The sequence below is a fragment of the Paenibacillus allorhizoplanae genome (assembly GCF_927798215.1).
GTDB classification, from domain to species: domain Bacteria; phylum Bacillota; class Bacilli; order Paenibacillales; family NBRC-103111; genus Paenibacillus_E; species Paenibacillus_E allorhizoplanae.
In genome coordinates this window covers 1-167,390 of the sequence record NZ_CAKMMW010000019.1, presented here as the reverse complement: position 1 = coordinate 167,390, position 167,390 = coordinate 1, and the positions used below count along the sequence as shown (strand labels likewise).

The window sequence follows — 167,390 nt, the reverse complement described above, 5'->3', positions numbered from 1 at the left end:
GCTCCAACTACACCTGTTGCTCCTGTTGCTCCAACGACTCCATCTGCACCCGTTGCTCCTGTTGCTCCAACTGCTCCAGCTACGCCCGTTGCACCCGTTGCTCCTGTTGCTCCAACGACTCCATCTGCGCCCGTTGCTCCTGTTGCTCCAACTGCTCCAGCTACACCCGTTGCTCCTGTTGCTCCAACTGCACCCGTTGCTCCTGTTGCTCCAGTTTCACCAGCAGCTCCTGTTGCTCCTGTTGCACCAGCAACTCCTGTTGCACCCCCGGCTGGGCCTTGTTCACCTACAGGCCCTGTTGCTCCTGTTGCACCCACTGCTCCTGTTGCTCCTGTAGCACCTGTAGCTCCTGTCACACCAGTTGCTCCTTCAGCTCCTGTTGCTCCTGTTGCCCCTGCTGCTCCTGTTGCTCCTGTAGCACCTGTAGTTCCTGTCACACCAGTTGCTCCTGCTGCTCCTTCAGCTCCTGTTGCTCCTGTAGCACCTGCAGCTCCTGTAGCTCCTGTAACACCTGTTGCTCCTGTAGCGCCTACAGCACCTGTTGCTCCTGTAGCGCCTACAGCACCTGTCGCTCCTGTAGCACCTACAGCACCTGTCGCTCCTGTAGCACCTACAGCACCTGTCGCTCCTGTAGCCCCTGCAGCACCCGTAGCTCCAGTTGCCCCTGCAGCTCCTGTAGCTCCAGTTGCTCCTGTAACACCACCTACAAATGGAAATTCAATTTCAATTTCCCCACCGTTGTACAATTCAATTTCAATTTCCGCGACTTCATACCAATCAATGTCTTCTAGAAAATCCTCGAGTTCAGACATCCGTTGACTGGGTCCATCACCAATTTCAAACTTTATTTTGTATTCTTCTTCGTCAAAATACTCGATTTCAATTTTTTTGATGTTCATTATTCCCACAATTCCAATCAAATTCATTAACTGAGCAAGTTTACTCAACGTACTTTCACCTCCATATTATTTTAATGCTAGTAACCTGCAATCGAGATACGGTTTCTTTTAATGAGACATACCTCCCTTACTTAAAATGAAAACTACTCTAGTTTCCTCGTATATTATATGTGTACAAACTTTCAGTGCATGGACGAATGAGAGAGGACAAATGATGGAAAAAAACATTTTTTGTAAATACTTGATTGAATTAGGTAGTAAAGTTCGAACTAGAACCTCCCAACGCACTTCTAAACACCTTTGGAACATGTCATAGTTGATAGACTTCGAGTCATATGTACCGCAAAAAGAAGCGGCTGCACCCAAATATATGGGGAGCAGTCTCTTCTTTCTATAAACCTGATGTATCCATAATATACTGCATCACCGTATCTACCTGTTTGTCGCTAGGAACAAGAATTCCTAATCCATTATTCGTGTAAACACGATGGAAGCTTAGATCGAAAGTCGTTATCTTCAAGAAATCTTCTATCGCTGTCAACACACCATTTTCTTCCCCATATTCATTCATCGCATTGAACTGGGTTTCATTAATCCCCCCTGTTTCAACAAGCTCACTGGAGCCAGCTTTAATCCCTTTTTGGGCATGCAATTTACGATATTGGGTAGGTATCGTTTCCGGGAAGTAGTAAGAATCACGTCTTCCATATGGCCACTCCGTATCATGAAGAATGACAATCGGAAATTCACCTGATCTAGTTGCCATTTGCTCAACTGCCATTAATTCATGATAAACGGTGTACCAATTATGGTCTCCGTCGATGAGAAAGACATCAGCAGCTTGAAGTTCTGATAATACCTCCAGACTGTGCTTTTTATGAACGACTAATTCCTCTGAAAAGACAGCTTCATAAGCATAAGTATTAAATCCCGGTGCAGGATCAATGACTGTTAGCTTACCGTTCATTATTTTACAAAACTCAAGCAATTTTATGGTAGTACGACCATCTAGGAAAACGCCAATTTCTACAATGTGTTTAGCCTCGTATTTGATTAGAATGGGTTTTATTATTTTTTCAAAAAAACGATTCATACCGCACCTCCTCTTTGTCACCATATTCCGTCAAAGGAATTTTGGTTCGATGTAACCATCCTGTATACAAAGGAATCTCATGATAAGGAGCTTACCCTTTATTCACATGCCGTGCCCTCTTATTGAAACTATGAATAGTTTAGAAAGACCACATTGGATTTTATCTTATACAGAAAGTGAGTGAAAACGTGATTACCATTAGTCTTTGCCTTATCGTTAAAAATGAGGAGAAAACACTTCGATCTTGTTTGTCTTCCGTTGCGAAAGCAGTTGACGAGATCATCATAGTAGATACCGGTTCTACCGACCAAACGAAATCGATAGCAAGCTCCTTTACGGATCACATCTATGATTTTAAATGGATAGATGATTTCTCGGCAGCACGTAACTTTGCTTTCCGGCAAGCCACGAAAGACTACATTTTATGGCTGGACGCGGATGATATTTTGAAAGAAGAAGATTGCAACAAGCTTATAACGTTAAAAGCAGATCTGGAGCCTTCCGTCGATTCGGTCACGATGTTTTATAATTATGCCTTTGATGAATTTGGCACCCCGACTTTCAGATTTAAGCGAAATCGGTTGGTGAAACGGGTGAATCAGTTCAAATGGATTGGCGCGATCCACGAATATTTAGAGGTTAGCGGCAATATTGTGGACTCTGACATTACTGTTACACATTGCAGAATCCATACGAAGAGCGACAGGAATCTCAAAATATTTCAGAATCGACTACTGCGTGGAGAAACGTTCACGCCAAGGGATTTATATTACTTCGCGAATGAATTAAAAGATCATAACAAGTATGCAAAAGCAATTATTTATTACAATAAATTCCTGGCGAATGGAAAGGGCTGGGTGGAGGATGAAATCTCCTCCTGCAGTAATCTAGCGGATTGTTACCATCAGCTAGGCAACAGTGAAATGGAATTACAGTCCGTTTTCCGATCCTTTCAATATGACAGCCCGCGTGCTGAGTTCTGTTGTCGTCTAGGCTATTATTTTCTAACTCGGAAGCAATACGAACCAGCAGTGTTTTGGTACAAATTAGCTTCAGAACTGCAGGTCCCGACACACAATTTGGGATTCTCTAATCCTAAATTTTCAACTTGGCTGCCACATCTACAGCTCTGTGTCTGTTATGACCATCTAGGGCAACACGCAAATGCTTATAAGCACAATGAAATTGCCCGCACCTACAGACCCAAAGATCGGAACATCCTGCATAATAAAAAGTACCTTGAGTCCGTTCTGCATATTTCGGACAGCTCCGAAGCCGCAGAATGAGAAAGAAAACAGCGGCTGCGCCCTATTTATGAGGTGCAGCCGCTGTTTATCGTTTAATTCAACTTTCTTCGTCAATAATGTTTTGGTAAATTTCGAGATATTTATCGGTCATCCCACTTGTTGTAAAATGCTCGAGTACATATTCGCGAAGCTCATAAGGGTCGGGAAGCGTCTCATGGATCAATTTGATCGTCATCTCTTCGACAGAGCGGCATATCAATTGAGGAAACCCGCTCATTACTTCAGGAACAGATCCATTTGGCAAGGCCAAGACAGGCGTTCCACATGCCATAGCTTCCGTCATGACGAGCCCAAATGGCTCCTCAACCAATGTCGGAAATAACATGCATCTGGCATGCTTCAATAAATCTTGTCGAGCTTGCCCTCCGACTTCACCGACATATTGAATAGATGGATTCGATAGAGTCTTGGAGAGAATCTCTTTATGGAAATAGTCATGATCATAGACGGGTCCAGCTATAATTAACTTTTGTCCCGCCTGCTCTGCCGCTTCAATCGCATGATGGACACCTTTATAAGGAATAATTGCACCAATGAAAAGCAAATAATCGCTTTTTTGATCAGAGAATTGAAATTCATCCGGGTTTAATCCGTTATAAACGACGTGATCATGAGGGTTGCCGAACAAGTCCCGATGTCTTTTGCTTAAATAGACGGCATGTTTAACTGGATTGGTTAATGGATTATGAATCGTACAAACCGTAGGTACTGCGAGTTTCTTTTGGCCGACAACGGAAAGCTGTGTATGGTCATGAATGATATCTACACCTGGTGGCAAAGTTAGCTTAACAAAACCAGGAATTCGCCACATATCGTGCCCCTCATGTAAATAAGGCATTAGCTTTCCTCGAATCTGACTTCCAAAGGGTGCATATAGAATGACTTCATGCCCCCGTTCAACAAGCTCCTCTGCCAGCGTATAAACAACTCGCTCTATGCCGCCGTATTTTACGGGTGGGACAGGAAGATAATCGGGACTTATCAGTGCAATCCTCATTCCTTTTCCTCCTACAAGATTCCCAATGAGATACTACTTCTTATTAATAGGTATATAATGCCGTTCAATTCGGAAAGGCTTCTCTCTCTCTACTAACTCTGAGGGATTGTATCCGAACTGATCCAGCTCTAAACCCGTTATGCCTAACGACCACTTTTTGGAAAATCGTTCAGCATTCGAGTAGGCGCTTGCTGAATAATTCGTTTTATTCGTTTGAAACGTACTTCCTCCATAGTGATGAACGTAAACGTCATTCGCAACCCACAGAATTTGACCGCTGACGCGGGCTCGCAAACAGAAATCATCATCCTCATAATTCCCTGGGAAAAACCTTTCGTCCAGCCCACCTATTTTGGTAATAAGATCTTTATGAAAAAGCATGCAATGCCCGATTAATTTATGCGGAAAGAAGCCTTGATCTTTATGCTGCAGCGACCAATGGGAGGCAAAAACCTCCATCTCCGCAGAGGACTTATAGGGGACATTGTAGACGAGCTGCGACCAAGCGACATTATTAGAACGTGGCCCAACGATAGCGATATTTGGATTCTTCAGAAGGCATCCGAGCAAACGATTCAACCAACCTTCGGTAACAACGGTATCGTTATTCAGCAAACAAATGTATTCACCGTCTGCTTCTGCGATCCCTTGGTTGTTTCCAGCTGCAAACCCTTTATTTTCCTGATTACAAATGAGCTTTGAGGAAGGAATGGTTTGTAAGTACTCTACGGTACCATCCGTCGATCCATTGTCTACAAACACAAATTGAATCTCTATGTTGTCATCGGCATGTCGTAAAATACTTTCTACGCATTCTTTCGTAAATTTCAATCCATTCCATGTCAGCATGACTATTGAAATAAGTGAAGGCATCCCATTTCCCCCTTTCAACTCGCCCCTTTTAAAATGACCATAATATAAGTATTCATTTGATTTTCATATGGTGCAGGCTCGCTGAAACATGAAAAAAAGTCCCCTTTCCTACGATCGGAAAGAGGACTCCATATAACCTAGCATTCTGCACCGCTCATCTCATTGGTAAAAAATCGTTTATACTCTTTTGGCGTAAGTTTAATAGCTGATTCGCCTACATAATGGAACTGCAAAGCGCGACGTTTCTTCGTAGAGAGATTATAAGGAGTACCGTGCTTGAGTAACCCGTGGAACAATAGGATACCTCCAGGTAATAGAGGCACAGCAACATCTCTTTCTACCTGTACATGGGCATCACATAACTGCCAATCTCGAATGGCATAATGTGGTGTTGCCCCATCGGCATGCGAACCAGGAATAACATGCATACAACCATTATCAAGCGCTGCTTCATCTAGTGCGATCCACACACCAACCACGGGTTTCTCATATGCCAAATTCCCATAGGCCATATCTTGATGCCACGGCTTCTCCCCTCCACCATGCGGAGGTTTAAGCAATGCCATATCCTGAACAAGCCGCGGCGTTTCACCCAAGATATCTTGCACGATGGCAAGAATCGCAGGATGCTCTGCAATCCCTCGCAAGCGTTCGTCCACCTTAACGAATTCGTGTACCTTCCTTACCGCTAGTTCCTTCTCTTCGTCCGTTTTCAATTCACTTTTCGGCTTCGAGAATTGGATGATTGCCCCTTTATTATCTTTAAAAATAAGCTCATACAAAGCTTCTTTCGAATTCTGAATATCTTCTTCATCTAATACATGTTCGACCGCCGCGAAGCCATTTCTCCAATAATCGGCGAGAGATGACTCATTCCAATTTTCCCCACCCTCAATTTTATCTGCAATACGTTCGTAACGGTAAAGCTTTGCCGAAATTTCTTCAGGTGATTGATCGGTTGGTTCAATTCTAGGCATAACGGTAACCCCTCCGTTTAAATAATTTAACGATTCATAACTTTATTATATGAATAGAAAATAGTAAAATAAATGCATTCAAGCACCATACTATTTGCACTATTTTACATAAGGGGTAGTGATCTTGCATGTCTGTTTTCTCATCCCAAGCAGCGTTAGAGCTCAATCGTTATTTCGGTAAGACCATTTGTGAGGTGAATTGGAAATGGAGCCGCCGCGAGAATGACCCTTTCCAAGACTTTGATTTCTGGTATGTATGGGATGGTGAAGGAGAGGTCACCTTAAATAGCAAACGTTACCATGTGAGTAGCGGCGATTGTTTCTTGTTTAAGCCAGGGGACCTGTCCAGTGCGAGTCATAATCCAGAACGTCCGCTTACCGTTACATATATCCATTTCTCTGCAGAAGGGGATCATTCGTATCCGATGTCACTGCCTTCTTTCGTACATTTCGATCCCGCTGAGTTCCACGAGAGCTATCTAGATCGTTTCGTTCAAGTACGACACACCGAAGCGTATGGGCATGAAGAAGAAGCGAAAACGCTGCTCAAGCTCATACTTTTGCTTTTTGAACGTCAAGCACCTGACCATCAACCTCAGGGTGATCCGGCACGGCGCTCGATGAATCGAGTGATGATGGATATCGCGGCTCACATTCGGCAAGACCCTGGGCGGCAGCATAGCATTCAAGATTTAGCCAAAGAGGCGCATCTATCTCCACGTTATTTTTCTATAAAATTCAAAGAAATCATGGGCCAGACGATTGAATCGTATCTCATTCAGTCCAGAATTGAACGTGCCTCCTATTTGCTCAAACTAGGGATGAATGTCAGTGAAGTCGCTGAAGCGCTGGGTTATCGAAGCATTTATTTCTTTAGCCGCCAATTCAAAAAAGTAACAGGAACGAACCCCTCTCAGCTTCGCTCTTGATAAATTTTTTTTGCAACTTTGGCTGAGCGTGATAAAATGTACATTCATGACAGCATTGCGCTAGTACATCAAGGAAGGTTAGGTCATCATGCATTCATCCAATTTATTACGCTCGTTTAACTTTTTGTATTTCGCATTACTTGCCCTCTTCGTCTCTTTTCTACCCGTCTATTTGGACGCACAAGGACTTTCTACATCACGAATTGGTCTCATCATCGGGACTGGTGGTTTCATCGCCATCTTTTCGCAGCCATTATGGGGCATGATCAGTGATCGAACGAAAACGATCAAAAAAATCATGTTACTTCTTCTCTTCTGTTCCACCATCATCGGGTACTTGCTATACGATTCCAAGAGCTTTATCGTGCTGCTTCTATTTACTATGCTGCTATACTTTTTCTTAATGCCGCTGGATCCATTGACAGAAAGCCTTAACTTCCAAACCGCGGAACGCCTTGGCACGAGTTATGGTTCCATCCGTACATTCGGTGCTGTCGGTTACGCTGTGATGTCGTTAATTGTTGGCTATGCGGCGCAATATTTCGGCATTCATAGCTTGGCTTACCTGTTTGGCGGCATTGGTATATTGAGCTTGATCATATGCTTCGCGTTGCCTGATGCTCCTGTGACTGGGAAACCAATCTCCCTGCGCAGTCTGCGAAAGTTTCTAAGTAATAAAGAAACTATTTGGTTCATGGTCTTAATCTTCATTTGTGCCGTCCCGCAGCGGATTAATGACACGTTTCTTGGTGTCTATATTCGTGAATTAGGCGGCAGCAATCATTTGGTTGGGATTGCCTTTTTCTTAGCAGCTGGCAGTGAAATTCTAGTTTTCGCCTTAAGCTTCTGGTGGCTTCGTAAAGGTAGAGAATTAGCGCTTATTTCATTCGCTGCCTTCTTCTATTTCTTGCGCTTCTTGGTCAGCGCTTGGGTAACGGATCCGCATGTGCTTGTGGCGATTCAGCTGCTCCAAACGTTCACATTCCCTATTTTCTACTCAGCTGCAATTCAGTACTTGTATCAGATTGTCCCTGAGGAGTGGCGTGCAACGGGACAGACCGTGCTAGCGATCATCTTCTTCGGTGTCTCGGGTATTGTCGCTTCTTATCTTGGCGGATGGTTCTATCAAGCCTTTGGTGTACACACGTTATTTATCTGGGTGTCGGTCATGTCTTTCTCTGGATTCTCATTAAGTCTGGTGCTGCGTGCGGTCTATCGTAAACAGAAGCTGGCAACCTAAGCTTTTTCTGCTAAAATGATAGGATAGGATGAAACGGGGGCACATCATGGATTACATTATATTAGATATCGAATTTAACGGCCGCAAGTTTGCCAGTGATTTACCTATGGAAGTGATTGAGATCGGCGCTGTTCGATTAGATGCTTCACTAAATGAAGTAGATGAATTCTCAGCTTTGATTAAGCCTGTATATTTCTCTAAATTGAACGCCTTTATTAAGAAAAAAACGGGGATTCCCCAAGAAGATATTGATGAAGCAGCTGGTTTCCGCAAAGTGATTACCGACTTCTTGGCTTGGCTCGGACGGAGTGAAGAACTGTTGCTTGTCACTTGGGGTGGCGAAGATCTCAAGCGAATTGTGTTTGATACACGGATGCATAAGTTAGATGATGCGTATTGGATGGCAGCTCACTATTTCGACTTATTGAAAGGGTTCACCCGCTTCAAAAAAGTAACGAATGACGTCAGCGTCGAAGCCGCGCTTGTTGATTTGAACATCGTCGCTGAGGGCACGGCTCACAGAGCGTTGGACGATGCGAAGATGACAGCGGAAGTATTCCGCTCGATCTTCACCGAACTAGACTTCGAACGCAAGCAGCAGTATGTGGACATGTACACGAATGCCAAGGAACGCAGGCTGATCAAAACAGCTGTAAAAACCATCCACATGCAAAAGGTCGTTCCGACCTGGGAACTTTTCGTGGAGAAATACTTCGCAGATAAAATAGAAGCAGCCGACGCTAAAAAAGTCGCCGAAATGCAAACGTTATTCGCCGCGGAAGTCGCGAAAGGTGTGCCAGTGGCAAAGCCAACGGGGACGGCAGGAAATACAGCTAGAATTACAACAGAAGATACAGCGACATCGACTTAGAGCCCGTTCTGTAACTTTTCCAAATCTGCGTTCACCTAAATAAGGGATCGTCGTTCCGCAAGTATGAACCAACTGTTACTTTGGTGCTCATCTGCGGATCGGTGGTTCTTTTTACATAACGAAAAAGCCAACCCAACCGATACACCTTGCCGAAGCAAGTTATCGATTAGATTGGCTTCTTATCATACCAACGATCACAGCTGATCCACACCTAAACGGTTCGCATAGAAACCGGAGATCACATTATCAGTGGTCGTCTTGGATCCATTAGACTGTAAGGCAAGTAAAGTATCGGTTAGCTCCATAAACCACATCTCATCCTTGATGCCAAGAGCAATATCAATCATACTCCGAATGCCATCTTCTGATTCAAGTCCGCTTATTGGGAGTGTCTTCACACTGGAGAGTTTCACTTCAATTTGATGTCCAATAATGTCATCTTGATCCGAAGCAATGACATGAACGAAGGCGACACCATGCTGCCAAGCGATCGCTCCCACATACCCATGAACCATTTCATCTTCACTTGTTGTTGCGACTACCCAATCACCGATTGCAACATTCAACATACGCCTCGCCACCTTCACTCGAAATGTTAATTCATACTGTAATTATAATAATTACAGTATGAATTGTCAAGTGATGTCCTACTTCAAGCCAGTCGTTGCAATCCCATCAATAAACTTCTTCTGTGCGAAGAAGAATACGAGTAAGAGTGGAACGGTAGCCATTACAGAGGCTGCCATTAACAAGTGCCAATCCGTACCTGCTGTATCGGTGAATAACTTCATCGCAATCGGTAGTGTAAACAATTTCGACGAGGAGATGTAAATTAACGGATCAAGGAAATCTTCCCAACTATTTAAGAAGGTGAAAATAGACAATGTCGCGAATGCCGGTGTTGCCATCGGCACCATGATCCGCCAGAAGGTCTGCCAAGGTGTACTGCCATCAATTTCAGCTGCTTCGTCCAAATCCTTCGGAATCGTAATGTAAAACTGACGAAGTAAGAACACGCCGAAGATTCCGCCCGCACCCAGCATAGGTGGAATGATTAACGGGAAGTGATTATTCACTAACCCTAGCTTAGAGAACCAGATAAAGTTCGGAATAATCGTAACCTCATTCGGAATCATCATCCCGCTTAGGAGAATGAGGAAGAAGGTATTTTTGAATGGAAATTGAATCTTGGCAAATGCAAACCCGGCTAACGCACCGAAGATACACGTGCCAACGGTGACGAGAATCGCAATGTACAAACTGTTCGCATAGTGCGTTAAGAATTGCGGCTGTGTCGTAAATACCTGCGAATAGTTAGACCATACGATCGGATTCGGAATCCATTGTGGCGGGAACGAGAATATTTTCGTTTGATCCTTGAGCGATGTCGTCAACATCCATACAAAAGGCATCAAAATTACTGCAGAAACGATCGTAAGAAGGACATAAGTTAACGTATTGCCAAGCACGCGCATGGATTTATTGCTCATGATGCACCCACCTTTTTCTGAAACTCCACTGTAACATCGTAAGTACGAGTACTAAGAAGAAGAGGATAAACGCAACAGCCGATGCGTAGCCAAGATCATACGTTTTGAAGGCTAACTTATAGATGTAATACACAAGTACACTTGTACTATTCCCAGGTCCGCCATCGGTCATGACACTGATCTGCGAGAACACCTTCAGTGACCCAATTAAGGTAATAATTAACGTTAGGAATAACGATGGTGAAATCATCGGTAACGTAATTTTCGTAAACTGCTTCCACTTCGAGGCACCGTCGATCGTTGCGGCTTCATAGTACATTTTCGGTACATCTTGTAGCGCCGCTAGAAAGATAACCATGTTCATACCAACTTTTTTCAATACGCTAACTAGAATCACTACGGGCATCACTAATTTCGTATTGTACATCCAAGCAGGTCCGGTTATGCCGAAGAAATGCAATATTTGATTCACCAGCCCGGCATCCGTGGCGAATACATATTTCCAGACGATCGCCCACACGATGATGGATGTCACAACTGGGGTAAAGATCGCGGTACGGAAGATGCCGACCCCGGGAAGTTTTGTCGATAATAGTAGAGCAAGTCCCAGCGCTAGAATGAGATTAAGCGGGATGAGTCCGGCCGAGAAATATAACGTATTTTTTACAGATGTCCAGAAGAGCTCATCCTTCGTAATCACTTGCACATAGTTATCTACACCTACAACTTTCGTTGCATGTAGAAGTGAATAATCGGTAAAGCTAAGTCCGAAAGCACTAATAATGGGTCCAGCCATGAAAATCAAGAATCCAAGCATCATAGGTGCAATAAACAGATATCCATATATCGCATTTCTGCGTTTCGTTCGACTGAACGTATTTCTTTTCTTATTAACTGCGGTTGCTCCTGGCACCTCGAGGGGGGCCGTTCTATACGTTGCCATGGTGTTCGCTCCACTCCTTTGTGAGAAAATGGCCAAGCTATTTGACGGCTTGACCACAGATTCCATCCGATTATTGCGCTAGAATCGCATTCACGTCTGTTTCCATCTTTTTCAAGATGTCAGGAACTGTACCTGCTTGTGTATAGATCGCATCGAAGTGCAGCTTCATTTTGTCATCAATTTTTTGGAAGTTAACGAATCCTTGACGTACACGAGCGGCAGCCATTTGATCCAGTACCGCTGTTTTCATACTTTCAGGAGATGGTCCTTGTTTCAAGAAGCCATCGGAGTTTAGGACCGATTTACGACTTGGCACGAAGAACTGGGATGTGATCGCCATGTTCTCTTTGTTACTCAAGTATTTAACGAATTCAATCGCTTCTGCTGTGTTCGCGTTGCCTTTAGGAACCATGTACGCTGCATAGCCAAGTGTTGTTCCTTGACCGCCAGCTGCCTTCGGCATAGGTGCGATATCCCACTCGAAATCTTTGATCGCTTTCGCTTTGCCCATGTAGCTTAACAGATCTTGTTGCATCCCGATTTTGCCGGATTCGAACGTCGTTTGGTCACCTGGCTTCGGATGTACCTTTGTTTTGAACATAGAATCACTGAAGAATTGCAGCGCTTGTTGACCTTGTGGTGTGTTCAAAGCTAATTTCTTCCCATCTTTCGTAAAGAAATCAGAACCGTATGCCCATACCAACGTTTGTAGTGACTCGATCCAGCTTGGACCCCAACCGCCTGGGCGAATCAAGTTCATGCCGTAGATGCCTTTATCCGGTTGCGCAATCGCTTGAGCCGCTTTATTCATTTCATCATACGTCCAGTTGCCATCTTTATAGAGCTCAGTCGGTGTTTTCAATCCTTTTTCTTTGAACAAGTTTTTGTTGTAGTACATCATGTTCGGCGGTGTGGAGAACGCTACCCCATATAATTTGTCTGCTTTGGTTACAAGCTCTAATGTGGATGGAATGATATCGTTTGCATCGTAAGCCGTATCTGTTTTGATAGGTGAAAGATCTTCCATTTGTCCAGCTTCAAGGAATTGTGGAATCCCTCTTTCCAGCATCCAGATCACGTCTGGGGCTGTTTTGGAAGCGAGCATGACGGACATTTTCTGTAAATAATCTGCCGATGGAATGATCATAACTTCTACGTTGACGTTCGGCTTCAACTTTTTATAGTTCGCAATCATGTCTTCATACATTTTCTTATGCGCGTCACTGCCCCAAATACTGAAAGTCAGCTTGACGTCCTTCGCTGGTGCTTTCGTTGCATCTGCTGCCTTGGAGCTAGCAGGAGCTGTTGAAGCTGTGGAAGTCGTTTCTTTGGTCGAGCTGCAGCCTGCAATGAAACTACTTACTAACAGTACGGAAGTCGTTAAGAGTAGAGCTTTCTTCATTGTGTTTAGTCCCCTTATTCTTCATGTGGTTTGAAGCGCTTTCATACCCTTATTATAAACCTCGCCTACTTTCAGGATAACGCCACAAAATCCATAAAAGGTTCAAAATAGCAAGGTAATCGCTGCCCAGATCAAACCTATTACTGTTCTCGAAACTCGGATGGCGTGCAGCCGGTGTGCTGTTTAAACAGCGATGCGAAATATTTATGATTGGCAAAACCACACATCATCGCCACCTCAGCAACCTTCAATGTCGTTTCCTTCAACAGCTTCCTCGCCTTCTCCATGCGCCGTTCTGTCACGTAATCAGACAAGTTCTGTCCTGTTTCCCGCTTAAACATATCGGACAAATATTTGGGATGTAGATAAACGCGTTCTGCTAGAAACTGTAGGGAAATGTCCTGATTCAGATACTCATTCACAAGCTCTTTCACTCTACGAATTAAAAGCCGGTCCTTGTCATCATTGACGACCGTCGCCGTTGTAATCTGGTTGGGTTGCTTCGTTGCATTGATCTGCTCACTAATTTTCTGCAACACTTGGGCTAGCTCCACACGCTCAATAGGCTTCAATAAGTAATCACTTACCCCATAACGCAAAGCTTCTCTAGCGTAAGCAAACTCATCATACCCGCTAATCACGACAAATAGGAGACTTGGGTGCGACTCTTTCGCTCGCTTGATCAATTCGATCCCATTCATTTCACTCATGCGAATATCGGTAATGATGAGATCCACTTGATCCTGTGTTTTCAACCAATCCAACGCTTCACGGCCGTTACTTGCTTCGGTTACGCGCAGTTTCGAGGTAATCACATCTTCAATGATTTTCTTAAGACCTTGCCTGATTTTCTGTTCATCTTCAACTAACAAAATATTCATCTGACTATTCCTCCCACTGAAATGGTATACGAATACAGAAGGAGGTGCCTTCGGGACCCGTGTGTGCAATTGACAAACCGTACGACTCGCCATATAAAATCACTAGACGCTGATGTATGTTGCGCAGGGCAAAGCCTTTCGACTTCTTATCGGAAAGCAATCCTGATTGCTGACGTTCTGGTTCAATTAAGCGTTGTTCGACTAATTTTCTGCGCTCTGGATTAATGCCCTTTCCGTTATCTGTGACATACACATAGAGATCCTGCCCTTCCGCTTTGGAGGTAATCTGAATTGTGATCGGCTCCTTGCCGAGACCATGTTCGATGGCATTTTCAACGAGAGGCTGCAGAATAAGCTTAGGGACCATCGCATACTCATGTGAGAAATCTACGAGGATTTCGGCGCTCAACTGATCTTCTAAACGGAAGCTTTGTATATTCAAATAGTTTTGGACAAACGCCAACTCATCCTTCAAATAGACGAATCTCTCCTGTTTATCCACCGTATACCGCAGTAGCTTCCCTAGACTCGTGATCACTTGAGATAACTCGTTATTACGCTCTTTTACAGCGACCATATTAATAGATTCTAACGTATTATACAGGAAATGAGGATTAATCTGACTTTGCAGCGCATTCAACTCGGAATCTTTCTCCCGTAAGCGAAGCTCGTACATCTCTTTAATCATAATATCAAGCCGAGAAACCATGCTGTTAAAGCCCTCTGTCAACAAACCGATCTCATCATTGGAATGAACTAAGGCTCGCTCTTGGAAATCACCGCTCTGAACACGTCGCATTTTGCGCTGCAGATGAAGGATTGGCTTCACAAGTCGATTCGACGTGAACAAGGCTGCAATGAATGCGAAGATGAGTGAAGCAGCTGAAATCCATAGCGTGAAACTCGTAAGCTTGCGTGCATCTGTCAGCAGATCTCCCTTAGGAATTGTCCCTACAATTCGAAGTCCACCGTAGGCCGTTGTTCGCAAAGAAGTAAGCGTATCCGAAGAACTTGTGCCAACAATGTCATCGTAGGACGGAATGTTAGCTTCATCTGTAAAAGGATAAATTGGCTGCAAATTTTCATTGAATACATACAATTTACTGTTCTTGGACACTTTGACCGAGGAGAGAATTTTCTCAAAGCCCTTACTCGTCAAATCGACCTTCACATAGCCGAGTTCGCGATTCGTCAGTGGATTTTTGATCAAACGGGCAAAAGAAAAAGCTTCCTTCGGCTTCTCGAGATAATAATTCCACTCCACTGGGGGCAGAATGACTAACCCGCCATCCTTCTGCTTTACTTGCTCCATCCAACCCGATGTACTCGAGTCCCAGTTGCTTCTAATCGTTTCAGTTAAATTACTGAATAACGTGCCATCCAAACCAAATATGAACACACCTTCTAGTTCCGTCCGATCAATAATAATCGAAGAAATAAGTTGATTCATTTTGGATTGTTCTTCAATCCCTTTGTAACTCCCAGCTTCATTGGCTACTTTATGTTTGTCTAAAATTTGTAATAAGTTCGGGTCGTAGTACATCGCAATTGTGATTCGCTCGACTTCTTTCACATATCGCTCTAGGTTAATGGACAATTGTTCGGCGATTTGATCGGAGTAAGCCTTAGCATCTCTTTCGACATTGGCGGAATACTTCTGATAAGTTAAATAACCACTAAATAAGAATGGTAACGTTATCATTAGGCAAAATAAGATAAGAAATTTCGTCCGTAAGGACACGAACGGCGATTTATTTAACTTCACAAGCTTCCCCCGCTTCAAATGCGTGCTAGTATTGTAGGAAAGTATAAATTGTCCCTGTTAAATTTACAAGTTAGTTCTGACATTTTATAATAGAGACATGTGTTCTTATTGTACGAACCAAAAGGAGTTTTTTCATGTCTTCTACACCTATTTTGAATGATGACCAATGGTCGAGATTACTCGAATATGTAGCCGAAACGTATAACGAAGTTACGCTAAGTCGAGGCTTTCATTTTTATAAACAGCAAATGGTAACATCTATGAATATTGCTACTGAGCTTAGGAAGGTTAACGCCGTCGTGGAAGAGTTTGGCGAGAAATGTCAGGTTGCGATTGACCTGAATCAATTGAAAGCCAGCTCTTGCACCTGCCCGGTTAAGACATCCTGCAAACATGTGGCGGCAACCTTAATGGAGCTGGCAGATCGACAAGGCTATCCAGCCTCGCAAATCATGAATGCCAAGATGGCGTTGAAGCGCGTAGCTGCGCAATCTTCCAACGTGTCCAATTTGGAGCAACTTCCTGGGATGACTGTGGATGGTTGGCACAAGTTCATGGAGCACTACACCTTTCATCTCAAGCCCTCTTATGATCAATGGAACTACGTTGAATTACTGCGTGGGCAATTCGCGAATCTCAAGCGCACGCCGATTCCGTTCTCTGAAACGGACCTGTTTTACTTCGAATTCCATCAGCGATTGTTTATTTTACGCAAAATCGTGGAACAGAACGCCCAAGCTGGTGTTACCTTTTTTACGGCTGCAACCGTCTATCATTTGAGTGATGAGCTGGATGAGTGGTTGAAAGAAAAAGCCAAGACGTTGAATGATGGGCATCATGAGGTGAGATTAACACAGACTTCCGCTTATCTTCGCGCCCAAATGGCGATCGAATCGCCAAAGAAGCTGCATCACTTCAGGGTCTTTACGACGTTCTGGGCTTACCATGTCCCAATTGAGGCAAGCCTGATCGCTTCAGAAATAACGGCTTTCGAAGAGATGGAAGCGGCAGATCTCTCCTTTTCCCTATGTGCAGGACGCGGGTATCTCTCTCTTCGCCAAGGGAACACACGTCAGGCTTGGGATACATTAGTATCACACGCAACGTTCAAGGAAGCACCAACGCTTCTGTTCATACCGTTCCTTGACTACATGAAGCACGCTCAGGATTGGCAGGAAATGGTTCAGTGGCTGCGAAGATTGAGTTCTTTCTATCAAGGAAAAAGACATCTCGAAGTTGACGTCTACGTCTCCTATTGGAAGCTGGTCGTCGCTGAACTGCCTGAATCCGAAGCTGACATGTGGCAGTCATTAGGGGATCTTTTGCCAACAACGTACCGTATCATTGAAGATCTCTATTATGAGAAGCGCCAATGGAAGCCATGGATTGAAATGCAAATTGCGCAGGGCTACGACCCTTTTACACATCGCGTACATGTTCTGCAGCCCATTGAGAAGGAGTCTCCTGAGCTACTACTACCTTATTATCATCAAGCAGTGGAGCACTATATCCGACTCAAAAATCGTCATGACTACAAATCGGCAGTACGGCTCCTGAAACGATTAGAAAAGGTATATAAAAAAATGAAGCAACCCGAACGATGGGAAGCGTTCTTCACCCGATTCGTCAGTCGGTTTAGCAGGCTGCGCGCTTTGCAAGAAGAATTGAAGAAAGGGAAGCTGCTAGAATGAGCACCAAACTGCACGAAATGTCGTTATGCATGTCCCTAACAGATAGCGGGGATGCCTTGCTCTGGGGCTTCAAAGATGGCCGGGATGTCTCTGGCGACCACTTCCGTAAGCTCTTATTCACATGGCATGAGCCTTCGCTCTATGGCACTTTATTAGAAACGCAGCAAGCTGGCGAGCTTGTCGTGACGATTCTTCCTGCTGAGCAGGTTCTTGCCTTCTTTGCCAAACCGAATTTCATGGATATTGTAAGCTGGGAAATGGGTACAGAATCTTCAAAGACGATGCTGCTTCTAGCTCCACTTCTCTATGAAGCAGCTCAGAAAGGGTCCTATATACCGAGCTATGAGGATTTCCGCAATGGGCAGTTAGTGTGGACTTGGGATCGAAATGCGGATACGCTGGCGGACATAGATTCGCGAATGCTCGAGAACATTGATGACCTTGGCGAAACTGGATTACGTGCTGCCTTTTCGGCTGCCGTGGTAGAGGCTCATTATGCGGATGCGACTGCAATGGCTGATTTGCGTCGCGATTATCCAGCATTATTTGCAATGAATCGGAAAGCTAACACAGCGGACGATTCCCCTGCTGCTTTTACGGAAAATGAATGGCTCTCAACCATGGGCTGGCGACCAGACTTAGCACCTTTCCGCCCTGCTCTGCAGCTGCTTGAGCCTGATGAGCTTGAAGAAGACTGGCGGTTGCGACTCGTCTTGCAAGACAAGCACGACAGCACCCTGCTCACACCGATTCGACTGCATGTGGATGGTACAGCCTCAGGCCAATGGGCGTCGGAATGGACGCCGCATGTGGTGGAGCGTGCCCCCGGCTGGGTAACACGCTTATTGGAAGCATTGCCACGCATGGCCGATGACGGGGAACTTCTCGCTCATCCGATGAGCGATGACTCGGCATGGACGTTCCTGACCAAGGACAGCCGCATTTTGCTGGAGGATGGCTGGAACGTTATGCTGCCGGCATGGTGGGAAGCCGCAGCGAAGCGGAAGCCTCGCCTGAGTGCCAAGGTTGCTGCAGAAGCAGGCAGCGGTGCGGGCGGCGGTGGCAAAAGCGAGTCCTTATTCGGCATGAACTCGCTCGTCAATTTCGATTGGCGGATCGCCATCGGAGACTCCGAATTAAGCGAATCGGAATTCAACAGCCTGCTCACCCGCAACGAACGGCTAGTTCGTTTCCGAGGGCAATGGGTCTATCTGGATCCAGCTTTCTTAGAACAAATCCGCCGACTCATGGACAGTATCGACCCGGCTGAGGGATTGTCGCTGCAAGATATTTTCCAGCTGCACCTCTTGAGTGAGTTAGAGCGAGATAAGGTGAAATCCTCCTCATGGGACGGGGATCATCTGGATGAAGTTGATACTGAAGAAGAAGCTCGCTTACAACTTGAGGTTGAGCTGAACGGACATCTGCTTAAGTTGGTTCGGCAGCTAGGACAGCCTTCTGATCTTGAGCTCATTCCCGTGCCGCAAGGGCTTCGTGCCGAGTTACGTGGTTATCAGCACCAAGGGTTTACTTGGTTAACCTATCTGCGAAAGTTCGGCCTCGGTGCCTGCTTGGCAGATGATATGGGACTTGGTAAAACCGTCCAATTCATCACGTATCTCCTGCATCACAAGCCGGTTTCTGAGCAGCCTGCGCTCCTCATTTGTCCTACTTCTGTTCTGGGTAACTGGCAGAAAGAGCTTGCGCGCTTCGCACCTGAGCTGAATGTTATGCTCCATTACGGGAAAGGTCGTTTAGGCGGAGCCGCATTGGATGATGCGTTGCAAGGAGTCGATATTGTCTTGACTTCCTACACGACAGCACTAATGGATCAAGAAACACTTCAGCCATACATGTGGAGCTCCCTCTGCTTGGATGAAGCTCAAAATATTAAAAATGCCCAAAACAAGCAGTCTGCCGCCATCCGTTCATTAAACGCAGTTCATCGTATAGCTCTCACGGGCACGCCGATTGAGAATCGTTTATCAGAGCTGTGGTCCATCTATGATTTCCTGAATCCAGGTTATCTCGGGAACCAGCGCGGTTTCCAAGTTCGCTTCGCGAATCCGATCGAGAAACATCAGGATACCGAACGGACTGCGCAGCTTCAGCAGTTGGTGAAACCTTTCATGCTGCGCCGTAAAAAGAAAGATCCAGCCATCCAACTCGATTTGCCGGATAAGCTGGAAATGAAGGTTTACATTAACTTGACGGCCGAGCAAGGCGCGATGTATGAGCAGACCGTCAAGGATCTGATGGAGCGCATGAAGAAGCTCGAGGGCATGGAGCGCAAAGGTGCGATCCTTGGCGCTTTGACACAGCTGAAGCAGCTGTGTGACCATCCGATGCTGCTTACAAAGGAAGCGGAGCTGGCTGAGGACATGGCTGCCAGCGAGGAAAGCCGCGCTGAGTTGGTGTTGCGCTCGGCGAAGCTAGAGCGGCTTGTAGCGATGGTCGATGAGCTCCGCGATGAGGGCGATTCGTGCTTGATCTTCACCCAGTATGTGGGCATGGGCCGCATGCTGGCGAGTGTGCTCTCCGCGCAGCGCGGAGAGCCGGTGTTCTACCTCAACGGGAGTACGCCGAAGCAGGAGCGCGACCGCATGATTGAACGGTTCCAAGCCGCTGACGGCGAGGGACCGAGTATTTTCGTGCTGTCGCTGAAAGCCGGCGGCGTCGGGTTGAACTTGACCGCGGCGAACCACGTGTTCCACTTCGACCGCTGGTGGAATCCCGCGGTCGAGAATCAAGCGACCGACCGCGCGTATCGCATGGGCCAAACACGGAACGTGCAGGTCCACAAGTTCATTTCGCTCGGCACACTGGAAGAGCGGATCGACGAGATGCTCGAGAGCAAAATGAGCCTCAGTGACAACGTTATCTCCTCCTCCGAAGGCTGGATTACCGAGCTTTCGAATGATGAGCTGCAGGATTTGTTTACGCTGCGCAAATCGTGGTAATTGGAAGCTGCCGCAAAGCAGTGAAGCACGTCTTAATCCCCAAATAGGCCTTAAAGGCTTTCTCTAGCACACGAATGGACAATAGCGCCCCAAAAGGGCGCTATTTCCTTTGGTTTGCTGCCTTTGGGGCGGCGCCCCTCTCTCGCGACTTAGTTCTACCTACGACTTAAACACTACAATTCATCCGAATGTTATAACCAACAGTATATATTCCATCAAATTTCGACATCAACTTCTACTAAAGGAGACCCTACCTTATGTTTCATTTGAAACTTGTCATACCTGCCACTGCTCTGCTCCTAACGGCAGCGCTTCTCTCGGGCGGTGCGTCAGCATCCGCTGCTTACTCCCCATCCGTTAACGCGTCAACGAAACTCGTGTACGCTTCCGGCAAAAATTTCACGGTTAAAACGGTCACGGTTGACCTGACAGATCCAACACTTGAACTCGTTCCTGCCTTAGCCGATGGTGGTATCGGACACGACGACGCCATGCAATCTATTGTGGAGCGAGAGAACGGTGTCGCGGCGATTAACGGGACATTTTTCAACGCCTACGAGTCTGACCCTTATATCCGTTACCCCAACGGAACGCTGCTGAAGTCTGGTGAGCCTATGCATTCTGGGGAAAATCAGACGCTTTTTCTAAACAAAGATAAGGTGCCTGACATTCAGTTTGTCAATCTCGACATTGCCATTCGCACTAGCGAGGGCGGCGGTACCTACACCATAAATCCATGGGGTATTAACAAATATTACGGAGACACGAGCACCGACCAGATTGTCTGGTACACGTCGGATTTTGGCCGATGGATTGGCTTTCCCAATGGCACCAAAGTGGTGATCAGCGATGGACTGGTCACACGGATTACGCAGGATTCCGTTTCGGTTCCGGAAGGTGGTTATGTTTTATTCGTCGGCAACAGCGCCAACAATAAACAGAATGTACTGACCAAGCTGGACGTAGGTGACAGAATCACGAAGGATATTCTTGCGAAGGGTGAAGGCGGGAGCAATCTTGACGCCAAGACATGGCTGTCCGCGATCGGTGTAGGTCCGAAGCTCGTAACGAACGGCTCCTCGGATATCAACGTGAGTAGAGATGGCTTTTCGGATCCGAAAGTCACACAATCTTCCGCGGCTAGAAGTTTTGTTGGGATCGACGGCTCTAATCGCCTAGTGATGGGCACGGTACCTAGCGCCACCTTATCAGAGCTTGCTGCGATTTCGATTGCGCTTGGATTGAAAGAAGCGATGAATATGGATGGCGGTTCCAGCTCCGGCATTTATGCAAATGGTACAATGATGACTTATCCTGGACGGAAACTTAGTAATGTACTTGTCGTCCGCAAGCTGGATAAACCTAAAGTACAAATTGATATTAACGGACAATATATCTCGGATTTTACCGGTTTCATCGATAAAGAAACAACTGTTGTACCTATTCGTCCTTTTATCACAGCAATGAATGCCAAATTTACCTGGGATGCGTCAACACGAACAGCCACAATTACGAATGCTGGTGTTACGTTGAAGTTGCAGGATGGAAGTTCAGTCGCTACCGTGAACGGCAAATCCGTTTCTGTCCCTGTTCCCTTACAAATCATGGGCGACAGCCGGATGTATGTCCCGCTTCGCCTCGTTGCCGAGTCGCTCAAAAGCACAGTCGACTGGAACAGCAAGCTGTATCGCGCATCGGTGCGTTTGCCATAATTAAATTTTATGATGTTACAAAAAAGCTGGTAGTTCAAACATGAGAAAATGTTTGAACTACCAGCTTTTTATTATGAGATGATCTGGCATTAGAACTCCTCACAAATTGGAGATGATGGCTTCGATCTTTTTCTGCTGTTCGTTGATTTTCGGAACATATTCCGAAAAAGACGGTAACACTTTATCTTCAGCTAACCTATTCAGTTGTAACTCAAGCGCAGCCTTGTACCGGTCCGAGTCCTGTAAGAAACCTGCCTCTCTTGCACCTATCGTCAATTCACTCCAATCTGCAAATGAAGATATGCCAAGAGTGCTTTGATTTTGTCCGAAATGAATGCGGAAATAACTGAGGGGCTCAGGTAAATAGACGGCGTTGCCCCGAACAAGAAGCGATAGCCATGTCGCCAAGTCATTGAGGGTCGTAAACTGTCTGCCGCCAAGAATGCCGAACGGTTCTTTTAAATCTTTTTTTCGAAAAAGGACAGTAGTCGGCTCTCCGATCACATTATGTCCCTCACTCAAAATGTCATTGCCAAAATCAATTCCGTTCAACACCGTCGTCTCATTGTACAATCTTCGTGTTGCATATACAGCAGATCTTTCGTTCCCGGATCCATCGATCAATTGGCGGTAAGAAGTAACTAGCGCGACATCAGGTATCTCTAGATAGCATGCCATCATTCGTTCAATTTTCTCAGGGTGGAACAAATCATCATCCATTAAATAGTTCACATATTCACCAGAGGATAGTTCATAACACTTGTTCCAATTTTTCACAAATAGCACCGTGTCGTTTTTAACATACTTGATATGCGGGTATTGTGCCAGATAAGGCTGCATCATAACCCATACGCCCATGTCCGTGCTATCATCACAAATGATAATTTCAATATTCGGATAGGTTTGATGAATGGCACTTTCTAGAGCTAATCTCAAATAATGAGGCCGGTTATAAGCTGGGATCAGAATACTGACAAGCGGCTTACTTTCCATGTCATTCCTCCATCACTGATTGAATCTATTTTTATGATCCATTTGTTTCGATAACATGCTCATAAATGTAAAGCTTTCTCCTTTAATCGGATGAATCCAATAATAATGAGGAGCTATTTTTGCCACCTTCATTTCATCGAAAGAAATAGGTTTTACAGTACGTACGTATTGCAGGCTTTCATCATAATTCCAAGGATACTCCCCGCACTTTCCTCCATATTTCATAGCGAGTGTTGCATAGAGCATTTCTTCCATTGCAAAAGTATCCGTTGCAGCCAACAATTGCTCTAGTTGATTAAAATCGGTTTCATCCAGTATTTTCCTAACTATGGAACGGCGATAAACTTGTGCGGGATTAAAATAGCGAACAAAGTAGTTTGTCTGGAAGAACGGCTGCCAGCGATGCCATTCGTTCCACAGCGTAACCCCGGGATAAAATTGCGGATTATCATGTACAGAATGTTGTATTTGCATATGAGCTCCCATACAGTCGTAACCTTCCATTACCTCTTCGATGAACGACTCAAAACCGTGCTTGATAAAAAGCACGTCAGAGTCCAGGTTAATGAAGTAGTCGTATTCAATATTCGTTTCTTCCAGCCATTTCATAACATCATATAGAAATCTACCTAATTTTCCGTATTGTAAGGGTCTGCTGTACGGACAAATGGGAATGCCTTGACAACTGCCGAAGTCCTTATTCGTCCCTCCGTTGTATAAGACAATCCTGGCATTAGGAATGTAATGTCGAATATTTTTTATTTGCTCCGTTAGTACACTTTCGTCCTCATGTGCCAATATTGCAAAACAAATCATATAGGATCACATCTTTCAAGATAGATTGAACCAGCTAGGTGGTTTGGTAAGATCGCAATCATAATGGTATAAAATAGCTGGAATTCTTATTTGTTTCACAATATCTTCCGATACTCTTCCGCCCCATTCATCATCTTCACCGCCACTTATATCCTTAAATTTATGACTGGATGCAATTCTTTTGGCATAACACATAAGGTGATTAGGCCTTCTATAGTAGAAAAATTGATCTTGGCCGTTTGAATACTCATTGCCATATTTGCACAGCTTGATAAACTGTCCGTTGAAATACACGGCTACGTCAAAAACGATGCAATCCGCATCTGGCGTCGATTCGATTTGTGACAACAAAGTGCTCACATAATTGGGTACCAGACGATCGTCATCATCCACAAAAACGATATAATCGCCCTTTGCTTGTTCGAGCAGCAAATTTCGTTTTGCGCCTATGGTGCTTTTTTTATTGTCCATTAATACGAGGATTTCTACAGGCTTACCTTGCGTTTGTTGAGATAACTCTTGGATCATTCGCGATAAAAAATCCATACGTTCGGGTACAGAGGGAATCAGGACGGATAAGGTAATATTCATTTCACTTGTCACACCCTTTGTTTTAAGTAAAATTACGGTGAATGTAGCTGCCGTGTTTATACGTTATTCTTAAATATTGATGGTTCCTCATCCATGAGTCCACCCGTTTCTCGAACAATTCACCACCGTATGCTGGGTACCTTTGCGATGCCGGATGTTTTTCATTGTAGATGCGTGCTCGGAAATCCTCGGTACGAATCAGATAGCATTGATCCGAAAATCCATACCCCAGATAAAAACAATCATTCTCTTCTACAGATTCCTGCTTCGCATACTCGTAGCTAAAGTTCCAGGTCGGATTTGCAACCTTGATTCTGGGGTCATCTTCCATATTCTGAAGCGCTGGCTCCACCCATTCGAGCGGCCCTGCTAGGATCGAGTCACTGGAGAAATGGAGCAAATAATCTGTTCTGCACAAGTAAATTGCGACGAGCTCGGAAATGGAATAATAATAGCCTCCGTTAAAGCTGTCCTTATCGATTGCAAAGAAGTCCAGCGCCTCACTTGCATAATGATCAACGACGGTATAGGAAGTGAGAACGCCACTTTGAACCAGCTTGTCGGCATAAAAGCTAACCTCTTCCGGGTCGTTCACGTTATTGATATATAATACTGATTCCTTGAACTGAAGCCGATTGTAGCGAAGATTAGCTTCCAGTCTCGGTGTTTGAAGAAGGTGACGCCAATCATTTTCATAGCATTTCGTCTCAAAGGTCACGTTCCACCCTTTCATATAACGCCTCCTTACTCAGACACCCTTTCTCTTTGAAGGACTTCATGATCACGCTACCTGGATCGAATACGAAAACCTTGCTCATAAGATATGCCCTGGCAGGTCCGCCTGCAACGGCTAGAACCCCATAGTTCATCCATTAATTCCCAAGGAAGGGCTTACCAGCAGCTAGTAATCCACGGTATAAAAAACAGCCTGTAAGTAGAGGATCTACTTACAGGCTGTTTTGATATCTAAAATAGATAGTCTATCCAATCAATCTAGCTTAGTGCATTCCTTCTAACGCAACGTCTGCTCTAGTTTCTTGATGTGCTTCAGTCTTGCCGCGGCGTAGGAAGAGTCCAAGAACAACTCCGCACATCGCGATAATCATCATACATGTGAAGGTATACCCGAATGCATCAGGAGCTACGGATAGCATCGACTTTTGCATATCTGCAGGTGAACTCACAGGAAGCTTCTGCTCGGTAATCAACGTTGTCACACGTGAAGTCAGAATGGTTACGACGATGGCAACACCGAAAGAGCTAATAACTTGCTGCATCGCACTTGTCAACGAAGTAACACGGCTGACGAGGTCTTGTGGAGCTTTTTTGATCAAATGGGAGTTGATTGGCATCATCATGAGCCCCATACCAGCCCCAGCCATCGCTAGTGGTAGAATGAGATCTGTTCTTTGTGTGCTCAGATCCAAATGAGAATATTGGAAAATCGCCCCTGACACCAGGGTAAGACCGATGACAACTAACCAACGAATACCGATTCTATCAAATAAATAACCGCCAATTGGCATCATAAGTCCAGACGCGATCGCCTGTGGGAACAGGGTCAAACCGGTATCGAATGCACCGTAACCACGGGCTTGCTGTAGGAATTGCGGGAGAAGGAAAATCGCCCCAAACATACAGAATTGGATCACCCATTGAATGAATATACTAAAGGAAAAATCGAATGATTTGAAAACGCGAAGCTCAAGCAATGGAATTTTCGTTCTGAGCTCAACGATGACGAAGGCAATCAATGCAACGGCACCAACGATGATACCGCCAAGCGCTTTATCAGACGTCCACCCTGAAGCACCTTGTGAAATACCATAAGATAGCGAAGCGAAAGCAATCGGACCCAAGATCATCCCTGGCAGGTCGAATCCGGCAACTTTTTTACGCGCTACAACAGGTAATTTCCATAATCCGAAAATTAAGCTGAAAATACCTACAGGCAAATTAATGAGGAAAATCCAGTGCCAAGAATGGTATTCCACTAACCAACCTGATAAGATTGGCCCAATAGCTGGAGCTAATAAAATAGGTACGCCAAGCATACCCATCACTTGCCCAATCTTGTTAGGCGGACTAAGTCTGTATACATACGCCATAGCGACTGGCATCACGAAGCCTCCGCCTAAGCCTTGCAGAATGCGGAAAAAGATCAACATTTCAGCCGTATTTGGCGTCGCACATAATAGTGAAGCAATCGTAAATAAAAATACGGATGTAAGGAAAACATTTTTCGCTCCAAAACGGTCAGATAACCAACCCGCTAATGGAATTACCGCAGCGGATGCCAGCATATAGCCTGTTACCGCCCATTGAATTGTAGGTAGATCAGTTTTGAAGTCAACCACTAACTTCGACAATGCAACGTTCATTGCTGTCGTGTCGAGGATAACCATGAATATGCCTGTGATAATGGCGATTAACGGCACCAGAATGCTCGTAATCTTAAATTCCGGCTCACTTCCACCGGATACAGCCGTTTGACTCATCCTAACTCCTCCTTAGACAATCTCTCTCTTCACGTGTTACAATATAGGGGACAATTGTCCGCTACCTCATATTACGGACAATTGTCCGCAAAGTCAAATAAATTTTTCATGGACGATCTCTCTACCAGGAGGAACGAAAATATGACACATCCAGATGATCATCAAGAAACCTGTGAACTTATAAAAGAAGCCATTCCACCAAGCAATCGCCGTGGAGAACGCGATACGGAGTATCGTCGTCGCATCCTCTCTGCTGCTCGCTTGCTTTTAGAAACAAATGATATAGAATCCGTCACGATGCATCAAATTGCGAAGGAATCCGGAGTTGGCCAAGGAACCTTATACCGCCGCTATACGCATATTGGTGATGTGTGCAGCGATTTGATCAAATCTACAACAACACGTTTTATTGATACGCTTGAGGAAAAGTACACAAAAGTTGATCCTGTCGGATCAGGACTAGCGCAGCTATCCGCTTGTATCCATGATGTCATTGATTTCGTCGACGAGAATGTCTCCCTTTTGTCTGTCATCTCATCCATGCATGCAGACAAACGCAACTACAGCATTCACAAAAAGCCGTTCTTTATCAGACTTCACAATATCCTTGCTCCACTCATTCAGTATGCCATTCAAAATGGCGAAATCGAGGACATTGATGTCACCTTGACGATCAATACGCTGCTCATTTCCCTTTTTCCAGAACAGTACACGTACCATAGAGACGTACTTGGCTATACGAAACAGCAGTTTACTGAAGGCATATGTCGACTATTTGTAAAAGGAATATAAATCGATGAAATCAGATATGAATGCGAGCCAGCGTACCTTTTGGAAGAAATATATGGCGAAAGCCAGAATTGATGTCGAGTATGCCGCTTATACGAAAGTACCGCGAAGCTGGAACGATGAGATCCCCGCGTGTCCTGTCAATCGACTGTATTTTATTATGGAAGGCGAAGGTTTTGTTAAAATAGGCAATCAAACCTACAATCCGCGCCCTGGCGAGCTCTACCTTCTTCCTGCGGGCAGTGACCAAGCCTATGGCACAATTAGTGAAGATACCTTCGGCAAGTATTGGTGCCATTTTACCGCGAAAATCGGTGATTTGGACCTCTTTCAGATTTTGCACACGAGCCCGTCAATTGTGGTCAAGGACTCTTTTGCGCTTGGGCAAACGTTCGAGAAGTTGATTGCACATCGTCGAAGTGATGCTTTATCAGCAGAATTTCGGGTAACAGGCATCCTCCATGAACTCATCGCGGATTTCATTGATGGCAATGCTTCCGTAAAGCTGAATTTAGCTACGACCCCAACCCACGAGAAAATGAATGTTGTGCTGCGCTACATGGAACAGCATATGGCGGATCAGGTTTCGATTGAAACGCTTTCCCAGCTTGCTCATTATCATCCGAATTATTTCATCAATGCGTTCAAACAATTCACGGGGTACTCCCCGATCCAATATATGAACCATCTGCGCTCGGAAAAAGCCAAAGATTTGCTCCTGACGACGGAGCTGAATGTCTCTCAAATTGCCGATTCGTTCGGCATGGAATTATCGTATTTCTCCCGAATGTTCAAGGAACAAACGGGATTTAAACCAACGGCGTTCCGTGATTTGCGACCGCGGTGAGTTGTGGATGTGGTTGGAGAGCAAGAGTAAGAATAAGAATAAGAGCAAGACAACAGCCGCTCACACCTACTCCTACTCCTACTCCCAACCACCGCCGCGCCAAATTTAACTGTATATTAGGTAGTTAATTTCTTGTAAAACAAGTTAAGAAGCGAAATAGATGGACAACCTCCATCTATTTTCGGGAGATTTCCCCTTTTCGGATGAAAATGCCTGGATTAGCTGTACTTTTTCCATTTATTTCATTTAAAATGATAATTTCGAGTAAATCAACTGTATGTTTTCCATCTATAGGTGGTGGGAGGCGCACCACTCCTCCCCATAAATGAAAGCAGCCCCCATCACATCGATGGGGGCTGCTTCTCGTTAATACCTTACGGATAAAACGCATTCTTCACCGTCGTCGTTGGACACCAACGCGCGTTAAGCAGGAACTTAATGAGTGTGTCTTTCGCACGCTCCGTGCCAACATAGCGCAAGGATTCCGCCGCATGCGCACGCACGTAGCGGTTCTCATCGTCCAGAGCGATTTCCAATTGTGGAATCGCTGCTTCTGCGCTTGCCCCTAGTCGGGACAGCGCCAAGCTGGACATGAACCGCACCTGCGCGCTTTCATCCCGCAGCGCATTCCCTAAGCACGCTACCACTTGATCGTGGCCAGCTTCCATAAGACCAAGTGCATCAACTACAGCGCAGCGGATCGTCTCCGACGGATGCTGCATCAAGTTAACAAGTGCAGGTACCGCCTCACTTGCAAGTCCTCTTGATTCACCAAGCGCGAACACAGCATTCGCGATGATTTCCTCAGTATTGGCTTCCGCAGCTTCATTCTCCACTGCCGCCAATGCTGCAACCAATCCGCTAACAGCATCACTTCCCGCAACGGATAAGCCATATGCAGCAAGTCGAGATACATTTTTATTCTCGCTATGAAGGGCTTGAAGCAATGCGTCTACACCACTTTGACCACTTGCCGCAAGCTCGTAAGCCGCATTAATGGCCTCGGGCTCAAAATTGCTCAACCCCGCGCTCAATTCCGCGATCCGCTGCGAATCAGAACTAACTGTATTCGCGATGCTGCCAACTTGTCCCGAAAGCCAATTCCACGTCTCTTCCCACATCAGATCGTGCTGCGCAATCGGCAGTTGTAACGCCTCCGGTTTACGCCACCCGCTCTCTTGGTTGTTCCAGCTTGGCGATAGTGGCAGCTCAGTACGCATAAATTCAAACTTCAACATATAACGGGGCTGACCCAACACATTCGGAGTGGAGCGGTGCCAAATATCATAATGAATCAGTGCAAAAGTTCCCGCATCCCCACTCGCCAAAACCTCACCCTCTGGTTCATTCCCTTCAAAAGTTCGAGATTCATAGTTTTGCGTACCTGGAAGTACGCCTGTCGGGCCTAATTCCACAGGTGTATCCTGTGGGAAATACATAATCATAGCCCATTGCGGATGATGATTACGCATCCTTTTATAACCCCAGTAACTATCTTTATGCCAACCACCAGCTACGCTTGAAGCATTGAAATGTCCATGGCGATGCGCATGCATCATATAATTAGGTCCCAGTACACTCGTTAACGCACCTGTTACAACAGGATGATCGAAAACTTTACGCAGCTCTCGAATGCGAGGTAAAAGATTGTTCCCAGGATTGCCTTCTTCGGTGTAAACCGTGTTCAATTGCTCTACTAAACTTTCATGGAATTCACGTGGAAAATCAGTTTTGAGAATCAGGCAGCCATTCGTAATAAACGATCTCATTTGCTCATCAGTCAATAATAAAGGTGTGTTACTCTGCATTGTCTCTGCCTCCCTGGCATGTAGGAATGAGTGAACCATGCTTTTATTATATGAATGATGATTCGGACTTTAAATAAACAATCTTAATCCGTGCTAGCACAAAATTAAGGTATTATTATCCGCCTTACACACTGCTCTGCAATAATCTTAAACTTGGCTAGTTTATAATAACGCTGGCATCACATAGGTATAGACGGCAATAAAGTGGCAGGTACTACCCGCCAGAACGAACAAGTGCCAGATCATATGATGATAGCGCAATTTGCGCCAGAGGAAAAAAGGTACACCGCCAAGGTAGCTCACCAATCCGAGCCCCAGCCATGTAAATGCCATATGTGGTAGTCGCACATAAAGTGGCATAATGAAGAGCATCATGAAGGCTCCCATGCCCAGATACATGAGCAACCCCCACGGCATAAAACGTTGAATAATAACATGCACATACCTTACGCCGCCGAAGGCTAGCGCCCAAATGACGATGAGCAGCTCAATCGCAACTCGGCTATGCCACGTAATGAGCAGGAAAGGCGTATAGGAACCCGCCATGGCGATGAATATCGCTGCGTGATCCAACTTTTCAAAGCGCTTCCCCCACTTGGGTGAGCGTACAGCATGCAGAAGCGTCGAGGACACATAGAGTAGGCAAAAGGAAACTCCGAACACAGCGTTGCTCGCCGTGTATAGCCAATCTTCAAAAAGCACAGACCGCTGCAAGAGCAGAAAAAGCCCATAGACGCTTAAACACACGCCAATCCCATGGCTAACCGTGTTTAAGCGTTCTTCTTTGCGTGCAAGTTGTTCCTCCATGGCTAAGACGCTCCTTTCGTGTGTTTGTCCTAGTTTTTCCCATGGAGGTGGCGCATATGTATGGAATGTAGGGCGGCGGTGCGGTGGTGTGGCCCAAGTTAGTCGGTTTCACCGACTAACTTTGCGCCAATCGCCTCTGCTGCACCTGAGTTAGTCGGTTTCACCGACTACCTTCGCGCCAATCGCCTCTGCTGCGCCTGAGTTAGTCGGTTTCACCGACTAACTTTGCGCCAATCGCCTCTGTTGCGCCTGAGTTAGTCGGTTTCACCGACTAACTTTGCGCCAATCGCCTCTGCTGCGCTCGAGTTAGTCGGTTTCACCGACTAACTTCATGCCAATCGCCTCTGCTGCGCCCGAGTTAGTCGGTTTCACCGACTAACTTACGCTTCAGTTTTTACCATGCAAAAGCGCCACCGCCTTTTCAGTAAACATGAACTTATGGCTTCTGGCTAACCCACCACCAATGGGTAGAACGAGTCCTTTACTTTCTAGCTTTCGCAATACCTTTCCACAAGCATCCCTTTTAAGCTGCAGCCAAACACTCACCTCCTTCACCTGAAAAGGCTTATTACACAATAAAGCAAACCTCAAAACCTCCCGCTCATACACCGGCAGCTCCAGCAACCCAGCCCCTGCGTTCCAAACCTTCAAACGTCCCCAAAACAGGCAACACTACCTTCTCTAATAGCTTCTTCGTTCCCGTCAAATCCCTGCGCAGCATGTCCAGTCTCTGACCTTGAGCTTGACGAACTTGCACATTCCAAAACATCTCATACTCCTTCTCAAACAAGTCTACCGCCTCCTAAGAAAATAAAACGCCGCCAACTCCAACAAACAGGAGCTAGCGGCGTGTGCTTCACGCTTTATATGATTGCTTCTTCACAATACCAAACTCTAGAACACGTCGCAAAACAAACTTAATTCCCCTCCTGAATAACCCTGTTTTTTTATAATGTATATTTCATAGCGGAGATCCTTCTTTTTCCTTCTTCTTTTTAAGCAGCAGAGCTGCTATCTCTTTACGATGTTTGAACATAATGAGAAGTGTATTCCCCACCCATATCCACAGCAGCATCGCCGCCGCATCCCTCACATACAGATAAACGCCTAACAGAAGCATCCCCATCACAACTTGCTGACCATCTGCCTCCGAAGATATCGGCTTCCATTTGTTAATAATCTTCATCCCACCAAGCATGACTGCCAAAATAACTGCCAACGCAAGTGACACTTCAAATTGTGTCAATCCACTCCAGACGCCGAAGGTGACAGCGATGGCTTTACCCCCTTTTCCACGCAAAAATGGTGAAAACGCATGCCCAAATATCGGTGCTAATGCTATTGGGATCAATCCATACCCTGACATCCCTCCAACTTCCACCGCCAGTAGAATAATGAGATACCCTTTGATAAAATCGAGTAAAACCCCGGCAACCCCTAGCCGATATCCCGCCGCTTTCCACAAATTAAGGGCACCTGGGTTACCGTCCCCGACGGTTTTTAGGTTTTTTCGAGCTAACCGACCTAACCAGTAACTAAACATGAGCGCACCGGATACAAAAGCACAAATCGTCCAAACGATGATCATTGCTCTCGCCTGCTTCCTACTTTGACGTGCCGCCCTTTCCAGGCCACATGCCCTAGAAATACGACCTGATACATCGAGTACAGCATGACCATAATGAAAAATAACGTCGACACGATGTGTAGCACAGGCGTAACAATGCCGAAAATACCAACGTATTTTACAAAATAAAAGAGCTGTGCCATATACAAGAGATAGCCAATTAAAAGCGGAATGCCCCATGATGTCGTTAGGAAAAATGGAAATGCTGTTGAGAGAATCAGCCCAATCGCCCAAATCGCGGTAAGCGTAAGGGTACCTGCTTTGAGTTTAGACGTGCCTAGGACAGCGCCTTTGCCGAAGCCTTGGATCTGGCTTTTTAACCCCTGTGGATACATTCGAAAAGAAACCTGTCCATAGCCGATAAAATTGTTAACTGGAATGCCTGCTCTTGCATACGTAGCACCGAGATTCAGGTCGTCCAGCATTTCTGATTTGATGCCTTCGTGGCCTTTAATCGATTCGTAATCTTCCCTAGTCGTTAAAATACAAGACCCATAGAGGCCTTTCTGTTTATTATTTTTCTCAAAAGGAGACGTAAACGCAAATACACCGAGCACATTGAAGATGAGCGATAGTCGCTCTCTTAGATTCTCCGTGTAATGGTAGGGCACGATCGACAGTACTCCACCTAATTTATTCCGTGTTTTTACCAAACATTCTAATGCCCGAGGTGCAAATCGAATATCAGCATCCAGGAAAGCAATCAGATCGCCGGTGGCGTGGGAATAACCGTTCCATACGGCCCAGTTTTTGCCCGTCCACCCCTCAGGCAGCTTAGGATTGGAAATCACAGTAACGCCGTAATATTCAGCGATTTCCTTCGTGTGATCCTCCGAAAAATCATCCACCACAATGACTTCATAGGGTTCCAAGGTTTGGATTCTCAGGGCATGAAGAAGATGAGGGAGATTGTCCGCTTCATTCCTAGCCGGAATAATAATAGACAACTTAACTGCATTCAGAGCTTGATCGGTGCTGCGCGGTAGTACTTGTCTTCTGAAGATCAAGAAACCAGACAGACACCCTAGGATACATATGACTAGTAACGCCATCCTTGGAACTCCTCCTTCACATCCCACTGTTAACGGATCCTAAGCGAGACATTATTTTGATCCGGGAATACAGGCTATATAGATGTATATGAAAGATCAATCGCTTCTCATGCGAACAATTCACTCGGTATGTTATAATATTGCTTATCACCTTATTGGAGGCATCCTGAATTATGAAAATTTATGTCATCCTCTCTTTTGATGGGGAAACGCTTGAGAATGTTTATGTCGGACCCGACGAGGAAAAAGCGCTTGCTTATAAACCGGCTGATTTTGAAAACTGCGATGCACTCTTTGTGGAAATTTGGGAAGACGGGGAAAAGACCGATGATTTCCGATTAGAAGAAGAGGAAGAATTTGAAGACGATGATATAGAAGATGAGGAATTGGATCTAGTTAACGAAGAAGACAATGAGGAAGAAGTGAAATAAGTTTTCCCTCTATATAGCATAGAAAGGTTGATTACATATGGATTATGCGTTCGCCATTGAACCATCTGCGTTTACTCGTTTTGATGATGAGTCCGAGCTGATCGAGCAATGTAAAGAGTGGGGTTTAGTTTCTGAAAAAGCGGTAAAAGCAAAAGCCTTTTTCTACAAAGGGAATAGTCTTAATGTGGCATGCAATATCGTCGGTCTCGTGGATCCAATGACGGCTGTCATTGAATTGGATACAAGGCAGCTGCACTGCATTCATCCCTCCTATTTGAAGGAAATGCAAGCTGCGAACTATAGCCAGCGAGGTGCGGCTCTAGCTGAAGATGCAGCTGTTGCCGACGAATTAGAGACTGCTGAACCGGAAGAAAAGCCAGCCAAAGCATCAAAATCCGCGAAAGCCGAAGCTATTTCTGAAGATGGACAAGCAGCACCTGCCGAGAAAGCGCCTGCTAAGGAAAAAACGAAAAAAGAGAAAGCCCCTAAACTGGAGCTTCCTGAAGAAAAAGTGAAAATGAAGGCCACGGTTACCGAATTTACAACCGTACCGAACAACTTCTCAGACACCGATGATGAAGTCATCATCTATGAAGCTGTATCCATTCTGGATCCAGCCCTAGACATCGGAACTGCGTGGTCGAGCCATAGCGCAACGCTCAAGAAGCTGGAACTCGCCGTCGGTGACACCGTCACCTTCGAGTGCAAAATCGTTGCGAAAAAGTTGAGCAAACATCCAGTACCGTATAAGATCAACAATCCGGGGAAGATGCAGAAGGTAACGGAATAAGGAAACGATAGAGCTTCAGTCCTAATTGGGGGCTGGAGTTTTTTTGTTGGCGTGGCGAATGGAGCGCGGCTAGGCATTCTGGTGCTACGGGCGGCGCAGTAAGGCCCAAAAAGGGCCTTATTTCCTTGCGCTCCGGCCGGCGGACTCACTTTAGCGCCCCTAAATGGCGCTATTGTCCTCGCCGCGCTCGCTTTCCGGGCGCCACGAGCGCAGTATAGCTGTAACGCCTTATTTCTTCTACGTGAGAGAAATGCTGAATTTCTAGTTTAAATTTGCCAGAAGGTGAGGTAATCATCTCAGTTCTGTTGCCAAAGGCACTCTGCAAATACAACCCTTCATGCTATAATTAGCATTGAGAAAGGTGCTGATCAGATGGCTCCCAACCTGACAACCATGCAGCCGGCCGAAACGATCGGCATGCTTGCGGATTATCATTTCCCGCCTTACATTACGTTAGCTCATATGTTCCATGCTCCGCAGGGATGGGCGATACGCAACCGAGAGATGACACAGTTCATCCTACAATATGTCGTCGATGGTTTTGCTCACTATCCTGTTGAAGACATCCCCTACGAGACGCGCCGAGGTGATCTCTTATTTCATCGTCCGAATGAACGTCACTCGATCATAAAAGAAGACCACAGTCCTTATGTATGTATTTCACTTGTCTTTCATTTTGGTACGTCTGCGTTCCCTTACGAGGAACTCTTTAAACATAAGCATCAGCTTGGTAATTTCGCAGATCACCCAGTAGAAACGATGCTATCCCAGCTTGTTTCGCATTATCGTCAGCCAGGACTTGTGCATCAAATGCACTGTCAAAGCTTACTCATGCGCATTCTTGCTGAAGCCGCACAAGCTTTCGAAACGGGTACAACTCGCGCCAAAACGGATGCACTCACAATGCCCAAACTCGTCTTAATCAAAAACTATCTCACCGAGCACTACAGCCGCGAAATTCAAATTAGAGAACTGGAAGACGTTTCTGGTCTGAGCAAGAACTATATTTTGACCTTATTTCGCCAGCACGTCGGCATGTCCCCTATGCAGTATTTGACGTGGATCCGCATCAACAAAGCCAAGGAGTTGGCCATACACAGCAGTTTATCCTTCAGTGAAATCGCGGATCGTGTCGGCTATTCGGATGTCCACACTTTCGGGCGTATGTTCAAGAAAAAAACGGGGCAAAGTTTAACCCAGTTCTGTTCGAATTTGATCTATTCCTAGCTCGCCGGGACGGGTGGTTGGGACTGAGTTGGTGGGATGAGGTGACTGGTTGGGAGTTGAGTTGTTTGGAGGTGACTGGTTAGAAGTGAGTTAGTTGGAGGTGAGTTGGTTGGTGTTGGTTGGAGGTGGGTGAATTAAAAATTGAAGTAAGGTTGCTGGTCAGGCTTGGATCTAGATCATGCTGCTCGTGCACGGCATTGAATTGCGGCTACCCCCTCCAACACGAATTACCTGGAAAATCTACAGCTATTCTCGTGAAATTCATGTTCTACACAACAAAAAAGGCCGTCCCCCATAGATCCATCTACTTGGAGGAACAGCCCCTTCTTCACCTGTATTTACCTATCTTTACTCATCTTCATTTAAGCACGCCAATATTCCGTATGCGTGTACCTGTATGTCTTCGGCACCTGCTTCGTACCTATCGCGAATGCGCCTTTCGGCTGATAGTCATACGGTGTTTCACCCGACGTGTAGGCCGCTTCTTTGCGCTTTTCGATACAATCGACGAGCATATGCTGCTTCAACGATAGATACTCTAGCGTATGCGGCCCAAATTCCGCTTCGATTTCGCCTGGGCGGAACTCATAATACACGGTTCGGCGAAGCGCGTTGCCATCCCCCTCCGGTGAGCCATGCAGCAGCTGAATATTATGGAAAATGACATCCCCAGGATTCATTGGCACGGGTACAGCATCGCTAACATCAAAGCCTGGCAGCGCGCAGCGCTCCTCGGCAACCTCAGCAGCCCAATGGTTCGAACCAGGAATAACCCACAAGCATGACTTCAGATCCGCCTCATCCAAGTAAAAATCAACATTGAAGATTGGCCGTGGATCTGTACAGCCCTCAGGCACTAACGCATCGCGATGCCAAGGCACGCTGGCCGCCTGATTCGGGATTTTCACAACTAGGGAATCCCAGGTAGGAATGAAGTTAATACCTTGAATCTTCGCAACGGATCGCAAAATAAATGGATGCGCAAGCAACGCCTTATTCGCCTCTTGCTTATCGATAATATATTCCGTACGCCAATATTTGCGTTCACCATTTTTCCTCACACGGTACATATAATCCTCATCATCGCTTCCAGCCATGCCAATTTCTACGGCCTTCATCGTTTGTTCCTGTAGGAGTCGAAGCTCTTCTCCAACTACCACATTACGAATAACCAGGAATCCATTTTCTAAGAAAAACTGTGCTTGCTCACTCGTAATTTCATCTTGCAGTAACGCATCGGCTTCAGGTATGTGAATCTTTTGTTGGCTCATGCGAACAACCTCCTCAAATAACTTTCATACCTTTACTTTACTGCAATGGTTAGCGAAAATCTTTAGTCTAAACAGGCATTATGGTTGCCAAAAGCACATTGTCCGCTTTGATATTCTTTTGGTGTCATGCCGACAGACTTTTTGAACAGTTTTGTAAAATAAACCGGGTCCGAATACCCTACAAGCGAGCCTACTTCGTACATTTTCACATCGGGGTAATCCTCCAAGATATGCTTCGCTTTCACAATTCGTAGATCGGTCACATAGTCAGTGATCGTCTTCTTCGTCTCTCTTTTGAACAACTTGCACAAATAACTAGGATTCAGCCCTACTTTAGTAGAGAGTTCATTCAAATCAAAGGCTTGATTCAGATCAGACTCCAGCATACGAATGACATCTGCAATGATTTGCTTCTTGTGGACCTTAGGCTCAACTAATGGTTGATCCACCATCTCCTTTTCAGATGAATCCAGCACCGCAAACCGCTCCCCAACTCGCTTCAAAACTTGAAATAAATCCTTCTTGTTCACCGGCTTCGACAGGTACTCTTCTACACCGAATCGAATGGCTTGTCGCGCATACTCGAATTCATTAAATCCACTTAAGAGAATAATATGAGCATCTGGATAATCCGACCTTGTTCGTTCGATCAGCTTCATCCCGTCCATCATGGGCATTTTGATATCGGTCAGGAGTATCTTGCAGTCTGCAGTTTCCCAGCCACTCATTTTATCCATCGCTTGAATCCCATTTGCACACAACCCTATAACTTCAATTGGTAAATCCATCGCCTCAACCATGGCTTGAAGACCTAACCGAATCCGCTGTTCATCATCGACTATCAACATTTTCATCGTCATCTTATGCGCTCTCCTTCCATGCTTCCAGAACAGGTAGGACAATCGTTACGGTTGTGCCGACCTCGATTTCACTACTCACCTGCAAACCATATGGGGCACCATATTGTAAAATAATTCGCTCATTCACGTTGGCAATCCCAATATTATTGCGATTTTCTTGTCTCAAACCTAGCATCGCATTCCGAATAATTTTGAGCTGCGAATCTTCCATGCCGCACCCATTATCCCGAACGGTAAAATAGATCGCTTGCTTATCCATGTGAGAACTAATTGTGATTAGACAATTCTCTTCCTTCATTTCAAAACCATGCAAAATGGCATTTTCCACGATAGGTTGAAATAATAGTTTAATAACCGGATAGCTCAGATGAGCCTCACTGATGTTCAACTCCAGCTGAATATCTTTGGAGAATCGAAAGTTTTGCAGCGCCAAATATTTCTCCAAATGATCCAATTCCTTATGAATCGTCACCTGATCCGTCCCCCGCAAAATGCCATACCGCAGCAGCTCCCCCAGATTGTAGGTCATTTCCGAAATCTCATAATCTCGCTTTACTTCGGCCGTCATCCGGATCACTTCCAGCGTATTATAGATGAAATGAGGGTTAATTTGATGCTGAAGCGACCTAAGTTCTGCCTCTCGTTTGCGATTTTGCGTCTGATACACTTCTTCCACCAGTTCATTGATTCTTCTAATCATATTATTAAAATGCTTCGCCAGTATGCCAAACTCGTCCGAGTATTTCACCGGAATTTGGACGTCCAGATTCTCTTTGTTAACCTGTTTCATGGTCCTCATTAACGTACGTAATGGCCGCGTCAACGCGATGGCAATGATCGCTGAAGTCACTAAGGCCACTGTAATCGAGAGCAAGACGAGAATCATGGTGAAATCCCGTGTTACCCGCGTCTCTTCTGTCAGATGATCCACAGGAATGAAAACCATTTGCTTCCAACCCGTTACTTCAGACGTTGTATAAGAGGTTAGATACGACTTCCCTTCGATCGTCACCTTGAAGCTGCCTTGTGCGCCAACAGCTTTTTGTACGAGCTCATTGCCAGCCACATTCGTAGAAATCCATTTCTGCTCGCTATCATAGATCACCGTATTCTGATCATCAAGTACCATCGTCCGGCCTTTGGTCACCTCATCTAACTCACGAACGGCATCCGCGATAACTTGAATTCTCGAGTCAAAGATGATCATCCCAATACCTTCTAATGAGTTCGTATTCTTCAATTCTCGCGCAATCGAGAAATAATATTTATCCGTATGACCAACGGTTATTTTCTGTGTGGAAATCACAATGGAAGAGCCCTGCGCATTCCGCACTTGTTGTCGTAAATCGACGGCCTGCTGCCGAATGTCGGCCCGGATCGTATCATTTTTGGTGCTATCGTACATGTTGCCATAATTATCGAAAATGTACACAGACTCTGTATCATTCTTCAGACTGTTCAAGCCTTTCACAAAGTTCTGGAGGCGATTATTTTCTTCCACCGTTTTATTGCGATTGGCTAACGATTCCTGAATATCCTGCATATAAATCTGGCTGCCCGTCACACGCTTAATATCCGAGACGTACTGGTCCACCCGCTCCAAAATTTTCTGTGAAATCTGGTTTACATAGAGAGCCGTATTCTTTTCAATCGACTTTGAATAACTCGAATAGGAGATCATAGAGATCGTAACAATCGGCACTGTGATCAAAATGACAAACACCGTAATCAGCTTTTGAGTAAGTGATAGCCTCACAATCCAATGCCATATTTCGCTTCGCACAACAAGTTCCCCCTAGCTCTTTCGCAGGAATGTAAGCCCTTTCTTTTTAAAATCCAAGAAAACCCATGGCTCTTAAATAAGGGCCTTGGGTTACTATTTCGACTCACCAGCAACGGTGTCCTGCTAGTTATTTATTTCACTGCTCCATTCGTAATCCCGGAGAAAATGTATCGTTGCAGGAACAAATACAACAAGACTGTCGGAAGTAGGATGATAAGAATCGCCGCACAGATCAACTGCCACTCGGCACTATTCGTACCTGTAAATTTCATTAAGGTCGTCGAAACAACACCTAGCTTCTGCGATGGCATATACAAATATGGCGTGTACATATCGTTATAAATCGAAATTGTTTTTAAAATAATGACCGTTGAAATGGCTGGTGTTAATAGCGGGATGATAATGCGGTAGAAGATACCATACAGGGATAAACCTTCGATCATCGCATTCTCATCGAGTTCATACGGGATATTGCGAATGAACTGAAGCAAGATGTAAATTTGAACAACGTCTGCACCAATGTACAAGAGCACTGGTGCGAAATGCGTGTTGAATAATCCTAACCATTTGATAATGGAGAAAATCGCTACCTGAGTTGTGATGGCTGGAATAATCGCTGCTCCAGTATAGAGCCCAAGAATGAGGAAGCGGCCTGGGAATTTGAAGCGCCCAAGCACGTACGCCACCATTGTCCCCATGACGATATTCCCAATCAAGGATAAGCCAATCACAATCGTCGTATTCAGAAACGCCTGGCCGAGATTCCCTCTTTCAAACACGATCTGGAAATTTTCAAAATTTAGAAAGGAGTTTGGCAGTGAAAACGCGCTGGACATGCCATATTCCTTGCTCCCTTTAAACGCATTTATACACAGAATATACAAGGGGAAAAAGATAATGAGACTTGCCACGGATAAAAGCGCGTATTTCACTGTCGATGTGAACGGTCTTGATTTCATGGTGTCACTCCTCCTTTCCTCCAACAATTCTCCGTTGTGCGGATACTACGACAATCACGACAATCATCAGTAGTACACTCATCGCTGAAGCGAGTCCAAAGTTGTTATATTGAAACGCGGTCTCCACTGTTTGCTGAACATACGTTTTACTTGCCGCCAAAGGACCACCTTTGGTTAGGACGAAGGGAAGGTCAAATACCTCCAAAGCCCCAATCACAGTCAGAAACAGATTAAGCTCGATAATTTTCCTCATACCAGGTATTGTGATGTAGCGAAGCACTTGGAATCTTCGTGCACCGTCTATTTTTGCTGCTTCATAGAGATCTTCAGGGAGCGACTGGAGTGCCCCTAAGTACACAACCATATTAAAACCCATAAATTTCCATACTCCAATTGAAGCTAGAGATACATTGACAAGACCTGGCTTACCTAACCAGGATATAGGATCCATGCCCAGCAAACTTAAGAAATAATTCAATGAACCCGTGTTGGTATCGAAAACATAGCCGAACATAAACGCTACGGCGACCCCATTCATAATGTAGGGCAGAAATAACACCGTCCGAAACACGTTACGTCCTTTAAGCTTACTGTTCAACAGGACCGCGAAGAAAAAGGCTACAACATTTTGCAGGATACCACCTACGAAGTAAGCAACATTATGGAGGAAGACATAGAAGACTTCCCTATTTCCCATAATTTCTTTGTAATTTGAAAACCCAACCCACGTTTTCACCGGTGTTAATCCATCCCATGATGTAAAACTTAAGTATATGAGCCTTAGAGCTGGATAATAGGTAAATGTTAAAAGCAGCGTGAGTGGCACGATTAGGAAGGATAATATTAAGGTAATTTTTTGTTGTTGGTAGCTCATCTCCATACCTCATTGCTCTTTAATTTGAAAAAGAGGACTGAATGCTTGCAAACTATCATTCAGTCCTCTTCTGCTTAACGCTTACTTACCCAGCGCTTTTTTCGCTTCTACCCACTTTTTGTTGTATTTATCAAATACCTTAGCCACGTCCGTTACCGCTACTTCTTGTGCGATGTCGTTCAGATCGATTTGTGCTTTATTTTGGATCGCCATAGCGTCACTGTTATCCGCAGCGATTTCAACGAAATTCAAGTCTTTCGTAGCTAGGAAATCAGACAATTGCGTAACAGAGGACTTCTTATCCTTCAAAGATGGAATGAAGCCAGCAAAATCATCATAACCGGAATCTTCAATTAACCATTTCACGAAAGCTTTGGCTGTCTTGAGGTTTTTACTGTTTTTGCTAACGGCATAGAAATAATCAGGTGTCATTAATGTAGTCAGCTTACCTGAGTTATCGAAAGGCATTGGGAAGAAGCCTACGTTAGCACTTTCTGTGCCATTTTCAATAACTTGTGGAATAACCCAGTTCGGCAAGAGGTACATCGCCATTTTACCAGAGGCTACATCCTTCTTGGATTGCTCCCAGTTAGAAGAGTTGATATCCTTCTCTACGTAGCCCTTGCTGATCATCGTTTTGAGAATGCCTAAGGACTTGGCGAAAGCGCCATTCGGGTCAAAAGCATTCTCCTGCTTAATGCGATCATTCCAGAAGTTCGGATTACCAGACATCGCAACAGCTACATGCTGCCACGTGTAGAGCGGCCATTTGTCCTTGTAGTTGGTTGCAAGAGGTACAATCCCCTTCGCTTTCAGCTTCTCGGATGCGGCATAGAATTCATCGAGTGTCTTCGGAAGCGCTGTAATACCGGCATCAGCGAATGCTTTCTTGTTGTACACAATCCCTGTAGTGGAACCGCCTGTTACGAGACCATAGGTGCCACCGTTCGCTGTTTTGTAGTCTTTAAAGCGGATTTTATCATTCAGACCGAGATCATCCAGTGGGGCAAAATAATCAGGAAGCTGTGTATTTGGAATGTTCGGAATCAGTACAACGTCCGGCACTTCCGCTGTGGCCAAGCGTAATTTGATAGCGGCTTCATAATCCTTCAGTGCTTCGAATTCTACATCTGCATTCGGGTATTTCTTCTTGAACGCTTCGCGATACTCTTTCAGCTTCGTATCTATTAAGTCTGTGCGGTTCGTTGCGAACACGATCTTCCCTTTAATATCATCATTTGGATTCGCTGCTTTGGGAGCTTCCGTCGCCGCTGTTGCTGGTGCTGGCGTGGCAGACGCTTTCGCTGCTGGTGTTGGGCTTGCTGTTGTTGTTGTAGATTCCGATCCGCATGCTGCGAGTAAAGTTGCGAGTAAACAAATCGATGTTGTGGCTACTAATGTCTTCTTCATCCTATTTCCCCCAATGAACTAGTTTGTGTAGCGCTTACATTTTTATTATAAAACGTCAATGCTGCGAGTAAAATGGCACGCATTTGTTTTTCCTTGTACTGTATTTCCACTTTTCGGTGGAAACGAGTTACAATATTGGGGGCCGAAGCCCCCATCTTCTTATTTAACAATACCCAGCTTATGCAGCAGGTTATAGAACACAATGGCAGCTTCCGCACGCGTTGCAACAGCTTGAGGACGATAAGATCCGTCTGGATTGCCGCTTAATAAGCCGGCGGCCGTCGCAAGACGAATCGATGCTTCTGCCCAAGAAGATACAGTAGCAGCGTCTGTGAATGTAAGTGTTGCAGCAGGCTTCACCGTTTGAGCCAGCTTCGTTAATGCCAGTGCTCGGCTGAGCATGACCGCCATCTGCTCACGCGAGATCGTCGCATTCGGCTGGAAGCTATGGTCTTCGAAGCCATCGACCAGACCTAATTCACTTGCTGCAAAGACTGCTGAGGCATACCAATCTTGTGCTACATCTGTGAATTTGGCTTGCGTACTCTTCGACGGTACAATCCCCATCGCTTTCACAAGCATCGTGGTAAACTCTGCACGTGTGACTGCACGATCTGGTGCGAACGTGCTGTCCGTCATGCCATTCAGAAGCAGCTTGGAAGCTAAGGCATCAATCGCAGACTGAGCCCAGTGCGTAAGCGGAACATCCATGAAACGAGCTTGATGGGAGACAATGGCATACACACTATTCCCATTTCTGCTAATTGTTGCTTCCATCCCATTCGCTTGCTGCTGGAAGGACGCAGGAACGAACGTCATGGCGCCTGTATTTTCGTCAATAACGACAACTGTAGCAGATGACAGGTCGCTAACGCTGTTCGCGAAGATGCTCCGAGTAATGAATAACGAGCCAAAATTATCAATCTCCGTTTGGTTGCCTCCACTAGACATGAGCAAGCGGAAGGATACTGGCATGCCGATGAGTGTTACTCCTTGCTGTTCGGCTGCTTTACGAACTTGGTTAGCTTGCTCCGCAGATACAGGTGTAATTGCTATATGCAAGCTAGCATCCCCAGCGTCTGTACCTAGTGCTTTTAGAATGGCAGAGTTAGATAGAATTCGGAGTGGGATCTCGTAAGAACCCGCTTCATTTTGCAGCGTAATTACGATATTGGCTAGTGCAACAGGATTAGCTGCGAGTGCTTTGGACAGCAGCGAACTTGGAATCACGACTTCATCCGTATCTTTCGTGCTGTATGACACTACAAGTTGCGTCCCTTGCTCTTTCGTCAATAGAAGCTCCAAAGCCTTCTTCATATCCGCTTCTTGAATGATGGCTTGACGTACGTCTTTCCCGTTGCTATAAGTGACGGTTAAGCGTTTGAAAGCCTCATCCGTCAATTCGATTTGATTGGCACTCTCAACTACGCTTGGCGCAGGTAGTGTAGCGCCAGGTGAGGATGAGCTAGTATCCCCTTGATCTACCGGGTCGACAGGGTCCACTGGATCTACTGGATCTACAGGGTCCACAGGATCTATTGGATCTACTGGATCTACTGGGTCCACAGGATCTACTGGATCTACTGGATCTACTGGATCTGGTTCCTCCCCTGTTTTATAAACTTTAATCGTATCGAAATACAGCGTTCCTTGGCCTATCGAACCTCGTGCTCCTTGATTCACATAAATGGAGAACTCTTTAATCGCATCCAAATTGATGACAGCGTCACCGCTAGAGCTCCATGGTGCTTTGGTAAACTTAGCAAATGGCAGCTTAATCACACTTGATTTATCATCATTGAGCTCGATATAAGACTCCCATGCTGAGCCGTCTGACTCTAGGAATTGTATCGTCAACTTGCGATTGGACGCGTCCTTTTTCAACCAGAAACGTATCCCTTCATACGCTCTCCAATCTAAAGCATCGAGCTTTTTATTCACGCCGGCGAAATTCTTCGATGCTGTTGGCAGGTCATATACATATTTGCCGCCGAAAGGTCCTGCTTCTTTCTGATCCGAGACCGGTGTTAACGTAACAGTTCCGCCGTCTTTGTTCGTGGAATATGCTCCGCCAGCAACGAGTTCTCCACCGCCATAATAGTCAAAATTATCAATCGTCGGCACTTGATCAATCGCGATGGAATCGATATAGATGGCATTCGATCCCAATTGCCCCGCACCCTTGTTTACGAAAATCGCGTAGGACGCAATTTCAGTACGATTGAGCTTGCCGTCCCCCTTCGACCAAGTTTGATTGCGTGCAAAACCACCAAACGGAATTTGAACAACACTTGCTTCCGTTGAAGTCATCATCGTCTGCGCTTCCCAAATATCCCCGTCACTTTCAGTAAATTGGAACGTAAGTCCATGTCCAACTGTATCTGACTTCAGCCAGAAGGATAGCGCGTTGCCACCACCCGCAATATTGAGCTTACCAAGCGTCCGTTTGACACCAGCATAGCCTTTGGCAGCTGTCAATGTATAGTTGAGTTTAAGCGCATGACCCCCTTCTTGTTTGATGATATTCTCTAGAGAAGCTGTGATCTCAGCGCCACCTTCATCTTTCACATAGTCCGCTCGAACACCAGCATCGGTTGAATAGAATTCGAAGTTATCGATCTCACGAAGCGAAGCCGCTTGAATATCGTCTAGATAAAGCGTTCCTGCACCATTTCCAATAGAACCTCTATCCACATAGACGGAAAATTCAGAAATAGATGCTAAATCGAGTTTCCCATCTACCGCTACCGATTGCCATCCTGCCAGATGGAAGGAACCGAAAGGTATCTTCATCAAGGTGCCATTCGTATGGTTGACATACGCCTTGGCTTCCCAATACTCACCGGTTGCGTCCTTTAATTGATACGTAACACCGCGTCCAGCTTCTCCTGCTTTCATCCATAGCTGGATCCCATTGTTGGCCGACCAATCCGCTCCTCCGATGGATTTGGTTACCCCCGCGTATCCTTTGGCAGCAGTCAGATCAAAGCTCAGCTTGAGACCAAATCCACCCGATTGTTTGGTATCAGCATCGAGTGTTGCCGTAATGGGATCCCCATCCGAGTTGCGTTTATATTGGGCTTGCAGCTTTGTATTGTCCCCGCCATAGTCTTCGTACGAATCAATAACTGGTGACTTATACAGGCGGAAATCATCGAAATAAACCGAACGTGTAACGTTGGCTGCTCCATCAATGTTGATACTAAATGTCGTAATGGACGAAAGATCCACCACATTGTTCCCCACACCAATATGCGAGTTCTTCCACCAGTCAGGCACATAAAATTGGTTAAACGGCAACTTAATTAGCTGCGGTTCACTGCCCGATACCCCAATATCTTTTTTCCAAACTTCACCTTTCGTGGCACTTCCTTCATTGAACTGAATGGATATACCTGTATAGGCTTCTGCAGGCTGTACCCAGAAAGAAATACCACTGCTGCCAGACCAATTGGTGTTCGTAATCTGCTTTTCCATGCCCCCCCAGCCCTTACTCAGCGATGAGGTTAAATTCAAGCTGTAATTCCCTTCGGATTTATGAACAGCATCCAAACTCAATGCAAGAGGTGAACCGGATGTATTCACGGTATAAGCACTCTTCAGCATGCTATCTGAGCCCGTATAGCTCTCAAAGTTCTCAATGATATCACTTTTCACATTGGTAGGTGGCTCTAACTTTTCTGAACCTACACCAATTTGGATGCGACCTACTTGTGGACTCCAATATTCGGAAGCGAAGTTCGCAGGAATAACGGGGAACACAATTTTCATATATTTCGTTCCCGCTGGCAACGTGTAGGCGGTATATACCATTCGGCTCCACCAACCCTCGCCTGGCACCTCATCTACACGAACTTGAGAAACACTCGAGTAATGCTCACCATCTGGCGATGTTAAAAAAGTGAAATTAGGCAGCCGGTACTTACTTGGCTCTTGTCTGGCGAAGCTCGTCATGACAAAATAATTCATATCCCCTGCTGTTTGGTACACGAATGATTCCGCAGTGTTAGCTGTACGTACGAGTCGTTTCAAATCGTTGCCAAAATAAGCACCTGCGGATTCGAATCCGAGGTTAGGCGAGTGGTCGGCCATTTTCAGCATATTATTCATTTCGTCTGTCAGTACGCCATTGGTGATTGCAACGCTTGAAATCGCATCTTTATAAATAAGCTCTTCACCGCTTGTATGGTTGTATACGATTTCAATATCGCCGAGCTGAGACTCTCCATCCCCTTCTGGGAAGGTTACTTTGAAGTACTTCGCATCCGCAGGCAGTGTGTTTGATTGATACACAGTTTGACGCCAATCGCCACCGCCAACATCCGATTTGTTTACCTGAAGCTCCGTGTAATTGGTTCCATTCGCAGAAATCCAAAATCTAAACTCACTATTCGGATGCCCCGTATGTCGGAATGCGGAAGCCTTCACGGATAAAGCTCGCAACGCACTCGAATTCGTTGGAGTCGAAGGCAACGCATAGGCTACGAATTGATCAACCGCATTCGGCTGCAATTTGAGTCGATAATGATCTCCTCCGAACAAAGCTGGATCTAGATCATCTGTGGTAAACTTCAAATCCGTTGAGAATTGATACATTTTACTATAGTCAATAAGTTCATCCTGAATGGCATGCTTCGCAATGACTGGACCTACTACTGGAGAGTATGTGGATTCACCAACGGTATTTCGTGCCTTCGTTCGATAGAAGTACGTAGCACCTGTCACAGAGGTCATATCGTCAAATAAATCTGTTTTGTAAGCGTCGTAGACCTGAGCTCCAACAATATCCCAAGGCCCATTCGCATATACGGAACGTTCTACAGTATAGGCCGTTGCACCAGTTGACCCCTTCCATCCGATACGGGAGACCGTATCAATCGGAAGCATAATCGGCGCTTCAGGTAGTGGTAGAGCTGGCTTTGAAGTAATCCCGCGAATCTCATAAGCTTTATCCCGTAACAGCCCCAATACGGATGATTCCTCAAAACCTTGCTCGCCTGCTGGGAAGCCTGGCCATTTATACGCTTCATAGAAAGTCCCGCCATAGGTGCCTTCCGTATGTCGGAAGAAGCCGCCATCCTCACTGTGATACCGTAGACTCCAGATCAAGGCACCGCTGGTACCGTTTTCAATCACATTGGCTAAGAAAGGGGTTAATTCACTTTTTGGAATGAATCCGAATTCCCCTACGTAGAAAGGCTTTTTCCCTTTGGCCAAATTCTTATCGATATTCACTTGAGAAGCAAAGCTAGCGTAATGGTTAGGATAATAATGGTTACTTACGATGTCGATAGGTGAGCTTTCCTCTAGCGAGCTGGCATCAATGCCATATTTACCATCAATCAGCAAGTGATTAGTATCGATATTTTTGATAAAAGCACCTATTTCAGTCGTCCATGCAGAGGATGGAGGTGTTAATTCATTCCCTGTCTCCCAAGCGAGAATGGCAGGATCGTCTTTATAAAGCTTGTTCGTTATGGTATTCCGACGATTCAATACATACGAGATCGTATCTTTAAAATCCTTCTTGATGTCCGGATCCGTCCAAAACGCATCCTTGCTCTTCCCACGAAACTTGGCATACTCACTAATTCCGCCCCACCACTCATATTGATCAACGAAAGGAATGATAAGACGAATGCCATACTCGTTGGCAAGTGCAAGCGCACGGTCTAGGGCGACAAACGCTTCTTCATTAAACTGATTAGGTCCAACAACATGGCGAATCATGCCAGGGTAATCGGTATCCTTTTTGACAGAAAGGACATAGGTTCTCGTTGCTGTTGCTCCCATTTGCTGCAAAGCTTTAAATGCATCTCGCTGCTCCCATTCTGTGGGAACCTGCCAATAACCGTCCTCAACCATCGTTAGCGTAGGCACATTTGCTCCAATAAAACGAAATTCGCTAGCGCCATCCATCAATTTATCACCTGATCGGGTAATAAAATGGGTTAACACTGAATTTGTTTCCGCTTTCATAATTGGCGTGCTTACAAATCCGCTCATGAGCAAAGACATCACTAACATAGCTACTACAAGCTTTGCACACATGCTTTTCAAACGCATACGTTTGCCCCCTCGTATCCTACATTTTGTATCATTTTAATTATAGGAGGGATGATCGGCGTTTGAAATGTACTGGCTTGGCATTTTATTGGACTCTATTGTCCTTCTATCGCTTTCCGTTAATTGGGCATTTGGGTGATCTGTGTTTGCTCTCTGTACATGCGAGGTGTGGTACCGACGACCTTTTTGAAAAGGCGATTAAAGTAAGCTGCATCGGGATAGCCCACGGCTTGCCCAACCTCATAAGTTTTCAATTCCAATTGATTAAGGAGCAGCTCCTTGGCTTTCGAAACGCGAAGATCCATTATGTATTCGGTGATCGTCATTCCTGTTTCTTTGCGGAAAAGAAAGCTGACATAGTTCGCTGTCAAATGCACTTTATTCGCCAGCTCTGATAATTCAATCTCACGATTGTAGGTTTGCTCGATAATTTTTTTGACTGTGCTCACCACTTTACGTTCATAAGCGCCTGGCTCCAGTTCCATATCCCCTAACAGACGATCCACCCTGTCAAAAATATCATCAAACACATCCTGCAAAACCTCGTGCTCGCATAGCTGTAGTTCTATCTCATTCGAGTCGGGTTGAGAAAGAAGCGACCGATTGGTCGCATCCGAAATACGCATTCGCAGCTGATATAATAAATAGCCAAGTACACGACATAAATCAGCCCAGTGAATCTGGATACGCTTCGATCTATGGTATAGCTGGTCTTTCAGTTTATTCAGCTCTTCACGGTCCATCCACTTGGAGGAATTCTGCAATAAGGAATCAATCAGAGATACCATCATTGTCATTTCAGAGCGATGGTAACTAGGTTCCGCATAGGGAATAAGACTGATCCTATCTATGTTATGCCAATGCAAGCAATAGGCAGAGATCGCTTCCGAGTATCCCCTCGGCCAGTCTTCGAAGCGTGAAATGACGGACGATATGCCTCGCAAATCAGCTTTATCTCCCCTTATCGTTTGTGCCAACGCCTCGACGTCACCTACGCCAAATACAATGAACAGCTGCAAATTAGGTGTTAGTGTGCATGTGATCATTTCAGGCATGGACGTGTCCATATGTGATCTCTGTGAAATGGTTGAGATCATCGTTTGCTTAGCTTTGCACACAACAAATACACAAGGTATGGCATGCCCGCTATAGGTCGAGAAGGATTCCCAGAGCACCTCTAGTTGATCTGCTTTCAACTCGCCTGCTAAATAGCTTTGTAACAACAAATCTGTCGTTTGCCCCTTGCGCATTCTTTCTTGAAGCCTATGATCCATCAGTTTCTGAAGAACTTGGTGAAGTTCCTTCTTATTCACGGGTTTGACTAAATAATCACTGACCCCTGACCGCAGCGCATTGCGCACATAATCAAATTGATTGTAGCCACTCAAGATAATGATGTTCGTATCCGGGTGAGTGAGTCTAACATGCTCTGCAAGCTCGAATCCATCCATTCTTGGCATTGAGATATCTGTGATGATTACATCTACGGCTTGCTTGCTCAGAAACTGAACAGCCTCCAAGCCATTTGCAAACGATCCCACTACGCTGACGTGAAGTTCCATATGCTCAATCATGCTTACGATGCCCAATCGAATTGCCTTCTCATCTTCAACAACCATGATGCGGATCATGTTCATCCCACCCTTGAGGGCATTCCAGCATACAACTCTGGTCCCCTTCATTCTATCATATAGACAAAAGCCATCATACGGATTTCCGCATGACGGCTTCAGTTGTGATCACAAACACTGAAGAAGCTTAATAAGCTTGAATATCATCCACATAGATCGTACTGCTGCCTGTTCCGCCTGAACCTTGATTCACATATAAATTAAACTCAGAAATTGAACCCAAATCCTTCGTCCCATTACCTCCTGAATACCAAGGCGGATGTTGGAAACCTGTGAACGGGAATTGGATCGTTCCACTAGTTGTACTAGAGAGCGTATACGTAGTTTCCCACGGCTCTCCGTTCGGCTCTTTGAACTGAATGGTTAAGGTACGATTCGATCCATCTGGCTTCAGCCACAATTGGATACCTGTTTTACCCGACCAGTTCTGACTTATGCTATGCACAACGCCTGCAAAGTTAGGCGTCCCCATCGTGTAGGCTAGCTTCAAGCCATATGAGCCTTGCGATTTATTCGTCCCGTCCAAAGTCGGTGTAATCGCGTTCCCATCCGTGTTACGTACATAAGCCGCAAGCACGCTCGGATTAGACCCACCGTAACTTTCATAATTATCGATGATAACCGTCGTTGGCGGTGGAGGTGTTGAGCCATTGCCTAGGCTAATGGAATCTACGTAGATCGTACCGCTGCCATCTGCACCTGATCCTTTATTGATGTACAGATTGCTTTCTGCGATGGAGCCCAAATCAATCACACCATTTCCTCCGCTATACCAGCCTGGGTGCTGGAAGTTCGTGAATGGAATGGACACCGTCGTTGCCGTCGTACCCGCAAGGGTATAATACGTTTCCCATAGTTCTCCGTTGGTTTCCTTGAACTGGATCGTTAACGTACGATTCGAAGCGTCTGGCTTCAACCACAGATTAAGGCTCGTGTTACCCGTCCAATTCGCATTGCCTAACGTATGCACGGCACCTGCATAACTGGTGGTTGTGTTGACGGTATAGACGATTTTGGCGCCATAGGCGCCTGCATCCTTCGTCGTTGCTTCACGAGTCATTGTGAACGTGTTGCCACTTGCGTTTTTCACATATGCGGCTTGCAATGCTGCATCTGAAGCATATCCATCGAAAGTATCAACAGTCGATGTTGGTGCTGGGAGTGCCACCGTCGTGAACGCGATTCCCGAATTGGTGGCATTCGTTGATCCGGTACTATTAACTGCGGTTACCTTCCAATAGTAGGTTTTGTTGTTAGCCAGCACACTCGAAGGTGTGTAACTTGTGCTCGTAAGCCCGCTCACATTGATAACAGGATTCGAATACGACGTATTATCTGCGACAACAATTGTATAGGTGGCTGCATTGGTAGCAGTTCCCCACGTAAACGATGGTATCACGTTTACACTTGTTGCTCCGCTTGCAGGAGCAGATTGCGTAAAGCTTCCAGGTGCTTGCAGCTGCGTGCCAGAAATTGCATACACCGTTGAATAAGCGCCTGCTATGCCAGATAAGTTATGTCCTTTGACCCTATACCAAGTTGCTGCACCTGCCGTGGAACCTGCATCGGTCCAAGGTGTTTGATTATCGGTGACGCATTGATTACATGCGACAGTCCATGGTCCACTGCTGCTTGCTGTGGAGCGTTCGACTGTGTATGTATCTGATGGCACAGAACCGCGCCAACTTAGCACATATTTACCACTGGAGGTTGTGGAACCGGTAATGGTAGGTGCACCAGGAATGCCATGTGCAGGAGGAGTTGTGATACCTCTCATTTTGTAAGCATGATTCCTCATTTGTTGTGCTTGTGTGCGCATGAATGTTGTGTCACCTGGATAGTGAACCGTATAGCCATCCGGATGCTGCACGTAGCCATAATTGTCGTTATGACCAAATAACGCCCAGTACATGTCACCTGCGATCACACTGTCATTCTCAATGGCCGTATGGAAGGCAGCCAAGGTGCCGAACTGCTCGCTTTTCCAATCATACTCGCCGACGAACATGACTTTACCAGCATTTCTAACTTTATTTGCTTGAGTTTGAAGGACTGGGACGGATAAGCCTTTATCACCCCAAGTATAGAAATGGTCTGAATACATGTCGATACTGGATATCGTCAAATGGGCATCGGCAATGCCGTAATTCCCATCCGCTACTAAGTGATGTGTATCCTGCTGCTTCAAGTAGTCAGCAATTTGCTGCGTCCAATTTTTCAATTGCGTCGGATTGTCATACCAGCCTAGCTCGTTCCCTGTTTCCCATGCAAGTATCGTAGGGTCATTCTTGTAAGCAACTCCCGTATAGGTGTTCACCCGATTTAACATGACGCTCAGATGTTGTTTGAAAGCTGTAATTATATTCGCATCACTGAAAAACTCGTACCCTGTATAAATGACGCCATCATCCGGATACCCGTACCATTTGGTCCATGTTTTCTTGCCACCATGGTAGTAATTATACATATCAATGACCGGTAGGATGAGTCGAATACCTTGATCTCCAGCGGCTTTGATGGCATAATCCACCTTCTGCCAAGCAGCCTCGTTGTAATTGCCAAGTGTGGGCATAATACATTTGGCACAACCAAATGAGTTGACCAAATGTGAGCGTACAACGGTAGCTCCCATTTCTTTGGCGGTTGCGAGTGCATCATCTACTCGGAAGTTCGTTGGAAAATCAATCGTACCATTCGTTGGTACATTCTCATCCAAGCCCAGCCAATAAATGTTCGCTGAGCTGAACCGAAATGGCTGTCCATCCAGCTGCAGCTGATTGCCCGATCGTGTTACATAGCCCGTCACAGCAGCCTCAGCCGCAGGCGGAGTATAGATCATCCCCCACAGCATTAAGAGCGGCAAAACCCAAGCCAGCAGGATTGATCTGCTCCTATTGCTTATTGAACCTGTGTACATCACTATCACCCCAGTCATCTTATTTCGAGGCACTGTAAGCGCCTACAAATTAAGTATACGCTGTTCAAACCGAGATTGAATTGGACTCAGCATCAAAAACTTGACCTTAAACTGGAATCTATGTGTTTGTTGATAACCGGCCTGCACTTGATCCCCCATCAACACAAAAAAACACCAGACCATGTCGGGTGCCTCACACTGGGTAGCCCCAGTCATTACTATGTGATTCTACTCGCCTAATGCTTCAATCTTCTTCTCGATTCGAGCTCCTGCTTCAAAGCTTTTTCCACTAGTTCGGCCATCATGTCGAATTTCTCAGCAACCGTGTAGGGTGACAAAGCCCCGCAGTGCGAACAACGCTGCGTATGGAGTTCTGTTGGTTTGGAGCATGATTTGCAAGTAATCATGAGAAGTTGTCCCCTTTGTGTAAATTAGATACATCTATTATACACATCTGGAGAGCAACACACACCTTTAGTTCGAACGGAAGGTTCGCGGTGAGCTTCCGTATTTCTGCTTAAACGCTCTCTCGAAATGCGTTAATGTGTTGAAGCCTGAGGCGAAGCAAATTTCAGTAATTGGAATGTCCGAGGCTTGCAGAAGTGATTTGGCAAATTGCAACCGTAGCCCTTGCAAGTAGATTTGGAACGAAATGCCGGTCATTTTGTGAAAAACGAGACTAAAATAATTCGGTGCCAATCCAGCTTGCTTGGCAGCATCCTCCAACCGAAGTTCTTCCCGAAAATGATGATGCATATAAACAAGCGCTCGCTGTAGCGTTGAGGACTGAGACGGCGTGGCCTGCCATTCAGGCTGATCATTACGTTCTTGGTAAGTTCGAAATAAATACAAAAGGATTCGCTCGAAAGCTCCTTTGATCAGAATAGAATGTCCTGGCTTCTTCATTTGAACCTCATCGCGTATCAGCTGAAACTCGGACTCTATAATCTCATGATGCGTCTCGTTCAGATCTACCATATATTCCGCAACTTGCCCAAACATGAACTCTCGTAGTTCTTGATCCAGCAATTCCTCATCAAACACTAGATTATACAGCTCCATGGGCTCATTCGGATACGAATAAATTTCATGGAAATCCGCGGGAGTTAATAGGAACAAACTGCCTTTCCGCAGCTCATGCTCTGTTCCATTCACAATATTCATACCTCTGCCTCGAACCACAAAACAAAGCTCATAGAATTCGTGCCAATGTAGTTCATGATGCGTATTAATATACTGAAAGTAAATTTGAAAGGAGGAGGCAGGTTGAATAAATTGTTCATTCGTAAGTCTAACAGGTTGCTTTTTCATCCAAGTCCTCCTCATTCCATGTTTCGTTTATCATAAGATTTCCATGAATGAAGCCTAAATCCCTTCTACTTTACGTTCGCATAAATATTTCCTGCTAAATCTTTACCACGAGCAAGCCAAACTTTGAAGTTTGGATTTTTATCCGCGTAGACCTTCGTATCCGTAGAGAAATAGCGCATCGTGTAGCCGCAGCGACGGAATTCGCTTTTGTTTGGATCCGCGCCATGAATAATTCGTGAATCATGCAAGGAGCATTGACCTCTTTGCAGTTCAAAATGAACAGCAGTCGATGTGTCCATATTTTTAATCTGCGTGCTAAAGAGATTCTTCTCACCGTCTACTTTCTCATATTCGGAGAACCCATTGTTGTGTGTGCCGGGAATAACTTGCATACACCCATTTTCCTTCGTGCTATTATCGATGGCTAACCAAATCGTAATGATATTATCGAAGTTACTAACGCGGCCCTTCCAATAAGCAGAATCCTCATGCCATGGCGTCGCTCGTCCAACGAACGGATCCTTGCATATAAAATGGGAAGACCACAAACCAATATTAGGTCCGATAATTGGCTCAACGAGATCCAATACTTCATCTGCTAAAAGAAATTGTAAAAGACGTTCTTCACGGAAATGCGGTGTGTCTAACTCATCTGATAGTTTACTGCCTTTTTGCTTCAGTTGATCTTCAAACAGCCCCGTTAATTCGGCTAATTTCTCTGGGGAGAATACTTGCTTCTCATAAAGAAAATACCCATTCTTTTTATAAAATGCGACTTCTTCTTGTGTTAATTTACTTGTTAATTTACTCATTGTAGCCCCTCCTGAAAGTGTGATCTTATCTACACACTAACTATATCCTGAAATAGGATCCGGAGGCTTATCGTAAGCTTAGAAGAAGTTAGCGTATCTTCAGGTTCTTACCTTTCTTACACCCAGAACCAGAATACAAGCAATAGCATCGTAAAGCGAACGATCTCATAAGAAGTGTCTACAGCCACGACTAGCCAACTTTTGAACTGCCAAACCTTTTTACCAACTGTAAACGGAAGCGTGTAACCTGCTGCTAGTAGCATTGTGAACCAAAAAGCATTCATTAAGCTATCGCCATCATAACCAAATGCTTGTCCACCTGTTTTCCAAAGCTCTAAACAACCTGCAAATGCAATGGAAGTTATGAAAGATACAAGAATATAAATCACAAAAGACTGAATTTTATCCGCTTTACTTACGTTAAGATTAGTTTGTTCTCCCTTGCCGTACATGTGCTTCTGATAAGGTTTGGCCCATATAACAGCCATCCAAAGAAAACCTAACACTAAGGATAAAATCCCCGTAACGAATACGGCCCAATAATTAATTTCTTGAAATAACATTTTCAATCTCCTCTTTACCCGTATGTAGTTATATGAAACCTTTTGGTTTCGTTTTTCATTATATACAACCATTTGGTTTCATGTCAATTCCTATTTTTTGTAAAAAAGTATACAGAAGTCTATTCGTTTTTCATGAAGTTCCACTCTTGTACATATCAACCATTCACCTAATGACATATGCATAGAATTAGATAAACCTAAACTGGTTTATGTGAGGTGAACTTTCGTTTCACAGTAGTTCGAAGAGGTACAAAAGTGGATCATATTAGCAATTTCGCAACATTTGTAAGGGCTTAGAACGTACAATTCACTTTAAAATACGTGATGGAGTGATGGTGGTGGAAAATTATCAAGTCGTACCCTGGATAAATGATGTCTTGGATCCAGGTGTCGTTGCTAACATGTATGTTCCTCCTGGTTTAGAGATGCTGGCACGAGAGGTCTTGGGACATTATGACTTTCAAGTCAATGATATGCTCCTGATTACCTCCAAGCCAGATAAAGGCGGAGCTATTTGGAAAATCGGCACAAGTAAGGGCAATCTTAGTATTAAATGTTTGCACAGACGACCTAGAAGAAGTCTTTTCAGCGTTGGTGCTCAAGCCTACATGTCTGGTTTAGGTCACAGGGTTCCATCTTTTATCCCTACGAAAGAAGGCCATTACTACGTTGAAGCAGGTGGTAAGCTCTGGATCGTAACAGACTGGATTGAACCCCTGGTGCCCGTATCAAAAATCGACCTAGAGGGAGCTTCTCAGCTGTGCTTTGGCTTAGGGGAATTCCACAAAAACTCAAGGGGTTATGTCCCTCCTAGCGGTTCGGAGAAATCCTCACGCATCTACGGCTGGGGCAAATATTACGAAAAAATAATCGCCAAAATCGGATGGTTTCAAGATATCGCTCAGGCTTACTCTGAAACCGCTGCAAGCGCAAGCTTACTTGCCGTCATTGAGGAATTCAAGCGGCAGGCTAACGACATGTACCTTCGTTTCCAAAACTCCCCTTACCACGCGATGTTAGCCAAGGGTGAACCCCACTGGGGACTTGCCCATCAAGATTTCGGATGGTCGAACGGTCAAATGGGACCTGGCGGCATCTGGGTCATCGACTTAGACGGCGTTTCCTACGATTTGCCTATACGTGATTTACGTAAATTGATCACAAGTACCATGGATGATATGGGTGTGTGGGATTTAACATGGATTCGTGGCATGATTGACGCTTACCATCGTGCTAATCCTCTTGATCAAGAAACCTTCGAAATCTTGTGGATCGATATGGCTTTTCCTAATGAATTTTATAAGCATGTCAAAGAAATCGTGTTTGATCCGCAAGTATTCCTTGACACTGAACTTGCTTCAATTCTTCAAAGAGTCATGACTACTGAAGCAAGTAAATGGCAAGCATTAACGGAGCTTGAAAAAGATAAGGCGAATTACCCTGCTGGAGACTACTCAGCGGATTATGTCAAACCGACCTTACAAAATCCTGCAGTTATTCTTCCTGGCGATGTGTTGACTCCTATTTATTCCGATACGCCTGCAACACCTGTTACACCGGTTACGCCTATAACACCTGCTACGCCTGCTGTTGAAGAGATCATGCCAATTCCACTTGAGCCAGAACCTGTTTATGCTGAGTTACCTGAAGCAGCAGAACCTGTTTATGCTGAGTTACCTGAAGTAGCAGAGCCTGTTTATGCTGAGTTACCTGAAGTAGCAGAGCCTGTTTATGCTGAGTTACCTAAAGCAGCAGAGCCTGTTTATGCTGAGTTACCTAAAGTAGCAGAGCCTGTTTATGCTGAGTTACCTGAAGTAGCAGAACCTGTTTATGGCAAGAAACCAGTCGATGAGAAAGTCCTCCCCGTACCCTATATCCAAGAGCCTGTTGCAGTCACTATTCCTTCTACACGTAAACCAAAAAGTGACTACGCCAAAACGCCAGCTGTATCTGAACCTGTCTCGATGCCAGTTACACCAGAAACTGTATCTGCAGGAGATCCTGCTGCTGTTACTGTGCCTCCAATCTCAATACCTGCCCCAGCTCTCATCCCTGCTAGTGGACGGAAGCGATTTAAACTCCGTGTTCCAAGAAAGCGGCGCGTATTGAAGAAAACCAGAATCATCAAGAAAACCCGATATCTAAGACGCAGAAAACTAAAGAGACTCACCCAATGGAAGCGCGTCACAGGTATAAAGATTATCTGGGGTTACAAAACATGGCGTGCTAAGAAAAAAGTAAAGTCAATACGACGACCTCTTAAGAAACAAATGAAACGTAAACTGGGACTTAAGAAGCCAATTAAACGTGCAGTCAAGCCAACGATGAATAAAACACAACAACCACGATCGAATATGAATGTACCGCCGCCGTGGAAAAAAAGGCAGATTCCACCTAGAAAAAGGACTGCTTGAGAAAGGAAGCTGTTAACTTGTGAACATTCTGATGATTTGTACAGAAAAGCTGCCTGTCCCCAACATTCGTGGGGGAGCAATCCAAACCTATATTGACGGTGTGGCTTCGCTACTAAGTAAACATCACAGAATTACCATTTTAGGTAGAACGGACCCTGCTTTACCAAACGATGAAGTCACGAATGGTATCCACTATGTTCGTGTGGAATCACATGGTCTACTTGAAGCTTACGCTGCGGGAGTTGTCCAATTTCTACAAAATACGTCGGAACATTATGATATTATTCAAATTTTCAACCGCCCTTTACTAGTCCTTCCTGTGAGGGAAGTTGCACCTACATCACGGATTATTCTAAGTATGCATAACGATATGTTCAATCCCTTTAAGATTGACCTTGCCGAGGGGAATAAAGTTATCGAGCAAACTGAGCGTATTATCACCATTAGTCAGTATATCGGAACAGCTATCTGTGATTACTATCCCCATGCAGCTAATAAAATTAAACCGATATATTCCGGCGTTGACTTGAATAGATTTGCTCCTTGGATGGAGTCAGAAAGTGCACGAAGTGCTCGGGAGAGCCTTAGAGCAGAACACAACCTATCCAATAAGAAAGTCATTTTGTTTGTGGGGAGGCTAACTCGCAATAAAGGCCCCCATGTGCTGGTACGTGCAATGTCTCAAATCAATCATCCTGATGCTGTACTCGTTGTTGTCGGTGGTGCCTGGTTCAGCGATAACTCGGTAAGTGACTATGTCGCTTACGTCAGAGCACTTGCCGTGCGCTCACCTCTGCCAGTCATTACAACCGGCTATGTTCAAGCGCAAGATGTTCACCGCTGGTTCTGCGCAGGAGATGTTTTTGTTTGTACATCTATTTGGCAGGAACCGTTAGCACGTGTGCATTATGAAGCGATGGCCGCTGGATTGCCCTTCCTTACAACAGCAAGAGGTGGCAATCCAGAGATAGTAAAGAATAATAACGGAATACTCATCAATAACCCTGAAGACCCGAGCGAATATGCACAAAAACTAAATTCGTTATTGTCTGATATGAACCATGCACGACATATGGGACTTAACGGACGAAGATTGGCAGAACAAAACTTCCCATGGGAACGTGTTGCTCAGGAAATTCTTGCCGTTTGGGAACAACGATAAGTACAAACATGGAGATTGTTAGTTAACTTAACTGGCTGTCCCAAAAGTAGATACTTCTACTTAGGGACAGCCCATTTGTTTGCCTGGAGTCTCAGAGCAAGGCGAATTAGCTGCTTAACCTATTTTACAGGAAAAACCTCTTCTACGAGAATGGATCCTCTGCGAAACTAGCAGAAGCCATAACAAGAGTAAGAGGTTTTCCATGAATGATTCAAGCAAATAATAAGCAGTCTACTTACTTGACCAAATCTCTTTGATATAAGTTAAATTCTACGATTTATGCTTCCTCTTCATCTTCATCGTCATCATCGTCGTCATCGTCATCGTCATCGTCATCATCATCATCGTCTTCGTCTTCATCTTCTTCGTCTGACTCTTCTTCGCTAATAGCTGATACCGTTACTTCGTCTTCTTCATCTTCTTCATCTTCTTCGTCATCTTCTGCACCAAACGCCAACTTGGAACCGTCAGCTAATTCAATCTCAGCTTCATCAACTTCTGCCCAATTAATTCCAGTTCTTAAATCAGCGATTTCGGACAAATCAACTTTGTCTTTGTCACCGTTCTCAAACTCCAATGAGAGCTCTGTTACTTCAGGATGTGCTTGTAAATAACTCAGTAATTGTTCTAAACTTTCCAAAAAAATCATTCCCCTCGCCATAAATTAGAAACTTTAATGTCTCCATGTATACTATGATATTTCCTACCTCATGCTTAGGCTCTTGATAGAGTAGATTGGCGGATTATGTTTGTCCCCTAGAAGATTTCCTATAAAACGTATACATATCAGCTTATTTTCCCTGTGAATAGCCCTAACATTTCATATTTCTTCATCATAAATTAATAATGTCTTCATATAGACAAGGAGGTAAAAGCTTATGAAAGGATTAATTCTCTGTGCAGGCAAAGGTACTAGACTCCAACCTTTTACCAATATAAAACCTAAAGGTCTGCTTCCAGTGGCGAATAAACCCTTAATTCATTATGGTATTGAAAAGCTAGTGGAATTAGGCATCGACGAGATCGGAATTGTAATACGGCCCAACCTTCATCCCATGTTTATGGATGAAGTAGGTGCTGGCGAAAGGTGGAATGTAAACATCACATATATTTTTCAAATTAATCCTTTGGGTATTTCAGACGCTGTAAAACACGCCGAGTCATTCATGAATAACGAACCCTTCATACTGCTTCTTGGGGATAATTTGATTACCCAAGATCTTCAAGGCTTATGTCACGCCATTACACATGATAACCATGAAGCAGCGATTCTTCTAAGAAAAGTGATGAATCCAAAGCAATTTGGAATTGCCGAAGTGAATAAAGATCGAATTATTGGTCTGGAAGAAAAGCCTTCAGAACCCAAGTCGGATCTTGCGGTTCTGGGGAGTTATGCGTTTAAACCAAGTATATTTAAAGCTGTACGTGCGATCAGTCCCTCCGCCAGAGGCGAATACGAAATTACAGATGCCATTCAGTGGCTGATTCATCAACAATATTCGGTGGCCTATCAAACGACTGATAAAAACTTCTCCGATGTTGGAACTATGGAAGGCTGGCTAGAAGCGAATAGATGGATGCTAAAGCAGCTAGAGGAGGAAGGTTTGTTAAAGACTCCATCAGAATCAGAATACCCAGGAACTACTATAATCCCACCTGTGTGCATCGACCCTAGCGCAGAATTGATTAATTGTGTGATCGGGCCTTACGTGACGATCGGTCCCAATGTCAGACTTGAAAGTTGTATATTAGAACACAGCATTTTGTTAGAGTACGCCATTCTTAATCCTAACCACTATCCAATGACGAACTCGATTATCAGTCCACAGTCGGTGTTTGTGCAAAAAGACGGAGGGTCAGGAAAATGAACATATTAATTATGGGTATGGGATATGTAGGCGTTACAACTGGATTGGTATTTGCAGAACTCGGCTGGCAAGTTACGGGGTTAGATACGGATACTATAAAAATTCAAGCATTGTCAGAAGGTAAATTATCCTTTTATGAACCAGGACTGGATCAGTTATTAAAAAAACATATTGCAACTGGTAAAATCAATTTTATATCCTCCTCAGAAAAGGGGATTCGTGAGAATAACATTATTTTCATATGTGTCGGTACTCCCTCCGATAAAGATGGAAGCGCTGATCTTCAGGCTGTTCGTGGGGCCGCCCAAAGTATTGGCACTTACATGAATGACTATAAAATTATTACTGTGAAAAGCACAGTTCCTATAGACACAAATCGTAAATTAGTCGAGTGGGTCAAAGAATCTCAAGTCTATCCCCACCCCTTCGATGTTGTTTCTAACCCCGAGTTTCTTCGGGAGGGCAGTGCCTTGTTTGATTCTTTGAATCCCGATCGCATAATTATTGGAAGCGATAATGAGCAAGCAGCAAATGTCATTCAATCCTTATATGACAGCATAAAAGCCCCCATTTTTGTGACCAAACCTCGAACAGCGGAATTGATCAAATATGCATCGAATGCTTTCTTGGCAACTAAAATTTCTTATGTCAATGAATTAGCAAGACTCTGCGAATCGTTGGAGGTCAATGTTACCGATGTCACCAAAGGAATGGGAATGGATCAACGAATAGGTCCCCATTTCCTAAAAGCTGGGATCGGTTATGGCGGCTCTTGCTTCCCGAAAGACAGTATGGCTCTCTTATATACAGCGAAAGAGCAACAAGTTGAGCTGAGCATCCTTGAACAAGTTGTTGCTGTCAACAACTCTCAATCTTCACACTTTTTGAACATATGGGAACAAAAGCTAGGTGGATTCAGAGGCAAAACCATTGCCATTCTCGGCATTTCCTTTAAACCGAATACGGATGATTTAAGGGAAGCACCCGCGCTATCCATTATTCAACAACTACAGTATAAGAAAGTGAACCTCAGAGTTCACGATCCCATTGCCAAGCTGCCTGAAGCACTTCGCTCGGATACGACACAACAATTCGAAACACTTGCCATCACATTGCAGCAGTGCGACGCAGTCATCCTTTGCTCAGAATGGAAAGTGTATCGGGAGGCAGATTGGCAGCAGTTAAGAGCACTTATGAAAGATTATTATATTTTTGATGGAAGAAATACACTGGTCGGCAAAGAAATGACCAAGCTAGGCTATGCTTACTATGGCATTGGAAATAGATAATCGCTCTAAGATTGGAGGTTTACTGGTATGAAAATACTCGTCACAGGCGCAGCTGGGTTTATCGGATCTCATCTTTGTGAAAAACTTCTCCAGGATCCTAGCAACGAAGTCATTGGATTGGATGCTTTTGTTCAGAAATCACCAACCCCTGTTCTGGTAAGGGAATATAACCTTCGTTATTTACTGCCACATGCTCGATTCACTTTCATTAATCAGGATCTGTTGCATGTTCCGTGGTCGGAGATTCTTCCTGGTGTAGATGTTGTCTACCACTTGGCTGGAATGCCTGGCGTGCGTTCTAGCTGGGGAGAGGATTTCAAAACCTACGTCACCAATAACATCGAAGCTACGCAAAGACTACTTGAAGGTTGTCGTACTTATCCCGTCAGTAAAATCGTGTATGCATCGACATCCTCCGTATATGGCGAAAAAACGAATCAAGTGAATGAGGCATCTACGACGGTGCCGCTCTCGCCATACGGGGTCACCAAACTCACTGGAGAACAGCTCTGTAAGGTTTATGCTACGAAAGATGATCTCCCTATCGTTATTTTGCGATTCTTCACTGTGTACGGTCCTAGACAGCGTCCTGACATGGCGTTTCATCGGTTTATCCAGCATATTCGGCAAAACAAACCCATCCCTATCCACGGGGATGGTCTCCAAACTCGCGACTTTACATTTGTTGGCGACTGTGTGGAAGCAATCGCAGCAACGGCCCATGCATCGAATATCATTGGCGAGACCATCAATATCGGAGGCAAAGAACGTGCCTCTGTCCTTGATTGCATCGCCATACTTGAAGAGCTTTTTGATCGAAAAATAGACAGGCAATTTCTTGGCAAGGCCTCCGGAGAACCTCGTCATACCTGGGCAGATATCAGTAAGGCACAATCCCTTCTCGGTTATCAACCGAAAACCAATTTACGGACTGGATTACAAGCCGAAATCATGGATTTATCTCAGACTCCTTATTTATAAGGAGACACACACTAACATAAAACTGGATTTTCTACATTTAAACGTTTGTAGAAACATCCAGTTTTTCTGTTGCAATCATCGACTATCTTCGAGCCGCGTTCTACATAAATTCGAAATTTGGACAAAAAGTTGACTCATTTAACGCCGCGAAATCCATTTATTTGTAAATAAAGGTAGAAATCATTCCATTTTAGACATATCACATCCAGTTATTTGAAAATATCAAATCTAATCTCCCTTCAAATCGTCACAATTACAAGCGTTTCCATCACTTTTATTAACGTAAATCAGCATTTCCCTGCACATTCACGCTCTTTTACGGTTGCATTTCCCACTCTTATCGTTTATATTTTTATCTTGCTGGCTATCCTATTAACATAGAATTCGGTTTTTTTAACAATATAAGCCAGTACATAAATAATGATGAGGTGTACCCAATGACATTGAAAAAAACAGCTGCAGGGCTTCTTATACTAACGATGGCAGTTACAGGCGCGGCTTGTACTTCCAAAGATTCTACAACTTCTCCTACACCTGCTGCGACAGCAACAGTTGCTCCACAAGCAACAGCGGCTGTAACCCAAGATGCAACAAACATGAAAGGTTATATCGCTGCTAGAATTGCACGTGAAAAAGTAGATTACTTATTCGCTGAAGCCAAATCAGCAGACGGGGCTTTCGTCGTTAATCCGATTGCTGCAACAGATAAAGAGACAGCTAAGAAGTTTCTTGCTAATTACGTCGATGCCGCAATGCTCGATACGTTAGTGAATCATTATGTAACAGATACGAAGGCTGGTGCGACGTACCTTACGAACACGAAGTCGTACTTCACTGACAATATTTTGACGACAAAAAAGGAAGAAATCACGTTTGATAAAGCCAACACACCTGAGCTCGTGAAATTCACGACAAAAGATGGCGTTACGTATACAACGAAAAAAGCAAACGATAAATTCCTTCTTTCCGAAGTGAAATAATACGTTCACTTCAACAATAGCCCAGCCCTTAAGAATGAGGGCTGGGCTTTCTTTTTTAACTAACTAATCTTCCCAAGTCTCCTCTTCTTAAATGGGGATATTCTATTCCTCTTTATCCAGAATAACTGGATAACATACAGCTAAATTTCATCATTTCGGTGTTTTTATAAGAATAACTGGAAAACCTACAGCTAATATCGAGGATTTTCATCGATAATGGTATATCCATGAAAATTAACTACATTTTTTCCATTTAATTTAAATTTTCAGCCTAAACGAAACAATTTAGATGTACATTTTACAGTTAATCAATTGCCTCCCCCACGCCACTCACACAATAAAGAGCTAAGCATCCGCTTAGCTCTTCTTACTTTCTCTATTCCGCAAAATAATTGCTCTCGTGCAGCCAATCCGCGATTTGGAACGATTGCAGAATATGACTTTTCTCCGCATCCTGCGGCTCGCCAACCAGCGTACCACTGTTAAGAATAGTGAAATTCCGATTCGTATTCACGAGAATTTTGCCCATCGCGGTTGATTCGAATTTCGCTTTCTCTACGCCCATCAGATAGGCAAGTGTAGGTAAGATGTCAATCTGCCCCCCGATTGTGGGAATCTTCTCCCCTTGCATTCCTTTATTGTAAATAAGGAACGGGAGCTGCAGCGAATGCGTTCGCCAGGCTTCATTTTCTAAGGAAGGAATCGCGTCAACTTGATCTTGATAGTATTTATGCACACCGGTATGATCCCCATATATGGCAACTACGGATTGATCTAACACCCCTAATTGATCCAACTTGTCTAGGAATGCACCAATCTGCTTGTCAGTGTAATTGATTGCTTGAAAGTAGGCACCCATGATCGTCTTATCCAGGCTTGGATCGAGATGAAGCGATCTTGTTTTCGCCGGTAAATCGAAGGGGCCGTGGCTAGACAATGTAATGACATGCAGCATGAATGGGGATTGAACATTTGCCATTTTGTCCCCTAACTGTCGGAGATAGGACTCGTCTGACAAACCAAGACCGACGGTATCGTCTTCCTTATATTTTCGTAGATCCCAACTCGTTTGGTACCCGATATTGTGATGGGCCTCAACCCAGTTCCAGCTCCCCGCTGGTTCCGAATGCGTGGAAATCGTCTGATAGCCCATACCTTCCATTAACTTTGGCAACGAATTATACGTGTTGGTTGGATAGCGGAAGAAATTCGCACCCGATCGAATGGGGAACACGGATGTCGTCGTCAGCAAATCACTGTCTGAGCTCGTCCCATTGTTAACCTGCTCATAGAAATGGTTAAAATATAAACTATTTCCTAGTAAACGGTTTAGGTTCGGTGTAATTTCCTGTCCATTCACCTTTTCACCAATAACGAAGTTTTCAAGCGATTCTACCTGAATGATAATTAGATTCTTCCCTTGAAACATCCCTTTGTAGCTATTATCTGGAAGTCTTTCTGCATTCCCTTTAAGCCACTCCTGCACTTCTGTACGTTCTTGATCAGCAAGCTTGATACTGTTCGATGCACCGAACAGCCGTATCCCATCATACAGATGATAGCCAATCGGTGACATATCTGACATCGATTGAAAAGGAGCCCAGCTCAGATTAAAGAACATCATCTCGCCTTTCGACGTATTTTTAACATCAATGCGATAGTGTTCGTAGGAAACAACACCCACAGCAAGGATGATCAGCAGAGCCGCCAGAATCGGCTGCCTTTTGTTTTCACGTCGGCGCGATAGAATCGATGTGTTTCTAAAGCGAAAAAGTGCGACCGCAGCAATCACCGCAAGATCCACAAAGAACCATAAATCAAACGCGCGTATAAATGTCCACAGATTATAATCGAGAGGATTAAATCCATTGGGATGAGCAAGAAAACGAAGGGATAGAAACGCTGAATAGGCTCTGTAATACACTAAATCGCAAAACAATACTACACTAAACAGTACCTGTACACAGATCAAATAGTTGCGACGCCCTCTTTTTTTGAAGAAGAGTCCGAAGGCGACGACAAATACGATGAACATCAGATGTGACATGACAGGTGGGATGGTAAAATACATTTTGCCAATATTAATCCCTGCCATATCTGGTGCATGAAGAGCTGCCAGCAAGAGCTGGGACTTCCATAGAATTGCAAAGAACGTATACACGGTCAGCTTATCGCTGCTTAGGACTAACCGAAGAACATGCACAATCGTGTTACGGACGGTCTTTCTTTTATAGGATGATAATTGCAGCAAAAACGGTTCACCTCATACCTCTTGATTTTAAGCCGATTTTCCCATTTTACCACAAGTTATTCGCGTATGTTGCTTACAAATATTGCAATCTAGCGACAAGCATAGGGCAATAAACCGTTCTCCACATAAAAAAGAACCTGAGACAAGTGCCCCAAGGTTCTTTCAACTGGTACGTTCTCCCATAACAACTAATCGTCACTTGATATAAGTTAACAGATTATAGATCAGTACTGCAGCTTGAGCACGATTCGTCGTCTCCTTTGGAAACACCTGATTGTCGTAGCCATGGACCAGCCCTATTTTAACCAACGTAGCAACACTTGTGAACGCATAATCAGATAATAGCGAGACGTCTGCAAATATGGTTAGATCCGATTGAACTCCTGTATCGGTGAGATGATTAGATATGCGTAATGCGCGATCTGTGAGCACCATCATATCCTCTCTCGTAATCGAAGCTTTAGGATGAAACTGATTCGCTTCGTCTCCTTGCACAATGCCCAACTCTCTTGCAATAGCTACGGGCTGTGCATAATAAGCATCAGTTTCAATATCATCAAATGGTTGTCCGACAGTCCCCTTCAAGCCAAGCGCTCTCATCAAAAGCACAAGGAAGTCCGCACGCGTCACCGCCGAAGCAGGACTGAACTGTCTCTCACCTGTGCCATTCACGATGCCTTGGGAAGCCAAATCTTCAATCGCCGCCACGGCCCAATCGAAGGAATCAAGATCATCGAAAGCATATGGATGATGTATCGTAAGTATGGATCTCGTATTGATTTGCTTGGTAAAATTACCAAGATTAGAATCTACAATCTTCACACTGCTTAGTGTCAGTTCATTGTTCCCATTCTGGATCGCTTGAAAATGCAACTTGAATAGGGATTGCTCACCTTCTAATCCTTTCCCTTTTCCAACCTTTGTATGCGCAAGCTGTATATGTGCGTCCTTCACAATCGGCGGAACAGAGAACCCAGGTGCATCGGATTTGGCATCTATGAATTTTAACCTTGTAGGATCATACTCCAAATTAATTTCGAAAGCATAGACGTCGATTAATTGATGTCCCGCAATGAGGACTTCAATGGTATCGCCATAATTCGGCATTTGTGAGGAAACCTTCATCGTAAATGTGCCTGACTCATCGGCCTCAGAGGCCCAACTGGTTGTAGGAAGAATCCAACTTAAGAAGAGTACTAGTACGAAGCTTACTTTCATCCATTTTCGCAAAACCATGTTCGATTTCCCTCCCTCAGCAATCAGCACTCGGTATTCAGAACTCAGAACAATCATCCTTGCAAATGTAAGATCGCCCGCCATGAAACTATACGAAATGTATCATAGCGGGCGATGTGGATCCTGCTTAACCTTGCTTACACCTTATTGAAAGATTCACACTTACTGTTGCAAAATGCGTTGTGCTACCGCAGCCAAATCAACCAGATCCACTTTGCCATCCCTGTTGAAGTCAGCTTTCTTGAACTGTGCCCAATCTGTATCTGTGGATGTTTTGCCGTAAGCCGCTGCTACGTTTGCTAAATCTACGACGGAGAGGACTCCATCATTATTCAGATCTCCTGGATCACCAATATATTTCAACGATTCAAAGACATTTATAGCTTGTTGTAGATTCGCTATTGCTTGCGTCACTTGCGGTTTCGTCACAGCTGGATTCGCTGCAACACTTCTTGCAGCGTCGATCGCAACCTGCAGGGCAGCTTTCGCGCCTGGTGCGTATTGACCACTGCTGTAGCCTTCTGTTGCGGCATCATACAAAGATTGCGCCGCCCCAATCTTCCCATTCAAGATCGACAGATCGATAATCGCTTTCACCAGAATCACTTCGGAAGCTGAGCCAAGGTTCGTTGCCGTCTGCAAATCAGCTAAAGCTAGACTATCTAGTGTGATCGTTGTGGACACATCGTCACTTGGCGTTAACGCTTTCCAGTGAAGTGTCATCAACGGTCCATTGACATCTCCTGCAACCAAATTCGCTGTCAGAATGCGGATATGTCCCGCTCCAACCTTTTGACCAATGATTGTAATGGCAGGATTCAAAGATTCCACCGAGTCAAATTCAAGCAATCCTGTGTCATAAGATAATTGAATATCTTGCGCATACACGCTGGAAACCACATCAGACAAACTTATTGTAGTGTCAAAAGCTTGCCCGCTTGTGACTGTCGTAGGTCCCACTATGGCGGCTGATGGCGGTAGGGAACCGTACACTCTTACCTCATGAACAGACCACCAACTGGAATTCGTTCCGGTTTGAACCACCTTGAAATACCTTGCCACCTGTGGAGCAAAATCAATGGAGATAAGCCTGTTGCTACCCACTCCCGTCGCGATCGGACTACCCCAAGTCACACCATCATTGGATACGTATAACGCATATCCACGTGCATAATCATTATTGCTGCCTGTGGAATCCATCTCAATGTTATTGATACTCGTCGGTACCTTCATATCAATGGTGAACGACTGCTCTGGCGTTGGCGCCATCGGCTTGCCTGCGCTCCAGCGCGTACCCATATCGCCATCAATGAGATGTGCTGCTGGATCTTGTGATGTCGAGGTTGCTGTCCAGGCGGAGCGATCCAAGGCTCTCTTAGGCGTTGTTACACTTAGCGCCGCACTAAACGCGGAAACGTTATTTCCGCCATCCTTGGCTTTTACTGTATAGCTGTAAGTAGTCAATGGTTTTACCGTTGTATCCAAATACTCAGCCGTTGTTGTTTGGCCAATTAACGTCCCATCACGATAAACTTCATAACCTGTGACATTGAGGTTATCTGTTGATGCCGTCCACCCTATTTTGACACGATCATGTGCAGCCGTCTCTTTGAGGACCAAATTCGTAGGCACACTTGGGGCTTGCGTATCCCCTGCATCTGTTCCATAGAAGTTAATCGTCTGCCTTTGAGCGCTGCCGGATGTCCCATACACACGGCCGCCGATACCATTAATGATGTGTGTGATTTCACTGCCAGCTGTCCCGTTTAACCAAATGGTCGTCGCATGATGGATTTTGACGCCTGCCGTATTCGGTACTTCGATGGCATTCTCCAGCTTCACCGCTGCATCTCGGAAATAAGAGTACACCCCAAGCCCCCAAGCTTCATGGGTCGTAACGGTATCCGCTACTTTATAAGAGGCATATCCATTCTTGCTTCCGTCCATCCATGCCGCTTGATTCGGAACATCATAAGGAATCTCAGACTGGTAGAAGTACACGCGCCCGCCGTTTCCATTCCATAAGGTTTGATACTCATTGTGATGCTCATTAAATAATCCATATAAGGTCACATCATCACCATTCACGATAAGGCCATTGGTCGAAACATTCTCTGTCCAACCGGCACCAGCACCATGGTCTGCGCGCCACATCCAAAAGTGATCGCCGATAATGTCATCGCTGTTAATGGTCATTTGCGCTTTATTTTGACCGACAACAGCGCCTCCAGTACGGAAGAATAAGTCATGCAGCGATGTTGGGTTAGCTGCGTGATCTAATGAACTGCCCGTTGGTCCGACTTCCAAAAGTGAAGAGGTAGCATTAGGGCCTGCCTCATACAGCAATCCTGCCAGCTTTACGCCATCCACATCAGCAATCGTCATTGCTGGTTTATCTGTCGTTGGAATGAGCGTTGGCATCCCGATGCCGAGCACAACTGTATTTGCATTATTGATACGAATTGTATCATCAATGTGATAAATTCCCGGCGTAAACAGCAAATTCTTGCCATTCGCCAATGCAGCATTGATATTCGTAGCACTCGTTGTTGCCGGTACATCTGCGCGAACAATGTAGAATTGATCGATACTAATGGAATCTCCTGGTGTTGCGCCATTCGCCCAGCTTGCCCCTTGCGTATTCTGAGAAAGTGATGGGACGAATACTTGATATTCATTAGCGTTGTTGATGTAGAGATACGGCTTCTCTCTTATGACTGGCGTGTTCTCGACCACTGTATAAGGCGGATCCGGGAAGTTCCCTGTTGGCGTATTCTTGTCACCGACGAACACCATGTTCCAAACCCCATTGGACCAACTCGACCACTGACTGTTCCGCGAGAACCATTGTTGCTGTGAGGCCGGTGTTACTTGACCATCTACGATGGAGTCCGCAAGGAAGCCGCCACTTGCCCATCCAGCGCCCCACCCTGAATCAAAATCGAACAAATTTAGTTTCCCTTTAATATGTAATCGCCTTAGTGGTGCTGCTTGTGAAACTGCAATTTGCGTTGTACCTGCTGAGAAATGAGCTGGCGCTGGCGGTGTATAATTGAAAGTTGGATTGATGCTCAGATTCTCAATCCCCCGCCAAAAATTACGTGTCGCATTCCCATTATCCCAATCCGCATTTACATTCAGTCCGCCATTGATCAATACATCATCTGGATTGAGCCCAAGTCCTGAAGCTTGTGTGTTAAACCCAATAAAGTAATTGCCATTATACGTTCCTGGTTTAAAAAGGAAGGCATCTCTTTCCGTACCAAATTCATTGGACTCCTGTCTAGTGAATACCGCATTCACAGCACTCTGAATGTCAGCTGCAGGCATATCAGGATCGAATACATACACATTTGGACCAAAAATCGATGAATTGGCATCACCGATTGGTGTTGCTGCACTTGAAACACCAGGACTCCACAAACTAAGAACGATTGCCATCATCGAAACAGACGAAACCATTTTTTTCAAACTACGCATTGTATACCTCCCTTAGATTAGAAACGATCTATCCTGCTCCACATTCTATTGGTAAGCGATTACATAATTACTCCGATCACCCTCTCATCTTACAAAGTAGGATGCTGACTCGTAGTTGGTATCTCCATCATAGAAAAATACGGATCGTAATGAAAGCGGTAAACTTAAGAAGATTAGGAGAGTTACTTAAGGTATTGGGATATTTTAACTAAAACGACGACCTTGCCTTATTCTAACTTACTTATGGATATGCTGAAGAATAGCAGATCGATATCCGATCATTTTCTACCCTGGTCCTTATCCTGTTCACCTTACGAAACATCCGAAAATCCTTAGAATGAAGTAGAGTCAATCAATCAGGAGGTCGAACATGAAAAAACTAACACTTATCTCTACAGCTTTACTTGCTACAACAGTTCTTGTATCCGCATGTGGAAACGGCGAAGAAGCCGCTCCCACAGATAAAGGTACGTCCGGCGAGAAAGTAAAGCTTACCATTTGGCACAACTGGTCTGGACAAGATGCGAAAGCTGTTGCTATGCGTAAAATTCTAGATGATTTCCAAGCTCAAAATAAAGACATCACGTTGGAAATTGAAGGTCTTCCAACTGACGGTTTGAAAACGCGACTGAAGACTGTTGCAGCAGCCAATGAAATGCCTGACTTATTCGTGATGTGGCCGGATGCGATGACGAAGGAATTCGTTAGCGGTAACTTGCTTCAACCGATCAATGAGTTCTTGGACAGCAAACCAGAATGGAAAAACAATTTCATTCCAGGTGCTTTAGAAGGATACACGGTAGATGACAAAATTTATTCCGTACCTATGAACCTATCTCCAACTTCCTTTATTTACTACAATAAAGCACTTCTTGATCAATATCATGTCGCTGTTCCAAAAACATGGGACGAGCTTATGGCAGCTGTTAAAACGTTCAATGACAACAAAATCATCCCAATCGCACTTGGTAACAAAGCAAACTGGGCTGCCCAATCCACGATTTTCAGCGGACTTGCTGATCGTATGACGGGTTCTGACTGGTTCCTTAAAGCCGCTAAGCAAGATGGTGTGAAGTTTACAGATCCTGAATTTATTCAAGCCTTGAAAAAGCTGCAAGAGCTAAGCAGTGCCAAAGCGTTCCAAGACGGCTTCAACAGTATTGATCAAAACCAAATGAGACAATTGTTCTATCAAGGTAAAGCTGCGATGTTCATCGATGGTGGTTGGGCAATGGCTGACGTCGTTCAAAATGCACCGAAAGATTTGCTTGCCAACACACATATCGCTTTAATGCCATCTATCGCAGGTGGAAAGGGTGATCCTCAATCCACTTCTGGTGTTGTTGGAACTGGGCTTGGCGTTAGCAAGAAACTTACTGGGGCAAAGAAAGAAGCCGCTCAAAAATTGTTCTACGCACTATCTGGTCCTGATGGTCAACAAGCAACGTTGAACAGCTCCACATTGGTTAGCTACAAAATTGAACTTGATCCTTCAAAAGCAAACCCGTTATTCGTTGAACTCAATGACCTTATGAAAACAACGAAAATCACACCGGTTTATGATGCTAAACTAAGCTCAGCTGCAGTTGAAGTCATCAATAACGGTCTACAAGAGCTTCTAATGGGTGGAAGTGCTGAAGCGATTGCTAAGAAAATTCAAGACTCACAAGCTGCTTCACTAGGTAAATAATCAACCATTATTGTACAACCAGCCCTCCACATCTGTGGCAGGGCTGGCTAATTTCATACATGAAGGAAGTGAGATTGATGAATGCTGCTTACGTCCGCAGGTTTGTTTTTATGAGCCTTGCCCCTGCGATACTTGTTTATGCCTTATTTGTGTTTGTCCCCGTTCTCTGGTCAGGCTACTATAGCTTCTTCGACTGGAAAGGGATTGGCACGGCGAAATTTATCGGTTTGAAAAACTATGTAGAAATTATTCATGATCCTATTTTTTGGACATCCTTAAAGAATAACCTTATTTTTCTTGTTGTAGCTGTGCTCGGCCAGCTGCCAGTTGCTCTCATCTTGGCCATTCTGCTTCATAAAAGCAATGCGCTGCAACGGTTCATCCGTTCTGCCGTCTTCGTTCCGATGGTTATGTCCTCGGTCGTTATCGGAATGATCTGGCAATATATTTATCATCCGCAAATCGGAATACTGAACCTTCTTCTCGAGAAGCTAGGTTTAGAGTCCTGGAAGCTGCAATGGTTATCCGATCCTAAGATTGCTATCTTCGCATTGGCTCCTCCCCTGATTTGGAGTTTTGTCGGTTTATATCTCATTATTTTCATCTCTGCTTTTCAAAATATTCCTGGTGAAATTCACGATGCTACACAAATCGATGGTGCTGAAGGAGCACGCAAATTATTCTCCGTTACGCTACCAATGATGTGGAGTACTGTACAAATTGCCATTATTCTATGTATTTCTGGTAGCTTGAAATCCTTCGATCTCGTGTATGTCATGACCAAGGGCGGACCTGCTCATGCAACTGAGCTGCTCGCTACGTATATGTATAATTCGACTTTTTCCTCATATCGATATGGATTTGGTAGCGCCATTTCGACAACCATCGTCTTGATCAGCCTTATTTTCATTGGGATTAGCCAATGGGCAACAAGTCGTAAATCCAAAGTATAACGAAAGGAGGAAGCTGACCATGTCTTCTATACCCATTCAAGTAAAATCAACCGCGACAACTCGCAAGTTCTCATTCCAAGGATGGAAACAAGGCGCGCTATGGACGTTCTTAACCCTGTATGCGATTCTCACGCTATATCCGTTGTTTTGGCTCGTTATTTCCTCATTTAAAACGAATAGTGAGTTCTTTAATCATCCGTTCGGGCTGCCTCAAGTTTGGAAATTCTCCAATTACGCAACTGCGTGGAAAGCATCCAAAATGGGCACCGCTTTTCTCAACTCGGTTATCGTCTCGCTGGTCTCACTCGCACTTACGCTATTTTTAAGTTCCTTAGCGGCCTATGTGCTAGCGAGAATCAAATTCCGCTTCAAGGGCATTATTCTTGCATTTTTCGTCATCGGGATGTTGATCCCTATTCACAGTACGTTGGTACCTTTGTTTATTCTAATGAAACAAATCGGACTATTGAATACGTACTGGGCCCTTATCTTGCCTTACACCGCTTTTGCATTACCAACTGCCATCTTCGTTCTTACCGCTTATTTGTCTTCCGTACCCAAAGAAATCGAAGAAGCTGCTTATATTGACGGAACGAGGCTTTGGGGTGTATTCTGGCGTATTATGCTGCCTATCTCATTGCCAGCCCTATCCACAGTCGTCATTCTAAGCTTCTTGCATTTCTGGAATGACTTCTCGTTCGCCCTTGTTTTTATTAGTAAAAGCAGTTTAAAAACGTTACCGTTAAGCATCGCTAATTTCGCAGATGGCTATCAAACGGACTACGGTTTAACACTAGCCGCTATGACGATCGCTGTTATTCCAACAATCGCCGTGTACTTGGCGTTCCAAGAGCAAGTTATGAAAGGCATGACCGCGGGAGCTGTAAAAGGCTAATTGACTTCAACGATCCAGACAACGAGTTAGGAGATGACACGTGTTGCGCGAGTGGTTCGGTTATTCTTTACAGCGTAAGCTATCCTTCATTATGCTTGTCACAACATTAATCCCCCTCTTGTTTCTGGGTACCTTCGCTTTTACAACATCATCGGATATTACCAAAGATAAGGCTCAGCAAGCAGGCTTGAATTCACTCGCTCAAATGGAAGCCAAATTTCAATTCATCCTGAAAGATGTTGAGAATATCTCCATTTTCCTCATCGGGCAACGGGACATTCAATCGTATTTGAAGAGAACCGATGAGAACTTGGATGCACAAGCACAAATCCTTGGGTTAATGACGAATCTGGTATACACCAAGGATTACATTTCAAATATCACTATTTATCCCAGCAATAACACGACGCCTCTTTCTACCTCTACGATCTACAACTCGAGTTTGGATAAGGAGATCGTGATTAAACAGATTACGGACAAGATTTGGACGGGCTTATATCACATTGAGAATTATTTGGGGAAACGTGACGTATTTTCCTTTATACGACCCATACGCGCTATGAATACCTTTCAAACACTTGGTTGGCTATCAATCAGTGTGGATGAGCAAGTGCTATCTCGCATTTGGTCCGTTCCACAATTAGCCGATGGCTATGGTCAAGTCGCTTTATTGAATGATCGGAATGAAATCATGTCTTCAACCTACAAGAGTTGGCTGTCACAAAAAGCCGATAGCTTGTTCCCTGGCATAACGGATCGCGTACGTGGCCATTCTTCTGGTGTATGGACGTCAGGTACCGGGAACACACAACAGAACATTCTATTTTATCGAGAACCGATGATCAATTGGACGATCGTTGGCATTATTCCATCGAAGCTATACAGTGCGCAGAATCGGTACATTTTGCAATTAACAGCTGTTGCTGTGGCGCTTTCCGTTCTTACGAATGTGTTTCTCACCATATTCGTTATTCGTAAGGTCACCACGCCTCTCGGATCATTAACCCGGTTGTTAACTAAAATCAATCCGGATGAACCTTTACCCCACTATCCGGTCTACACATCAGATGAAATTGGTCGGTTAGCTGGCAGCTACAATTTGTTAAGCACACATATCGAAGCCTTGAAAAAGCAGCTGATACACAATGAAACGCGCAAAAAAGAAGCAGATATGCGCGCATTGCAAGCCCAAATCAATCCGCATTTCCTATATAACACGCTGTCTTCGATTCATTGGATCGCTTTGCTCAATGAAGAAAACCGCATTGCAGAGATGGTCGGTGCTTTAAGTGACTTCTTGCGTTTCAGCTTGAATAAGGGCAAAGAATATTGCAAGGTCTCTCAGGAGCTAGCCCATATTCGAAATTATGTGCAGGTGCAATCCATCCGTTTCCCAGACGAATTCACCGTGGACTACGTGGTTGACGCCCGACTAAGTGATTCGTTCATGCTGAAATTGGTGCTTCAACCATTGGTTGAAAATGCGATGATTCATGGCATTCAAATGAAAGAGGAACCAGGTGTCATTTCCATTTATGTCGAGCTAAAGGGCAATTCGATGTATGTCAAGGTGATGGATGATGGCATTGGGATGACCGAGGAACGGTTGCGAGAGGTCACTGAAAGTTTATACCCTGCTGCGGAAACGATAGCAAACGATGCAAGTTATGGGCTGCGTAATGTGCATGAGCGCTTGCAATTGCATTACGGGCTTGATTCGGGGATTAAGATCGAGAGCCGATTAAATGAGGGTACGTGTGTGTCATTTTCGATCCCAGTTTTGGAGGATAACCATGAAAATCTTGATCGTTGATGACGAGGTCATCATCCGAACAGGCTTGGCCAAAGTTATTAATTGGAAAGAGATCGGGCTCGAGCTGCTTAAACCAGCTGTTTCAGGTGAAGAGGCGCTGCGCCGCATGCCTGAGGAACGTCCGAATATTTTATTAACGGATATCCGAATGAAGCACATGAATGGTCTAGAACTTGCCCTTAAAGCGAAAGAAATCATTCCCGATATCGAGACGATTATCTTATCTGGGTACGATGATTTCATGTATACACAGCAAGCGATTCGGCAAGGTGTCAGCGACTATCTCTTGAAATCAAGTCGGCCTGAAGAGATTATGAAAACCGTCCTCCAAGTCAAACAGCGGATTGAAGATAAATGGAAGCATCTCAATCAGGATCAATATAAGAACAAAGAAGTTCGCAATCGTTTGTTTGAACGCTGGATCATTGAGGGGGAAACCGCCGCCGTCGATGCAGATATGCTGCCGGACTACCTCCCTCGCTTATTTCTCTCACATGAGCACGAGCAACCCAAATTTCAGACCTACGTTGTTACCGCTGAAGGATGGGGAGAAACAGCATCAGAGATATCACTGCTGCTTTTCGCAGTAAACAATATGCTGCACGAAATATTGCAATGTGAAACGTTGATTTACAGGCAGCGAATTGTCGTGGCGCTTCCCAAAACAAGTGCATCCGACTTCTTCGATCATCCTGAGTCTGCAAAGCAAAAGATTGAGCGGCTGCTCAAATGTAAAGTCAGTATATCCGTCGGCGAGGTCGTTCAGCAACAGTCCGATTTATATAAGTCGTATGTCACCGCGGACTATGCTTTTAGCTACAAACATCACCTCGATGAATCAATTCTGATTTATACAGACATTGTTAGGCGTAAAGGCGGCAAAACGGTCTGTACGCATGAGGAAGAGCTAGAGCTCTCTTCGATCTTGTTGGAGGACGACTCCGTCGCGTTGAAGAACTGGGTTCAGCGCTATTTGCAATCCGAACTTAGCGACCCGCACATGACGATCGAATCCCTTGAATCGTTGGTCCGTTCAGCTGCCCTGTCCGCACATCGTTGGCTGGAGCGTGTATTAACTGCAACGGGACGACAAGGAGCGCTGGATGATCAAAATATCGCATTCGTCGTCAAACGGGATATTGTACTGAAGGATGCGTTATTTCAATATTTATTGACCCTTATGGAGCTGTATCATCATCGATTAGGCAACGGACAAGCCACACATACACAGAAAGCAATGGCCTACATCCATGAGAATTTGGGGAAAGATGTTGGCTTACAGCAGGTTGCTAAATATGTGCATCTGCATCCGAATCATTTGAGCGAAGTGTTTAAAAAGGAAGCTGGTATTACGTTTGGTGACTATGTGACACGACAAAAAATTAATCGCGCCATGGAAATTCTAACCGTATCCCCTGCCAAAATAGCCGATGTCGCAAGCTCCGTCGGATTTGAAGATATTAAATATTTCAGCCAAGTGTTTAAGAAATTCACCGGCAAAACGCCGAGTGAGTTCCGGGAGGAAGCAGTCCTTCATCCTGCTGCTCCACCTCCAAAATTGTAACAATATCATGGTGTACGAGGAGAAATCACAGATGGAATTATCAGGATTATGGCGATTGCAGCAGTTCGAAGTAGGACAAGTTCGACCACTTGAAGTCGCGGCTGCATGGTTAGACGATCGTTTCTGGATTACAGCGAAAGTTCCCGGGGATGTCCATTCCGCTCTCATTGAACGAGAATTGATTGAGAATCCGTATTTCGGTCATAATGACGCGAAAAGCCGTTGGATCGAACAGAAAGAATGGTGGTACCGCCACTCCTTCCATTATTCTTTAGGGAATGCGAACGCTGAGAAAGAGAAGCATGAACTTACGTTCGAAGGTCTTGATACGTTTGCTACGATCTATGTGAATGGCAAAGAAATCGGAACAACGAGCAACATGCTGATGGCACATACTTTCGATGTTACACGTGTCATTCAAGATGGTAAAAATTCCATTGCTGTTAAGTTTGATCCTTTGTATTTGCATAATAAGGATAAAGAATTATTCCAATGGTCCTCGTATACGAAAGAGCGCCCTTGGCTCCGCAAAGCTGCGATGAACTTCGGCTGGGACTGGGGTCCGCGCATGGTCACTGTGGGCATCTGGGGCAAAGTCTTTATCGAGCGTTACCGCCGCGCGAAGCTGGACAGTGTTTTTGCAAGAACACGCGCGATCAGAGATACGCAAGCTGAAGTCCAAGTTGATGTCGACGTAACCACACTTCGCAAAGGTGTACAGAAGTCATGTGACATCCGTTTAGTGGACGCGGCTGGTCAAGTTGTTGCTTCTGCACAGGGGGATGTGCAAGCATCTGAATCGTTTACCTTACAAGTTGCTGATCCGCAGCTATGGTGGACACATGACCTCGGCAAGCCTTACTTGTACGAGCTGGAAGTTGTCTTATATGCTGACGGTGAGCAAGTGGATGCGTATCGCAAGCCATTTGGTATTCGTACGATTGAGCTGCAAGTGAAGGATGCGGAAGGTCAGAATGCCTTTGCCTTTGTGCTCAATGGTGTCAAACTATTCGCCAAAGGTACGAACTGGATTCCCGCGGATCACTTCATCGGAAGCATTCCAGATCAACGCTATAGGGACTTAATTGATCTTTCTGTTTCTTCGAATCAGAATATGCTGCGCGTATGGGCAGGCGGCATCTATGAGAAGGATGTCTTCTATGAGGAATGCGACAAGCGGGGCGTGCTGGTTTGGCAGGATTTTGCCTTCGCGAATGCGTTGTTCCCGGATTTCAATCGTGACTTTATGGAGAATGTCCGCAGTGAGGTTATCTATAACATCAAACGCTTGCGCAATTATACCTCCCTTGCACTCTGGTGCGGAAATAATGAAATTGACTGGCTGTATGATATGAAATCCGCTGGCGGCGACATCAACTGTCCGTTCTATGGGGAAATCATTTACCACGAGCTGATTCCTGATGCGCTTGAGGAGCTCGATGACAGTCGTGCTTACTGGCCATCTTCCCCATTTGGCGGCAATGATGCCAACGATCCTGATGTCGGCGACCGCCATAACTGGCAGGTGTGGCACGGTTCCGTTTACCCGCGTCAATTCGGTGATGTACCTTTGCTGGATTACAGTATTCAAGGCGTCACGTTCAAAAATTACAAAAAAGACTTCACCCTTTTCAGCAGCGAATTTGGTATGCATGCCTCAGCTAATCGTTACACATTAGAGAAAAACATTCCAAATGGCCAATTCTACTGGAACAGTGTTGAAATGGCTTATCGCAACAAAGATACCAATCACCAAAAGGGAATTCTTCTGATGGAAGGATATACCGGTATTCCGACCAATATTGAGGAATATATGAATTTCTCCATGCTGACACAAGCCGAAGGCCTGAAGTATGGCATTGAGCATTATCGTCGGAACAAACATCGCACGAGTGGTTCCCTTATCTGGCAATTGAACGATAGCTGGCCAGGCACGAGTTGGTCGCTTATTGATTATGAATTGTTACCGAAGGCATCTTTCTATTATGCGACGAAGTTCTATCACCCGCTTTTGCTCTCTATTGATCATGAGCCTGGGCAAGACTTGAACGTGTGGGCTGTCAACGATACGTTGGCTACGTTACAAGGGCAAGTTCACGTAACGGTTTATAACTTCGCCGGGGAGATTGTGTTTACGCATGCGTTCGATGCTGCTGTGGAGGCGAACTCTGCGATTCAGCTAGGAAGTCTACCAGAAGCTTCCGTATTAAATGGAGCATCGGCGGAAGAAGTTGTTGTCCGCGTTCATACGACAGATTGGGCTGCGCCTGATAACCTTCATTATCTGCGTGATCAGAAGGATCTTCAGTTCCCTGCCACTTCGCTTAGCGTGAACGTCGATGCAGAGTCGCAAGCTGTGCAGATTACCGCTAATGGCGCACATGCACGCATGGTGAAGCTGGATCTGCCACAGGGTAACATTCGCTTCAGCGACAACTTCTTCGATCTGCGTGCTGGTGAGCAAGTGACTGTGCAGATCAGCGATCCAGCGGGGGATAAGGTTGATTTGAGTCGTTTAAGCGTGAGTGCAATGAACGTTTGAGTAAAATAAGCGGATGAGAAATGCTGATAACTGCTATAGAGCATCAATTTAGCGGGTTGAACCTTAATAAAAGGGAAATTGTTGCGAAAAGGCATCAATTTCTCCTGATTTTGAGATTTCATGATCGAATTCCGAAAAAAACTGCTTATTGCAGTTTTTTTCTATTTCTACGTATAAAGCTCCGTCAAAACTGCCTTTTTGCAGTTTTGGCGGAGCTTTGATGGTTTTTCTACTTCTACTTCTACTTCTACTTCTACTTCTACTTCTACTTCTACTCCCCCAACTCTACTCGCAAACAAGCAACAAGAAAACTCCCCTCCAGCGCACGTTCCCCGTGAAGAGCTCCGCCTCCGGAGGATGTCAGATGTCACTGGCTTTTGCTTGATACCTATTAACTCCCCAGCAGCTCCAATGGCATAAAAGCATAATCCCCGTTCCTAACAATGCTGCCTTGGCGAACAGGTATTGCATGCTTGAAGATCGGGCCATCGATGACTGTAGTATGGAATTCGCCGCCCTCTCCACACGGATCGATGCCACGGGCTTGCAATTCTTTTACATAGTCATGGGTTAGTGTTCGTCCCAGATCTTCTTCGCGCATCCCTAACGATAGATTGACAGTGACTAGAACCGATACAAACCCCAAATCAATAAACTCTTTAACAGTTTCAACATGGTCCATTCTCCATAGCGGCATGCCAAGCTTTAAACCAGCATTCTGGGTAACCTTGTCGTGCCAACATCCCACCTCAGGCATATCCAAGTCCCCTGTGACTAAGACTTCTGCACCTTGACGTTTGGCTTGTTCCAAAAGCCCCATAAACACCTCTTCATAGTCATCCCAACTCGCAGCAGCCGTATAAACAGGTAAGCCGATGGACTCTGCTTGGGCTTGGATAAGCTCCGGAGGCATGCCGTGGGATCTGGAACGTTTCCCTTCTTCCTCCAGCATGACGATGAGTCCGATCGGCTCTCCAACCTTCATAGACTTATACAGAGCCAAGACGCTATCCTTTCCCCCGCTAAAAGAAGCTATAAACTTACGCCCGTGAGCGCCATTTTTCAAGTTTACGATGTGGTTCATTCCTGATGTTCTCCTTTGTTTGTTTACTCTGAACAGTAGATCACGAGTTGCTTTGAGATTTATTGAGTTCGCTCGCAACAGCTCGTCCCACTACTCGTCCAGTAAATAAGCAGCCTCCGAGGAACGTCCCCTCCAGCGCACGATACCCGTGAAGCCCCCCACCTCCGAAACCGCTTGCCTCACCAGCAGCATAAAGTCCTGGAATCGCCTCTCCCGCCTGATTCAGCACACGACCAGACAAGTTCGTTTGTAATCCGCCCAACGTTTTGCGACTAACGATATTCAAGCGCACAGCGATGAGCGGTCCATTGGCAGGATCCAATAGACGGTGCGGCTTCGCAACACGAATTAATTTATCACCGATATAATGACGAGCGCCTCGAATGGCTGTGATTTGCAGATCTTTGGTAAAGGGATGCGCGATCTCCCGATCTCTCGCTTTAATTTGCCGTTCAATATGGTCAAAATCAAGCAATTTCTCCTCCGTCAACGCATTCATCCCAGCGACCAGCTCAGCCAAAGTCGGAGCAACGACGAAATCCTCTCCCTTATCCATAAAAGATTGCACCGGAGCCATCGCTCCTGGCAATGCTCTAGACAACACTTTACGGATGCTTTTCCCCGTTAAATCAGGATTCTGTTCGGAGCCTGACAACGCGAATTCTTTTTCAATGATTTTCTGGGTCAAAATAAACCATGAATAGTCGTAGCCAGACTTTTGGATCGTCTCTAACGTGCCTAACGTATCAAACCCCGGAAAGTTAGGAGCTGGAAAACGCTGTCCACGTGCATCTAGCCAAATTGAGGATGGCCCTGGAAGAATACGAATACCATGGTTATGCCACACGGGATTCCAATTCTTGATCCCCTCCGTATAGTGCCACATCCGGTCGCGATTCACAATCCGGCCTCCGGATTGCTCCGTAATGGCCAACAACCGGCCATCGACATGTGCGGGCACACCAGAGAGCATACGCTTGGGTGCTTCGCCAAGCCGACTCGGCCAATATTGGCGGATTAATTCGTGATTGGCACCTATTCCGCCACTGCTGACAATGACCGCCTGCGCTTGATATTCGAATTCGCCAATCGCCTCACGTGAGCTCTCCTCCCCGCGAGCCGCCGTGCTAGCCACAAGCACGGAACCTCTAACCCCCGTAATAGCTCCACCGCTTTGAATAAGCTCGTTCACGCGATGACGCGATCGGTACACAACGAGCCCATTAGCCATGTGCGCCCTAACTCTCTTCTCAAATGGCTCTACGATGCCAGGCCCTGTCCCCCAAACGATGTGGAAGCGAGGTACAGAGTTGCCATGCCCATCTGCCAAATAACCACCGCGTTCGGCCCAACCGACAACTGGGAAGAAGCGGATCCCCAAGGCATACAGCCATTCCCTTTTTTCACCAGAAGCGAACTCGACATAGGCCTCCGCCCACTTGCGGCCCCAGTAATCCTCGTCGCCTTCACGATCAAAACCAGCTGACCCCTGCCAGTCCTGCCAGGCCAGTTCTTGTGAATCCTTAATACCCAGCCTGCGCTGCTCGGGGGAATTAACAAGAAATAAGCCGCCGAATGACCACCAGGCTTGTCCACCAAAGGATGCTTCTGGTTCTTGATCCAGGAGAAGCACCCTTTTGCCAGCATCCGCAATCTCAACTGTTGCAACTAAACCCGCGAGTCCTGCTCCAACCACAATAGCGTCAAAGTCCATGATCGAGTTCTCCTTTGATTCTGTCTCTTCTCTTGCTAGTCTTCATCGATCTTTTGCCAAAAAAATGGCCTCCTTCTGACCACTATAGCCAAAAAGGAGGCAATCCAACGAATGGAATGTCCATTCGATTACGAATCCTTGAGATCTTCTTCCATGTCGTCAATGACGACAAGTGATTTTTCAAGCGTAAGCTTTCGCAGAGGCTTCACCTCAATTGCCCTAGGACGCGAGTCGCCATAAAGCTCAGTAAAGATCTCTTCAATTTCATCACCTGTCAAATCTTCACGTTTCAGCAGCTCTTCCGCAATCTTGTGGACGAATTCCGTATATTCGTTTACAAGCTTCTTGACCTCGAGCATCTGCTCTTTGAGCAGCTCATTAATTTGTGGTCGAAGTGCCTTAAGTCCATCCGCGCGCGAACCGACCGCTAAGAAGCTGAATAGTTCGTCGCCCATCCCCAGCATCCCGAGATACGCACCTGCAATTTGGGTCGCATGTTGTAAATCTGACGTTACGCCGTTTAATTTCTTGTGCAAGAACTCATCTTCTACCGCACGGGCAGCCAGACAAACCTGAATCTCTGCCAACATCTCAGAGTCGCTGCGGTTATATCGCTCATGAGTCTCTTTCGTAGCCGAAAGTCCAAGAGCACCGCCACGCCTAACAATGGTCACTTTCCATACACGTTCATGAGGCTTTAGCAGAAATTGTGCTACCGCATGACCCGCTTCGTGATAAGCAACATTCCGCTTCTCATCATCGCGCATCGAGCGCAGCGGTTGTTTAAGCCCCCACTCATAGGTTTCCATAGCGGCTCGGAAGTCTTCATAGCTCGCCGCCTGTGCACCACGTTGATGAGCGATAACGACAGCCTCGTTGACGATATGCTTAATTTGAGCTGGGCTGTAACCAATGGAATCTAGACCTGCTTTTTCCGCGGTTAGTGTTTCGTCCAGCTTGACCTTTTTCAGATAGTATTGGAAAATATCAACCCGACCGTCATAATCCGGGACATCCACCCAGAGTTGTCGATCGAATCGACCCGGCCTGAGCAAGGCTGAATCAAGCACATCAGGCAAGTTGGTAGCAGCTACCGTAAGCACGGGCGGGCGTTCTGCCTTTTTACGGCGAAGTCCTAGAGAGCGCAGCATTTTTACAATTTTGGAGGTATCAATATTAGGTGGGTCCATTTGCAGGAGCAGTTCGTTCAGAAGACCTGAACCGCCGCCCATCCCCATCATGCCCATCATCCCGCCGCCAGCACCGCCGCCTTGACGACTCATCCCAATCGCATCGATCTCGTCAATAAAGATGATACAAGCACCGTAGACGCGTGCAAGCTTGCGGGCTTTTTTGTAAATCCCCATCACCTTGAGGTTTCCTACACCGAAGAACATATTCTGAAAACTTGGTGCAGACGCGTAGGCAAAAGGAACTTGTGCTTCATTTGCAATAACCTGTGCTAAGTATGACTTCCCGGTACCTGGCGGTCCACAAAGCAATAATCCCCGAATCGCTTCGCCGCCCATTTCCTTGAACTCTTTGACACCTTTGAGCAGGGTCACAATCCGTTTCGCATTTTCCACAATTTCAGGGTTTCCACGATAATCATCCCATGTCGATCCAGTCTCTCCAGGTAGAATCCAGTACGTTCGTCCTCGAGCAAGGAACCAGAACAGCGCAACAAATTGAATGATCATAAAGGCCATAGCGAAAACAAGTTGCATCAATAAACTCGCAATACTTATCGCTATTCCCCAAGCGGTCGGCCCACCTGCCCATAACAGCCCGCCAAACAACACGATGGCTGCTAGCCAGAGGATGAACTTTCGCCATCTAATCCATTGATATCTCCTCATGGCTACACTTCCTTCATATGATTAAGTTTGAATATCCCTATGAAAAAAAACAAATTCTTGGCCCCGCAAAAGCAGGGCCACAGCAACGATTATTGGAATTTTTTAATGATATCGATCACGTACTTGGCCATCACGGCGAGACCGCAAATGAAATAAAAAATCACCACAATCCACCCGGTTGGATCGAAAGAAATCATAGATAATAGAACCGTCAGTGGCAGCACATAGTATAGGACATCTTTCAAATAACCTAGCACGACTGTAGGTCCAAAGGAGCCAACCCAGAAGGATTTGAAGAACGCAATAAGAAAATCAATCAACATAAAGCCAAAAATGCCCCAAATCGTGTAAATTATCCAGCCCTCAATTGTATTTGTCACTTTTCATCACCACCTTCCTACATACTATGCTAGGATTACTGACGGGTGAGAGATCAGTGGGCAACAAGCAATGAGCCTGAAATATTTACTTTCTATTACTTACTTCATTCAGCTTTATTTTCCTTCTCAATTCGGATTGTTTTAAGAAAAATATATTACTTTTTTTTGAAAATAAGACCGAAGAATACAGCGGAATCTTTGAAAATCCACCAAGAAGTAGCTTCTAAATCGCGAAAGCGCAACCAAGCTAATGATATTCAGCGATAGAAACCGAAATGAATTTCCTTTTTTTACAAATCAACACCCAGAAAAACCCATCTATTCCCGAATACTGTGAAGTAAGATTAATCAACTCAGGCACGCTCCGCACAATCGCAATTTCTACTCATTTATTTTATTAAGGAGAGAAGAAAAAGATGAAGCATTCGCGAATGAAAAAACTGCTTATCCCCACTCTAGCCCTCACACTTGTCATGACCACTGGCACAACCGCTTTCGCTCAGAATGGTCGGGACCACAAGGATGATGATCGTAACAACAACGCGCGCCAAACTTTTGACAAACGCCCACAAGCAGCCATCAAATTTGACTTCAAAGACATCAAGGGCAAAGAATTCGAATGGGCTTTAAGCTACATTATGAGTCTAGTCTCTAGACGTATTTTCGATGGGTATCCCGATGGTACCTTTAAACCACAAGAAACGGTCACACGGATCGAGGCCATTACGGCAGCTGTTCGGTTAATGGGACTCCGAGATCAAGCTGAATCCGATGCAGAAAAAGCCACCAAACTGAATTTCAATGATGCAGCGAGTGTGCCTTCGTGGGCCGTCGGTTATGTAGCAGTAGCATTGGAGAACGATCTTTTCGCCGAATCTGATACGAACGTCAACCCGAATCAGCCAGCTGATCGCCTCTGGGCCACAACGCTCCTCGTGAAAGCTTTGAAGCTTCAAGACGAAGCTGAAGCCAACATGAATGCAAGACTCCCTTTCTCTGACTCATCTAGTGTACCTGCAGGTTCGGTGGGATACGTTAAGGTCGCCGTTGACAAAGGTCTCGTGAACGGATTTGAGGATAATACATTCCGCCCTAAACAACTCGTAACTCGTGCACAAATTGCAGCCTTGTTGGATCGCGCAGGCAATCAATTGCCGGGCAGCATTGACGGACTCGTGACAGGAACTGTCGTGGCGCCAGTCAGCGGTAATATCTTAACCGTCCGAACGAACGGTCAAAATATCAATTTGACATTAAATCCCGATGTGTTTATTTATCGAAATGGTGCCAAAGTCAGTCCTTCCGCCTTGCAAATAGGGGACGTCCTGAAGATTCGTTCCAATGACAATTCCATCATTTATATCGAAGTCTCTCAGCCAAGCGGAGGTAACCCGACAACACCTACTCAAGCCGTTGGAGTCAAGACGGGGATGGTAACTTCCGCGATAACTGGCAATACACTCACCCTTTTAAGTAATGGGCAAACGATTTCCCTTCCTTTGAATAGTAATGTTCTTTACTTCCGTAATGGCGCTCAAACGACGGCCGCAGGCTTGCAAGTCGGTGATATTGTAAGCACGCGCTCCTACAACTATGGCATCAGTTATGTAGAAGTCACGCAATCTGTGGGCACCGTCGGGACGCCAACGAATTTCGCTTCAACGATTACCGGCACGATGACTTATCCGATCAGCGATAACACGTTACTTCTAACCACGTCTACTGAGCTTCAAGGCGTTTCACTGAACAGTAATACCATCGTTTACAAAAATGGTGCATTTACAACTCTTTCAGCGCTTCAGGTTGGCGATATCCTAACAACGTACGCCTATAATCATGCGGCTGCTGTTATAGAAGTAACCAAAAGTGTGTCCCCGGTAACGACGACAGGTGAGATGACGGGAACTATTTCTGGCCAGATCAACAACAACTTAATCACGCTCACGAGTGGCGGACAATCTTACAGCCTGCAGTTACACGCAAACACCTCCATCTACTCCGATGGTGTTCAAACGACGAGCGGCGTATTGCTGCCAGGTCAAGTCATTAAAGTGCATTACTATAACGGCGTTGTACTGCATGCCGAAATCCTTCAGCGTGCAGATGGCACCTCGGTTACACAGCCAACTATTGCCCAGCTCACTGGTACGATCATTTCAGCTACGAACAATCTTATCGTTCTTGTAAGTGGCAATCAGGCACAAGCGATTAATCTGAACGACAAAGCTTTCATCTATCGCAGCGGTACTCAGGTCAGCGGTTCAGCGTTGCAGCCAGGTGATATTGTCAAAATCCGCTCCTACAATAATTCAGCCATCTATGCGGAAGTCACACAGCTCACTAACGGTAACACTCAGAACTTTAGTGTGTCTGGAACGTTTAACAGTGTAACCTTTACGAATCAAGGTAAAATCGCTACAATCACCATCAACCAAACAGGATCTAATGGAAGCAACGTGACAACGACTTACAACGTGTCCTCATCCGTAACTATTACTGGCAACATGTCAAATTTGGTGCAAAATCACGCCATAACGCTGCAAGGCACAGGTGCGCTAATTACGAGCATCTACATTCAGTAGTCCTGTTTCAGAAAAGAAGGCCTCCAAAGTGCCACGGAAGTGGCGGGGGCCTCTTTTTTTTGAAAAGCTAACTGAAGCAACTACGTACGATTTACCAGAAAGATACTACTCCTACGTAGCTTGTTTAGGTTGTGAAGACAGCTGTGGAGGTTCAAAAATGCAAAAGAGCATCCTTTTGACTCGTAGTAACTTAGATAGCGAAAATGCTTGCGAATAGGCAACTATTTCTGGAGGTTTGGATCATTTTGGAACTTTTTGGTCCAAAAGGTTGTATTTTTGCACTAATTCAACTTAATTCAGGCTAGTTCGCTTAAAATAAGTGTACTTTTGCATCTTTGACACTTTATTTCAGTGTGACAGCACGGAGGTGGGGATGAGCGGCTAGCGGGAGGTTGGCGATTCGTGTGCAGTTTGCCGCTGTAAGCGTGTTTTCACCGTTACTGCGCGGGGGAACCGCGATTCGTACGCTTCTCGCCGCAGCCACATATCTCTACAAAAAAAGGAGCTAAGCGCAAAACACGCTTAGCTCCTTTTCCACTCAACAGTGCCCACCCGCATCACCGCAAATACAAGCTTAGCGGTTGCAGCTTCAAGTCCTTCAAGCCAGCATGAACCAGCTTCGCAACTTCAATCCCGCCTTGCTGCTGGAAATGCGTGTTGTCTTCCACGCCATCCGGGAAATTCATGAACTCACCTGGCGCAAGCCACATGAATAATCGCTTCGTCCCCTCTGGCCCTAATGCTTCAAATAACGCCTTGCTGCTTGCAGCAAGATCGATTAAAGGCACTTCTTCCGCCGCAGCCAATTCACGCATCGCGATCAGATAGTCGCCGTGCGTATCACGCAGCGTACCATCTTCCTCGAAAAACCGTCGTTGCACAGACGTGATCAATATCGGATATGCGCCTCGCTCCCGAGCGCCGTCGATATAGATTTTCAGCGTTTCCTTGTAGGTGGAAAATGGCTCCGTAAACCGCGCTTCATCCGGCTTCTGGTCATTATGACCGAATTGGATGAGCAGGTAATCGTGGGGCTTGATTTTGCCCCAAATCGTATCCAAGACACCTTCGCCTATGAAACTCAAGGAGCTCCGGCCTGACAAGGCATAATTGGCTACCGCCGCATCTGCTTTGACGAATAGTGGAAGCATTTGTCCCCAGCCTGCGTACGGATACCCATCCGTCGGTTGATCCGTCACAGTTGAATCTCCTGCGAGAAACAGCGTACAAGCTGTAGGCACAGGCTCGATTTCCAGCGCATTGATGCGCGGTGCTCTACCCGTGAACGTAAGCTTCAACTGAGAACCTGTAACCCATACAGAGAAACTCGAACGGACAAAATGCCCCGCAGAAGTACGTTGCTTATGAAGTACAAGCCTTCCTTCACCTGTGGTGATCGTCGTTTCTGTTTCAGCGATTTCATCACCTAATAGGATCGAAACGCGATAGGTCCCGTCAGGTACATCCACCAGAAACGAAGTGTCCAGCGGTATGCAGAAATCTCTACGCAATGCGCTAGGCTCGTCTCGATCCTTCGCATGAACATTCTTCACATTGCTAAATCCATATCCAACTGATTTGTCATACTCGGCTGCCGGAGTAATCTTGGTGTAACCTGACTCCGGGTTCCCGACCCCGAAATCAAACTTCAACACGTGTGTCATGGTAGATTTCCTTTCTCTTACAACGGAATTTCGCCGCCAGGGTATAAGGTTGAGCTGGACAAGCGCTTAGGCTGCGGTAGCTGTACACCGGATAGTCCATCTCGCAATGCAAACGGCCGACTTGCATAAATGGCAGCTGTATCGTCATTATAAATGATTACTTGTTCTGTCCCACTACCACATACATCGGCATGTACAGCGTATCCGTTTAGCGGAAATTCAACAACAACGTTCATTTCCCCATCATACAAGGATGGCCATACGCCACCACCTCTGCGGTAAGCAAGGATCAAATCCGCGGAATTGGCTTCCCACCCGCGAAGTGGCTCGATAATCGTCAACCATCCATCCGTCTGACGATCTTCCTTCCAGATCTCTTGTCCTTCGCTATCCAGCAAAAACAAGCCATCCTTCCCCTTCAATCCCTTCCCATCATCCTCACGAACGAGTCGATCCAATCCTGCTATTTGCAACCCTGGCTTATCGCTGCAGAACCTGCCCAAAGCGATATGCTGCGATTCAATTGAGCCTTCATAGCGCCAAAGTTCTTTCCCGAAACGGTCATACATCACGGTAACGCTGCCACCAATCACTAACTCTGGCTGTCCATCCCCGTTCACATCCCCGACCCAGATACAGTCGGCATGATCCTCAAGATCCTTACAACTCCAAAGCTTCTGACCATCATGGTCTAACAGATCATAACCAGCCATGACCTCGTCCTTTCCATCTCCATCCAAATCATAGACCCATGGGAAATGTCCAGGATTGCCTTCATGCGTCCATAGTAGTTTAAAATGGCGATCGAGCGCCCACATCGTATGGTAGCGATCTTTCAGGATAATGTCGCTGGCATATTCCCCGCCTGTCAAATTCGCTACGATGATGCAATCATGAGCATGCTCGTGCGGCAGCTCGTGCGAGGCTTTCACCTCGCCAGTCCTCCCGTTCAGGATGAGAAAACGCCCATCCATCACGCATAGTACTTCTAGCTGACCATCGCCGTCGATGTCAGCGATTTGTGCAGGGTAGTCGGACCCTGCGCTTCCAGCTCCCGAATCAGGCTTGCCTGTCTGCCACAGCAGATTGCCCTCCAGATCAAATGCCGTCAGGCACTGCACCTGATGGGGAATATATCGTACATCCTGCCGGTTGTCAGGATGTACCAACAGCATCTCCATACGACCATCACCGTTCAGGTCGCCTAGGAGCATTTTACAGCGCGGGCCAGCCGCACGAATGTCTACCTTGCCAAGCAAATAAGGCTCTTTGCTCACTTGTTCCACAGCCAATTCCTCCTATCATCTGTCTATTGGGGGAGCCAATCCGAGATAAGCTCAAGTGCAATAATCGTATTCAATGACCATTGTGCGGCCTCATTCGTATTCATCCAATCGACTTCTTGCAAAGTATCCACATGCGAGACGATGGAAGCTTCTTGCTGTAGATCAACCTTAGCGAATGCGCTTCCGAGCAAAATAGCCCAGCACTTCTCAGCTGTCTCATTGTCCCGCTTATAAAATGCCCCATACGCAGTGATTGCTGCACTGAGCACAGGATGCTCGAAATTTTTCGTGGATATCTGACCGTTGGTCAGCTTATCCTTCTGCTCCTGTGTTTGGTTGTAATACACGCCAAGCTCCGCCATCATGTCTTCCCATTCGGGGTCCTTCAACATGCCAGCAAGCTCGAACCACACCTGCGGTCCTCCCATACATATGGCCAAATGCCTGCCCCAGTTATCGTCTCCAAGTGGCGAGAGCACGCCTGTTTTCGGATCATATCCATAGGTAGGTCCCGAGATAAGCCCATAATTGGCATCCTTAATACAGTTAATACCTACCAAGATTTTGTCCCGATACGACGTATCTTCATAGCGTTCCCATCGTGTCATCCAATTCGAGCTGAAAGCTGCCCAATCCGGACCCACACGGATATGCGTTGGGTGCTCATCCTTCGGAAAATAAGCACGCATCGGATCCAAATTCACCGTGGTGAAATCCGAATCACGCACTTCATCCATGATATCCCCAATTCGCTCATCAGCGGTCAAATAATAGAAGTATCGATGTAAGCCCGCCATCCCAATGCGAGCCTCCTTGCAGCCGCAGCCCCAATGGACCACATTATGCCGAGAGCCGAGTCCCGCATATTCGCCGAAATGGTACAGGTCCACTTCACTTGTGTGCCGAGTCATCGCTTCTGCCATCCGGAAGATATCCACTCGTCCCGTGCGCAGGAACATCACCCATAGCCACATGTTGGGCGCAAGCTCTGTATTTTGCCAAGCACAGCCGCCTAAATCATAGTTCCATACATGCCGAACAGGATCATAACTATGCATGTAATCGCCGTAATCCCAGAATCCATACCACTTTCGTTGCTCAACTTCATCTTGATAAAAGGTTATAATACCGTCCAGCCGATTCTCCAGCTGCGCTTTCAGTGGATGACTGCGGTCAGGTAAACTCCAATAGCCAAAAGCCCCAGAAGCGTGATAATACCCCGGCTCGCAAATAAGAAGGGATGGATCTTGCGACTCTTCCTGCATGTGCTGAAGATTCTCCATATCCGGCGTCTCGCTCGTACACCACAGCATCAATTCACTCGTATTCGCAATCCCATAAGGTGTCGCACGCAACTCTTCGGCCCCTTCGTACGAAGATTCCACGTGTGTTTCCGTATCATAATGACGAAGGTCCATCGGTGTCCCGTCTGGAGACCACAACCAGATCGTAAATGCAGCCTCCGAAGCTGCTGTACCATGTACCTCAAAGCTTGATGGATGCTTCTCCCAGAAGTGTCGCAGTCCCACCGCTAAGCCGCCGCCTTCTCCGCCGACATAGCCCAAACCGCCAGCCCGCGCGCCGTCTGTCACCTTGACCCAGCTGCAGCCGGGTTTCGTCCGCTTCCAAATGCGGTAATGCTCAGATGAATCTTGTACGAGTTTGAAGCTGTCCCACGTTGCCGAATCATCCAACAACCTAAGGAAATACGCATCCTCTACGGGGTCAAATACCGTCAACTCACCTGCCGTTTGACGCTCAAATAACGCTTTATACTTGCCTTTTGTTCGACGGGTATGTAAGGTTTTGGGCGATTCGCTGAAATAGCCGCGATCCCCTGCCAAACGGATATGCCGATTGTATTGGGCTCCTCTCATCGGCACCGTGAAACGAATGCCTAAGCCTTTAATGAAATCCTCATGAGGATTTCCATCATATTGAAACGTGTGCACGAGTTTAATCGTTTCCTGCCCCGCATACACATACATACGCAGTGTAAAAGGCAGCCACTCTCGCGTTCCCGTCGTCGAGCGAAGTCTGCCGTCAAGTTTCACGACAGCCCGAATCGGTCCATCTTGTTCAACAACAGCGCGTAAGATACGACTCTCGAAAGTCTCTTCGCGACTTATCCGTACACCCGATGCCTCACTCCGTCCTTCTTTCAAACCGATCAACTCGCCACCACTGCATATCTCGTTGCCCTCACGAACGATGCTGCGAAGCCATTGTTTCCCTTGCTTACCTATCGTGCAAATCATGACGCCTGTGTCCAGCGAAATGACATCGTCGGTTTCCGTTACGAGCAAACGATGAACGGGATCCTGCCCGCTCCCTTTGCGAATGGCAAACCCTTCACCAGAACCAGGAAGGACTGTTGCCGCATGCGCGGACCATTTCACGCTGCCATCCGGCCAGTAAGCCGTCGGCCAGCTTTGGACGGGTACGGCGTCTTGGCCGTCATCGGTTTCCAACCGTAATGACTCATCGCGTCCAAGCTCTCCCTCACGCCATGGAATTCCCCACGTTATCCCAACAGGTTTTGATGCCTCTTTGTTTAACCAACGCAGCTTAATTGCCGAATTCGAAGCCAAGCGATCATCTCCTTTTCACATGTAGCCCTATTGTAGAAAACGGAGCACTTGCGAACAAGGGGACATTATTGCTAAGCAGCGATTCAGCGGATTGCACTTTTTTGGCGAACTCATACAATGTTGCTAGGATGTTCGACTAAGCTCACGATAACGCGTTGGCGTCATGCCCTCCAGCTTTTTGAAAATCCGATTGAAGTACGTATGTTGGTATCCGACCTGATCGGCGACATCGTTGATTCGCATTTCCGAATCTCTTAGCAATTCTTTAGCTTTGTCCATGCGTAGTTCCGTCAAGTAATCGATAAAGTTTTTGCCGGTCACTTGCTTAAAAGATCTGCTAAGGAAAAATGGATTCGTCCCCGTATGCTCCGCACAATTATCAAGCGAAATATCCTGTCTGTAATTATTTTGCAAATAAATCATCGCTTGTTCGATAATCCGTTTTACTTGTGCGTCCGAACGACCTGACATCTCCCTCATAAAGGGACTTAGCACTTTATCCTGAAACCATGCAAGAATTCTCGTAGACTCTCGAATCTGGGAAAGCTGTTCATATAAGTTCGCACCCTTGAAGAGGCGATTCGGATTAATCCCGGACACCATGATGGCGTGCTGAACATTGCCAAGCAAATGCAACATCCCTTGCTGAACCTCAATTTCTTTGGCACCTTTGCAGGTTAAAACCTCCAGGAAAGACACCAGCAGTTCACTTGCTTCCCCTTCTTTTCCTGTCCGTAAGGCTTGAATGAGCTCCCGCTCCTGTGTAAATGGATATTGCAACTCCATGTCTTCATCTCCTGCAAAATTGTCATGCTCCATATCGATAATCTGATTCACATTCTCGAAGTAACGATAGCTAACCGCTTGCTTCGCTCGTTCAAATGCGATTGGCACATCTGAAATCAGTGACACCGGTCGGCTGATCGCCAAGGTCATGCGCATTTTCAAAATACGGTTAATCGACTGCTTCAAATCATCACTAAAAGCTTGGGTGGCTTCCGTATAAGATTGATCCTCAGGCAGGATGAGAAGAATACCCGCTGTTAAATCGTGAAAGTTAAGGGTATGACGCTGTTCAAAATACTGAGCCGCCAGCTCATCAATCATATTCACGGCTGCAAAAGTAACAAGTCCCTCTTCACCTAGCCGGAAGTTCCCCTCCATGCTCGTCATCCCAATCAACTGGACATAGAGGACAACGAATTGCTTATGCTTCACGTCCCATTTAAAACGTTCCATCCGATGGCGCAAATCGTCCTCTGAATACGCATTCAAATATCCTTGCAACAGTTGGTGCAGAAAGCTGTCCTTGAGGTGGGGAAGCTGTTCTGTCAGCTTCGTGTTCAGCTCTAGACTCTCGTTATGCAAATTCATCCACTTCGACTCCAGCAATGTGAATTCATCCGCATGCTCATGGTGAGTCGCGCTTCCACCCAACATGGCAACAAGCCTTTTGACAGGCAAATAAATGCGACGTGAAGCCAGCCATGCAAGAATAGCCGCGAGCAGCAATACCGCAAGACTTACCGTGATAATCAACTTGGAAATAAAGACTACCGGCGATGTGATACTCGAAATCGGCGATGCGGATACATAGGTCCAATCTTCAGCAATTCTGGCCAAGCTACCGTACGATACCGTGTATGTAGATCCTTTCCAATCCATAAAAAAGGAACCTTTATTGCCTTTTAGTGAGTCAATTTTGTCACGAAGAGCGCTTACAAATGGAGATGACGACGTATTCCCGTTTGCTGAAACGAACAGTTCTCCTGCGTTCTGAATCAGAAATGTCTCCCCGCCATCATAAGGCGTCAGCGTATTGAGCATATTGGCCACCTTCTGACTATCAAAACGGAAAACTAAGACCCCGAACGGTTTCAAACTTCCACCGGGAACTTGATGAACGAGCGTTAAATCTTTGTTATCAGGACGATTCGCATCAAATGACCATTGCGTCCAGTAGGTCGTATTTTGACCTTGGATGAGAGGTTCATATCTAGCAGCTGTCGCTGCTGTACGATTATCGATCTTCATATATTCAGGGTTGAACAGAACAGAGCTTGTTCCACCCACATAAAGTTCTGCATGCTTCACCATCGCATTAGATCCCTGCATCGCGACCAGCGTTCTGGTAATATCCTGAGTCCGTTCGAAATTCCTTACAAAATCAAACCCATTTAAACTATAGTCAAATTTATTATCAAACGCCCAGTGGGATAGCAACAGCTCCAGATTGCCTAACTGGTCATCGATATTTTGCGACCTTTGTTCGATTTGTCGATAATGCAGTTGAAGCAGCTCACTTTCCACGCGCCCGCCTGCCATCCAATACACAAGGACTCCCATTAGTAGCCCAGGAATACCCGAGACGATGAAGATCGTAATCAGACTCTTTTTGTAAAAGCGACCTTGTCCACCGATCGTTTTGCTTAAACTTCTTGCCAGACCTCGTTTCAATGCTTGGAACATGCTCTCACCAACCGTTCGAAAGTTTAGTTTGGAGCGAAGACTTCAACTTAGAGCGTATACCGGATGGCAGTCGGATGGAAGTTAATTTCCAGAGGAAATACATGACTTTTCCGACTTTTTGTGTTTACAATGCAGTGATGAGGGAGATCAAGTTTCTCCACGCTTATGTGGTAAAAAAACAGCTCCCCAACTATCAGGGAGCTGCTGCCAATCGTTGCGGAACGATAGTCCGCTATTCATCACTTAAATCGAGAAATTTTTCATCAATGGCATAATAAATGAAATAACACCCATGCCCATCTTCATGAAGCTGCCGATGTTGCCAAATATGCCGCCTGCCCCACCTGTACTTCCAGCTGCCCCTTGACCAAGTCCGCCGAGCAAGCCCCCAAGTCCACCTGACGAACCTCCTCCTCCAAGCAAGCCACCGAGCCCCCCGCCACCTAACATCCCAAGCATGCTGCTTAATCCACCTAAACTGCCTAGACTAGAGATTTGTGCTTTGGATTTGCTTTTCTTGCGGGTTAGCTTTTTATCTGCCTTGAAGCCTTGAAGAATGACTTGATTGGCCTCAATGTCTTCCAAAATACCGTAGTAGACAGATCCATCTTTAAGCCCAATACAAACCGGTGTTCCTAAATGAGCTCTCGCTTGTGCAGCAATTGTGGATGAGGCTCTGGCAGCTGATTTGTGTAAGACATGACCGCGTTTATGTTTACTTTTGGACTGATATTGAGGTTTCATGCAGCTCACGCATCCTTTAAAAGTAGTTATTCTTGTCATCTTATGTTCAGCAGACAAGTTTGGACTAAGCTTTTAAGGACTTATTTAATAAAGACCAGCCTTACACACTATTCCTGTGGTAGACTGGTCTTTGTTTATTTTTCACAAATGCTATTTACTTCTTCGCAGCAACATACAAGTCGTTCATTTCTTTCACCAAATCATCTCCGCCTGATTTCTTCCAAGTTTCAAAAGCAGCCTTCAGAGCCGCTTCGTCACTTTGGCCGACAATAAATTTAATACGCGCATCGTTAATGATGTTATCCAGCTGTTGACCTTTTTGCGAGTACACTGTGGAGATGAATGGCTCAACTGGATTGGCCACGATGTTCGCTTCTGCTTCTTTTTGAATCTTCGTCGTTTGCAAGCGAAGCGGTGTTTGCTTCACTTTCAAGCCGCGATCTTCCGGTATAAATGGCAGCATTTGGTTCAAACCTTCGACTTCGGACTCGAGAAGAGCTGTATCCTTACTCACCACAAGCGCGTCGCCATCCTTCGTATAATGCTTGCCTTCGATACCATAGCCAGCTAACGTTTGAAGATCCGGCTCATTCATTTGATCTAAGAATTTCAGCACGCGTTTCAGTTCATCTTCCGTCTTCACGGTGGATTTCGAAACAGCTAGAATACCAGCAAATCCGGAAGTAGGCAGTGCTTTCAAGCCATTTTTGCCTGTGACGCCAATCATATTATCTACATAATGAATGTTAGGATTATCTTTGCCATCCTTGGCAAGCGCAGCATGAATTTTATCATCCATACGAGCGGCATTATCGGTTACGTCTACGATGACCCCCGCTTGATTGTTGGCAATTGGATCGTTCCATTTCGCTGAATCAAACACAGCAAAATCCTGATTTATTAACTTCTCATCATATAGTTTCTTCATAAATTTAAGAGCTTCCAGATATTCGGCGGTTTGATGTTCAGGTACGAGCTTCCCGTCTACAACGCCCCATTTGTTCGGTGCACCAAACCAGAGCTTCATAATATCAAAGCCGCTTGCCCATTGCCCTGTCCATTTGACCAATACCATGCCGTATGTGTCGTCTTTGCCATTTTTGTCAGGATCTTTTTCTTTAAACGCCTTGAGCATATTGTAGAAATCATCAATGGTTTTTGGAGGTTGCATACCAACAGCTTCCAACCAATCTTTGCGATAGTTGATCCCATTCCGACCCAAAGCACGCCCACGGTAAATACCGTAGTTTTTGCCATCAACCGACGAATTGTTCATAATGACTTGGTTCGCTTTGCTGAGGTTCGGGTAGTCTTTTAAATATTTCCCAATTTCCCAGAACGCCCCCGATTTTGCCGCATTCACGAAACTCGGGTTCTTCACATCACCAACATAGATGATCTGTGGCAGCTTGCCTGAAGCCAATGTAATATTAAATTTATCTGTGTAGGAAGCGTTCGGGACCCATTCCAGATGAATATTGGTGTTCGTTTTCTTCTCAATTTCTGTTGTAACAGGACCATCATCTTTCGGGAAATTCGTTTTGAAGATCGGAAGCATGATGCTTAGATCCAGCGGGGCTAGATTCTCTGGCGCTTTGGTCTGTGTAGCTGCTTGTGTGGTTGAGGCGGATGCTGCAGGTGTAGCTGTTCCCTCTTTGTCACTGCTGCAACCAACGATTGTTGTCATGACAGCTGTTCCTACAGTTGCTACGGAAACCCATTTCTTCGCATTTTTCTTCATCTAAACATGCCTCCTCTAAGTTATGGACTTGCCTCTATCGTAATCCGTTACCCCTTGACCGAGCCGATCAAGACCCCTTTGGCAAAATGTTTTTGCAGGAACGGATAGACAAGTAAAATTGGAATGGTGCCTACGACAATAACAGCCATCTTGATGGATTGCTCAGGTGGTTTAACGAAATTCGGATCCATGGCATTGATATCCCCAGCTGCCGCCTGAGATAGCAAGACAATCTGTCTGAGCATGACTTGCAGCGGCCATTTGGAGGGATCGTTGATGTACAGTAAAGCTGAAAAGAAGTTGTTCCAATGACCTACGGCATAAAATAAAGTGAAAGTGGCCAATACGGGCATTGATAGTGGCAGCACGATCCGCCACAGAAGACCAATTTCAGTACAGCCATCAATCTTCGCGGCTTCCTCCAATTCGGGAGGGATCTCTTGGAAGAAATTTTTAACAATAATCAAGTTAAAAGCGCTAATCGCGCCAGGAATCATTAAAGCCCAGTAGGTGTCCAACATGTGCAGCTGACGTACAACCAAGAAGGTTGGAATTAATCCACCGCCAAACAGCATGGAGAAAATAATTAGATTCAGCACCGTATTTCGTCCCATTAACCCCCGCTTCGATAAGGCATACGCCATCGTAACAGTGAAGAACAAGTTCACAAAAGTACCAAGAACCATTACGTACAGCGATACCCCAATACTTTTCAAAATCGTATCCGTTGAAAAAATAAAGCGATAAGCTGCTAAAGTAAACGTCTCTGGAATGAGGAACACGGAACGCTTCGTCAGTTCTGCATCCGAAGCGAACGATCCTGCTATGACATATAGAAATGGTAGAATGGCAACGATGCCTATAACGCCAAGTACAACATAATTCGTTACATCGAAGACGGTTCCGGGAACGCTCTTATATTGCTTTGCCAAAACCCCTCTCCTCCTTTACCCATATTATTCGTATTAATAAATGCCGGATTGTCCGAACCTCTTCGCTGTCCAGTTCGCACCGAGTACCAAGATAACGCCAATAACCGCTTTAAACAATCCAACAGCTGTACTGTAACTAAATGCTCCTTGCGTTATCCCCATCATATAGACGTAGGTATCAAATACTTCAGCTACTTCCCTGTTCAATGGGTTCAGCATGAGGAAAATTTGTTCAAATCCGTTGTCCAACACATCCCCCATCCGCAAAATGAGCAGAATGACGATCGTACTGCGAATCGACGGTAATGTAATGTGCCACAGCTGTCTCCAGCGGTTAGCGCCATCCACGATGGATGCTTCGTATTGTTCCACATCGACTCCAGCAAGCGCTGCAAGGAAAATAATCGTGCCAAACCCGCATTCCTTCCACATTGTTTGTATAATAATCATCGGTCGGAACCATTCAGGACTAGCTAAGAAGTCAATTTTATGCCCCATATATTTCTGCAAAAGTTCATTAACTAACCCGCCCTGTGTCGTAAGAAAAACATAAGTTAAGCTGGCCACAATGACTAAAGATATGAAATGCGGTACATAAATTAATGTCTGAATGGTTCGTTTATACATATTGACTTTGACTTCATTTAATAGAAGTGCAAGTACAATCGGTGCCGGGAAGTAAAACACCAAATTATATAACGAAAGCAACAACGTATTGCGGAGGAGCATAACAAACTCTGGATTTTGAAAAAACACACGGAAATGCTCCAAACCAACCCAGTCACTTTTCCAAAAGCCTAGAAAAGGCTGATAATTCTTAAAGGCAAGCAGCACACCCCACATGGGCACATATTTAAAAATAATGAAATACAATAAGCCTGGTGTTAGCAATGCGTAGATCCATTTATCCTTGCGCAACCTTGCCCAGACCTGTGATCTGCGAAGCCCTTTCGCCTCGCTCACCTGAACCATCTTTCTGTTGCTAGGAGCAGCTGCCTGCTTCATCCTTTTCACCTCCATGTCATGATCGCCTTGTGAGCGTTTGTAGCCCTATTATGCATCTCCTGTGATTTACCGCCTATCAGACATTCTTGTAAGCCCTTCCAAATGGTTGAATTCGTGTTGTATCAAGAAAGTGCAAACCCGTCAAAACAGTTAAAACTTCCTAATTTACCCAGCAAGAATGTGTTATTGCCCCTGAGTAAAATAGCACTTATAGTAGAAACTAACTTTCTGATGAAAAGGATGGATGATGGTAATGGGTAAAAAGCTATATCATGGTGCGGCCTGGTATCCTGAGCTTTGGGATCAATCGGTCATTGAACAAGATATCGTTCTTATGAAGCAAGCAGGTATGAATGTCGTGCGAATCGGCGAATTCGCCTGGTCTAATATGGAGCCAACGGAGGGGAATATTGACCTTGGATTTTTTGTGCAAATGGTTAACCTCCTCCATCAAAATGGGATAGATACTGTGATGTGCACACCGACTCCGACACCGCCAATTTGGTTCACGCACGGTCATCCGGAACGGATGTATGTGAATGAGCAGCTGCAAGTTATGGGACATGGGTCGCGTCAGCATGCTTGTACGAATCATCCTTATTTCCGTGAAAAGGCCGCTATTATCACCGAGCATATTGCAAGGGCTATTGGACGCTTGCCAGGTCTGATCGGTTGGCAGATCGATAATGAATTTAAAGCGCATGTATCCGAATGTATGTGTGGAACCTGTCTTGTACAATGGCATGAATGGCTTGAAGCGCGTTATGAAACCGTTGAGAAGTTGAATGAAGCGTGGGGCACGCAAATTTGGAGCGAATACTATCATAGCTTCGAGCAAGTACCACAACCTGGTCCTGTGCCATTCCTGCATAACTCTTCTCTCAGTACGATGTACCAACTATTTTCGATGGAGAAGATTGCGGAGTTCTCCGATGAACAAGCGGCGATGATCCGCCAATTCTCGGATGCCCCGATCACGCATAATAGCAGCGTCGCTTTCAGCGTAGATAATGAGCGTTTATTCCGCGAATTGGATTTTGCGTCATTCGATACGTATGCAACCTACGATCATCCAGCGAACTACTTATTAAATAACGACTTGTGGCGGAACTTTAAGCGCGGTCGAGATTACTGGATCATGGAAACGAGTCCCTCCCATGCTGCCTCCCTTGCAAGCTACGCAAAGCCGCATCCTAACGGCTATCTCAAAGCGGAAGCTGTTGCTGCTTATGCGCTTGGAGCAGAAGCCTTCTGTTATTGGCTCTGGAGACAGCAGCGAGCAGGCTGCGAGCAGCCACACGGCTCTGTTATCAGCACTTGGGGCAAACCTACGGTTGGCTTCCCTAACGTATTAGAAGTCGAGCAGGCTAGAAAAGAAATTGAAGCCACAATCGTAGAGACTCTCCCTACTCAAGCTGAAGTTGCGATGACTTATTCGGATCGCTCCAAAGCGTTTCTGAAAACCGAACCGCATCAAAAACTGAATCATCGCGGACTTGTAACCAGTTTCTACGAGCGGATACTCCATCTTGGACTTCACAGGGATATCGTGCCCGAAGGTGCCGAGCTGACCGGGTACAAGCTGCTGTTTACGCCATTCGTCCCTTATATCTCATCGGATCTGATGAAGCGTGCTTCTGCATTCGTTGCGGAAGGCGGTGTATGGGTAGTTGGCCCTCTCTCCGGCGGACGCACCGAAGAACACACGATGCACACAAATGCTGCGCTCGGTGAATTGGAGCACCTAGCCGGTGTGGAAACAATCTACACGTTCCCTATGGACGGCAGCGGATCCATCGGCAGCGCCTTTGGTGTCGCTGCCCCGCTATCGCTTTGGAGCTCCGTCTTTGAACCGAAGGAAGCTGTCGCCGTTGGAACCATCGAATCAGGGCTGACACCGGGGCTATCCTTCATTACCGAGCGCGCCTATGGCAAAGGCAAGATCGTCATGCTTGGCTCTATGCCGACCGGCGAGGAAGGTGAGCAATTGTTGAACAAGCTCATCCTGCGGTATGCGGATGATGCTGGCGTAACACTACGTACCGATGTAACAGCAGGTACGATTGTTGCTCCGCGACATGGCGATGGTCGCGAAGTCTGGGTCGTGGTTAACATGGACGGTGCAGGCGGCAGCGTGACTCTCCCACGTGATGGCGTCGACCCGATCACGGGAACTGTCTACCGCAAGGGGCAGCTAACACTTGGCCGGTATGAACACAAACTAATTCAATTCACAGCTAGGTAACAATGACACTCAGAGGTTATGTTTATGCAAATTTGATGGGTCCATGGGTATAAGCACTGACAAGCAGCGAGCACCTCACATACGCTGTCTAAAAGAGGTGTACTCCCTATGCCCACGTATAAAAGCAGTTCAATCAAGAGCAAATGGCGTAAAACCAAATGGTTGCTTCAACAACCTCAATTACGTCACTATGTCCCTCGAACGTTGCTTTTTACGAAAAATAATTTGAATAGGATGCTGGATGATTATAAAACAGTCTTTTTCAAACCTACAGATGGTTCCGGCGGTTCCAATATTATCCGTATCAAACGGAAGACAACAGGCTTCCAAACCCAATTGAATCGCACAAAAAACTTCTATACCACGCTGAATAAATTGCATAGCAAATTGTCCAAACATGCGGGTAAGCGTTCCTATTTACTCCAGAAAGGGATTAAGCTCGCCCATACGAAAGGCCGACCTTTCGATATTCGCGTCATGGTACAGAAAACGAATCAAGGTGAATGGGTCAGCACGGGCCTCTTCGCCAAAATCGGCAGACAAGGAAAAGTAGCTACGAATTATAATCAAGGCGGATCTATCGGCTATTTCAAACCCACTATGCTCGGAGCAGGCTATTCCACACCTGATACTCAAGAACGGGAAGCACAATTGAAGCAGCTAGGCGTGGCGGTCGGGAATACTTTTGATGATCATAATCGAGGATTCCGAGAACTGGGTCTCGATGTCGCGATTGATTCCAAAGGAAGACCGTGGATTCTAGAAGTGAATACGCGACCTCAGTTCTATCCACTGAAGAACATGTCTAATCGTAAGTTGTATCGGCGCATGGTGGATATCGGCAAGCAGTATGGACGAACCAAATAATGTGAGGACATACGCGAAAATAAAGCGGTATCCATGGACTGAAAATAGGTCCTGGATACCGCTTTTTATCTGACGCATCACACCCAAAGCAAATTCCCACTTTCCATTTTCATCCTCCTGTTTCGTGATAAAATTGAATTAAGAAATCCGTGCAAACTTCCCTTTTCATTTCAATTATTGTAGGAAGATCATATATTTTTCGTTTTTTTCAATAAATGATAGAAGTCATATGTCCTTTGGCATCAACATTGTAGTGGGAGAATGAAAGGATGGCAGGTCATTGGAAAAGGTTAGATTAGATGAGCAACAGGAGCTCGTGCAACGCGCGCGTTCTGGTGATCGAGAGGCATTCGGTGAATTAGTACGTTATCATCGGAGTAAAGCTCTTGGATGGGCGAATACAATCGCGCAAGACAGTTCAATTGCCGAAGACATTGTGCAGGAGGCACTAATTAGAGCTTTCCTACACATGGGTACCTTGATGAATCCGGAGCGTTTTATTCCTTGGCTGCAACGTATCGTTCGCAACCAGGCATATATGAAAATGCGACGCGGTGGACCTTATGGCAAGGAACGACCTTTCTCTGATTTCAGGCAAGTCTATCCCGTTCTGCTACGGAAGAAGCTCAGTTTCGTGATAATCCAGTAATTGAATCTCATGCTAAAAAAAGTGTCGGCCCATGCGTAGTTGCATGGGCCTCTCAAAATTTATCGATGTTGTTCATATCTATTCAATCGAGTTAGTTTACGTAGTAGGGTAATCTCTTCTTCTGTTAAAGGCGGTCCCTCTGCTGCGTCGATATTGTCCAACAATTGATGCATGGAGCTGGCTCCTGGGATGGTCACAGCGACCGTTGGATGCGATAACGCATAGCGAATTGCAAGCTGGCTTAGATTGCGATCACTTGAATCGGCTAGCTCCTGCAATTGGGGATGAAGGGTGAAAAGTGATTCTGCTGTGTAATCAAGATATCCTTTCTGAAGCCGCCCCTGTCCTCCGCTCGACAGAATTCCTTTCGCCACTGGGCCCCGAGCTATCATACTGACCGAATGCTCGGCAAGCCAAGGCAACACGGCTTCCTCCGGCCGTCGATCCAATAAGCTATATTGACTCATTACGCTAACAATCGACGAGCGGTTTGTATATTCACGAATGACATTAGGACGAATCGAGGAAATACCATAATAGCGAATGATCCCCTCACGCTTCAATTGTTCAAAGGCTTCGATCGTCTCATCGATCTGGTCCTCCAGCGTACCCCCGTGCAATTGATATAGATCAATGTAATCCGTACGAAGCCTTTTCAAACTATCTTTGACCGCGGAGAGTATGTATGCTTTGGACGCATCCCAAGCCCAGCCATCTTGGCCGGGAATTCGTCGATTACCCACTTTCGTGGCTAAAACAAGTTCCTCACGGCGGCGATCACGTATCGCTTGTCCTACGATTTCTTCATTGAGACCTTCTTCGTATAAATCTGCCGTATCTATGAAATTTACCCCTCGATCCAATGCTGTATGAATCATCTCGATTGCTAGCCGTTGATTTGTGCCTAACGACATGCAGCCTAAGCCAATCTCGCCTACCATGAGCTCCGAAGTGCCTAATCGATTTCGTTTCATTGGTATGTTTCCCTCCGATATTATGTTCTATAATAAAGTCTTGATAGCAGTGGCGATGCAGTTGGTCAGAAATTAATCCGTAATGAAAAAAACACAAAAGCCTCCAGCTATTTCGAACAATTACGGTATGAGCCGTAAAATCCAAAATGAACTGGAGGTTTAACGTCAACTATTCACTGCTTAGCAGCCGTTCCCAAAGCTATTCTTCTTCGATTGCAAAACCTCAGCCAGGAAAGTCAAGGTTAACCCTTGTCCCCAACCTTGAATGCGTTTGTCTGGCACGCCTTTGTAGCCTTCTGCATTTTTCATGACAGCCGTCCCCGCGGAAACACCAGTTACTGTGCCTTCCTCGGTAATTCGCACTAAAATACCGTCGATCGACTTCTGTGTATATTTATTATACAGTCTGCCTCGCGTAAGTAAAGCAGTGGCAATACCGGCTGATCCGGAAGTTTCCAGCGGAGCTGTTGGGTCATCAAGAATAGTGTGCCACAGACCTGACTCATCTTGCAATCGAACAAGTGCGCTTAGTTGATCACGCAATGAACCATCAATAATCATGAACGAAGGATGCGTAACTTCTACGAGATGAAGTGCGCGCGCCATCGTGAGAGCAGCCCAGGAGTTCCCGCGTGCCCAGAACATAGCGGACATATTATTTTGAGCGATATTGTCCCATCCATGGTAATATAGGTTGGTTTTCGCATCTTGCAGGACGTTCTCATGTCCATGATATTGCTTCAAGCCGAGCTCGAAATAGTCATCATTATTCAGCAAAGTTCCAACACGAAGTAGGAAGTAACCAGCCATAAACATCGTATCTACCCAAGCTTGTTCTGGAAAGTTATACGTTTCGGAATTAACCGTATGTTGGAGAATGTCGTCCCCAAACCGCTCCGCTTGTGTCGCTAGGAATTCCGCCATTTCCTTCACAGTGTCTAGATATTTCTCTTCTTTTGTCATGTCATATAGGGTAAGAAGGGAATGCCCGATGGACACCGCGTTGACCGAAAGCTTCGGCAAGCCATCCTCCATATTTTCATCCACCCAAGCCTTAAGCCTAGTTAGATACGATTCATTCCCTGTTGCCGCATAGGCTTCACAAACCCCATAAAATGCGACACCTCCTGGCCAATCCCATCCGAAGTCCATTCGAAACGTGCGATCTACCACACGATCGATGGCTGAAATGATATCATTTTCCTCAAATACTAATTTCGGCATGTCTATAAGTTCTCCTCTCATCCTCTATCCTTTCAAGCCGCTTGTGCTAATTCCTTCAACAATGTACCGTTGGAAAATGAAGAACACGACAACAATCGGTACCAGTGATGCGGATGCCATTGCGAACATGCCCCCCCAGTTATTCACTGACTCTCCATCTAAGAAAAGTTTCAAGGCCAGTGACACAGGGTACATGCTCGGCTTATTTAAGTAAAGCAGCGGGTTTATGAAATCTTCCCAGCGCCAGTAGAAGGAGAAGATCGTTGATGTAATGAGCGCCGGAACGATAAGTGGAACTAAAATCCGGAAAAAGATGCTGTATTTGCTGCAACCGTCCATTTTAGCCGCTTCATCAAGCTCAATGGGAATTGTCCGAATGAACTGCATAATCAGGAAGATAAAGAATGGAATGGCAAAGAACTGCGGCATGATGATCGGCTTAAAGGATCCAATCCATTCTAACTTCGCAAACAATACGTATTGCGGAATAATTGTAACATCGTGGGGCAGCATCATAGTAAGCATCATACAACCGAACCAGAAGTTTCTTCCGAAAAATGGGATACGGCCAAACGCATAAGCAACGAGGGCTGAACTGACCACCGCGCCGATCGTAGACAGGATCACGATATAGAACGAGTTCATGAAAAAGCGACCGAACGAATTACCTGCAAAGCCTCTCCAGCCTGTTTGAAAGTTCTCCCAAGCAATCTTGCTCGGAATCAAGCTGTATGCGGTTGAGAAAATTTCACTGTTTGGCTTCAGCGAGCTAGCAAGCAACCAAATGATAGGGTACATCATCACAAGCGAGCATAGGACTAAAAGGAGATGATAGCCAAAGCGTTTGTAGTTATTCGAATGTGCCATGTTATTTCTCTCCTTTGTTTTCGTAGTAAACCCAGTATTTCGAAGTTTGGAAAATAACGAGTGCAATGATACCGACAAGGATGAGCATGACCCACGCCATTGCGGAAGCATAACCCATTTCGTAGAATTGGAATGCTCGGCGATACAAATACAAAGAATAAAGTAATGTATTGTCTAGCGGTCCACCTTCGCCGCGTGAGATGATATAGGCTGGCGTAAAGGTCATGAACGCAGAGATGGTTTGCATAATCAGGTTAAACAGGATAATTGGGCTAAGCAACGGAAGTGTAATCTTGAAGAACTGGCGAATTTTATTCGCGCCGTCTACACTCGCCGCTTCATAATAAGAAGCTGGAATGTTTTTGAGACCGGCAAGGAAGATGAGCATGGAAGAACCGAACTGCCAGACGGACAAAGCAATCAGTGTCCATAGCGCCGTCGACGGGTTCCCAATCCAGGATGTATCTGTGTGAATCCCGATAACACCCAGTGCGGAATTGACCAAGCCTTTATCTCCGAACACTTGCGTCCACATGATGGAAACCGCCACGCTGCCTCCGATTAAGGAAGGCAAGTAAAACGAGGAGCGGTATACGCCAATACCTGAGACAGCTTTATTGAGCAGTACCGCTACCATCAAAGCGAATGCAAGTCGAAGTGGTACACTAGCGAACACGTACGTAAAAGTTACACTGACGGATTTCCAATACTTATCGTCCGCGGTAAACATTTTTTCATAGTTGTCAAAACCGATAAAATTCGGTGCATCAAACAAATTGTAATCCGTAAACGAATAAAAAAGTGATGAAATGATCGGATACAATGTGAAGATGAGAAACCCCAGAATGAAAGGGGAAGCAAATATATACCCCACCAGGTTATCGTTATAACGCAGCTTGTTCATTAGTGATCAACCCCTAACCTAGATTTATGAAGCGGAAGCCTCGCTTCCTCTCTTCTCTACCTTTATTATAAAAGAGTTGATTCGCTCCCAGAAGGCAAAAAACCGTTCTGTTTGTATAAATAACAGAGTGATAATAGCGGTTACATGGATCTATGAAAAACATCACTAATCCTTCCAATCGCGCCTAAACGATGGAAAAAGCCTCCGCACGATAAACATGCGGAGGCTTTCGGACCAAGCTTATTTTTTGTTTTTCGCTAAGATTGCGTTCGCGTCCTTACGGAATTTCGCTGCGCCTTCTTCAACTGTTAACTTTTTGTACATGATTTGTTCAGCTGTATCTTTAAGCAGCTTTTCCACTTCAACGGAGCCAATTGGGCTTGGCGGATCCATTGGAGAAGCGTTTTTCTCTGCCCAAGCTACGTACTCAAATACTTTCTTTTGTTCAGGTGTCAATAGTGGCATCAAAGCTTCTTTTACTTTGGAGGAAACGGGTACACCGCGCTCGCCCATAATGATTTTGTTCGCATCGATATCATTGATCAAGAAGTCAACGAATTTGGCTGCTTCTTCTTTGTTCTTAGAGCTTTTGGACACAGACCAGAACATACTTGGTTTCAAAAATAATGCTTTGTTTTGACCCCAGCTTGGCGTTTTCATGATATCCAGCGAACGCTTCGCAGCTGTATTGAAGCCAATGAACTGGTTAGACCAAGCGAATGTTGCAGCCGCATTGCCTAGCACCATTTCATCGTCTTCCGCCGTTCCTTTTTTCTGTGCTAACTTATCCAGCGGCAGCAAGTAACCGGAATCATACCATTTTTTGTACATCGTGTAGTAGTCAACAAAGGCTTTATCATCGGCATATCCGAGACTAGCGCCATCAGCCGCGTATAGCTTTTGACCAACACTTCTCAGATAGAACGGGAAGTATACGTCATGACGAAGGTCACCAGCGAGCAACTTGCCTTTGGCTTTCAATGTCGCGCCGATGGCATCCAAGTCACCAAATGTAAAATCTTCCTTAATCGTAATCCCATTGTCTTTCAACATTTGCGGATCGAACGTACCGCCTAGGGCATTGGATCCTGCGTTCATAGCAACCAGTTTACCGTCAATTTTACCACCGGAAATACTGTTTTCTGCAATGTCTTTCACATTCAGCACACCGCTTGTTGTAAAAGGTGTCAAATCTTCCAATTGCCCTCTAGTGCCATATTGTGTAAGGTAGGAAACGTCCATTTGAAAGACATCTGGCAATCCGTTAGCTGCAGCTTGTGGTGCAAGCTTCTTCCAATAGTCGTCGAATGCGGCATACTCCGATTCGATTTTCACATTCGGATGCTTCTGCTGATACAATTCAATTACTTTCAATGTATAGTCATGGCGTGCTTGTCCGCCCCACCAAGAAACGCGCAAAGTAACTGGATCTGCTTTGGCACCCGTCGTTGGTGCTGAACTTGCTGCTGGGCTTGTGCCTGTGCTCGGTGTACTTGTTGATCCGCTAGAACCACTTGTACCGCAACCTGCAAGTAGTAGCGCGGCTGAGATTACTGTAAACATGACTTTTTTCATCTGTCATTTCCTCCCCAAAGTTGTAATCGTTTTCTTTCTACTCGTATTATGCCGCTGGAAGGAGCAAACGTTAATCCAAAATACAGACCTATTTGTTTAAAATGCAGAGGTGTCTGTCGATTTCATGTATTCCGATGGGGTTGAACCTCGATATTTTTTGAATACTTGACTAAAGTATTGTGGATTGTCTCCGAAACCAAGTCGTTCAGCGAGTTCGAAAATTTTGATATCCGCATCCTCAGCGATTAACTCGGTAGCGCGATTTATTCTAGCTTTCATGACATAATTAGAAAATTTCTCGCCAGTTTCCTTCTTGAATAGTTTCCCGAGATAGTCTGCATTCATATACAGCATTTCATGCGCTACCCAATTCAAGCTGAGCTCGGAGTTCCCAAGCTGAGAAGTGATTACATCAATAACCTTTTGAACAATTGCACTATGCTTCACTTTGTTAAGTCCATAGAATCGTTCCGTCATGGTAATAACAACATTCTCCATAAACGTTTGAATCGATTGCAGTGTGTTCATTTCAACAATCAAGGGAATTTGGGTGAAATAATGATTCATTTCTTCGGGTGCGCACTGTCGAACTAGTGATACAAATTGCTGAATGACATATGATTTTGTTACATCAATATCAAGCTGAGCTTCTTTCAAGCCCCCAATAAAAGCACGTAAAGCGGCTTCCGCTTCCTCACGATGACCAGATCTCACCGACATATTGAGACGTTCCTCATCCCAACCCAGCTCCTTCGGCGAAGCTTCTTGGGAACCTTCGGTATCCTTACGGGTAATGAGACTGCCCTCTCCCAAATAAAAGCGATAATTCAACAAATGAAGGCATTGCCTATACAGCGTTCTAGCTAGTGTTATGTGACTAGGTTCACTAAGTGCGATCGTGACATCCCTTTTATAATAACTTTGAAAAGTATCTCGAATATGATAGATCCGCTCATGGAGCTGATCGATGTGATCTGATTCTTCCAATAAAATTAAGACATGATTCCCAATGGTCGTGCTAAGGAGAGGACTAACTAGGATTTCCTGAGCAATATTCTTGATGGCGAATAGTAGTTCAAACTCGAATCCCTCTTCCAACTGAAACAAGAGAAGTCGAATTTGGTAATCAAAGTCAAGCTTAAATAAGCTTCGAAAATAGTCCCAATCCACTTTGCCATACGTCTTATTCGTCACAAACTCCTTGAGGAATTGTTCTTTCACATGCGGCATCACTTTCTCAAGCTCAGCCTTCATATTCCGAACGAACGACTCTTTACTTGTCTCCTGTTCTAGCTCTGCCACGATTTCCTTCAGCGCTTCCCCGATCTTCCCTTCATTCGTTGGCTTGAGTAAATAATGCTTAACGCCATACTGCATCGCTCTGCTCGCATAGTCAAATTCACCAAAACCTGATAGCAGCACGAAGCGAATATGCGGATACGCCTCATGCACACGCGCCACCAGCTCAAGCCCATCCATCCCAGGCATACGAATATCACTTATGATAATATCAGGCGCCTGTCTCTGTATAATTTCAAAAGCTTCTACACCATTACGCGCAGTCCCCATAAGTTCCGTTTGTAAGGAAGACCAATCCACCATACGTGAGATGCCATCCAGGATAATACGCTCATCATCAACTAACAATACGTTATACATTCCTTATTCCTCCTGTCCTTTAGGTAAACTTAAAATGATAGAAGCCCCCTGTTTGGCTGACTCATCCACTCGAATTCCGTACGCTTCGCCAAAAGCAAGCTTAATCCGATCATCAATATTCAGGAGTCCGATACCTTTCCCCTTCGTCGTCACTTCACCACTACGCAGTCTTTCAATAAGTCCATTGGGAATTCCTGGTCCCGTATCATCAACAGCAAGGAAGATGCCTTCTTCTGTACTCCAGCCTCGAATTGTAATCTCACAAGGCTCAATGATTGACTCTAGCGCATAATGAATGGCATTCTCCATCAGCGGCTGGAGGGTCAGCTTGGGAATAGCCCGACTCATTAATTCTTCAGGCACATCCAACCTAAACACCAATCGTTCTTCGAATCGGATTTTCTGAATTGTCACATAGCTGCGAACAATATCAATTTCCTCACCGAGTGTAATGATGGGTTCCTTCAAATCGACAGAGTGGCGAAGCAAATAAGCCAGCGCTTCCACCATCTCGGAGATTTTGGATTGTCGATTTACTTTGGCCATCCAATTAATCGATTCTAACGTGTTGTAAAGAAAATGCGGGTTTATTTGGGACTGCAGTGCTTTAAATTCCGTTTCTTTAATCAGAAGTCGATTCGCATAATTCTCCTGAATTAACGTATTGATCCGTTCAATCATGAATCGGAAGCTTCGCTGTAAGAGCCCAATTTCATTCATGGCTACCTGCCCGCCTGGCGGAAATAAATTCGCCTCTTCGAAGTTCCCTTTCTCCGCCAGCTTCATCCGCACCATCAGTTCGTCGATCGGCCTAGTTAAACTGTACGAGAATCGTATGCCTAACAAGATCACGACTACGAATATCGCAATAAAGACGAAAACAACCATTTCCTTGATGAAGATGATGCGGTCAAAGATTTGATTAAATGGCGTGATGTTCAAGTAAGTCCAACTTGTATTCAGTGACTGGATTTGGGCAATGAAATATTCTTCGCCGTTAATCTTCTGAATTTCATAACCTTTACTTGCATTCACAGGCTTCGTAATTCGACCCAAATCGAAGGAAGGTTCACTAGGAAAGATCACATGCTCATCGGAAACAATCATAACATCGCCATCTTCAGGCGCGATATCGCGTACAAGCTTCTCAATATTGATTCGAATGACAAGCGTCCCTAAATAGTCCAAATCAAAGTTCGTTTTGTGAAAGGAGCGAATTTCCCGCGTTGCAATCAAGGCAGAATCATTGCTGTCCGGGTATATCCAACGATTTTCCCCATTACCTTCCGCAGCCACATTCAAGATGTGCCTTTTCCGTTCAGCGTCCATTCTTAGAATGTTGCCGCCTTCATGCCCATTTCCTTTGGCATCCATAATTTGAATGGAAAATAAATAGGGTTCCTCTCCGGAATAGCTGATAAGTCGATCTACCAAGTATTGACTAATGATGAGTCGATCATAATCGGAAGGATTTTTTTTGAGTGAAGTCAACCATTCTTGAACTTGCTCTTCTGCCAGAATCCGATAAGAGAGCTGCTGCAATCGCTTAAGCTCCGTTTCGATCGCGGTAGACGATAAATTGAGCACGCGTGAAGATTTATCATAAATTTGCCCATCGTAGATCGAAAACACATATTGCTGGATCAAAATTGTAAATGCCAAAGATACCGCAATAATCATCGTTATCAAAATCGACAACTTATTTTTGATCTTCATATGCCGATACATATCAAGGACTGAACGTAATCCCATAATTGGCCGACTCCCTATTTCGTTTTATCATCGATTATGGCATTCTGAAAGATAATGGTCAACGTTCAACTGTCAAAAATCCATAGTGAAATAGACCGCATCCCTCGGATACCAAGGAAACACGGTCTTATTATTAATTGTGGAGGCCTTACCCCCGATAACTGCGTGGTGAGACCCCCATATACGTCGTAAATGCCCGTGTGAAGGCATATAATTCGGAATACCCCAACGAATAGGCGATTTCTGTTACCGATAACGACGTGGTTTTGAGCAGTTCGGCGCCCTTCTCCAAACGCTTGGTGGCTAAGTAACGCTGTGGTGAAGTGCCATACTTCTTCAGGAATGCAGCATACACATGCGACCGATGGTAGCCAAAATGGTGGGCGGCATCCTCAACACGAATATGCTCCGTATAGTGCAAATCGAAGAAATCCTTCACTTGAGCGAGCCAGTTCTCTTTCTCTTTGGAGGCGGAACGGTTTGCTTGCAGGTTCATTTTATAAAAAAGATCACTGAGTGCCCGCTGTTCGAGAAACATATTTTTCTTCGTCCCCGAAATGGCCCCTATCACGCTTCGCAGTGCTTCTCCAACTTCGTTATTCACGATTCCATGTAACCAATATTTATGTGGCGTTAGGCCAAACTCCGCTGTTAATAACGGCAATTGATTGCCTTCCATAGCTAGCCAAATCATTCTCAATGGCGGAGTACTGTCTTCCGTTTGCATCGTTTCGTATACATAAGGCCGTCCGGGAAATAAGCAAAATAAATCCCCTTCGCTTAATTCAACGGTATGGTCAAGTGAAGTCACCCTTACCTTGCCTTGTACAATCCAATGAAAGCTCGTCTGCTCAATCACTTTGGGTCCTATGTGATACGTGGACTTGGCGATATTCTGCCCTGCCCGTACAATCCAACAGCCGCTTGCTGTTTGAAAGGGGTGGGGAATAGCGAACCAAACATCGGCGAATTCCATCTCATATTCTTGCATCTCTTGCCTCCTCTACGCCCATGTTACTCATAACCTAATTTTATGAAAAAGTAGACATAATGACAACTTCCTAACATTCTATCATGTTATTTTCCCCCTCGTATTTCTATACTGAACCTAGTATGTAAGAGAATAAAGAAAGGCGGAAGATCCCCTTGAAGAAACCGAATATTCTACTCATCACAAGTGATCAGCAGCATTGGAACACGATTGGCGCTTTTAATCCAGAGCTATCTACGCCTAACTTAGATCGACTCGTTCATGAAGGAACGACTTTTACAAGGGCTTATTGCCCCAATCCTACATGTACACCGACTAGATCTTCCATTATAACTGGACAATATCCTAGCCAACATGGTGCATGGACGCTCGGCACGAAGCTTTTGGAAGATCGACATACCGTAGGTGAAGATTTCAAGAAAGCGGATTATCGCACAGCACTGATCGGTAAAGCACATTTCCAACCACTCAAAAGTACAGAGGAATATCCCTCACTAGAAGCTTATCCAATCCTGCAGGACCTGGATTATTGGAAAGCATTTGACCAACCTTTCTATGGCTTTGACCATGTTGAATTAGCACGGAATCATACGAATGAAGCTCATGTGGGACAACATTATGCGCTATGGATGGAGGAGAAAGGGCTCACGAACTGGCGTGATTATTTCTTAGCTCCAACTGGAACCATGGACCCTAATCAGCTGCATCATTGGGCTATTCCGGAGGAGTTCCACTATAATACGTGGATTGCAGAAAGAACGAATGCGCTGCTTGAACAATACAAGGAGTCCGATGATGGCTTCTTCTTATGGTCGAGCTTCTTCGACCCGCATCCCGACTATTTAGTCCCTTCGCCTTGGGACACGATGTATGATCCAGAGAAGTTGACCATCCCAACCGTCACACCTGGCGAGCACGAGAAGAATCCACCACATTTTCAGCTGACACAAGAAGAGAATCCCGACTTCTCTTATCTGAAAGAAAGCGGCTATGGCATTCATGGCTATTCCTCCCATTCCCACCTGCCGGAGAGTGAACGCAAGCAACTCGTGGCCACCTATTACGGGATGATCAGCTGCATGGATGCACACATTGGCCGTATCTTGGATCGGTTGGACGAGCTTGGGCTTGCCGAGAATACGATCGTTGTATTTACCACGGATCATGGTCATTTCTTCGGGCAGCATGGTCTACAATACAAAGGCGGCTTCCATTATGAAGATTTGATTAAGCTCCCTTTCATCGTCCGTTATCCAGGTCAAGTTCCAGCGGGTAAAACGTCGACTGCAATCCAATCTCTCGTCGATCTCGCACCTACTTTTCTATCCATGGCTGGCCTCCCGGTCCCATGCTTCATGACGGGTGTTGACCAAAGCGGTGTGTGGACAGGTCAATCAGAACGCGCGCGTGACCACGCGATTTGCGAATTCCGTCACGAGAAGACAACCATTCACCAGAAAACGTATGTAGATGATCGATATAAGCTAACCGTTTACTATAATCAAACCTATGGCGAACTCTTTGACCTCCAAGAGGATCCAGGTGAGATTCGTAATTTATGGGATGAGGCCGATTATAAAGATTTGAAAGCTCGCCTGCTGCTGTCCTATATTTGGGCGGAACTGGGGAAAGAACCGATAGCGATGCCAAGGATTTGGCATGCTTAGGGCGCATGACGCTTAAGGCGGTTGAGCATGCTGTTACCGCTGCTTGTTGCTGCACATTCATCCTGAGCGTGCAGTTTCCGACAGCTCAGCAGCAGCGTTCACTTGCTACGACTCTGAGACTGCCATAATCGACGTCTCACGCAAAAAAAGCTCCCGCGCATACAATCGCTGGGAGCTTTTATCTCTTACAAAACCGTTTGAAAACCTGTCTTATCGGCATGCTTATATTTAATACCTGAATCACGCGTCGATATGACCATCATATCACGCCAAATTAGTAGATCCGTCACCTCGGCTTGTGCATTTAACGTGTGCAAAATAATGTTGCCTCTGATCTCATTAGCTTATACAGCCCCGAATTGGCACAAACGTAGACTTCCCCCCGATGCGTGACTAAGCGATTCAAAAACATCCCATCGAACCGATGTTGATTGAATCCGCCATTGTTATTACCCACGATCAACCCCCCACGTTCCGTCGTCCCGACCAGCATCGTGTTGAATATGGCTAAACTAGTCACCGCTTGATGGAGTGGCATACTGCACCATTCGCCAGTAAATAAATCGTAAAAGGCAACGCCATCTTCGTAACCAAGGAATATAAAATGAGGTGTCACGAGCAAATCATAGGTTTTCTTTCCACGGTAGGCCAGCGGCAGCCATTCATCGTCATTTCCACAGAGCAAGCCGTTCTCCGTGAGAACAAATCGATCGCCCCAGCCAATCGCCGCATAACAGGGATCAGTGACACTCGTTTGCTGCCATATCTCATCCTCTAAATGATACAATCCGTGGCTCGTAGAAGCGAATAGCTGCGTCTCCATCCAATCTAAACGGTAGACATGAACCTGCGCTGGCAAACCTTCCGATGCACTTTCCCAGGAACGTAACGGGGAGAATTGGACCACCCCATGTCCTTCCGTTCCCGCATACAATACCCCGTCTCGAGATGCGGTCAACGTAGTAAACTTTAGGGACAGCAAGTCATTGGTGGATTGCCAAGTCGAATTTATTTCCATGAAGTCCGTCCTCTCTGCAGCAGGTGCACCTGCGACTTTCCAAAAACACATCTTTCACAAGCCTGAGATAATCCAACGATTGTTCCATTGTGACATGGTTCGTCGCAATGTGATGCTGCTTGCCGCTCATCAGATTGACGACTTGCAGCTGCACAGGTTTCTCTCCGAAGGCCTTCTTACAAAAAACAACCGACATATGTGTAAACAGAGCAAGCGAAGCCGCGCTGTCTTCCATGACAAATTTATAAATCACAACGGATTGTTCTGAGGATTCCATCACTTGAACGATCATGGATAATCCCAAATCCAGCTCATCAATCCATACATCTATGCTTTCGAATAAAAGGAGCGGCCACTCGATCCGACTTTTATTCGTCAGACTGTGATACAACTGATCCATAATGCGATGTTTAACCTCACTATAAAAGGCATCCGTCCCGAATTTTTGCGTTTTATTCGTCCACTTTTTCTCGAATTCATTCTTTAACATTTGTTGTGTCCGAGCAGCAGGTGGTAATGAATACCATGCGTTGATCGCGTGATACGCTGCGAATTGGGCAAGCTGCTGCCAATTCAACTCCTGCGAATCTGTCCCACGATCTTCATGAGTAAGGGTATGCAGCCATCGCTCTAATTGAAAATCCGCAATAACCTGCAAGTTCCCGACGCCAATACCATTCTCGCTATGTTCCATATCGACTAGCCCCCTCATGATGCCGTTCATTCTCGTCACCAATTGATAATCATTTTCATTTAGTTCTCTACACCAAATGATAATGGTTCTCACTGTTAATGTCAAGATAAAGGCATACATTTAGGAGCCTTTCGACAATATGTCAGAAAACGACACCGATTTTCGAGCGACATCGCATCCGAAATGCGTTAATCTATGAAAAATGATTCATAGGAGGCGTACTAGGATGCAAAACTTACAAATCTGCGGATTGGGTTTTATCGTGCTATGTATTATGTACTATCTCGTCATTGATGTCTTCGAGAAGAGTAAGCGCCTCAGACAGACGGCTTCCAACTTGCAAGAGCCTCTGACCGCAGCGGTACCACCTATTACCATCAAGGTCGCTCCTCCCATACAGGAAGGTGTGTATCCCATGTATATCGACTGCAGTCGCAACGAACAATTTATCCCGCAACACTCGAATAACGCCTTAACCCCTGTGACCATATAAAATAAGCCCCCATTACGACCACCATCGTTACGGCTGGAACGCCCCAAGCGGCCCAGCCGTATTGCTCTGGTCGCAATAGAAACGCCGCTGGATAGAAGCTAGCCAATGAATAAGGAATGACGTAAGTTAACAATCCACGTAGAATGGGGTGAAAGATTTGCATGGGATACCTTGTAAAATCATATAGCCACGTTATTGGATAAATGAGAGATCGTATCTCCTGAAACCAGAATGTTAATACACTAATCGTTAATAGAATCGAGAATTGAATAAGAGCGCTGCACAATAAAGCAATGACCACATATAGTACACTCAAGAACGTCCAACTCATCTCCAAATGAGACGCCGCATAGCCCATAATGGCTATGCCAGTAATCAATTGGCCGACGCCATTCAACTCTTGGGAGTAGCCAATGGTTTGAAAAAGCACGCCAACAGGCCGCACCATCATCATATCCATCCGTCCATTCCGAATGTTGCCTGTTAGCATGAAAGGCGCATTGAAAAATGTTTGATTCAGTGCTCGACCCGTGGCGGCCAGTCCGAACATGAAGACCAACTCATTGTAGTCCCAACCTGCCAACATCGGAATGCGTTTGAAAATAACCGTCAAGAAAATCAGCGTACTTCCCTGCGCAACGATCCCCGCAATGACCGCAATGATCGTATCCGCACGATATTCAACCAACGTTTTGACATACACTTTTAGAAAATGACCATACATCCCAATCAGATACGCTACCTGCTGCATGAAGCTTCTCTTTGGTGCTAACATCCTCTCACCCCCCGTTAATCGCTAGTCGCTTCGCCGCTTTCATCCACAACAATCGACTAATGACAATCATTACTATCGCCCACGCAATCTGCTCTAATAGCGCATACCCCATATGTACCCCCGTCAGCTTGCCTGTATAAATCGATAAGGGAATATAAGCCATAGCTTGAAATGGTAAATAGGTTAGAACCGTTTGTAAGCTGCTTGGGAAGAAATCGAATGGAATCAACGTTCCTGCGAAAATATCCATCATCGCTCGTTTCGCCAACTGTACCCCGAACGTATTCGTGGTCATGAACGAAATCATCATAATAATCGAGTTAATACTGAACGCTACCAAGAAACCGATAATAAGACTTAAAAGAAATGCCGCTCCTGCAGCCAAGCTTGGTGGTGATTGAATGCCGAGCCCGAAGATCAGCAGCAGAAGCGCGGGAATATTCACCCACAACATTTCCACGGCAAAAAAGCCTGCGGCTTCTACAAATCGTTGTACTTGGAAGTCCACCGGTCGGATCAAATCCAGCGCTATGTCCCCGGAACGAACACGTAACGCCATGGCGTAGGTGGGAGCACGTTCTGCCGGTGACCAGCGAGCAAAGTTAATCGTTTGTCCTACCATGACATAGGTTATTAATTGCTCCCAAGGCAACACCTGCCCGCTGCCATACATATAAATCGCTTTCCACAGCATGTAATAAAGCACACAGAACATAAGCGTTGATACGAGTGTCATCATAAAATCAAATCGAAACTGCATGCGTTGGCGAACCGCAATGCGAGACATACCGCCTAGTCGTTGAAGGGTATTCATGAGCTAACAACCACACCTTCCAACTCATGCTGTGGCTCCTGCGGCGAGCCTGAAATACCTTCACGATAAATCCGAGAAATTAAGGCGTCGATGTTTTCATCCTGCATGGTCAGATCACGCGGCTGTGTGTGCTCTAACAGATGCTTAAGTAATGTGGACGTATCAATGTGATGCTGATCATAGGAAACTTTGAGCATCCGCTCTTCAACCAACGTATGCACATTGAAGCCAATGAAAAGTGATGCAGCCGCTTCGGCGAGCATTGTATCCTCGAAGGTCGCTTTAATTTGACGTTCAGTCGCATAATGATCGCGAATATGCTGCAAGCTGCCATCATAAATGAGGTGCCCTTTATCAATAATCATCGTCCGGTGACACAACCGTTCGATATCATGCATGTCATGTGTTGTCAGCAGCAGTGTCACGCCTTTTTCCCGATTGATCTTCTCTATAAATGCACGGATTCGCTCCTTCGCCACAACATCGAGCCCAATGGTAGGCTCATCCAGAAAGAGGATATCCGGCTCGTGGAGCAAGGAAGCCAGGATTTCACAACGCATCCGCTGACCAAGAGAAAGCGTTCTCACCGGACGATTGAGTAGATGCTCAACTTCCAGAACCTCTGCAAATTCACGTAAATTTCTGTGATATTGCTCCCAAGAGATGCTATACATATACCGTAATAAATCATACGAATCCTTCACAGGCAAATCAAACAGCAGTTGACTTCGTTGTCCGAATACGACACCAATCTGATAGGAACTCATCTTCCTGCTTTTATGCGGGATCAAACCTGCCACCTCAATACTTCCGCCGCTCGGCTCCAGGATTCCCGTCAGCATTTTGATCGTTGTCGATTTGCCTGCACCATTAGGTCCCAAATAGGCAACACTCTCCCCTTTTTCAATGGAAAAAGAAATATCCTCCACCGCGACCATCTCTCGCTTCTCGGGCTTGATCAAGCTCCGAATTGTTGCAAATCGCCCCGTTCGTCTCACATCGGTTTCAAATGTTTTCCGTAAATGCTTAACCTCAATTAACGACAAAGCGCTCTCCCCTTTAGTTGCGATAGTCCGATCTAAATCTCATCCATTATAGCAAGGATTTCCATAGGGATGTTATTACTTTTTCGCAGAATGAGAGACCGTTGTAATAAAAAGCAGCCCTCATCTGAAGATGCAAGGCTGCTCTGACTGAATTAATATAGTGGATATTTGACACGTAGATCTTCCCGGAACAAGACCGTGGAATCATTCCGAATATAATGACACACATACGAACGGCGCCAGCGATCCTTGCTGCGATTTTTGTAGGAGGAATGAATGAGCAGCTCATGGAAAAATAAAATGTCCCCTTTTTCCATAATAACTGGAATCTCTCGACTCAAATCCACACCTTCAGTTTCATCTGTCCAGCTTTCATGTTCTTCGAGATTCGTTACTTTCCCATGTGGAAGCAACCCTAACTTGTGTGTACCTGGGATTACCCATAAACAGCCATTCTCTTCATCAACGACTTCCTCCAAAGCAATCCAAGCAGCAATCATGGACTTGGGGTCATCTTTAATATAGTAGTAGTCCTGATGCGGCGCTTGCCCTGGGGAGCCCGGCTCCTTATAGAAGTACATACTTTGCACACAAACGGCCTCGTCCCCCATCATTTGAGCAAGCGCACCTCGCACGACAGGGAGTTTCATGATTTGTCGCGAGAAGCCGTCATGCTTATGTGGATTAAATAATCGCACTGAGAATCGGTCCTTATCTGTTACATGCTGACCGCCTTTTTTGGGGAGCGCCCATTCGGCTATCTCATCAGCTGAGCGTATCGAGTGAATGTGTCCATTAAAGGCATCAACAAGATCTTCACTGCACCCTTTTTTCAATAAATAGTACCCATGCTCATGAAAAAATGCCAATTCTTTTTCCCCTAACGGTGCCAAACGATCCTTAACTTGACTTTGCATATCCCATTCCCCTTTCAAAATATAAGCTCGAGCTATATACTTAGCATACAGTCGCACTCCCATTCCGAACATGGCTGTGATTGACGATTATGTATCTGTAATTGATATTCAACCGTTAGTGAACAGTATCAATCTCTTTCATTAAATCATCGAAAAGGATCTCGCTCATGACATCAGAATCCATAATTGACATCCCCAAAGTACGAGCTGCCGTTGGCGGAACCGTTGTCTATCCACCGGGCAGTCGGTTTGGTCCCCGTGTACAGGCGGATCTGCAACTAGTTTTGCTGCATACCGGCTCCATGACCGTGCATATTGATGAGGTTTCGCATAGGATTCAGCCTGGACAAGTGATCCTCTTGAAGCCTGGTCATCAGGAACAGTTCTTGTTCGCGAAAGAGCAAGAAACTTGGCATCGCTGGATAGCCGTTCATGTTGGTGAACTTACGGAGCAGCAACGCGACCAATTGGAGCAATTGCCACATACACAAGCTATAAGTGAAGAGATGAATCGCTTAACGGACATCTTAATTTCCTTAAGATTGCGCTACAATGCGACCTCAGAGACCCTTTGCAGCTTAGGACTAGCGGCTATTCAATTATTTATTGCGGAATCGACTAACAATCATATGCAACATACGCATCCTACGATTCTACATGCGAAGCAGTATATTGAGCATCACTTCCATGATCATCTCTCGCTGGAAGGCATTGCGGATGAGGTCGGATTGTCCCCTGAACATCTGGTTCGCTTGTTCCGTAAACACGAGGGCATCACACCCATTAAATTCGTGTGGAATTATCGCATTCTGCGAGCCAACGAATTACTGATACAAACCGGCTTAGCCATTGGCGAAATCGCTATGCGCTGCGGTTTCAAGAACTCGTTTCATTTTGCGCGTATGTTCAAAAGCACGACGGGCACTACCCCTTCCGATTACCGCCATGGCAATTGGCGGGGAAATGACAAAGAAGCTGATCTATGATCAGCTTCTTTTCTAGCCGCAACGGTCACGGTGCCGCCGAGAACCTCCAAGCACACATCTAACTGTAAAAACTCCAGCTAATCCTCCCTGTTTTTATCAAATCCAATCAACTAGATGGATTATGTACAGTTAATATGGCCTGATTTGGCTGAAACAGCCGATCACGGGTATTTTAACTGTACTTTTTCCATCTAATCAGCTATATCAGGCTTTTCGAGTGAAAATAGATGGAGGTTTTCCAGTTAAACACCGAGAGACGTGTCCAACATCTTTTAAGGTAAATTCATGGTTGGCGTATTGTCGAAGAAATTCCACGGCTTCAACATCGCGTGTACCCATTCCGTTGGCATAATCGGCCATTCTTCCGCTCGAGCCACATGGGTAGCACCCGTTGTGATCCATACCACGTCATCTGTATTCTCGATCGAGGCATTGTCAGCTGTGAATTGACCTAAGCCTGTATCCTTCGCAGTACGATTCGGGTATTTACCTTCTGGATAACGCTCATCCGGATTGTATGTCGTCACCCAAATTTGCTTATCCATAAAGCCTGCGCGCTTGAAAAGCCAATCGTCAGCACTGAACAGAGCTCCCTTCGCAATCGGGTGTGTTCCACCAGCAAAAGGAATGATTTGATAAGAGACCGGATTACCCACTTTATTTTCCTTATTCGGATTACTTAGAATTCGAATCGTGGATGGATCGAATTTTTGAGTTGCTTCTTGTTCGGTTTTAACGGTTTTGTGCTCGGTGATCATGACACTTTTACGAGGTCCGCCATCCATATTCTCAGCGACTTTTGGATCAATTTCCGTTAAAGAGTTATTTTCCCCATCCACATCCATATCGAGTCTAAAATTATATATATGCTGGTGCGTTGTGCCTACGATATTTTTATCAAGCAATGTGCCATATTTCGTATCATCGGCAGCCGTTGCATCGTGCATGTTGGTAGTTACGACACCTTTGACCGCTTCAATCCCGGAGGCGCCTACATCGATTTTGATCGTACCGTTCGGTTGCAGCACCCAGTCGAAAATATAATCATAATTTCCCACCGTTGAGATCCAGCGAACAACTAATTCTCTACGCTCTTTGCTATCCGTTCCTTGCGCCGACATCGTATCGTGGCGATACTCGGGTCCCGCATATTGTTCGAAAACAGCTATCGCATTCGGAATGGTGCGTGGATTGCCTTGCGTGTCTGCCGTGACTGCATCTAGCAACACCGCGTTGTCAGGAACATCCTTTCCTTTGACAAGAGATGATGTAAGGGTCCCCATGCCATACTCCCCGGAATCAAAATACGTTTTGAAGTACCAACCAATATCCGGATCCCCATAAGGGACGACCATCCCGCCGAGTGAGCCCTCGTACATGATTTTCCGCTTTTCTCCTTGATCGTTATACGTCATTGTCGAAAGAATGGGGCCAACTCGACTATCCAATCTCAGATGGAAATCCCAGTTCCCCCAGGAGATCATATTGCCTGTTAAATCGTAATTTTTACCCGATGATTCCTCAATCGTAAGCGGCTTCAGGGCTAGCTTGTCCGCAAAATTACGACCATCATACGGATTTGCTTGCATTGGAACTGGGATAACCCCATTATCCTCAATCTTTATTATTTGTTTCTTTTCCAAATCAACAACGGCCACTAGATCTTCAATAGGGTGCGCCCAGAAATTGCCATCCCCTGTATCCAAATAAGAAACAACCTTCAAGAGTCGTGCATCCTCAACCAGATCATCCTCGCCGCCAAAATAGCCAACCGTCAAAGGGGTCGTCACCACTTTTTTGATATCCGTAATGCCTCTCTTCGCAATGGCTTGGGCATACGCTGCATCCCCTTCAATGACACTCTGCACCGTAATCATATCGTCTAGCGTAACCATGCCTTGCGCGCCTTCCTTGGTTTCCCACTTGGTCAGCTTCCCATCCGCAAGATTCACTTCACCCTCAATGACTTGCTTACCATCCAACGCTACGAATTCAGCTACTCTAGGTAGCAGCTTATTTCTTTCGCCTTCCAATACATAGTTCCACACATCGCTTTTCGCCGGTGGCTTCAACGAGATTTCCGTAAAGAGCAAGGACTCTTTGTAACTTCCAGATCCTTTGACAATGCTGACTGCCTTCTCAATCTCTTGAGCGGTTAGCGGATTTAATGGGTTGGTATCTTTTGAAATTTGAACACTTGAAGTTACGTCAGATTGGAAAATGTCATTGATAAAATCATGATACACATAGGTGATTCCATTCTTCATTACAACGGGCCCAGCAAGTGTCCGCTCCGAACCATTCACTTTCACATTGGCACTGTTCAAATGAAGCTGAGCTACTTTGCCATCTTTCACGACTTGAATCGTCTTCGACGTTTCATCCCAATACACCGCTGCTCCAAATTCCTCAAGCGTTGGCCGTAACGCCTTATACTCGTCTTCAAAGCTGCCACCATGTGCATAAGCTTGATGCGAACCAAATGGCAGGAATGGCGTGATCGCCAATGTCAGCATCGTGCCAACAATTACGCTTTTTTTCAAAGAATTCATCATTTTCATTCGTGTAGTCCCCTTCTGTTGTGGAGTGAAGTTCATCTCGATGTGGTTAGTATACTAGAAGGGTGAACGAAAATATTGGAAAAATCGGTCCTTATGTTAGGTTATTTGACAATAAAACCAGGAAAATGTCTGGGAGTTATCTGCAGCACCAGCTAAAAAGGATCACACAATGTGGCCCTCTCTCCATTACCCTTGCAAAGAACGCTTCATCCAGGCATGCGGCGTTTCTTGATAAAACTTCTTGAACTCATTAATGAAATGAGCTTGATCATAGTAAAAAGCATGCTCTGAAATGCTGTCCCAAATCGCGGAGGCTTGTGGCGTGGCGATCAACCCGTTCAAGGCGTGCTGGAATCTCGTGATCTGGCAAAACACTTTGGGGGATAGGCCAACAAAATGCTCAAATTGCTTACGAAGATAACGCTCCGAATAAGAAGTTTCTGCCGCCAAATCCTTTACACTCACGTTCCCTTTCGCCAAAATCATCTGATTCAGGGCAAAGCGCACTAAGCGTGAATCCTGCTGAATCGTTAGAACTTCACCGAGAATTTCCTGGAACAAGCGTATTTTTTCAGTAAACGTTGCTGCGATAAGAATCGGCTCAACACTCTTCGTATTCATCTTGATGAAATCGGATAATGGGCATGATTGACTAATTAAATCTTTCATATCAATCTTCGAGCTGCCGGTTACATGAAGGGAGAGAAATCGAACACCGAAGTAGTCGGTATTTCTTTTCAGGGTGATCGTGTGTCTGGAAAGCACGGAGCCATACACTTGGATAGCAGGCTGATTAGCGTCACAGCAGAATAACATGTCCACATGACCGTCCGGAATGGCAACAAAATCTGGAGCCCCCACGTCTTTGGAGCGAAATTGATAAAATAAAGCAGGGATATGATGTGCATCGCCAAAAGCTTTATATTCTTGATATTCAGCAGTATGCCACGCCATTTCTGGTTGCAAAGGGACATATCCAATCGTCGAATCCGTCAAGCACTCTTTCATGGCTAGCTCACCTCTCCGATTCGTGAAGCTTATTAAAGCATTATATTAAGCAGTTCATTGATTTTTGTCAATATATATAACATCAGAAGTAATATTAAATGACATTTAACAAATAGAAAAGAGCCCTGCATCAAATGCATGGCTCCCTCTATTACATTTACGGCGCTTCAATCCACGCTTTACTCATGCGCGCTAATGCTATTTTGCTGCCCGCAGGCTTCTCGTACAGGACGAAAATGGTTTTATCCGGGGCAACACCAATATCCGAGTAACCATTCGTTCCCGCATAGATTTCTTTGGATTTATACCACGTTGCCGCATCATCGTTGCTCATCCGAATCGTCATATTGGTTCGTGTACTCGTATTTGCTGGATTCGTGAACAGAATCGTAGAAGCATCATACCGTTGTAAACTACCTGCCACGATGGGGTCGATCAAGGTCGTATCCGATACGGGTGTGCTCCAAGTACCATTAACCCCCGTGGAGGTTGATACAGCTCGATAATCACTGCCCGGATTCCGCATATTCGTCATCAGCATACCATTGGACAGCTGTACCATCATATTCTCGTGGATAAGTGAAAAACCAGATGGATTCGGTACTTTCGAGCCTGCATTCCATGTCACACCATTATCCGTGCTATAAATGGAGGCCACGGTTGAATTCGTCCAATTGGACGTCGTGATATAAATAGGAACGAGTAGTACGCCATTACTCATTTGAATCCCGTGGCCTGGCCCCATGCCAGCGCCTGCTAAGTTAGCAAAATATTTCGCGTTGCCAACCGTTTTGTAAGGTGTCAGGACAGACGTTATATCTTGCGCAGCTCCCCAAGTTACGCCGTCGTCGGTACTCGTACGGATGAAGTACTGACAGTTCCCCCAGATCCATCTACTCCACAGAAGGTGGACTCTCGTGCCCGTATTCTCTGCGATGAGCATGGGGTTCATTTCCGCGTAGCCCTGCGATTTACCAGGCGCCAAAATAACTTGACTCGAGAACGTTGTTCCACCGTCCGTGCTGCGCTTAAAGACGATATCCGTTGGCGTTTGATCTCCGCCGGTACGAGCTTCTGCCGCAACGAGCACCGTGCCGCTTGCACTTACGACAATACTAGGTATGCGATACTGGCCATAGCCCAAGCCATCGCTAGTCGTAAACAGCGTTTGTTCGTTAAGGAACGCTAACTCTTTGACTTGGGCCGCTGACAGAGCCACATTGTAAACGTTCACATAATCAAGTGTACCCGAATAGTACCACTGGCCACCACCGCTATCTACATTTCGCCCCACCCACATGCCAGTAATATTCGTCACATTGGTGAAGAAGCTTGTTGATGTCGAACTCGCTTTTTGATAGCCATCCACGTAAATTTTTGTTCCAGAGGAGCCAACAGTGAGTACAGCTGTATGCCAATTCCCATCATTATAGGTTCCTGAAGCACTGAGCTGCGTGGCATAAGTACCATTTTCTCGATTTTCGAAGTAAACCGTCCCATTATTCATGGTAAAAGATAAATTACTTGAAGGATCATTCGTGTCTGATACACTGAGGAACGTCTTGGCAACCGCTGTGCTCGTCGATTTAAACTTTACCGAGATAGAGCCCTGAGTTAGTGATGAAACCACATTGCGATCTGCCGTTTTGTCCACATAGTCTGACGTCCCATTGAATGTGCTATTGATCGCATAGTTCAGCACACCTGTAGGAACGGATGCCTCTGCGGAGTTGCCTTGAAAGGTGAACGCCGTCATAAGTACGGTCATACAGAGCATCAGTCGAATAACCTTCGTTAGCGTAGTCATTAATCATTACCTTCCTCTCACTCATTTATTGGCGTTTCTTTTCCTTTTCCCAACCTTAGCTTGCAAGCTACCTCCCTTCCGCCTATTCGTGAACAGGCATCCACCTGCCCGACTAGCTCTATCATAGAGCGACTTTTCTTCCTTGATAATCCCTCGAACTTGACTTTCAGGGGCTCTTTTTTGACCATCCTTCACGATATTCATGCTTAAATACGTAAAAACCTCCGGTCTATCGCGTTATACGATAAAACAGAGGCTGACTTCTCATCTATACTCGTTCTTCTATGACGTTCATTCCCACCATTGCAGTGCTGCGCCAATCATACCGCTCCAATTCCCTCGATACGCTGGCTCAATACGAACACCTCCCAGCATCGAAGGCATCGTTCTTCGTGCTACTTCTTTCCGTAGCTCTTCAAACAGGAGATCGCCTGCTTCAGCTACCCCGCCACCGATCACGATTAACGAGGGATTACACATATGAATTAAGGAAGCAATGGCCGATCCTAGCGCAGCCACGGTTTCCTGCATAAGCTCATTCGCTGTCTCATCCCCCGCATGCCAACGAGCAAACACTTCCCGTGTATCCACGGTTTCCTCCACGATACCCATGTGGTCAAGCTTCTCGCGCATACGCCTCGCAATCGAAGTCCCTGAGGCATATTGCTCCAAACATCCAATTCCACCGCATAAACAAGGAATACCACCGAAATCAACCGATATGTGGCCTAGTTCACCGCCACCGCCCCATGCGCCGTGGACCAGACGGCCATCCACAACGAGTGCACCGCCAACACCAGTCCCTAGTGCAAGGCATAGAAAATGTTCCACACCTTGTCCCGCTCCCAAGTATTTCTCTGTCAGAGCCAGCACATTTACATCGTTATCGATGATGACAGGCAGCTGAAAGCGTTCCTGAAGAATGTCCTTAAGTGCCGTTCCCGCATAACCGGGAATCAGCTCAGATGCTGAGCGAATCGAGCCTCTTGCCCAATCGATTTGCCCTGCACTTCCAACACCAATCCCTTTTAAACATAGGCTCGGGATTGATCCTTCACACTCCGCGATCAACTCGCGAATGACTTGTTCAATGCGTTCCACTGTCCTTGCTTCGCCCGCCATCGTCGGCAAACTAACCATACACAAAACTTCACCTTGTGCATTCACAAGGCCAGCGTTGATCTTGGTACCTCCTACATCAACACCAATTACGTAATCTGCTAAGGGGTCATACGTATACACGCCCACCCGTCTCCCCCCTATGCACGCTGAGTGTATAATGCCTTCACATAACGCTCCGTAATAAGCTGCGGTCGTGTGATCGCACTTCCCACCACAACATAGGTCGCTCCACAGGCCAACGCTTTCGCCGCTTCCTCCGGTGTCCAGATCCGGCCTTCTGCTACTACAGGTACGCTAACTTTCGCACATAGCTGTTCAAGCAATTCGAAATCCGGCCCTTCTTGCTGTGTACTGTATAGTGTGTATCCTGCAAGCGTCGTCCCGATGAAATCGACACCAAGGGATTCTGCTGCTAACCCTTCTTCCAAGGTTGAAATATCAGCCATAACAGCGGCTCCCATTTCATGAGCCCATGCGATTAGCGGTTTCACCGCTTCCAATCGACCTTCCCGATTCGTAACATCAAGCGCAACGATATCAGCCCCAGCGATCACGATAGCTTTTACTTCGTCCAGAGTTGGTGTAATAAACACACTAGAGCCAGGAATATCTCTTTTGATAAGTCCAATCACAGGTACGTCTACTTCTTTTTTTATCATCAAAATATCGTGAACCCCGTTTGTGCGAATGCCAATGGCACCCGACTGAACAGCTGCTCTCGCCATTTTCGCCATCGTATCGCCACCATGAAGAGGTTCATGCTCCAACGCCTGGCAGGAAACGATCAAACCGCTCACTGGAAATATCTCACTGCGTGCCATCCACAACACTCCCCCACCTATGCCTTTGCCAGCTCAACCAACGTCATGATCCGTGTATTCAACTCTTCAATTCGTCCTTGATCACCCGAAGTACAAGGTAATAACGGCATTCTCGGCTCTCCAATATCGTAACCACGCAGCTTTAGAATCGCTTTGCAAGCCCCATACAAAGATGGGAATGAGAGTAATTCCACAATGAGCTCGTTAATCTTGAACTGCCACTCCTGCGCTTCGCGCATCTTCCCTGCAACATAGCATTGTTCAATTTTGAGGAAAAGCTCCGGCATCACCCCATAAGTTCCGCCAATCCCTCCGTCTGCGCCAATACTGCGTCCAGCTAAATACTGCTCATCAGGTCCGTTAAATACGAGGAACTCGCTGCCTCCTGCTGCTTTGAATTGCTGCAGCTCAAAGGTACTTTCAGCCGAGATTTTCACTCCGATAACCTTGTCCTGTGCAGCCATTTTCATTAACAGACTTTTCGATAAATGAAAGCCTGTCGTCTGAGGAATGTGATAAATGATGAATGGCAGTGATGTCGCATCGATAATTGCCTGCCAATGCCCCTCTACACTATCTGGTGATAGGCGATAATAAATCGCAGGAACCGCTGATACCGCATGCGCCCCAACTTCCGCTGCATGCTTGGCAAGCTCGACACTATCTCGCGTGGCAGCTGCTCCTACATGGGCAATGATCGTCAGCTCGTTGCCGACTTCTTCCATCACGGCCGCAAGGATCAGCTTACGCTCTTCAACGGTTTGCAGCATACCCTCACCTGAACTACCGCCAACATAAAGTCCTTTCACACCAGTCGTAGCGTAATACCGAGCCAATCGACGCACAGCGTCAGTATTCATTTCTCCCTGCTCATCGTAACTTGCATATAGAGCGATAATAATACCGCAAAATAATTCCAAATCATAAGGTTTCATGTATGTTTTCCTCCGATTGTTTGACTGTTTAAATTGTGTACATAATTATTAGCTGTTATCTTCCATCCCACTACTGCACCTTTATCCCTTGACCGCACCCATCGTAATGCCTTGTGTAAAGGCTTTTTGGAACACGAGAAAGATCGTAATCATAGGAACAGACGCGAGTGCCGCTCCTGCCATCATGATTCCGTAGTTGGTCGTAAATTCACCTTGCATCGTCGCTACCCCAAGCGGCAGTGTCATCATCGAGGTAGACCTCGTCATAATGAGCTGGCTGAAATAGTCGTTCCACGATGCAATGAAAGTAAAGATCGCTAGCGCTCCTAACGCTGGTTTGAGTAATGGCAAGATAATCGTGGAGAATAGTCGGATTTCGGAGCAGCCATCGATCTTCGCCGCTTCAATTAACTCTCCCGGTACAGTCTGAGCGAATTGTTTCATTAAGAACACGCCAAACGGCCAACCAATCGCTGGTAAAATAAGTCCATGATACGTATTGACCCAGCCAAAGTCGGCCAACATCGTAAAGAGCGGAACAAGAATCACTTGTTTCGGTAAAGCCATTGCAGCGATAAACATTGTGAAAATAATTTTCCGGCCTGGGAACAGCTTCTTCGCCAGGACATAGCCCGCAGAAGCGGAAACCAGACAGACAGCGAACATTTCGACCAAAGCAATGATGAAACTATTTAACGTCCATCGCCATACTGGATTCTTAAACAAGTCCACCCAGTTCTGTAAGGTCGGTTTGAGCGGGAACCATTCTGGCGGAATTTGAGTTGCCACTGTTTGGAATTTAAAAGCCCCCGTCACAATCCAATAAAACGGAAATATAAAAAACAACGTAGAAAGAATTAATAATAGCGTAGAAAATCCGTTAAATACCCTTTGCCCAGCGTTTACTTTCATGATGTCCCCTCCTAGTACTCAACATCGCTGCCAAAGAATTTAAATTGAATCAACGAGATAACCCCGATAATAATCGCAAGGAATACACCCATAGCCGAGGCGCTGCCGAAATGACCCAGCACGAAGGCTTGCTCGTACACGCCATACATGACGGTCGAGGTACTATAAACAGGTCCGCCAGAAGTAAGCAATTGAATTAAGGCGAAGCACTGAAACGTATTGATCGTTGTAATGACGATAATATAGAGATTGGTCGGCATGAGCATGGGCCAAATAATTTTCAAAAAGATTTGCCAAGGTGTCGCTCGGTCGATTTCAGCCGCTTCGATATACGAAGTTGGGATATTCCCTAGGGAGGCCACGTAAAGAATGATCGGCTGACCTACTGAGGTTGTGATCAAAACCGCGATAATTGCTAGCAAAGCTGTCCGCTGGTCGCCCAACCACGAAATCGGCTCAAGCCCAATTAATCCCCCTAAATAGTTGAGAATGCCGTAATTCGGATGGTAGATCCATCCCCATACAACTGTAATACTGACGACAGAAGAAACGGCTGGCAAATAGAATACGCCTCGAAAGAATGAGCGAGCAAACTCTTTTTTCTTATAAATAGAAATGGCTACGAATAAAGAGAAAACGATTACTATAGGGACTGTAATAACGACTAGCAACAGTGTATTTCGCATCGATTTCAGAAACGTTTCGTTTTGAATTAAATCGACATAATTATCGAATCCTATAAAGTTAAACGTTCGCAAGGAGTAATCAAAGAAGCTAATATAGATCCCTTTTACCATAGGATAGGCAACAAAAAGCAGAAAGAATCCGAGTGCAGGCAGTAAAAAGACATAGCTCATAAGCCAATCTCGACGTATGTAACCTTTGGTTTTACGAACCGTTACCTCCATATTTCTTCCCTCCCTTTCTTTTTTGAGATGAAAAGAGTAGAGTACAATCGCACTCTACTCCCAGTGGACATGCCTCGTGCTTATTTGGCTGCTGCTTGATCTTTCTTCGCTTTCGCAATGGCTTCGTTCGCTTTGGTCGCAAAGCTATCCAACGCTTCCTTACCTGTTGCTGCACCAGTTAACACACGTTGTAATTCTGGGAACCAGAATGTACGAATTTCCGCGTAACCATCAGCAATTGTCGGTGCATCCGTGATGAATTGACGAGCTGTTTCTGCATATTTATATTCGGCATCACTATAAAGGCCTGTAATCGACGTACGTGCAGATAGTCCGCCTGTTTGAATCAAATTCTTCTTCGCATATTCGGGATCATTCGCGATAAAATCAACTAGCTTCTTGGCAGCCGTAATTTTGTCTGCGTTTCCATTGTTAAACACGGCCATACCGCCTAAATACGGCTCAAGCTTAGGCTTAGATCCATCTAGTGTTGGGAATGGCAGCAGAATATCTTCGAATTGCACCTTTTTAAGCGGCACGTTCTGAGCTTTCAAAACAGCTGAATAATTGAGTGTAAAGGCTAATTTACCTTGCAAGAACAAATCGTTGACATCCGCAGCTGCCAAGGAGGCAGAACCGGACACACTGATCTTATCCTTCGTCGCCTTAGCTACCCAGTCCAATGCTTTCGCAGCGTTGTCGGTATTAATGGCTACTTTGGAGTTATCTTCACTCAAGAATCTCGACACACCTAAGTTAGCAATATAAGCGCGAGTCCCTTGATCACCCGCTGTACTTTTCGCGAAGAAGCCCGTTGGAATAATCTCAGGTGCTTTCTCCTTCACGGCTTGAAGCGCTTTCTCATATTCAGCTACTGTCCATGTCCGGTCAGGACGACTTAGTGGTAGCAAATCAAGAGCACCGATTTTCTCAAATACGGTCTTATTGACGGCCATCATGAATGGCGCTGTATTGATCGGGTACATATAAATCTGATCGCCAACCATGGATTGCTTCCATAGCGCTGGCGTAATATCTTTCTTCACTTCTTCGGTAACGATATCATTCAGCGGAGCGAGAAGCTTCTTTTTCCCCCAGTCGATAATACGTCCCGGAGCATCATAAATCACATCTGGTGCCGAGTTCGAAGCGATGGCAACGTTCAGCTTTTGCGGACCACCTTCAAAGGTAATCATTTCTAAATTGACTTTAATTTCTGGATACTTTTTGTTAAAAGCGGCAATAATCTGCTTCTCGTATTTCCCAACTTCCCCATCCAGCGGTTGAAAGTTCGGGAAGTTCCACCAAGTAATTTCGACTGGCTTCGATGCCACTGGACTTGGTGTTACCGTTTTGCTTTCGGCAGTACTCGTGGCTGTGTTTGCTGGTGTATTCGTAGATGAATTCGTACATGCAACTAACTGCGACCCGACAAGAGCAACGCCGATCAATGTCATTAATCCTTTTTTCATAGCCCTCATTTGAGCACCCCCGTTATTGTTTGTGGAATAAACATGCTTCGTTTCATTCCGTGCCCTAAGCATACGTGATATTGAAATGGAGGAGAATCCCCGTATCTTTACATTCATAGTCGTATTCTGACCTGTTCGTTTTCCAGCAAATGAGAGCCTCATTTCCGATAATTTTAGTGTTATACTTTATAAATAGTAGCCCTTATTGATGAGTAAATCGAAATAATCGACTAACTCGAAAGACTTAGATATCTTTCCACCCCAGTTAGTCGAAATAATCGACTAACTCGAAAGACTATTTTGAATAAAGATGTTACACAGCTTTTCGAACAAGGGGGAACTTCATGTATAAACTACTAATTGTCGAGGATGAACCTCTGATCAGAGCTGGCTTGCAGCACTATTTTGACTGGACAGAGCTTGGTGTCACTTCTATTGTTGAAGCTGAGAATGGCAAGGAAGGCTGGCTCACAGCTCTACATGAGCAACCTGATCTGATCATCACCGATATTCGCATGCCCGAGATGGACGGACTTCAGATGATTGAACACATTCGAGCGACACTCCCAGATACCCTCTTTATTATTTTGACTGGTTTTAATGATTTTGAATATGCCCAAAAGGCGATTCATCTTGGCGGCGTGCACGCCTTTCTATTAAAGCCGCTTGAATATGAAGAAAGCTTTTCAACCATTCAAAGCTGTATGGCTACACTTAAGCAAAAGCGAAATGAACGGGCCCAACGTACGGAGTTGGAAGCGCAAGCCAGCGAAAACAAAAGCTTTAAAAGCAACCAGCTTGTCAAATTATTACTTGAAGATGAACATGCCTCTTGGGAGGAAGGTGTACGCCAACATCTCAACGACTTCGAGCATTTGGCGATTACGTATCAACCTTTTGTGATATCATGGTTACCTTCAAATCCCTCTCAGATTTACGAAAGAAGCGAGTTCCAACAACACGCTGAACGCATCATTCGAGCCGCATTAGAAATAATGTCTAGTTCCAGTATTCCCATTCAACTATTCTTATATATAGATAAGACCAAATGCTATGCTGTAGCGATATTGGATGATCAACCAAGTTCGTTCGAGACCGATTACTTCTCACTTCCAGCTTGCGATGCCAACTTTTTCATGGCTATTGGTAAAATGACGACAGAAAGCTCGCAATTAACACAGTTGCTTCGCCAAACGGATCAAGCGCTATATCAACGCTACTATCAGGACAAGCGACAGATCTTCTTTCCGATCGCAGCCAATCAGTCACCGACTCGTGCCAAAGATTCACGTTTACTCCTTGAAGAAGCGGATAAGAACCGTATTATTGTCGGTCTTGAAAGCGGTAATCCTACGGATATCGAGCAGCTGATGCAACGACTCGCGCATGATTTGCGCATACATCTGCCCCACACTTCAATGGATCGTGGGTTCGCCTTTATCCAAGAAATCATTTCCACCACCGTTCGCTTCGCTCACCGGAATGGCATTCCTGTCGAAGGCGTCTACAGTGAAAAACTGCTAAAGCTTACGTGTGTCGATGATTTCCCAACGCTTGATGCCCTTTTCAACTGGCTAGCAGCCTGGATGGTGCAAGTCAGCAACGTATATCGCGATGAGCTCTCTTCAACGAATCACCAAGATGTGCTTATTTTTGAGCATATTGAAGCTTATATTAAAGAGCATATCGACCAAGACATTACGTTGCAAATGGTGGCTGATCGTTTCTTCTATAATCCATCGTATTTAAGTCGTATTTTCAAAAGAAAACTAGATAAGAACTACATGCGGTTTGTGACCGAAATTCGCATCCATTATGCGCAAGAATGCTTGAAGAAACCAGAGTATTTGGTGACGGATGTGTGCACAATGTGCGGGTATAAAAGCTACAAGCATTTCGTCAAAACCTTCCGAAGCATTACGAATATGACGCCAACCGACTATCGGAAGAAATGGGGGTGGTAGGCGTTTGAACGCATGGCAGCGGCTTTCGCAGCAATACCGGATGAAGCATGTTAACCATCAAATATTCGTACTTATGATCCTAATTATCACCGTTCCTTTATTGATTATCTCGGTCATTATCTATTTCTTTTCCATCCAGGCCGTCAAAAATGAGTACCAGAGCTCCTCGAACCTGATTCTCACGAATCTATCCTTCAATATTGACCAATATTTGCAGAGTATCGAGAAAGGAACGCTCAACGCGCAAATGGATGGGCAACTGCAGAATGCCTTGGAGCACTGGATTGCAGATGGCGACGAGAACAGTAATGATCAGCGGATTCAATACGGGAACACCATTGAGCACTTTGTCAGTTCCATCGAAATGACGATTAAAAATGTGGACAGCGTGCAAATTTATGCAGGTTCTCGTGTCTTTTACTCGGCTAATTTCAATCGCTCGGATTACGATGTCGAGGATTTCACCCATGAGGATTGGTACTTGCAGACACAGCAAAGTAAAGGTGGCATCGTCCTGTTCGGAACGCACCTCCCCTTCCATCGCGTGAATGCCAAGGACCCCGTTATTTCCATCGCTAGGGTCATTAATAAGGTAGGAAGTAAGCAGCCGCTCGGGGTTATGCTCATCGATATTCGGTTGGATTCTTTGCGAGAAATATTGAAATTGTCCGAGACGAGTAAACGCAACTTCACGATTATAGATAGTCAGGGTGCTAGTATTTATAATTCAGAAAGCACGACTACGAATGCCAATGTACCAATCATATTAGAGAGTCAGAAGCTACAGACCGTTTTGAATGCTGATAATGGGAGCTTTTATGCTTATTTTGCCGGGTCCAATTCGTACATTAACTTTGTGACCTCGCCTTATTCGGGCTGGAAGGTCATTCAATCCATTGATGAGAAAGAAATGACGAAGCAAGCCGAGATTTTGATCAAAATCATATTAGCATTAGCCTTCTTGTCCTTAGGAACTGCGGTTTTATTCATGTTCATTCTATCCGCGCGCGTGACGAAGCCTATCATTCTACTAAGCCGCAAAGTGAAAATGGTTGGTTTAGGCAATTTCGATGTCGATCTTAGCTCGAATCGGCAGGATGAGTTCGGCGTGCTGTATCAAGGTATCCGTAAAATGCTAGAAGACTTGCAGAACTACATTGAACGATCCTCTATGGCCAAAGCTCAGCAAAAAGTCGCGCAATATGGCGCCTTGAAAAGTCAGATCAATCCGCATTTTCTGGCCAATGTGCTGGAAACGATTCAGATGAAGGCGATCATCAGCGGACAACGAGATGTCGGTGAAATGGTCGGTATCCTAGGCCGCCTGTTCCGCATTCATATCCAAACGGGGAAAGAAACGGTTACCTTGCAAGAGGAATTGATCCACATTCGCCTGTACGTAAAAATCCAACAGCTGCGCTTCGGGGATAAAATCCAGTATCGCGAGGAACTCTCGGTGAATAGTGAGACTTTGCAGGTTCTGCATTTTTCATTGCAGCCGCTGATCGAGAATGCCTTTGTGCATGGACTGGAACGGAGCAGTCAAGCTGGACTCTTGGAAGTATCTTCCGAGATATCGGGGGATGACTTACTGATCCAGATCAAGGATAATGGAGTTGGCATGGATGAAATCAAGCTTGCGCAGCTGCGAAATCGGCTAGCTCAGCCTTCAGACACACTCGATGAAACACATATTGGTATCAAAAATGTGCATGATCGTATCGTTTTCTACTTCGGGGATCCATATGGGATTGACATAGAAAGTCAGCCGGGTGAAGGGACGATCGTGCGGATACGCATTCCTGCGCGGTAGAGCATTCCGTTCAGCAACCGCTTCAAGACAACAAACGAAGATGACTGACAGGACAACAGACCAAGACGACAGACAGGAGGACCTAATGCTAGGACTCGCGATTTTACTTGCTTTTAACCTCATTGGCATTTGGCTTCAAACGAGCTTTCACATCCCTCTCCCTGGCAATGTGATTGGACTAATTCTTTTTACCATCGCGCTATTCGCCAAGCTCATTAAGTTAGAATGGGTGGAAACGACGGCGAATTGGTTCACGGGCCATATGATGCTATTTTTTCTACCCTTTGTTGTGGGAACCATGGCATTCTTCCCTCTGATTGGGCGGAATTGGCTTTCTATCGGGGTTGGCGTCATGGGAAGCTCTGTGGCTGTCCTATTCGTAACAGGATTTATCACCTCGAAAATGCAACGTAGTCAGGTTAAAGGGCATCGGATGCCTACAGGTGCAAATGGGCAAAAAACAGCTGAAGGCGGGATGAAATGAACACCTCCGATTGGTTAATGAACCCGATGTTTGGCATCGCGCTTAGTGTTGTAGCCTATACGGCTGCGCAGCATATTCACAAGCGTTGGCGGTGGCTTCATCCGCTTTTTGTATGTTCAGGCTTGATCATCTGCATCCTGATCAGCTTCCGAATCCCATATACCGCCTACAAAGTTGGCGCTGATCTGATTACCTTGTTGCTTGGGCCAGCAACCGTAGCACTAGGTGTCCCGCTGTATAAACATGCTGGTCTGATTAAAAAGCATATCACCGGCATCTTGATCGCCGTTACGATCGGATCGCTGACCGGCATCGTTAGCGCTGCTGCCCTGGTTGGACTGCTCGGCGGAAGCCGCGAGATTCTGCTCAGCATGCTGCCCAAATCCGTCAGCTCGCCGATCGCCCTAGAGATATCACGCCATCTCGGCGGATTACCAGAGCTAACAGCCGTGCTAACAGTGCTCACCGGGCTATTCGGCAGCATGATCGGCCGGAAGCTGCTTACTTGGCTCGGATGGCGTGATTCGCTATCCATCGGCATCGCCGTTGGCACCGCTGCGCATGGGATTGGCACGGCGCGCCTCCTCAAGGATTCTGAGGAGGAAGGCAGTATGAGCGGCTTCGCCATGGGCGCTGCTGGGATTATAACGTCGATTTTGTTTATTCCGGTGTACTGGTGGTTTAGTTAGAGGGAAGCGCATAGAAAGAAGTCCCCATCTCGAAGCGATTGCTTCATGTTGGGGGCTTCTTTGGTTTCTGTTTGGGGCAGGCGGAGTTGCAGCTGCTTACCTGTAAAAACTACAGCTAATTTTCTACTATTATGCCAAATTTGAGGAATAGATGGATAACCTACAGCTAATTATTAACAATTTGACGATTTCGAGTGAAGTTGGTGTAATTAGCTGTACATTTTCCAGTTAATCCTTCTCGAACGCTAAATCAGACAAAATTAGATGGATATTTTCCAGTTATTTGGAAATATAGTCCTAACTATGTGCCATTTTCTAGCTCAAAGCAACGCCGCCAATGCCCTTGCATATAGGGAATGTCCGTATACTGACTCCTTAGCTCCATCGCTCATCTCCCCCTTTTTACACTTACCAAAGTAGATCTATTCGACCTGTAATTCCCTCTAGATAAATACGATCCTCTTGGCAAGCATCCGTAAGATCGAGATACTCTTTCTCGTTCAATCTGACTTCTACGATCCCAGCAGCAATTGCCTCAACAGGTGGAAACAATGTAAGATTGGCATCTTTCAAATGCCAAACGGTCAGATTACGGCTAGATTGACGTTTCCACGTTGGGAAAGCCTGATTTTCGCGGCATAGGACGATTGATTTCTGCTTTTGCGAAGCCACGATACGGCATTCCTCATGAAAGGTACGGTCCATCGCGTACACTCCCTTATCGCTCCCTAGCTGAACCGATTGTCCTGGAAATAACGGCACACCTTCTGGCAGTCAGACTTGCAGTTGGACTGTCGTATCCTGCTTACAACCAGTGAACCAGAATGCATTCTCATGACGTGAGACAAATGTAAGCGCTGATTGCGACTCGGATGATTGCTTTTTTTGTGACAGATGATAGCCATATGGCTGCAGCATATATCGTAATAATACGGAAGAATCGACCCATTCTTCCTCTTGGCAGATGCGTTACTCCAGCTGGTTGAAACGGTAAAGACCCACGTAACCAACCAGTTCTTCCACCGTTCCAATCCGCATCGCATCGTGTGACAGCAAAGGCGCGTTCTTCCCCATTTTGTACAGCTACGGCATGAAAGATTGTACTCGAGTCTGCGTTATCCCGGAGCGTTAAGCTCAACCCGCCATCTCTGTTATCTCCTTACAATCGATTTATTCAATTACCAGCTCTCTCTATATTCGCTATTCCTTCACACTGCCAAGTATAATCCCCTTCGTGAAATACCGTTGTAGAAACGGGTAGATGACGAGAATCGGCAACGCTCCTAGAAAGATTTGTGCAGCACGTGCCGTACGATCCGATATAAGCGCCAGCACCTCGAGATCCGTGTTGCTTTTGATCAGTGTATCCAGACCTACAACGACCGTGTATAAATAGCTTTGAAGTGGATAATGCGATGGCGAGTTCATGAATAAAATGCCGTCAAACCACGAATTCCAATGGGAAACTGTCGCGAATAGCGTAAGTGTAGCCAAGGATGGCGTTGACAATGGCAAGTATATGTTCCACAGGATTCGCCACTGCCCAGCGCCATCCATGAGGGCTGCCTCTTCTAATTCTTTGGGCAATGCCCGGAAAAAGTTCAACAAAATAACGACATTATACACAGGTACGGCATGCGTTAATATTAAGGCCCAAATCGTATCTAACAACCCGAGCGACCGCATTGTCATATAGAGTGGGATAATCCCTCCGCTGAATAGCATGGTGAACACGAATATCCATACGTACACCGTTCTGCCCTTGAAGCTCGCTGCTTCCTTGGACAGCGGATAGGCGACTAGAATGGTCAGCACCATATTCACAATGACGCCTAACACGACTCTTTTGATCGAAATGATGAAAGAAGTCATAAACGCTGGTTTTTCCAAGATGAATTCATACGATTTCCAAGTGAACTCGATGGGCCAAAAGGTGACTGAGCCTGTAGCAACTGCATTATTGGAGCTGAGCGACATCGCCAGCAAATGAATTAATGGCAGTATACAAAGAACTGACAAACTAATAAGAAACACATAATTCGCAATTGTGAACCCTCGATATGCCCAAGACGACGTCTTGATCATGCTGTATTTCCTCCTTCCCCTCAGAAAATGCGGTAGTTGGCAAACCGATACGCCATCGTATACGAGAGTGCAATAAGAATAAGTGAAACGAGTGACTTAAAGAGTCCGACAGCGGTTGCCACCCCGTATTGCGCATCGATCATCCCAATCCGATACACGAAGGTGTCGATGATATCTCCACTTTCATATACGATAGGGCTGTACAAATTAAATACCTGCTCGAACCCGGCGTTCAGCACATTTCCGATACTAAGTGTCGCCAGCAGGACGATGATTGGAGCCATCCCAGGCAAGGTAATGTGTAGGGTTTGCTTCCACCGATTCGCACCATCCATCGTCGCCGCCTCATACAGCGCTGGGTTAATCCCAAGGATCGCTGCCAAATACACAATCGTGCTAAAACCGAATTCCTTCCACTCATTCGTCAGTACCAAGGTGATCGGAAACCAATGATTGTCTCCCAAGAAGAAAATCGACTGCATCCCCAAGGCACGAAGCCCGCTATTAACGATCCCTTCCTTTGGCGAGAGGACATCCAATAGGATCCCGCTTAGAATGACCCACGAAAGGAAATGCGGCAGATAAACCAGCGTCTGAACAATACGTTTCACCGCATTCTTTCGAACTTCATTCAATAGAATAGCAATGACAATCGGCACGATCAGACCTACAATAATTTTCATGAGTGCAATATAGATCGTATTCCAAAGCACGCGATAGAAATCTGGCAACTCCATCACATATCGAAAGTTATCCAGCCCGATCCATTTGGAATGAAAAAGCCCCTGTGTTGGCATGTATTTCTGGAACGCAATGACAATGCCGGCCATCGGATAATACTGAAAAATAAGGATGGCAATCAATCCGGGAATGAGCATCAAATGCAGGGGCATTTGCGCTTTCCATTTCATTCTGTTCACATGTTCTCCCCCTTACCGGATGAAAAAAAAGAAGCTGGATTATCGCCAACCTCTTCCATGTCTTTATTATAAAATTAACGAACATGCCACCGATACGGGACATTATTGCGGCTCTTGCCTTATATTAACCAGTTAATCGAGAGTCGCGATACACCTGTGGTGTAAGACCCGTAATCTTCTTAAATAGTCTTGTGAAATAAGGTGCAGACTCCAAACCGACCATCGCTGCGATCTCATGGATTTTGTGCTCCGTCGTCATTAATAGGGTCTTTGCCCGCTGAATACGCACATCCGTAATATAATCAAGCAGACCTTGACCTGTTGTTTGTTTATACATCCGAGAAAGGTATGGTGGACTCAAATACACCAACTCTGCTAGGCGCGTTAACGATAGCTCCTCTTGTAGAAATGCATGCACATAATGATGAATCTGACCGATCATATCCGTAGTTCTCTCGGCCTTTTTCAGCCCGTTATAGTCCGCCAGCGACAACGCGATACCCGCCAGAAATTGAACGGCTCCTACCGTACTATTATGCTGAAAAGGATTCAGAATCTCTTCGATCCGGAACGATTCACCAAGCTGCGCGATCAAATGACGCTTATTGATATACGTTAAAAGAAACGCAGCAAGTTGCGAGAACGCCTCATAGGCGAGCGCCTCACCCGCATCGTTGTGCGATAACAATTTGATCGCCTTAACGACCTCACCAAATAGGTGCTCACACCCTTCTTTTTCACCGTTATCCAAATAGGTCTCCAACAGATCCATTTTGTGCAGATGAATACGCAAATCCTGCTCTTCATAGAATTGCTTACTAGAGCGCAGTTCTTCTTTGTCTTCCCTGCGCTGCTCGGTTAGCAGCATCTCATGGCCTTTCCCGATGCCATAGGCCAACTGCAGCTTCATGGCCTCAATCCGCTGCATCATCGCTTCCCATGTGCAGAAGCTAGAGGCCAGCAGGAAGGAAACCGGCACCTTCAGATGCCGCCGACAGGCTGCCTGAACAAGCTCTACGCTGCCAGAAAGCGTACGAATCGCTTGTTCTTCTTGCCCGTCATCGGTAGGCTCGGTTGGTTGAACGAGCCAAATAAACCGATTGCGATCATACGGAAGCGCTATCATGTTTAGTGAGCCGTTCAAATATTCTTCCGCTATATTATGTACGGAATAGAACAGAAGCGATTGATCCGATGGCGCGGCGAAGGACCCCCATTCATCCAATCGTCCGATGACGAGGAGCACAGGACTCCCTGCGTGCAGGTCGATACCCAGCTCCTCGAACCTGCGAGCCCTGACGGCGAGCGATTCGGACTCGCCTTGCACGAGCTGCCGCAGGTAATCGCGGCGAATCGTTGGCAATGCGGCGTGCAGCTGCTCTCTGGAGCGCTTCAGAATCTCTTCACGGTTGATTTCAAGCGCGATATCCTGCGTCGCCTTCTGCACCGCTGTAACGATAGCCTCATCACCCTCTGTTTTGAGGACGAAATCAATGCCTCCATTACGAATTGCTGTCTGGGCATAGGCAAAATCATCAAAGCCCGTCAAGAAAATGATGCGGCAGCGCGGCCATCTTTTACGGGTATAATCGGCAAGCTCCATCCCACTCATCCCCGGCATCCGAATATCCGTGAGCAGAATGTCCACTTTCCCCGCTTCCATCTTCTCTATCGCTTCCTTGCCGGAGTGAGCTTTCAACATCTCGAAATCCATGTCTTCCAGCTCAAGCAAAGTTTCTGTCAAATAGTGAACGGCCAGCGGCTCATCATCCACGATCATCATTGTCAGCATGACATCACGTCCTCCTTTTGCAAATTGAATCCCTTATTCGACGAATGGAATGACGACTGAAACGATCAAACCGCCTTCCTCTCGTTGGAGAATCCGTACACCGGCCTTCTCACCAAACCGTAATTGTAAGCGTCGATGCACATTCAACATCCCCGTTACTTCCTCCGTCGCTTGCCCTTCTTGCGTTTTGGCCTGAAAATTTCGCAGTTCCTCGCCGGTCATCCCTTTGCCATTGTCCTCAACTTGGATGATAACAAACCTCTCTCCGTCATCGTCCTCCTTGCATCTGGTCGATATCCGCAGATGACGCTCATGATGGTCCTGATCAAATCCATGATGATACGCATTCTCCACGATTGGCTGTAAAATCAACCGTGGAACAAGCATTTGCTTACATTCCTCTGGCAAAGGCTCCATTTCAAACGAAATCCGGTTCATATACCGGATAGTTTGAATTTCAGCAAAAGCACGAACATGGCTCAACTCCCGCTCCAACGGGACTTCCTCACTGCCATTTCGGGTCATGTACTGAAAATAATCGCCGAGATATTTGGTGAATCGGGTCGAGTTCTCGAAATCTTGCGCTTTCGTCATGCGATACAATAAGTAGAAGCTGTTATATAAAAAGTGCGGATTGATCTGCGATTGCAGCTGTTTCAGTTCGGATTGCTGCGTACGAATTTTCTGCTCGTAAATTTCGAAAATCAGTTTTTTCAAATGAGCGACCATGTTATTGAATTGGGCATACAAATAATGAAATTCATCACTGCTTTTATAGGTTAGCTCGACTTGCAGATCACCGGATTCCACCTTGCGGAAGGCTCGGACAAGCCTGCTGAGCGGGCGATGAATGATGCGATACACATAGATAGAGAACAAAATAATGACAATAAGTGCACATAAGGAGATGAGATATAAATAAACCTGATAATGATCCAGCGGCCCCATCACAGCCTTTTCCGGAACAAAAGCAACCAAAATCAGATCTAGTGCCGGTGAATAGCTGGAAACTGTGAGAAGACGCTGATTCCCGATTTTGATAAGCTCATTGGCTGCTTGAACGATCTGTAAAGAATTGTCCTGCAACGCGGACAATTGCCCCCGAACGGTCTGACGAATAAGGGCGTAGGCCTCTTTATTTTGCGTATGGACGATATCCCAATCTGCTTTCACGATCGCTGCGCCGCCCTGGTCATAATTAGAAATCTGCGCTAAATACGATTGCATGGCGGGCATGGAAAGCTCCAGTTCCAGGACGAACATTGGGTCGCGCCCTTCCACCAACTGGTTGTTGGGATAATATTCACGTAAGTAAAGATGATCGCTGTCGCGATAAAATAATCCTTTATGCGAGAACGAATCCTGTTTTAATCGATCCAGACGCTCTCGAGGTAAGCTGTCGGCTAACTCCGTAGATGAAATAATTTTATTAATAGGCGGAATATACACACTTGCCCGCTCGATATACATACTCGATTCCTTTAATAGGACGAGGCGTTGCTGAAACCTTTTCAAAATAACAAGCTTCTGATATTCCGTTAAACTATCGGCCGTCACACTGAGCGCTTCCAAGTCTTCGTCATTCATGAATTGCCGTTGAATACGTCCCATTCTGTCGATTTCATTCTCAAGTGATGAGCGATAGAACTGAATTTGGGACTCGAGTGATTTGGAAATTTCCTTGCGGACAAGCCCCGCACCCCATTCATTAATCTGTGTCCCGATCACATACATAGGTGAGAGCACGATGAGAAAAGTCACTATTAATTTGCCAAGTATCGAGAACCGTCGCTGTCTCCCTGCCATCCGCATATCTCCCCACCCAAACGCCCTTTTTCTCACTATACAAAAGATTGAGCAGATTGGATATATGAGTGACGCCATAAGATAATAAAAAGCAAGCATGATAAAATTGTCCCATCCTAGGGCAAAATACCCCGCCAGTAGATTCCTCTACTTACGGGGCAGCTCGTCATCAACCTATTTGTTCTTCGCGTACCAATCGTTTACTTCTTGCTCGATTTTATCGCCGCCAAGCTTTTGGAACTCTTCAGCGAACTTGTCGAACTCATCGACGGATGAATCACCCATGATGATCTTGGTGAACGTTTCAGCCACTTTCTTCTTCAACGTCGGCAGCTTCTCGGACATCGTCGGCGTTGCTGGAGCTAGGAACAAATTATATTGTCCGATCTTCGCTTTGTTATATTGATCAATAACACTATAACTACCGCCATCGCCCATCACGATATTGCTAAACCACATGGTGTCATCACCAGCTTTAAACTTCGTCATGCGATCAAAATGAACACTGGCTGGGAATCCAAGTTTACTGCCATCACCGGTCTTTAAAGATTCTTGCACCTGGTGATAGGCATCTAAATTCGTATTCAGCGAATCCATCGTAACTGGCGCATATTTCGCTGCCATAATCCCCGTTTTCGAATCGGTAATGAATGGGTTAGGATCCGGTGCATACGATTTTTCGTAAAAACGATTGATATAGATATTCGCTAACTTAATAGCCGCTTCCGGATGCTTCGATCCTTTTTTCACCACATAAAATGTACCAGCTGTGTCGTAAAGCTGTGGTACAGCTGGCTGACTATCCGCAGAAACAATTGGGAACACTTTCCATTGCGCTTTCGGATCCTTCGTGTGATTCTCCTTCTGGATATAGCCGCCATCTGACACTAGTCCGTAGGCAAGCCCGACACGTCCCGCTGCTACATCTTCTTGGATTTTAGCTGGCGGTTTAACGCCAAATTCCTTATCAAGCACGCCATCCTTATAGAGCTCTTGGAGCTTCTTTAAAGGCGCTTTTAGTTCTTTTTGAACAAAACCATATACCAATTTACCTGATGGATTCTTAATGAAAATATCGGTATAACCATGATAGCCGTTAAAGAAGCCACGCAATGAACCGTGTCCATAATCCCAGAAATCTTTATTTACCGCAAGCCCGATCGTATCATCTTTCCCATTTCCGTCTGGATCTTGTTTGGCAAATGCAGTTGCTATTTTAATCACATCATCCATCGTTTTGGGCTCAGGCAAATTCAGCTTCTGCAACCAATCCGTTCGTACGTAGATCATTTCAGCTGTACTGATACCGCCGTTACTGAACGTGTGAGGAATGCCAAGCATTTTGCCGTCAATTGTAGCTGCCTTAATCCCGATTCCACCATCTTGGTTCAACATATCTTTCAAATACGGCGAGCTGTATTGTGCCCATACTTTCGTTAAGTCCTCTAACTGACCCGCATCCGCCAAACGCTTCATTTCCTCTTTATTCACCTCAAGGAAATCTGGAATATCGCCCGATGCGATAGACACATTCAGCTTCTGATGGTACTGCGTTGAATCAACCGACCACGAATTTTTCACTTTAATCCCGTAGTCTTGTTCGAAAATTTTGGTCCAGATATTGCTGTCGATCGAATCGCCAGCTGCATATTTGAAAGTTGCGTCCACCGATCTCACCGTCGTCACTTCAATTGGCGGATCATATTTCGCCAACGGGTCTACTTTCACTGCCGCCGTTTGAGCAGCCACCGGACTAGCCGATGCCGCTGCTGTTGCGGATTTGGATGCCTCTGGTTGATCCGTCGAATTGCTGCATGCACTTGCGACAACTGATAATAACATCATGGAGCCTATTGAAACCGCCCCGTATTTTCTCCCTTGCTTCATGGCCATTTCCCCCTCGTTCACCTAATATTCCAACTGGATACGTTTTCATTATAGAATCACTCGAGCATAGCTCGAAACGGGACATTCTTGCGAACCTTGCTTTTTATTACGCTCTTTGTATCTCTTTAGGATAAATGATGGCCCAGGGGGATGGCAATGGGAGGGATCGTCTTAACCATCAAAGTAACGGCAAGAAGGAAAATGTACTATGAAAGCCCACGTTATGGAAATTTCTACCAACAAACCGAATGTGCCTCTACACCTTTTTTAATGTACAATGAGATCGTAATCACTTTCGACGAAACTTGGGGGAATTTAGTATGTATGAAGGGAAAATTATTAAATTCTATCGAGAGAAATCCCAATTAACGCAGGAGCAACTGGGGCGAGGTATTTGCTCTGACACGCATATTAGTAAAATTGAACGCGGATCTACTGAATATTCACCAGAGATTATCACCTTTCTGTCTAAACGACTGCAAATCGATATTTCATTAGAAGCCATTCGGCTTAAAAATATAAGAACACGTCTTCATTATTGGCATGACGTTATTATTGAGCAGCTATTTGAGGAAATGGCTATGTTGTATGAAGAACTGGAACAGGAACCGCTAATCCAACTCTCAGACTACCAACCCCTTTACAACTTGCTGAAGGCCCGCTACTATTTGATGCACAACCAAGCTGATAAAGCCTATAAGGTAATTAAGATCTTCCATAAGGATGTTCAGCAACTTCCCCTGTATGAAAGTAATTTATACAAACATGTCATGGGGATGTACTATATGGCGAAACAAGAGTACTTAAAAGCCATTGATACGTTAACGGCGATTGTTCATGAGGATTACAATAATCCCGAGTACTACTATCATTTAGCCTCAGCCTATCACGCCATTCAATCACCTGTCATGGCTTACTTCTATGCGGAGAAATCACTTGCTTTTTTCAAAGGGATCAATAGCTTCTTAAGAATTATCGATGCCGAAATGCTGATGCTGATTCAAGTCAAAGATGAGAAAAGCCGCGATTTCAAAGAAACCATTCGACGGTTTGAGAAGCTGATTCAAAGCTGTGATATCTGCCAAGCACCTGTTCGTAAAGCAAGAGTGCTACACAATTTGGCTTATGAGTACATGAGAAGAGAAAATTATAAGCTCGCCAGCAAGTACTACCAGCAATCGATGAATTTAAAAGAAAAGAAAACAGGCGGTTACCTGCTTTCTTTGGAGGGATATATTCGAAGTTGTTTACATGGGAATCTACTGCCAAGTGAAGAATTAATGCAAATCACCAAAGATGGACTAGCCCTGGCCAAGAAGCTGAAGGAAATCTTCTATATGCATCTGCTTCAGCTCCTCCTTCTCTTGATACAGAATAGGGAACAGGAGTATCATCTCTATTTAAGTGATATAGCTCTACCTAAATTTAGAGAATCGGGCAATACATATCTCATCCAAAATTCGGAGAAGGAATTATTTGCCTTTTACATGAAGACGAATCAACCCGATAAAGCTTTGGAGATCGCAAACATTGTGCTGAATAAAGTGAATTGAGTTTCTTGTAATCTAGTTAATTGGCTTAAGACCGACTTCATTCAAGTAATAAGCCAAATCCTTTTTCCCGTCTTTTTCTTTCGGTTTACTCTTACCTTTCACATCAGGGTCCATCTTCAGGAAGTTCTTTTCAATGTAACGAACTTCTTTCTCGTCTACGGTTCCATCTTGATTTATATCCTCTTTCTTGGAGGATTTTCCGAAAGCGTTGGCGACTTTCTTGAGATCTTCAATGTCGATCATCCCATCACCATTCACATCTCCGGCGTAGCTAATCGGTTGTAATTGTCCAAGCATTTGATTTGTCCCGATCAGCTCGCCACCTTCTGTTTTACTCAATTGGACCGAAAATTTACTTCTCAAATGCCCTGGGACCTCTACAATGACCTCATAAGCTTGTTTCATGACAGGGAGATTATCCATGTAAAATACGCCGTTTGGATCAACAATTCCCTCATACGTTTTGCCATCAACCGATTTCGCAAACACTTTTGAGCCAATTTCACTTAAATCCTTCGTCCAATCCAAGTAACCATTCTCATCTAGGAAGGCCTCCGCCCAAGTTACCGATGAAATTGTTGAGTGTTTCGGAATAATATCAAATCCATTGATTTGATTAAACACAGGTGCTATCGTTTGTACAGTTTCACCATATTTCTTGTAGAAAAACTCTTCAATATTTTGCTCGATATTCATCGTATCTTTGATTACCCCAAACCACTTATCATCCACTAATTTAAACGTGACATCAAGGAAGGCACTGTCTCCATCAAACCCATGGAAATTGTTACCCGAAATGGTTGCTCCAACTTTCACCATTTGTTTCGATTCGTACACATCGTGGTCCGTTACAACTGGCTTGTCCACGTTCACCTTCAGGCCTTTTTGGGCAGCTATTTTTTGAAAAGCAGGATTTACCTTGACATCTACAAATTTAAAATGCTTATAGTAATCTACTGTATATTGACCTGAGATTAGCTTTTCAACATTATTTAAGTTTAAGGTCATGGTAATCTCATCACCAAGATACACTTTTTTCTTGTTATACTGCGGTACAACATATGCCGAGCCCGCTTTGATAAATCCATAGTGACGGAAATCTCGAATCAGACGAGCATTTGTGGCCATATCAATAGGGAATACATTCATCGTTAACGGATGATCTTGTATATCCTCTGGCGTCACACCGAACTTCACATTCCCGTTCGCCTGAATTGGGAATTCTCCGTCAGGGAAAACATTTTGATTTTCATAATAGTACAAATGATTAGCGGATTGCGTGATATTTGATGAGGCCAATGATTCAATCGCTGTATCATGTACGTTGGCATGCACCCAGAGCGCACGATGGCTTTTTCCATCTATCTCTTCAACTGTATACATATCATCACTAACTTCATAAACTCCTGGCGCGTAATCAAGGAATTTGAGTTCAGGTAATGTATTATCAACAACAAAATCTTGTTCTTTTGTAAATGTGTGACCATTCGCTTCCGTGGCAATCATCTTGATTGTATAAGCACCTTCAGGTAAGTTGACAGCATCAGGGCTAATGGTTGGATTAGTAGGTTCTCCTATTAAAGGATACACCCATCCGCCAACGGGGTAGATATATATATCTTGGTCTAATGGCGCATCAACCGCATTAACCGTACCACCATTAGCACTTCCCAACACTTTTCCGTTTTTATCCGAAATGAGCACATCGATGGTTTGAATAACACTATTTAATTTAAAGAACAATATTTTAATTGGGTCTTCTTGAAATGGATGCATGATCTCAGGAATATCCGTCATAATGGCCTGATTACTTAATTGGATATACTCAATTCCTGGCTCAACGACACGAACAGCGAAAGGAATTCGATATTTCTCTACTGTTTGTGTAGCATCTGCACTCACAATGTTAATATATCCTTCATATCTGCCTAATGCCGCATGGGCCGGCACCTGAATGCTCGCTGTCAGATCGAACAACTGATTGGCTGCCACATTCACCGTGTTTGGAACCGTAACCGTAACACCATTTGCTACAGCATTCGGTACACCAGGCTTAGCCGGCAGATACTCAACGGAGAACGTAAATTGTTTATTTTCGACGCTTCTGTTTTGAATGCTCAGACGTCTGCTCTCTTCAACGGCTTTATTAGCAACTTTCGCGTGGTTCCCGAAAAATATGGAGCCGGTTGGATCTTCGATTTCGACTAATTCGCCCTCATTGTTTACGTTTAGTGTCTTATCTATTACTTTAACAGAAGTAGTCGCATACACCGCTTCGACAACATCAACTAATCCCGCACCCACTTCATAAACGGAATATGTACCATTCAGCGCATCTGCGGTATTCATCAGTGCAGCCTTTACATCAAAAGGCGTGAACGTAGGATTTTTTTGCAAAATCAGTGCGGCAATACCTGCCATATGCGGCGTAGCCATTGATGTGCCAGATATACGAGCATAGGCAGACGAATAATCTATCCCATCTTCTGGACTATTGATATATTCTGGGTAGCTGGAGTAAACAGCCACACCCGGCCCGATTACATCGGGTTTAATGTCGTAATTCGTATTGACTGGTCCTCTTCCACTAAAATCTGCTAATTGATTACCTTCTGTTGCCAAACTGCTAACATGACCAAACGTAATCGTAGGCAAACTATCCAATCCTAATAAGAACTCCCCTTCCGCTTTGGTTAACCGGAAAGAAGGGATAAATTTAGGACCTTGCCCTGTATAATGCGGAATTTCGCCATCGACATTGTTGAACATGAGAACCGCTTTCGCTCCAGCCGCTCTCGCATTAACGACTTTTTCATCTAAAGCATTTTCCCCACGTTGAATTAGAGCAACCTTCCCCGTAAAGTCCTTGCCTTCAAAGTCATTCGTCATACCTAGTCCCGCGAATTCAATCGGGAATGTCTGTCCTGTTAAATCCTCAAGGTTATCCGTATAATTTTTGGCTAGCAGCTTCATATCCGGAAGTTGTGTAGCAACGGTCGAATAGACAGTCGCAGATACGGTTGGGATGGACATGGAGAAATTGCTTGCTCCAACTGTAATCCCAAGCGCTGTTACGCCAGGTACAGTTACGGTTCTCTCATTTGGTCCTGAATTACCAGCAGCCACAAGACAAACTACGCCAGAGAGGGTTGCGTTGTTAATTGCTGTAGATTCAGGTGCTAGTGGATCATTGTATGTGGCTCCCAAGGATAAATTAATGACTTGCATCCCATCTTTAACAGATTTATCAATGGCTGCAATTATGCCGCTCTCAGCTCCACTGCCATAGGGACCTAATACACGATAAGCATAAAGATCAACTTCCGGCGCTACGCCTAAAGCGGGAGAAGCAACGTTATTGCTTCCCTGGCCAGCGATCGTTCCCGATACGTGAGTTCCATGAGAAGTGAAATAAGTAGCTCCTTCTGGTTTTCCAGCCTCTTCCCAATCCTTGTATGTCGTTTCCATAGGATCCGCATCGTTATCGATGAAGTCCCATCCCTTAACTGTTGTTGGATCTATTGACTTCGGATCAACATTCCGTTGAGCCTTATACCCTTTATACACATCCTTTAAATCAGGATGATTATAGTCGATCCCGGTATCAAGGACACCAACTTTGATCCCTGTCCCTTTAATACCTTTATCGTGAAGAAGGTCAATACCATCTAAAGGAATACGATTCTCATCGGTTTGTCGCTCGATCAGTGCTTCAATTTGAGCAGATGACAAGGCCGCTTCCTTCGGATCAAGCTTAACGACGTTATCTTTCCAAATTCGATTTACGACGCCTGATTGCAATAACGATTCAATATCAGAACCTGGCAGTGTCATGGCTACGCCGTTAAATGCATGGTGATACTCTCTTGTAATTTGTATGTTCTTTTCACCAATAACGAATGGATTAATTTCAGGAATAGATGGCGTCTTACCTTGCTTTTTTTGCACAAATTTTTTAAATGTCTCATGATTTTCTTCTGCATGAGCTTGCGCGGCTGTAGGTGAGATGTGAATGCCTTCTGCCGCTTGCTTAATCACTTCTACCTTAGCAGGAGCCTGCTTAAACTCAATAATGACATTAGTCAGTGCAGCACTCTTCAAATTGATTTCTGGCGAAATGACAGGTCGTCCAACTTGAATTTCGGTTAGCGCTTTCTTTTGCTCAATCGATAGATTTTTTAATAGACTCTCTGGATGTGGAGAAGGACTATTAGCAAATGCTTGATAAGGAAGAAATGATGATACGACTAACAAACCAGCTAAAGCTTTTAAGGTCATTTGGTTACATTTACTTATACGCATAATTTCTCTCCTCACTGTTATTTACTCTCTATTATTAAATAGGTAATCCGCTAATAGAGTTAGTCTACATGCACATCAAAAAGACGTAAATGGGGGGAATTTAGGCCGTTTTTCAGCATTTTCGGATTAAAAAAGTAATGTACGCATGGGGGAATTTCCATATAATACAAAAAAATGCGCCCCTAAATGCTAGAGGCGCAAGCGATTGATTCATTATTACTTGGAATATTTCCCCTATCAATGAAGTCGGTAACTTTATGCTTTTCCTTCACTATTGAATCTCGTATATGTTGAATTGCTCCCTACCAACAATTACCAATGTCAAATCTATCCTGATGGCCGAATTCATGCCATAATAAAAAGCAGGGCGAGGGCTAGATCTCGCACTGCTTTTTCTGAATTTTGCCTATTCCACGTTATGATACACTTGTTGAACATCCTCTAAATCTTCCAAAGCGTCAATCATTTTATCGAATTGAACTTGTGCGTCATCAGATAACGTGACGTTATTTTGAGCAATCATTGTCAACTCCGCAACTGCGAAATCCGTGATGCCAGCCTTTTTGAGCGCCTCTTGAACGGCGTGGAATTCCTCGGGCTCTGCATACACCATGACCATGTCTTCTTCTTCAAGAAGATCACGAACATTTACGTCCGCTTCCATCAGAATCTCCATGATCTCATCAATGCTTTTATCTTCAATACCGATCGCTGCTGTCGCATCGAACATGTAAGCAACCGAACCCGTTACTCCCATGTTACCACCGTTTTTACTAAATGCGGCGCGAACGCTTGACGCGGTACGGTTTACATTATTCGTTAGCGTGTCCACAATAACCATAGAGCCGTTAGGTCCAAAGCCTTCATAACGAAGCTCTTCATAAATTTCATCAGAGCTGCCTTTGGCTTTGTTAATCGCGCGGTCAATGATCGCTTTCGGTACATTATACGTTTTGGCGCGTTCAAGAACGACTTTCAACGCACGGTTTGATTCCGGGTCTGGCTCACCTTTGCGTGCTGCTACATAAATTTCAAGGCCGAACTTCGCGTACACGCGACTCGTACTCGCATCATTCGAAGCTTTCTTCTCTTTTATGTTATTCCATTTACGTCCCACTATGGATCCCACTTTCTATTATGATGTCATTCCCTATCATAACCTATTTTCATGCGAAATTAAAATATTTCCATAGGTCTTGATGATTTTGTCATTATAGATAATACCAAACTTCGAGCGTTGTAGGGAAGATTTCAAACGATTTTTATTTGAAGTGACCCTTCGGCTTTCCTTTTTTACCGCAGATGAATGGTTATCGGGCCATCTTGATCCCATAGATAAATTTCCTGCTTTTCGGGTGTCACACATGTTATTAATACCCCTTCGTCACCACGGGTAACGACTAGATCGAAACAAGAATCGAACGCTCGGATTGAACGCAGCGCCATCGTGTCCCAGTGTTCAGGCATTCGAGGCGAACAGGAAAAGGTACGAAGACCCGTGGGCACGATGCCGAATAAGCCCTCAACAATGACTCGTGCGTAAAGTGCGCTTTCCGCAGAGAGATGCCGCCCATTACCTTCGGGAAATGCCTCAACCGCATAGGGAACATGTTCACCAAGCAATCTGTTCCGCGAATATTCGAGCAGATATGTGATCCCAAGCTCTATTTCGCCCGCATAGAGAATGCCCCGTAGTGCATACAAAGTGGAGCGATCCCAGTAAGTAGTTTCCCCCGCCTGCGTGACAAGTCCGCCGTTTACCCACAATCGCGAAGAGAATAAGGCTGCAATCGTCTGTTCCTTGCGATCTAAGATATTCATTGTTAGAGGTACACAAATCCACGAACGCAGAATGTCGTTTCCTTCATAATAGCGATAGGTCTCGTATCCCTCAATAGTTGCGCCAAAATGGGCTTCAATCGCTTGTCGCAGTTCAGCCGCCTCTTCCTCTAAGCTTGGAGCTTGATCTGCTTTCCCGACTGCTCGCGCAAGGTGAGCGGACGAAAGAAGAGCACCGTATGCAAGTGAAGATGTGAACAGATTGGCGTCACCGCTAGGAAAGCGATTCTCCAGTTCATCCGAATCTGATGCGACAACGCCAGCTTGGTTTCGTTTCCGCCGGCAATATGCCAAACACCATTCGATAGCTGGCCACAACTGTTCAGCTATTTGCAAGCTGCCGCTTGCCAGTGCAAACCGCGCCGCACCATAGGCGTACATCGCTGCATCCCCTCGATCTCCCGCCCCCTCCCAAATATCTACGCCTTCGGCGATGATAGAGGATGGTATGGGATGGAAATCAGGTCCCATGAACGGCATATAAAGTCGATAGGCATTTAAGGATGCCTCCATTGCATCTTGCTCGCCTAAAAAAGGGAAAAATGGACCCGCATATTCCGCTTGATCGTTCGTCCATACGGCCGCGTAGTAGGATCCGCCACCGGGACAGTGCATGAAACCGCACTTGGTGCGAAAAATGCTCTCCGCCGCACGGATTTTGGCCAAATCAAACATTCGGTTCAAATGAGGCTCTGGCGTTTCAAGCTGCAATGACGAACCGATCTCCTTCAAGAATTCCCGCCGCTTCCTTTCCTCGTATAACACGTCGAGACTTTCATAGGATCCCTGCAATGTCGAAGCACAGATCCAACTCTTGAATTCCAGCGTCTCACCCGCTCTCAGCTCCATGATTGACGGCGCGTCATGTCCCGTTTCCACCTTATAGACCCCTTTGGTACCTCTTCGATAGTATACACGTGCTATCCGCCCTATTTCGAGCTGCACAGAGTCCTCCGTCATGTTCTGAACTTGAACGCGTTCAAGCGCATACGGTTTATCTCTCGTCGGAAATACAGTTCTACGAACCAGAACGCCTTGATCGGAAACAGAAGCCATATGCAGAATCCCGTCGAATGTAATTTTGAACAGTTTTTCTTGGACAGGTTGACCCCCAACACGCATACTCGGCATAAGCTCCTGTCCAAATGCCTCCATTAAACTAGCATGCGTATCATTCGGAATCGTGCGCAAGCCTGGCCATACGACTTTGCGCTTTAAAATAACGCCACCTTCCGAATCTATACCGTACATCACGATGAGGGAAATCTCTTTCCCACTCATTTCGACATGATCCTGGTGGGCAAGATGTCCGAGATGAATGTCCCAGACGATTCCTGCTCCTTCACCTAAATGCCAACGTATGTTTGCCTCTGAGGAGGACTCATTTGAATCCGTTGTTCGCATCGTTTCTCGCCCCTTTCTGGTCTATTTATCCTTACTTCACGCGGATAACTTCTATGACAACTTGACTGCCAAGAGGTGATGAGCATTGGTCTTAAAAAATTAAAAAACCGTTCCCTGGTAGAATACCAAGGAACGGTCGTTACATTACTTCGATGGATCCGGGTACACATCAACCGAAATGCTTTTCCCGTTAGCTGTAATCATCGTTGCTGTGAAGGAAGCCACCTCGACAGGTGTTCCATCAATCGCTGATGTTGCTGGTTTGTAGATATACTTCGCATCTCCGCGATATAATCTGACCTTACTATTGATCGTGGAGAATACCCAGTCGGTAGGATCGACTTTACCGCCAGCGGTTGCACCAATATCCGCGTCTGTTGATGGATAGGTATAGCCAGCCGTTTCATCTCCTGCTAAAGGATAAGGCTGATTCGACAATCCATTCACATTGTTAACACCTGTAATATTGGATTCAACTGCAAGATATCCTGAATCTGGTACAATGTTATCATTCGTCCATTTGACATTGCTAATAAAGATTTGAATACCGAAAATTGGTGCTACACGGATCACAGAACTGTTTTTAAAGGCATTGTTGCCATATTGATCCATTAGCGTAATATTGCTAAACGTTTGTTTCAGCAGCAATTTCTTGGCCACCGTATCGATGGTATTACCTGTAAAAATGTTAACGCCTGCTTTCAACTGCGACAATCCCATAATTCTAGCTTTCCCATTATAAGTTGCTGTTAGTGAGCTAACGACTAATGGATCATCTTTAATGGCGATGTTATCGAGGAAAGCCACTTTATTACCCGTGTAGTTTGATGGCTTGAATAGCACGGATATGCTAGTTGTTCCAACATCCTTACCACGAATCCCATACCCGTCAAAAGCGTTTGCAACAGCACCATCAGCTCGTGGCTTATTCACAATGGAAGAAGCTCTCGTGTTGGAAGTCGTGACCGATTTCAACTGTTGAATCGTGTTATTCGGGAGCTGAACAATATTGCCGTTAGCATCCTTGGCCGTGAGTACAACTTTACCCGAAAACATATTCTCTAAAGATACACCTTCTGTTGAATAAACGTTATTAATGACATTCGTCAGTGAGCCTTGCAGCGTATCCTTCACCTTATCGACAGCATAAATGCCATTAGCAAATGGTGTCAGTGTATACACCAAATTATTGGCTTCTCGACCTTTCAGAAGCTGCGTCGTACCAATGGCTGTTGACATTAAGGATGCTGATCCTGCGGCAACCGCAGCCTCATCCCCTTTATACAACTGAGCTGTAACCTGGTACGTACCTTCATTGTTATCGCCAACCTTGGCAATAAAGAAGAAATCGCGATCCCGATAATAACCGAAATCAGTTGACACTTTACCTGAGTCATAACCTTCTACCGTACCATCTACACCCCTTACGATAAAAGATGTTTTAGTTGTGTCCAAGAAGGCAGTTGTACTTCCTCTGAGTACATAAACTGCATCTGTAACCGTACCAGACGTTTTGGCAAAAGATAATTTCATCGAATAGCCTCGGTAATCTCGATCAAAATCCTCATTATACTGATCTTTGAACTTCAAACGGAACGCATTCTCCGTTCTTCCATTCACCATTTCGAGTGAAGGAAGCATCTTAGGTTTCGGTACAACGGAGAAGTACACAGTTTTCGGAAAACGCTTGGCAACAATATTCGTGCTATTCACAGCCGTTTTCTCACTTGTGAGGAGCGAAGCTTTAATTGTTAACGGACCTTTATTTATGTCTGATAACGTTTTTAAATCGGAGACGCGAATTGTACCTCTATTTGCACCACTCTTCTCGATTCCGCCAATTAGTCTGCCAAGTGAATCCTTGGCGCCAACTGATATATTGCCGTTTGAAAAACCAAACACATTAATCTTATCGGCATTTTCTACAACTTCATCTGTCGTAAGAATCGTTCCGCCTTGGTCTTTGACAACGATTGGCAAGTAGAAGTCCTCGTCACCTACGGCTACAGTATTCGGGAAGTTACCTATGCTAATCTCATAAGGCGCTTTGGAAGCAGCCACTTTTAACACCTTTGAAACGGATTGGCCTGATCCAAGTCCCGTCAACGTAAGCGTGACATCCTGGATGCTGAAATTAGTAAAGCTATAAGCAGCTTTGACCTTCAACTCGGGTATGCCATCTCCGGTTTCGTCAGCAATAAAGTCAAATCCTCTTGCAGGACTTGTTGCAGACATGTCGATCACACCCGTTGCAGTGGAACTTGTTAACGTGCTGTTTGTTAAAATATCCAAATCCGTAACTGGATAACCATATTGGTCATAAGCCTTGTAAGGAAGCGCAACCAAATCACCAGCCTCGAATTTCGTCTTCCCACTCACATAAACAACATCGCTCAGTTCAACTTTACTAACCGTTTGCAATTCACCAACCGTAAATGTCTTATTGGCTGTCACGGAGTAATCCGGAGCCATGATGGTGACAATCACTTGCGAGTCTTGACGCAGCTTGTTGCTGTAGACGGCATGGGTAACATCAAGCATGACTGACTGTGAATCACCCGCAGGTATCGCATCGCCATCTAGACTTGTATGGATGGTAAATACGGCTGCACTCAGATCGGACACTTCCTTGTACTGATTCACAGCTTTAAAAGTAAGTTTGACTTTCCCTTGCGCAATTTTATCCGACGGTGTCGTGAAATCAATTTGCGTGATTTTCTCGTTGCCAACAGACACTTCTGCCGTGCCTTTATCCACAGTTAATCCGCCATCTTTGACAGCCTCAACCTTTACCGTATAAAGCCCTTCTGTCATTTTCGTATCCAACGTGATCGTCACTTCGTTCTTGTTGGTATTCCACTTCTGAGCACCTGTAACTGCTGATCCTGTAATAGAGCCACGAAGAACGGAAACCGTTAACTTACTCGTATCAGCGATTGAGCCATTCAATTTGACCACGAGTGTTTTAGCGCCCGTAGCTTTAAAGTCAGCCACAGAAACTTTGGACAGGGCGGGACCTCCGGCTTGAATCAGCTGATACGCCGCGTAAGCGGCATTGACAAGCAGCTCGCGATTCACTGTTTTGGTGAAATCAGCCATGTCAGCTAAGAGTCCCACTTTGATGGCAGAAGCCACATTCACTTTCGCCCAATCGGACACGATGCCCTTCACTTTGGCCGTATCGGTTTCATCTGCCTCCAGCTTGAAAACACGTGTAAGTACAGAAGCTGCTTGTTCAATTGTGACTAAGCCGGCTGGATCAAACCGATCTTTCTCCACACCTTGCATATAGCCCGCTTTGGTTGCTGCTCCAATATAACCTGCCGCCCAGCTTGCTTCACCTAGGTCTGTATATGTGGCGCTTGAAGGAACATCTTCCTTTAGACCATTCAACAAAACGGAGATTTTGGCAAGCTGAGCCCGTGTCACCTCTTTATCGAGTTCAGCTGACCCTGATTCGTCGGAACCATCGAAAATGCCTTTGTCTTTGAGAGCTTTAAACTTGGATGCCGTGTCCATCGTTGTTGTCGCTGGGGTCGTTGCCGTTGTAGTTGAAGTAGTTGGTGTAGTGGCGTCTGCGTAAGCAAAATCGACGGAAGCAAACAGTGAGAACATCATGACGGATACCATGACTGCGGATAACTTTTTCTTCATAACGTTTGTTTTCATTTTTCCTCCATCATTCCTTAGTCGAATTCGAAAATCATTGCATACTGCTTCCAATCAACCCGCTTTTTCAAATGCAAGCGCTTACCAAATTGGCAGTCCCTCCTTCCATTTCTAAGACAAATTATAGTTTATCGGAGAAATCGTAACATACTAGTTATTTACGTCTATATTGAACTAACTTATGGTACAGGAACCATATCGCATATAAACTCTAATTTTTCCTCCTCCGGAACTCCGTTGGTGAAACACCATGAAATTGTGTGAATTGTTTGGTAAAATGATGGACTGAAGAATACCCGAAATCCTCCGCAATGGCCGTTATGGAACGGTTGCTTTCCCACAGGGCTGCTTCCACTTGCCTCATAATGGCTTTGGTCCAGTATGCTTTGGGCGATATTCCTGTTGCTTGCTTGAATAGCTCATGGAATTGCGTTTTCCGAAGCCCACATTGGCTCATCCATTCATCATAACCTCGACTTGCATTCGCTTCCTTGTCCATTCGCTCGATGATCGGAATAATTCGGTAATCGATGAAGTGTGGCGTTGAAGCAATTTGTACAAGTGATAGAAGAAACGCTTTAAGGAGATTGCTTACGATTAATTCGGAATAGTGGTCACTTTTCCTCGACTGGGTCACGGCATGTATGAATAATTGCCCAAGCGAAGCATCATGCTGGATAGGCGTAACGACAGGTAGCATGTCCAGCTCTGAACACGGAACAATGTGCGTTAGCAAGTCACGATTAAAGTCAGACTCGTCCCAAACGAGATGTTGACTGCTTCTCAATTGATAATTCCATAAATCACAATATAAGTTATACGTAGCTAACGGTTGATCTGGATGTGCGTAAAAGGAGTGACCCACTTCAGGTGGAAAATAGATCAGATCACCTTTCTTCACCGGATATGTTTTCCCCTTGGCGCTGATCGTCCCTTTGCCTCCGGCAACGAAATGAAAGGCATAGCAATACCCGATTCTGCCCATCTCAGCTTGGTTTCGTTCGACTGGAAATTGATAATAATGTCCTACTCTTACATAGGGACTAATGGCAGTTAAGGAAGTCATAATAACCCTCGCAATCGAAAGTAAATTGACGATATGAATGACCGGAAGAATTGATCAATAGACGAACACAGAAGCAAATACAATAAGCATATGACATGTTATATTTTCTATATTACAACACTTGTTGGAGGGTGAGTAGGTTGATTAAGCAAAATGGAAGCGGAAGTTTAACTAAGGAGCAATCACAGTTTTATGAGGAACAGGGCTATCTCATCATCCCCCAGTTATTATCAGAAGAAGATTTGGCCTCTGCACGTGATGCGATGACTCAGAAGGTGTCGATGATTGCGGACGAACTGTTCGCGGATGGACTTATTACGGATAAGCTTGAAGATCGGCCATTTCCAAATCGGTTAGCTGAGCTATTTCAGGATTTGTCCGCCGAAAACTTCTTGAAATACGGCAGAAGCTGGCGCGACCGCATCCCTGGTTACTTCACCTTGATGAGCAATCCGAAAATTTTGGACGCGGTAGAATCGTTAATTGGCGGAGAGCTATTCGCTAATCCGGTATATAATGTGCGGCCGAAGGTCCCGAAAGTAGCAGCTGGCGCAGTTCCTTGGCATCAAGATAAATCGTATTGGCCGGATGCGAATGCGAATCCCGTTATTACCGTCTGGATCCCACTTGTCGATGCCAATGGAGTGAATGGATGCCTCCATATCAAGCCGCAGACACATCGCAAACGTGTGCTCAAGTGGCATCGTGAAACCCACACGGGAACAGGCTATACAGCGCTCAAAGATAGTCAACTTGGCAAAACAGAAACCGTTGCCCTGCCTGTCCCCGCAGGAAGCGCAATTCTGTTCAACGATCGTTGCCTTCATATGTCCACTCCGAATATGTCCGATACGGTTCGCTGGAGTGTTGATCTGCGCTATCAGCCTACAGATCAAGATCCTATGGTTCAGCATGGGGTTGGCTTCCTAGCTAGAAGCTACAAATTCCCATCACGTGTGGCTACGCTGGAGGATTGGCTTGCCGGAAGACCAGAGCATGAGGAATAAGTGGCAGATGCGGTTGGGTTATGCTAGTGATGGTCTGGAATAGCTGGAAAACCTCCAGTTAAATCCTTCACTTTTCACAAGAAAATGATTTTAACTGGAAAATATACAGCTTAAATCCTGGAAATACGCTCATCTGGCCGAAAGTCATGAAATTAGCTGTAGGAAATACAGGTAATCCCTCTCAACCTTTAATTTCTAAGAAAATAACTACCTTTTTTCCATCTATTTACTGTATCGGTCAAAACGTCCAACACCAGATCCGCGTGTTTCCCGCGCTAGCGCAGTAAAAAGTCCTTCGGATTCATCCCCGAAGGACTCGCAACATTCGCAAGGGTTTACACGCTTCCCTTGCGAATCCAAACTGCCATCTCGCCTACTCCTCGATTGCCCCAGAGATAATACGGCACCGCCTTGAGCTTCACTCGTTGTGAAACATCCTGCTGTGCGAATGGACGGTACGGCGTATCCTCCGACCAAGAAGCAGACTCATTGGCATGGCCTTCTGCTTCAATCACCACGGCTCCGCCTAACATATCTGCATCGTAATTCATTTGCAGCTTTTGCATGGCATCAATTGATACGGTCGCTAGAGGCGCACTATTGTCCACTTCTTCCAGACAATAAACGAGAGGTCCGCGCTCAATTGCAACTTTGCCAGCATTAGCTCGGATTGCGGGATGAGCGATCGTCAACTGCGCCTCGACCGTAAGCTCCCACTCCACAATATCCCCTTGTACCCATTGCCGCTCAACGGATGCATAACCATTCACTATCTCATAAGCTGTCCGTACACCATTAATTTTCATAACCGCTCCACCCTGGCTCCAGGATGGGATGCGCAGCGCAAGTGTAAACGGGTCTTGCGGAGCCAACGTTAGCTCTATGCTGACATAACCTTCCCATGGAAGCTTTGACTGCTGGGTAAAGGCGACTTCGCCAATAGCAAGCTCAAAGCGAGCCTCGCTGCCGATAAACAGATGCGTGTAGACCGTATTTAACGCTCGTGAAGACGTGAAGATATAACTGTTCAATGAACTAAGCAAGCGTGCCACATTCGGAGGACAGCAGGAGCAGCCAAACCACTTCTGCCGTTCTGCTTTGACATGATGGCGACCTGGGTTTAACTCCGATGCTTTGGGCCAAACCTCCAGCGGATTCACATAGAAATAATGCTTGCCATCCTGCGACATGCTGCCAATTACGTTGTTGTACAACGCGCGCTCCATGACATCCGCATACTCACTCTTCGCTTCTAGCTGCAGCATACGCTGAGCAAAGAAGATGAGGCCAATTGAGGCACACGTTTCAGCGTAAACCGTGTCGTTAGGCATATCATAATCGAAGGTGAAAGCTTCACCGTGATGTGTTGCGCCTATTCCCCCTGTGATGTACATCTGCTTCTTGGTTGTGTTATCCCATAAGCGGCGGCAGGCTGTGAGTAACTCTTGATCTCCCGTCAGTCTGGCAAGATCAGCCATAGCTGTATACATATAAACAGCACGCACCGAATGTCCGATGGCCACTTCCTGCTCGCGAACCGGCTTATGTGCTTGATTGTACGCCATTTGCGCTACTGTCGGAATCGGTTGCTTCTTTTGCGTCCAATAGCTAAAACCTTCTCTTACTTTACATTCTTCAACTAGAAAGTTCGGTTCCGTACCGCGCTCATCTATGAAAAATTGCGCCAGCTTCACATAGCGTTCTTCCCCCGTTACTTGAGCAAGCTTAACGAGTGCAAGCTCGATTTCTTGATGGCCGTCATAGCCTCTGATCTGACCAGGTTCACGACCGAAAATCGTTTCAATATAGTCAGCGAATTTGCACATGACATCTAACAACCTTCTTTTTCCCGTTGCATTGTAATAAGCAACAGCCGCCTCCATCATGTGACCTGCACAATATAATTCATGTGCTTCATACAAATTCGTCCATGCCTGACCTGGCTCCTTGATCGTATAATACGTATTTAAGTAACCGTTCTCATGTTGCGCTTTGGCAATCAAATCAATGACCTCATCCGCCGTTTGTTCCAACGTAGGATCCGGCGTGTTCGCCAGTGAATACCCCACCGCTTCAAGCCACTTGGCAAGGTCGCTATCTTGAAAAATGAAACCGCCAAACTCTCCTTCTTCGAGCCCTGCTGCAATACGGAAATTGCGAATGGCATAACTAGGCTCTGCTTCAGCAATCGCATCATTCAAGGCATCCCATTGATACGGAATTACAGTGCCTCGTACAAGCTCCATAAATGGATTCCAGAAATCATCTTGTATGCGTATCTTCGTGATAGCAGCCTGCTTGTGTGTGGAATTCACCATATGTAAACTCTCCTCTTGTGATCCAATTTTATATAACATTTGATTATCAGCTATTTACAGTTTATCCTTATAAATAAAGAGAAACTATGAATAATTACAACTTATTTTATATAAAATTTAACACTTCATAAAGGAGGGAAAAGGATGAGTGAACTTAGCCATATCTGGATGGAACTACCACCACTGCCCTATTACCTCATGATTGGCTTGTCCACCTACCGTCCAGGCGAAATGCACCCCAGTCGACGCAATCTAGGCATTTTTGATCTTCTCTGGGTAACCAAAGGGACTTTATACATCGGTGAGGATGACAAGGAGTGGGAGGTTACAGAAGGCCAAGCGTTATTACTGCTGCCAGATCGCTACCATTATCCCGTCAAAGGCTGTGATACAGAGACCGTTTTCTATTGGATTCATTTTGACTTTCATGGTGTCTGGCAGCAAACATCGGATCAGGATCTCGGGACTGTTTACCCGCAGCAAGTTCGGAAATCTTGGGAAAATCCGTATCGGATCCGCATCCCCCAATATTGCACTCCACCCGAGTTCGCGCTTGCCGAGCGGCATCTCCGCAAGCTGTTGACCGACTCGGCTCATCATCGTTCAGAAACCTATTGGAGTGAGCAGCAGCTTTTCATGGAACTGCTACGTCTCCTTGATGCTGGACAGTCGCGTAACGATGCGTCACCTGCCCTGATACTCGCCGACAAGGTCGAAGCGTATTTGCGCCAACATTATCAATCCGATGTGACGAATAGCTCACTCGCTGAAGAGTTTCATTTTCATCCGAATTATATCGTCAGATGTATGAAAGAAATCTATGACTGCACACCAATGGCCTATCTACACGACTACCGGATTGAGCAGGGGAAGCTGCTGCTCATTAAAACAGAGTGGTCCATCGCGCGAATTGCCGATCATATTGGTTTTCTTCATGCGCCTTACTTCTCCAATTGCTTCAAAGCAGCTACAGGCATCTCGCCGCTTCGGTTCCGTAAACAGTATTCACTATGATGGCATGTAATTCGAAGTTAAATAAGCACACATAGCTTGTCTATTCTCAATACTACGGGCGAATTTCAACGCATAAGACCTCCGTTGCAACTAGAATAAAAAGTGGACACCTCGTTAACAGATTTAAGATAATAGATACAACGAGGAGGTGTTCACAATGGGTGAACAACGGCAAAGGTACAA

Annotated in this window: 127 protein-coding genes; 39 read left to right on the top strand and 88 right to left on the bottom strand. The window is 45.4% G+C overall.

The features are described from left to right. The coding region (locus L6I86_RS25625; protein ID WP_236291236.1) for a hypothetical protein at window positions 1-947 on the bottom strand (947 nt) is incomplete at its 3' end. Between the two features lie 343 nt (window positions 948-1,290). Beyond that, complete coding sequence (locus L6I86_RS25620; RefSeq protein ID WP_236291235.1) at window positions 1,291-1,992, bottom strand: class I SAM-dependent methyltransferase; 702 nt, start codon at window positions 1,990-1,992, stop codon at window positions 1,291-1,293. Window positions 1,993-2,180: 188 nt separating this feature from the next. Between L6I86_RS25620 and L6I86_RS25615 the strand changes: the two genes are divergently transcribed. After that, on the top strand, window positions 2,181-3,278 hold the full coding sequence (locus L6I86_RS25615) for a glycosyltransferase (protein WP_236291234.1): 1,098 nt from the start codon (window positions 2,181-2,183) through the stop codon (window positions 3,276-3,278). Window positions 3,279-3,336: 58 nt separating this feature from the next. Here the strand turns inward: L6I86_RS25615 and L6I86_RS25610 are convergent, their stop codons facing one another. The 3 genes from L6I86_RS25610 to L6I86_RS25600 form a co-directional block, all read right to left on the bottom strand. Then, on the bottom strand, window positions 3,337-4,296 hold the full coding sequence (locus L6I86_RS25610; RefSeq protein WP_236291233.1) for a glycosyltransferase family 4 protein: 960 nt from the start codon (window positions 4,294-4,296) through the stop codon (window positions 3,337-3,339). Between the two features lie 33 nt (window positions 4,297-4,329). Continuing rightward, window positions 4,330-5,169, bottom strand: coding sequence for a glycosyltransferase family 2 protein (locus tag L6I86_RS25605; RefSeq protein ID WP_236291232.1), 840 nt, complete (start codon window positions 5,167-5,169; stop codon window positions 4,330-4,332). A 137-nt stretch (window positions 5,170-5,306) separates the two neighbouring features. Further along, a complete protein-coding gene (locus L6I86_RS25600) occupies window positions 5,307-6,146 on the bottom strand; it encodes a phytanoyl-CoA dioxygenase family protein (protein ID WP_236291231.1) in 840 nt (279 codons plus the stop codon). A 128-nt stretch (window positions 6,147-6,274) separates the two neighbouring features. Between L6I86_RS25600 and L6I86_RS25595 the strand changes: the two genes are divergently transcribed. The 3 genes from L6I86_RS25595 (at window position 6,275) to L6I86_RS25585 (ending at window position 9,186) form a co-directional block, all read left to right on the top strand. After that, window positions 6,275-7,075 carry an AraC family transcriptional regulator gene (locus tag L6I86_RS25595; protein WP_236291230.1) on the top strand — a complete coding sequence of 267 codons (801 nt, stop codon included), beginning with the start codon at window positions 6,275-6,277 and terminating at the stop codon, window positions 7,073-7,075. 88 nt (window positions 7,076-7,163) lie between these two features. Next, window positions 7,164-8,315: an MFS transporter gene (locus L6I86_RS25590; RefSeq protein ID WP_236291229.1), complete on the top strand. Its 1,152-nt coding sequence runs from the start codon at window positions 7,164-7,166 to the stop codon at window positions 8,313-8,315. Window positions 8,316-8,361: 46 nt separating this feature from the next. Next, on the top strand, window positions 8,362-9,186 hold the full coding sequence (locus L6I86_RS25585; RefSeq protein WP_236291228.1) for a 3'-5' exonuclease: 825 nt from the start codon (window positions 8,362-8,364) through the stop codon (window positions 9,184-9,186). Between the two features lie 194 nt (window positions 9,187-9,380). Here the strand turns inward: L6I86_RS25585 and L6I86_RS25580 are convergent, their stop codons facing one another. The 6 genes from L6I86_RS25580 to L6I86_RS25555 form a co-directional block, all read right to left on the bottom strand. Beyond that, window positions 9,381-9,755, bottom strand: a complete 375-nt coding sequence (locus tag L6I86_RS25580) for a hypothetical protein (RefSeq protein WP_236291227.1) — start codon at window positions 9,753-9,755, stop codon at window positions 9,381-9,383. Between the two features lie 78 nt (window positions 9,756-9,833). Continuing rightward, on the bottom strand, window positions 9,834-10,676 hold the full coding sequence (locus L6I86_RS25575) for a carbohydrate ABC transporter permease (RefSeq protein ID WP_236291226.1): 843 nt from the start codon (window positions 10,674-10,676) through the stop codon (window positions 9,834-9,836). Continuing rightward, window positions 10,666-11,619 carry a carbohydrate ABC transporter permease gene (locus L6I86_RS25570; RefSeq protein WP_236291225.1) on the bottom strand — a complete coding sequence of 318 codons (954 nt, stop codon included), beginning with the start codon at window positions 11,617-11,619 and terminating at the stop codon, window positions 10,666-10,668. Before L6I86_RS25570 ends, L6I86_RS25575 begins: the two co-directional genes overlap by 11 nt. Window positions 11,620-11,689: 70 nt before the next feature. Then, on the bottom strand, window positions 11,690-13,021 hold the full coding sequence (locus tag L6I86_RS25565) for an ABC transporter substrate-binding protein (RefSeq protein WP_236291224.1): 1,332 nt from the start codon (window positions 13,019-13,021) through the stop codon (window positions 11,690-11,692). Between the two features lie 140 nt (window positions 13,022-13,161). Further along, complete coding sequence (locus L6I86_RS25560) at window positions 13,162-13,902, bottom strand: response regulator transcription factor (protein ID WP_236291223.1); 741 nt, start codon at window positions 13,900-13,902, stop codon at window positions 13,162-13,164. 4 nt (window positions 13,903-13,906) lie between these two features. Further along, complete coding sequence (locus L6I86_RS25555) at window positions 13,907-15,604, bottom strand: sensor histidine kinase (protein ID WP_236291222.1); 1,698 nt, start codon at window positions 15,602-15,604, stop codon at window positions 13,907-13,909. Window positions 15,605-15,801: 197 nt separating this feature from the next. On the opposite strand from L6I86_RS25555, the gene L6I86_RS25550 reads away from it, so the two are divergent. The 3 genes from L6I86_RS25550 (at window position 15,802) to L6I86_RS25540 (ending at window position 22,030) form a co-directional block, all read left to right on the top strand. Beyond that, window positions 15,802-17,358, top strand: a complete 1,557-nt coding sequence (locus L6I86_RS25550; RefSeq protein ID WP_236291221.1) for a hypothetical protein — start codon at window positions 15,802-15,804, stop codon at window positions 17,356-17,358. Then, window positions 17,355-20,318 carry a DEAD/DEAH box helicase gene (locus L6I86_RS25545; RefSeq protein ID WP_236291220.1) on the top strand — a complete coding sequence of 988 codons (2,964 nt, stop codon included), beginning with the start codon at window positions 17,355-17,357 and terminating at the stop codon, window positions 20,316-20,318. Before L6I86_RS25550 ends, L6I86_RS25545 begins: the two co-directional genes overlap by 4 nt. A 257-nt stretch (window positions 20,319-20,575) precedes the next feature. Next, window positions 20,576-22,030, top strand: a complete 1,455-nt coding sequence (locus L6I86_RS25540) for a stalk domain-containing protein (RefSeq protein WP_236291219.1) — start codon at window positions 20,576-20,578, stop codon at window positions 22,028-22,030. Window positions 22,031-22,129: 99 nt separating this feature from the next. Here L6I86_RS25540 and L6I86_RS25535 read toward each other — a convergent pair whose 3' ends face one another. The 5 genes from L6I86_RS25535 to L6I86_RS25515 form a co-directional block, all read right to left on the bottom strand. Continuing rightward, a complete protein-coding gene (locus L6I86_RS25535; protein ID WP_236291218.1) occupies window positions 22,130-23,023 on the bottom strand; it encodes a glycosyltransferase family 2 protein in 894 nt (297 codons plus the stop codon). Window positions 23,024-23,035: 12 nt separating this feature from the next. After that, on the bottom strand, window positions 23,036-23,632 hold the full coding sequence (locus L6I86_RS25530; protein ID WP_236291217.1) for a hypothetical protein: 597 nt from the start codon (window positions 23,630-23,632) through the stop codon (window positions 23,036-23,038). Between the two features lie 222 nt (window positions 23,633-23,854). Continuing rightward, window positions 23,855-24,430: a glycosyltransferase family A protein gene (locus L6I86_RS25525; RefSeq protein ID WP_236291216.1), complete on the bottom strand. Its 576-nt coding sequence runs from the start codon at window positions 24,428-24,430 to the stop codon at window positions 23,855-23,857. A 22-nt stretch (window positions 24,431-24,452) separates the two neighbouring features. Continuing rightward, on the bottom strand, window positions 24,453-25,163 hold the full coding sequence (locus L6I86_RS25520; RefSeq protein ID WP_236291215.1) for a hypothetical protein: 711 nt from the start codon (window positions 25,161-25,163) through the stop codon (window positions 24,453-24,455). 265 nt (window positions 25,164-25,428) lie between these two features. Continuing rightward, entirely contained in the window at window positions 25,429-26,928 is a 1,500-nt protein-coding gene (locus L6I86_RS25515; protein ID WP_236291214.1) for a DHA2 family efflux MFS transporter permease subunit, read from the bottom strand. Window positions 26,929-27,069: 141 nt separating this feature from the next. On the opposite strand from L6I86_RS25515, the gene L6I86_RS25510 reads away from it, so the two are divergent. Next, entirely contained in the window at window positions 27,070-27,720 is a 651-nt protein-coding gene (locus tag L6I86_RS25510; RefSeq protein ID WP_236291213.1) for a TetR/AcrR family transcriptional regulator, read from the top strand. Between the two features lie 4 nt (window positions 27,721-27,724). Next, window positions 27,725-28,564 carry an AraC family transcriptional regulator gene (locus L6I86_RS25505; protein WP_236291212.1) on the top strand — a complete coding sequence of 280 codons (840 nt, stop codon included), beginning with the start codon at window positions 27,725-27,727 and terminating at the stop codon, window positions 28,562-28,564. 374 nt (window positions 28,565-28,938) lie between these two features. Here the strand turns inward: L6I86_RS25505 and L6I86_RS25500 are convergent, their stop codons facing one another. The 6 genes from L6I86_RS25500 to L6I86_RS25480 all read right to left on the bottom strand — a co-directional run bounded on the left by L6I86_RS25500 (window position 28,939) and on the right by L6I86_RS25480 (window position 33,858). After that, entirely contained in the window at window positions 28,939-30,372 is a 1,434-nt protein-coding gene (locus tag L6I86_RS25500) for a HEAT repeat domain-containing protein (RefSeq protein ID WP_236291211.1), read from the bottom strand. Window positions 30,373-30,534: 162 nt separating this feature from the next. Then, the gene (gene trhA, locus L6I86_RS25495) at window positions 30,535-31,179 is read right to left on the bottom strand and encodes a PAQR family membrane homeostasis protein TrhA (protein WP_236291210.1); all 645 of its coding nucleotides are present in this window, start codon (window positions 31,177-31,179) and stop codon (window positions 30,535-30,537) included. A 387-nt stretch (window positions 31,180-31,566) separates the two neighbouring features. Then, window positions 31,567-31,734, bottom strand: coding sequence for a hypothetical protein (locus tag L6I86_RS35970; RefSeq protein ID WP_420851929.1), 168 nt, complete (start codon window positions 31,732-31,734; stop codon window positions 31,567-31,569). Window positions 31,735-31,780: 46 nt separating this feature from the next. Next, a complete protein-coding gene (locus L6I86_RS25490; protein ID WP_236291209.1) occupies window positions 31,781-31,969 on the bottom strand; it encodes a hypothetical protein in 189 nt (62 codons plus the stop codon). Between the two features lie 171 nt (window positions 31,970-32,140). Further along, window positions 32,141-32,767 (bottom strand): glycerol-3-phosphate acyltransferase, encoded by a 627-nt coding sequence (locus tag L6I86_RS25485; protein WP_236291208.1) that lies wholly within the window; start codon window positions 32,765-32,767, stop codon window positions 32,141-32,143. Beyond that, the gene (locus L6I86_RS25480) at window positions 32,764-33,858 is read right to left on the bottom strand and encodes a glycosyltransferase family 2 protein (protein ID WP_236291207.1); all 1,095 of its coding nucleotides are present in this window, start codon (window positions 33,856-33,858) and stop codon (window positions 32,764-32,766) included. The genes L6I86_RS25485 and L6I86_RS25480 overlap by 4 nt, the downstream gene beginning before the upstream one ends. A gap of 173 nt (window positions 33,859-34,031) precedes the next feature. Here L6I86_RS25480 and L6I86_RS25475 point away from each other — a divergent pair, with 173 nt between their 5' ends. The 3 genes from L6I86_RS25475 (at window position 34,032) to L6I86_RS25465 (ending at window position 36,306) form a co-directional block, all read left to right on the top strand. Then, window positions 34,032-34,289, top strand: a complete 258-nt coding sequence (locus L6I86_RS25475; protein ID WP_236291206.1) for a hypothetical protein — start codon at window positions 34,032-34,034, stop codon at window positions 34,287-34,289. 37 nt (window positions 34,290-34,326) lie between these two features. Next, window positions 34,327-35,079 (top strand): hypothetical protein, encoded by a 753-nt coding sequence (locus tag L6I86_RS25470; RefSeq protein WP_236291205.1) that lies wholly within the window; start codon window positions 34,327-34,329, stop codon window positions 35,077-35,079. A 372-nt stretch (window positions 35,080-35,451) separates the two neighbouring features. Beyond that, window positions 35,452-36,306, top strand: coding sequence for a helix-turn-helix transcriptional regulator (locus L6I86_RS25465; RefSeq protein ID WP_236291204.1), 855 nt, complete (start codon window positions 35,452-35,454; stop codon window positions 36,304-36,306). A 362-nt stretch (window positions 36,307-36,668) separates the two neighbouring features. Here the strand turns inward: L6I86_RS25465 and L6I86_RS25460 are convergent, their stop codons facing one another. The 13 genes from L6I86_RS25460 to L6I86_RS25400 form a co-directional block, all read right to left on the bottom strand. Then, the gene (locus L6I86_RS25460) at window positions 36,669-37,577 is read right to left on the bottom strand and encodes a phytanoyl-CoA dioxygenase family protein (protein ID WP_236291203.1); all 909 of its coding nucleotides are present in this window, start codon (window positions 37,575-37,577) and stop codon (window positions 36,669-36,671) included. A 62-nt stretch (window positions 37,578-37,639) separates the two neighbouring features. Continuing rightward, window positions 37,640-38,437 carry a response regulator transcription factor gene (locus tag L6I86_RS25455; RefSeq protein WP_236291202.1) on the bottom strand — a complete coding sequence of 266 codons (798 nt, stop codon included), beginning with the start codon at window positions 38,435-38,437 and terminating at the stop codon, window positions 37,640-37,642. A 1-nt stretch (window position 38,438) separates the two neighbouring features. Then, window positions 38,439-40,220, bottom strand: coding sequence for a sensor histidine kinase (locus tag L6I86_RS25450; RefSeq protein ID WP_236291201.1), 1,782 nt, complete (start codon window positions 40,218-40,220; stop codon window positions 38,439-38,441). Between the two features lie 131 nt (window positions 40,221-40,351). Further along, on the bottom strand, window positions 40,352-41,179 hold the full coding sequence (locus tag L6I86_RS25445) for a carbohydrate ABC transporter permease (RefSeq protein ID WP_056613145.1): 828 nt from the start codon (window positions 41,177-41,179) through the stop codon (window positions 40,352-40,354). A 4-nt stretch (window positions 41,180-41,183) separates the two neighbouring features. Further along, the gene (locus L6I86_RS25440; RefSeq protein ID WP_236291200.1) at window positions 41,184-42,053 is read right to left on the bottom strand and encodes a carbohydrate ABC transporter permease; all 870 of its coding nucleotides are present in this window, start codon (window positions 42,051-42,053) and stop codon (window positions 41,184-41,186) included. 81 nt (window positions 42,054-42,134) lie between these two features. After that, window positions 42,135-43,463 (bottom strand): ABC transporter substrate-binding protein, encoded by a 1,329-nt coding sequence (locus L6I86_RS25435; RefSeq protein ID WP_236291199.1) that lies wholly within the window; start codon window positions 43,461-43,463, stop codon window positions 42,135-42,137. Between the two features lie 159 nt (window positions 43,464-43,622). Continuing rightward, the gene (locus L6I86_RS25430; protein ID WP_236291198.1) at window positions 43,623-49,529 is read right to left on the bottom strand and encodes an S-layer homology domain-containing protein; all 5,907 of its coding nucleotides are present in this window, start codon (window positions 49,527-49,529) and stop codon (window positions 43,623-43,625) included. Window positions 49,530-49,648: 119 nt separating this feature from the next. Next, window positions 49,649-51,160 (bottom strand): response regulator transcription factor, encoded by a 1,512-nt coding sequence (locus tag L6I86_RS25425; RefSeq protein ID WP_236291197.1) that lies wholly within the window; start codon window positions 51,158-51,160, stop codon window positions 49,649-49,651. A gap of 127 nt (window positions 51,161-51,287) precedes the next feature. Next, window positions 51,288-54,077: a carbohydrate binding domain-containing protein gene (locus tag L6I86_RS25420; protein ID WP_236291196.1), complete on the bottom strand. Its 2,790-nt coding sequence runs from the start codon at window positions 54,075-54,077 to the stop codon at window positions 51,288-51,290. Between the two features lie 236 nt (window positions 54,078-54,313). Continuing rightward, on the bottom strand, window positions 54,314-54,484 hold the full coding sequence (locus L6I86_RS25415) for a hypothetical protein (RefSeq protein WP_157264736.1): 171 nt from the start codon (window positions 54,482-54,484) through the stop codon (window positions 54,314-54,316). Window positions 54,485-54,551: 67 nt separating this feature from the next. After that, the gene (locus L6I86_RS25410; RefSeq protein ID WP_236291195.1) at window positions 54,552-55,388 is read right to left on the bottom strand and encodes a helix-turn-helix domain-containing protein; all 837 of its coding nucleotides are present in this window, start codon (window positions 55,386-55,388) and stop codon (window positions 54,552-54,554) included. 65 nt (window positions 55,389-55,453) lie between these two features. Beyond that, entirely contained in the window at window positions 55,454-56,200 is a 747-nt protein-coding gene (locus tag L6I86_RS25405) for a phytanoyl-CoA dioxygenase family protein (RefSeq protein WP_236291194.1), read from the bottom strand. A gap of 116 nt (window positions 56,201-56,316) precedes the next feature. Further along, the gene (locus L6I86_RS25400) at window positions 56,317-56,763 is read right to left on the bottom strand and encodes a DUF1761 domain-containing protein (RefSeq protein WP_056613135.1); all 447 of its coding nucleotides are present in this window, start codon (window positions 56,761-56,763) and stop codon (window positions 56,317-56,319) included. 338 nt (window positions 56,764-57,101) lie between these two features. Here L6I86_RS25400 and L6I86_RS25395 point away from each other — a divergent pair, with 338 nt between their 5' ends. Together L6I86_RS25395 and L6I86_RS25390 are read left to right on the top strand one after the other, a co-directional pair. After that, the gene (locus tag L6I86_RS25395) at window positions 57,102-59,177 is read left to right on the top strand and encodes a CotS family spore coat protein (protein WP_236291193.1); all 2,076 of its coding nucleotides are present in this window, start codon (window positions 57,102-57,104) and stop codon (window positions 59,175-59,177) included. A 19-nt stretch (window positions 59,178-59,196) separates the two neighbouring features. Further along, the gene (locus L6I86_RS25390) at window positions 59,197-60,339 is read left to right on the top strand and encodes a glycosyltransferase family 4 protein (RefSeq protein ID WP_236291192.1); all 1,143 of its coding nucleotides are present in this window, start codon (window positions 59,197-59,199) and stop codon (window positions 60,337-60,339) included. A 277-nt stretch (window positions 60,340-60,616) separates the two neighbouring features. On the opposite strand, the gene L6I86_RS25385 is transcribed toward L6I86_RS25390, so the two are convergent. After that, a complete protein-coding gene (locus L6I86_RS25385; protein ID WP_236291191.1) occupies window positions 60,617-60,979 on the bottom strand; it encodes a hypothetical protein in 363 nt (120 codons plus the stop codon). 238 nt (window positions 60,980-61,217) lie between these two features. Here L6I86_RS25385 and L6I86_RS25380 point away from each other — a divergent pair, with 238 nt between their 5' ends. The 4 genes from L6I86_RS25380 to L6I86_RS25365 all read left to right on the top strand — a co-directional run bounded on the left by L6I86_RS25380 (window position 61,218) and on the right by L6I86_RS25365 (window position 65,457). Further along, the gene (locus L6I86_RS25380; protein ID WP_236291190.1) at window positions 61,218-62,207 is read left to right on the top strand and encodes a sugar phosphate nucleotidyltransferase; all 990 of its coding nucleotides are present in this window, start codon (window positions 61,218-61,220) and stop codon (window positions 62,205-62,207) included. Further along, window positions 62,204-63,496 carry a UDP-glucose dehydrogenase family protein gene (locus L6I86_RS25375; protein ID WP_236291189.1) on the top strand — a complete coding sequence of 431 codons (1,293 nt, stop codon included), beginning with the start codon at window positions 62,204-62,206 and terminating at the stop codon, window positions 63,494-63,496. Before L6I86_RS25380 ends, L6I86_RS25375 begins: the two co-directional genes overlap by 4 nt. Before the next feature lie 27 nt (window positions 63,497-63,523). Then, complete coding sequence (locus tag L6I86_RS25370) at window positions 63,524-64,477, top strand: NAD-dependent epimerase/dehydratase family protein (RefSeq protein WP_236291188.1); 954 nt, start codon at window positions 63,524-63,526, stop codon at window positions 64,475-64,477. Between the two features lie 437 nt (window positions 64,478-64,914). Then, entirely contained in the window at window positions 64,915-65,457 is a 543-nt protein-coding gene (locus L6I86_RS25365; protein WP_236291187.1) for a hypothetical protein, read from the top strand. 376 nt (window positions 65,458-65,833) lie between these two features. Here the strand turns inward: L6I86_RS25365 and L6I86_RS25360 are convergent, their stop codons facing one another. The 3 genes from L6I86_RS25360 to L6I86_RS25350 all read right to left on the bottom strand — a co-directional run bounded on the left by L6I86_RS25360 (window position 65,834) and on the right by L6I86_RS25350 (window position 72,424). Continuing rightward, a complete protein-coding gene (locus tag L6I86_RS25360; RefSeq protein WP_236291186.1) occupies window positions 65,834-67,708 on the bottom strand; it encodes an LTA synthase family protein in 1,875 nt (624 codons plus the stop codon). 195 nt (window positions 67,709-67,903) lie between these two features. Continuing rightward, on the bottom strand, window positions 67,904-68,944 hold the full coding sequence (locus tag L6I86_RS25355; protein WP_236291185.1) for an S-layer homology domain-containing protein: 1,041 nt from the start codon (window positions 68,942-68,944) through the stop codon (window positions 67,904-67,906). Window positions 68,945-69,106: 162 nt separating this feature from the next. Next, window positions 69,107-72,424 (bottom strand): discoidin domain-containing protein, encoded by a 3,318-nt coding sequence (locus L6I86_RS25350; RefSeq protein ID WP_236291184.1) that lies wholly within the window; start codon window positions 72,422-72,424, stop codon window positions 69,107-69,109. Window positions 72,425-72,794: 370 nt separating this feature from the next. Between L6I86_RS25350 and L6I86_RS25345 the strand changes: the two genes are divergently transcribed. From L6I86_RS25345 to L6I86_RS25320, 6 genes are all read left to right on the top strand, one after another. After that, window positions 72,795-74,114, top strand: coding sequence for an extracellular solute-binding protein (locus L6I86_RS25345; protein WP_236291183.1), 1,320 nt, complete (start codon window positions 72,795-72,797; stop codon window positions 74,112-74,114). A 77-nt stretch (window positions 74,115-74,191) separates the two neighbouring features. Next, window positions 74,192-75,067 carry a carbohydrate ABC transporter permease gene (locus L6I86_RS25340; protein WP_056613115.1) on the top strand — a complete coding sequence of 292 codons (876 nt, stop codon included), beginning with the start codon at window positions 74,192-74,194 and terminating at the stop codon, window positions 75,065-75,067. Between the two features lie 19 nt (window positions 75,068-75,086). Beyond that, the gene (locus tag L6I86_RS25335) at window positions 75,087-75,962 is read left to right on the top strand and encodes a carbohydrate ABC transporter permease (RefSeq protein ID WP_236291182.1); all 876 of its coding nucleotides are present in this window, start codon (window positions 75,087-75,089) and stop codon (window positions 75,960-75,962) included. A 40-nt stretch (window positions 75,963-76,002) separates the two neighbouring features. Beyond that, on the top strand, window positions 76,003-77,775 hold the full coding sequence (locus L6I86_RS25330; RefSeq protein WP_338113442.1) for a sensor histidine kinase: 1,773 nt from the start codon (window positions 76,003-76,005) through the stop codon (window positions 77,773-77,775). Beyond that, window positions 77,756-79,339 carry a response regulator gene (locus L6I86_RS25325; protein ID WP_236291181.1) on the top strand — a complete coding sequence of 528 codons (1,584 nt, stop codon included), beginning with the start codon at window positions 77,756-77,758 and terminating at the stop codon, window positions 79,337-79,339. The genes L6I86_RS25330 and L6I86_RS25325 overlap by 20 nt, the downstream gene beginning before the upstream one ends. Window positions 79,340-79,370: 31 nt before the next feature. Next, the gene (locus L6I86_RS25320; RefSeq protein WP_236291180.1) at window positions 79,371-81,881 is read left to right on the top strand and encodes a beta-mannosidase; all 2,511 of its coding nucleotides are present in this window, start codon (window positions 79,371-79,373) and stop codon (window positions 81,879-81,881) included. A 391-nt stretch (window positions 81,882-82,272) separates the two neighbouring features. On the opposite strand, the gene L6I86_RS25315 is transcribed toward L6I86_RS25320, so the two are convergent. From L6I86_RS25315 to L6I86_RS25300, 4 genes are all read right to left on the bottom strand, one after another. Next, window positions 82,273-82,965 carry a Dph6-related ATP pyrophosphatase gene (locus L6I86_RS25315; RefSeq protein ID WP_236291179.1) on the bottom strand — a complete coding sequence of 231 codons (693 nt, stop codon included), beginning with the start codon at window positions 82,963-82,965 and terminating at the stop codon, window positions 82,273-82,275. A gap of 40 nt (window positions 82,966-83,005) precedes the next feature. Continuing rightward, window positions 83,006-84,679 (bottom strand): FAD-binding dehydrogenase, encoded by a 1,674-nt coding sequence (locus L6I86_RS25310; RefSeq protein WP_236291178.1) that lies wholly within the window; start codon window positions 84,677-84,679, stop codon window positions 83,006-83,008. A 128-nt stretch (window positions 84,680-84,807) separates the two neighbouring features. Continuing rightward, window positions 84,808-86,538, bottom strand: coding sequence for an AAA family ATPase (locus L6I86_RS25305; protein WP_236291177.1), 1,731 nt, complete (start codon window positions 86,536-86,538; stop codon window positions 84,808-84,810). Window positions 86,539-86,627: 89 nt separating this feature from the next. Next, a complete protein-coding gene (locus L6I86_RS25300; protein WP_236291176.1) occupies window positions 86,628-86,918 on the bottom strand; it encodes a hypothetical protein in 291 nt (96 codons plus the stop codon). A gap of 431 nt (window positions 86,919-87,349) precedes the next feature. On the opposite strand from L6I86_RS25300, the gene L6I86_RS25295 reads away from it, so the two are divergent. After that, entirely contained in the window at window positions 87,350-89,500 is a 2,151-nt protein-coding gene (locus tag L6I86_RS25295; RefSeq protein ID WP_236291175.1) for an S-layer homology domain-containing protein, read from the top strand. 557 nt (window positions 89,501-90,057) lie between these two features. Here L6I86_RS25295 and L6I86_RS25290 read toward each other — a convergent pair. From L6I86_RS25290 to L6I86_RS25255, 8 genes are all read right to left on the bottom strand, one after another. Then, window positions 90,058-91,164: a rhamnogalacturonan acetylesterase gene (locus L6I86_RS25290; RefSeq protein WP_236291174.1), complete on the bottom strand. Its 1,107-nt coding sequence runs from the start codon at window positions 91,162-91,164 to the stop codon at window positions 90,058-90,060. Between the two features lie 17 nt (window positions 91,165-91,181). Further along, window positions 91,182-92,378, bottom strand: coding sequence for an FG-GAP-like repeat-containing protein (locus L6I86_RS25285; protein WP_236291238.1), 1,197 nt, complete (start codon window positions 92,376-92,378; stop codon window positions 91,182-91,184). Window positions 92,379-92,473: 95 nt separating this feature from the next. Continuing rightward, entirely contained in the window at window positions 92,474-95,041 is a 2,568-nt protein-coding gene (locus tag L6I86_RS25280; RefSeq protein WP_236291173.1) for an exo-rhamnogalacturonan lyase family protein, read from the bottom strand. Between the two features lie 123 nt (window positions 95,042-95,164). Beyond that, window positions 95,165-97,510, bottom strand: a complete 2,346-nt coding sequence (locus L6I86_RS25275) for a helix-turn-helix domain-containing protein (RefSeq protein WP_236291172.1) — start codon at window positions 97,508-97,510, stop codon at window positions 95,165-95,167. Between the two features lie 243 nt (window positions 97,511-97,753). After that, entirely contained in the window at window positions 97,754-98,254 is a 501-nt protein-coding gene (locus tag L6I86_RS25270; protein ID WP_236291171.1) for a hypothetical protein, read from the bottom strand. A gap of 154 nt (window positions 98,255-98,408) precedes the next feature. Further along, on the bottom strand, window positions 98,409-99,995 hold the full coding sequence (locus tag L6I86_RS25265; RefSeq protein WP_236291170.1) for an extracellular solute-binding protein: 1,587 nt from the start codon (window positions 99,993-99,995) through the stop codon (window positions 98,409-98,411). A 47-nt stretch (window positions 99,996-100,042) separates the two neighbouring features. Then, complete coding sequence (locus L6I86_RS25260) at window positions 100,043-100,927, bottom strand: carbohydrate ABC transporter permease (RefSeq protein WP_236291169.1); 885 nt, start codon at window positions 100,925-100,927, stop codon at window positions 100,043-100,045. Window positions 100,928-100,960: 33 nt separating this feature from the next. Further along, window positions 100,961-101,899 carry an ABC transporter permease gene (locus tag L6I86_RS25255; protein ID WP_236291237.1) on the bottom strand — a complete coding sequence of 313 codons (939 nt, stop codon included), beginning with the start codon at window positions 101,897-101,899 and terminating at the stop codon, window positions 100,961-100,963. 286 nt (window positions 101,900-102,185) lie between these two features. On the opposite strand from L6I86_RS25255, the gene L6I86_RS25250 reads away from it, so the two are divergent. The 3 genes from L6I86_RS25250 to L6I86_RS25240 all read left to right on the top strand — a co-directional run bounded on the left by L6I86_RS25250 (window position 102,186) and on the right by L6I86_RS25240 (window position 105,693). Further along, complete coding sequence (locus tag L6I86_RS25250; RefSeq protein WP_236291168.1) at window positions 102,186-104,177, top strand: beta-galactosidase; 1,992 nt, start codon at window positions 102,186-102,188, stop codon at window positions 104,175-104,177. Between the two features lie 108 nt (window positions 104,178-104,285). Further along, entirely contained in the window at window positions 104,286-105,044 is a 759-nt protein-coding gene (locus tag L6I86_RS25245) for a YheC/YheD family protein (protein ID WP_236291167.1), read from the top strand. A 280-nt stretch (window positions 105,045-105,324) separates the two neighbouring features. Continuing rightward, window positions 105,325-105,693 (top strand): RNA polymerase sigma factor, encoded by a 369-nt coding sequence (locus L6I86_RS25240; RefSeq protein WP_236291166.1) that lies wholly within the window; start codon window positions 105,325-105,327, stop codon window positions 105,691-105,693. Between the two features lie 59 nt (window positions 105,694-105,752). On the opposite strand, the gene L6I86_RS25235 is transcribed toward L6I86_RS25240, so the two are convergent. From L6I86_RS25235 to L6I86_RS25200, 8 genes are all read right to left on the bottom strand, one after another. Continuing rightward, window positions 105,753-106,667: an aldo/keto reductase gene (locus L6I86_RS25235; RefSeq protein ID WP_236291165.1), complete on the bottom strand. Its 915-nt coding sequence runs from the start codon at window positions 106,665-106,667 to the stop codon at window positions 105,753-105,755. Between the two features lie 180 nt (window positions 106,668-106,847). Further along, window positions 106,848-107,891: a glycoside hydrolase family 88/105 protein gene (locus tag L6I86_RS25230; protein WP_236291164.1), complete on the bottom strand. Its 1,044-nt coding sequence runs from the start codon at window positions 107,889-107,891 to the stop codon at window positions 106,848-106,850. Window positions 107,892-107,915: 24 nt separating this feature from the next. After that, entirely contained in the window at window positions 107,916-108,692 is a 777-nt protein-coding gene (locus L6I86_RS25225; protein ID WP_420851928.1) for a carbohydrate ABC transporter permease, read from the bottom strand. A 67-nt stretch (window positions 108,693-108,759) separates the two neighbouring features. Continuing rightward, window positions 108,760-109,662, bottom strand: coding sequence for a carbohydrate ABC transporter permease (locus tag L6I86_RS25220; RefSeq protein WP_056613083.1), 903 nt, complete (start codon window positions 109,660-109,662; stop codon window positions 108,760-108,762). Between the two features lie 240 nt (window positions 109,663-109,902). Then, a complete protein-coding gene (locus L6I86_RS25215; RefSeq protein WP_236291162.1) occupies window positions 109,903-111,237 on the bottom strand; it encodes an ABC transporter substrate-binding protein in 1,335 nt (444 codons plus the stop codon). Between the two features lie 96 nt (window positions 111,238-111,333). Continuing rightward, window positions 111,334-112,896, bottom strand: a complete 1,563-nt coding sequence (locus L6I86_RS25210) for a response regulator transcription factor (RefSeq protein WP_236291161.1) — start codon at window positions 112,894-112,896, stop codon at window positions 111,334-111,336. A gap of 3 nt (window positions 112,897-112,899) precedes the next feature. After that, the gene (locus L6I86_RS25205; RefSeq protein ID WP_236291160.1) at window positions 112,900-114,648 is read right to left on the bottom strand and encodes a sensor histidine kinase; all 1,749 of its coding nucleotides are present in this window, start codon (window positions 114,646-114,648) and stop codon (window positions 112,900-112,902) included. A gap of 148 nt (window positions 114,649-114,796) precedes the next feature. Beyond that, window positions 114,797-115,639, bottom strand: coding sequence for an AraC family transcriptional regulator (locus tag L6I86_RS25200; protein ID WP_236291159.1), 843 nt, complete (start codon window positions 115,637-115,639; stop codon window positions 114,797-114,799). A 155-nt stretch (window positions 115,640-115,794) separates the two neighbouring features. On the opposite strand from L6I86_RS25200, the gene L6I86_RS25195 reads away from it, so the two are divergent. Together L6I86_RS25195 and L6I86_RS25190 are read left to right on the top strand one after the other, a co-directional pair. Beyond that, a complete protein-coding gene (locus L6I86_RS25195) occupies window positions 115,795-117,306 on the top strand; it encodes a sulfatase family protein (RefSeq protein WP_236291158.1) in 1,512 nt (503 codons plus the stop codon). Continuing rightward, window positions 117,294-117,434, top strand: a complete 141-nt coding sequence (locus L6I86_RS25190) for a hypothetical protein (protein WP_236291157.1) — start codon at window positions 117,294-117,296, stop codon at window positions 117,432-117,434. Before L6I86_RS25195 ends, L6I86_RS25190 begins: the two co-directional genes overlap by 13 nt. Window positions 117,435-117,491: 57 nt before the next feature. Here the strand turns inward: L6I86_RS25190 and L6I86_RS35715 are convergent, their stop codons facing one another. The 3 genes from L6I86_RS35715 to L6I86_RS25180 are packed head-to-tail and all read right to left on the bottom strand — an operon-like array spanning window position 117,492 to window position 119,018. Then, window positions 117,492-117,623, bottom strand: coding sequence for a hypothetical protein (locus L6I86_RS35715; RefSeq protein ID WP_276574894.1), 132 nt, complete (start codon window positions 117,621-117,623; stop codon window positions 117,492-117,494). After that, window positions 117,611-118,324: a hypothetical protein gene (locus L6I86_RS25185; RefSeq protein ID WP_236291156.1), complete on the bottom strand. Its 714-nt coding sequence runs from the start codon at window positions 118,322-118,324 to the stop codon at window positions 117,611-117,613. Before L6I86_RS25185 ends, L6I86_RS35715 begins: the two co-directional genes overlap by 13 nt. Then, a complete protein-coding gene (locus L6I86_RS25180) occupies window positions 118,290-119,018 on the bottom strand; it encodes a hypothetical protein (RefSeq protein WP_236291155.1) in 729 nt (242 codons plus the stop codon). Before L6I86_RS25180 ends, L6I86_RS25185 begins: the two co-directional genes overlap by 35 nt. A 226-nt stretch (window positions 119,019-119,244) precedes the next feature. Between L6I86_RS25180 and L6I86_RS25175 the strand changes: the two genes are divergently transcribed. Continuing rightward, on the top strand, window positions 119,245-119,511 hold the full coding sequence (locus tag L6I86_RS25175; RefSeq protein WP_236291154.1) for a hypothetical protein: 267 nt from the start codon (window positions 119,245-119,247) through the stop codon (window positions 119,509-119,511). Here the strand turns inward: L6I86_RS25175 and L6I86_RS25170 are convergent. The 4 genes from L6I86_RS25170 to L6I86_RS25155 all read right to left on the bottom strand — a co-directional run bounded on the left by L6I86_RS25170 (window position 119,465) and on the right by L6I86_RS25155 (window position 123,063). Beyond that, entirely contained in the window at window positions 119,465-120,286 is an 822-nt protein-coding gene (locus L6I86_RS25170) for an ABC transporter permease (protein ID WP_236291153.1), read from the bottom strand. The two genes, L6I86_RS25175 and L6I86_RS25170, sit on opposite strands and share 47 nt — an antisense overlap. Window positions 120,287-120,290: 4 nt before the next feature. After that, window positions 120,291-121,100, bottom strand: coding sequence for an ABC transporter permease (locus tag L6I86_RS25165; RefSeq protein WP_236291152.1), 810 nt, complete (start codon window positions 121,098-121,100; stop codon window positions 120,291-120,293). After that, the gene (locus tag L6I86_RS25160; RefSeq protein ID WP_236291151.1) at window positions 121,097-122,146 is read right to left on the bottom strand and encodes an ABC transporter ATP-binding protein; all 1,050 of its coding nucleotides are present in this window, start codon (window positions 122,144-122,146) and stop codon (window positions 121,097-121,099) included. The genes L6I86_RS25165 and L6I86_RS25160 overlap by 4 nt, the downstream gene beginning before the upstream one ends. Window positions 122,147-122,298: 152 nt before the next feature. After that, window positions 122,299-123,063, bottom strand: coding sequence for a phytanoyl-CoA dioxygenase family protein (locus L6I86_RS25155; protein WP_236291150.1), 765 nt, complete (start codon window positions 123,061-123,063; stop codon window positions 122,299-122,301). A 167-nt stretch (window positions 123,064-123,230) separates the two neighbouring features. On the opposite strand from L6I86_RS25155, the gene L6I86_RS25150 reads away from it, so the two are divergent. Further along, window positions 123,231-124,049: an AraC family transcriptional regulator gene (locus L6I86_RS25150; protein ID WP_236291149.1), complete on the top strand. Its 819-nt coding sequence runs from the start codon at window positions 123,231-123,233 to the stop codon at window positions 124,047-124,049. A gap of 272 nt (window positions 124,050-124,321) precedes the next feature. Here L6I86_RS25150 and L6I86_RS25145 read toward each other — a convergent pair whose 3' ends face one another. From L6I86_RS25145 to L6I86_RS25105, 9 genes are all read right to left on the bottom strand, one after another. Then, window positions 124,322-126,610: a copper amine oxidase gene (locus L6I86_RS25145; RefSeq protein WP_236291148.1), complete on the bottom strand. Its 2,289-nt coding sequence runs from the start codon at window positions 126,608-126,610 to the stop codon at window positions 124,322-124,324. A gap of 186 nt (window positions 126,611-126,796) precedes the next feature. Further along, window positions 126,797-127,618 (bottom strand): AraC family transcriptional regulator, encoded by an 822-nt coding sequence (locus L6I86_RS25140; RefSeq protein WP_236291147.1) that lies wholly within the window; start codon window positions 127,616-127,618, stop codon window positions 126,797-126,799. Between the two features lie 157 nt (window positions 127,619-127,775). Next, window positions 127,776-129,425, bottom strand: a complete 1,650-nt coding sequence (locus L6I86_RS25135; protein ID WP_236291146.1) for an exo-alpha-sialidase — start codon at window positions 129,423-129,425, stop codon at window positions 127,776-127,778. A 291-nt stretch (window positions 129,426-129,716) separates the two neighbouring features. Further along, window positions 129,717-130,673 (bottom strand): ROK family protein, encoded by a 957-nt coding sequence (locus tag L6I86_RS25130; RefSeq protein ID WP_236291145.1) that lies wholly within the window; start codon window positions 130,671-130,673, stop codon window positions 129,717-129,719. An 11-nt stretch (window positions 130,674-130,684) separates the two neighbouring features. After that, window positions 130,685-131,368, bottom strand: a complete 684-nt coding sequence (locus L6I86_RS25125) for an N-acetylmannosamine-6-phosphate 2-epimerase (protein ID WP_236291144.1) — start codon at window positions 131,366-131,368, stop codon at window positions 130,685-130,687. Between the two features lie 17 nt (window positions 131,369-131,385). Further along, on the bottom strand, window positions 131,386-132,303 hold the full coding sequence (locus tag L6I86_RS25120) for a dihydrodipicolinate synthase family protein (protein ID WP_236291143.1): 918 nt from the start codon (window positions 132,301-132,303) through the stop codon (window positions 131,386-131,388). An 81-nt stretch (window positions 132,304-132,384) separates the two neighbouring features. Then, the gene (locus tag L6I86_RS25115) at window positions 132,385-133,215 is read right to left on the bottom strand and encodes a carbohydrate ABC transporter permease (protein ID WP_056613048.1); all 831 of its coding nucleotides are present in this window, start codon (window positions 133,213-133,215) and stop codon (window positions 132,385-132,387) included. A gap of 11 nt (window positions 133,216-133,226) precedes the next feature. After that, window positions 133,227-134,123 (bottom strand): carbohydrate ABC transporter permease, encoded by an 897-nt coding sequence (locus tag L6I86_RS25110; protein WP_057309617.1) that lies wholly within the window; start codon window positions 134,121-134,123, stop codon window positions 133,227-133,229. 80 nt (window positions 134,124-134,203) lie between these two features. Continuing rightward, window positions 134,204-135,604 carry an ABC transporter substrate-binding protein gene (locus L6I86_RS25105; RefSeq protein ID WP_236291142.1) on the bottom strand — a complete coding sequence of 467 codons (1,401 nt, stop codon included), beginning with the start codon at window positions 135,602-135,604 and terminating at the stop codon, window positions 134,204-134,206. Window positions 135,605-135,939: 335 nt separating this feature from the next. Here L6I86_RS25105 and L6I86_RS25100 point away from each other — a divergent pair, with 335 nt between their 5' ends. From L6I86_RS25100 to L6I86_RS25085, 4 genes are all read left to right on the top strand, one after another. Then, entirely contained in the window at window positions 135,940-137,559 is a 1,620-nt protein-coding gene (locus tag L6I86_RS25100; protein WP_236291141.1) for a response regulator, read from the top strand. A gap of 4 nt (window positions 137,560-137,563) precedes the next feature. Next, window positions 137,564-139,372 carry a cache domain-containing sensor histidine kinase gene (locus tag L6I86_RS25095; RefSeq protein ID WP_236291140.1) on the top strand — a complete coding sequence of 603 codons (1,809 nt, stop codon included), beginning with the start codon at window positions 137,564-137,566 and terminating at the stop codon, window positions 139,370-139,372. Window positions 139,373-139,457: 85 nt separating this feature from the next. Beyond that, complete coding sequence (locus L6I86_RS25090) at window positions 139,458-139,856, top strand: CidA/LrgA family protein (RefSeq protein ID WP_236291139.1); 399 nt, start codon at window positions 139,458-139,460, stop codon at window positions 139,854-139,856. Window positions 139,857-139,873: 17 nt separating this feature from the next. Beyond that, entirely contained in the window at window positions 139,874-140,545 is a 672-nt protein-coding gene (locus L6I86_RS25085) for an LrgB family protein (RefSeq protein ID WP_236291138.1), read from the top strand. A 408-nt stretch (window positions 140,546-140,953) separates the two neighbouring features. Here the strand turns inward: L6I86_RS25085 and L6I86_RS25080 are convergent, their stop codons facing one another. The 7 genes from L6I86_RS25080 to L6I86_RS25050 form a co-directional block, all read right to left on the bottom strand. After that, window positions 140,954-141,250, bottom strand: coding sequence for a hypothetical protein (locus tag L6I86_RS25080; protein WP_236291137.1), 297 nt, complete (start codon window positions 141,248-141,250; stop codon window positions 140,954-140,956). 127 nt (window positions 141,251-141,377) lie between these two features. Further along, a complete protein-coding gene (locus tag L6I86_RS25075) occupies window positions 141,378-141,683 on the bottom strand; it encodes a hypothetical protein (protein ID WP_236291136.1) in 306 nt (101 codons plus the stop codon). 62 nt (window positions 141,684-141,745) lie between these two features. Beyond that, window positions 141,746-142,630, bottom strand: a complete 885-nt coding sequence (locus tag L6I86_RS25070; RefSeq protein WP_236291135.1) for a carbohydrate ABC transporter permease — start codon at window positions 142,628-142,630, stop codon at window positions 141,746-141,748. Window positions 142,631-142,650: 20 nt separating this feature from the next. Then, window positions 142,651-143,541 (bottom strand): ABC transporter permease, encoded by an 891-nt coding sequence (locus L6I86_RS25065; protein WP_420851927.1) that lies wholly within the window; start codon window positions 143,539-143,541, stop codon window positions 142,651-142,653. Window positions 143,542-143,674: 133 nt separating this feature from the next. Further along, window positions 143,675-145,342: a response regulator transcription factor gene (locus L6I86_RS25060; RefSeq protein ID WP_236291133.1), complete on the bottom strand. Its 1,668-nt coding sequence runs from the start codon at window positions 145,340-145,342 to the stop codon at window positions 143,675-143,677. A 33-nt stretch (window positions 145,343-145,375) separates the two neighbouring features. After that, window positions 145,376-147,148, bottom strand: coding sequence for a sensor histidine kinase (locus L6I86_RS25055; protein WP_236291132.1), 1,773 nt, complete (start codon window positions 147,146-147,148; stop codon window positions 145,376-145,378). A gap of 174 nt (window positions 147,149-147,322) precedes the next feature. After that, window positions 147,323-149,035 (bottom strand): type 2 periplasmic-binding domain-containing protein, encoded by a 1,713-nt coding sequence (locus L6I86_RS25050; RefSeq protein ID WP_236291131.1) that lies wholly within the window; start codon window positions 149,033-149,035, stop codon window positions 147,323-147,325. Window positions 149,036-149,355: 320 nt separating this feature from the next. Between L6I86_RS25050 and L6I86_RS25045 the strand changes: the two genes are divergently transcribed. Further along, window positions 149,356-150,588: a helix-turn-helix domain-containing protein gene (locus tag L6I86_RS25045; protein ID WP_236291130.1), complete on the top strand. Its 1,233-nt coding sequence runs from the start codon at window positions 149,356-149,358 to the stop codon at window positions 150,586-150,588. Between the two features lie 12 nt (window positions 150,589-150,600). Here L6I86_RS25045 and L6I86_RS25040 read toward each other — a convergent pair whose 3' ends face one another. The 5 genes from L6I86_RS25040 to L6I86_RS25020 form a co-directional block, all read right to left on the bottom strand. After that, window positions 150,601-154,890 (bottom strand): S8 family serine peptidase, encoded by a 4,290-nt coding sequence (locus L6I86_RS25040; protein WP_236291129.1) that lies wholly within the window; start codon window positions 154,888-154,890, stop codon window positions 150,601-150,603. Between the two features lie 406 nt (window positions 154,891-155,296). Next, window positions 155,297-156,007, bottom strand: a complete 711-nt coding sequence (locus L6I86_RS25035) for a YebC/PmpR family DNA-binding transcriptional regulator (RefSeq protein WP_056613021.1) — start codon at window positions 156,005-156,007, stop codon at window positions 155,297-155,299. A 176-nt stretch (window positions 156,008-156,183) separates the two neighbouring features. Beyond that, window positions 156,184-158,133 (bottom strand): glucosidase family protein, encoded by a 1,950-nt coding sequence (locus tag L6I86_RS25030; protein ID WP_236291128.1) that lies wholly within the window; start codon window positions 158,131-158,133, stop codon window positions 156,184-156,186. A gap of 144 nt (window positions 158,134-158,277) precedes the next feature. Then, entirely contained in the window at window positions 158,278-161,787 is a 3,510-nt protein-coding gene (locus tag L6I86_RS25025) for an S-layer homology domain-containing protein (RefSeq protein ID WP_236291127.1), read from the bottom strand. A 226-nt stretch (window positions 161,788-162,013) separates the two neighbouring features. Next, window positions 162,014-162,868, bottom strand: coding sequence for an AraC family transcriptional regulator (locus L6I86_RS25020; protein ID WP_236291126.1), 855 nt, complete (start codon window positions 162,866-162,868; stop codon window positions 162,014-162,016). A gap of 140 nt (window positions 162,869-163,008) precedes the next feature. Here L6I86_RS25020 and L6I86_RS25015 point away from each other — a divergent pair, with 140 nt between their 5' ends. Next, a complete protein-coding gene (locus L6I86_RS25015) occupies window positions 163,009-163,875 on the top strand; it encodes a phytanoyl-CoA dioxygenase family protein (RefSeq protein WP_236291125.1) in 867 nt (288 codons plus the stop codon). A gap of 335 nt (window positions 163,876-164,210) precedes the next feature. On the opposite strand, the gene L6I86_RS25010 is transcribed toward L6I86_RS25015, so the two are convergent. Further along, window positions 164,211-166,193 carry a glycoside hydrolase family 127 protein gene (locus L6I86_RS25010; RefSeq protein WP_236291124.1) on the bottom strand — a complete coding sequence of 661 codons (1,983 nt, stop codon included), beginning with the start codon at window positions 166,191-166,193 and terminating at the stop codon, window positions 164,211-164,213. A 144-nt stretch (window positions 166,194-166,337) separates the two neighbouring features. Between L6I86_RS25010 and L6I86_RS25005 the strand changes: the two genes are divergently transcribed. Further along, window positions 166,338-167,207, top strand: coding sequence for an AraC family transcriptional regulator (locus L6I86_RS25005; RefSeq protein ID WP_236291123.1), 870 nt, complete (start codon window positions 166,338-166,340; stop codon window positions 167,205-167,207). Window positions 167,208-167,390: the final 183 nt, after the last annotated feature.

Coding starts and splice junctions, on each gene's coding strand:
- L6I86_RS25620 (WP_236291235.1), bottom strand. CDS start 1,992: ATGAATCGTTTTTTTGAAAAAATAATAAAACCCATTCTAATCAAATAC.
- L6I86_RS25610 (WP_236291233.1), bottom strand. CDS start 4,296: ATGAGGATTGCACTGATAAGTCCCGATTATCTTCCTGTCCCACCCGTA.
- L6I86_RS25605 (WP_236291232.1), bottom strand. CDS start 5,169: ATGCCTTCACTTATTTCAATAGTCATGCTGACATGGAATGGATTGAAA.
- L6I86_RS25600 (WP_236291231.1), bottom strand. CDS start 6,146: ATGCCTAGAATTGAACCAACCGATCAATCACCTGAAGAAATTTCGGCA.
- L6I86_RS25595 (WP_236291230.1), top strand. CDS start 6,275: ATGTCTGTTTTCTCATCCCAAGCAGCGTTAGAGCTCAATCGTTATTTC.
- L6I86_RS25590 (WP_236291229.1), top strand. CDS start 7,164: ATGCATTCATCCAATTTATTACGCTCGTTTAACTTTTTGTATTTCGCA.
- L6I86_RS25585 (WP_236291228.1), top strand. CDS start 8,362: ATGGATTACATTATATTAGATATCGAATTTAACGGCCGCAAGTTTGCC.
- L6I86_RS25580 (WP_236291227.1), bottom strand. CDS start 9,755: ATGTTGAATGTTGCAATCGGTGATTGGGTAGTCGCAACAACAAGTGAA.
- L6I86_RS25575 (WP_236291226.1), bottom strand. CDS start 10,676: ATGAGCAATAAATCCATGCGCGTGCTTGGCAATACGTTAACTTATGTC.
- L6I86_RS25570 (WP_236291225.1), bottom strand. CDS start 11,619: ATGGCAACGTATAGAACGGCCCCCCTCGAGGTGCCAGGAGCAACCGCA.
- L6I86_RS25565 (WP_236291224.1), bottom strand. CDS start 13,021: ATGAAGAAAGCTCTACTCTTAACGACTTCCGTACTGTTAGTAAGTAGT.
- L6I86_RS25560 (WP_236291223.1), bottom strand. CDS start 13,902: ATGAATATTTTGTTAGTTGAAGATGAACAGAAAATCAGGCAAGGTCTT.
- L6I86_RS25555 (WP_236291222.1), bottom strand. CDS start 15,604: ATGATAACGTTACCATTCTTATTTAGTGGTTATTTAACTTATCAGAAG.
- L6I86_RS25550 (WP_236291221.1), top strand. CDS start 15,802: ATGTCTTCTACACCTATTTTGAATGATGACCAATGGTCGAGATTACTC.
- L6I86_RS25545 (WP_236291220.1), top strand. CDS start 17,355: ATGAGCACCAAACTGCACGAAATGTCGTTATGCATGTCCCTAACAGAT.
- L6I86_RS25540 (WP_236291219.1), top strand. CDS start 20,576: ATGTTTCATTTGAAACTTGTCATACCTGCCACTGCTCTGCTCCTAACG.
- L6I86_RS25535 (WP_236291218.1), bottom strand. CDS start 23,023: ATGGAAAGTAAGCCGCTTGTCAGTATTCTGATCCCAGCTTATAACCGG.
- L6I86_RS25530 (WP_236291217.1), bottom strand. CDS start 23,632: ATGAAATGGCTGGAAGAAACGAATATTGAATACGACTACTTCATTAAC.
- L6I86_RS25525 (WP_236291216.1), bottom strand. CDS start 24,430: ATGAATATTACCTTATCCGTCCTGATTCCCTCTGTACCCGAACGTATG.
- L6I86_RS25520 (WP_236291215.1), bottom strand. CDS start 25,163: ATGAAAGGGTGGAACGTGACCTTTGAGACGAAATGCTATGAAAATGAT.
- L6I86_RS25515 (WP_236291214.1), bottom strand. CDS start 26,928: ATGAGTCAAACGGCTGTATCCGGTGGAAGTGAGCCGGAATTTAAGATT.
- L6I86_RS25510 (WP_236291213.1), top strand. CDS start 27,070: ATGACACATCCAGATGATCATCAAGAAACCTGTGAACTTATAAAAGAA.
- L6I86_RS25505 (WP_236291212.1), top strand. CDS start 27,725: ATGAAATCAGATATGAATGCGAGCCAGCGTACCTTTTGGAAGAAATAT.
- L6I86_RS25500 (WP_236291211.1), bottom strand. CDS start 30,372: ATGCAGAGTAACACACCTTTATTATTGACTGATGAGCAAATGAGATCG.
- trhA (WP_236291210.1), bottom strand. CDS start 31,179: ATGGAGGAACAACTTGCACGCAAAGAAGAACGCTTAAACACGGTTAGC.
- L6I86_RS25485 (WP_236291208.1), bottom strand. CDS start 32,767: ATGATCATCGTTTGGACGATTTGTGCTTTTGTATCCGGTGCGCTCATG.
- L6I86_RS25480 (WP_236291207.1), bottom strand. CDS start 33,858: ATGGCGTTACTAGTCATATGTATCCTAGGGTGTCTGTCTGGTTTCTTG.
- L6I86_RS25475 (WP_236291206.1), top strand. CDS start 34,032: ATGAAAATTTATGTCATCCTCTCTTTTGATGGGGAAACGCTTGAGAAT.
- L6I86_RS25470 (WP_236291205.1), top strand. CDS start 34,327: ATGGATTATGCGTTCGCCATTGAACCATCTGCGTTTACTCGTTTTGAT.
- L6I86_RS25465 (WP_236291204.1), top strand. CDS start 35,452: ATGGCTCCCAACCTGACAACCATGCAGCCGGCCGAAACGATCGGCATG.
- L6I86_RS25460 (WP_236291203.1), bottom strand. CDS start 37,577: ATGAGCCAACAAAAGATTCACATACCTGAAGCCGATGCGTTACTGCAA.
- L6I86_RS25455 (WP_236291202.1), bottom strand. CDS start 38,437: ATGACGATGAAAATGTTGATAGTCGATGATGAACAGCGGATTCGGTTA.
- L6I86_RS25445 (WP_056613145.1), bottom strand. CDS start 41,179: ATGAAATCAAGACCGTTCACATCGACAGTGAAATACGCGCTTTTATCC.
- L6I86_RS25440 (WP_236291200.1), bottom strand. CDS start 42,053: ATGAGCTACCAACAACAAAAAATTACCTTAATATTATCCTTCCTAATC.
- L6I86_RS25435 (WP_236291199.1), bottom strand. CDS start 43,463: ATGAAGAAGACATTAGTAGCCACAACATCGATTTGTTTACTCGCAACT.
- L6I86_RS25430 (WP_236291198.1), bottom strand. CDS start 49,529: ATGCGTTTGAAAAGCATGTGTGCAAAGCTTGTAGTAGCTATGTTAGTG.
- L6I86_RS25425 (WP_236291197.1), bottom strand. CDS start 51,160: ATGATCCGCATCATGGTTGTTGAAGATGAGAAGGCAATTCGATTGGGC.
- L6I86_RS25420 (WP_236291196.1), bottom strand. CDS start 54,077: ATGTACACAGGTTCAATAAGCAATAGGAGCAGATCAATCCTGCTGGCT.
- L6I86_RS25415 (WP_157264736.1), bottom strand. CDS start 54,484: ATGATTACTTGCAAATCATGCTCCAAACCAACAGAACTCCATACGCAG.
- L6I86_RS25410 (WP_236291195.1), bottom strand. CDS start 55,388: ATGAAAAAGCAACCTGTTAGACTTACGAATGAACAATTTATTCAACCT.
- L6I86_RS25405 (WP_236291194.1), bottom strand. CDS start 56,200: ATGAGTAAATTAACAAGTAAATTAACACAAGAAGAAGTCGCATTTTAT.
- L6I86_RS25400 (WP_056613135.1), bottom strand. CDS start 56,763: ATGTTATTTCAAGAAATTAATTATTGGGCCGTATTCGTTACGGGGATT.
- L6I86_RS25380 (WP_236291190.1), top strand. CDS start 61,218: ATGAAAGGATTAATTCTCTGTGCAGGCAAAGGTACTAGACTCCAACCT.
- L6I86_RS25375 (WP_236291189.1), top strand. CDS start 62,204: ATGAACATATTAATTATGGGTATGGGATATGTAGGCGTTACAACTGGA.
- L6I86_RS25370 (WP_236291188.1), top strand. CDS start 63,524: ATGAAAATACTCGTCACAGGCGCAGCTGGGTTTATCGGATCTCATCTT.
- L6I86_RS25365 (WP_236291187.1), top strand. CDS start 64,915: ATGACATTGAAAAAAACAGCTGCAGGGCTTCTTATACTAACGATGGCA.
- L6I86_RS25355 (WP_236291185.1), bottom strand. CDS start 68,944: ATGGTTTTGCGAAAATGGATGAAAGTAAGCTTCGTACTAGTACTCTTC.
- L6I86_RS25350 (WP_236291184.1), bottom strand. CDS start 72,424: ATGCGTAGTTTGAAAAAAATGGTTTCGTCTGTTTCGATGATGGCAATC.
- L6I86_RS25345 (WP_236291183.1), top strand. CDS start 72,795: ATGAAAAAACTAACACTTATCTCTACAGCTTTACTTGCTACAACAGTT.
- L6I86_RS25340 (WP_056613115.1), top strand. CDS start 74,192: ATGAATGCTGCTTACGTCCGCAGGTTTGTTTTTATGAGCCTTGCCCCT.
- L6I86_RS25335 (WP_236291182.1), top strand. CDS start 75,087: ATGTCTTCTATACCCATTCAAGTAAAATCAACCGCGACAACTCGCAAG.
- L6I86_RS25325 (WP_236291181.1), top strand. CDS start 77,756: ATGAAAATCTTGATCGTTGATGACGAGGTCATCATCCGAACAGGCTTG.
- L6I86_RS25320 (WP_236291180.1), top strand. CDS start 79,371: ATGGAATTATCAGGATTATGGCGATTGCAGCAGTTCGAAGTAGGACAA.
- L6I86_RS25315 (WP_236291179.1), bottom strand. CDS start 82,965: ATGAACCACATCGTAAACTTGAAAAATGGCGCTCACGGGCGTAAGTTT.
- L6I86_RS25310 (WP_236291178.1), bottom strand. CDS start 84,679: ATGGACTTTGACGCTATTGTGGTTGGAGCAGGACTCGCGGGTTTAGTT.
- L6I86_RS25305 (WP_236291177.1), bottom strand. CDS start 86,538: ATGAGGAGATATCAATGGATTAGATGGCGAAAGTTCATCCTCTGGCTA.
- L6I86_RS25295 (WP_236291175.1), top strand. CDS start 87,350: ATGAAAAAACTGCTTATCCCCACTCTAGCCCTCACACTTGTCATGACC.
- L6I86_RS25290 (WP_236291174.1), bottom strand. CDS start 91,164: ATGACACACGTGTTGAAGTTTGATTTCGGGGTCGGGAACCCGGAGTCA.
- L6I86_RS25285 (WP_236291238.1), bottom strand. CDS start 92,378: ATGCTCCTAGGCGACCTGAACGGTGATGGTCGTATGGAGATGCTGTTG.
- L6I86_RS25275 (WP_236291172.1), bottom strand. CDS start 97,510: ATGTTCCAAGCATTGAAACGAGGTCTGGCAAGAAGTTTAAGCAAAACG.
- L6I86_RS25270 (WP_236291171.1), bottom strand. CDS start 98,254: ATGAAACCTCAATATCAGTCCAAAAGTAAACATAAACGCGGTCATGTC.
- L6I86_RS25265 (WP_236291170.1), bottom strand. CDS start 99,995: ATGAAGAAAAATGCGAAGAAATGGGTTTCCGTAGCAACTGTAGGAACA.
- L6I86_RS25255 (WP_236291237.1), bottom strand. CDS start 101,899: ATGGTTCAGGTGAGCGAGGCGAAAGGGCTTCGCAGATCACAGGTCTGG.
- L6I86_RS25250 (WP_236291168.1), top strand. CDS start 102,186: ATGGGTAAAAAGCTATATCATGGTGCGGCCTGGTATCCTGAGCTTTGG.
- L6I86_RS25245 (WP_236291167.1), top strand. CDS start 104,286: ATGCCCACGTATAAAAGCAGTTCAATCAAGAGCAAATGGCGTAAAACC.
- L6I86_RS25235 (WP_236291165.1), bottom strand. CDS start 106,667: ATGAAACGAAATCGATTAGGCACTTCGGAGCTCATGGTAGGCGAGATT.
- L6I86_RS25230 (WP_236291164.1), bottom strand. CDS start 107,891: ATGCCGAAATTAGTATTTGAGGAAAATGATATCATTTCAGCCATCGAT.
- L6I86_RS25225 (WP_420851928.1), bottom strand. CDS start 108,692: ATGATGTACCCTATCATTTGGTTGCTTGCTAGCTCGCTGAAGCCAAAC.
- L6I86_RS25220 (WP_056613083.1), bottom strand. CDS start 109,662: ATGAACAAGCTGCGTTATAACGATAACCTGGTGGGGTATATATTTGCT.
- L6I86_RS25215 (WP_236291162.1), bottom strand. CDS start 111,237: ATGAAAAAAGTCATGTTTACAGTAATCTCAGCCGCGCTACTACTTGCA.
- L6I86_RS25210 (WP_236291161.1), bottom strand. CDS start 112,896: ATGTATAACGTATTGTTAGTTGATGATGAGCGTATTATCCTGGATGGC.
- L6I86_RS25205 (WP_236291160.1), bottom strand. CDS start 114,648: ATGGGATTACGTTCAGTCCTTGATATGTATCGGCATATGAAGATCAAA.
- L6I86_RS25200 (WP_236291159.1), bottom strand. CDS start 115,639: ATGCAAGAATATGAGATGGAATTCGCCGATGTTTGGTTCGCTATTCCC.
- L6I86_RS25185 (WP_236291156.1), bottom strand. CDS start 118,324: ATGGAAATAAATTCGACTTGGCAATCCACCAATGACTTGCTGTCCCTA.
- L6I86_RS25180 (WP_236291155.1), bottom strand. CDS start 119,018: ATGGAACATAGCGAGAATGGTATTGGCGTCGGGAACTTGCAGGTTATT.
- L6I86_RS25175 (WP_236291154.1), top strand. CDS start 119,245: ATGCAAAACTTACAAATCTGCGGATTGGGTTTTATCGTGCTATGTATT.
- L6I86_RS25170 (WP_236291153.1), bottom strand. CDS start 120,286: ATGTTAGCACCAAAGAGAAGCTTCATGCAGCAGGTAGCGTATCTGATT.
- L6I86_RS25165 (WP_236291152.1), bottom strand. CDS start 121,100: ATGAATACCCTTCAACGACTAGGCGGTATGTCTCGCATTGCGGTTCGC.
- L6I86_RS25155 (WP_236291150.1), bottom strand. CDS start 123,063: ATGCAAAGTCAAGTTAAGGATCGTTTGGCACCGTTAGGGGAAAAAGAA.
- L6I86_RS25150 (WP_236291149.1), top strand. CDS start 123,231: ATGACATCAGAATCCATAATTGACATCCCCAAAGTACGAGCTGCCGTT.
- L6I86_RS25145 (WP_236291148.1), bottom strand. CDS start 126,610: ATGAAAATGATGAATTCTTTGAAAAAAAGCGTAATTGTTGGCACGATG.
- L6I86_RS25140 (WP_236291147.1), bottom strand. CDS start 127,618: ATGAAAGAGTGCTTGACGGATTCGACGATTGGATATGTCCCTTTGCAA.
- L6I86_RS25135 (WP_236291146.1), bottom strand. CDS start 129,425: ATGACTACGCTAACGAAGGTTATTCGACTGATGCTCTGTATGACCGTA.
- L6I86_RS25125 (WP_236291144.1), bottom strand. CDS start 131,368: ATGGCACGCAGTGAGATATTTCCAGTGAGCGGTTTGATCGTTTCCTGC.
- L6I86_RS25120 (WP_236291143.1), bottom strand. CDS start 132,303: ATGAAACCTTATGATTTGGAATTATTTTGCGGTATTATTATCGCTCTA.
- L6I86_RS25115 (WP_056613048.1), bottom strand. CDS start 133,215: ATGAAAGTAAACGCTGGGCAAAGGGTATTTAACGGATTTTCTACGCTA.
- L6I86_RS25110 (WP_057309617.1), bottom strand. CDS start 134,123: ATGGAGGTAACGGTTCGTAAAACCAAAGGTTACATACGTCGAGATTGG.
- L6I86_RS25105 (WP_236291142.1), bottom strand. CDS start 135,604: ATGAGGGCTATGAAAAAAGGATTAATGACATTGATCGGCGTTGCTCTT.
- L6I86_RS25100 (WP_236291141.1), top strand. CDS start 135,940: ATGTATAAACTACTAATTGTCGAGGATGAACCTCTGATCAGAGCTGGC.
- L6I86_RS25090 (WP_236291139.1), top strand. CDS start 139,458: ATGCTAGGACTCGCGATTTTACTTGCTTTTAACCTCATTGGCATTTGG.
- L6I86_RS25085 (WP_236291138.1), top strand. CDS start 139,874: ATGAACCCGATGTTTGGCATCGCGCTTAGTGTTGTAGCCTATACGGCT.
- L6I86_RS25080 (WP_236291137.1), bottom strand. CDS start 141,250: ATGGACCGTACCTTTCATGAGGAATGCCGTATCGTGGCTTCGCAAAAG.
- L6I86_RS25070 (WP_236291135.1), bottom strand. CDS start 142,630: ATGATCAAGACGTCGTCTTGGGCATATCGAGGGTTCACAATTGCGAAT.
- L6I86_RS25065 (WP_420851927.1), bottom strand. CDS start 143,541: ATGAAATGGAAAGCGCAAATGCCCCTGCATTTGATGCTCATTCCCGGA.
- L6I86_RS25060 (WP_236291133.1), bottom strand. CDS start 145,342: ATGCTGACAATGATGATCGTGGATGATGAGCCGCTGGCCGTTCACTAT.
- L6I86_RS25055 (WP_236291132.1), bottom strand. CDS start 147,148: ATGGCAGGGAGACAGCGACGGTTCTCGATACTTGGCAAATTAATAGTG.
- L6I86_RS25050 (WP_236291131.1), bottom strand. CDS start 149,035: ATGAAGCAAGGGAGAAAATACGGGGCGGTTTCAATAGGCTCCATGATG.
- L6I86_RS25045 (WP_236291130.1), top strand. CDS start 149,356: ATGTATGAAGGGAAAATTATTAAATTCTATCGAGAGAAATCCCAATTA.
- L6I86_RS25040 (WP_236291129.1), bottom strand. CDS start 154,890: ATGCGTATAAGTAAATGTAACCAAATGACCTTAAAAGCTTTAGCTGGT.
- L6I86_RS25030 (WP_236291128.1), bottom strand. CDS start 158,133: ATGCGAACAACGGATTCAAATGAGTCCTCCTCAGAGGCAAACATACGT.
- L6I86_RS25025 (WP_236291127.1), bottom strand. CDS start 161,787: ATGAAGAAAAAGTTATCCGCAGTCATGGTATCCGTCATGATGTTCTCA.
- L6I86_RS25020 (WP_236291126.1), bottom strand. CDS start 162,868: ATGACTTCCTTAACTGCCATTAGTCCCTATGTAAGAGTAGGACATTAT.
- L6I86_RS25010 (WP_236291124.1), bottom strand. CDS start 166,193: ATGGTGAATTCCACACACAAGCAGGCTGCTATCACGAAGATACGCATA.
- L6I86_RS25005 (WP_236291123.1), top strand. CDS start 166,338: ATGAGTGAACTTAGCCATATCTGGATGGAACTACCACCACTGCCCTAT.